Raw genomic sequence first — 227,641 nt, forward strand, 5'->3', positions numbered from 1 at the left:
CACTTCGCAATATTTCGAAACCAAATTTTTTGATCAAGTTAACACTTTTAAGTGTTTTTTGTGGGTCATTTATATATATATGATACCCTTTACCCGTTCTAACGTTGGCTACTTTTTCAATTTCGTCTATATCTACAGAAAACTTCTCGCAAAATAGGTTTACATCATCTATATCAATTACAGCCAGCCAGCTTGGAAGAAGTAATAGAGCACTGTTCTCTATTTTTTTAGCGTTTGCTATCTTTTTGTCGCTTTCAGAATTATATTTGTGAATCGGAATTTTACCATTAGAAGGAATTATTATATAGCCTGATTCTCTTAGTTTCTGGCTTAGGGATGAAAAAACTATATGAATATTTTTCTCTGCTTGAGCTTGCTTTACTTGTCTTAAAAAATCATTCAATTTTTCAACAGAACTTGATATAATTTCAAACTCTATCATTTTACACTCCTTTCTCTTTTTTCCCTTTTTTTAAGCCATTCCTCTACAGCTTCCCGAACTATTTCCGATAGAGTTCTGCCTGATTTCTGAGCTATATCGAATATCTTGTTTCTTACTTCCTCTTTCATCCTAATATTTGTTCCTTTTCTCTTCATTTTTATACCTCCTGTATTTCAATGTTTTACTTTTCTATATATAGGGGTTCAAAATTCTCCTTTATTTTGCAAGGGAAATTTTTTCAAAAAAGCACTCCCTGCCTGCTTTCCCACTTTTCTTTTTCCTCAGATGTCTCTTTTTCCTGCTCTTCCTGCTCTTCGTACAGTCCGAACAGCATTGCTTTTGCGGGTTCGGGTCCTACTGTGCGACAGATATCATGCCACTGCTCGATTTCGGTGTATCTCTGTTCGTTTTCTCCGATGCATTCAAAAATATCCACTTCCTCGCCATCTTCATTGCAAATGCTTGAAATCGTATGATTTTTGAAGCCTATGTCACGAAGTTTTGTCCGAAGTGCCCATTTGACTCCTACATCTTTTTTCTTGCCTGCTTGGGTGGGGATGTTTTTTCCTTGTAGCCAAAATTTTTCGATGAGAAAAAGTTCTATTTCGCTTTTTCTATCCTCGTCGAGACTACATTCGCATCTACAAAGTGCAGCGTTGAGGTATTTCTGTAGCCTCTTGAAGTCTCCTATTTTTATTCCACCTTTCATTTTTACCTCCTCATATTTAATTACCTTTTCAAAAACTTAGTATTTTCAATGTTTTCAGAAATTACTGTTACTTAGTAACTTTAGTTTATTATGTTACTAAGCAACATGTCAAGTGGATTTTATAAAATTTTTAATTTAAAATTTTTATAAAGCTATAAAATTATGTTACGATGTAACAAATATGTTATACTTTTGCATTATATATAGTAGGAGGTGATGAAGATGACAATAGCTGAGAGGTTGAGAGAAATTAGAAATATTCTAAGTTTATCCCAAGAAAAACTGGCTAACTTTCTTAAAGTAAATCGTAGCTTTTTAGCTCAGATAGAAACTGGCATAAGAAAACCCTCTGAGCAGACTCTGTTGGTTTTGGAAAAAGAAACAGGCGTATCCAAAGATTGGCTTGAAACTGGGCGTGGGCTTATTTTTTCTGATTACAGAAAAGGCTTAGCAAAAATTAGAGAAAAAATTAATTTAAATGAAACACTCTCTAAATACGAAATTGAATTTATTTTGAATCTCATTCAATTATCTTGGTCTACTGGCGGCTCTTTGCCTGCAAATCCTATTTTCATCAAGAATTTAATTTCCATATTTGAATATGTGTATAAAAATTGCAAAATAAAAAATATAAACTTTCTTGGTGGTGATAAATATTTTGTTGATTTTATTACTAATCCAAACATACCAAAAACCGTCAAAGATTCTAAAACGTATATAGCAGATAAATTAGTTGTTTTATTTAGAGATGGTGAGTTTGAATTATCTAAAAAGGATTGTGAAACTATCAGCTCTCTTTTACTGCCATGGGGGTATTATGTTGGATTATCTTATGTTGAAGATAAAAAGCAAAGAAAAATTAGTAGTATAGACATGGATATAAATATAGAAGATGTAGAAACAAATATAATTTTAGAAAAAATTGATATTCCAAAACTAAAACAAGAAAAAGAATTTGAAATACAGATATGGGCTACTGCAGAAAATTTAAATTCTAAATATAATTATGGAGCGTATAGTCTAAAACTAAAAGAGAAGCAAATATACATACATATGACAATTTTTGACTTAGTTGAGTTTATTTTATTACTTAAAAAAATTTTTAAAACACAAGAAAAAGAACAGGAGAATAGAGAATACAGAGTAGGTAATTTTGTGATTTCTCGTATCAATGCAGAAGGTTCAATACAATACTTATTCAGAAAAGTTTGTGATGAGGGTTTTATTATTGAATTATATTTTGAAAAAGAGCAGTTTAAAATTTTTAGCCAAACATTAGAGTATTTTGAAAAATACTATAAATTTATCACTTTTGCAAAAAAAACTTATATCGATAGATTTGGCTTTGTCTAAAACTAAAAACTCATGTCAATTTTTGTCAACTTTTGACAAATCTTGTCAAATCTGTCAAATCTGTCAAATCTCTTTTGACAACTTTTGGCAAATGCTGTCAAATCTGTCAACTTTTGGCAAATCCTGACAAATCTTGGCAAATCTGGTTAGACCTTATAGCAAATTGCCATAAGGTCCGGGGCTGGAGGTTGTTGAAATAATTTCAACTATTTATAACAAAATTTTAATTTTGTTATAAATAATAATAATTTTTAGCCTTAAAATAAGCAATTTTATTTCTAAATTCTTGACTATTTATAACATTTCTGTTAACATATTGCAATGCTTGCTATAAAAAATAATTCCTCACTTATACCATCTCCACAGGAAGGAGAGATATACCATCTTACTGAGGATGAACTTAACAGGCTTACCGTAGAATTTCAGAAATGGTTTGAGGAAAAGAGAGGCATCGTAAGGGTAAGATACTGGCTTGTATTTTTATTCCTGAGATACACAGGAGCGAGAATCTCAGAAGTTTTAAATATTGATGAAACTCGTGATATAGATTTCAGAAACTCGACAGTAAGGCTTGTTACACTTAAAAGAACAGGCAAGAAAAAAGGACAGTATAGAATTATCCCTATTCCTGACAGGCTTATCTCTGAATATCTGAGAACTGTGAAAATATATCCCTCTTTAGAAGGTAAGATTTTTAAAATAGAGAGAAATAATTTTTTCACTGTATTTAGAACTCTTTGTCTAAAAGCAGGAATACCTCAGCAGATAGCACATCCACATGTTTTAAGGCATACAAGAGCGATAGAGCTACTAAGAGCAGGTATTCCTGTTACAGCGGTCCAGCAACTTATGGGACATGCAAGTTTAAATACAACTGCAATGTATTTGAGATACAGTAATATTGAGATACAGGGATTGATGAAAAGCAAGGGTTTGATATAATTAATTTTTCTGGAGGAAACATGAGAATTAAATCATTTTTAATTTCTTGTTTATTAATTTTAATATCTCTAACAGGCTGTGCTCCTAAAGGTGGAATCTTTGCTTCAAACATGGATCAGGCTTTACTTCCTGATGGAGAAGTTTTAGAGTCAAGAGAAGCCTATATAAAAGCATTAGGGCTTGATAAAAATCCTGAAAAACCTGATGTAGTTATAAGTATTGAGCCTTACTACTTTGATATTTCTGCTTCTCCCAGTTTTATACAACCGGGGAAAAGAGGTAATTTGGATGTTTGTGTTGCAAAAGCAATGAGAAATGTGATACCAACAGCGGTTATTTTGTTTGATGGATATGACATACAAAATAAATCACATTTGAAGTATAAAGCAGTAAAAATCAAAATTGGAGGAGATGCTTTACTTGTAAAGCGAAGTGAACTTGAAAACAGTCCTTTTTCCAGTTATTTTGTTGAAATACATGGACAAATTAAAACTTTAAATAAAGAAATACCTTTTAAAACAGGTACTTATCAAGCAGGACCATTGCGTGTAGGAAATCCTATAGGTTTATATGATGCTAACTGCTATTTTATAGCTAATAAAATAGCAGATGTATTAATTGAGGAAGGAGTTCTTACAGAAGACAAAATTAAAAGACCTAATCTTTCTAAAGAGTTTGAATATATTTTGCAGACTAAATAACTGTTGAAATTATTTCAACAGCGGCTTTTTAATTTTTTCTTGACATAGTGTCAAAATGTCACTATACTATGAAAAAATATGACATACATTCCAAGAGATTTAGGAAATATTGTTCAAAAGGCTTTAAGAGAGATGCCTGTTGTAGTAATTACGGGCATGAGGCAAACAGGAAAAAGCACCTTTTTACTCAATGAACCTTTTTTGAAAGAGCGTCCTTATTTTAGTTTTGATGAATTTGTTTATCTTGAATCTGCAAAAAGAGAACCTGAGCATTTTCTAACTCAGAGTAAAATTATGACAATAGATGAGGCCCAAAGGTGTCCTGAGATATTCACGGTAATAAAAAAAATTGTGGATAAAGATAGAGTACCCGGAAGATTTTTACTTTCTGGTTCTGCAAATTTTGCTTTACTTAAGAATCTTACCGAAAGTCTTGCAGGAAGAGCAGTTTATTTAAACATGTCTCCCATGTCCCGAAGAGAGATATTTTTTAAAACAAAAGAAGAGCCATTTTTAATGAGGTTTTTTAGAACACAAAAAATCGAAAGCTTCACTGTTACAGAAAAAATAAAGAATGAAGACATAATAAAAGGAGGATTACCACCTGTTGCCCTTGGGCTATCTGAAAGAGTCTTATGGTTTAAGGGTTATGAGCAGACCTATCTTGAAAGAGACATAAGACAGTTTAGTCAAATAGTGAATTTAATTGCATTCAGGCATCTACTGAGCCTTGTTGCTTTAAGAACTGGGAGTATCCTTAGTTTAAGCGAGATTGCAAGAGATGCAAAACTTAATGTCTCAACTACCTCAAGATATCTTTCTTTACTTGAAGCATCATTCATAATAAGAAGAATTCATCCTTATCTAAAAAGTAAAGCCTCAAGACAAATTAAATCGCCAAAGATATACATGAGTGATTCAGGATTAGCCTGTTATCTTGCAAATGTTGATTCTCTTGACAGAGAACCTCTAAAGGGAGCAATTTTTGAAACCTATGTTGCTCAAAACTTGCTGTCAATAATAGAATCGAAATGGCAGGAAGCAAATCTGTATTTTTGGCATATACAGGGAAGATATGAAGTTGACTTTGTAGTTGAAGCTCAAAACAGATGTATAGCTATTGAAGTCAAAGCAGGGGAGAAATGGGAAGACAGAGAACTTGCAGGTCTTAAGGCTTTTGTAAGTAACACAGAAAACTGCATTGCAGGTATAGTCGCTTATAATGGAAACAATATAATAAGGCTTGGTGAAAAACTCTGGGCAATTCCCTTGAGTGTTTTGTTGTCATGAAAGAAATATAATCGCAAATTCTGTTTCTTCTACATTGGTTGAAATAATTTCAACAGCACTCAATAAACCAATCCTGCAAAATAAAGAGGAATTTTATTTCTTACAGGCAAGTCAATTTCATCAGTTAATACTATATCTGAATTTTTAATTTTCTTACTTTTTCCTCCTATTTCAATCTTAATTCCTTTAACTATGTAATCACATTCTCTTTCATCATAGCAGGCAAAAATTTCACCATATCTTTCAGAGAGGTTATAGACAGCAAAGGCTTCTCTCGCAGTTCCTACATCACCATCAAAACAGTAATAATAAGCTGGATCGGTAAGTAGAATTTTTGAACCTCTTTTAAAACCGTTTTCTTTTGTTTTTCTTTTTATAAGTTTTAAAATTTCTGTTTGTTCCATTACTAAAAGCAGTTCGTAAAGTTTTTCCTTACTTATCTGCCAGTCTCTACAAAGGGAAGATATATTAAGAGTTGGCACTGAACTATAAAGAAGATGACCAAGAACAGCTCTCATTAGCTTTAAATGTCTCTCTCCGATAGTTTGCAAAAACAGAGGTATATCGTGAAATAAAGCTTTATCTAAAACTAATTTAAGTCTTTCACAATAATCTCCCTCAAAGAAAAAAGGTCTTGTGCCTGAATTGAGGTATTCCCTAAAAGCTCTAAGGAGTTCCCTTGATTGAACTTTAGAGAAAAAATCAAATTGTTGTTCAAATAAGTCTATAGGTTCAATTGAAATTGAATGTTTTAGACACAAATACTCTCTGAATGAAAGTAAGGGAATTCTCTTAAAAACAAACCTGCGTGAAAAATCAGCTGAACCTGATTTTAGCATAAGACTACTACTTCCACTTGCCCAGATATAAAGGTCAGGAAAAGAATCATAAAGAGCTTTAAGTTGCACTGCCCAATCCTTTGCATATTGAACTTCATCTAAAACTATACCTTGATATCCTGCTTTAAATACTGCTTCAGTAAGTTCATAAATGCTTATATCCGTAACTAACGGATGGTCAACTGATACATACAGAAATGGCTTATTTAAAGTTCTATATAGCAAAAAAGTGGTTTTACCAACTCCTCTCTGTCCATAGATAATTAAGCCTCTTGAATGGTCAATGTCTAAATTTTCATAATAAGGTCTAAGATTTTTAGGAATTGTAAGTTTAAGCCTGTGATGAATTAATTCAAGTTTTTCTATAAGACTTTTTATGTTTTGCATGGTTCTATTATAGAACTAAAAATAAAAAAATTCAATATTTAGTTTTATTTCAATATTATAATTTAGCAATAAATTGTTATAATATTTAAAATTAGTAATCTAATAAAAACAAATTTCGGAGGCGTTCTATGAATAAAACTTCTATTGAGTGGTGTGATTATACATGGAACCCTATAACAGGATGTTTTCATCCCTGTAGGAATACTTACTGCTACAATACAATGAAAGCTACTTCTCCATTGAATAGATTTGGAGCAAAATATAAAACTAAAAATGGTTCTTTAGTCTATGAGAAAGACTGGAAAAGTAGGGAGACAGGACAGTGCCACATAGCAGAGAAGGGAGAAATTTATCCTTACGGATATGACCCCACCTTTTATCCCCACAGGCTTGATGAACCTTTAAAGGTGACATCCTCTCACGGATGAATCCGTGAGCTTCCTGCTTCAACGTGGTAACTTACATGAATATAGGGATTATGTCCTAATATCCGTGCAGAGGTTATCCACTCCACAGGCGTTACTTCCGCCCAGTCCAGGCGTAGAATGTAAAGATAAAATATTTAAGTATTGAACCTCTACTTGGACCTGTTACCTTTGACCTAAAAGGGATAGATTGGATAATAATAGGTGCTCAAACAGGTAAAAATCCTTTTATTCCTAAAACAGAATGGATAAATGAAATTATCAAACAATCAAACAAATACAACATACCTCTATTTTTCAAAGAAAATATCAAACGATATTCAAACTATTTTGTTCAACAATTCCCTTAGTGGAAAATTTTTCCACCAATAAAAAAAGCCCGCTTATGACTCTCTTAAGAGAGACTTCTCTGCGAGCTATGAGAGTAAAAATGTTATTACAAAAATCGATGATGGTATTATAAAAGGCGATACTGGTATGATGAAAGACGACAAAAAGGAATTCCTTTATCTCCTCTTTTGACTATCAAATTTAACTATCCATTTTTGACTATACAAAATTGATAGGCAAAAGGATAAATTTAAGATAATATAAATTATCTTAAGCAATTTAAGATAATTTTTATGGAAAAAGTGGGATTTATACCTTCAAAGCTAAAAAAGAAGCAAAGGGAGGTATGTGAGGTATAGGTTTGATAAAAAAAAGCATCTTTTAATCGATTTTATGAAATCAGATAATTATTAGAAAATTATTGAAAAGCAAATTTTTAGTTTGATATTATATTTCAATTAATTAAAAATTTTTATTGACAATATCTTAAAATTGAGATAAAATTATGAAAAAGAAGGTTAGAATAATATTCCACAAGAAAGTGGAGAGTTTTATCCTAAATTTGCAAGAAAGAGACAGAAATAAAATTTTTCAAGTACTAACTATAGTAGAAGAACGAAATTTAAAAGTTTCTTCAGAATGGTTGAAAAAAGTGACTGAAAACCTATGGGAATTGAGAGTAAAAAATTTTCGTTTTCTTGGTTCAATTGAGGATGATATATTTACAATCTGGAATGGATTCACAAAAAAAAGTATGAGAATTCCAAAAAAAGAAATAGAATTAGCCACAAAAAGAATGAAAGAGGGGATAAGATGAAAAGTCTAAAAGAACTTTTAGACAAACAATTTAAGGATAAGAAATTCAAAGAAGAATTTTACAAAGGGCTTGAAAAAACAAGAATTGCTGCTGAAATTGCTTATTACAGAGAAAAAAGAGGGATTACTCAGGCTCAGTTTGCAAAACTGCTTGGAACTTCTCAATCTACAGTAGCAAGGCTCGAGGATCCTTTTTATGAAAACTATTCTTTAAACACTTTAAGGAAAGTAGCCAAGGTTTTAGATTTAGAGCTTATTGTCTCACTGAGAGAGAAAAAGGAACAAATTCAGGATGAATTTATTCCTAAAAAAGAGGGAGATGTTATTTATATCACATGGATCCCAAAAAATAAATCTGAATTTTCATATAAAGCTGTAAAATTAGGTAATAAAGATATAAACTCCATTATTACAGGAGAAGCTATTGCAGGTTAAATTTAAAATAGAAACGATAAGACAGATTGAGTGTTTTTTCGCTCTTAATCCTGAATTTAAACCTGAAAAGGGCAAAAAGTATGGAATTGCATTAGGATTTGACATTTCTTTCAAAAAACAAAGAAAAAAGATTGCTGTTATTTTTAAATTTTTCTCTGAAGAAAAAAATCAGCCGTTTGTTTTTAGAATAATACAACAGGGAATATTTGATTTTGAAACTGTACCAAAAAGTGAAGAATTAGAAAAAATAGTTCATATAAATTGTGCCTCTATAATGTTTCCCTTTATAAGAGAATCAATAGCAGATTTAACAAGAAAAGCTGGCGTTCCTCCATTAATTCTTGACCCGATTAATTTTGTAGCTATCTATGAGGATATGAAAAAGAAATCAAACAAAAATTGATGAAATTTCGCCATGAAGAATTTTTACAAGGAAATTTTAAGGCAAAAAGCGTCTCTAAAACGATTCTACGCAATTAGATAAACATAGTCTATAAATGGTATAGCAATTTGATTTTTTCTATAATATCTGAAGCTAAAAGTATGGAATAACTGGTAGTCTTTTCTGGATTACTAAAAGTGTCATCGTAATCAGCTTTATTTCTTTGTTGTCTTAATTTTTTAAGAAAATCTCCAATTTCTCTTTTGGTTATGTCATTGCTATTTAAAAAATCTTCTATTACAATTTTATGAATTGATTGATCCTTTGGCAATTTTTTCCCTTCTTTATGTTTTAGATAGTTTCTGCAAATACAGAATGCAGAATAGTATGCTCTACTTATGGAAGAACGTAACCTTGCGTGTTTAATAGTTTGATTAGGATCTTTTGATTGACTTTCAAGTTCTATTGCTAAGCTTAAATACTCTTCCCAGTTAAAATTACTCAAATTCAACATTTATTGATAATCTTTTTAGGATATCAAAGGGGAGATTCAAGAACCATTTTGAATTAAGTTGTTTTATTTTAATATATACTTCATCAGGATATAAATTAGTTTGAATTATGATAAGTATTTTTTTATAGTCGGGTACTTCAGGATCGGTATCGACTTTAAGAAGCAAATTTGTTGAGTCTCCAAATATCTTTTTTATATTTATATTTGCTTGTTCTAAATATTCATAAAGTGATAAGTTTTTATAGAGATATTGATAAACTTCTAATTCATCAGGAATAAAATACATGTTTTTTAAAGATTCTATTTTAATTTTATTTTCAAAATCGCTCTCTGTAAAAGTTTCATTGCTTTTTTCAATTATTTTACTTTGAATTAAGAAGAATTTAAAAACAGATTTTAGGGCATCTACTGTGATTTTATTGAGGGAAGCCTGTGGAAAACATTTATAGTATGAATTTATGTATAAATCCAAAATATCTTTTTTAAAAATAGAAGATTGAGTATTTTTAACTTCTTTATCAAATTGATATATAATCTTTTCTGTTGATGACGAATTTTGGGTTACATACATTGTATTCATTTCTTTTTTTAATTAAAAAATTTTTCTATAATTTCTAAAGATTCTGCTTTTCTGTTTATAAAACTGTTTACGTAATCTAATATTTCTTTAATTGCTTTGTCTTTAATCTCGTGATGGAAGTTAAAATTAAACAATATTATATTATCATGAACTGGTTCGAAAACTATTTTGAGAACGTATGGAAACTTTTTCATATAGATAATTCCGCCACACTTGGTTTCTGTTTTATCAAGCAGAGAATTAATTTTTTTGTCATTTATTACAATGTTAATTTCGGGTAGTTTTTCATCTTCTGTAAATATAGCTTTCCACATAAAATTTAGCCCTAAAGCTACATAAGGTATTTGTGGTAGCAATTCTATATAACCTACTACAAAATTGTTTAACGAGTTAATTATTTCCTCGTTATAATTCTTAGCAGCAATTTGCAATCTCTGATAATCAACTGTAAGAAATAAATTTTCAGATTCAAAAATTGAAAAACCAGGAGTATGAGTAAAATTTTGTGGCTCTTCTTTAATTAATTTATTATTTTGAAGCCACTGATGTGTCACTATACTGGGATTATGAGCATTGGCAATTAATACGATATCTGCTCCTTCTAATTTGATGTCCAATTTTTTACCCTCTGAGTTTTAATTTTTAATATTAACATAAAGGCAAAAGATAAATGAATATAGGTCAAGGCAAAAAATCGTCTCTAAATCGATTATACGCAATGTTGATTTAATTCACTGTTTATATCTTATAAACCTTTTACGATTTTCTGAATCTTTATCTCCCTTATAATAAATTTCTAAAAATTCTATCCTATCTTCTTCTTCAAAATAAGCATAAATAACTCTTATGCCTGATTGAACACCTTTGCCTTTTAAGGCTTTACAGGAAAATTTTTTTGCTTTATAAATTTTTGGTGATATTATGCCTGTATCAGAAATCAAAACAATTCCTTTATTATCAATCTGTTTTTTATGAAAAAGAAATAATTGGGCTTTTATAAATATTTCAAAATCCTCTATGAGAGTTTTATATTTTTTGAGAAGATTTTTAAAATCACTTTCAAATTCAGGAGTGGCATAAATTTCTTTAAATAGTTTAATTTTCTTTAGGATCTCATTTAAGCTATAAATCAATTAAAAGTATCCTCTCCATAATCTCTAACTGAAAATTCAGGGGTTCTATAGAATACTGTTTCATAATCTATTATTTCATTGTCTTTGGTTACTAACCACGGTACGTCTTTATGAGAATACTCACTAATTTGAAAAGCATTTAAGTCAGATAGCCTATCTAAAACACTGTCTATCATTTCAAGTTCATGAGCTTTAAGAACTGATAGATCAGGTTGTCTCAGTGGTAAATATTTGGTTTGAGGATACTGAAAATATTCATGTTCAACTTTCACTATTTCCTTATTTTCAATCATGTTATCAACGATTTTTTTAAATTCAACTGGAGTTGGACCGTAATGATTTTTTATATAAGTAGCACCTATTAACTGCTCTTCGTATTTTTCATAAAAATTGAAGTCAATAAAATACAAGAGTTTATATAAAACAGTCTCTCCAATATTAGGCTTTGAACCAACTTTATTTAAAATGTATAACAAAACTTCTTTAAATTTTTTAAGATTTTTCTGAGGAACGCTTATTCTAATGTCTGATTTAGATGATTTATTATTTTCAGTCTGAGGTAGAATAACTTCAGGCATTTTTGCTTTTCCAGTTAAAGTATTTAAATCAGTATTTAAAATTTTAGATAACTTTAAAACTTCTTCTAAAGTTAAATTTTTCTCTCCATTCTCTATAAGTGATATGGATGATCTTGATATCCCCATCTGCTTTGCTAACTGTTCCTGAGTTAAACCTAATTTTTCTCTTAATTCCTTAATCTTTTTACCTGTTATTTTGTTTATGTTTTTCATTATTATAAGTATAATAAATGTTAAAATTTATGTCAATATTTTGTTAAAAATTTTAACTACAATTGAGAAAATTTTAAATAGTGTTTTCTATTTTGAAAAGATGTCAAAATGTTACTATAAGGTTGTTGAAATAATTTCAACAGGGGGTTTTTTATAAAAAGGTTTAAAGAGGGGGATATAAAATATAGGTGAAGGGCAAAAAGTGTCTCTAAAGCGGTTATATGCAATGGTGTAGCCATTAATTTTTCCTGTATAGTTGGATAAAATATAATCAAAATAAATAAAAGGTAAAAAAAAATGACATTATCGTCATCTATATTAAACAAAAGAGAGTCTTCAGATCCTTTTATAACTCCGATTGTAACTCAGGAAATAGCTGATAGAGTCACAAATGCCACAATAGAGTTTATATCAAAGGTTTCAAAAATTCCTGGTGTAAAAAAGATAGCTTATAAGCCAAAAGGAAATGTAATTACCATCTGGACATTTATTAATAAACCAGATAAATACATACAATTTTCAGTGTATGAAATAGAACAGCAAATAATGGAAAAATACCCAGAGCTTATATTTGATTTTACAATAATTTTTAAGGGCAAAAAATCTCCCACGGGTTTTTATGAACAGGTGATATCCAAATAAATTGGCTACTGAAAAAGAGCATATCAGAAAAGCTACTTATAAGGTTAAAGGTAAAAAGTCTAAAAACTATTTTGGACAAATGTGATAACGAATGAATTTCAATGTGATAAAATATCTATTAAATCTGGAAACAGGTAAATCTTTCCCTTTACTCCCTTAATAGCAAAGGATTTTAAAATTCCCATCCCAACAAACTTAGAGAGTAATCGTCTTGCAGTAGGTTCTTCTATATGCAAATCTTTACTTTTAAAAATAGGCTTTGAAAACATTGTTTCTAAAACTTTATCTGTATAAGGTGATTTCATTTTTTCAGTTTTTTCTTTTATCTGTTCTCTGAGGTAAAGAATTTTATAAATTAATCCTTGAGTCTCTTTGGCTTGATTTTTAAGTGAAATAAAGAAAAATCTCAGCCATTCTTCGTATTTTCCTGTTTTATCAACTTTTTTTAGGTGATTAATATATTCATTCCTGTATTTCTCAAAATAACCGCTTATGTATAAAATTGGTTGAAATAAAATTTTTTTCCAATATAAATACAGGGGAATTAATAATCTTCCTATCCTTCCATTTCCATCATTAAAAGGATGTATTGCTTCAAATTGATAATGAATTATTCCAATTTTTATCAATGGATGTTCCTTATTTTCTAAGAGATATTTTTCAAGGTTTTCCATATATTCCTGCACTAATATTGGTTCAGGAGGGACATAATCTGCCTTATCAATAGGGGCATTTTCTACTCCAACCCAAACAATATTCTCTCTGAATTTACCTCTATATTGTTCTCCTCTTGTCCCTTCGAGTAAAATCTGATGAGTCGCTCTAATAAGATTTAAAGTTATTGGTAGTCCCTTGTCTATTTCATTAGTCGCTAATAACATTGCTTTTTTATAATTTGCTACTTCCTTTGTATCTGCATATTTGGGCAAACCTGTTGCTTCAAACTCAAATACATCTGATACAGTACTTTGTGTCCCTTCAATTTTTGAGCTAACTGTAGCTTCCTTTGTAATTAAAGGAGCAATCAGTATGGTAGGATTTGGAAGATTATTTTGTAATCCATTTAAATTCCCTAATTCTAAAGCAGCTTCCGTAAGCTCTTTATAAAATTCTGTTGGATTTATTCCAACAGGTAACTTGGATGGGTGATGATGCTTTATCATAGTTTAATTATATTACAATCCGCTCAGAAAATCAAAAAAGTGAGCGGAAAATTACTCTTCCGCTCATAAGTGATCGCAAACCACTGGTTGAGATTAACTCAATCTTCCAATTAGCTAATTTATCGGTGAAGTAATGTTTCCTTACGGAAGGGGACTTCCCGGCAGGAAAGTTAAAGATAAAATAGAAGAACCGCTACAGTCTATTAAAATTACACCATCCCTCTTTGCCAAATCTTTGACCCTATCAGTAAATCCATTTTTGCTAAATAAAATGTATTTGTTTTTCTGCCTTTTACCATTTTAGAGTATAATCTATTAAGTGATTCTAATTCATTTTTTCTGTTAACAAATTTTAATTCTCCCATAGTATAATCCTGTTTAGTATAATCATAATTATACTTAAAAGATGTTTAAAATGCAAGAAATTTTAAAATTATTATTTATAAAAGAGAAAAATATAAGTGAGTTTTCTTTATAAAAAATAAACATTGAAATAACCTTAGTGCAAATTGTCATAGGGTAGTTGAAATAATTTCAACCGGGTTTCTTTATAAATAGGGGGCAAAAAAGAAAATAATTAAGATATAGGTCAAAGCAAAAATCGTCTCTAAAACGATTCTACGCAATGGTGGATTGTTTGGTGGAAAATTTTTCCACCATTTTGCCTGAATCATCCTGTATATAGTGTTTTGAGCTCTAAGGATTCTTTAATTTTTTCAAAATCCATATCTTTATGAATAATTGTAGCTTTATTTTCTACGGCAATAGAAGCAATAATACAGTCTATTGTTTTTCTTACAGTATTACCCTGTTTTTTACAACTTCTGAAAATTTCTGATGCTCTAATATAGGTTTCTATTCCTTTTGGTTTCAATACTGGGAAATAAAGAAGATATTCCTTTGTAAGATTGTAAAGTTTATCGTCTTTGATGCCCTGAAGAATTTCAGTCAATATTATTTCTGTTATATAAATTTCCTCTTCAGAATTGATAAGTTCACGCAAAGTTTTACAGGCGTTTGTTTTTTCTCCTCTGAGAAAATCAATCCAGACACTTGTATCAACAACTAACAAAACCTTCCCTCTCTCATTTCCTCAAGATTCCCTTCCCATTGAACTTTACCTTCAAGTTCAAGTATTTTTTTCCTCTTTAGTTTTTTTACAAGTTCACTGATTGCAAAATTAACCACATCTTTTTTAGTTTTCATCTTTGTTAATTCCATTGCTTCTTTTAAAATTTGCTCATCTAATTCAATGTTTGTCCTGTGCATTTAAAGCTCCTTTATATTTTATACACATATTATATCATTTTTTTGTGTATCTCAAAAACTTTCTAAAAAATTCAATAAACATCCTTATTGCAAATTACCATACGGTTGTTGAAATAATTTCAACAAAATTTGATATGATTTTTTGAAATTTGGTATGATTATTTCATACCATTATGGAGGTTTACTATGGCAAGTGTAGTAAAAAAGACAATTTCATTACCTAATGATTTAGCGGAAGATGTTGAGAGAATTGCTAAAGAGGAGAATAAAACAGTTAGTGCAGTAATTCAGGAGGCAATAAGATTAATTAAAAAAGAGAAATTTAAAAAAGAATTTTATGAAATTCAAAATTTCTGGACTGAGAAGGCAAAAGAGCAGGGGATTCTTACCGAAGAAGATTTAGAAAGGTATCTTAGTTGAAAGTAGTTTTTGATACCAATGTTTATATTTCAGCTTTTGTTATAAACGGTAGCTTAGCTGAGAAGGCTATTCTAAAGATATTGAGAGAGAATTATAGTCTATTTATTTCGAAGGAAATAATTGACGAGATTCTTTCAGTGTTTGCAAAAAAATTTAGTTATGATAGAGAGTATTTAAGCAGAACTGCCTTGTTTCTCTCTGAAATAGCAGAAGTTGTTCAGCCAACAGAGAAAATTGATATTCTTAAGGATAAAGGAGACAATAAAATTATTGAATGTGCAGTGGCAGCAAGGGCAGATGTAATTGTATCTGGAGATAAAGAATTGTTATCACTCGGCGAGCATAAAGATATAAAAATAATAACTTTAAGAGAATTCTTACAAATTAATTTTGAATTTATATTAACCTTATAGCAATTTACCATAAGGTTGTTGAAATTATTTCAACGGAGGGTCTTTATAAAAAAGATTAAAAATTTATTAACTTTTCAAAACATGCTCAATTATTTAGGTAAGATAGTGTGATAAAACTGTGATAAACTTATCCAAAAACTGTGATTTTTCACAATCAAAAATCAAGCAAATAAGCCATGTTCTGAGTTTTGTTGTTTTATGGCATTCAAGAGGGCGGGGGTTCGACTCCCCTCAGCTCCATTAATGTTTTTAAGAGTTTTTAATAAAGGACATCTTGCTAAAAACCTACTAATACTGTTTCAGTAGATTTTCATTCTGTTAAAGACTTCGCTTCAAAATAACCTAAAAACTTAATTTCAAGGAAAGATTAAAAACAGGTATCCGAGATTTTAATTTTAAAACATAGAAATATCTTTACGAGCAATTTTTTAATTGTCGAAGTTTATCTTATAAATGTAAAAGAAAGTTTAAGAATCAAGGACTGAAAGATAACCCTCAGATACTCTTATATTGCACCAGCTCACAAGAAAAATGCAGTTCAGGTTATAAGTCAGATAGTGGGCGGAAAATCAACTATACAAAAACTACACATTTTTGGTTCTTAATTAAGATGCCTACCCTGAGCAAACCTTTGATTTTATTATATGGAGCTGATGGGATTTGAACCCACGACCTCCAGAGTGCGATTGAATTCTTAAAAATTGAAAATGGCTTAAATGCAAGGTTTCCTGAGTGTAAGAAAATCCATTTTTGGGACAGTTTATCACAATTTTTATCACAGTGAACATTAGTTCACTTAATAACCAAAAAGGGGGTTTAAAATGGAAACCTTAGCAGTTAAGAACCAAAGTAATGAAGTGGTTTGTTCTTTTACCTTTGATGAGTTTGATAGGCTTAACGAACTTCTTACAGATGTTGAAGCCATACTTGGAATCTTTACAGCACTTAATCCAGATGACCCAGACCCACTTGATAACGGATACATAGTAAGATTATCAATTAAAGGGCTTGATGCTCTGACAGAAGCTTACAACATTCTTAACAAGAAGTAACAAGATAAGCCGATGGGGTTATCCCGAGCCTCATCGGCTTTAAAAAATCCATCCCTGTTTGCTATACTTTTTACATGAAGCTAACCGTAATCATAGAAAAGGATGAACACGGATATTTTGCTTACTGTCCAGAACTCAAAGGATGCCATACTCAGGGAGATACTTTTGATGAAGCTATGGCAAACATAAAAGAAGCAATTGAACTATATCTTGAAACACTTACAGAAGAAGAAAAACAAGAACTCTTAAGAAAAGAAATCCATACCTCTACCGTAGAGGTTTAGGTTGCCAAAGCTTCCACGGTTAACTCCACAGGAAGCCGAATCCCTTTTACTTAAAGCAGGCTTTCAACTTTTAAGAACCAAAGGAAGCCATAGAATCTACATGAAAGAAAAAAGGAGAGTAGTTATCCCATTCCACTCTGGAAAAATCTTACATCCCAAAAATAGTAAAAGAAATATTTGAAGCTTTAGAAGATGAATCCATTATGCCTTAATGTTATTATAGTTTTTGATTGCCAAATTGCCAAAATGCAAAATCACTTTATAAATCAATCGTTTACACTGGCAAAGTGTATTTTGCCAGCTTTTGCCAGATTGCCAGAACTGGCTAAGGCTATTTGTATATAGATTTTCATTTCCGATTTTCTGATTTTTGATTTCATAAGAAAAGTTTTTATTATCTCCGAACTTGCAGAAATAGATGAAAACTTAATCCGTGCTGAACTGCATTACATTGATAGGGCTAACTTACTTAAAAGAAGAAAAGAAATTTACGAAGCATTGCATCCACTATCTAAGCCAGAAGAACAAAGAAAGAAAGGGATTGAAACAGTTCCGTGACGAAACAATTTCGCTACGGGAAGAACAACCTACATTTACAGAAGACACAGCTAAAAAATCCAATCTTACCCAAAGGCAAATACAAAACTACATTCGCATAGCCGAATCACTTCCAGAAGATGTTAAAGAAGTTGTTAAAGAAGTTGATTTGCCGATGAATGAGGCTTTCGTTCACTATAAGCCAAAATAAGCTTACTTTATGCAATGGGATTTTTATATGGGTAAGTGTGAAAAAGTGGCTCTAAATCGATTCTACGAATTTGTAGGTTCTTCCTGCGGGTTTCACTGCGGGCGAGCAAGCCTGCGAGAATTCGTTACTGTCAGAAAAATTTTTTAGTTAACTTTATATAATGCACAATTAATTGAAAATGCATTATATATTTTGGTATAATTTAAACATGAAAAAGCAAAGGAAAATCAGATACTTACAGGTAAGGTTACCAGAGGAAACTCTACTCAAGTTAAAAGAATCTGCTGAAAGAAGAGGTATCTCTGTTAGTGCATTCGTAAGGCTACTCATTATTAACCAGCTTGAAAGAGAAAAGAAGAAAGGAGAGTTTGAACTATGAAAACTCTTTTTATTGAAGGGGATTTAAAAAATGCTTATGCTGAAGTTGTTAAAGCTGTTGATGAAGCCAAAGAAAATCTTATCTCTGCTTGTGGGTTACTCTCTTCTTTATCTCGTTCGATTAGTGGAAAAACTAATAAAGCAATTGAAGACTTTCAAGAAGCAAAAGCGATACTTGAAGAAATGAGAGATTTCACAGATGATGACTACAATAAAGCACTTATTGATGAACTTATTGAGGACTTCAATGTCAAAGCTGTTACTCTTAAGAACTTAAGTATTTACTTTCATAACTCAGTTAAGTTTGTAAGCAGTCAAATTAAGGAGTTAGTAAGTGATTCTTGCTCTGATGTTTGTTAGCTTAGTTGTTGCTTTGGTTATATGCATAAGCGAGATTGCCGATTAAAAAGTGTTTGGGTCCTTTTCAGAGCTTTAGCGTGCGGGCGGGCAAGCCCGCAGCGTTTGTTTACGATTTTGGGGGTTTGAAAATGGGAAACAGAGCAAGTAAAAAGATACTTAAAGCCGAAACAAACAGAGAAGTTGAAGAGAAATCAATCACAGAAGAGGCAGTTGATGAACTAAGAAAGCTTCTCAGAAGTTCTGACCCTAAGCTTAAAATAAGAGCTATAAGCTTGATACTTAGACATACGGAAAAGTTAAAAAGAAAAGCCTCTGATGATATTGATTACATCGGCATTGTAGAGGAGATACTTAAAGAGAATGAGCAAAAAAGTTAAGTATCTTTGAATCTTTTACCTTCTTTAATCAAGCGACTATGTTCGAGTGCGTTTGTGTAAAGCTCAAGATTCTCTTTAAACCACTCCAGAGCAAGCTCTTTCGTAGTAACCCATCTTTTTCCAAGTTTTCTTATCGGCAATCCATTTTTTTTGTGGTATTTGAGTAAAGTTTTCCTGCTTAGCTTGACCATTCTTGATAACTTTTCAATGCCAAATATGACCATAGCTTGATTATAACAGCTTTACTGAAATCGTTTCTCTTAGCATGCTTTACATTTAGCCTCATCAATTTGAACGATTAAAAGCCAAAATAAGCCTCTTTTAAAGGGTGAACCATATTCTCATATGGGTTAGGTTAATTCAGTGCCTCTACGGAGCTTTAAATTTTTAAGTGGGCTTAAAGATGTATGAAAGTTGTGATATTATCTTAGAAATCTAAATTTTGCATATGTAAGACTTGATTAAAAGCTTTTTGCTATAATTTTGTAGTAACCTCTCAGAACAGCTGAGAGGAAGAGGGAAAAGGGAATTGGAGAAGGCTGAGGCAAAGGACATAATCCAATACTGGAAACAGAAAATAAAAGAATATTACAAGCCACTTAATGCTGAAGGAATCGCAACTAAAATAATCTTGACTTACATATCAGAGATTAAGTTAATCACGATGTGGAATATTTTTTGCACTTTAAGATTTATGCTTTCAGAGCTTCCTGTTTATCTATTTCCAGTTAAGGCATTGAATACCTTCCAAAAAGAACTTGACAGAGTTAGATATTTAAGTTTTCAGGATAAAAAAGAGATATTAGAATTTATTGAAATTAAAATAAATAAAGCAATCAATAAGCAAACAGCATTTGCTAAAGAATACAGAAAAGTTAAGAGCCTAAGAAGATATGATTTTTCATACAGATATAATTTCCCTGAAACAATTCTTTCAGAGGCAAAAAACAGGGCTAATTTTGCTTTAGCGTGTTTGTTTTATTTCTTTCATTATGAGCTTCCTGAATTTATAAATTCATCTGAACTTAAGGAGAGAATAAAACAGATAGAGATATCACAAGGCTTTGAGTTTGACCCTTTTGATAAAGTTCCGTATATAGAACTGGATGTAGGAATCTTTCTTGATAAAAATGACCATAAAGATTCAAGAGAAAATAAAAAGTGGATTATTGTCATCGGTTTTATTTACGAACAATTAGGAATTGAGAGAGATAAAGAAGAAATCTTAAAAACACTAAAAAGATATGGGGTTCATATATCAGCTGTTTATTCTTACATTTATGATACATTCCCACATGGGGAATTTCCTTTTGCAAAACTTCCAATGCCAAGTGGTAAGCCTGTTTTTGATGAGAAAGGTAACTACTTAGGAACGAGATTCATATTTTTTGATTAACCTACTCATTATATAGAACTATATAAAACTCAGACAAAAAACATCATTTTTTAAAAGTTTTTTCAATTTTTCGTCCATACTTCCTTAATTTATTTCTTTTTTAAAATCAAAAAAACGGGACAGGAGGAATGGATGAAGCAAAAAACCAACCCAAAAAACTTCAAAATTGCCGACCTTTGGCTTGCCTCAGCTTTAGCTCTCACTTTAAAAGTTGACCCAGAACTTACCACCGATGGCGATAAAGTTGTTTTTAATTTTCCTTTTACGGTGGAAACATTAAAAGCTTTAGATGGATTAAGCACTGGAGAGATAAAGTTTGACTACATCAGCTATTCTGAAAAATTCAGAAATCTTAAACACCAAATGATGAACTTGAAAAAATTAAGGGCAGGCTCAGCACCTGCCTAAGTGAAAGGGGGATAAGTAAGTGGCTACTTACAATTATAACGGAAATAGCATTAAAAATCAAGAACTTTCATTGCATCATCAGCATTTAGAAGATTTAAGAAAGAGCGGTTTATTTGATGAGACCATCCTAAGGGCTGACATCAAGAGCGTTCCACCAGCTGAAATAAAGAAACTACTTGGTTTTGAGCCACAAAAATTAATTTCGGCATACATAATCCCATATCAGAACACTAAAGGTTTTTTCAGGCTTCGTTGCTTCTATGAAGATGGTTACTCAGGGGCTAAATACTTGCAAAAGAAAGAATCTGGAAGCCACATTTACATTCCACCAGATTTAGATGTTTCAGCTTTAAGAAATTCTGAAATTCCATTATACATAACAGAGGGGGAAAAGAAGGCTTTAAAAGCATACCAAGAGGGTTTGCCATGCATTGCAATATCTGGGCTTTGGAACTGGAGCAATGGAAAGGGGGAGCTTATAACTGATTTTGACCAGATTGAGCTTAAAAGTAGAACTATCTTCTTAGTTCCAGATAATGATTTTACGAAGCAAAATAAGCACGGTTACAAGAAAAATCTTGAGCAGGCTTTGCAGAGACTCGCATTAAAACTTATTGAAAGAGGAGCTGAGGTTTATCTGGTGGAGCTTCCACAATCGGATGAAAAGGTGGGACTTGATGATTTCTTATGTAAGTATTCTTTAGAGAAGTTTAAAGAATTACCCATAAAGCAAATTGTTTTAAATGCTGAAAATTACAAGAAAGCTATTCATATACTTAAAAGCGGAGATGTTCTTTCTTTCATTATTTCGGAACTTTCAAAAAATTATGTTTTAAGACAAAAGGAATTAAATTTGTGTTATCTTGCTTGCCTACTTCCAAAGCTTGGTGAAAACTATACCGTTATTGTTACTGGTGAGAGTGCTGTTGGTAAATCATCTTTGGTTTCAACTGTGTTTAAATCTATACCAGAAGCTTTTAAGCTGGTTTTTCATTCAGCATCATCAAAGGCTTTACTATACAGAAATAAGGACTTGTCAAAAACGGTTCTCTGGATAAATGAACTTTCAGGAGCAAGTGAGATTATTGAACTTCTAAAAGGGCTTATGACAGAAAAACAAGCTTCTCACGGAACTGTGAACGACTCAAAAATAGGCAAAAAGTATCAACAGCTTTCAATAAAAGCCGATGGTTTGACTTGTTTTATAACCTCAACACGGGAGACTTTTCCAGAAGAATTAGCAAACAGGGCTTTCATACTGAATCTTAAAGCAAATGCTGAAATCATTGAAGCTATAACAAGGCTTCAAGCCGAAAAAGCTAATGGTAATATAATTGAAAGTTGCGATTATGAACTGTTGAAAGAAATTTACAAAAATGTAAAACCCTATCAAGTGAAGATTCCTTTTGCAAAGGAAATACAGAAACACTTAGATAAAAGCAAAACAAGAATAACAAGAGATTTTCAAAAAATTTTAGCTTTAATCAAAGCTCACGCTTTACTGAATCAACATCAGCGTGAAATAAAACATGGCAAAATAATAGCCAACGAAGAGGATTACAAAGCAATTTACGAAATTTCCGATTTAGTTATTGAATCATTCTCAGAATTAAGAACCCACCATGTGGAATTTCTCAAAGCATGTGAAGATTGGATAACAAGAGCAGATATTGCAAGACTACTTGGAAAGACAGAAAAAACTATTTTGAACTACTGTAAGGAACTTAAAGATTTCATAGAAATTGAAGGCAAGGGAAGTGAACAAAAAATCAAATCAGTTTACATTCCAGAAAACCAAAAACCACTTCCACACCCTAATATTATATTTCCGTTTCCCAATTTCCCAAATTCAAATTCTTTAGAAAATTCAAATACTTATACGGGAAATTGTGAAATTTCCGATAATTTCCGATTTTCTCAAAATCAATCTGAAGACCCCAAAAACGGGAAAACGGGAAATTTTGGGAAAAATGGCAATTTCCCGTCTAATTCATTGAAATATAAAGAAAAAATGCAAATCGGAAAATCGGAAACGGAAAACTATATATATGATGAATTTTGGTTAAGGGCAAACTTTGATGATATAGAAATTTTGGATGAATAGCTATGAAAGCTTTAATTCTAAAAAGCTTCAATCTTTATGGTAGAGAGTTTAAAAAAGATGAGGTAACAGAAATTCCTGTTTCAGCATTTAACAAATTGAGTCTTAAAGGGCTTGTTAAACCCTACTTACCCGATGTTTCAGAAGATGAGTTGCCATTTCTTAAAGCTGAATTTGAAAAAATTTATGCTGAACACATCCAGAGGCTTTCTGAAATGCCACTTACAGCATCAATAATCAAGGAGCTTTATCCAGAACTTTATCAAAAACTAAGAGAGCTTGAAGTAAAGATGGATGAGGCATGGCTTACTTTTGATTATGAGGCATTCACTGAAGCTTTAAGAGATATTGAAGAAATAATGCAAGTTTGCTTTATCCATGATGAGGGATAACAATGTTTTTAAAACGCATCCATTGGATGCTAAATAAAAAAACAAGGGGGTTAACAATGAAAGCAAAAATTGCACTCTCGGAGGAACTTCAAGAGAAAAAGGCTTGGATTGAAAAAACTTTCCCTTTAAGAGATATTGAATCTCTTAGCAAGTTTTTCAATGTATCACCAGTTACAATTCTTGATCTTAAACACAGGTATCCTAAAATGCCATGTGAGCAGACACCAGATGGTTTTTACTGCACTGATGTAATTGAGATGCTCAGATTCTGGGTAGCCTATACAAGAGCTAAAAATGCTCATTCACGGTATCCTACTATCGTATGGTATGAATATCACACTAATTTTGGACCATTTATGAAGGATATTCCCCCAATTGACTCTTACAGATAACATGATATGCAAAGATTATTAACCATAAGGGAAGCTTGCAGTCTTCTTAAGGTCTCCCAAAAAACCCTTTATCGCTACCTTAAGGATGGTAAGCTTCCCTTTGTTAAGCTTTCAAATAGAGCAGTGAGAATTAAAGAAGTGGATATCATGAATCTTATCACAGAAAACACCATCATTTATGAACCAACTGAAAGAACTGAAGAAGTGGCAAAAAAAGTTCTTGAAAAAATTCTAAGCAGGGGTTAAATTATGATTAAACCACTGTTCTTTGAAAAGCTCAGGAAGCCTTGCATTGCCATTGAAAGGGGGTAACCAATGGGTTTATTTAAGCGTGGCAATGTATGGTGGGCTTCTGTTGTTCATGATGGCAAACAGTATCGTTTCAGCTGTAAAACTTCCGATAAATCAGAAGCTCAAGCCGTATATGCTAAAGTGTTATTGGAACTTAAGCAAGGCAATGTAAGGAAAAGGGAAAGTAAACCAGAAAAGCCAAAGCTTACCTATGCCGAATACTATGAAGAACATTATCTTAAATGGTGTAACGGCAGGCAGGCCTTTTATAACAAGATGAAAAAATATGCACTCAACAGAATGCCAGAATGGTTTAAAAAGCTGAAGCTAACCGATATAGGAACTAAGGAAGTGGAACTACTTCAGAACTACTATATGGAGAAAAACCTATCCGTTGCTACCTGTAACAGATACATAAGCATAGTTAAAGCTTCCTTTACCAAAGCTGAGGAGTGGGGATTAATCACTGAACAACAGCTTAAGGCAGTTCGGAAAGTGAAACCACTTAAAGGAGAGGTAAGCAGGCTTAGGTTTCTTTCTGAAGAAGAAATTCAGAATCTTTTATCACACTGTGATAACTACCTCTACCCTATCGTTTTCACTGCACTTAATACAGGCATGAGAAGAGGAGAAATTCTTAATCTAAAGTGGGATAATGTAGATTTCAGAACTGGATTTATCTATCTGGAGAAAACAAAGAACGGATACCGTAGGGAAATACCCATGAATGAAAGCTTAAAAGCACTCATGAGGCAACTTTACACTCAAAGAAGGCTTGATACTGATTACATATTCATTAACCCTAAAACAGGAACAAGGCTAACGGAATTTAAAAGAAGCTTTGCCACTGCACTTAAGAAGGCTAAAATAAGGGATTTCAGATTCCACGATTTAAGACATACATTCGCAAGCCAACTTATCATGAAGGGAGCTGATTTAAAAACGGTGCAGGAGCTTTTAGGGCATAGAACCTTAGCAATGACCCTTAGGTATTCCCATCTTTCACAATCACACAAAAAAGAAGCTGTAAAGTTGCTTGATAAGGCAGTTTATCACAATTTTTATCACAATTTTATCACAGTGGGCTATAAGTGAGATTATCCAACCTTTAAAAACCCTTGAAAATACTAATGGAGCTGATGGGATTTGAACCCACGACCTCCAGAGTGCGATTCTGGCGCTCTCCCAACTGAGCTACAGCCCCGATTTGCCCGATTTGTTTTATAATATCATATTTGAAAAATTTAAAGGGAGGAGCGTTGAATGAACTGGCAGGAAGTAAAAAAAGTTGCTAAGGAAAAACTAAAACCCTACTGCCGTGTCTGTCCCGTCTGCAATGGTGTCGTGTGTGCTGGAGAAGTGCCTGGAATGGGAGGCGTTGGCACTGGTTCTTCTTTTAAGGCTAATATTGAGGCACTAAATCGTTACAAACTTAATCTATCAACAATTCACGAGGTAAGACAGCCTGATACAACCTTTAAACTTTTTAATGAAACTCTTTCTATTCCTGTTATGGCAGCTCCAATTACAGGCTCTACATACAATATGGGTGGTGCAATTACTGAGGAAGTCTACTGCGAAGAGGTAATTTCAGGTTCTCTAATGGCTGGCACTATCGGATGGACAGGCGATGGAGCAGACCCTCTTATGTATGGAAGCGGAATAGAAGCCATAAAGAAAAATAATGGAAAGGGAATTCCAATAATAAAGCCAAGAGCCAAGGATGAGATTATAAGGAGAATAAAGCTTGCCGAAGAGGCAGGTGCTATTGCAGTAGGAGTAGATATTGATGGCGCTGGCTTAATTACAATGGCATTGAAGGGACAACCCGTAAGTCCCAAGTCTCCAAAAGAACTCGAAGAACTTGTAAAGTCAACTAGTCTCCCATTTATTCTTAAAGGCATAATGACTCTTAGGGAAGCTAAGATTGCCTATGAAATTGGTGCAAAAGCGATTGTCGTATCCAATCACGGCGGAAGAATACTTGACCATACACCTGGCGTAGCCGAGGTTTTGCCTGAAATCGCTGACAGCTTAAAAGGTAAACTCACAATTATCGCTGACGGAGGAGTTAGAAGTGGCGTTGATGTGCTCAAAATGTTGGCTCTTGGTGCAGAGGCAGTGTTAATTGGCAGACCCGTTGTGGTTGCTGTATTTGGTAATGGGAGAGAAGGGCTAAAGCTTTATTTTAACAATATTAAAAATGAACTCTCTCAGGCTATGCTTCTTACAGGTGTAAGTTCTGTAACAAATGTTCCGAGGGATATTTTAAGGGTCTGATAAAGCTCTGCTCAGGCATATTGCCTGGGCAGCTATTCCCTCTTGTCTTCCAATAAAGCCCATACCTTCGTTGGTCTTGGCTTTTATATTTACTTTTAACCCGAGTTTTGCAAAAATTTTTTCCATCTTAGGGATATAGCTTGCCATTTTAGGCTTTTCTGCAAATATGGTGCAGTCAATCCATAAGGGCTCAATATTGTTTAATCTCAAGAGGCTTAAGGTTTTTTCAAGTAAAAGAAGGCTTGATATGTCTTTGTAAGAGGGGTCTGTATCGGGGAAATGTCTACCGATGTCTCCAACACCTGCAGAACCTAAGAGAGAATCTATAATTGCATGGATAAGAACATCGGCATCGGAATGTCCTGAAAGTCCCTTTTCATAGGGAATTTCAATTCCGCCAATTATTAGTTTCCTGCCCTTTTCAAATCTATGGCTGTCGTAGCCTATACCTATCCGCAGAGAATCAAAAAGGTCTGTTTTTTTGTTAATTAAGCTTTTCATTCTCTCTACATCTTCCTTTTTTGTTATTTTAAGGTTGTCCAGGTCCCCCTCAGCTAAAGCTACTTTTCCACCGTATCTCTCTATTAAAGAAGCATCATCGGTGCCTAAAAATCCCTCCCTGTAGGCCTGTTCATAGGCCTTAAATAGTTTCTTGTACCAGAATGCCTGAGGTGTCTGCACTGCAATTAAGACTTCTCTGTTCAAAGTTCCGCCAACAATCTTTTTGCTTTTAAGCCATTTTATCGTATCTGTAAGAGAAATGCCCGGTATTACACCATCAACAGAAAGGTCAAGAGTGTTGATTACTCTATCTAAAAGCTCCTTTTTGAGAAGAGGTCTTGCGGCATCATGAATTAGGACAATTTCAGTATCCTCTGGCAATAATTTCAAAGCATTGTAAACAGAATCCTGCCTCTCTTTGCCTCCTTCTATGATTCTCTCAACCTTTGTTATGTTGAATCTCCTTATCTCATTTTTAACTCTGTCGAACATCTCCTTTCTTGTGACTATCCAGATATAGTCAATTTTTTCTGAGCTTTCAAAAGGTTCAATAGCCCAGATAAATAAGGGTTTACCCTGTATTTCGGTGAAAACTTTATCGGAAGAACCAAATCGTTTTCCCTTGCCAGCGGCAACTATTATGGCTCTTACTTTCATTTTAAAAATTTACTCAGTATGCTCTTCCTGATTATCTATTCGGGGTTTACCGAAAATCATCCTTCCCGTGCCTGTCTGTAAAATGCTATGAATTAGCACATCAATGCTCTTACCTATGTATGGTCGTCCTTCCTCAACAACAACCATTGTGCCATCATCTAAATAGGCAACTCCCTGGTCTTGCTCTTTCCCTTCTTTTATAATGAAAAGCCTTAAAACTTCTCCTGGCAACACTGGCGGTCTCATGGCTTGAGCAAGTTCATTTAGGTTTAGCACAGGCACTCCTCTGAGCTGCGCAATTTTTATGAGGTTAAGGTCGTTTGTTATGAGCGTTCCTTTAAGTCCTCTTGTAAGTTCTACAAGTTTTATGTCAACTTCTTTTATTTCTGGAATATCCTTTTCAATTACTTCAAATTTTATCCTCTCTGCTCTCTGAATTCTCTGGAGTATGTCAAGAGCTCTTTTACCTTTTGCCCTCCTTAAAGGGTCTGGGGAGTCGGCAATATACTGAATCTCTCTTAAAATAAATCGAGGTATTAAAATAGTCCCTTTGATAAAACCCAGCTCCACCAAGTCTGCAATTCTACCGTCGATAAGCACATTAGTATCCAAAACTTTAGGCTCATCCCATAGCGATTCTTTTTTTATTACTGTTAAAAGGTCTGTGAGTTTTATTTTTTCAGCTTTTTTATAACCATAGATACCACAACCATAGATAAAACCAGTTGTGATGAAAAATGCTACGGTCTTTAAATTTGTTGAAAAAATAAGAAGAGGTATACTAAGGAGTGTTCCCACAAGAAAGCCCGAAAAAACTCCAACAAACGTAAAAAAAAGCTGTGACGAAGACATCTTTTTAATGCTTTTGAAGATTAGAATTGATAAGATTAAGCTTCCTAAGACAATTAGCATACCATCAAAATTTACTATATCTACTCCTTTAAATATCCAGCTAAAAAAAGTAGCTCCGACTGTTATAAGAAAAAGCAGAATTAGTATGCTCATGACGAAGAGATAATTGTATAAAATTTTTTTCCAGCCCTGTTGATTAGGACTAACACATCGGTTCTTGTGATTTTCTGTATCGCTCTTTGGAAGTCTGAGACAGTTGAAATTCTTTGTCTTTCAATTTCCATAATTAAATCTCCCTTTCTTAAACCAGAATTTTCAGCGGGAGAACCAGAATCAATTCTGTATATTACAACTCCTCGCTCTTCAGGGTCTACACCAATCTGTTTTGCCATAGAAGGGTCAAGGTCAACCACAGACAAACCCTTAAAGGGACTTTCTGAAGTTCCCTGATTTTTCTTCGCAGTTTTTGTCTCATATGATGCATCAAAGGGAAGTTGAGCAATAGAAGCAGTAACAGTGAAAATCTGATTGTCTCGCCATATTTTTATGTTAACTACTGAACCTATTTTACTCTGGGCTACTAAATTCCTTAACAAAGCACTTTCAGAGACTTCCCTTCCATCAAACTCAATTATTATGTCGCCTCTTTTAAGTCCAGCCTTGTAGGCAGGGCTGTTCTTTGTTACGTCAGTTATAATAGCGCCTTTTGGTTCCTTAAGATTAAATCTCTCTGCCAATTCAGCGGTAAGGTCCTGAACCATGATACCAATCCATCCTCTTATTACCCTCCCCTCTTTAATGAGGCTATCTTTAATAACTTTTGCCATGTTACTTGGAACAGCAAATCCTATTCCTTGATATCCACCTGTTCTCGAAAATATAGCTGTATTTATACCAATTATCTCACCTCTTATGTTTACAAGAGGACCACCTGAGTTGCCGGGATTAATGGCAGCATCGGTCTGAATAAAATCCTCATAATCGGCAATTCCCACGTCTGCCCTGCCTGTAGCGCTTATTATTCCCATAGTTACAGTATGAGTCAAGCCGTAAGGATTACCAATAGCTAAAACAAAATCTCCCACCTGAAGCTTGTCTGAGTCTCCCCAGGGAGCAACAGGCAAATCCTTTGCTCCAATTTTGATAACTGCCAGGTCTGTTTTGGGGTCAACGCCTATTACGGTTGCCTTAAAAGTCCTCCTATCATAAAGAGTAACCCTGATATCATCTGCCTGTTCTATGACATGAAAGTTTGTAAGCAGATATCCATCTGATGATACCACTACTCCAGAGCCCATGCTCATCTCCTTAAATTTCTTTCCATGAGAGTTGCCAAAAGGAGCAAGGAATTCAAAAAGTTCATCAAGAGTTGGTGGGTTCTGAACAGTTCTTGTAGTTGAAATATTTACAACCGATGGCGATACAGCTTTAACTATTTCGGAAAAACTTTTTACTGGCTCTACAATGTCTCTGTATATTGGAATGGATTGTTTAGGAGCGTTAAGTGTATAAAAAATCAATACTCCCGCTATAATTCCTGCGGAGAAAATCAAAAGTGCTATTATTTTTCTATTTCTCATCTCATCCTCTTTTGACGAGTTTTCTCACGTCTCCAACCCTAAGTGTAATCTTATTTGAGTCAAGATATTCAAGAAAATCGAGCGAATATTTTCTCGTTGTATTTAGAAGAGTTCTAAACTCTGATACAGTCATTTCCTGTTTTTGCAGGAAGAATTCTTTAAGGAGTTTGAGCATTTCCTCATATTGCTCCCTTGTAATATAGAGAGAATCATTAATTCGAACAATTTTGCCCTGTTTGACCAAAACTTTTAAAATATCCGTGAGTTTTGCTTCTGGAATTCTTAGGATTTTTGCAAGTTCTTCCTTAAAAGGTGGTTGAAATTTTCCTGCTGTGATTTGCCTTATTAAGCTTCTTTCTAATGCCTCATCAATTTCTTCTTTACCAGCAGATTTCAGTCTAACCGTATTTCCATCCAATGATATTTCTTCTATCTTCGATAAGAGCAAAAGTATTTCAGGAAACCTTTCAACCCTTAGTTTTACTCTTAATTCTTCCTTTGGAACTCCCTCTTTAAAGGGATTATCACGATGAAAATCATTTAAAAAACTAATAACCGAAGACTTGAAATCTTTAAAAACGTCTGAATGGAAGAAATGATTATTCACTCTTACAATTTTTCTTCCTCCAAGAAGTTTCTCTAATGAACTTTTTATATCATCAATGTCTGCACTAATCCATCCTTCAAGTTCATTCAGTGCGATACCGTTCATTCCCTTTCTCTTTATTTTTATTTCTATGCAGTCGGCAAGGTCTCCTTTAGATAGAATTTCGAGATGCTCATAGGGGATGTCCTTTTTTCTTCTTGGTGGCTCAGGGTCAAGAACTATTCCGCCTCCAAGTGTTTCAAGTGGAGAAAATCTCCTTATTATAAATCTATCCTTTGCCATAGCAACTACAGGGCTTTCTAATTTCAAATGGGCGAAGGCAGAATCGCCCGGAGCAATTTCTTCTCGTCCTATGAGTTTTACTTTCCCGATAGTCTCGGAAGTTGTAAGATAAAAATGAACAGGAGCATTGTTTTTTAGGGGCTTAGCATCTTTGAGCAGCCTTATTTCTACTTCAATGTAACTGGTTGGCTTAAGCTTGCCCTGAACTGTAACTATATCGCCTCTTTTTAAGTCTTCTTTTGAGATGCCTTGCAGATTAATCCCCACCCTCTGACCTGCACTTACCTCTTTTTGAGGCTGTCCATGACTCTGCAAGCCTCGCACTTTTGATTTAATGCCAGTTGGTAGAATTTCCACATTGGTCTCAACAGCTACTTTTCCGCTGAGAACTGTTCCCGTAACAACTGTTCCGAAACCCTTAAGAGTAAAAACCCTATCTATAGGCATTCTGAATATACCTTTTGTAGATTTTTCGACAACTCTAAGGGCAAGTTCTCTTATTTTTTCTTTTAGTACCTCTATGTTAAAACCTGTCTTTGCAGATACAGGAACAATCTCGGCCTTTTCAAGAAAAGTGTCCTTCACTGTTTCTCTTATATCTTCCTTAGCAAGTTCTAAAGTTTCTTCATCTATTAGGTCTGCTTTATTGAGAACAATTATTCCAGACTTTATTTTAAGAAGGTCACAAATGGCAAGATGTTCCCTTGTCTGTGGCATAACTCCCTCGTCAGCAGCAACAACAAGCATCACTATGTCCATACCGCCTACTCCAGCAAGCATGTTCTTTATCAATCTTTCATGGCCTGGAACGTCAACAATGCCAACTACAACATCGGGATAGGTAATGTTAGCAAAGCCGAGGTCTATAGTAATGCCTCTTTCTTTTTCTTCTTTTAGTCTATCAGGGTCTACCCCTGTGAGAGCTTTTACTACGGAGCTTTTTCCATGGTCAATGTGTCCTGCTGTTCCGAGGATTACTCTTTTCATCTGACAAGTTCAACAAAATTTCTTATAAGCTTTAACCCCATCTTCTGAGATTTTTCAGGATGAAACTGAGTGGCATAAATATTTTCATGTATGAGCATTGAAACAAAGGAAACTCCGTAGTCTGTCTGTCCTGCGACAACTTTGTTGTCATCAGGAACTACATAGTATGAATGGACAAAATAAAAAAATGAAGAATCAGAAATTTCTTTAAGAAAGGGACTTTTTTTGCTTAATCTTACATTATTCCAGCCCATGTGCGGAATTTTGTATTCTCTGGGAAGAGAAAACTTTATCACCCTGCCTTTAATCAAATCAAGCCCTCTACACAGACCAAACTCTTCAGATTCTGTAAATAAAATCTGCATTCCGAGGCAAATTCCCAGATAAGGCTTGCCTTTGTTAATTTCTTCTTTTATAATTTCGATAAGTCCTAACCTTTCAAGATTTGCCATACAGTCCTGAAAAGCACCTACCCCGGGTAATACAATAGCTTTTGATTTTCGTATTTCATCGGCTGACTGGGTAACACTAACTTCTCCACCTACAGCTTCTATTGCCTTTGTGACACTTTTTATATTTCCCATTCCGTAGTCAACTAATGCAATCATGGGTTAATTCTACCATAAAACAAAGAGTTTTTTTAAATTTTCCAGCTCTCTGTATGGTTTAAATTCTGCTTCATCAAAAGTTTTTATCTTAATTTGTCCATTCTTATTTTCTTCTATCTGTATTGCTCCATCAAGGTCTGTTCTATAGATTTTACACTTATTCTTAAGATGTTCCACCACTTTCTCGTGTGGATGTCCGTAAGGATTATTTTTGCCAGCAGAGATTACGCAGATAGTCGGAGATACAGCATTATATAATTCGTCATAAAAAGAGCACTTACTGCCGTGATGTGGTATTTTTACTATGTCTGCCTTAAGATATGAAGCAGGTATACTACTCAATGCTTCTATGCCAGCATCAGAGCCAAAGAGAAAAGTTTTATCATAACATTTTAAACTCAAAACGAGGCTCAATTCATTACTGTCCTTTGAAACAGAAGAAGTATAGAACTCTCTATAAGGATGTAATACTGTAAAAGTGCAGTTGCCAAATTTAATTAAATCCCCTCTTTCGAGATGGCGCATATTAACTGAAAAGGGAATATTATAATTGATATAGCCATTATCCCATATTTCTCTTACGTTAAATTTCTCTAAAATTCTTAAAAAACCTCCTGCATGGTCTTTCTGTTCGTGAGAAATAATTAAAGCTTGCACCTCTCTGTAACCTTTTGCTTTTAGATAAATTTCTACTTCAAAGCCTGTTTTACCTGTATCAATAAGAAAAACTCCTTCAGAGGTCTCTATCACAGTAGAGTCTGCCTGACCTACATCGAGAAAAGTTATTTTTGTGAGTTCTCTCTTGGAACTATTTAAAATAAAACTTAAAAAGGCTGAAGCAAAAATCAATAATAGTGCAAAAACGATTGCCACTTTTCTAAGTGACTCCTTAAAAATGTAATGGCTAAAGGTTAATACAAAAACCGACAAATAAAAAATTACTACTGAACCCAAGGTTATAGGAGGAATTGAAATAGAAGAAAGGCTAAAAGAGGCAAGAAAATGGATTAACTTAAAAGAAAAACCTGCAATTGTATTTACAATTTCTGGAAAAGGATAAATTCCTGTAACAAGATATATGAAAACAAAAATTATATTTAGGGGAAACAGTATCATTCCAATTAGGAGTCCTGCTGTTAAATTGGCAATAGGACTGATAAGAGAAATATAGTGAAATCTGTAAATAACAATGGGTGCAGTAATAAAAGATGCCGATAAACTTATAAGTAAGCTTAAAATAACATAAGATAAAAGCTTGTTTTTAATCGTGCTTCTAATCTCCTTATAAAAGTCTGTTACAAAACCAATGGCCAGAGTGGCGAGAAAACTCAACTGAAATGATATGTCCTTAACTGCCGACGGTTCTATTATTAGAATTAAAAAACAAGCAATGCAGACACTAACTATCCATAAAGACTTCCTTTCAGACAGAACTCCGGTCATAAAAAATAATGCCATTATAAACGCTCGAGTGGAAGGATAACTAGGTTCTACGAGGAGATAATAAAACAAAAGAACGGGAAAACATAGAATAATACTTAACTGATAGGGCTTAATGTAAAGGGTCATACGGACAAGCAATCTGTAAGGCATCAGTCGAATAGCCATCCCGAAAATAATGAAAAATACTGTAAAAAGCAAGCTAAAATGAGCACCAGAGATACTCAAAAGATGAATCAGGCCTGTTTTCTGGAAATCCTCTCTTACTTCGCGTGAAATCTCATGCCTTACTCCTGTGGTCATTGCAACCATCACTGAAGATGTTGGCTCGGCAAGCTTTTTACTTAACTCTTCTTTAATTCTATCTTTAATCCTTTCGAAAAAGCCTGCCCTTCTTTCCCCTTCATCAAATATCCTATTGGCATAACAGAATTTCTCTTTGTTAAAAGAATAAGGATTTTTATTTGTTCTCACGATTTTGCATTCAACTCTATAAAGCCTGCCTTCCTTGAGTTTTTCTGTCGAGTATACTTTAATAGCTTGACTATCAATAGTTTTAAAAAAATAAATATTGTGGTAACTTGAGGCAAAATATCCTGTGAAATTAATATCTCTATCTTCTGATATATTTTCTCCGTTCCCTTTAATACCGTAGAGAAAGCCCAAAAAAGCCAACATCAAACAGACAATTGCTATCTTATACTTTCGATTTAAAAGATTTACAAAAAAAGGTATTAAAGCAATTGAAATAGAAATAACAGGAAAATATATAAAAAATAATCCGCTTAAAATACCAAGAATGAGCGAAAGCAAGAGCTTCATATATTTTCCTTGCAATTTTTCTTCTGAATATAAATCCCTTTTCTGTATAATAAAAAATTATGGAGCATATTATTACAGTCTTTGAAGGCAGGCAAGTTCAGGCTTTCTTTACAAAGAAATTAGAAGATTTTGAAACATTTAAAAAATCTCTTCCCTTCAAAGTTTATCTTCCCATCCAAAAACATACAGATTGGGTGCATGTTTTAGAAGGAAACTTTATCCCTCAAATAGCAGACGCTATCATAACCAATAGAAAATCAGTTTTAATAGGAATAAAAACAGCGGACTGCGTGCCAATCTTAATATATTGTCCTGACCAAAAAGTAATAGGAGCTGTTCATGCAGGCTGGAGAGGAACTGCAAAGGGCATATTAAGAAAGACCATTAAAAAAATGATAGAAATTTACTCCTGTAAAAAGGAAAACTTCTTGATTGCCATAGGACCTCACATCAGAGGATGCTGTTATGAAGTAGGAGAAGAAGTCATTGATGCTATGAAATCGCAGATATCCAATAATGACTATATAATAAGCAAAAATGGTAAATTCCATATCGATTTAGGAATGGCAAATGTTATTCAGGCTATTGAAGAAGGATTAAAAAAAGAGCAGATTTTTACAGTAGATGACTGCACTTATTGTAAAAGCAATGAATACGCCTCTTACAGATTTCACGGAAAAGGTGCAGGCAGACAGTATGGATTTATTGGAATGTTATAATAAACAAAACGGGGTGTAGCGCAGTCTGGTAGCGCGCACGGTTCGGGACCGTGGTGTCGGAGGTTCAAATCCTCTCACCCCGATAAACAAAAAAGGAGAGCCTCAATGTTTAAAAAAGCTTACTATTTCTGGTTTAGCTTTTACTTTAACTAATCTGCCTCTGGCAGTTTAGTCTCGCTAAAATTTTAAAGGCAGACAGGTCAGGGGCAGATAAAGCCCCTCGTCTTGTCTGCCTTTTTTATTTAAAAATCATAAAAAGGAGGTTTAAAGATGGTAATCGTAATGAAACCTGATGCAACGGAAGAACAACTTAAGGAGGTTATATCCAAAATTGAAGAACTTGGATACAAACCTCATGTTATCTACGGCGCAACGAGAAATGTTATTGGAGCAGTAGGCGATGAGCGAGGCAAGTTTATTCTTCAAAGCTTAGAAGTTATGGACGGTGTTGAGGCGGTAATCCCCATATTGAAACCTTACAAGTTAGCTTCAAAAGAGGTAAAAAAAGAGAAAACTTTAATTAGAGTGGGGGATGTTGTGGTTGGAGGCAGTGAAGTTGTAATAATAGCAGGTCCCTGTGCTATTGAAAACGAAGAACAGATTTTGAATACTGCGCTGGCTGTTAAGTCAAGGGGTGCTCATATTTTAAGAGGTGGCGCATACAAACCAAGAACTTCTCCCTATTCATTTCAGGGTCTTGGCGAGGAGGGTCTTAAACTTCTTCAAAAGGCTGGAAAACTTGCAGGTATGCCTGTTGTAACAGAGGTTGTAAATCCAGAACATGTTGACCTTGTCTGCGAATATGTTGATGTTTTGCAGATAGGCACGAGAAACTCTCAGAATTTTGAACTACTAAAAAGGGTGGGTCAATCTCAAAAACCTGTAATTCTAAAAAGAGGAATGGCTATGACCATTAAAGAATGGCTAATGAGCGCAGAGTATATTCTTAGCGAAGGAAACATGAATGTGATTCTTTGTGAAAGGGGGATACGAACCTTTGAAACAGCTACGAGAAACACCCTCGACCTCTCAGCAGTGGCAGTTCTTAAGGAGGAGACCCATCTTCCCGTTATTGTAGACCCATCCCATGCAACAGGATATGCTAAATATGTAGTATCAATGGCATGCGCTGCCGTTGCAGCTGGTGCAGACGGATTAATGATAGAAGTTCATCCTCAGCCAGAAAAAGCTTTCTCTGACGGACCCCAGTCTCTTAATTTCGATGCTTTTTCAAATTTAGTGGAAAGGGTTAAAAAATATGCGGTGCTAAACTGAAAAACTCAGCGGTAACGAATCTTCATTGCTATTATTGCCATAATAAGCAGCAAAGAGAAAAAATTCGCTACAATAACGGGTATTTCTTTTATCAAAATACCATAGATGAGCCATAATGTTACGCCTACTGCAAGAAATATGAACATGGCAAGGGAGATATCTCGCGCTGACTTTGTTCTGTATATCTTTATTGCTTGAGGTAAAAGGGCAGAAGTTGTTATTATTCCTGCTATAATTCCCACAAGATTGCTTATTTTTGTTGCAAGCTCCATAATTTATATTGTATTATTTTAAAATATTTTCACGAGAATAAAATGAGAGAAAACAACCAAATAAGACTTGATGTGCAAAAACTGAAAAAAATTCCTACCCTTTCGCATACTGCTGAGAAAATTCTCAAGATGACTTCAAAGGAGACAACCCACTTAGATGAGCTTGTGAAAATAATTGAAAACGACCCACCTATCATGTCAAAAGTTCTCAGTATTGCAAATATCGTATATCTTGGCAATCTAAAACCTATAACCAATATAAAAGATGCTCTTCTTAAAATAGGCTTTAATACTCTAAAAAATATTGCCTTAAGTATCTCTATATTTAGCCTTTTCAAATATTCAAAGGAAAAGGAAGCAAGCTACAAAAGACTTTTCAGACACTCTATAGCTACAGCCTCGGCCTGCCAGATTATAGCAGAGAAATATTTAAAAGAAATGCCAGAAGATAATTTCACCGCAGGAATGTTACATGACATAGGACTTTTTGCTCTTTATGCTATATTTTACAGGGAATTTTCCGAAATAGAGCAACTATTGACAGAGGGAGTTAGTCTGAAAGAAGCAGAAAAAAAAGTTCTTGGAACAACCCACGGAGAAATAGGCAAATGGCTTTTAACCTTCTGGGAACTACCAGAAATTTTCCATGATGTAGTCCTATACCATGATGACAACCCCGACAAATCTATACTTTATAAAAAAGAGGTTGCTTTAGTTCAAGTTGCAAATTATATAGTCTATGAATTGGAATATACACCCTTTTCTACAAAGACCGAATTCTTTATTAACAAAGAAAAAATAAAGGAGATTCTCGAACTCCCTTCCATAGAAAACTTAATCGATGAGCTAAAAGAACCTCTAAAAGAGGTTGCCTGTTTATGAGAGATTTTTTATTAACCTTAGCAAAAAATTTGAATATTGAACAGGCTGAAGAATTAAGTGATAATAAACTTAAAGAGACAATTCTATCAATAATTGAGAGACACCATCTCATTGAGCAATCTCTCTTTCAACTAAGTGAATCCTTTGCCTGTAATGCCGAACTTTCCTTGAGGATAATTTCAACAATAAGTAGAGTGGTGGAAAGAATATACTCTGAAAGAAATCTATATGATTTTATCACCTACTGCTTCGATGAGTTCATAAAGTTTCTCCCTGCAGAAAACATCTCCTTCATGGAGAAGCATCCTGATTTTGACTGGCTTTTAATAAAATCTGCCTCAGGAAAGCTAAAATTCAGAAAATTTAAGGGAAAAATCTTTAACATAGAGACTACACTTGCTGGAAAAGCCTTTCAGACAGGCGAACCCATATATGTTTCCAATACAGAAAAAGATATGAGATTTGACAAAAAGTTATCCGATTTGCCAATCAGGTCTGTTGTGAGTGTTCCGATAAAAATTAAAAATGAAATAATAGGTGTAATTAACTTCTCCCATCCCCATGCAAATGCCTTTGATGAAGCAGCCATATTCTTTTTTGTTTCAATCGCAAATTTATTTTCAGTAATTCTGACTAATTTCAAACTATACCGGGAGATATTAGGCTTTAATGAAGTTTTAAATAAAGAAGTTGACAGGACAACTGCCGAATTAAAGAAAAAAAACAAAGAACTCTATAAAGCCTCCATCACTGACCCTCTTACAGGACTTAACAACAGACGATTTTTCTTCCAGAGGCTTGATGAAGAATTTTCAAAATTCCTACGATATGGTAATAGTTTCTGTCTAATTCTATTTGACCTTGACAATCTAAAATTCATAAATGACACCTACGGTCACTTTGAGGGAGATAGATTGATAAAAACCTTCTCGAGAGTTCTGAAGAAAAATAAGAGAAAGGAAGACATTGTGAGCCGCATTGGCGGAGACGAATTTGCCTGCATCATTTTTGGTGCTTCTGCGGAAGGTTCAAAAAAATACGCCGAAAGGATAAAGGAGGAATTAAAAAGTTCTTATTTAAAAGCTAATGTGAGCGTTAGCGGAGCTGTGGGATGTATCGGCAAGGGAGTTTCTTTTAAATTTTACAGAGACTACAAAGAATTCTATAAAGATGTAGATAAAACACTACTGAAAGCTAAGAAAATAAAAGATTCCATACTTCTAATTGAAACAAATTAACCAAATATGATAAATTTTAAACTTAATGTGAAGGTCTTTGACCTTATCACCACGCACGCTCCAAAGGCTCTCCGATGGTCCCGAAAGGGTTAAGGAGAAGGAGCGGAGGCAATAACCAAATGAGGAGGTAATGATGGCAGTAGTAAGTATGAAAGAACTTCTTGAAGCAGGAGCACACTTTGGACATCAGGTAAAACGCTGGAATCCCAAGATGAAAAAGTATATCTTCGCAGAACGGAACGGGATTCATATTATTGACCTTCAAAAAACTGTGAAAGGCATTGAAGAAGCCTATGAATTTATCAAAGAGGTAGCTTCTCGAGGAGAAGGAGTATTGTTCGTAGGAACAAAAAAACAGGCTCAAGAGGCTGTTGCAGAGGAGGCAAAAAGAGCTGGAGCATATTACATAAACCATCGATGGCTCGGAGGAATGCTCACCAATTTCTCTACAGTAAGAAAAAGTGTTGAGAAATGGCAGAGAATAGAACAGATGAAAGGAGATGGAAGTTTATATCTGCATACAAAAAAAGAAATAGCAAAATTAGAGAAAGAAAGACAGAGACTCGAAGCCAACTTAATAGGAATTAAGGATATGTTAGAACTTCCAAAGGCTATTTTCATAATTGACATAAAAAAGGAGAAAATAGCTGTAGCCGAGGCAATAAAGCTTAATATTCCCATTGTGGCAATTGTTGATACCAACTGCGACCCTGACGTAGTTGATTACGTAATCCCCGGTAATGATGATGCCATAAGAGCGATAAAGTTAATAACAGCAAAGATGGCAGATGCAATTCTTGAAGGTAAAGAAATTTACATAAAGAAGCTTGAAGAAGAGGCGGAGAAAGCTGCAATAAAAGAGAAAATACTCCAAGAAGAGGAGTATCAGAAATCGATGGATGACTACATAGAACAGTAAAGGAGGTAATAAAATGGCAGTAACTTCACAGATGGTAAAGGAATTAAGAGAAAAAACAGGGGCTGGAATGATGGAATGTAAAAAAGCCCTTGAGCAGGCAAATGGTGATTTTAATAAAGCCATAGAATATCTAAGACAAAAAGGACTTGCAACAGCACAGAAAAAAGCTGGTAGAAGCGCCACAGAAGGAATAATAGCCTCGTATATTCACATGGATAAAATCGGAGTCATGTTAGAGCTTAACTGCGAAACAGACTTTGTTGCAAGAAATGAGGAGTTTAAACAGCTTGCCAAGGATATTGCCATGCACATTGCCGCAGCAAATCCGCAATATGTAAGCAAAGAAGACATCCCGCAAGAGGTCATAGAAAAAGAAAAGGAAATATATAAAGCTCAGATAACAGGGAATAAACCACCACAGGTGGTAGAAAAAATAATTGAAGGAAAACTCGAGAAGTTTTTCGAAGAAATGTGCCTTCTAAATCAGCCTTTCATAAGAGAGCCCGAGAAAAAAATTGGAGACCTCATAACAGAAAAGATTGCTAAATTCGGAGAAAATATAGTTGTAAGAAGATTTGTGCGTTTTCAGGTAGGACAGAGTGAGTAAACCTTTCTACAAAAGAGTGTTGCTAAAATTAAGTGGCGAAGCCCTTATGGGAGAAAAGGGCTATGGCATAGACCCCAACACTCTTAACTATATGGCTCAGGAAGTTAAAAAGGCCTATGAAGCTGATGCACAGATAGCTGTTGTTATCGGTGGCGGAAATATTTTCAGAGGAATAGAAGCGGCAGAGCAAGGCATGGAGAGAGCTACTGCTGACTACATGGGAATGCTTGCAACTGTGATAAACGCTCTTGCCCTTCAGAATGCCCTTGAAAAAATAGGAGTAACTACAAGAGTTCAATCTGCCATTGAGATGCGAGAACTTGCAGAGCCATATATAAGAAGAAAGGCCATAAGACATCTTGAAAAGGGAAGAGTAGTAATTTTTGCAGCTGGCACGGGAAATCCTTATTTTACAACTGATACTGCCGCCGCCCTGAGAGCAATTGAGATAGGTGCAGATATCATCCTCAAAGGAACAAAAGTTGATGGAATTTACTCTTCAGACCCGATGAAAGACCCTAAAGCAAAGAAATTTGAACGTTTAACCTACATGGATGTAATTAGAAACTCATTGAAGGTAATGGATTCAACTGCTATTACACTTTGTATGGATAATAATCTTCCTATTGTTGTTTTTAGCATACGAAAAGAGGATAGTCTTAAAAAAATAATTTTAGGAGAAAAAATAGGAAGCATTGTTTTAAGAGAGGTGAAAGATGATGCAGGAGTTCAAGAAGAAAGCTAATGAAAAAATGACTCATGCAGTAGAGGTTTTTAAAAAAGACCTCTCTACCTTTAGAACAGGCAGAGCGTCTCTTTCGATTCTTGACAATATAAAAGTAGACTACTACGGAAGCATGGTTCCTCTTAATCAGGTGGCCACTCTCGGAATTCCCGAACCCAGAATGATAACAATACAACCGTGGGAACAAAGAATGATTGGAGAGATAGAAAAGGCAATAATGAAATCTGACTTAGGGCTTACTCCAATAAACGATGGAAAAACAATAAAAATCAACATTCCTCCACTTACAGAAGAGAGAAGAAAGCAACTTGTGAAGGTTGTAAAAAAGAGAGCAGAAGAGGCAAGAGTCGCCATAAGAAACATAAGAAGGGATATAATTGAAGAGATAAAAAAAGCGGAAAAAGACAAAAAGCTCAGTGAAGATGAATCCCGTAGAGCGCAAGATGAGATACAAAAAATAACAAATTCTTTCATTGAAAAAATTGACCAACTTCTTGAACAAAAAGAGAAAGAGATAATGGAGGTTTAGACCTAAATGAAAATTGACAGTGAGAGAAAAGATAGACTTAAAAAGATGCTCAACAAGATGAAGGAGCAGATTCTGCAGGAAGCTCGAGAGGAGATGAAAAAATTTCAGACAGGAGAGAAAAGACAGATTGTAGAAGCAGTTATGGATGATGCAGACTTAAGCGCCATAGACCTCTCAGAAGACATAAGTCTAAAGCAATTAAGCACTCACAGAGATATTCTTAAAAAAATTGAAGAAGCCCTTAGAAAAATTGAAGAAGGAACATATGGCATCTGTGAGATGTGTGGAGATGAAATATCAGAGGAAAGACTTAAAGTGCTTCCCTTCGCAATCTATTGCAGAGACTGTCAGGAAAATATAGAGAGAATGGAAAAATTTGAATCGGAAGAAGGTTAATAAAAAACCTTCTCAAGAAATAAACCCTGGGGAGGAGCAGTTCTAAGCGGATTTGGTCTCCTCCCTGTCTTTAAAGCTTCAATTATTGTATTCTCTGATAGAGCTCCTCTTCCTAACTCAACAAGACAACCCACTATATTTCTAACCATGTATTTTAAAAAGCCATCTGCTTCAATACGAAATTTTATAAAGTTTCCGTCAATTTTCATATCTAAAAAACATAGACTATTAAAAAGCTTGACAGTCAGGCTATGGATAGTTCTAATCCTATCTTTAACCTCCGTGCTTCCCGAGAAAGCTGTAAAATCGTGAGTTCCCTTAAAAATCTCTGCTGCCTTCTGTATTAAAGATAAATCAAGGTTACCTCTAAAGTGCCATACAAATCTATGCAAAAATACAGGACAGAATTCATCGTTACAGATATAGTAAACATAAGCCTTCTTCTTCACAGAATACTGGGGATGAAAAGTATTCTCAACCTCTTCAATATCTATTATTCTTATATCAGAAGGCAGAATAGCATTGAGGGCTTTTTTAAGGACATTCGTTGGCAAAAAGTTATTCACTGTAAATGTAGCTATCTGTCCAAGAGCATGCACTCCTGCGTCTGTTCTTCCAGCCCCTCTAATTTTTATCTCCCTTTTAAAAATTTCACTCAATGCCTCTTCTATAATGGACTGAACAGTTTCATGCCTTTTCTGTCTCTGCCAGCCAGAGTAAAGGGTTCCGTCATACTGAATTGTCAATTTTAACTTAGGCATAGTTTAAAATTATAACATCTCTGCTAAAATATTCTATGCACAAGACAGGAGTTGCCAACCTTCCCCTTCACTCTGGAAAAGCACCGCATTGGCTATTCAAAAGAATGAAGTCACTTGCAAAATCATTAATAGAACTTATGGTTTTGGAATTTGGAAAAGTAGAGGTGATAAAAAGACTTTCAGACCCCTTCTGGTTTCAATCTCTTGGATGTCTGTTGGGATTTGACTGGCACAGCAGTGGTGTTACAACTACTGTTACCGGAGCTATTAAAGAAGGAATTAGAGGAATGGAAGGAGAATTCGGTCTCTTTGTGGCAGGTGGTAAGGCAAAGAGAGCCCTTGAGACTCCTCAGGAGATTTTACTCTATTCTGATCAGTTTGGTCTTGATTCAGAAAATTTGCTCAGAGCAAGCAGGCTCTCTGCAAAGGTTGACAGTGCCGCTGTTCAGGACGGATTTAATCTCTATCATCATACGATTTTCTTTACCTCCGAGGGCAAATGGTGCGTAATTCAACAGGGAATGAATGAAACTCTCGGCATGGCACGAAGATATCACTGGTTGAGTCTAACTCTTGAAAACTTTGTAGAAGAACCCCACACCGCCGTATGCTGCGATGTCAGAACAGAAACGCTTAATTTTACAACAAAGGAAGCCTCGCCTCTAAGAAATGCCTCCGTTGAAATATCCAGAGAAACACCTGAAAAAGTGATAAAAGAAATTATAAAAATAAAACAACTCCATATGCCACTTAGACACAATATAAAAATTTCAGACATAAACCCTGAAAAAATTTATAAAGTTCTACTCAAGACCTATGAACAGAGAGTCTCCAACTTTGAATCTCTTCTTTTAGTAAGAGGAGTAGGAGCAAAAACTCTAAGAGCCCTCGCTCTAACAGCAGAGTTAATTTACGGAACTCCATTAAGTTTTAGAGACCCTGCCAGATATAGCTTTGCCCATGGAGGAAAAGATGGAACTCCCTATCCTGTTGACAGAGAAATATATGATAGAACCATTGAGGTAATGAGAAAAGCTATAGAAAAGGCCAAAATTGACAGAGAAGACAAGATTAATACTCAGAGAAGACTATTAAAAATTCTTACTTTAACTTAACCTCCTGAGTTTGTCGAGTCTGTTTAAAAACTTGTAACCTATTAACATTCAATAAATTACAAAACCTAAAATTTTTCCATCACCTCCATCTGTCATTCCGATTGCTTCATTAACATCAACCTATCATTTCCAGAATTTGAAAAACTGATGTGGATTTAGAATTTTATCTAATCGATTGTAATTTGAAACACCCAAATGCTAAAATTCAAACGAAGGTTCTTTAAATGAAATTTAAAAAATTTTTAATTTATTTTACCGTTTTTACTTTTACTTTACTATTTCACTCAATTTATGTCTATGCTCAAGCAAGTATCAAACTATTCTCTCCTCAAGGTTATGTCAAAGGAGTAAAGCAGGTAAAAGTTGTCTTTTCAGAACAGATAGTTACTTTTGGTGACATAAATGCTCCACAGCCCTTTGACATAAATTGTGACCTAAAAGGTAAAGGAACTTGGCTTGATGAAAAAACATGGATTTATGATTTTGATAGAGAATTTTCTGCAGGAGTTAAATGTGAATTTAACTTAAAATCCGATATAAAAACTCTTTCTGGCAAAGAATTAGTAGGACAGAAAAATTTCCAATTCAATACAGGTGGACCATCAATAATTCAATCATTTCCGAGTGAAGTTGAAGGAATTGATGAGAATCAGGCTTTTATTCTCCAACTCGATGGAGAACCAGATGAGAACTCAGTGTTATCAAATGTTTATTGTGCAATTGAAGGAATTAACGAAAGAGTTGGAATAAAAATAATCAAAGGAGAGGAACGAGAGAAGATTTTAAGTGCCTACGGTTCAAAAGAATCGGAACTTAAAGACCAATTTCGAATAGTAGTTCAGTGTAAAAGAACTTTTCCTAATAACGTAAGAGTAAAGCTTATATGGGGAAAAGGAGTGAAGTCCTCATCAGGAATTGAAAATCAAAGGGAACAGGTTCTTAATTTCAAGACAAGAGAAGCCTTCACGATAAATTTAAGATGTCCAAGGGAAAAGCCAGACTCTGGATGTATTCCCTTACTTCCAATTAGAGTTTATTTCTCTTCATTAGTACCTATAGATTACGCTGAAAAGATAGTACTAAAGGGTATAAAGAAAACATACAAACCCTCAAAGTATGAAAGTGATTCCTTTGACGAAGATGACAAAAAACCTGAATTTGTAAGGGAAGTTATCTTCAAAGGTCCCTTTCCTGAGAAAGCAACTTTCACATTGGAAATTCCAAAGGATATTAGAGATGAAGTTGGAAGGATACCAATAAACATAAAAAGTTTTCCCCTTAAAGTGAAAACAGAGGAGTATCCACCTCTGGTAAAATTTTCATCTCGCTTTGGCATAATCGAACTAAAAGACCCTACACTTCCAGTAACCCTTAGAAAAATTGAACCTCAGATTAAAACAAGATTGCTCAACATCGGAGAGGAAGATAAGAAGGAAAAAACTAAAGTAAACGGAAAATTCCATAAAGTAAATTTAGAGAAAGAAACTAAAATAATTGAATGGCTTAAAGTTGTCGAAAATGCAAGCAGAAGAAAGCCTATTTTGAAAAAGGTGTCAGAAACAAAAGAGTTTTCCTTACCAAAACCGCATGCATCAAAGGACTTTGAGGTTGTCGGTATTCCCCTTAAAGAAGCAGGTTTTTATGTTGTAGAGCTTGAAAGTGAGATACTTGGCGCATCCCTTCTTGGAGAGAAAAAGCCTATGTATGTTCAAACAGCTGCATTGGTCACAAATTTATCAGTCCATTTCAAATGGGGGAGAGAAAACTCTCTTGTCTGGGTTACTACCCTTGAAGGAGCAGAACCTGTCAAGGATGCAGAGGTAAAAATTAGAGATTGCTCAGGTAAACTCATATGGACAGGCAAGACCGATTCCAATGGATTGGCTTATGTTAAACAAAACTTACCACAACCTAAATCTTGTAAAGCTCCAGAACCAAATGAAGAAAGTCACTTAGACTCAAAGCAACTCAAGTCTTTGAGAGATATTTATGAGGGATATTTTGTTTTTGCAAGAAAAGACAATGATTTAAGCTTTGTTCACTCAAGTTGGGACGATGGAATAGAACCTTGGAGATTCAAACTTACAGAAGCGTGGGATTATCAAAAGGTAAAGGCACACACTATATTTGACAGAATGCTTCTTAGGGCAGGTGAAACTCTCCATATGAAACACATTATCCGAAAGAGAACTATCTCAGGTTTTGAATACTTAAGTGAAAGGGAATTACCAAATACATTACAGATTCAGCATTTAGGCAGTAACCAGTCCTATGAATTTCCAATTAAATGGGATAAAAATGGTGTTGCCGAATCAGTTTGGCATATACCAAAGGATGCTAAGCTCGGCAGTTATGAAGTAATTTTATATAGGAAAGAACCCAAGAAGAGTAGAGATAATTTTGAAGAAAACACTTTTTCATCAGGGATTTTTAGGATTGAAGAGTTTAGAGTGCCTCTAATGAAAGGAATAATCAAACCTTCTTCAACACCTCTCATAAATCCCTCAAAATTAGATTTAGACATTTTTGTTGGCTATCTCGCTGGAGGAGGATTTAGCAATGGAAATATAAAAATCAGAGCTAAGCCCTATAAAAAGAGACTTTTTTTTGATGATTATGAGGACTTTGTCTTTTCTAATGGAGAATTAAAAGAAGGAATTTTCAAAGATGAATCTTTCACTGACGAAGAATCTCAGATAGAAAGGGCAGAGCAAAAAATTTATTCCAGACATATTGTCTTAGATAATACGGGCAGTTCAAAAGTTACCATTGAGGGACTTGCAAAAATTTTATCTCCCGAGGACATGCACGTAGAGATAGAATTTAGAGACCCTAATGGTGAGATTAATACTGTATCAACAAGAATACCCATTTATTCCTCATCAATTTTACTCGGCATAAGTCCTGAATCCTGGGCAGCTTCAAAAGAAAATTTAAGATTTAAAGTTTTAGCCTTAGACCTTCAAGGAAAACCTTTATCAAATGTTCCTATAAGAGTTAACTTACTTAAGAAAAAATACTACTCCCATAGAAAAAAATTAATCGGTGGATTTTACGCCTATGAGCACATGACTGAGATTAAGTCCTATGGAGAGATATGTAAAGGTATAACAGACCAGTTAGGAATTCTTACCTGTGAGGTAAAATCTCCAGTTGCTGGAAACGTAATACTTCAGGCTTATGCTAACGATGAAAAGGGAAACCCCGCAGTTGTTCACAGAGATTTATGGGTTGTAGATAAAGAAGATGCATGGTTTGATATTAGTGACAGCGATAGAATTGACATACTTCCTGAGAAGAAAAGATACTCTCCCGGAGAAAAGGCAAAGGTACAAGTCCGAATGCCCTTCAGACAGGCAACAGCTCTTATTACTGTTGAGAGAGAAGGAATAATTGATGCATTTGTAAAAAAAATAGGCAGTAAAAATCCTGTAGTTGAGATTCCTATAAAAGATAACTATGCACCTAATGTCTTTATTTCATTATTGTGCTTAAGGGGTAGAGTTTCCGATATAAAACCAACTGCCACTGTAGACCTTGGAAAACCGGCATTCAAACTTGGTTATACAGAGATAAAAGTAGATTGGGACTCCTATGAATTAAAAGTGAATGTTTCAACTGACAAAACCGTATACAAAGTAAGGGAAAAAGCCTATGCGAAAATCAGGGTAACCAAAAAAGATGGAACTCCCTTAGGTGAAAAGGGTGAAGTTACAGTAGCAGCTATTGATGAAGGACTCCTTGAATTGATGCCAAACAAGAGTTGGAGACTCCTTGAATCGATGATGGGGAAAAGGGCAATCGAAGTTAAAACTTCAACTGCCCAGATGCAAGTTGTTGGCAAAAGACATTTTGGACTCAAAGCACTTCCACAGGGAGGTGGAGGAGGAAAACAGGTTACAAGAGAGCTCTTTGATACGCTTCTTCTGTGGAAAGGAAGAGTTCCGTTAGACGATAAAGGCGAAGCAACAGTAGAAATACCTCTCAATGACTCTATCACAAGCTTCAGAATTGTTGCAGTTGCCCATAGTGGAAAGGCAGCCTTTGGAACAGGTGAGGCTTCAATACGAACAACTCAAGATTTAATAATATTTTCAGGACTGCCTCCCTTTGTAAGAGAAGGAGATAAATTCTTCGCAGGCTTTACTTTTAGAAACACATCAGATAAACCTATGGATTTAACGATTTCTGGCTCAATGAATGCTAATCCTCTAAGTGAACAATCAATAAAACTTGAACCTGGAGAGGCAAAGGAAATAGGCTGGAATGTGACAGTTCCAAATTCTATAAATAATCTTCAATGGGAAGTCTCAGCCTTGGACAAAACAGCTAATATATCAGACAGAATAAAGGTAAAACAAACTGTTGGTCAGGCAATTCCTGTAAGAGTTTATCAGGCAACGCTGAGACAAATAGATAAACCACTATCAATTGAAGTTGAAAAACCTGCAGAAGCTCTCCTTAACAGAGGAGGGCTGAGAGTCTCTTTGAGCAGTAGAATATCAGAAGGACTCTATGGTGTAGAGAAATTCATGAGGGATTATTCCTATACCTGTCTCGAACAAAAAATATCTCAAGCAATTGCTCTTCAAGATCAAGCTCTTTGGCAAAAGACAATGGCTGAATTACCTTCTTACTTAGACTCAGAAGGTCTTGTTAAATACTTTCCATCAATGCTTCATGGTAGTGATTATCTTACTGCTTATGTTTTATCTATATCACACGAATCAGGTTTTGAAATTCCTTTGAAACTGAAAGAATCAATGCTTGAAGCGTTGTTAGCCTTTGTTGAGGGAAGAATAAAGAGAGCTTCTCCTATTTCAGCAGTAGACCTAACTATACGTAAACTGACTGCTTTAGAAGCATTATCAAGATTTGGTAAGGTTAAAATTGAACACATGGGCACTCTTAACATGAACCCTAATCTCTTACCTACATCAGCAGTCCTTGACTGGATTAATATTCTAATTAGAATGCCTGCTCTTCAAGACCGTGATAAGAAATTGAATGAGGCTCAAAACATTATTCGTTCAAGGCTTGATTTAAGAGGAACTAAGCTAAGCTTCTCATCAGCTTCAAGGGATAATCTTTGGTGGCTTATGATTTCAGAGGATTTAAATGCTCTAAGAACTATCCTAACCTTTTTAAATTTCAGGGATTGGGAAGAGGACATTCCTAAGATTGTCAATGGTTCAATTGGAATGCTTAAGTCTGGACATTGGAACACAACAACTGCAAATGCCTGGGGAGTTCTTGCAGTAAAGAAGTTTTCAGAAAAGTATGAAAAAACAGCTATAACTGGTGAGACGATTATTTCATTAAACAAAGAACAAAAAAATGTCTCTTGGGATAAAACTCCCAAGGGACAGTCTATCAATTTCCCTTGGCATAAAGAAAAGAGAAATCTCTCAGTTGAACACAAAGGAACTGGAAAACCATGGGTTACAATAAGCAGTCTATCAGCAATACCTTTAAAAGAGCCTCTGTGGAATGGTTTTACTGTCAAGAAGAGAGTAATACTAATTGAAAGGAAATTGAAAGACAGATGGAGCGTTGGCGATACTCTTAAAGTATCCCTTGAGTTTGAAGCCAAGTCAGATATGACTTGGGTAGTTGTAAACGACCCTATACCTGCTGGAGCATCTATTTTAAGGGTTGGACTTGGAAGGGATTCGGGAATACTAACGGACAAAATTAAATCAAGATGGCTATCTCCTGCCTATGAAGAACGTTCCTTTGAGGCTTATCGGGCATACTATGAATATTTACCAAAGGGAAAATGGACTGTCGAATACATAATCAGACTAAATAATGCTGGATTTTTCAATCTGCCTCCTACAAGAATCGAAGCCCTCTACTTTCCTGATATGTTTGGAGAATTACCTAACGGAAGATTTGAGATTGTGAAATAAGTTTAAAAGAACTTCCCAAGAGATTCTTTTAATCCCTCGGGAAGTTTTAATTATTATAATAAACTAAATTTCAAGTGATAATTAGTAACAATCATGATTCCTGTCAACTCTAAAGGATGATATTTTATCATTCCAGTTACTATTTCTTAAGTCTCTGAGACACAATGGAGCTTTACAATTTCCCTTCCAAGTTTGTGATCTTCCTCCATAATTTACATGTTCATAAACTGTAACCATTACCTTTGCTCCTACTTTGATAGAGCTTATTGTATCATTCCAATTAATGGTCTTTTTACATATTGGATTATAAGTATTACCAACTAAACTTGAATAATTGGAACCAATTTTAGCACCCATCCAGCATCCACCATAGTTTATATGTTCAAAAAATATCACCTCATCTTCATTAGGTTCTCTTGTATTAGGATCACAGGACTGTGCAAAGGAAAGTGAGGAAATCATAAAAATTGAGAATAAAATAATAGAAATTTTTATAAATACTTTCATTTTTATCCTCCTTTCTTCTGAATTTTAAAGATAAAAAACTGCTAAAATCTGCAAAAGGTTAATTTTTCATAGAGCCTCCTTATCTTTTATTTAAGACTGTTCTCAGACTTAGCCTCTTGAAATTCAAGGAAGCATAAGCTGTTTACTAAAAAATGACTCGAATTGTCATTTTAATTTAGTAGAAAATCCAAACATCTACATGTCATTAATAACAATTCAAGATATCAATTTTCATAGAACAGCCTTCCATTGTTATTCAGAGTATATATAAAAGTTTTAATAGCGTCAATGTATCTAATAGCATTATTAAAAAATTTTATATCTATTATGAGCTTGCAAAAAAATTTGCTTGATGATAAAATTTTGAAGGAATTTTTATGTTGATATTCCTATTAATTCTTACATTTTTAGCTTTTTCAATTAATGCCTATGCTCTTCCTACTTTTGAAGAAGTAAAAAGCTCCTATAAAAAGTCTGATGTCTATCTACTTGACCGAAACGGAGAGATAATTCATGAACTTAGGATTGACCATAAAATTAGAAGACTTGAATGGGTTGATTTAAAAGATATCTCTCCATCACTAATCAAGGCAGTCATAAAATTGGAGGATAAAAATTTTTATGAACACAGTGGTGTAGACTGGAAAGCATTAGGTAGCGCATTTATTGAAAATATACTGGGCGAAAAAAGCCGTGGAGCAAGCACAATTACTATGCAGCTTGTATCATTATTAGATAAAAATTTAAAACCAAAGGGAAAAAAGCGAACCTTATCTCAAAAAATTGAACAGATAAAAGCTGCCCTTGAATTAGAAAAAAGCTGGACAAAGGAGCATATTCTTGAAGCCTATCTAAATTTAGTCTCCTTTAGAGGAGAGCTTCAGGGAATAGCCTCAGCCTCACAGGGATTATTTGGGAAAGAACCTTCAGGACTGACAGAGATTGAATCCCTCTTACTTGCATCATTAATACCCTCTCCAAATTCATTAATAGAAAAAATTGAGAAAAGGGCATGTTTGCTGTCTGAATCTCTTAAGTGGAACATTAAATGTGATGAAATAAAAGTATTAGCTCAATCTTCTATATACCGTCCCTATCACATAAAACATACTGTCTCACTTGCTCCTCACGTGGCAAGGAGACTTATTAGAGAAAATAAGGATGTTAAATCTACATTAGACAAAAAATTACAAATTTTTGCATTACAAACTCTTAGACACCATCTTAATCAACTTAGAGCTCAAAATGTTAATGATGGTGCAGTCTTAATAGTCGACAATAAAACAGGTGAGATTCTTGCCTACATAGGAAATTCTGGAACAAATCCGAGCACAATACATGTAGACGGAGTTCTGGCAAAAAGGCAGGCAGGTTCAACGCTTAAACCATTTCTCTACGGTCTTGCTATCGAAAAAAGACTTATTACAGCAGCCTCACTGATTGAGGATACCCCTCTTAACGTTACAACAGAAAGGGGCATATATTCTCCAAAGAATTATGACAACGAATACAGAGGATTAGTTACCGTAAGAACAGCCCTTGCCTCATCAATTAATATTCCTGCAGTGAGAGTATTGATGCTTCTGGGAGAGGAAAATTTTGCTTTGAGACTCAGGGAATTGGGTTTTGAAGGAGTAAAGGATGGAGAATATTATGGTCCATCTATGGCTCTTGGAACAGTGGATGTAAGCCTCTATGAACTTGTGAATGCCTATAGAACTCTTGCTAATAGAGGAAAATGGAGCAGTTTAACTCTAACTTTTGATAGGACAGCCTTAAAACAGAGAAAAGTGATGGAGGAAGATACAACATTTATAGTCTCCCATATACTTTCAGACAGAGAGGCAAGGAGTGAGACCTTTGGATTTGAAAATCCCATATCAACAAAGTTCTGGACTGCAGTGAAAACTGGAACGAGTAAAGACATGAGGGATAACTGGTGTATAGGTTTTTCTGAAAAATACACAGTTGGAGTATGGGTTGGCAATTTCATAGGCACACCTATGAAAAATGTATCAGGTGTATCAGGTGCTGCACCTATATGGCTTGAGATTATGAATTATCTTCACAGCAATATCCCATCCCGTCAGGCTAATCCACCCAAAACAGTAGTTAAAAAAAGAGTTCTTTTAAACGATGACTCTAAAGCAGAGAAAGAAGAATATTTTCTTAAGGGTACAGAAATTGAACATGTATTAACACTCAAAGATAGGGGTCAAGATTCACCAAAGATAGTCTATCCTTCATCGGATACAATCATTGCCATTGACCCTGATATTCCAGAAGAAAATCAGTATGTAACACTTAGTTATAAACCACTAACAGAAAAATATGAGTGGTTAATCAATGGAGAAAAAACAGGTATAAAAACCCCTCAATTTTTATGGCAAACAAAACCTGGAAGTTATAGAATAAGCATAGTTGACAGTGAAAATAAACTCATCGACTCAGTAGAATTCATAGTTAAATGATGAAGGAGACTAAAACAGACTTTTATAAAAGAATTACGAGATTATCGCGGTGTATTACCTCATCAGCATATTTATACCCAAGAATTTTCTCAATTTCCGAAGATTTTTTTCCTTTGATAAGCCTTATTTCACAGGAAGAATAATTTACCAATCCCTTAGCTATTTTATCTCCTCTTTCATCAATACAGTAGACTGCATCTCCCACATCAAATTCTCCCTCTACTTTTTTAATACCTGAAGGCAGCAGACTCTTTCCGTTCTTTAAAAGAGCTTTAACCGCTCCGTCGTCAATAATTACATTTCCCTTTGCCCGTGTTGCATAGGCAATCCATCCTTTACGGGAGGTTACCCTCTCCTTTACAGGCTCAAAATATGTGCCTACATCTTTTCCTTCTATAACGGCTTTTATACTTCCGTATTTTCTTCCGCTTACTATATGAACGGGAATACCGAAAGAGGTAGCCTTTTTGGCTGCGATTACCTTTGAATACATCCCTCCTGTTCCGTAACCTGTAGAGGCAGGTTTTGCAATGGTCTCGATTTCCTTTGAAAACTCTCTAACATGCTTTATTATTTTCGCATCAGGATCTTTTTTAGGGTCAGAAGTATAAAGCCCTTGAACATCTGAAAGAATTATTAAATGATTAGCTTCAATCAAACCAGATACCAGAGCAGCAAGCTGGTCATTGTCTCCAAACTTTATTTCGTCTGTAGCCACTGTGTCATTTTCATTGATAATTGGTATAACACCCATCTCAAGAAGAGTCAGAATAGTATTTTTTGCATTTATATATCTTACTCTATCGCTTAAATCATCTCTTGTCAGTAGAATCTGAGCTATATGTTTCCTGTACTTCAGAAAATACTGCTCATACATCCACATTAAAAGAGGCTGGCCTACTGCAGCAGTTGCCTGTTTTTTTCTTATTTCCTTTGGCTTACTTTTCCATCCCAATTTTTTCAATCCCGAGGCTATTGCACCAGAAGAAACCATAACAATTTCAAGGGATTTATTAACAAGCTCAGAGATTTCTCTTGCAAAAGAGTGAATTCTCTTTCTGTTTATTCTACCGGACTTATCTGTCAGAAGATTACTCCCTATTTTTACTACAACCCTCATTTTCTACTCACTTTCTCAACAAGGTAGTCTAAGAGTTTTTCAATACCTTCTTGTTTTACAGCACTTATCGAGAAAAAATCAATATTTTTTTCTTCACAGTAGCTTTTTAATTTCATAAGTCTTTTACCTTCAAAGGCTAAATCGGTTTTCGTTCCTACAACAGCAAAGGGTTTTTTGAGCAGGGCGGGATTATAAAGTCTGAGTTCTGACTGAATTTTTTCAAAATCATCAACAGGATTTGAGTTAACATAATCTGATACATCAACAAGATGAAGCAACATCGAGGTTCTCTCAACATGTCTCAGAAACTGATGCCCTAATCCAGCTCCTCTATGTGCCCCTTCAATCAGCCCAGGTATGTCAGCAACAACAAAGCTTCTGTTGTCTCTATGTTTAACAACTCCTAAAACTGGTGTTAGAGTGGTAAATGGATAGTCGGCAATCTTCGGACGGGCAGAACTTATAACAGAAATTAAAGTAGACTTTCCTGCATTTGGCAAACCTATGAGCCCCACATCGGCAATGAGTTTGAGCTCAAGAATAATCCATCTTTCCTCTCCGGGCTCACCGGGCTGAGCAAATCTTGGTGTTTGTTTGGTAGGTGTAGCAAAATGGGCATTTCCTAATCCCCCTCTTCCACCCTTTGCAACAATAAACTCTTTTCCCTCTTCGTCAAGGTCAGCTAAAAGCTCTTCTGTTTCAGCATCTTTTATTACAGTTCCTACAGGCACTTTAATTATGAGGTCTTCGCCATCTTTGCCCTTCATATTGCTTCCTTTTCCATGCTGCCCCCGCTTCGCTTTGTAAGTTTTCTGATATCTGTGGTCAAGAAGGGTATTCAACTCTGAGGAAGCTCTAAGGATTACATCGCCTCCTTTCCCTCCATCCCCACCATCAGGACCACCACGAGGGACATATTTTTCCCTGCGGAAGCTTATGCAGCCTCTTCCACCATCTCCTGCTTTAACATATATTTTTACAAAGTCGACAAATTGCATATAGGATAAAGCGGGTGGAAAGACCACCCGCTGATTTTACTGGGCGGGTTGAACAACGGGATAGACGCTTACCTTAAGTCTTTGTTTGTCTTTTCTTTCAAATTTAACTACACCGTCAATTAAGGCATAGAGGGTGTAATCAGAGCCAACACCCACATTGGCGCCAGGATGAAACTTCGTTCCCCTTTGCCTTACAAGAATGTTTCCGGCTTTAACGATTTGCCCACCAAATCTTTTTACACCAAGTCTTTTTGCTTTACTGTCTCTTCCATTACGGGAACTTCCAACACCCTTTTTATGTGCCATTTTATCCTCCTACAATCTCTTTTATCCTTATTTTAGTATACCATTGTCTGTGTCCTTTAAGCTTCTTAATGGCCTTCTTTGAAGGTGGTCTGTATACCATAACTTTGTCTGCTTTCTCTTCATCAACGACTTCAGCCTTCACCTTAATACCGTCAAGATAAGGATTTCCCAGTCTTATTCCATTTTCAGATTGCAGAAACAAAACCCTATCAAAAATGACTTCCTGCCCTTTCTCGAGATTGAGTCTGTCTACCTGCAAAAGTTCTCCCTCTTTTACTCTGTACTGCTTGCCTCCTGTTTCTATTATTGCATACATCTGAGTCACCTCCCTCAGGGAATTACTTTATTTAGCGGATATTCTACAAAACCTGATGCTCCTGCATCTTTGAGTTTTGGCAGTATTTCTCTTACCTTCTTCTCATCTATTATAACCTCTAAGGCATACCAATTTTCATCATAAAGCTGCGAGATTGTTGGAGAGTGTAGTGAATTAAGCAGGCTTAAGACCTTTTTTAGAGAATCTTTTGGCACGTTCATCTTAAGTCCAACTTTTTCCTCTGCAAGAAGAGCTCCCTGAAGAAGCATGGCCAAATTTTGCATCTTTTTTTTCTTCCAAGAGTCACGCCACGAGTTTTTATTCGAGATGAAACGTGTTGTCGATTCAAGTATAGTATCAATAACGCGAAGTTTATTGGCCTTCAATGAACTACCCGTTTCAGTAAGGTCTACAATTGCATCGGCAAGATAAGGTGGCTTTACTTCTGTTGCTCCCCATGAAAAATAAACATCCGCTTTAATTCCCTTTGCCTTTAAATATCTCTTTGTAAAACCCATCAGTTCGGTAGCTATTCTCTTGCCCTGTAGGTCATCAACAGTCTTTATTGGTGAGTCTTCTGGCACAGCTATTACCCATCTGACAGGCCTAAAACCCTCTTTTGCATATCTTAACTCTGCGACCTCAACAACATCTACGTTCTGTTCAAGTAGCCAGTCATAGCCAGTAAGTCCACAGTCAAGATATCCCTCTTCAACGTATATGGGAATTTCCTGTGCCCTCAAGAGCATACATGATATTTCATCATCGTCTATAATGGGATAATAAGACCTATGGGAGACATGTATGTTAAATCCCGCCTTCTTAAAAAGCTTTAAAGTCGACTCCTGTAAACTTCCCTTTGGAAGCCCTAATTTTAAATTTTTTTTCTCATCCATATGCTAAAAACCTCCGATTAAATTCAGAAATAATAGTTTAAAACGTTTCAAAAAAATCCGTCAACTCTTTAGAAAAGATGAGGAGAAAGTTTTAATGAAAGCCTTAAAAAAACCTTATTAAACCTTAAACTCCAAGTATTGTCTCTCTTTAAACTCCTCCTTTTTACCGTCGTTCCAGTTCATAACAGGTCTTAAGTAGCCTACGACTCTGGAGTAAATCTCACAGCTTGAACCACATTTGGGACATTGGGAGTGTTCTCCTTCCACATATCCGCACTCTGAGCAGATGCTGAAGGTTGGGGTTATACTAATATATGGGAGTTTATATTGCTTGAAGACTTGTTCTATAAAGGCCTTGAGTTTCTCAGGATTCGGATTTTGTCCCAAAAATAGATGTTGCACCGTTCCGCCTGTATACTTACTCTGTAGCTCGTCTTGATGGTCAAGAATATACTTTATAGACTCTGTAAATCCTACAGGAAGCCATGAGGAGTTTGTATAGTAAGGGTGTTCACTACCCTGTGTTATAATGTCTGGATATTTCTGCTTATCAATCTTCGCAAGTCTGTAACTTGTTCCCTCTGCTGGTGTTGCCTCAAGATTGTATAGATTTCCGGTTTCTTTTTGGAAATCAATAAGCCTCTCCCGCATAAAATCCATGACTTTCAATGCAAAGGCCTTTCCCTCCTCTGTCCAAATTCCCTTAGATTTGAACCACCGGGCATTTGCAATTGCCTCATTCATTCCAATTATGCCTATGGTAGAGAAATGATTCGCCCAATAGGCTCCTGTTTTCTCTTTTACTGAGCTTAGATAATGTCTTGAATAGGGATAAAGCCCTGCTTCTGTAAATCTCTCAAGCACCTTTCGCTTTATTTCAAGAGAGGTTTTTGCTATCTCCATAAGCCATAAAAGCTTATCAAAAAACTCCTCTTCGCTATTACTTAGATAACCAATTCTTGGAAGGCTAATTGTTACAACGCCAATTGAACCGGTTAACGGATTAGAACCAAAAAGTCCTCCGCCTCTGTGTTTTAGCTCTTTAGTTTCAAGCCTTAGCCGACAACACATTGAACGAGCATCCTCAGGACGAAGGTCAGAGTTTATATAGTTTGCAAAATATGGTATTCCATACTTTGCCGTTGCCTGCATTATTAGGTCTACAACTGGGCTATTCCATTCAAAATCTTTTGTTATGTTGATTGTAGGAATTGGGAAGGTAAACACTCTTCCCTTTGCATCGCCCTCGGAAAGCACCTCAAAGAGAGCTTGATTGAACATGTCCATCTCTTTCTGAAAGTCTCCGTATGTGGCATCCTGAGGCTTTCCTCCGATTATCACTGCCTGAGAGGCAAAATGTTCAGGCACTTTAAGGTCAAGAGTGATATTACTGAAAGGGGTCTGAAAACCAACGCGAGTAGGTACATTGAGATTGAAGACCCATTCCTGAAGTGCCTGTTTTACTTGCTTATAATTCAAGCCGTCATAGGCAATAAAGGGTGCAAGAAGAGTGTCAACGTTGCTGAAAGCTTGCGCACCTGCCGTCTCTCCCTGGGTTGTATACAAGAAATTGACAATCTGACCCAGTGCAGGCCTAAGATGCTTAGCAGGCCGAGATTCAACTTTACCGGGAACTCCACCAAAGCCCCGGATAAGCAAGTCCATCAAATCCCATCCAACACAATAGGCAGAAAGGGCATTCAGGTCGTGAATATGCATATCGCCATTTATATGGGCTTCCCTCACCTCTGGAGGATATATTTTGTGTAGCCAGTAGCTTTTGCTTATTTCAGAGGAGATATAATTGTTAAGCCCCTGAAGACTGAAACTCATATTTGAGTTTTCACTAATTCGCCAGTCAACCTTGCTAAGATAGTTGTCTATGAGCTCAAGTCCACCCTGACGGGCAATTTCACGCATTCTCGCATGCTGGTCGCGGTATATTATATATGCCTTAGCTGTTTTCCTGTAGGGACTGCTTAAAAGTATCTCCTCAACTATATCCTGTATTTCCTCTACATGTGGGTCTCGGTCTCTGATTAATTCCTCCGCAAGCAAGAGGACTTTTATCGTAAGCCTTTTTGCCGTATCATAATCAAACTCGCCCGTTGCTTTTCCCGCCTTTGAAATGGCTACAGTAATTTTTTCAGGGTCAAAGGGGACAATGCGGCCGTCGCGCTTTATTATATTTTTAAACATCCTAAACCTCCCTTTTACGCATAGCCTTTGCAGCTAAAACCATATTTTTTAGTGATGCCACCGTCTCCTGCCATCCTCTTGTCTTGAGTCCACAGTCTGGGTTTATCCAAAAAAGTGACTTATCAATCAGACTGACAGAACGCTCAATAATCTCAATCATCTCCTCAACAGAGGGTACTCTTGGAGAGTGAATATCATAAACTCCCAATCCAATGCCATGGTCGTATCTGAAGTTCTCAAAGGCAGATAAAATCTCTCCTTTGCTTCTTGAAGCCTCAATTGATATCACATCAGCATCAAGAGCATAAATCCTGTCAATTATCTCATTAAAGTCTGAATAGCACATGTGAGTATGAATCTGCGTAAAGGGAGATACATCGGCTGTGGTAAGTCTAAAACTATTTATGGCCCAATCAAAATACTCATCCTGCTTGTTTCTCTTAAGAGGCAAACCTTCTCTGAAAGCAGGCTCGTCAATCTGAATAATTTTTATACCCCTCTTCTCAAGTTCCAGCACTTCCTCCTTTAGAGCAAGAGCTATCTGGTAGGCAATCTCGCGCCTTGATATATCCTTTCTTGGATAGGACCACTGAAGAATTGTCACAGCACCCGTCATAATTCCCTTCACTAGTCTTGGGGTGAGAGATTGAGCGTAAAGGGTTTCCTCAACTGTAAGAGCTTTGTCCCTCCATACATCTCCGTAAATTACCGGTGGTCTTACACATCTTGAACCATAAGACTGAACCCAGCCATTTTTAGTTATCGCAAAGCCTTTTAGTTTTTCAGCAAAAAACTCTACCATGTCTGTTCTCTCAAACTCTCCATGAACAAGCACATCTATGTCAAGTTCTTCCTGAATTTTTACAGCCTTTTCAATCTCCTGAAAAATAAACTTTTTGTATTCCTCCTCAGTTATCTTACCATTTTTATAATCTGCCCTGAATTTTCTTACTTCCTTTGTCTGAGGAAAGCTTCCTATGGTAGTTGTAGGGAAAAGAGGCAGCTTGAGAGAATCCATCTGCATTCTGTATCTCTCTTTAAATTCGGGTTTTCTTAAAATAGCTTTTTCATCAATGCTTGAGATTTTGCTCCTTACCTCTGCCTTTGAAAATATCTCATGGACTATACTTTTCCTTGCGGGCAGGGCTGCTCCATCATTAATTGCTCTTTTGAGAATGGTTAACTCTTCAAGTCTCTCATTGGCAAAGCTTAGCATGTTAAGTATATCCTCTTGAATATGTCCTCTCTCTGCCTCAACAGTTATTGGAAGATGAATTAGTGGAGATGAATTGGAAAGCATAATCTTATCGGTAACTCTGAAAAGTCTCTCCAGCATGCTCATAACAACAGTAAAGTCTGTCCTCCAAGGGTCTCTTCCCGATACAACTCCAGCAATGAGAACTTTATCGGATGGAAATCCAAGAGTTAGTATATTTTCAAGATTTTCCTTGCCGTCTACAAGGTCAAATCCAAATCCATGGACAGACAGAGAGAAAACAAGTTTTTCATATGCTGAAACCGCTTCATAATAAGTTTGAATATAAACTTTTAAAGTAAGGCCCTTTGTCAGCTCCCTGTAAAGACCTGTTAAGAGTTCTATCTCTCGCTCTTCCATATCCATTACCATTGCAGGTTCATCAATCTGTATTTCTTCAACTCCTGCTGCATCGAGTTTTATGAGGAGCTTTTTATAGGCAGGCAATATTTTTTCCGATAATCTTTCCACTCTATCCATATTTAACTTCGCAGACTTCAGATAGGTAAAAGGTCCCACTATGACAGGTTTGGTTTTTACGGATAGACTATCTCTTAGCAAAGCAAATTCCCTAAGGGGCTTGTTTTCCATAAGCTCAAACTCTTCATCCTCTATTTCTGGCACAATGTAGTGATAATTCGTATTAAACCACTTGGTCATCTCAAGTGCTGGAAGCTCTTGAGTGCCCCTTGCCATAGCAAAATATCTATCCAAGGGGTCTGAAATTCTGTTAAATCTCTTAGGTACAGCGTTAAACATCACTGAATGGTCAAGAATAAAGTCATAAAGGGAAAATTCATTAGATGGAATGAGGTCAACTCCAGAGGATTGAATGACTTTAGCATTCTGGATTATTAAAGAATTGGCAGTCTCTAAAAGTTCTACTTTTGAAATCTTCCCGTTCCAGTAGTCTTCCAGAGCTTTTTTTAGTTCTCTCTTCGGACCGATACGGGGATAGCCAAAGACAGTGGTTTTAATCTTCATCTGCTCCTCCCACGAGGCATTTCAGAAAGCCAAAGGCTCTCTGACTGGATAGGTCTTCCGACTTTGGGCTCACTTCAACCTACTTGCCCGCCTTCCCAGAGAGTTGCTCTCCAGTGGCATGCGTGGGCTTTCGTTCCCAACACGGCTGCGGGGCAGCGGAGGATTCTCACCTCTCTTCCCTTAAAATCCAGCAATTTTGAGCTTAAGAGAATTGGGTTTGTCTTGTCAAGCTGTGTTAAAATTATCCATGTTTTATAAAATAATAGCCACTGTTTTTTTCATCGGTTATTTCCCCCTCGCACCTGGAACTGTTGCTACCGTCTTTGGCCTGCTATTTCTTTGGCTTCTGAAGCCATCTTACAGCACCCTTCTGGCAATATTTTCACTCTCCCTTATACTTGGAGTTTTTGCTTCTGAGAAAATCGAAAGGAAACAGGGCGAGAAAGACCCGTCCTGTATAGTAATTGATGAGTTTGCAGGATATATGGCTGCAATGCTTTTTATTCCAATAAATCTCAATACCCTACTTTTAGCCTTCATAGTCTTTCGCATTCTTGACATTTTTAAGCCTCCTCCAATAAGACAAATAGAGAGGAAACTACGGGGAGGATTAAGTGTAATGATGGATGATGTAGTGGCAGGACTTATAACAAATCTTTTGATAAGAATACTATTGGGAGTATAATACTTTCATGAGACTTTTTTTGGCCATTGAGATACCCCTTAGCATAAGAGAATTTCTCGCAAGTTTAATTGAGCCTAAACAAACCATTGATGGCATAAACATTGTAAGCAAACAAAACCTTCACATCACTATTAAATTTCTGGGAGAAGTTGAGGAAAAGCTCATTCCTAAGATTAAAGAAATCCTAAATCCTCTATCAAGAGAGTTCTCGCCGTTTAAACTTAAGATAACTCGGCCAGGAGTTTTTCCAGATAAAGACAAACCCCGTGTAATATGGATTGGCACGGAAAATAAAGAAGTTCTGAAAGACCTTGCCAAAAGAATTGATGAAAGCCTTAGTGTTATAGGATTTCAAAAGGAGACAAGAGAATTTAAGGCACACATCACTCTTGCAAGAGTTAAAAATTATAAAAATGGAAGATATGTATTTGAAAAATTAGTTGATAAATACAGACAACTATCCATAGAGGACAGACAATTTGAGTTCTCTGTAGAGGAATTTGTTCTAATGAAAAGCACCCTTACACCCAATGGCTCGATTTATGAGGTTATCGAAAGATTCAATCTTGGAAAATCCTCTTAATATTCTATCTTCTAAGAGTGCTTTTGCATCTGTTATAATATTTTTAGCGCCCATAGCTCAGTAGGATAGAGCGTCGGACTACGAATCCGCAGGTCGGGGGTTCAAATCCTCCTGGGCGCATTTTAAAAAAACAGCGCAGAGAAATCAAGGTGAAGATAGGAATAATCGGCGGAAGCGGTTTAAGTGAATCGGAAGTCCAAAAACAAAAAATCGCAATCAAAACTCCCTACGGCGAGCCTTCCTGCCCATACGAAATAGAGGAAATTAACTCAAAGAGTGTTTTATTTCTCCGGAGACACGGTGAAAAACACAGCATACCTCCGCATAAAGTTAATTACAGAGCCAATATCTACGGTTTCAGAGAACTTGGTGCAGAGAGACTTATAGGTCTTTTCGCCGTAGGAACTATGAACGAAGAAATTCCACCGGGAAGTATCGTCATTCCTGACCAAATAATAGATTTCACTCAGGGAATGAGAAAAAATACTTTTTTTGAGGAAGGAAGAGTAGTTCATATTGACTTCACCGAACCTTTTTGCAAAGAACTCAGAGAATGCATCATTGAAACAGCCCATAGACTTAATTTATCAGTAGTGCCATCAGCAACATATGTGTGTATAAATGGCCCCAGACTTGAAACAGCGGCAGAGATAAAGTTTTACAGAACCACCGGAGCAGATATCATTGGAATGACACTAATGCCAGAGGCTTCTTTAGCAAGAGAAATGGAACTCTGCTATGCAGCAGTGGCTGTAGTTGCCAATTATGCTGCGGGAATATCCAAAAAACCGCTTACAGTAAAAGAGGTTGTTGAGGCAATGCATGAATCTCTGGATACTGTTGGAATTTTAGTCAAAGAGACAATAAAAAGTATTCCCACAAATAGAAACTGTTCTTGTAAAGATGCTCTTAAGAACGCTTCTTTTTAGCATAATTCTTTTTTTCTCCAGTAGTCTTCTTCATGCTAATGAAATAGCTGACCTCATAGTTGTAATAAAGTCAAAGAGAGTGATGTTTCTCATGCGAGAGGGAAAGATACTTAAGACCTATCGCATTTCCCTTGGAAAAACACCTGTTGGCAAGAAAACCTCTCAGGGAGATGGGAAAACACCAGAAGGGAGATACTACATTGAAAGCAGAAATCCGAATAGCAATTTTTACAGAGCTCTAAAAATATCTTATCCAAATGAAACGGACATATTAAATGCAACCAGAGCGGGTATTAATCCCGGAGGCGCAATCATGATACACGGACTTTCAAAAAAAGTTGAGTATCTGGGTAAATATCACATAATTGATGACTGGACAGAGGGCTGTATAGCTGTAACCAATGAAGAGATGGATGAAATCTGGAAAATGGTTCCCGATGGAATTCCCATAGAAATTCTTCCATGAAAGAAGAAAAAATTGAATTAAATGAGGCTTTTCTTAAAGCTTTGGAACTTGCCGAAGGCTCTAATAAAAATATATTCATAACAGGTAGAGCAGGAACAGGTAAATCAACTTTTCTGAGTTATTTCAGAGAGCATACTCGTAAAGAAATCGCTATACTCGCACCAACAGGAGTTGCAGCGGTCAATGTTAAAGGTCAGACAATTCACTCATTTTTCGGCTTCAAACCAGACATAAACATTCATAATGTAAAAACAATAAAACCAAAAAATTCTAAACTCTATAAAAACCTTGACACTATTGTCATAGACGAGATATCAATGGTAAGGGCAGACCTTCTTGACTGTATTGATGTTTTCTTGAGAAAACACGGAAGAAGAAAAAACACTCCCTTCGGCGGTATTCAGATGATTTTCATAGGAGACCTCTATCAACTTCCTCCTGTAGTAAGCTCAAGAGAACAAGTTATTTTCAAAGAACTCTACAGTTCACCATATTTTTTCAGTTCTAATGCATTTAAGGAATGTGAATTCGAGTTTATTGAACTTGAAAAAGTTTACAGACAGTCTGATGTAGTTTTCCTTGACATTCTTAATAGCATAAGAAACAACACTGTTACAGAGGAGCTTATCAAAAAAATAAACACTCGAGTTAAACCTGATTTTGTGCCAGAGGACAACGATTTTTACGTATATCTTACAACAACCAATAAAATGGCAGAGGCAATAAATACAGAAAAACTCTCAAAGATAAAAAATAAAGCCTTCAAGTATTTCGGCATAGTAGAGGGAGAATTTACAGAAAAAGACCTTCCAACTTTAGCAGAGTTAGTTCTAAAAGTTGATGCACAGGTGATGCTTCTTAACAATGACAACAAGGGCAGATGGATTAATGGTGATATAGGGAGAATAATCGGCATAGAACAAAGAAGAGGAGAGCCAGACATAATATTAGTTGAGCTTACCAATGGAGAAGTCATAGAGGTTATGCCTTTCACATGGGAGATGTTTGAATTTTATTACGATAAGGAAAAAAAGAAGATATCTACGGAGGTAACTGGAAAGTTTACCCAATACCCTCTCAAACTTGCCTGGGCAATAACTATCCATAAAAGTCAGGGATTAACCTTTGATAAACTAATTATCGATATAGGCAGAGGAACATTTTCTCATGGTCAACTTTACGTAGCCCTTTCAAGATGTAGAAGCCTCGAAGGTCTTGTTCTTAAAAAACCTCTTTTAAAAAAACACATTCTCCTTGACAGACAAATCGTTCAGTTCCTAACTCAATTTCAGTATAAACATTCAGAAAAGAGGCTTCCTTTGAAAGAAAAGATTGTTCTAATTGAGAAAGCTATTGAGGAAGGAAAACATTTAGAGATAGTGTATCTTAAGTCTTCTGATATAAAGACAAAACGGATAATAAAGCCGATATTTGTCGGCCCAATGGAGTATGGAAACAAAAATTTTTTAGGGCTTAGAGCGTTCTGCTTGATGAGGAACGAAGAGAGAAACTTTAACGTGGAAAAAATTTTAGAATTAAAGCAAACCATTTAACTATCTGAGAAGGTCTCTCAAGTTTTGAGATAGGTTTTTATCAAGAGTCATTAAAGTTGACAACTCCTTGTAGGCTTCATCTCGTCTGTTTAAGAGATAGTATAGAATACCTTTCAGATAGTGCATGTAGCTACTATTAACCGTAGAAGACTTCTCAACAAGCCTCAGAGCACCTTCAAAATTTTTTTCTATGACATATATGCCTGTAAGTTTTATTAGAACCTTCTCATCCATCGGCATTTTTAAAAGATATTGTTTTGCCTTTGCAAAGTTTCCAAGCCTGTAGTTAAGAGTGGCTAATTTATCTAAAAATTCCAACTTTTCAGGATAAAGCTTTGTCAACTCATCATAAAAATACAAAGCCCTCTCAAGCTGACCTGCTCTCTCATAACTCTCTGCAAGACTTAAGAGTTCAATCTGGGGAGTTTTTATTACCTCTACTTCAGGAGAGGGTTTTAGAGGAGAAGGGAGAATTTTGTCTATCTTTGCGAATATATCCTTTTTACTGTCAAGGAGAATCCTGACGTTTAAATCCTTATCTATTCCCTCTAAATGAAAAGGGACATTTTTTCGGTCAGAAAGGTCAACAATCAAAAGAACAATTCCTTTTTTCTTGTCTAAAACTACAGAGTCTTTTACAGGATAGTAGACACCATCCTGCACTACAATCATGGTGGATTTGGGATGGACAATCCACTTTTTCAATGGTTCCGATTTGCTAATGAAAATATTTTCTCTATGAGTTGGAAGAATTTTGTATCCTTCTAACGGTTTTAAGTTTTCATCTACTACAAATACATAATAGGATGAATCTGCAAAGGACAGTGAAAAAAAGTTGAGCAGCAAAAACAAAATTAAAGGGATAATAGACATAACATTATTTTAGCATATATTTTTTAACCTTTGAGGTTGCTTATATTGGTCACATTCAACTTTTAACTGTTCATCTCATAGAACACTGTTCTTTTTCCCAAGGTCTATATCCTCTATTATCATACCATCCAGCATTTTTACAATTCGCTCTGTTTTCTCAGTTAACTCTAATTCATGTGTGACCATTATGACCGTCTTTCCCTCTAAATGTAGGGAGCAAAAAATATCCATTACAACTGCTGTGTTCTTAGAGTCTAAATTTCCCGTTGGTTCATCAGCCACAATGACAATAGGGTCATTGGCAAGAGCCCTTGCAATTGCCACTCTCTGCTGTTCTCCTCCAGATATCTGAAAGGGCTTTCTTTTTTCTTTTCCTTTAAGTCCCAGTTTTTCAAGAAGAATAAAGGCTCTGTCAGTTGCCTCCTGCCTTGTTTTACCAGCCTTTATCATTGGAACCATCACATTTTCAAGAAGACTGAACTCGGCTATGAGATAATGAAACTGGAATATGAAGCCAAATTTTAAGTTCCTCACCTGTGCTATCTTGTGCGAATCCTCGAAATCTACATTTTCTCCTTCTACAATTACTTCTCCGCTTGTTGGCTTGTCTAATAGAGCAACTATATAGAGGAGAGAGCTTTTACCAGAACCAGAAGGACCTATTATGCTTATAAATTCTCCCTTATTTACTGATAGATTAATGTCTTTGAGAATCTCCTCATCCCTTATCCTTTTGGTTATACCTTTAAGCTGAATTATGCTCAAGCACTGCTCCTGAATATGTCTACAGGGTTGAGCTTTGATGCCTTATAGGAAGGATAAAAAGATGCAAGAGTGGCAAAAGAAAAAGCAAAAAGCACTCCATAAAGAAAATAAATGGGGTCTCTGTCAAGGGCAAAACCTTTTGTCCTAACAAGTCCTTCCACTCCAACATTGACAGAGGCAAGAAACTCTTGTAGAAGATATCCTAAGAGACAACCGAGGGTAGCACCGAGAAAGCCTATTGTCACTCCATGAAATACAAATATTTTTATTATATCGGCATTTTCATATCCTAAAGCCTTAAGAATTGCTATATCTCTTTTTTTCTCAAGAACGGTCATCATGATTATATTGAATATACCGAAGGCTGAAACAACAAGAATTGCAAAGACAATCATATAGGTTATGTAGTTTTGAATTTTAAAAAGCTGTAGAAAATTCCTGAAAGCCTTTTGCCAGCTTTCTGTGTAGTATCCTGTATCTCTGTTTATCCTCTCGGCAACTTCATTAGCTCTGTAAACATCCCTTATCTTAAAGATTATCTCATTTACTTCGTTTGTCTTATTTAAAATGGTCTGAAGAGTCTTTATGTTCATGTATATTCTCGTCTGGTCAAGCATTGTTATTCCAGAATCAAAAAAATCAGCTACTTTAAAAAGATGGGTCACGCCATTAGGCGTGGTTATTACGACCTTTTTACCTAACTCGTCAATTCCCAAGTCTCTTGCAAGAAGTCTGCCTATGACTATGCTGTCTCTGTCGGTGATGAGACTATCCAGTCTTTTGTTAACAATAAACTTATCAATCACAGAGGCCTTTCTCTCAAGAATAGGGTCAATTCCTACTAAAGTTGCCGATTTATCGATAGTTCCATATTTCACTATTCCCTGTCCTGTAAGATGAGGAGCAACTCCAATAATTTCCCTGTCTTTGTCATATCTGGCAATTAAAAACTTGTAATCTACAATCTTGTCTTTTAACTCCTTTGGTTTTGCTCCGTATACATGAAACTGCACATCCTCTCCGTATACCTGCCTTATTATTCTTCCCCTGTCAGATTCGTCTTTTACTTTAAGAGTAACGTGTGCATTGAGGTCTAAGGCCTGTTCAATAAAATACTTCTGAAATCCGTTCATTAAAGATGCCATTGCTATGAAGGCTGCAACACCTATGGAAACTCCAACAATTGCTACAATGGTTTGCCTTTTTCGCTCAAAAAGCAACTGCATTGTTACAAAGATAATATGCTTCATTTCAATAAAACTTCCTGCCCTTCCTTTAAGCCGTCTTTTACAAAAAGGTATCCGTTGTATTTTTCCGGTGATACATCAACCTTCACTGTCTTTTTCTTACCCTTTTCTATAATATCTACATATCCTCTTTTGTAAGCTGCATCGGGAATAAAAAGTCCTTCCGCTTCTTTTATAATTATATTCGCTTCTACTGTAAGCCCAAAAAATATTGTTCTTTTGTAATCCACCTCTGCCTTGACCTTTACTGTCCTTGTCGTTCTGTCAGATTTTCTCTCAATTGTCCTTATTTGACCTTCAAAGGTTTCTCCTGGGTAGGAATCAAGAGTGATGTATACCTTCATGCCTTCCTTAACCATAGGAACATACTCCTCATCTACAAGAAGAACAGTCTCAAGATTTTTATCATTTCCAACAGAAAACAAAACAATACTCTGTTGCATGGGATTCACATAATCGCCAGCATTTAAAAATTTCCTCAGAATTGTTCCGTTTATTGGGGATTTGATGTAATATTTATCAAGCTCTGCTCGCAGTGCCTGAGTTTTTGCCCTTAGACTCTCATACTGATAGGTTAAGTTTTTTATTGAATCATTATAGATACTTACCTGTCTTTCATAATCTCGACGTGCAACCTCATACTCTCTCTGTATTTCATCAAATTTTTCTTTCGATATCAACTCCTCTTCATAAAGGGCTTTTCGTCTGTTGAAATTTTTCTCCACATTTTGCAAAACGGCCTTTTTTATCTCAATATTATGAATTAACTCTTTTCTAAAATCAGAATCTGGTTTTAGCCTATCTTTTACAGAGTCAAGTTGAGCCTGAAAATCCTTAAGATTTTCCCTTACCGTGTCATTGCTTATTACAGCAAGAATCTGCCCTTTCTTTACTTCATCTCCCTCTTTAACCATTATTTTCTCAATATATCCTGAAACTTCTGATTTAATCTCCACACTATCTGAGGAATCAATGTAACCAGAGGCATAAACAGACTGAACCATCTTTTTCTTCTCTACTCGGTATTTATTCACTTCCCTCTTAGGCCAAAAAACAAGGGCAAATATGATGGATAAGAAAATAAGAACGATAAGAATAATAATAGTTTTTCTTTTTAGCTGAAATTTCATCTGCTCAATTTTATGGTTTCACCGGCTTTGATTTTTATTAATTTTGCCTTTGTTTTCTGAAGAGAAAGCTCTTTCTCAAAATCTGAAAAAGTGCCTGTAAGAACGGGGAATGTGCCATAGTGCATTGGAATAACTGCCTTGGGCTTTACATATTTCACAGCTCTTGCAGCCCTCTTAGGCCCCATTGTAAACCTGTCTCCAATACAGACCATCATTATGTCTATTCTGTAAAGCTCTCCCAGTAGCTTCATATCCTCAAATAAGTCTGTGTCACCGGTGTGATACACAGTTGGTCCATTTTTTATGGAGATAACAAAGCCGCCGGGATTGCCAGCATATATGAGTGACTTCGGATTGCCTGTTGTCTCAAGGCCTGAACTGTGAATCGCAGGAACAAATAAAACCTTCACTTCACCATCAAGCAGAGTTATCTCTCCGCCGAAGTTTCCCGTTGTCTCATAGCCAAACTGACTTTCCGGAAAACCTCCATGCAAAACCATTGCCTTACCCAAGTCATAGGTAGCAACAAGCTTAGCACCTGTCTTTTTTGCTATCTCAACAGTATTTCCTATATGGTCTCCATGGGCATGGGTGAGTAAAATGAGGTCTACCTTGCTTAACTCTTCAAGCTGCTTCTTTCCCTCTGGATTGACGGGATTTGTAATCCAAGGGTCAATCAGAAGAACCTTGCCAGCAGGTGTTTTAATCTTAAATGCTCCGTGACCATACCATGTTATCTCTGTTGATGCAAAGGCAACAGCAGGAAGGAAAAGAAAAATAAATAGGACAACTAATTTTCTCATAATACACCTCCTAAAATTTGAGACTACTCGAAATCAAATAATCCTAAGTAGTTCTCTTAATTCCTCAAGAGTAACTTCATACTTTTCTTTGCAGAAAAAACACTCTACCTTTACGGTCTCTCCTTCGTCTATCATTTTACTAATCTCTTCTTTTCCGAGAGTAACAATAGCATTTATTACCCTGTCCTTTGTGCAAGGGCAGGAATAGCTTATCTCTGAACGATTTATCACTTCTACAGGCAACCCTACTGCTTCCTCGAGCATGTCAAAAGCATTCATGCCACCCATTATCATTGACGTTACGGGTCTAACATCTATTAACTTCCTCTCAAGAAAATCTATTATTTCTCTTCTTGTATCGGGCATGGTCTGTATCATGAATCCTCCTGCTGCACCAACAGAGTTGTCAGGCGATACAAAAACACCAAGTGATACTGCAGAGGGAATCTGTTCTGAAATATTTAGATAGTATGCAAGGTCTGTGGCTATCTCTCCTGTCTGAAGTTCTACACTGCTTTGATAATACTCTCTAAGCCCCAAATCCCTTATTACATTTAAAAAACCCTTTCCTACTGCTCTTCCTACATCTATTTTTTCTCCTTTAAGGCCCATGTAAATATGAGGTCTCCGAACATATGCCCTTGTTCTGTAGAGCCAATCAGATTCTGCTACAACCTCCTCAAGAGGTCCATCTCCTCTTACTTGAATCATTACCTTTTGCCTGTCTTTCAATGTTGATGCCAGCAAAACAACTCCAGCAATAAGTCTACCCATAGCTGCCGTGGCAGTAGGCCAGGTGTCATGAATTTTCTGGGCATGGCTTACTGTTTCAGTACAGACTGTTGCTGCAACAAGAACATTCTCATCTTTAATTATTCCCTTTACTATCTCATCCATCTATGAAAACCTCCACAGTCTGACCTTTTTGGAGTTCTAAAGTTTTTTCTGCTGAGTCTTTATATGCGAAAATTTCCAGAAAACCATTGCTGTTTACTAAGGCAGCAGGCTTTTCAGGAGATTGAGCGTAAAATTTTACAATAGAAAGCCTGTGCTCACCTATACAAATCTCTCTAATTTTCTCTCCTTCTATCTTTATATTTGTTATGGCATTGCCAAACTTGTCAAAATAAATAATCTTGCCCACTATTCTATTATCTATTCGCAAAGGTTCATCTATATTCAGAATAATAGGTTCTTTAACGGGAGTTCCAAGTTCCCTAAAATCATGCCCCTTTGAAAGCCATGCAGCAGCCGGAGCAAAAAGGTCTCTTCCCTGAAAAGTAGGGCTGTTTTTTTTCAAGACAAATTTTTCGTTTTCAATTGTAACTGCTTCATAATTATTTTTAAACAAATAGCTCAAAACTCCATTGTCGGGAGCAAGAAAATAATGTCCCCCTGAGCTTACTGCTATAGCTTTTCTTTCTGAGCCAACCCCAGGGTCTACGACAACAACATGGATGCTACCTTGAGGAAAATACTTAAAACTTTCATTAATTAAAAAAGCTGCTTCTTCAATATTATGGGAGGAAACATCATGAGTAATATCAACAATTTTTGCATAGCGATTAATTGTCAAAATTACACCCTTCATCTGTCCCACAAAAGGGTCTCTGTAGCCAAAATCAGTTGTAAGAGTTATTATCTTACTGTCTGAATGTTCCAATAAGCTCATTTATGTCTCTTATTTCTTCAGCGACCAAAAATTTCTCAATTCCTTCAATAAGCTCTATGGTAGCGCGGGGATTTATAAAGTTGGCAGTTCCAACAGCCACAAAAGTTGCACCGGCAATAATAAATTGAAGAGCATCTTCGGCAGTCATAATACCGCCCATTCCTACAATTGGAATTTTTACCACTCCTGCCACCTCCCATACTGCTCTTACTGCCACTGGTCTTATGGCAGGACCTGAAAGTCCTCCCGTAGGAGTTCCCAAGAAGCTTCTTCTCGTTTTTATATCAATAACCATAGCTGGTATGGTATTTATCAAAGAAACGGCATCGGCACCCTCTTCTTCGCAAATCTTTGCCATTTCTGCTATATCTGTAACCTGAGGAGAAAGCTTTACTATTAAAGGCTTCCTCACTTGCTTTCTCACCTCTTTCACCGCTTCTCTCAAAAGTTGAGGATTGATACCCATTCTTCTCCATTCGCTCTTTTTATTCGGACAGGATACATTCATCTCTAAAGCATGGACACCATCGGTTTGCTCAAGACGCGTTGCCATTTCCAGATATTCATCAAGATTTTCACCGAAGAAATTTACAATTATATTTGTATTAAAACGTCTTAAAAAGGGGAGCTTTTCTCTCGCAAAAGCCTCATATCCAATGTTCTGCAAGCCTATGGAGTTTATCATTCCACAGGGAGTCTCATAAATCCTCGGAGTTGGATTTCCTTGCTTCGGATTAAGAGAAAGACCTTTAACAACTATGCCACCGAGAAGATTTAGGTCAATAAAAGGGGAATACTCAAGGCCATAGCCAAAAGTGCCTGATGCTGTTAGCACAGGATTTTTGAAGGTCAGATTACCAAGTTTTACCTCAAGCTTTGGCTTCATAGTTTTAACTCTCTAAGTTCGAAAACAGGTCCTTCTGTGCAAACTCTTTGCATTCCATTTTTTGTCTCAATTACACATCCCAGGCAAGCACCTATGCCGCATGCCATTCTTTCCTCTACAGCTACAAAGCATTTGTTTTCTCTTTCTTCTATGATTTTATCCAACTCTTTTATCATTACCATGGGACCACATGCATAAATAGGCAAATTAAGCCTTAAACCTCTCTCTTTAAAAACCTCTGTAACAAGCCCCTGATAACCCACTGAACCACACTCTGTAGCGACACACAACTCCTTTGATAAATCCCTGAGACTTTCATAGAATAAAACTTCCTCCCTGTTTCTCACTCCGTAAAAAAGATAGGCTCTTTGAGGAAATTTCCTGAGGAGATAGTAAACTGATGCAAGGCCAATCCCTCCAGCAATGACAATAAAATCTCCCTCTGGAGAGGGATAGCCCCTACCAAGAGGCCCTGTTATTGAAATTTGTGCATTTTCTTTTAGTTTGCTTATGAGAGAAGTGCCTTTGCCCTTTATCCTGTATAGAAATTTTAGCTTATTTTCCTCTGCATCAAAAATACTGAAAGGTCTTCCCAACAGCGGGTCAAATCTCTCATTTGTTCTAAGTATGTAAAACTGTCCTGGTTTCGGTTGCTGAGCAAAGGCAGTTTCAATGGATATCAAAAAAATATCTTCTTTTAACTTTTCATTTGATATTACCTTTGCTTCAGTAAACTTATTCAAAGCTTATGGAGATTATTTCGTAGTTCAAGATTTTAGCAGGAGCTTTAACTGTTATCTGCTCGCCTACTTCTCTACCTATTAGAGCTTTACCTACAGGAGAGGTTACTGAAATTTTACCATTTTTTGCGTCTGCTTCATCAGGTCCTACAAGATGGAACTCCTTTTCCTCTTCAGTGTCAAGGTCAAGGACTCTTACTTTAGCACCAAAAGCTACTTTTTCTTGATTTATCTTTGAAGGGTCAATAACATATGCTCTCGAAAGCTTTGCCTGAAGTTCCTGAATTCTGCCTTCAATAAAGGACTGTTTTTCCCTTGCCGCATGATACTCTGCGTTCTCAGACAAGTCCCCATGAGCCCTTGCTTCAGCAATGGCTTTTATAATAGCAGGACGCTCGACTTTAATAAGTCTGTCCAGTTCATCCTTGAGTTTCTCATATCCTTCGGGAGTCATTGGAATTCTATCCATTAAAACTTCCTCCTTCAATTAACCATTTGTAGCTGATAACGTTGCCTATAAGTTTTAATTTAGCAGAAAAAAGCGAAAATTGTCACTACAGAGAAATTGAACCAGTGTTCTTATTTTTTAATTCACTGTATTTTCTACGAGATACTTTACTATCTCGTCAGCAAACTTTCCTATTACTTCTTCTGTAGTTCCAGCGAAAACAGTACCTCCCGATGAAAGGGCTTCTACACGGAAACTGCCTAAAACATTGCCCGATGATACTTCAATTAGGGATACTTTGCCAGCTATTTTTGCCCTTCCTGCCATTGCACCAAAAAGAAGCCTTTCAGATTTTGAAACTTTTAATAATTCATCAATTTCGACTTTAATGTTTAAATCAGCGTCGTTAATTTTTTCTGTTATTTGGCTAAAAATATTCGTATTCTGAAGCTTTTCTTTCAGGATTTTTTCTATCTGCTGAATTTCATTTTCACTCTCTTTAATTGATGTCACTACTGTTAGAAAAGCTCTTTTTTGTCCTTTTATCTTAAAATCTGTCTCTGGCTTTATTAAAGTCTGACCAGCACAAGAAGTTAGCACAAAAAGAAACAGAATTAATAGACTATATCTCCTTTTCATGGATGAATCTCCATTTATAAATCTGGTCTTTTATTGTTTGAGCATTCGGCGAGTTAGGAGCAAGCTGTAGATATATCTCCATGTTTTCAATGGCCTTTACATAGTCAGCTATCTTTTCATATACTAAAGCCTTATTAAAGTAGATTTGAGGATTGAAAGGTTGAAGTCTCAACGCTTTGTCAAGTTCAACTATTGCTTCTTCAAATTTGTTGTTTGTAAACAAGACCTCGGCCTGTAAGTAATGTTTTCTTGCCTCATCTCTTAATTCTACGAGAGAAGGATTCTGAGAAATAATCCTTCCAATCCTGTTTCGAATTCTTTGAGCCTTATCATCATCAGAAATATCGATTAATTTTCCATACTCCCTTAAAGCGAGAGCATACTGGCCTGCTCTTTCATATTCGATTACCCTGTTTTCAATTTTCTCCAGATAGGGTTTGACAGTCAGGAAAAATTCTTCTCTTGTTTTTGATGTAATAAGTAACGCATCTTTAGTATTTTTATATAAATCAATCGCTTCTTCAAACCTTCCTTTTTTTGCAAAAGCAATGGCCTGAAGTATTCTGGCATAATGACTATCTTTGAGCTTTTCTGTCTCCTCTATTACTTTTTCATTTTTCCCCTCTTTTAAATCTAAAAGTGCCTTTGCAAGTCTTAAATAACTATTTTCAGGAGATATTTTCTCAGCCTCCTCTATGTGTTTTTTGGCCTTTGAAAAATCGTTCATCTCAAGAAAATAAATGGCAAGAGCACCCTTGTAGGATACTGCAGCAGGTTCTGTGTAAAATTTTACCCGAGTGAGTTTATAGGTCTGCAATTCTTCTGAGTCACTTTTTTTAATTCTAAGAGTTACCTCTGTTCCCTCTTCACCTCTAATTTTTTGAATAATATCATTTATAGGAAGTTCTAAAGTTGATTTTCCATCAATCTCTACTATTTCATAGCCAGGTTTTATACCTGCCTTTTCTGCGGGGCTGTTAGGTTCTACTGAACTTATCTTTGCATATTCCTCTTCCCTTTTAGAAATTTTAAGTCCCACTCCTGAAAAGGTTAACTTCTCTAATGCCTTTTCTGCTATTTTTATTGCTTCCTCTGTTTTGTCTGTCTTAAAATGAAGAACCGATAGTGTCAGAAACGCATAGCAATCGTCTGGTCTTAGTTCAAGGTATTTTTTAATCCATTCAATAGCTTTTTCAAACTTTCCTCTCTCTATATAGAAATTGATAATTTTATCAGCTAAAATAGCACTCTTAGGTGCTAAAGATATAGCATGCTCAAGTTGTTTAAGGGCATCCTTGTATTGCCTCTGTGCTAAATAACATTTATGAAGAAGCAAATAACCTTCTGAATCTTTAGGCTCAAGCTGGACATACATTTGTGCTGCTGCACAAGCCTCGGCAATATCATTTACCTTCAGAGAAAGATTAGCCACCACCTTGTATGGAAAAGACTTGGAAGGGTCTTTATTTATAAGCTGTTTTGCCTCTGAAATCTGTGTTTTTGGGTTCATGACTGCCGCATAAATTCCATCAGTAGCATTTTTTACTGAGTTTAGTAATGCCTGATAGGCAGTATTGCCCAAATCCTTTTCGTCAATATATGAAAAAAGGCCAGACTTTGAGGTTTTACCAGAACCATCGCCATAAACAGGAAGGGCTAAAGCAATTAAGTCACTATCATAGATTACAAACTTAGTCCTTGCGTTTACATCTAACACAACTGGAAGGCAACATTTCTCCTTAAAATTAATATTGTCCACTATTGCATTTATTATTAGTATGTCATTGGAACGAATTAAGGATGACATATCTCTATCATACTTAACCTTCTGAAACATCTGATTAAAGTATATCGGCAGAACCTGTTTCATAATATTTCCTACAGGAAACTCGACAGTATGAATAATGCCAGCATTGTAATTGTAGTCTGTTGCGCTGTAAACCTTCGAATCATCAATAATTACAAATGCTTCATAGGGAAGCTTTTTTACCACAGGAGTCTCTTTAGGCGGTTCAATGTTAAAAGGTTTAAGGGTCGTTGTTTTTCTTATGGGCTCACAGCTTATTAATGTGAATATGAGAATTATAAAGATAACAAACTTAAATAACTTCATGGTCATCTTCCTCCCAGCCATTTATATACTATTTTTTGAGCAGTATTCATCTCATTTTCTGTTTTCTGCCAGAAATCCTCTTTATCACAATTCAATCCAAAGAAGTCACAGGCTTTTTCTGTTTCTGTAAGAAATTTATCTAAAGCTGTAAAAGCAACTTTTGTGTATATTTTTTTACCTATTCCAAATACTTCCTGAGTAACAGTAGGCATTGGAATGAGGGAGATGCCGTAGTCAATGGTCTCAGCCGCTGCTTGAACAGCTCCTTCTGTTTTTGCAGTAACAGCAATTTTTACAATCGGCAGGCCTCTTTCGTAATATTTTGAGCCCCAATTTTTTCCATATTTTTCATCAAGTTTTTCAATAAGTTTCCCACCATAATCATCAATCTTTTCTTCAATTTCCTCTATTGCCTTTTCCTGAATTACATTTCCAAAAATTTTATTCATATCAGAAACATTTAAGACAAAGAGGTCATTACTTGAAGGTTCTTGCTCTGGTTTAGCTGAGGGTGCACTCTGCCACTGAAAAGGTGTAAGCTGACCTCCAAGGGTCTGAAAAGTCAAGGGTGAACTGCTCTGGTTTGATACACTTTGCATTGCTGCTTTTGCCTGCGTAATAAGAGAGTTATATTGGGCAAGAAGCTGCTTTTTCCGCTCCTCCTGCCTTTTCTGTTCTTCAGCAAGTCTTCTTTGCTGTTCCTCGTATTCTCTCTGACTTCTATTATCATAGGCTGATTTATTATCAAAAGCACTACTAAAGAGAGAACTGAAAAAGCCGCTTAGAAATGCTCCCATTAAACCTATTGCCATCTGTTGTGATGTCGTGCCGTAGGAAGGAACATAGGGAATGTATGTTGAAGAGGTGCTACCTGAAGAACCACTGCTTATGGGTGTACAACTACCACAACCTACACATCTATACCTTACACCTCCATAGGTTATCTCTCTTACCTGACCAGCAGGAATAAATGTTCCATCGGGCATCTGACTTCCGTCACATGACATACCAGGCGTAGGAATGCTTCCTGCCAAAAGTAAAGTAGGGTCAGATATCAAGCTTAAGATTATTAAAAAAATTAAAACTCTCTGCCACATGGCAGCCCTCCTTAAAAGGTTTGTTTAATATCAATAACTTTCTCTACGTGAAAGCTGTAATTTTTTAAATCATCAATATTTGCAAGTTCCATAACTGCATTGACAGAGTTGAAAAAAACATAGAGGCTCGTGCCCTTAAGATAAATCTGCGGATTTTCCGTCTGTAAAAATTCTAAAGCAGAGTTGTTTTTTATCAAACCCACGCCGTTTGAAGTTTTATATATTAGCCCAACCTTATCGTTATAGAAAAGCTCCCTTATTTCCTGTCTTGGATGTTCATAGAGATTTTTTAATTTACCCTTCATATACTCCTTTATGCTCTTTCCTGTAGAAAAGAAAAGATATTCACCTTTCCCTGTTAATGCATTGATAGGTTCATTAATAATAGCGATTTTTTTAAAAGACATCTTTGAGTTATCAAAAGTATAAATCTCATATTTTTTTGTCTTAGTGTTAAAGACTACCGAATAAATGCTGTTTTCTCCTTGAAAAAGCTTAGCATTAGCAGAAGGCAGGGATGCAATGGCTTTTATTCTTCCGGTAGGCATATTTTTCATTTCTCTTTCTACTTCGAGATAGCCAATTTTGTTGCCATTCGAAAAAAGCATTACACCATTTTCAAGGCATAATGAGTCCTTTGTAGGCTCTTTCAATTTTATAAAATAGCCCTTAATAGGATTAAAAATAAGAGAGTTTTCGTATATGGCAATAGGTTCATTGTCAAAATTAATGAAAAATCTTATCTTTCCACTTTGCTCCTTCCTTATTTCTTTAGTATCTGGTGGAATTATCCATTTTATCTTGACATTACTGCTTTCAGGCAAAATCAAAAAAGTTTTTGGAAGGAAACTTTTATTTTCAGCTTCTGCTATATTTAAAATAAAAAAAAGGGCAAGGATTAAAATAAATTTTTTCATGATAGAGTGTATAAATTTTGGTGGGAAATCGTCAAGAGAAGCTAAAAACGTAAAAAATCAGAGGGGCATAAAGCCCCTCTTGGCTATTCAATCTGAAGTTTTCTCTCTTTTGTCTTTGCCTCTTCAGTCTTAGGAATTCTTATCTCGAGAACACCGTTTTCAAATTTTGCCTTTGCCTTGTCTGTCTGAACCTCTACAGGCAACCTGAAACTCCTGGAGAAAGAACCATAAGAACGCTCGTATCTGTAATAATTCTTCTCCTCAACTTTCTCCTCTTTTTTCTTTTCGCCGGAGATTGTAATGTAGTCATCTGTTACCTTTACTTCGATGTCCTCCTTATTTAGCCCCGGCAATTCAGCCTTAAGAACTAAATCGTCTCCTTCCTCGTATATATCAACTGCAGGAGCAACAACATCAGCCTCTGCCTTCAGCCTTGGAAATATAGAGCCAAAAGTGGAAAATGGTCTCTTCCAAAACTCCTCGAAAAGTCTTTCAATCTCCTCAAAAGGAGACAAAAGTTTGGGTTCAACCCTGGCTACATCTTTTGTTTCTTTTCTTGTCATGGTCACACCTCCTTTAGTGTGATATTGATACTACATGACTAAATATAACATCTAATTTTTATATTTGTCAAGAGGTTACAAAATAGTTTTTATATGCTTTGTATCAAGAAATAATAACTCTTCCGTCTCCCTCGCTTACCACCCTTCCGATAATCTCAGCAGAACTGACACCCTTATTCTTTAGAGAAATTAAAAGCTTCTCTGCAATATCTGATGGCGCTGAAATGAGAAGCCCTCCCGATGTTTGAGGGTCAGACAGAATATCAAGCATTATAGGGTCTACACTACCTATCTGAAGAGACTTTGAACAGTAGTTTACATTTCTTCTTCCACCGGCAGGAACAATGCCCATTGAGGCAAAGTCCTTTACTTTCGGAAGCATTGGAACTTTATCCTTGAAAATCTCTATCACAACTCCACTTGCCCTTGCCATCTCAAGAGCATGACCAATAAGTCCAAAGCCAGTTATATCGGTGCAAGCATTTACACCAAACTCCATCATTGTCTCAGATGCAATATTATTAAGAGATGCCATTGTTTTTGTGAGAATTTCTGTCGTATCTTCGTCAAGAAGCTTTCCTTTCAAGGCCGTTGAAAGAATTCCCGTGCCGATAGGCTTTGTGAGTATAAGAAAATCGCCTTCCTTTGCACCTCTGTTGGTTATAAACTTTTCTGGGTTGACAATTCCTGTTACTGATACACCATACTTTATTTCAGGGTCTTCAACGCTGTGTCCTCCAACCATTAAAACCCCTGCTTCTTTGAGCTTGTCAGCTCCACCTTTTAGAATTTCTTTTAAAATATTTCTATCTAAATCTTTTATAGGGAAACATACAATATTCAAAGCCAAAATAGGCTTTGCACCTACACAATATATATCACTTAAAGAGTTGGCCACTGCAATCTGTCCGAAATCGTAGGGATTATCCACAATGGGAGTAAAAAAATCAATGCTTTGCACAATTGCTAAGTCTTCTCTTAGGCGATAAATAGCCGCATCAGACCAGTCCTCTGAGCCAATCAGAAGATTAGAATCCGTTGGAAGCTCTAAACTCTTAAGTATTTCCTCAAGGTCCCCAGGACCTATCTTTGCTGCTCAGCCCGCAGCTTTTACTTTTTCTGTAAGCATACATACTCCTTATAGTTTTTATCAATAGAATATATAATTAAATTCTATCATAATTTCATCATTAAGTATTTAGCTTAAAAAATAAAATACCAAGAGGAGGCAAGGTTAAAGATACACTAAACGGCCTATTATGCATTATTATTTGCTCTGAGTAAACGCCGCCCAAGTTTCCCGTGCCAGTTCCTCCATATTCTTTTGCATCACTGTTTAATATTTCTCTCCAGTAACCCTCTGAAGGTACTCCTATTCTGTAGTTATATCTTGGCACAGGAGTAAAATTGCAAACCACTAAAACCATGTCTCTATCTAACTTTCCCCTTCTTATAAAGCTTATGACACTCTGTTCGGCATCGCTGAAGTCAATCCATTCAAAACCAGCAGGTTCAAAATCAAGTTCATAGAGAGCTGATTCGCTTTTGTATAGATTGTTTAAATCTTTTACCCATCTCTTCATCCCCTCATGCATTGGAAACTGAAGAATATGCCAATCAAGACTTTTTTCGTGATACCACTCGTCCCACTGAGCAAACTCTCCTCCCATAAATAAAAGTTTTTTACCAGGATGAGCATACATATAACCAAGTAGAAGTCTGAGATTGGCAAATTTCTGCCAGTAGTCGCCAGGCATTTTGTTAATCAAAGAACCCTTGCCGTATACAACCTCATCATGTGAGAGAGGAAGGATAAAATTTTCAGTAAAGGCATACCAAATGCTAAAAGTAAGCTGACTTTGGTGGTATTTTCTGTAAATGGGGTCTTTTGAAAAATAGGAGAGGGTATCGTGCATCCATCCCATATTCCACTTCATACCAAAACCAAGCCCGCCAAGATAGGCAGGCCTCGAAACTAAAGGCCAGGCCGTAGACTCTTCAGCAATGGTTTGAGTATCTGGAAACTTATCATAAACTGCTGAATTCAGGCTTCTTAAAAACTCTATTGCTTCCAGGTTTTCCTTTCCGCCATATTTGTTAGGAATCCACTCTCCCCGCTGCCTTCCATAATCAAGATACAGCATTGACGCTACAGCATCAACTCTCAGTCCATCTACATGGTATTTATCAAGCCAGAACAGTGCTGAACTAATTAGAAAGTTTCTAACCTCATTTCTGCCGTAATTAAAAATGTAGCTATGCCAATGAGGGTGGTATCCTTTTTTGGGGTCTTGGTGTTCGTATAAGTAAGTGCCGTCAAAAAAACTAAGCCCATGAGCATCATCGGGAAAATGAGAAGGAACCCAATCGAGAATAACGCCTATTCCATTTTGATGAAGAATGTCCACAAGATACATAAAATCCTGCGGAGTTCCGTATCTGCTGGTTGGTGCAAAATATCCTGTTACCTGATATCCCCATGAACCATAAAAAGGATGCTCCATAATAGGCAAAAACTCTACATGAGTAAAGCCCATTTCTTTAACATACTTGGGAAGCCATTCAGCCATCTCTCTGTATGAAAGGGGTCTGTCTCTCTCTTCAGGCACTCTTCTCCATGAACCGAAATGAACCTCATAGATTGAAATAGGTGACTTAAGACTATTAAATTTATATCTCTGTTCCATCCACTCTTTATCATTCCATACATAATCTAAATCCCATACAACCGAAGCGGTCTTTGGAGGAGTTTCCCAGAAAAAAGCATAAGGGTCACCTTTCTCAACACTGTAACCATATTTAGAGATTATGTAATATTTGTATCTTGTCCCTTTATCTATGCCGGGTATAAAGCCTTCCCAGATTCCTGAGCCATCCCATCTTACAGAAAGAGGATGTGACTGCTTATTCCAGCCATTGAAATCACCGAAAACAAATACTTTTTCGGCATTAGGTGCCCACACTGAAAAGTAAACTCCCCTTAAGCCCTTGTATTCTACCAAATGAGAGCCTAACTTTTCATAGGCGGTAAAATGATTGCCTTCCTTGAAAAGATAGATATCAAAATCACTAAAAATCGTAAAATCATACTTAACTATGCTTTCACTCACAGAAATATAATATCACAAAATGGTTATTTGACTAACTTAAATCTTTACTTTTTCCTCTCTGGCAGTTGAATTTCAAGCCATCTGCTCACATTTAAAGTTTCATTGCTCTCTTTAACATTATTTATACTGTCCACCAATGCTCTTACTTTCACTTTCTGACCTGCCATGCTTAAAGGAAAATATATAGGCCATGTAATGTCTGCATAAAATTCACCTACTCCAGAGCGTCTCAAACCATTTGTGAGTAATAAGCTTATTAAATAATTAGTCTTCATTCCCTCCTTTTAATTCCCTAAAAACTTGTTTTCTATTAATATGTTACGAAATCCCTTGTAATTGTATCTCCTGTCCAAGCTTCTGTATCTTCTATTGTAAGGACAACTATTGTGTATGCGTTCTCTGGTAAATCAAATGATTCAGGCAACTCTACTAATATCCCCATTCCTGCTAAAGAAGAGGCTTCTCCACTAACTGGGATACCTGGAATAGGCGTTGGGATTCTATAGTATGCCGCAGAGTTGCTATTGCTATACTGTACCTTTACCAATACATACTGAGCATATTCCGTAGTAAGGTCATAGGGAGAGATATTCTTTATCCTAAAACTTAGACTGCGATGGTTTCGGCTCGGAGTGGTGCGAAGCTCACTTAATTTTAAATTTACTCGTTGCGCTGGAGGTACTGATTGGAAATATACCCAGTCTGAACGCTGGCTCGCAAAAGGAACTGCCCTATTGTAAACATAATAATGACAGAGCCGATAAGTGCCTTTACTGAAACCTCCTAAAGAACTTGCATTAGTTCGAGGAATCAATGAAAAACTACTTTCTCCTTCAGCAATGGTATGCTCAATTTTCTCTACCTCTTGCCATCCGTTGTTGGTAAATTTCTCTATTACAAAGTAAATCAAAGTCTGTGCTGGAATCCCATCTCTCCAGCTTACGCTTAAAGGTTTACCTATTCCAATCCTTGCACCCTGAACCTGAGATATAACTTCTGATACTTGCCCCTGGGTTTGGGTAATATTTATAGTTGATATAGGATGATTTAGTTGCAAAGTCTGTGGTTTAAAACCAGTCAAATCTTGCTCAGCAGGTGTGCGACTAGCAGGTGGTATATCCTCAGGTTTATAAAGGGTGATATACTTGGGTTCAGAATAGACAAAATAATTCTCAGTAACTTTATCTCCTTTATACTGACAGCCAGTCTCTGGGCAAATCAGACATCTCTTGCCTGGCTTTTCAAAATAAACCTTTGCATCGGCATAGGCCCAAATTCTGAATGTCTTACCTTCAGGCTGAGGAAAAATATTTCTGCAAGAACGATTATTTAAGAAATCGTTTAATAAAGAAAAATTGGCTGAGACACCATCCCGCGAGTATCCTATCGAGCCTGTATTGTCTGCAGTGCCTATTATTAAAGACTGTCCTGCCAAAGAAAATGGAGAGAAACGATGATAAAATCCAATGAAACTTACTGAACATTTTGTATCAAAATTATTCGCATCCTCAATTACCAGATAAAAATTGCTAAAGTAAATTCCCAGTGAACAGCTTTCATCCCAATGTTGCCTTTTTTTACCTGCTGCAATTGAGATATGAGAACCAAAAGATTCCATCTTAAATTTTCCTTCGCTATTTGCAGTAGCCTCAGGAGTGATATAAATCCCTGCCTGAAGTTGCTGGTAGCGAGAGGCTGGAGGCTGGACAGTTCTATTCTCCTCTGGTTTTACAAACCAGTAAACATCAAAGCTATTGGTTGGAATAACCCTTCGGGTGGGGCTTCCCCCTTGGGGACCCGTTACCTGCTGGGTTGCTGTCTGGGTTCCTGAGGCAATAGTTGCTCTTGTCCCTGTGCCTCCTTGTGAAGAAGGTTTCTCTATGGTTACCGTACCTGTAACCTTAAACTTATAAGTCTTCCAAGGTTCTACCTTTGTAATTATGCGATTACGCTTTAGATAATCAAAAATCTGTCGGTAACTCACGAAATATATTGGTGGCTGATTCAGCCCTCTGCTGAATTCATCAATACGTCTTTCTCTGCCTGCGTCATCCACATAAACTATCTTTATATTAATCTGCTTGAAATCCTCAATAGCAAATATATTCCACTCAAGACTCAAACCATAGGAGTCTGAATTAATATCATATTCTAAAGACAATTCATTATATACTGGAGAACTCTGAGCTCCTAATCCAGGACACCACAAAATATTTAATACTTCAGGGAGTTGAGTGGAGAGGGGAACCATCTTACCGGATGAGGTTGAAGGAATTCTCTTCTGAGTTTCTTCAATTTTAGTCTCTGATTTTAACTCTGGTCTGGATTCTTGTGGTAGTTTGCTTTCTTTCATAATCATTTGTGAAGAAGAAAACTGCGGCATGAGTTTTTTCTTTAAAAGATTATTCTGAGAATTTTTGTCTGTAATGTTTTTAAGTTCACAGATAACTGTTTCTTCTTTTTTCAAAATCAGATTAGTATTAATTTCCTTTCTTTTCCTTATATTTAACTCTCTTGCAGGGTCAATTCTGTTTAATTCTATTTCAGGACTACTTCCCAAGGAAGGAATATTAAAAGAAACCTTTATTTTTCCATAATCACTCTGAGAAATGCTTCCCTGTAAAAGCCTCAAAACAATCCATATTTTATTATCTTTATCTAAATAAATATCACTTATTTCTAAGTCATAAAACTCTGTTTTTGTTCCCTCTTGCCTCTGAACCTGACTTGAGGATGGTTTTGTAACAGGTTTTTGTTCTTCAGGCTTAGATGATGAGGGATTTTTAATTGTTGATTCTGAAGACTTCTGTAAAGGTTTCTGCTCAGAAAAAGAGTAATGAAAAAATCCTATAATTATTACCAAAATAACTGTTATAAAAGCTTTAAGACTCATTTAAATCTCCTTTAATATTCTATAGGAGGCGTTTAGCCTCCTATAGAAGTAAAAAATTTTAATATATCATTACATCACATTGATGCACTGTCTTAACATTGTTGGAAGGATTAGAGTCAGTAACAGTGCCTATTATATCTGTTCCAGGAAAAGGTCTGATAGGTTTTACTTCTGCTCTTATACCCGTTGACTTTTTTACAAGAACTGGCCTGTCAACCATTGTTACATCAACTACCCATGGATTTGTGGGATAAGGCTTTATACTGGAAATAGTTTTTGTCACTGTTACAGAACGTCCCTGTCCAAGGTCATAATAGGTAATTTTAACCTCAGCGCTGACCTCTACTCCACCACTTCCATTAGAAACAGTAACTATTATTTTGTTCATATAAAAAGCATCTACATCATTTAAATCACAATTAGTCTTACAGTTGGCTGCATAAATATTATCCACGGCAAGATCAGTCTTATAAGATATGGGAGGCTTAAGCCCCGGAGTAACTGGTTTTTGAACCTGTTCTTTCATTTGCATTGGTTGTTCTGCAAAGGATAGAGAAAAAACAAAAACAGCACAGATAAACATTAATGATATGATTGTTACTAATTTTTTCATCTTTCTTGCCTCCTTCTTTTAATTATTAAATTTTTAAAAATCAACTCTTTTCAAATGACAAGTTATTTAAATACTTAAGCTCCTTTCTGACTTTACTTTCTTCTCTCTGGCAGTTGAATCTCAAGCCATTCACTCCAATTTAAAGCTTCATCGCTCTCTTTAACATTATTTAGACTGTCCACCAATGCTCTTACTTTCACTTTCTGACCTGCCATGATTAAAGGAAAATATATAGGCCAATTAATATTGGCATAAAATTCGCCCACTCCAGAGCGTCTCAAACCATTTATAAATGGGTCGTCTGTCATAACTTCCTGTTCTGCTCCCGGAGGTGAAGGAAGTTGTTGCATGATTGAAACCTTGAATCTCTCCCTTGCATCAGCATTACCACGGTTTTCTATGCGAAATTTTATCCTTGCAATGATACATTCACCTCTGCAAGCACTTGCAAAACTTATATAGGGAGTGCCAACAAGTTCAATTCTCCCTCCTACAATTATAAGGTCTGGCATCGGAGGTGGTCCTATCCTCTGCTGTGTCGAGTCTGAAGGTTTTACTGGTGCTGGAGAGACCTCTTTTGCTTTTTCACAAAAAGCATTGGAATATAAAAATATAGTCAATAACAAAAAAATTATTAAATATTTAATCTGCATTCCGCCCCTCTTTCCATTTTTATCTTTGCTTCATAGAAAAAGTGCCACTACAACATTTGCCTGCAGTTGCTGTGTATGTCCCATTTATCACTTCCCACTTCCCTGTAGTGGTCTTACAAATTTTTGCCTTCACTTCATGAACACATTCTGCATCAGGAGTTCCAGGTACTCCCTTTGCTTTTCCTGTGAGCATACAGCAATTACTCCTTGGTATTGGCGTTACTGTACCTTCAAATTTTGTCTTTGGAGCGCCTGTTGCGATATCTAAAACTTCTCCATAGACAGCTGAACCACAATCTGTCTGATGAATTATCATCGTAAATTTCCCAGGCTTAGGACCATAAGGGCAGTTTGGTGAATCTTTTGTTATTCCATCATATGTGCCACCTATACAACATCTAAGTGGCTTTAGTGTCATCTTCTCCTCTGCATAAATAAATCCTGCTAAGCTTAAAACCAATACTACTACTAATAAAATTTTGATACCTGTCTTCATCTTAAACCTCCTTCTTTTTTTACAAATTAGTAATCTTCCAAAGTTAAATTGTTCAAAAATTTTTTCTATCTTTCATAGGCTCCCATATCAAATCCTTTACCCTGTGGTCTTTGTTTGCCATCCAAATCTATTAATGGAGCTTTATCAGATGTGCCTCTATCTATGGCAGGGCTTCCTTCTTTAAGATGATAATCTCCATTTGAACCCCATGCTGGTAATATAAAAAGGGGATTACCATAGATATTTCCCTCACCAAGTTTTCCAATGTTTTTCTGAGTATAATTTCTTCCTCCATGCTCAAGAACAATCTCTGATTTTGGAAGATAAAATAGATTATGGTCTGCTTCAAGTTTTACTGAATTTCCAATATAAATCTGAGAGTTAGGACCACGACCTGAAAATATAGAATTTCTAATAAGAAGTCTCACAGGCACATTTACTCCGTACTGAACATACATGAGATAGTTTCCACCAAGTGTATCATCTACTGTTACATTTATAATTTCAAATGTTGAATTTGGTTTTTCCACCTGGTCAATCACAATGGCTGCCCAGGGTGTTACCTCACTTTTCCCATCACCTCTTCCATAAATAAGGGTATTCTCAATTATGCTTCCTGTGCCCCATAGTTTAACTCCATCGCAGGAATTGTTTGCTACTACACATTTTCTAATAACTGTATTTTCTGCCTTTGAGTCTATGCCATCTCCATAGTTATGCTCTGCAATTGTATTTTCAATAAGCACAGGACCTGCTGAAGGTTCTATGCCAAAGCCATCAGGACGGTCATAGGGACGGTTTGAACCATCTCCTCCTTGATAGTAATGCCCGCTATAAGAGAGTCTACAGCTCTGGATTTTCACATTTTTCCATCCACCATGCATTCCTGCAGGACCTCCCAGTGCTCCAAAACCGCAGTATTCTATTCTGCAATTTATAATCTGAAGGTCATCTACATCTTGAATATTCATACCAAACTCATCAATATGATGAATATATAAATCCTTTAAAACAATATGAGAAGCAGGCTTATTTAATATTTCTATGCCATCTCTGAAGAAAACGGAACCACCCTTTGCAGATGAGTCATGGGTGATTTCAAGATTTTCGATTCTAACATAACTTACACCTGATAGATTAATGGCTGTTAAAAGATTATCTCTTCCTGCAAGAACTGGACGAGCTTTTTCATCTCCTTTTATGACTATCCAGGCATTCTCTCTGCCAGAGGAAGGTTTTATAATGTCATCTTCATATTTTTGAAGAACATACTTGCCCGATTGAATAATCAGTGTATCACCGGGTTTCAGTTTTCTTGAACCATACCCAGGTGTAGCCCATGGCTTTTCCTTTGTTCCTGGGTTGGAATTGCTTCCACTTGGAGAAACATAATAAACATTACCTGCAAAGGATAGAGAAACTAAAACAAACGTAAATAAAAAGTTTACTATCAAAACTTGCCATGTCAATTTTTTTAATATCTTTAACATCTTCCTCTTATCTCTAAAATTCTTTAAATCACTTTAAACTTTCTGACTTTTCATTGTTAGATTCATTTGACTCTTTTATCCAGTTTTGAGAGTCAACTGTAACTGTGTAAGAAACCTTACTCATATTTCTATTTATTACATCTCCCACAGTAAATGAAGCAGTTTCTCCAGCACTAAGTGGTTTACATTTATCTTCATAAATCTGCTTCAAAACTGCTCTATCACCAAAAAAATACGAACCATTTACCTTTACAAGAAAACACCCGACTGGGCATTTGACTTTACCTTCGCTAGTTAATGAATTTTTAGTAGGTATTGAAGAGGTATTTTTGACAGTAACGGCTATTTCCAAAAATATTTCTGTAGGTGTTTGTTTTACTCTTTTAATAACTATCTTTTCAACTATAAGGTCTGCTTTGTCAGAAGTTAAACTCTTTTCCTCTGCTGATAAACTGCCTGTTGAGATAAAAACTGTAAAAATCGTAAGGAAAAAAATTTTTTTAAGCATTTTTATACCCCCTTAAATTTTTAATAACTAACTACTGTTAAAAAACTTAATAAAAATCACCTCCCTTCTTGTTTTATAAATTAGTATGCTTTGTCCCTCAATTTGTTCAAAAAATTTTTAGCCATCTTACTTTTCTCTATTTCCTCTCCCCTTTTACAGCCCGAGCTTTACTATCGTAGCTAACAATCCCTATCTGCTTTCCGTCTTTATTATAAAAAGTGTAATTTATTGATGATAGTTTGCCATCTACATATCTTCTTTCTATCTTCACTATGCTTCCATCGTTATTTCTCATACTTTTTGACCAGATAAGGCTTCTTTCCTGTTGAGTCTGTTCTATTCTGCCTGTCCAGTCACGATTAGCAGGATCAGTAATCTTTGCAGGATTAAATCCCATTGATGCAGCTTGCTCCGGAGTTGGTAGATTTCTTCCGCAGAAATCAATGTTTCTGCCTCCTCTTGAGGATGAAGAATCTGAGGGATTTATAATAGTTCCTCCTTTATCTGTTTTGGAACTTTTCTCCCTCTCATAGCCTGATTTAGTAGATTGAGAAGGATAGGTCTCTGTTGGTTTTGGTCCTTCTGAAGGTACAGAGCTATCTGGTGAGGGATTTATTCTACTCCACTTTAACTTTGTTGCTAATCCCTTTTTCTCTGAATCATCTATAAAACTGAGATACTCAGGCAGGGTTGGTAATACTAAGCCAGAACCTGCATTTATGATGCAACCACCAGCTATTCCTTCAGGGTCACAATTTCCTCTGACTCCTACTCCTGAACCTTTGGGGGATGAAGGACTTGACTTTGTCCAATCAGGAAGTTTATCAAGCAACCATGACCTTGCTTTGCCTAAACCCTCAGTAAGGGGATTATTTTTTTCTTTTTGAGTATTGGTAGTAATCTCAGACTTTGGAGCTAAACTTAATGTATGGTTATCTCCTATTTGAATTATGCAACTTTTATCTGAAGTATTTTTAAAAGTTGTCGTTCCATCAGAATTAGCAATTGCTTCAACACACTTTTTCCCTTCTCTGTCATATCCCTCATAGCAAACATTTTGAGAAGAGTACGATTCTATTACCTGTGAACTTTCTCCTTCCATTATCTGCCCTTGTCTTCCTACAGATGTAGATGGTTTTGTGGGTAAACCTGTAACTTCTGAAGCTCTCTTTGGACTGTATTTTTTCATTCCACCTATGGTTTTTTCCATACCTTGACATGGGTCATTTCCTATTGCAGGCATTGAAAAACCGATGGATAAAATCGCCTTTCCAATTTCCTTTGAAGCTTCCCCTTCGCTAACGTTATCTTTCTTGTAGAATTTTTCTATTGACTCCGTTTGAAGTGTGAATAAAAATACAAAAGTAAAAGAAAAGATTATGAAGGATAGACCTTTTCTAAACATGCTAATCTCCTCCTTTACTCTCCCCCTCAGGAAGTGAAAACCTTCCTGAGGGGGTAAAATCTACTTAAACAGTGCGTTTATATCTGTACCGCTTCTTTCCATTTGATTGTTGTTCAAGTTACAGTCATCCTCATCTCTTTCCTCCTATTGATTTTTTAGCTTTAAATCGTAAGGTGCATTTATTATTTTTATCTTACTTGGGTTTATTGGTGCTTTATCAAATGCTTCTCTGCATTCAGCCTTTTTGGTATCTATATGGAATATTAAATGATATTCTCCTGTGGTTGGATTAATTGTTCCGTAATAATTAGAGTTTTTAAAACATTCTCTTGGCATTACATTCCCTATTACATCACGTGCCTCAGCAAATACCCTTGCATCCGCAGGAAAACGGATAATAGAGCCGTCTGGTGCTGTTATTTTGCCATAAATATCAAAATGCCCGAGATCAGGAAATACTGTTTGTGAAGGTGGATGGGCAAAGGTAGCATTGTTAAAAATTAATAAAACTACAAGGATAAAAAGTGATTTTAAATAAGGGCGAATCTTTTTTTTCATTGTTTTCTCCTTTTAATTTTTTATTTTCTCTCTAAATCAATATGTTTTACTCCTATAAAATCAATGTTTCTAAATTCTCTGCTACGAGCATGGGGAATAGCAAAATAGTCAATGTTTTGGAATTCTCTACTTCGTGCATGTGCTATGGCAAAGTAATCAATGTTCCTAAATTCTCTGCTTCTTGCATGGGGAATAGCAATATAGTCAATATTTGTGAACTCTCTACTACGTGAGTGGGGTATAGCAATAAAGTCAATGTTTCGAAACTCTCTACTTCCTGATGCAGATGATGGCTGTTGGTTTTGGGGAATAGCTATAAAGTCAATGTTTCGAAATTCCCTACTCTTTACAGTAGGTGGTGGTTGTTGTTTGGGGATATTCTCATTAACCTTTGGTGGCTGAGGTGTCCCTTGCTGTTGCGGTTTTGGAATGTTTTCGTTAACTTTTGGCGGCGTCACATTCAACGTTTGCTGTCCGATGCTATCCTGAGCGCTGAGAGTAAAGCAAAAGCAAAAAACGATAATAATAAATAACATTCTGTTCAATCTTCACCTCCTTCTTTTTTTATTTCTTTTTTTTAAAAAGTATACTTTAAATCCCCAATTGTTCAAAAAATTTTTTTAAAAAATTATGGTGCTAATACCTCTACAAATTCTGAAGGCGAACTCTCCAATCCATTATTTAAACAATGGACTACTCTGTATGAAATCCTGCCTTTTGGAGACAGGTTTGTATCAATAACTTCTTTGGAATCTGTCATCGGGCCTGCAAGCACAACCCATGGCAAGTTTTCAGCTCTTTTTACCTGGACAACAATGGCAGACCCTTCTGGTGGCTTATTAAACTTTATCTCTGCATGAAGATAGGGCTCTTTTATAAGTCTTACAGAAGGCTTCTCAGGCTTTGGTATTTCAGGAGCAGCAACACTCACTCTTATAGGACTTGAAAGTTCGCTTCTATTTCCAGCCCTGTCAATTGCCACAAGGCGATACCAGTAGTCATTTCCAGGCTCAACCATTAAATCTTCAAATTTTCGCTTATCTGCTGATAAAGGCTCACTAATTACAATACCTGTCTCTTCTGCTGAGGCACTTCTTAGAACAATGAACTGAAAGGAATCCTCCTCTGGTATTGATGGCTCAAACTCTATAGTCACCCTTCCATTGTCTCCTATGATACTATTAATTATTGGCGAGGGAGGTGGAATTGTATCTCTCAGAGTTACTTCCACAGTTTCACTGGGCTTACTTTCCAGACTATCAAAGGAAACAGCAATCACTCTGTAACTTATCCTTCCAGAATTCTGCTGTCCCAGTTCGTCATCGTAAAGAGTCTCAGGAACAAGTCTACCATTGAGTCTTGACCATTTTTCAGAGCCTGAAGCCCTTCTCTCTATGAAATATCCTGCCACAGGGAATTTTACAGGATTCCATGTAAGCCTTATCCTTGTTCTGCCTACATCTGCCTTTAAGCCTTCTGGTTTAGGTGGGTTATCAGAGCTTGGCTGTGCCATCATTACCCTTGAGGGACTACCTAAATCTCCCCTCTGTCCCACTGAACGAATGCGATAAAAATAGGCAGTGCCTCCAAGAACATTATTATCATCATATTTGTAAGAATCGGCTGAAAGCATTTTGGGTGTAATTACCTCATAGGGACCATCATGAAGATAGGAACGCTCTATTATGTAACCTGCAGTTAAGGAATTCTTCCTTGGCTTCCACTTAAGTTCAACTCTGTTTTTTCCCTCTATTGCTATGAAATCTGTTGGTGGATAAAGAGCTTCTCTGTCTGGCACATAAAGTTTTACTGAAACAGCTTCACTTTTTCGTCCGAATATATCAACGCTGGATACTCTATAGGTTACTTCCATCTCTTTAGAAACATTAACATCTAAAAAGGAGAAACTATCCTCAGCCTTTCCCTTTGCTGCAATCAATGGCTTTGGGGTAAGAATTTCCATGCTTCCATCGCTTCCTTGCCGTTCTATATGGTAGGCAACAATAGGAACTATTTGCTCTTTTAGAGCTCTTTGCCAGAGTAGTCTTACGCCTTCATCTGTTGCCTCAGCCTTACAATTCGAAGGAGATAGTGGCAATGGTGAAGCTTCATTGGGGTCTAATGGCTTTGTCTCAAAGATTTTAAAAACCTTACCGACTTTGTCTAAAGCCAATAATCTGTAATTTCGTTTACCTGGAATGCCATCTTTATCCTTATAACTCATGCCAAGAGCCTCTGCCAAAACTGGATTTTCAGAAGCCTTAATTCCTAAGAAAATCCTTATTCTTATCAAATCCTCTTTATTGATGATTCCCTGTTTTGCCCTTTCTGAAAGGGTTTTTACAATCTGTGCTTCCTTTGGGTCTAATTTATTTAATGCCTCTGTGTTTACGGCAGGTGCTAAGTTTTGTGCTATAACGTTTGATTTACCACTCATTACTCTTTCAAGTCTCCAGCCACCTTCTGGAAATTTATCTTCAGGTAACCAGAAAAGAGAAATTGTTCCTCTGCCGTCTGAGACTGCCCAGAAACTGCTTTTTTCTTTCGTATTTTTCGGAGCTGCCTCTATATTTACAGCAAAGATTAATCCTAAGACAAAAATTACTGTGATTAATATTTTTTTCATATCCCTTCCTCCTATAAGCTGAAGCCTGCACAAACTTCATCTACTTCAAAATCAAAGCATGCCTCTGTATTCATGTATAAAGGCAGAGCTCCCATATTTACATTTACATTCACTGAAGGTCCGATACAGACCTCTCCCACCCAGAAATCAGCACAAACATCTGCAGAGAGAGTTGCTTTTGCAGTTCCTGAAACTTTAAACTCTGGGACTTTAAAATCAAGTCCTGCTTTTAGACTTCCTGTGACCTTTCCGTATACAGGTCCTGGATTTGTTTTTAGGTTAACTGATAAACCGCCACCTATCTTGTATCCATCGCTACCTATGGTGTTGTATCCTTTCGTATCAGATACGAGGATAAAAACATTTATAGGGTCATTCTCTGAGCCTGCATTTATATACCATTTATCCTTGCCAAAATACAGATTAGCTGCATAGTTATCACCCCCATGATGTGGTATATCCACTTTTACCAAGCCTCCCAGTAGGTCCATACCACCGCCAAGCCCTCCTGTAAAAGTTCCTCCTGCATATTTAAAGAATCCTGTGAAATTAGCCAGACTAAAGATAGAGGCTTTATAATCCATTCTTGCTACTTCGCCAAGTTTCACTGTGAATTTTCCATCAAGTGTCCATATAACTCTATTAGGTGAACCTACCATCATACCTGCCATGTATATAGTTTTACCATCCGCCTTCGGAGTGGCTGAATTAAGTGAGGACTGGACTAAGGAGTATTCGTCAAAATTATATCCCAAACCAGCTGAAATTTGATAAAGATATATATAGGGCGGATAAATAGCTACACCTGTTGAGCCAAGGTCATAGGTTAAACGAGTTAACCAATAGTCATCATCACCCATATATCCAAGTCTAAATTCGGCTTTTAGAGCTGGCCCACCAAACATGCCTAGGTCAACACTGCCACTAAATCGGTCGTGAGGGCTCGAGTCTGCTGCCGCAAGTAAAAGAGGTTGCGAATTTAAAGCGTAAAGTTTACCTTCCTCCATTACTTCAGGATTTACATCTGTAACTGAGAGTGTATCTATTGATTGAGCATCTACAAGATAACTTTTAATGCCTTCACCTTCAGCATTTCCTCCCGAAGGACCTGTATAAACAGGATTAATATTTGACTCCACAGTTGGTTGTGCTGGTGGAAAGGCTACTTTTACTGTAAAAGGCTCTACAGAAGGACCGCTTCCTGAATAGTTTGCTCCCTTTATGTTGTAGATGACTTTAATATCAGTTGCTGGCATTGCGGGAGAGTTAGAGAGTCTAATTTTTGTGTCAAAAGCAAGATTAAGCTTTGAATCTCCCCCTGGAGGTGCATTCAAATTAAGAGAGCTTATTTCAAGATTAGTCTTTCCAAGTTTTGCAGGCATGCTTCCTAAAGCAATTTTTTTGTTAGGATTTGCATTTTCATCAAAGTAAGCCCTTCCACTCATACCAAATCTCATTTCAGGCACAGATATGGTCTTTGAATTAAAGGCAACACCCTCTGCCTTGAATGAAAATTTTGTATCAGCAATGACTCGCCATCCTCCTTGGTCTAAACCAAAGCGAAACTTTTCAGCGTAGATGCTTATAGGACCAAAGTTTCTCGTTACAGGAGAAGCCTTAAGCCCTGCAAAATCTATCACTCCTTCCTTTACTGACTGAGATTCTATTGCAGTTGCTTCACCTTTAAGATTTACATTAAGCCAAGGAACATTAATATCCAGATAATACTTTGCATTTACGTACCCGCCTTTTACCTTTGCATCTATCCAGTTAATGCTAACCGTTCCTTCTCCTAACTTTTGTGCCTTTAGAACATTATCCATTTTTATCTGTCCGCAAAGTCCGTCATCCTTTATTACCCAATCATTAACAGGCACTGTTAATGATGCAAGATTCATCACATAGGGCTTTAGTTTTGCATTGCCCAAGTGAATACCAACCCATTCCTTTGCCCCTGAACCGCAAAAGCTACCGGGTCCCTCACCTTCATTTCTACTTAAATCAAAAGCTATATCATTGGAGCTTATTAAAAATCCGCTCCATCCTATGGCACTTTCAGGTAGAGAATCTTTTTTATACCAGTCCCCATTTGCATAAAGCCTTGATTTTAAACCTTTCCACTCATGGACATCCGTAGTTCCCGGCTTGTGTAAGTTTTTGTTGCTAAGGCTTAAATTCAAAGTTGCATCCATCTTCTCCCCTGCAATACCTTCAATCAAAGTGATATTACCAGTTATTCCCTGAGCATTTATGCTATCTGATAGAGGCTTGCCTGTGAGCTTTGTTCCGCTTTTTACATTAACTCCATCAGGCACTGCCCAATTGTTGAAATCAACTGCTACTGCGTATTCACCTGCTGAAGAAGCACTGTTGTTTAGATAAGCTTTGAGTTTTCCAGAACCAGAGTGAACTCCTCCTTGAGATTTCAACTTTGTCTGGTCAAGGTATATTTCATAACTTCCATCTGCTACAGGAAAGACAAATTTGCAGGGCTTAGTTGAATCAGCCTCAACAACTTTATAAAACTCTCCGTCGGAAACATAGAGTGGAGGTTCCTTAGCAATGGTCAAGCTTTGCATCTGAGGCTTTTGTTCTAAATAAACCACCGGTGGAGTATTTGAGCTGGATTCTTTTGAAGGACTTATAAAGCCAACCTTCATTTTATTCAGAGCAACCTGATTCAGAGTCATATTGCCTATGGTGATGTCTTCCTTTTTCATGTTCCCTATAACCTTAGATATCGTTTTTGCAAACTCAGGATTTTTAATATCTGGAATAACCTCTGCCTCCATAAAAAGTCTCTTGACTCCAACAGTGTCTGTATTAAGGAAGGGAGAGTTGAATATTTTAGAATCTACTATTATATTGTCTTCTGTCCATTTGGTTGGATCACCTGTTCTTGGTTTAGAACTGATACTGACAACCTCTTCTCCGATTACTTTTTTAAGAGTTACATCCGTCCACTTTATACGAACCTTCCCAGTACCATAGTATTTAAGCACTGCCTGTGCCTGAAAGGACTTATCACAGGTAGAAGTGGTAGAGGAGTCTTTTTCAGAGTCCGTTCCCGTTGGTTTTGCTTTTAAGTCCTGAACCTTAGTTTTGTCTACTGATACTTTTCCTTTTGTAGTATCCTGTTGTTTTACTATCTTAGTAGCTTGAGATGCTGCCCTATCTTGGATTGTAGATGTTTGTCCCTGTGTGACTGCTCCCTTTTCGGGAAATTTGATTTCTATGGATTTTAAGTTTAGAGGTCCGAAGGCTGCCATGTCTTTGTAAGGGTCAATAACTACCTCATGGCAGTAAAGCATAAAAGCACGTTCAGCAACCTGAGTTAAATCGGATTTACTACTTCTTTTAAATCCTAAGGTCAGATAGTAAGAATTCATACCTCCACCATCAACGCCTGCTGCAAGCTCTGAGGGATTTATATGTTGTAAATCTTCCTTTGCGAGCTGATATATTCTAATTTTGTATACACCCGTATCTGCATATTTATGCTGAACTCTGTTTGCCATATCTGTTGTTGAGGGTAACTTCAGAGTAGACTCACCAAGACTGCTACCACCTCTCTGAAAAAAGCCAAGGGAACACATATTAGGATTTGCCGGTATATTCAAAGTCTCAACTGTTCCATCTCCCCAGTCAACAAAAAGATTCTTAAATTCATACTCTCCAACATTAAGTTGACATCCTCCCTTTTTCTCTCCTGGTATATTATTGACCTGAGCAGAATAGGGCGACTTGGAAAGATTTACTGTTCCAGTGAGAACAAAAATATCTCCTGGATAATTAACCATTTTTACTTGTGTTCCACCTTTGCCTGCACTAACATTGGTGAGAGCAAAGGGAACATTTTTATCTAAAGGACAAGCACCTAAGCCATTGGGAGACATTGGGGTTTTAAGAGGCCATCTTTCGGAAATCTCCACTTCTATCTCTAAGACATCATCCCTTTTACCTTTATTTTCAATTTCCGTAGATGCAGACATTTTACTTTGAGATGATAACCGCTCTAAGTTATTTTTTTCTTCGCCTGTCTTGCTATAAGCTCTGTATCCAGCCACTTCCCATAAAAGGTCTGCCTGTTTAATAAGTTTATCCAGTTCTGATTCCTTTTTTTGTGAAGCACCAGAGGAAGAAGTTTGTCCTGATGGAGGTCCTGATTTTATTAAAGATTGCTGCTGTGCTGCAGGAGATAAGGATTGAGCCTCCACTGCTTTGCCCTTTATTTTCGAGAGCAATTCAGCAAGAAAAGCAGGGTCTGGTCTGTAGAATTTAGAGGGCATTTTAACCTTCATACCATTGTATAGGAACTCAAGAGGATCAATTCGTTTTTTTATAATCACATTACCGCTTTTATCAACTATTCTCAGTTCAAACCACTCTGCAAGCCCTGGATTTTGTTCTCTCCAGGTGAATACTGTAGAGTCATCAAGAAAAGGCATTTGTGGTATTTTTACGTGGTCAGGTCCATCTAAGAAAGGATTTGGTTTTTCAAGAATTATCACACCTTTAGAAAAAACTTTGCCTATTCCATCAAATTTAGGTGTAATTTCGGTCAATATCTTTTTAGGTGGAGAGGCAATTAATAAAGAAGCCTGCGTATCTGTCCATGGTTGACTTGTATTAATGCGGAATTGAATCTGTCTTGAGCCTAATTGGGCTTTTGAAGAAACTTCAACAGTTATCTTGCCTGTAGAAGGATTGACAATATTGAATTTATCCTTTATGCTTATCCCTTCTCCAAAATTTAGCTCCATTGACTCAATGAAATTATTACCTATAACTGTTAGTTGATAGATCCTGCCTTGTTCAAGTTTATTAGGGGAGGCATTAAATATAGAGGGCTGCATAGTAACAGTAGGCGTAACTTTAGGCTGGGGAGCTGTCGGTGGTTGTCCAGAGGGCTGTCTCGATGTGGGAGGAGGAGCAACAACTGTTATAAAAGCTGAGGTTCTGTATACAGAGTTTCCGTAATGGATTGTTAAATTACGTCTTCCTAAGAATGCCCTTGGAGACACGCTAATGTTAACATTAACTGAATTATCTCCAGTAACAGTTTGTCTTGTTATCTCTATACCTTCTCCAAGGGAAACCTGCATGCGAGGGCTAAAATTTCTTGTAGTGAGATTAAGAGTATATGATTGACCTTGAACTAAGGTTGAGGGAGAAACTGAAATTATATCAGGGACAGAAGTTCCTCCCGGAACCATTGTTGCCGGTGATTGAGCAGAGATTTGATTTGATGAAAGGAAGAGAGATAGCAATGTAAAAAGCAAAAAGCATAAAATCGGAAGAGTTAGGCGTTTCATTTTACCTCCAAATTTTGAAGATTTTCTAAGCCTGCCTATCCTTGAAAATCAAGAACTTGCAAACGGGTTTATCTACTATTAATGCCTATGTTAGTGAAAAAATATAATTATCTCTCTTATAGATTATTCGCATCTATTGAGAGAAAAAATTCTTCTTTTCTTTTCCTAATCGCACAGAGGAATTCCAAATAATTCCTCTTCCCATCTGCAAAGATTACCTTTGAAGGTTGGGAGTTTTTTACTGTTTCCTTTTTCACAATACAAAGCTAAAAGTCCACTAACATAGGCTGAAGAAAGAGAGACCCCTGAGATGAAATTGTGTTTATCACTCGGAAATGTGGTAAATATCTTTTCAGCAGGGGCTAAAACTTTTGCTTTTTCTGCTATTTCTCGTGAAGGATAGGGATTTCCCTTTTCGTCAATCCCTCCAACAGAGATTACCTCTGGATGAGAGGCAGGAAAGGTTATTGAGTTACCCATTTTTGAGGCAGGTGCTACTACAAAAATAGCTGCCTTTGCTGCAGAATCAATTAGTTTGCTCAACAGACTGTCATAATTAGAAGAGCCAAAGCTCATATTTATAACTCTTACATTTTTTTTTACAGCTTCATCCATAGCCTGAGCAATACTTAAACTGGTGCATCTACCTTCTGCTTTTTCTCCCAGTTGGCTACAAGCCCTTAAAGCGTATATCTCTGCTTCGGGTGCAACACCACAAATGCCGAAGTTATTAATATTTGCTCCTATTACACCCGCCACAGCTGTTCCGTGAATCTCTCTCTTATAAGAGTCATTTTTTACAAAGTTTTTAGTGAAAACTACTCTGTCCTTTAAATCCTTGTGTTCAAAATCAACACCTGTGTCAATAATTGCCACTTTTATGCCTTTGCCTTTATAAAAATTATGTAGTTTATCAATTTTCATCAGGTCAAAGGCATATTGAAGTTTTCTCATTGGTTCTGAAAAGGTCTGAAATATAAAGTTCGGCTGGGCAATAATTATCTTGCTTTCACCTTTAAGCTGGTCAATTTTCTCAAATATGTTCCTTTCAGTTCTAAGGAGAACAACAAAAGAATCAGCCGATTCTAAAGGAAAAAAATCAAGAACCTCCAAGTCATATTTACGCTTTATTTCTTCAATAAAGCCCTCTGAGAAATCAGATTTTGAAAGAGCAATAATTATCTGCCCAGGAACAAAAGCACTTGCATTAAATGAGAATTCCCAAGCATTACTCTCTCCCACTGTGTTGTTGCTTTCATCAAAGCCTATGACTTTCCAATAATAAGTTTTACCAGGCTGGAATATCTTTTTAAGAATAAACTCTGGCAAATTATAAAATGCTTCCTTTGTATATGCAGAGAATATTGGCTTCGAATCTTTGGTCTCAAAAAACTGTATAAGATAAAGCATTGTCCCATCAAGTTTTTCCCATGTGAATTTCTGAGGGTTAAAGTCAAGCTTTGTGCGGTCTTCGGGATTGAGTAGCTTTATTTTAAATATTTCCTTTACTTCCTGAGTTGTTACAAAATAAAGGGCTGAGGGAATAGGAATGTCAACAGAAGGGTTTGTGATAACAAATCTAACTGTATGAGTACCTGCTTCAAAAGTAGGCAAAGGAGGTATGGTCGGTGTCTGAAGAGTAACTTCTCGTCCGTAAGTTATATGTTGATTTACATAGCTGAGAATTCTTCCATCTACTTCCCAGTAGCCTTTAAGTAGCCCTGAACCTGTAAACTTAATGTCTGCAAAAGCTTTAAGTCCCTTATAGTTTTTTGGTATTGTAATCTCTGCACGACGGTTTTCAAAATAAAGCTCTATTCGCTTGATATCAAAATCAGCTGCTGCATCAGAGGTAATAGTGAAGGAGACAGAAGAAGAAGGATTTGCTGCTCCAAAACAGTTTTGAGGATTAAAAATTCTCTGATAAATTAATTTATTTGAACCCCCTTTGATGGCTCTTTCAATAACAGAGACTGGAATGCTGAGATACTCGGAAGCAGTAATTGAGGAAACTCCACTTGGTATGTTTATAGTTAAACTCTTTGAATTTGTAGCAATTTGAGTACTCCCTGAAAAAAATATTCCGCTGTTAGAAGTTAGATAACATGGAGTATAATTAGGAGCTGTTATATGATAATTCACAGTCACAATACTTGCCTGTCCTCTTGGAATATTGCTTTTGCTTACACTGGCAGTTACACCTGCGAAAGATAGAGAAACAAAAAGAAAAATGATTAAGAGCAATATTACAAAGCTAATTTTTTTCATTCTCTTCCTCCTTAAAATGAAAATGGTATGTTAGTTGTAAATACAAGATAAAGTACAAATTCATCATTATTTGAAGATGGATTTATCTTATCCTTGATTTTTGAATAAGTCGCCTTTAAAGCTAAAACTGGCTTTGCATAATCTTTTATGAATTTAGCAAGGTCATAGGCAATCTGAGCTGTTCCGCTTAAATTTCTGTTATTTGATGAGCCATCATTGGCTTTTGTAATCGTATATGTACCTGCTAAATCAAAAGATGCTCGCTGGTCTAAAAATTTAGTTCTAAAGTCAACATTACTTGTGTATGTGTCTGTTCTCACGCCTGTAAGCTTTACCTTTGATTGATTGAGAGAAAAACTTGTGCTTATGGAGTAATTAACATCTGTATAGACAGGTGTTAGAGTATAGTTTGTTGAAGTACTGTCATTATTTGATGGAGTTTTATCATTCATTGAAGACAGAGAAGTTGTGAGCCCTATATTAAATTTATCTATGCTGTAGTTAATCCTGCCTGCTATGGTGTCTGTCTCAAGATGTATTTTTTTCGTTGCTTCTGGCTCTTTAGTGCTTTTCTGTATGGTTTTCTGATAACTCAATCCCATAGGAAGTTGAGGAATTTTGTTGAAGGCATAATCGGCAGTAAATTGGGTATTGTATATTCTTGGAAATAGTGCATCTTTTCTGACATTGTCATTATATCTTGAGAGGAAAAGATTTAATGAGTGCCAGTCCCAGTTAGCACCACCCCTCAGACTTAATCCCTGTCTGTCTTTCTGTATTGTGTTACCAACTACTTGATAATCTCGTCCAATGTATTCATACATTGCCTCATAGGTGTATCTATCTATATTGCCATAAAACTTTGCTCTGTAGGCTTTATCGCTTTCTTTGCCAAATTCATCGGAGACATCAGGGTCGTATCTTGAAAAATCAAGCTCAAAATCAGTGTTTAGTTTACTTTCAAAAAAATTAGAAGTCATTAAAACACCAAAGACCTCTCCTTTTTTATTTCCTCCAGCTCCTGAAATTCCAAAACCTGTTGATGGTTCACCTCCCGTAATGTAAACGTTTTTAATCTCCATTTTTTTATCGAAAAGCTTTATTCCTGCTGATACACCTTTTATATGGTCTTCCGAGGAAGTTTCAATACCTGTACCGCCTCTTCCACCATAGACAGCCTCACTTTTAACAGTAAAGGCACTCAATTGAAAAATGTCGTATTCAAAACCAAATAAGCCACCTTTTCTTGAAAGTCCTGAAATTGTATAAGGCGTTTCTGTAATCTGAATATCTCCTATATTTGCCTTTGCCTTGAATAAATCTTTGCTATACTGTCCTGTTAATATCCAATTAACTACTTCTAATCCTTTTTTCTGAGGTGCTCCGAGAGGTTTGTTTTGGTCAAGATATCTTAAGTTGGTGTTAAAGTTGAATTCCCATACCTGACTTTTCAATTTTGTTTGAGAACTCAAATTTCCTTCAAGCTTTGATGTAGGCGTATTTGTAAAATCTTCGGGTCTTTTAAGAATACCCTGATATATTATGGTTGCATTGTTATTTGAATAGGCCTCATCAAAAGCCTCAGTGTGTTTGGTTTTAAATGAAATTGTTTTCTCAATTGGATTGCCTTCTCTATCTTTCGCAGTAATGGTTAAAGTATGATTACCTGGTGGTACAATATTAAATGGTTTGAATTCAAAACCCTTTTCAGTGAATTTAATTAATTGAGTAACATCTGTGCCGTCAAAAAGGACAACAATAGATTCGCGCTTTAATGAATCTTCAAGTTCAACTTTAAGCTCTGGTTTTTTTGATATAATTTCTAAACCTTCTTGAGGTGAAATAATCTTAACCTGTCCTCTTGATTCCTCAGACCAGCATAAGGAAAAAAAGACCATTAAAATTCCTACAACTAAAATCGATAAAGCCATCTGCACCACCTCCTAAATTTATCTCAACTTCTCAAAGCTGTCGATGGTTACAAATGGCTTCATATCCCATTCTTACATCTGGCAGCTTTTTTGAGCTAACATATTATACATTAATTTTCAATATATTCAATCACAATGTTTCCACCTTCTCCTATAACATTAACTACTCTGTAAATATTAAAAAAATGATTATGGGTTATTAATTCTTCAATTTTATTCTCGATTATTGTCCTGATTGCTTCTTCCATAAGCTTTGATTTTATTCTTTTTATCAATTCATTTTTAATTTTTTCATCGATATCTCTTTCAAGTTTTTCAGATAGAAGAGTATCCCAAGCACCAACAAAAGTACCTCTTACATCAGGAATAACTTGAACATCTGTATATGTAATTTTCCCGTTCCTTAATCCTGGTAAGAAATATACGGTAATATCAAATTTTGTAAAATTATAATCTGGAGCTGTTGCATCATGCCACACTCCCCAAGTATATTCATAACCCCTAATCTCTGTACCGCTTGTCTCAAAACTTATTCTCAATTTAATCTTTCCATCTTCTACGGAGAATAAATCTCTTCCCGAAAAAGCAGCGTTCACATTGTTTATAAAACCTCTATAATCATATATGTTCTTTGTATAATCAAATCTTGGAATGGAAAAAGTTTCCCTTCTTCCCATTATCTCCACATATGAATCATTTGCTTTATAGGGATTATGGGTCAAAGTTGCACTTGAAGAACCATCAAAATTGTTTAATCTTATAGAACCTGTGAGTAACCCTCCGAAAATTGATATAAGATCATTATTAATAGTTAATCTTTTTCTTTCCCATTGATGTTCATAGGTATCGGAATCTCGCTCAAGAGGCACTCTATATATTGGATTAATACCAACACCTATCAGAAGAGCATCTCCACTTAAAGCTTTCCCTCGGTCTGGTAAGGTTGTCTCACCTAACTGAACCTGTTCACCTGCTCGGATGTTTAAATTAGTGGTTGTAAATTTGCCAGAAGCTAATGAAGGTCCTGATAAGCTATTAATTACATTATATTCAACCTGTATAGGGCTTGAGGTGAAATCTGCATCACCTGTATTTTTCGCAAGGAATTTTATCTTCATTGTTTTCTGATCCACTAAAGGTTTAACATTTTCTATTTTTGGTTTTTTTACACTTATAATTAATGCATTTTTTGCTTCTAAAGTGCGACGATGGAGATTTCCTGCTTGGTCAATATCTAATCTAACAGGATCGATAGCTGAAATCCTCAAAATATATTTTTCTGTTTTGGAAGGTTTTATTGTTTTAGAGCCCTCTATTGTAAAGGATTCATTTCTATAATCTGTTCTGGAAAGAGGAATTTGGCCAATATCTGGGGTTATTTCAAGTTTTAAACCTGAAAGATTGTTTCCACTAATAGTCCATCTAAGAGTCACCTCCTCTCCGTAATTAATAGTAGTTGACGAAGCTGAGAAGTTAATGATATTTAGGCTATATGGACTGCTTATACCTGGCTTAGGTTTTTTCTTTGTTTCCGGTGTAACTTTAGGTGAAATGGGTGTAGTTTGTTGGGGAGTTGAATATTGCTGAGATGGAGGTCTCTGAATTTTATCACTCTGTGCATAAGCTAATATAACTATAGTAAAGAAAAGAAATACTGCTGTTGTTGAAATTCTTAAAAGTTTCATTTTAATTCCTCCTTTTTTCTAAAACATTTCCCTTTACTTTGTAATATGGAAGTTAAATCTGGGACGTTTCTCAGATTGCCCTTCTTCATTAATTAATAGTCTTATCAAAACGTCAAAGCCCTCCTCGGGAATATCTGGAGTGATTGAGAAAACAGCAGGTCCAAAATTACATAATACACCGGTGGGTGAATAAGTAGTATTTGCAGTAATAACTACATTTCTGCAAGAATAAAAACCTGCACCAGATATCTGTGCTACTACAATGCCTTGTCTATTACGAAGCATGATATCATGTCCTTTTACTATACTGCCTAATTCCACTCCAAATTGTATTACATCAACATCAAAAGCAAAATTTCCTTTAAATTCCTTGTTACCTTTATTCTCAAATTCCATACAAAATGATATATTCGGTCCACATCTATAAATACGCTTTACAATTAGTTCAGATTTTACAGGGATAAAGCGAGAAAATAATTTCCTTGATTCGTTATTGTTTTTGTCTTTCTCTTGAATTTGATTGGAAGGGTCAATTCTTACAATAACCTCAGTTTTACGGTCTGCAGGGTCTTGCCATACCTTTTGTCCTGTGTTCCAATTAATTTCTCTGTTTGGATGAGTAAGTGCTCTCTGAGGGTCAACAGTTGCAAGCATGTTTTTTGTGGATTTGCCGTCTATTGTGAGCTCTATAAATGCCTGATTACTACTTCTTTCATACTCTGATGCTTTAATTCCAGATTTCCCAATATTTTTTATTTTTACTATTATGTTTCCGGCGCTATCCTCAGAAATTTCTGATACGATTAAGTCTGGCATTAGGTCTCTCATCTGGTCTACCTTTGTCGGTTGATTATCTCCCTTAGGCTTGTGAGTCATTGGGCCACTTTCTGCAAAGACTGATGAGGCAATAAGCAAGGATAAAAGAACTACAAAAACCTTCGAATAAATAGATACAAGACTTTTTCGCATACCTTTTCCTCCTCATATTTTTTAAATTAAAGTAAATTTTGACAAGAATTTTGTTCAAAATTCTTTAAAAAATTTTTTAAAGGAATTTGAGATTAAAAGAGGGCGATATTATAAAGAGGGTTACTCCAATAATAGAGTAACCCTCTCCTTACGCTATTTTCTTAGATATTTAAAGGAAGGGGCAGGTCTTCCTACAAAACAAGAATTGTTGAAACTATATTTTTTTATAATTGCTAATGCTTGTCTTGCTTCCGACTCTTTATTACCAAAATCAAACAGCAATTGACTGCCAGTAACTATCTTCCAGCTGTTACCTATGTTTTTTAGCTCCAGAGTTTCTAAATTGATAAATACACAGTCATCAGTTTCAAATGGTCCATAACGATATGGTCCGGCAGGAGGAAGTCCTGAAATTAGCAAGTAAGAAAATGAAGGATTTGGTCTTCCCACAAAACAAGATTGGTTCATTTTGTAATGTTTTATTATTCTTAGAGCTTTCTCAGCCTCAGATTTTTTACTGCCAAAGTCAAATAACCATTGACTACCATCAACTATCTTCCAGCTGTTACCTATTTTTTTTACCTCTGCAGTTGTTGGATTAAAAGATACACAGTCTTCTTTAACGGAAGTTTCAGGATGTGGACCAGGCTCAACACATTTAATTTTAAAATGAGCCTTCTTTGATTCTTTATCTTGGGGATAAACAATTTTTATTGCTTCCCATCCCTCATAGTCTGACAATGTTTTTCCACCGAGAGTCCATGTAGTGCTCACATTTTTTGAACCATCCTTTTCAAAAAATATTGTCTCAATCGGTGAATACGCTCCGTCACTCCTTATAAACTTATACTGAACCTTGAGTGGCGGTCTTTTTAAATTTTTGACTGTAATTTGACCTTCAAATTTTATAGCTGCTGGACATTTTCCTTTGTAGGCTTCAGGAATTGCTTTAAGTGAAGCTTCTATCTCTGGTTGTTGAGCACTGCCTATCCCTGCAGATAATATTAAGGCAAATACTAAAATTAAACTTACTAATAATCTTGTTTTCATTTCTCCTCCTTTTCATAATCTTTTACCTTATCAAAAAATCCAGCAATCAAAAATTACATAACCTTCCTCTTTTCATAAACCTCCTTTCTGTTTTTTAATAGACAAATAAATAGAGACGAAGAATCAGTAAGAGTATTTTCAATCGAATTAACTGAATAAGTGTAAAAAATGTAATTTTCATTCTATGAAAAAGTAATATTTCAGATTTAGATTGTTCAAAAAATTTTTTATAAATTAACAGGCAGGCTCGGCAAGAAGAACTATACCACTTTTTCTTAAAATATCTAAAACTCTATCCTTTTTCTCCCTGTCCTTTATTCCAACAACATAAAGACCTGTTTTAGAAGGACCGTCAATTATTCTACCATCTATTTTTTTTAAAAGTTCTCTAATCTCCTTTTCCTTTACATCTTCTTTAAAAACAACATTTATTGCATAGGCTGTTTCAGCCTTAATTTCTGCGGTTGAAAGAGTTTTGTATTCATATTTTAAATTGAGAATGTAAAACAACAAACCAATAATCACTAAAAATTGAAACATTATAAAACCAAAGGAAAATTTTGGATTCAGGCTAAAGATATTCCATATATATTTTCTTCTTCCCCTTATTCGACTGCTTATTTTAGGATAGATATTATTAGAAGGCTCAGGAAAATCATTTTTTATTTTATCATAACCCCTTTTAACACCGTTCCAGAAATTTAATTCTTTTTGAAGTGCCGGTTCATTACTTAGAATATTTTCTATTTCTTCTCTTTTTTCATCTGAAACTAATCTCTTGGAATACAAAGGCAACATTTCTTTGATTTTTTCTAATTTCTTAGAAAAAGGCATCTTTGTTTACCCCCATATTCTCAAGTATTTCTCTTAATTTTTCCTTTGCGTAAAAAATTCTTGTTTTCACTGTATTTAATGGAATATCAAGTATTTTTGCCACTTCTTCATAGGTCAGTTCATGTATAAATATTAAATCAAGAATCTCTCTATGCTTTAAAGAAAGCTTTTTCAAAGCAAGATAAATCAGCTGTTCTGTTTCGTTTTCTGCTGTTAATCTAAACTGTTCAGCCTTTTGATTTTCTGTATCTTTTAATTCCTCATACCTGTAATCTCTCTTCTTTATTTCATTCATCGTTAAATTTCGGGCAATTCCTAAAATCCATGTTAAAATCCGTGAATCTCCTTTAAATCTCTTTGCAGACAACCATACTTGTGTATAAGTTTCTATCATAAGGTCCTCAGCAGTTTCTTTGTTGTTAACAAAGTTAAATATGTATTGATAAACACTTCTTGCCGTAATATCATAAAGTCTCCTCAACGCCTCCTCATCTCCATCTACAATCTGCTTGATTAATTTTTGCTCCTCATTCATTAGTAATACTAACCTCACAAAAAGTTCAAAAACTGGAAATATTTTGAAAAAGGAGGGTTAAAAAAGTCAATAAAGACCTTTATGAATCTTTTAGTAGTATTCTTACAGCTTCTTCTGGTGAATTGACTTGAATTATTCCCCTTATATCCCAGGTTTTAAGTCCAACCACCCTTTTGCCTGTCTTTAATGCAAAGGCTATCTCACTTAAAGTCCCGTACTCTCCACCAATAGCGACTAAAGCATCAGAGGCTCTCACAATAAGAGCGTTTCTCATTTCACCCATGCCTGTAGGAATTGGAATTTTCACATAAGGATTCGCATCTTCTTTGCTTAACGTAGGAAGAATGCCAACGGTAATTCCTCCTTTAAAATACGCACCCCTGCAGGCTGCTTCCATAACTCCTCCTAAACCACCTGTAATTACAGTGATTCCATTTTTTGCCAGAAGCCTGCCTACCTCCTCTGCTAATCTAATTAATTCTTCATCTGCTTTTCCTGCTCCAATAACCCCAACCGTTTTCATCTCATCTCCACTACTGTTACAGCATCTCCGCCTTCATCGGTATCTCCCTTTCTGAAAGCCTTTACTGCCGGGTGGTCTTTGAGGTAATCTCTTATAGTATCTCTCAAAATTCCTTTTCCTATCCCATGCAATATCAATCCAAAAGATGCCTCGTTTAAAGAGAGTTCATTTAAAAATCTCTCCAACATCGAGATTGCCTCATCAACCCTCATGCCTCTGAGGTCAATTTTTCTTGGATAAATTTCTAAATCTGTCTGTTTTCCATTAGATAGAACTGTGTTTTCTTTGTGTGTTTGTTCTTTATCTATCAATATTTTTTCTACTTCATCAATGCTTGCTTCTATCTGTGCCTTCTCTGTTTGAATCTTTACTCTGCCTTCCTCAATACTTAGAACTTTTCCAGAGAGTTTTAGCTTTCTTAACTTTACAACTTCTCCTACTTTTATCTCCTCTTTGTCTTTCAGTGCCTCCCCTTGAAATTCTCTTGAAAGCATTCGTAAACTCTCCGATATCTCTTTAAGTCTTCTCTTATCTGCTCTTTTTGCTTCCTCATAAAGAAAGTTTATTTCCTTTTTAAGTTTCTGAATCATCCCTTCAGCCTCTTCTTTTGCTTCTTGCATTAACTTTCTTTTCTTTTCTTCTATCTTTGCATTTTCAATTTCAAGTCTTTCTTTTTCTGTTGCGAGAGATTTTTCTATCTTTTCAAGCTCGGCAATTTTGATTCTGTATTCTTCCTTAGTTCTCTCAAGTTCTTTCATTAGCTCATATATATTTCTATCCCCTGTTCCCTTTAGTTCATGGGCTCTCTTTATGAGGGTTTCTGGAAAACCATATTTTTGAGCAATTTCAAGAGCATAAGAGGTAGTCAGATTGCCAATGCTTAATCTATAGAGAGGGGTCATAGTATTCTCATCGAACAACATCGCTCCCACTTCCATTCCTTTATCTGTTGCGGCAAAGAGTTTTACCTTGCTTAAATGGGTTGTAACAAAGGTGAGAGACCCCCTGTTTTTCAACTCCTCAATTATTGCACAGGCCAAAGCAGCACCCTCCTCAGGGTCTGTATTGGTGCCTATTTCATCAAGAAGAATGAGACTTTCGCTGTTTGCTTTTTCGATAATTTCTTTAAGCGTTATCAAATGGGAGGCAAAGCTTGAAAGATGCTCTTCAATAGAGCCTTCATGAGATAGATCTACATAGATGGCGTCCACAAAAGGAATAGTTGATGAAGGACTTGCGGGTATTGGAAGTCCTGCATTAGCCATTGCCGTTAAAATTCCTATGGTTTTTAGGGTAACTGTTTTACCTCCAGCATTAGGTCCGCTGATTACAAGAACTTTTTTATCGGAAAGGTTTAAATTAAGGGGCTCTACTTGATTTTTTGAAATCATTAAAAGAGGATGTTTAGCTTCAATCAGGCTTATGAGCCTCTCATTAGTAAGAGAAGGAATGTTAGCGCTAAACCTATTTGAAAAATGATATATGGCGTTCATTTTGTCAAGATATACAAGAAGGGTAAATTCTCTTTCTAAGGTGTTGGCAATTTGATGGATGTAGTCAGATAGTTCTCTCAGAATTCTTATCTCCTCAACCCGTTCTTCAATCTTCAACTCTTCAAGCTTCTTAGAGAGTAAGGATATCTCCTCTGGTTCAACAAAGGCCGTGTCTCCAGAGCGGGAGACGTCGTAAACTTTACCCTTTACCTGTCCTTTAGAGTCCATTCTCACAGGAATAACCCAACGGTCATTTCTTTTGGTTATGAAACTGTCCTGTAGAAAAATGACAATATCTTTTCTATTTACAATTTCTTCCAACTTCTCCTTAATTCGTTCTTCCGTTATTCTTATCTGCTTTCGCAGATATTGAAGCATTGGAGTGGCTGTATCAAGAATATTGCCATCCTCATCTACTGTCCTTTCAAGCCTTTCAAGAAGATAAGGTTGCCCAACAGAGAGGTCATTCCCAAGAATTAAACCTATTTTTTGAGCCAAAGCTGGAAAGTCAATCAGCTGATTTATACAGGAAGAAACTCTATCTAATACTCTTAAAACTCTAAGAAATCCTGTTAACTCCCATGCCTCGAAAAAAGCACCTTCCTTTGAAGCACGGCTTATTAAAGCTCTTATATCTGGAAAGGAGGAGATGGGTAGAGTTCCTCCATTGTCAAAATATTTCTTTATTGATTTAAATTCTTCGAGCCTTTTTTCTGCTTCCGTTATATTATCAGAGGGATGAATATTTTTTATCTCTTTGATTGTTGCTTCTGAGCTTGCAAATTCCTCTATTAATGTCAGTATCTTATAATAATCTAAGGCTTCAAGAACTTCCTTTTTTATCAATCAAATTTCTCCAGAAGTTTCCTCTTTTTTTCATCGATAATCTTAGAGAGTTTTTCAATCTGATTTATGATTTCCTTTTTTGCATCTGCACTGAGTTCTTGTCCCTTTTCCTTAATGTCTCTCATTTTTTCCTTTAATGTTTCCGAGAGCTCTTCAATCTCTTCATATAAATCCTCTGCTGCTCTAACAGTTCTTTTCTTAATCTCCTTTGCTTTCTTTTTTATGTCTCTTCTGGTTTCCTCTCCCGATTTAGGTGCATAAAGCAGTGCAAAAGCTGCTCCTACTAAACCACCAAGTAAAAATGCTGCCAAAACTTTTCCCTCTTCTCTCATTTGAGCCTCCTTTTTGCTTGTTTATTTAATTTTAACACTTTTAGATAGGTCGTTCAATTAACAAGTCATCCAGAGGCTAAGCCGAAAGGGCTAAGCTGCTCGAAAGAAAGAGATTCCTCGTCGCTTACGCTCCTCGGAATGACATATGGATAAAAATCTGAGTAGGTCTTGCAAAATTGGTTATAATATATTTTCAGAAAATAGAAGAAAAATTATAATCATAAGGAGGCTAAAAATGGAGTGTAAAATCGAAAGAAACAAGAAAATATGCACTTGCACATATGAACCATGCGAAAAAAAGGGAATTTGTTGTGATTGCTTACATTATCACAGAAAGAGAGGAGAACTACCTGCCTGTTACTTTACTCCTGAGGTGGAAGCGACTTATGACAGAAGTATAAAAAGATTTATTCAGATGCAGCAAGGCAAGAAGTAATATCTTCAATCAAGATATGGTCAGTATTTTTTACAGGCTGACCTAAATTTGCCTTTGCAATCTTCATGCCGCCACGAAAAACATAGGAACGACTTGTGGAGAGAGTAATGCATCTTTTTGAATAAATACTTTTTCCAGCAAGAAAAGGGTCATGCCCCCTTATAAAACACTTTGCATTCATTTTATTTAAAAATTCAGTCAGCTGCTCCTCACTAAACTTCGGTATATCAAAGCCCCTAAACATAGGAGATATTTGTGCATCTGCCCAAAGAATGTCTACTATCAGGTCTTTTCTTGATTTATCATCAATGGACTGCCCATGCAGTGGAAAACCTGCATGGGCTGCTATTATTCCATTGCATGTTTTAAACATTAATGGCATCTCTTTGAAAAAATCTATAGCTACCGCATGAATCTGCCTTCCATAAGTGCCAAAAATATCAACAAGACTTTTGTCAAATTGATAGGGATAGCAGAAAAAAGCATAATGAGCTTCATGATTCCCTTTTAACAGAAAAACTCTTTTTGGAAATTCAATTTTTAAAAGGCAGAGATAAAGAAGATTAAAAAGAGAGCCCTCGGGTTCTGGTTCTCTGTCAATGTAGTCTCCTAAAAATACGAGATATTTATCCGCTTCCCTCAGAAATCTATTGGTAATATATTTTGTTACAGAGAAATCGCCGTGGGTATCTCCGACAAAAACTACTTCTCCTTCTGTTGCTTCCAATCGGACTAATGGAGGCTCTAAAGCAAGAATTCCAGCTCCTCGTAGGAATTTTTCAATTATCTCATCAGGCTCTAAATCCCTCACAATGTCCTGATTATAGAGAACCTCCGAAAGCATCAACTATCTCCCTATTACTGCCGTCTGTAGCAATGTGTCTTATGAAAGTTTTTGCCTCTGTTGATTCTATAGATTTAAGAGCAGCAACTATAGCAATCCTGACAGCTAAGCTTTTTTCAACATTGAAAGCTTCAATCAGATATTTAACTGATTCAGGCATTCCAAGTCTGCCGAGAGATTTTGCTGTAGCTTCTCTAACCAACACTTCCGGGTCTTGTAGCCCCTCTTTCAAAATCTCCATAAGCCTTTTACTTGGAGAGAAATCTCCAAGCGCCTCGGCCACATAAGACTTCAGAGAAGGACACTCGTGATGGAAGAAATGGTCTTGGAACATCTGTAGAAGCGCTTCCTGAGCCTGGGGTGTTTTTATGTAACCAAGCATTCTTATAGCTCTTATCCTGTATCTCCAATCATATCCTCGTGCATCAGCGAGCTTTACTACCGTTGAGAACTTTTCAGAAGCTTTAAAGTTTTCAAGGAAAAGAGGGTCTGCAATCTTCTCTCGCCAGTTTGGCACATCAAGTTCTTTTAGTAGGTCATCAATGCCATAAGCAAATGAATTGTTTGAGATAAAGGTGATACAAAGTAGAAAAATTAAAACTATCAGTCTCCTCATGAATAACCTCCTATGCTTAAAGTTATGATTTAGGTAAAGGTATTTTTTCCAAACCATTGTTTATAATAAAACTATGCAGTGGAAAAAAGAAAGAAAAGAAGTCATTAGATTTGCCAAAAGAACATACAAAAAACAATTGGTAACAGGCCTAAGTGGAAATCTCAGTCTGAGAGTTAATGAAGACTTCATAATAATAACTCCCCGGGCAAAATGTTATGAGAAATTGAGCTTAGAAGACTTGGTTGTTTTAGATTTGAAGGGCAATATTATTGAAGGGCAAAAAGAACCCTCATCAGAGAAAAACCTTCATCTTGAAATATACAGAGTTAGAGAAGATGTAAGGGCTATCATTCATACACACTCCTCTTATGCCAGTGTTTTTGCAGCTCTTCAGATTCCAATTCCTGTGATTCTTGATGAACAAACTGAAATTCTTGGAGGAACGATTGCAGTAACTAATTATGCTCCCTCTGGCAGCCTTGAGCTTGCAAAGGAAGCAGTAAAAACACTAAATAAAAGCAAAGCAATTCTCCTTGCAAAGCATGGGGCTGTGGCTGTAGGTTCTTCTCTTGTTGAGGCTTTTCATGTATGCGAATTGGTTGAAAAATTAAGTAAAATCTATCTATTTATGAAGCTTGTTCAGGAAAAAATTCCTTTTTCAAGATAATTTATAACATAATCCCTCACTGCCTCTTCTAAAGAAATAGTCTCCGCATTATATCCTGCTGATTTTATTTTTGAAATATCCGCTTTTGTATAATACTGATACTTACCTCTTAGAATTTCTGGCATATCAATATACTCAATGTTTGGCTTCATGCCAAGAGCTGAAAAAACTGCAGTAGCAAGGTCATTCCATGAACGAGGGATGCCTGTTCCTATGTTGAAAATACCGTTTTTATCGGCATGTTCAAGAAAAAAAAGGGTCATCTCAACAGCGTCTTTAACATATATGAAATCTCTAAGCTGTTCTCCATCTCTGTAGTTAGGATTGTATGACTTAAAGAGCCTTATCTTTCCCTCTCTCTTTATCTGTTCATAGGCCTTAAGCACCATGCTCCTCATATCTCCTTTGTGACCTTCCCTCGGACCATAAACATTAAAATATTTAAGACCAACTACTTTATCTAAAAAGCCATTTCTCAATGCCCAACAGTCAAATATCTGTTTCGAGTATCCATAGGCATTAAGAGGTCTTAATGATAAAATTAGAGAATGGTCATCGGAAAATCCTAAAGAGCCGTCTCCATAAGTAGCAGCAGAAGAGGCATAAATGAATCTTGCATTATTCTCAATCGACCAGATAGCAAGGGTTTTGGTGTATTCATAGTTGTTTTCCATTAAAAATTCCACATCCTTTTCAGTTGTGCTACTTCTTGCACCGAGATGAATTATTGCCTTAACAGAGTTTTTAAAAAGCCCTCTTTTTATATCGTCAATAAATTTATTCTTATGAATGTAATCCTCAAAGCGAAGGTCGACAAGATTTTTCCACTTTTCAGAACTGCCGAGATTATCAACTATTATAATTGCCTCTTCACCGAGTTCATTAAGCCTTTTTACTACGTTAGCCCCTATAAATCCTGCTCCACCAGTTACAACAAGGTATTTCAAGGGATTACCTCCTTTCCTTATCTGTAGGCTTTTAATCTTTCTATGGAAGAAATGACAGAGACATCTCCATCTTTATATAACCTTTCATAAATAGCAAGGGCTTCTATGTATTGACCTCTCTTCTCCTTTATTAATGCCATATTATAGAGAGCTTTCTTATTGTTACTGTCAACGGAAAGCAACTTTTTCAAACTCTCTTCAGCCCTGTCAAGCTCTCCCATTTTTGCTTTTATAACAGCGTAATTAAGCATAATATCTCTGTCACTTTTATCTGTTTTTATCGCCATCTCAGCATAGTGATTGGCCTCGTTAATTTTATCTGTCAAAAGATAAAGAACAGCAATTTTATTGAGAATCCATGCTTCTACTCTACCGGAACGATTTACATATTCCTTGTATTCCCGAATGGCCTCATTTAAAAGCCCCTTATGTTCATAATCTTGTGCCCTGTAAAGATAATCTGCGAAAGGAAAGGGCTCTATTTGAGAGAGAGCAACCTCTTCATTTTTACTATTTACCACTACTTTAGATGAAACTTGCATAGCAGAAGTCTCTTTTTTCTCAGTCTCTCTCTCCACTCTTGCTTCTTTCAAAGAAGCAGAGACGGGTTGCTGCTTAATCTTAATCTCCCCATTATTTAAGTGTATAGATTGACTTAGAGGGCTTGATTGAGACTCTATTCTTTTGTAATTTGTATTATAAAAATAAACAATAAGAAAACCGACTAATACCATCACAAATGATATTCCAAGAAGGATGAAAAAATTTTTTGATGGTTTCTTTTTTCCTGCTATTCTTATTAAACCGGGAGGCAGATTTTTTTCTGAACTGTTTAACATTTTTAATAATATACACGATTCAAATGGGCTTTTTAAAGGGGTAGCAAATTTTAGAATAATTTTTGTTATAATTTTTTATTATTGTCGTTTTCTAATTTTCTATCCATAGGTAAATTAAAATAAAGGAGGTGGGATAATTTAGAGCAGGAGGAAGGAAGCCTTAACTGCCAAGATGGGCGCCAGGGTAGTTGAGGCATATGCCGAGTGGCGCAACCGGCCTCCCTAAGAATTTTTCTTGTTCGATTTGTGGTATACTTTTTGCTAAGAAATTAATTAAAAAACCAAAGGAGGTACGGTTTATGAAGCATCTAAGAAGTAACAAAGGTTTCACACTCGTAGAACTCGCCATTGTCCTCGTAATTATCGGAATCATCCTCGGAGCAGTTCTTAAGGGGCAGGAGTTGATTAATAATGCTAAGATGAAAAGAGCTTATAATCAGTACAGAGAAATACTGGCTGCAGTTTATACTTATTATGACAGATATGGATTTTATCCAGGTGATGACCCAAATGCAGCAACAAGATGGGGAATCAGTGCCGCTACAGGAGGCACATTAAGGAATGGTTTAATAGAAACTTATACTCAAGCATGTGCAACAGGTTCAACAGCTGAAAGCTGCAAGGCATGGCAACATCTACGAATATCAAATATAATCACAGGACCAACAGATAATACAAATGGAACTGTAGCACCAGCCAATGCTTATGGAGGTAAAATAGGTATCGGATATGCTACTTTTCAAGGACTTACAACAATGTGGATAGGTTTTGACAATGTTCCAGGAGATGTATGTGCAAGCTTAGACCAGCAGTATGATGACGGAGTTTACAATACTGGAAGCATAAGAGGTAGTGGAAACTATAATACTAATCCAAATACAACATATGACCTCTATTTTAGACTATGATAAAAAGGGGAGACTAAAGCCTCCCCTTTTTTTGCAATGCTTCTTCTTATTGGAGTTATTTTAATCATAGTAGGTTACATAATCCTGTTCTCAGTGCCAGCTGATGGAGCATATGAAAAGCTTATGAATCAAGCAATCTGGGGGATTGGTATAAGTATTGTAGGTGGAGTTTTATTGATGATATACGTTTATAAGCGAAGTAAATAGGTTTAGGAGGCTTTAGAAATATCCTTGCCCATGAATATATAAAGATTTCCGATGAAGAGACATATAGAAACTTTAGAAAGATGCTATAGATTATTGATGAGGTCATAAGAAGCTTTGAGGGAAAGAGCGTTCATAACCACAGAGGATAAGTTAATTAAAGTTTTTATTCCTTCAGAGAGAGACCTTGGGGAAAAAATCCTCACTTTCCTCTCCAATAAAGACTTGATAGAATTTCTCAAAGAAAAAAATATAAGGCATGTCTCGTTGTGTAGCTTTTATCCTGAACTAATCTCACTGAAGATACCTCTTCCTTTTACCGGTAAGAACGTAAGAAATAAAAAGATAATTGAGGGATTTCTTAAAAGCGAACTTAGCAAAAGATACACATCGGATACAAAAATTGCCTATTACTACGAAGTTATAGAAAAAAACGAAAGGGCATGGATAAGGTTATATGTAATTTCAGAAAAAGATTTAGAACTTATAAATGCCTTAATTTTACAAAAAAATGAAATAGAAGGTAATTATCCCCTTTTTATGCTCATTAGGTCTTACCTTGAGGCTATTCAGAAAATTGACAATGCCTGTCAGATTTTCTGCCTATTAGCAGAAAAATTTAGATATCTTTTTATATTTGATGGTTCAGAAATGATTTTTCAGAGAAGTTATGAATCTGGGGAAAAATCAATAAGTGACGAAGATGTAATAAACATAAATATGACCTTAAGTTATGCCATCCAGAATCTCAGAGTTAATCCTGAAAAGATAGTATTTATCGGTGCAAAGGAGAGTGATATTACTGGTATCTCATTATCTGTAGAGTTTCTGCCTTTTGAAATAAAAAGTATCAATGAAGCACTAAAAATTTTTGAAAAAAATTTGAGAGGGAAAGAACTTCTTACAGAAGAATATAAAAGCTTCAAAAAAAGCAAAAAGGCTCTTTCATATGCCTCATTTTTCATTTTACTATTAACCTCTTTATTTGCCCTTAATACAGCCACTGTCATTATTGATATCTCGAAAAAATCACAAGAGATAAACATTCTTAAAGCTCATTCAAGTTATGACAAAGAAAAATTTTTGTTTCTTAAGAAAGACATCGATGAATTTAAAATGAACTCTCTGCCTCTACTTCAGCTATACAATGAAAAAAACTCAACGCCTGAGATTAAGGCAATCATAAATACAGTTGCTGAAACATCGAATATTAACTATTTACAGATAAACTCTATTGAAATTGAAAACGCAAAACCTCAGAAAATTAAGATTTCAGGTAATATTAAAGGGAAAAACTTCTCTGAAAATCAAATGATTTACAACAATTTTATAGAAAGATTAGAGGGAAAAGGCCTTAGAGTATCCCTTTCTAAATGGGAGCTTGCAAAAGGCGAGTATTCTATTGAGGTAATTAATGAAAAATAAGAGGTTTTAATGAAATTTGCACCTAATTACAGGGCTCAACTTTCGAACAGTTTTCTATTATTTGCGTGCTGTGTTTTTTTACTTTCTGTTTTCATCTCCCTTTCGATATATCTCAAAAAAGTCTATTCAGATTTAGACGAGGATATTAGGAAAATTAAAATGGTGAATGCGAAAATTCAAAGCCTTGAGAATTTCAAAAAATCCATGGACAATCAAGCAAACCTTGAATTATGGCGGAAAGAAATCTCATTTCCAAATTTTTTGGACAGACTGAATTCCAAATTTTCTATTCTAAAATTAGAATTTTCAGCTCCAAAAAAGGAAAAAAACGAAATAATCTATGAACTCTCCGTAAAAGGAGAAGGTGAGTTTTCGAAATTTGCTGAGATACTCAACTTCATTGAGAGCTGGCAGTATCCTGTTCCTATAATCAAGTCTGTAACACTTAAAACAAAGGATGGGAAAATAAATTTTGAGATAAAATTAGAAGTAAAAGAGATTGAAAATGCAAACAGGAATAAAGTTTAAAATTTCTCTGATAATATTAATTTTTTCTGTTATTCTTCCATTTGTAGTCTCCAAACTCTCTATCTCTAAATTTTCAAAAGAATCCTACGAGGAGATAATATCTTTTGAACTGCCCCCGAGTTTAAATACTACAGCGAAAAAAGAGAAAGCAGACTTAATCTCAGACCCCTTCAGACTAAAACAAAGGGTAGATACCTTAGAAAAGGACAAAGCCGCTCCCATTCTCACGATGGTTTATAAGGGAAAACAAAGATATGCCCTAATCGGAGAGAATTTTTTAAAAGAAGGAGAAAAATTAGGAGATTATAAAGTTAAAAGAATACTTTTAGACAAAGTTTTATTAGTTGATAAAAAAGGAGAAGAACTATGGTTAAAATTAGAAAATTGATGATTTGCCTCATTCTACTCAGTCTTTTAATCTCCTGCAACAATACTTCCCTAAAGAGCGATATTGAAATTCCAAAAATTCCCCTTCCCGAGAAAAAGCCAGAAACTCCTCCTTCTGTAACTTCAAAACCTGACTTTAGAATCGAAAACCCCCAAATAAATCCCCTAACACTTAAGAGAATATCTATCAATGTAAGAGCCACTCCTTTAAGGGATGTCCTTTTAGTTGTAGCCAGAGATGCTGGATTAAATCTTATTCTTGAGAGAGATGTAGACCCTAACATTCCTATCACAATAGTTCTTAGAAATGTAACCTTGCAGGATGCTCTTGATGCAGTAATAAAGTCAACGGATTATTTTTACAAAATAGATAGAAACGTTCTTACCATATCTGCCACTGATACAAAAATATTTCATCTAAACATTTTCCCAGTGCATCAAACCTATACTACTGAGGTAGGTGGTGATATTCTTGGAGGAGTAACAGGACAGCTTACAAGCTCAGGTGGGTCAACTGGTAGCGGTGGAGGCGGAACTGTTTCAACGGAATTAAAAGGTAATGTCTCAAAAACTGAAAAATCCGATGAATCGGCCTATAAATTCTGGGATGCTATTGAAAAAGCTCTCAATTCAATTCTAACAGGCAAAAGTTCATTTCAGTCAGCTACCACGACGACAACAACAGCTTCTGCTCCAGCAGGTCAAGTAACACCTACAAATATTACTCAGCCCTCTTTTCAATTGCCTCAGGAATATTTTGTGATTAATAGACTTACAGGCACAGTTATGGTTACTGCAACGAAGAGAAATATGCAGAAAATAGAGCAGTATTTAAATACGATTAAGACTGTAATGAGTAGGCAGGTTTTAATTGAGGCTAAAGTAATAGAGGTTTCTCTCTCAGATTCCTTAAAATACGGCATTGACTGGTCATTCTTAAGAGAGTGGTCACACGGAACTCACAACTGGAGTATCGGAGGCAGTTCAACAGACTTTACCTCTGTAATTCCATCTACCTCTCCCTATACTGATTTAAGATTTTCCCTTACCACAACGGCTATCAAAGACTTTTCCGTCATAATAAAGGCCCTGTCTCAATTTGGTGATGCAAGAACTCTGTCAAATCCACGTATAAACATCATGAACGGACAGACTTCTTTGCTTACAGTAGGAAGGAATTTTACTTTCATTTCAAAAGCCGAAAGCAATGTGACAACAGCAGCCGGCGGAACACCTGTAATAACATACACTGTTGAAACAAGCAATCTACTTTCAGGGCTTATAATTGGGATTGTTCCTTACATAGATGACAGAGGAGAGATTTCTCTGACAATTACTCCTGTTATTTCAAATCTGATAAACATAAAAGAACAGACCTTCGGAACTACAGGAGCTCAGACAGTAATTCAGCTTCCCACCGTAGACCTAAGAGAACTGAGTACAACAGTTAAAGTAAAGGATGGAGAAGTTTTAATCATTGGCGGACTTATAAAGAGAGAAGAAAGCCTTACGGAGAATAAAACTCCTATTCTTGGAGACATACCTATAATAGGCACTCTATTTAAGGGGCAGGACAGAACAAAAAGTAACACAGAACTTGTAATACTCATTCAACCGAGGATAATATCTCAATGAGACTTGGAGACCTCTTAATTCAGAGAAATTTAATAACCGAAGAACAGTTAAAGATTGCACTGGCTGTTCAGAGGATTACAGGGCAGGTTTTAGGAAAAACACTCATATCCCTCGGATTTGTAACTCCCTCAGAGTTAGCAGAAAATCTTGCTTTGCAGCAAGGGCTTGAATACTTAAGCATAAAAAACTATCCCATCGAACCACATCTTCTTGACACATTCTCCCGTGATACAGCCCTAACTGCTAAATTTCTTCCTCTTGCCGAAGAAGAAGACTATATAAAAATTGCCCTTACAGACCCGGGAAACATAGTAGCCATTGACCTTGTAAGGTCAACAACAGGCAAAAAAGTCAAGCCATACATCACAGACGAAGAGGGCTTTCTCGATACAATTGAAAAAGCTTACTACTTCATGGAAAATCCTACTGAAAAAATCATCGATGAGGTCACAAGAACAGTCATAAATACCAATGCTGTACCAGCAGACAGACTTCCTCAGCTTGTAGAGGCAATCCTTGCAGAAGCTATAAGAAGAGATGCCACAGATGTTCATATTTCAACAAATGCAGATGTATTAACAGTTTTCTACAGAGTAGATGGTATGCTTCAGTTTGCCTTTGCCCTTCCAAAAATTTTGCATAGCGGCATTATATCACGAATAAAAATTCTTTCGAGGCTTGACATAGCTGAACAAAGGCTTCCTCAAGACGGAGCATTTCTTTTTGATTTTCTTGGGAGAAAATACGACATACGAGTATCTACAATACCTACAATAGATGGTGAGAGCATGGTGCTAAGAATACTTTTCGGCGGCTCCGAGGAAATATATAGTTTAACAAGACTTGGATTTGGTGAAAAACTCATCTTAACCCTACGAAATCTAATAAGGAAACCCTACGGTATCATGTTAGTTGTAGGCCCAACTGGCTCTGGAAAAAGCGCCACTCTTCATGCCTTGCTCAGAGAAGTGGACAGACTTCGTAGAAGTGTTATTACCATTGAAGACCCTGTTGAATACAGAATATCCTTTGCAAAACAAAGTGAGGTTAATGAAAAAATTGGATACGATTTTGCTATTGCCGGACGAAATTTTATGAGACACGACCCCGATATTATCCTTCTCGGAGAGGTTAGAGATGAAGACACTGCCCGAATAGCTATAAGAGCAGCTATAACCGGCCATCTCGTATTAAGCACACTTCACACTAACGATGCCGTTAGTGCCATCCCAAGACTTTTTGACCTTGGAGCAGACAAATTTCTTCTTAGCTCTGCTCTGCTTGCTGTGCTTAGCCAGAGACTTATTAGAAAAATTTGCCCTTTCTGCAAAGAAGAGAGAGTTCCTACTGATAGAGAAATTGAAATTTTAAGCTCCTACGGTCTAAAAACAGACAAAATTTACTATGGAAAAGGATGTAAGGCCTGTCGTAACACGGGCTACCTTGGAAGAACTGCCATCGGTGAGATTATGACGATAAACGATGAGCTAAGAGACATGATTTATACAGGTGCATCCTTTAATTCTCTCATTCAGGCTTCAAAGAAAAACGGAATGATTCCAATGAAAATGGACGGACTGAAAAAAGTAATTGAAGGTGTGACAACTTTAAGAGAAGTTGAGAGAGTTGTAGGATGAATGTTTACATATATAAAGCTTTGAACAGAGAGGGTAAAATTTTAAGGGGTCTCATAAAAGCTGAGAATGAGCAATCAGTCATGCTATCTCTCAATCTTAAAAATCTTTATACTGTATCGGTTTCAAAGGTGCCTCATCTAATACAACCAATACTATTGACTTTATCAAAAAAAGTAAAACTAAGTGACCTCATTGAATTTTCAAAAAATCTCTCCATAATGCTAAAGGCCGGCATACCTCTTACTACAGCACTAACAGACATAGGAGAAAATTTGTCTACCGATAAATTCAGAAGAGTCATCATTGACATCAGAGACATGGTAGAGAAGGGAATATCCTTCAGTGATGCCATAGCTATGTTTCCAGATGTTTTTCCACCTATCTTTCAGCATTTGATAAAAATAGGTGAAGAAACAGGAAAGCTCGATGAAAGTCTTGAAAACCTGGCAGAACACTTTCAGAAAATTGAAGACCTTAAAACTGCAATAAAAAGAGCCCTCATTTATCCAGTATTTGCCACTGTGGCATCTCTCGGAGCAATGGGCTTCTGGATAGTTTATGTCCTTCCAAAGATAGTTATGGCAATGAAGGATATGGGTGTAAAAATACCTTTTATCACAGAGGTTCTATTGCAAGCAGGAATATTATTCCAGAAATTTTTCTATCTTTTTCCAGTTTTCATTTTGATTTTACTGATTTTAATTCAGATATTCAAGAAAAACGAAAGATTTAGATGGATAAGAAGCTATCTTGCTTTTAATGTTCCGATTATTAAGCAAATACTATACACTCGTGCTGTAGCACTCTTCTGCGAGCAGATGAGAATACTTATAGGTGCCGGAGTTCCCATTGACAGAGCTTTTGATATGACAAGAGATATAATAAACAATGAAATAATGAAAAAGGCAATAGAAAATGCTAAAGAAAAGATTATGAGTGGTGAAAGAATCTGGCATTCACTGAAGGAGCAAAAAATTTTCCCCTCTCTGCTCGTAAGACTAATAGATGTTGGCGAATCCTCTGGTAGACTTGAAGAGCAATTAGAATTTCTAAACGAATATTACACGAAAAGTTTACATGAATACTCAGCACGGCTCGGAAAAGTAATAGAACCAGTAATGATTGGTGTCATTGGCCTTTTCTTTGCTATTGTTATCGTAAGCCTTCTTAGTCCTGTTTATGATCTCATATCAAAAATCGGGAAAGTTTGATGGAATATCTTGAATTTTATAAATTAAAAGAAGACCCCTTTGGAATTACACCAGACCCTGATTTTTTCTATCCTTCAAAATGGCATACGGAGGCACTTCAGTCAATGGAATATCTAATAAAAAAGGGCGAAGGCTTTATGCTTCTTACAGGAGACCCCGGCACTGGTAAGACTACATTAATAAGAAGATTTCTAAATAGTCTCGACAGCAAAATCGCACCTGTCGTAATCTATAACTCTACATTGAATCCTTCAGAACTTCTTAAATATATCGTTAAATCAATCACAAAAAGAAGGACACTATCTGAAGCGGAAGATAAAGTCAGATTATCTGATTTGCTTTGCAAAGAACTAATGAGAAGAAAAAAAGAAGGAATTAAAAATCTCGTAATCATTGACGAAGCTCAGGACTTACCTGAGGCGACGCTTACAGAATTAAAACATCTCTCAAACATCGAAACTGACAAGGAAAAGCTTATTCATTTCATTCTTCTTGCTCAACCATACTTTGAAGATAAGCTCTCAAAACCTGAATACTCTCAAATAAATCAGAGAATCTCTCTGAGAGTTCGGCTCTATCACTTTGATAAAGAAGAAGTGGATTCTTATATAAAATTCAGGATTCAACGGGCAGGAGATGTTCCGATTTCCTTTGAAAAGGGTGCTGTAAAGAGAATATACAAGGCTTCAAGAGGTATTCCAAGATTAATAAATCTTATCTGTTCAAGAGCCCTTATGGTTGGATATCTGGAAAGCTCATATTTAATAAAAAAATCCTATGTAAATTCAGCAATTGAGCATTTAAACCTAAAATAAAAAGAAAGGTTAGAACGCATTTAAATGTCGGAAAAAAGCTATTACGAACTAAAAAAACAAAACAGAAGAGTTCATCTTGCCAATGAGAGAACTTTTCTTTCATGGATACGAACAAGCATAGGCATCATGGCCTTTGGATTTGTTGTTGAAAAATTTGGACTTTTCTTGGAACAACTTTACTACCTAACAGGTAAACAAATCAATGTAAATCAGGGTAAACATTCAACAATACTCGGTGTGTTTCTCATATCACTGGGTGCACTCATGGGATTGCTTGCCTTCGTAAGATATAAAAAAGTGGAAAGACAAATTGACACAGATACTTATAAGCCTTCTTTAATACTTGACTTGCTTCTTACTATTACACTTCTTTCGGTAGCTATTTTCCTGATTATTTTTCTAATCCACAGTCTATAAAAGCTCTAAAAAGGGAATATTTTGGGAAGTTTAAGTCCTTTTCCGTGTTTCATTTTTTTTATCAGTTTTTTCATCTCGTTAAACTGTTTTATAAGTCTATTAACTTCAACGACAGAAGTCCCGCTTCCTTTAGCAATTCTTAATCTTCTACTTGTATTTAAAATTTTTGGATTTTTTCTTTCCTCGGGCGTCATTGAATTTATTATGGCCTCTACTTTAACAAACTCTCTTTCATCAATCTTTATGTCCTTCATAAATTTATTTGCTCCCGGAAGCATGGAAAGAATGTTTTCAAGGGGGCCCATCTTACGCATTTTTCTTATCTGCTCTTTGAGGTCATCGAAGGTAAACTCTTCTTTCTCAATTTTTTCCTTCAATTTCTCAGCTTCTTTCTGGTCATAGGCTTTTTGAGCCTGCTCTATCAAAGAGAGGACATCGCCCATTCCTAAAATTCGGTTTGCTATACGGTCTGGATGGAATTCTTCAAGAGCATCTATTTTCTCTCCTACGCCTATAAGTTTGATAGGCTTTCCCGTAACTTCTTTAATAGAGAGGGCAGAACCACCTCTGGCATCTCCGTCCATCTTTGTTAAAATGACACCGTCTATTCCTATCTTTTCATTGAAACTCTTTGCTATGTTTACAGCATCCTGTCCTGTCATGGCATCAGCTACAAAAAGAACTTCATGAGGATTTAAAATTTCTTTGATTTCCTGTAACTCCCTCATTAGTTCTTCATCAACATGCATTCTTCCTGCTGTATCCACAATCATAGGGTCCATTCTGTCAATTAGAGCCTGCCTTAATGCTTCTCTACAAAGCTGCCTCGGGTCTTTTATATCATATGAGTAAAAAACAGGCACATCTATCTGTTTACCAAGAATAACGAGCTGGTCAACTGCAGCGGGTCTTTGAAGGTCTGCTGCAACAAGCATCGGTCTTCGGCCTTGTTTTTTAAAAAGTCTTGCAAGTTTTACAGAGGTTGTAGTCTTACCGCTTCCGTGCAAACCCACCATCATAATGACTGTTGGAGGATTTGCTGCTAACTGAATTTTTGAACTACTACCACCAAGAAGTTCACAAAGTTCATCGTAGACAATCTTTATAACCTGCTGGGCTGGAGAAAGACTTTCGAGAATTTCTCTTCCTACAGCCTTTTGTCTAACCCTCTCTATAAAAGACTTAACAACTCTGAAATTAACATCTGCCTCGAGTAAAGCAAGCCTTATCTCTTTCAAAGCAGCGTCAACATCTTCTTCCTTTAGAATTCCCTTGCCTTTTAATTTTTTAAATACTGCCTCTAATTTGCTGGTAAGCGCATCGAACATTTATCGATTTCCTGTTAAAAGATTTTCAATTTCTCTATTAAGCAGTCCAAAAATATCCTTCGTTATTCCTCTAAACATCTGCACTACTTCCTTTTTCTCATTTAATATCAAAAAGTTAGGAAAACCATATAAACCAAATGTTTTCTTGTATTTAACATCAGTGACATATATAGGATAGGTTATCTGTCTGCTTTGCATAAACTCTTTCAATTTGTTTGTGCTTTCAATTTCATCGCTAAACAATATGCCAATAACTCTCACACTGTCTCTTTTAAACTTCTCGTGAAGTCTGTTTATATCTGGAATTACATAATCACAGGCAAAACATTTCGTAGAGAAAAATTCAATCAAAATAACCTTTTCTTTAAAATTGTAAAGACTAAATGTTCTGTTTTCTATATCAATGAAATTAAAATCAGGCGCAATCGTGCCTTTCTTAATTGAACCTTCTGTCACTAAAGGCAGCAGACAGATAAATAAAAAAATATTAAAAACTAATTTTTTCACAAACTAACTGTTGAGAATAGTATCTATTTTACTCTTTAAAACCGATTTTGGAACGACTCCAACAATCTGGTCAACTCTTTGTCCATCTTTGAAAAACATTATAGTTGGAATACCCATTATACCATAACGGGTTGCAATGTCTGGATTTTCATCGGTGTTAAGCTTACCAACTTTAATTTTACCTTCATATTCCTTGGCAATCTCTTCTATTGTTGGAGCTATTATTCTGCAGGGACCACACCAAGGAGCCCAAAAATCAACAATTAAAACTCCTTTTGAGTTTAATACTTCCTTCTCCCAACCAGAACTGTTAAGTTCTAAAATTCCCTCTGCCATTTTCACCTCCAAATATTTTCGCTTTAGCTTTAAATAAACAACTCTTTTAAAATAAACCTTTCATTTTTATTTTGTCAATTTTTGAGGCTCTTCGGAGGTAGTGTAAAATTTTTTATGTGTAAAATTGACAGAGCAATAAAAGAGGGTGTATCCTCCATTAAATTAACCAAAAATCAAACAAAGAAAGGAGGAATACACCCATGAAAGAAAAACCTTTAACTAATTTAAGATTACCAGATTTATGGAAAGAATTCAACAGTAATTTTAATGAATCTTTCTGGGAAGAATTTGAACAAAAAATGAAGTTAATGAAGAAAAAGTTTATTGAATTAGCATTGCAAGAGGAGATAACAGCACTTACAGGGGCTCAAAAATATGAAAGAACCCCAGAGAGGGTCTACCGTAGGAATGGATACTGGAAGAGATACATAATCCTGAAAGATGGAAAACTTCAGATTAACATGCCCAGACTAAGAGAGAAAGGTTTTCAAAGCAAGATAATTCCCAGATACATAAGAAGGCAAAGCCAGATAGATGAGATACTAAAGCAGATATTTATTTATGGAGCATCAACACGACTTACAGCTAAAGCCTTAAAACCACTTATTGGAGAAGTATCAGCTCAAACAATATCAAACATAGCAAAAAGTCTTGATGAGGATGTAAAGAAATTTCATCGGAGAGAAATTAATGAAAAGTATATGTATCTATTTTTAGATGCCATAGTTCTTAAGATTAAGACAGGTATAGGTTCTAAGAGCAGGGCTGTTTTAGCGGCATATGGAGTAACAGTGCAGGGGATAAGACAGATAATAGACTTCAGGGTAGTAGATACAGAAAGCGAGAACAAGTGGACAGGATTTTTACAGAATCTTCAGACAAGGGGATTAACAGATGATACATTAAGTCTGATAGTAACGGATGGGAGCAAAGCTCTTGAGAATGCAGTAGACAATGTATTTCCTCTTGTATTGAGGCAGAGATGCTGGGCACATAAAATGAGGAATGTAGCGAAATATCTTAGAAAGAAAGATGAAAAGGAATGTCTTTTTGAAGCTAAGAAGATATATAGTGCAGAGAATTTAAAAGAGGCAAAGAGAAATTTTCAGTTATGGGAGAGCAAGTGGGGCAGACTTTATCCTAAAGCAGCAGAGTGTATAAGAAAGAACTGGGAGCAATTGACAGCTTTTTACAAGACACCTAAGGCATTATGGAAGAAGTTAAGGACAACAAACATAATAGAGAGGGCATTTAGGGAAGTAAGGCGAAGAACTAGAACTATGAGTTGTTTTAATAATGTTGAAAGTATTGAAAGAATAGTTTTTGCAGTGATAAGCCATTTAAACGAAAAATGGAGGAATACACCTATTTATGAATTTACACAAAATTATTGACATTACCCTCTTCGGAGGCAGGATATAAAGTCCGAGCAAAAAACAAAAATAGGAAAATTAGGTTATTGAACTAAGATTTTTAATTATTTCAGATATAAGTTAAATCTAACTTAAGAAATGGCTATTCTGAAAACCCTTGAAAATATTTACGGGGTGGACGGGACTTGAACCCGCGGCCTCTTGCGTGACAGTCTAATCTAAAATTAAGAAATGGCTTGTATGCTTGATTTGTCAGAGTGAAAATTTGTCATTTTTACCCCTTTTAGTCACAGTTTAGAGACAGTTTTGTGACTGGTGGCAAATTTTTGCCATAAAATAATCCACCATTGCGTGGAATAGATTTAGAAATGGTTTTTTAGCTTGACCCCATAAATTTTTTTAACTCTTTTTCTGGATCAACGTTCTTTCCTCTTGTTGCCATGCTGCCTCCTTAACTTTTTAAATTTTACCATAATTTTTATACAATTTTCCGGCTAATCCCCGGGAACCCCAACCCCCACCACGATGGAGAGGACTGTAAAGAGTGGGGGCACCAATTATACTTGCAGGATGAACTCCCCCTCTATAAATGAGAGAAAAGTGGCAGACACATCCTTTTGACAAACAGATAACGTATGTAAAACCTAAGTTTTGAAAAAAGGCAAATTTAGTGAAGGCTGAAACTAAGAGAGTAATAAAAATATGCTCTTTTTTCACATCTGCTGTGACCCCTGTAGCCTCTATCTCACGGCTAAGCTCAGACAAATGGGGATATCCTTCAAAGGATTTTTTATAATCCTAACATACACCCCTATCAAGAATTCGGGGCAAGGATGGCTATCCTTTAAAAGATCTCTCGCCTTAAAGGCTTTGAAGTGATCTGGGAAAAGATTTATGGGTTAAGGAATTTTCTTGAGGAAGTTTTCTTTCAATGGGAGAGGCCAAAGAGGTGTGAACGTTGTTATTATCTAAGGCTTGAGAGGACAGTTTACTTAGCCAAAGAAATGAGAGCCGAAGCTTTTTCTACTACCCTTTTACAGCACCCCTTCAAATATCATGAACTCAACAAAGAAATAGGGAAGAATTAAGCTTTTGTTACAAAGTCCCTTTCTTTTATGAAGAATGGAGGTAAGGCTACAGGGAAGGTAGAGAACAAGCTATCTCCCTTGAAATTTACCGTCAAGAATACTGTGGTTGCATCTTCAGTGAGGAAAAGCGCTTTACTAAAAATTTTCAAAGGGAGATTCACAAATCATTTTAGCTAAGCTGACCTTGAAAAATTAAAGAGGAAAGCAGCAAAGACTATCATAAGGAAGATAATTACTAATGAGACCCCGATAAAGGACTTCTCTATGCCAAGGTGTAAACCCACAAACCCAGAGATTAGGGGTCCGGTAGTATGTCCAATGTCCATTACAGACCCTAATATCCCCATAGCTGAACCTCTTGTTTCCCTTTTACTTAAGTCTGCAATGAAGGCAGAGGTGGCTGAAGTGACTATGGATAAACTCAATCCAAAGAGGATACTTAAAAAGAGTATAGAAATAAAGGACTTAAAAAGAGAAAAGCTACCAATACAGATTGCACCAAGGAAGGAGCCTAAAAGGATTTGAGGTACTCTTCCGTATTTGTCTGAAAGCCTTCCCATGATAGGTTTAGTGAGAGCAAGAGTGATTATCTGGGCAGAGATAAAAATTCCAATCTCCTGAACACTAAGTCCTATTTGTAGGGAGTACAGAGGGAGGAAGGTCTCAAAGGTGCCATAGGCAAATAGAATAGAAGCTTCCACTGCAGCAGTAATCATAATGGGTCTATTTGATAAAAGAAGTCTGAAGGAAGCAAAAATCTCTCCCCACCTTTTATCAGGCTGAGGAGAAGCTTTTCCTTCAGAAGGAGTAACAAAGGTTCTAACTTCTGGAATTTTTAGAGCTACTAAAAGGGCAAGGGTACCGGTTACACCACAGAGGAGATAAACTAATTTAAAACCAAGTTCCGGATTATAAGATAAAGTGCCCAGGATAGCACCTCCAGCAGTAGGGGCCAGGAATCGTCCTCCTAAGTTTGCCGTTGAAAACCAACCAATATTTTCTCCCCTTGCCCTCGGAAAGAGATCAGCAATAAGAGCCATAGCTACAGGGACAAATATAGCTGTAGCCAGACCATGATAAAGTCTTATAAGGGCGAGTTGCCATAGCTCAGTGACTAAAAGATACAAAAAGGGAGCTGAAGCAAAGACCAAAAGAGAAAAAAGGAGCATTTTTTCTCGAGCAAACCTGTCTGAAAGGAGACCTGCCGGGATGCTTGCCACTATACCTGTAAAAGCAGAAATAGAGGCAATAAAACCAATGGCAGAGGGATCAGCCCCAAGATAAGCAGTAAAAAGGGGCAAAACTGGACTTTTAGAGATGGTAGAACTAAAGATAGCTAAAAAACCAACTACACATAGAAGTCCAAATATGCTAATGAACATCTTATATTTTCTTTTTCATCAGGGCCTGTATTTCCTGATGATATCGGAGATATCTTTCAAGAGTCCTTTCATTTTTACCGTATTTAGGAATAGTTTTCAGGATCTCCTCAAATCTTTCCTCTGCCTCTTTTTCCTCTTTTATCTCCACTATACCGTCGGTGATGATATCTACGAGCCTATCAGCATAGATGACAATCCTTTCCTCCAGTTTATATAAAGTGTAGTCCTTTACTGGTAAGCCTAACTCTCTTGCTTCCTCTGCAGTGAGCCCTCCTCTTATATGTTTTTCCATGATAGCAAGGATCTCTTCTGGAAGTCCGAGGGTCCTCCCGATTTCTGCACCAATCATTCCGTGTTCAATGGCATGAGTTTTTGCCTTTCCAAGGTCATGAAAAAGCCCTCCCCTACCAATTAACTCCAGGTCAAGGTCTATTTCTGGATGGACCTCTTTAATTCTACTGGCTATCTCTAAAGCCTTCTCTGCCACTTTAATACAATGTTTTATATCTGCCTCACTCACCCCAGCCTCTCTAAGTAGCTTCAGATCCTCTTCCCTAATACTATAGCCCATAGCCACAACCCTCCTCAATTTTATTTAATCCCAAAATAAGAAAGGGCCTCTGCCATAGCCCTTTCAAAATCCATCAATATCTTACCTATCTTCACTTTTACGTCATCATGAAGGTGCTGGATATACTCTTGAAGACCCTCCTTGCCAAATCTCTCTTCAATCATCTCTCCGTATTCATAAATTTTGGTGATATCATGCCTTTCAGCCTTTTTCTCTGGATCGCCATCAAGCCACTCGTGAAGCTCCCGATAATCTTTACCCGTCCTCTCCCTGCTAATCTTTACATGTTCTTCAATTGGGGGCATCATTCTCCTTCTTATGGAATATTTATTTATGTAGTAACATATGTTATAAATTTGTCAAGGGGTATACCACATCGATGAATTTCTTGATAAGCCATGCAGAGGTCATCCTATCTACAAAGGGCATTAAAGAGAACCCTTCTAAAAATAAACCTTATTTCATTGCATATTCAGAGACCCAAAGGTCGTGAAGATTATAGAAGCTTGTAGCGTAGATTTTTCCTTTGTATCTCTGCGGAAGCTTATAGGTTGACTTAGCCTTAAGATCCTTCGGGGTAAAAATTTTGTTGCTAAGAGTATTTCCATTTTCATCCACAAGGGTATGTCTCAAAATAAAATGAGCTACAGTCAATGTGAAAATTTTCATGAAAATTGACCCACTTCTATTTTTATCCTTTTTACTCCTTTCTTTTTCTCAAAAAGTTCCTTCATTCTGTAACTTTTCTCTGCTATAAAAAAGGGATAACAGTGATGCATTAGTCTATCAAGTATTGCTGATGCTATTACTTCATCACCACTCTGTCTCCATTCTTACAAAGGTTTGTTCGTTGCTGTCAGATTTAATCTTGATTATTACAAATTGAAAATAGAATGGGCAAATTACATTAGACAAAGTCCAGAAGGAATTCATAGAAAAGATTCTTCGCTTCGCTCGGTATGACAAATAGGACAGGCTGCTAATAGGTTGATCTTATTCTTCCAGTCCTTTTATCAACTATCAACACATCTATCAAATTATTATTCTTATCTCTAATTTCCGCCTGAAAAAACCATTTACGCTCTTTAATGTTGTCTATAACCATACCTTGATTTTTAAAATATTCATTCAATATCTTTCGTGCATCCTCTGTAGTATTGACAGCCTTTTTCGCGCCATACCACCCCGATCCTTTCCCCGGACAATAAGAACCATACGGAGGCTTCTGATAACAACAGTTTATTGCCTCAATGGGCAATGCCGAAATAAAAAAGTATGTAGTAAAAATTAATAAAGCAAGCTTTTTCATTTTATATCCATTACTCCCTTTTTCATTTTATCAAGGAGGGAAAGGAAGAGAACAGCTCCTTCCCTCCTTAGATTAATTCTCCCTTTTAAATTTTACCAACCGCACATAGGGCAACCGCACATTCCAGGTCCCATCATGCCTCCGCCCATATGACCGCCCATCTGGCTACCTCTGTGACCACCCATAGGACCGCCAATTCCATACTTTTCAGCAACTGCCTGAATCTTTGCCTGAAGGTCTATAATTTCCTTCCTAAGTGTGGTAATGCGATTGATATCAAGGGTTGGCTTGCCATACTCATTCTGAAGTTCCAGTTGTTTTGTGATCAATTCATCCCTTAGGGGAAGTGTCTCTTTCTGGAACTTCTTAATATTTTCGATATTTGTACCTGTACCATGACCCATTCCATGACCCATTCCATGACCCCAACCTGGCCACCATGCGTAAACACCTGCTGCAATAAACAATCCTAATGCTACTAACAAAACTGTTACTACTACACTTCTTCTCATTTCCTTCTTCCTCCTTTCTCTTTGATTTTATAATTTAATCATATAAAAAAGATTTGAATTAACTTCGAAGGAATTATGAAGAATTGTGAATTCACTGGTAGAACATGGATTTCTAAGAGGGTTAAATATTATGAGAAGGAATATAGACCTTAAAAATAGCTCCCTTTCCGTATTCGCTCTTTACCTCTATCCTTCCTTCGTGGGCATCTACAAGCTCTTTAACAATAGCAAGTCCGAGTCCGAGCCCATCTTTAAATGTCCTGTAAAATCTTTCAAATATAAAGGGCATATCTTCCTCTTTTATCCCCTGTCCTGTGTCTCCAACCTCAATAAAGGTCTCCGAACCCTCTTTACCAGCCCTTACCCAAACCTTTCCACCTCTATCTGTTGCTTTTAATGCATTACTTATAAGATTAATTAAAATCTGGCTAAGTCTGTCAGGGTCGGCATATATCATTAATTCATTACCGCACTGAAGTTCGATGAGAATGCCTTTATCAATAGAGAGCTTGCTGAACCTCTCCATAATGTTTCTTAAAAACGACTTAAGCTCTATTGACTGCTTTCTCAGAGAGAGCACACTCGCCTGTGCCTGAGAAAGCTCTTCTATTCCATCAAGGATATTTTTAAGCCTTCCTGTTTCTTCGTATAAAGACTGAAGATGTTCATTATTCACAGGAATTAGACCATCTATCATTCCTTCAAGCTCTCCCCTCATAGCTCCCAGAGGAGTTCTGAGTTCGTGGGCAATATTGGAAATAAGTTTTTTCCTGAGAGACTCCTGTAACTCAAGGTTTTGAGCCATCTTGTTAAATGCCATTGACAACTGTCCTATCTCATCACTGCCTTTGACCTCAACCCTGCTTTTTAAATTTCCTTCGCTGAGTTCTTTAGCAGCAGAGGCAAGTCTTTTAATAGGATTTGTAAGTCTCTTTGAAAAAATTATGCTAAGAATAACAGCAACACCACCCAATCCTAAAAGAGAAATTATAAGAAACCTGTTTGACCTCGCTATGAAAAGGCTCTCTTTCTTTGGTTTCAGGAATTTTACTTCAAGAATGCCGATTTCCTTTCCTTTTAAAAATAAAGGATAGGGGACGAAACTACTACCCTCTTCTGCTTCCCTAAGTTCAGAAATAGAGATAACACGTTTTTTTACAAGAGGAGAAAGGGTACTTAGTGCCTGCTCCGTATCTGTTATAAGTTTGCCGCCGCTATCGTAGATTCTTATCTCAAAACCCAACATTAAAGCCCATATTGCATCTTCATCTATAATCTCCCTGTTCCATCCTGAATATTTCTCATAGGTGCCCTCAAGGTCTGCTATTATCCAATAAACCCTGTCTTCAAGTTCACCTTCCAGATATTCCCTGAAGTCTTTTATCATAAGTTCTCTTAGGAATAGGGCTGCAGAAAGGGCGATTAGAGAAACAGATAGAAGCAATAGGAGAAATTTTATCCTCAAACTCTTAATCATCTTTTAAGCCAAATTGAAGGATTCTTTTACCTAAAGGTATATCAGGTTTGCTTTGAAGTTTCATCTTTTTTACCAATGAATCTATATCCCACGCCATAGATAGTAAGTATGAATTCTGGATTCTTTGAATCATCTTCCAATTTCTGTCTAATGTTTTTAATATGGGCATCAATGGTTCTTTCATAACCTTCAAACTGATAACCAAGTGCCTTTTCAACAAGCTCATCTCTTGTAAAGACCCTGTTGGGATTAGATGCGAGAATATAGAGGATTTTAAATTCAGTTGGAGTGAGATTAACCAATTTTCCTCTTTTTTTAACCTGATAACTCTGTCCATCAATTATTAGAAGACCGTTATTGAAACTTAGGGTTTCTGTATCACCAAAAACTGCCTTCTGTGACCTTTTTAGAACAGCCTTAATCCTGTAAACCAGTTCTCTTGGACTAAAGGGTTTAACAACATAATCATCTGCTCCAAGGGCAAAACCTGCGATCCTTTCTTCTTCTGAGGATTTTGCTGTGAGCATAATTATAGGGAAGTCGCCTATTTCTTTTAGCTCCTGAAAAACCAACTCGCCACTTATGTCAGGCAGCATCAAGTCAAGAATTACGAGCAAAGGTTTTTCTTTTAAAGCTGACCCTATAGCATCTTTGCCTTTTTCAAAATGCATTACTCTGAAGCCAGCACTTTCAAGATATGCCTTGACAACACGAGCCATTTTTTTATCGTCTTCTACTATAAAAATCGGCTGAATCATTTACTTCAACAACCTCGATGAATTCAAAAACACAAGCACATCAGGCATTACATGGGCTACTGCTGCAGCCACCGGAGAGAGGATGCCTACTGAGGCAAGGGAGACGCCCACTAAATTAAAGATTATACCAATTGCAAGGTTTTGCTTTATAACTCTGAAGGTCTTTCTTCCTATCATCACTGCCTCAGGTATCTGTCTCCAATCATCCCTCATTAGTACAACATCCGATGCCTCTATTGCAGCATCAGAGCCACCAGCACCCATTGCTATCCCAACATGGGACTGTGCAAGGGCAGGAGCATCGTTTATCCCGTCTCCGACCATAAGGATTTTTCTGCCCCTTAATTCCAATTCTTTTATGGCATTAAGCTTTTCTTCAGGCAGTAGTTGTGCCCTAACATTTTCAATTCCGAGGGATGTGGCAATTGCCTTTGCTGTTAGTGGATTATCTCCTGTAAGCATAATTATGTCTTTAAAGCCAAGACTTTTTAAAGAGTCTATCGCTTCAACACTTCCCTCCCTGATGATGTCTGCCACACAGATAACACCGCAGACTATATTGTCATGGGATAAAAGAAGGGCTGTTTTTCCCTCTTCTTCTTTCTGATTTATATATCTTTCGATCTCTGCTGGAATAGTTATATCAGAGCTTTTCAACATCTCCCTACTACCAATGAGTATCCTTTTGCCATTCAATATTGCTTCTATACCCATTCCAGGAACAACTCTATAACCCTCTGGTTCTGGAATGGTAACTCCCATTTCCATCGCCTTCTTCATTATAGCCTTTGCAAGGGGATGTTCGGAGTATCGCTCCATTCCAGCAGCACATGAGATTATCTCTTTATCATCATGCTCTGCAAAGCCCTTTATATCAGTTACAACAGGATCTCCTATTGTGACCGTCCCTGTCTTGTCCACAACTAAGGTATCAACTTTAGCAAGTGCCTCGAGATATCGTCCTCCCTTTATGATAATACCCTTCTTTGCAGCCTTTCCCATGCTCGCAATAACTGCAAGGGGAGTTGCTATGGCAACGGTGCATGGACAGGCAACAACAATCACAGCAATGGCATTTGTTATTTTCCATGTTATTAAAAATGTGATGATTGCAATTGCTAAAATTGCAGGAGTAAAGTATGCTGCAAACTTATCGGCAATTCTTTGCACAGGCGCCTTTGATGTTTCAGCCTCTTCAACAAGCTTTATAATCCGAGCATATGTTGTGTCCTGTCCCGTATGGGTAACCTTTATAAATAAAACACCAAGTTGATTAATGGTTGCTGCATAGACTAAATCTCCTTCCTTTTTCTCAACAGGTATCGATTCGCCAGTAATAGGAGACTGATTTATTGAGCCTCTGCCTGAAATAATTATTCCTTCAACAGGAATTTTTTCTCCTGGTTTAACAACGACAATATCCCCTTTCTTTACTTCTTCAATTGGAATTTCTATTTCTTTGTCACCTCTCTTCACCCTTGCTGTTTTGGGCGCCATGTCGATTAGATCCTTTATGGCTTTTCTTGATTTCTCCATAGTAAAGGAATCTATGAATTCTGAAATCAGCATAAAAAAGGCTATTATTGCAGCAGAACGAAATTCTCCTATAGCTGTAGCAGCAACAACACCCAAAGACATGAAGACATTAACAGTAATAGCCTTTTGTCTCAAGTCTATGTATGCATGCTTTATAAGTGGATAACCTCCGACTACACTTGCGATTATTGATAAAATATCGATTGGTAAAAGCCTTTTTGTTATTCCTGTAAGACTTAGCACAATCAGGAGAAATACAAACCCTATTCTTATTAGATCAAATGTCCACTCACCTTTAAAGAATAATCTTTTTGAGGCTTCTTCATTTTTTGATAAAACCTTGTATCCAAGATTATTAATTGCGTCTATAATTGATTGCTCCTTTATTATTGAAGGATCAAACTGAATATCTACCTTTTCCGCTCCGAGATATACCTTGATGCCTTTAATGCCATTATTAAGCATCAATGCCTTTTGTATCTTCTCTGCACAGGTAGCGCAATCAATGCCTTTTACTTTAAGATTAAGTTTCTTTATATTGTCATACTTGGTCATTTTAAAACAGAACCTTCTTCTTCAATATGTCTTAAGCACTAATTGAACAGGTTCTTTATATGTTCATCATCGAGGGAATAAAAGACCATCTTCCCTTCTTTTTTATATTTCACAAGCCTCATATTTCTGAGGATTCTCAACTGATGGGATATTGCAGACTTCGTTGTCCCCAGAAGATTGGCAATATCGCATACACAGAGTTCCTCTTGCGACAATGCAAATATTATCTTTGTTCTTGTAAGGTCTCCGAGAACTTTAAATGTTTCAGCAATTCGCTGTATAGTAGCCTCATCTTTCATCTTTTCTTTGACAGAAAATACTCTCTCTTTGTTAATGTAAGCTATTTCGCAAAGTGCTGTTTACCTTCTTTTCACCTAAAAATCTCTCCTGTTACTACTGCTCTAATAGTCCGATGCTCTAAATACAATAAAGTAAGCATGAAACAATATTTGTATTGTCCCTTCTACTGACTTAACAGCATGGATTTTTCATATCTAATAGTTGACAACCATTCAAATATTATTTAATACTGATAAAGAAAAAATGGATTAGTCAAGAAAAATCTTAGAATTCGTTCATATTCCTGTTTTTTTAAAAATAAAAGTCTCTTTTCGCTATATCCACAACTTCAAAGTTTAACTAGACTATTTTGCAATTTTTGTAATTAAATTACTGAGGCTTTGATTCGGATCCAAAGATAGATTAAAAAAGCAACTTTAGGGTCTCTGTCCAACAACAGAGGAGATTCCGGTATATTCAAAAACGAACCTTTCTGGAGTGTCCGTGTAGTTTCCACCCTGAAATCCTTCCCTTATTGTTACTTTAGTAGACTCTCTCTCTTTTTTGGCTACATCTTCAAGCACAACAATATGCTGATAAAGGGAATCCTTTTAGTAATGAATTTTTTCTATTCCAATTGCATTATTCAAAGGCGATATTAAAAAAGACAAAACTGCAATTATAATTTTCAACATATACCCCTTCCCATCAAGGGATAGAGCAATAAAGTGTTCAAAATTGAAAATTCTGCAGAATTCTATGAACAACATTATTTAAAGTGGTGTAAAGGTAGACAGTCTTATTATGCATCTAAGAAGTACTTTTTGAAAGTCCTGCCAGAATGGTTCAAAATTATACGATTAGATGAGATAAAAACAAAAGAATTAGAACTTGTTCAGAATCACTTTATGGAATTGAACTATTCAGTCGCCACCTGCAACAGATACTTAAGCATCATAAAAGCTTCCTTCACCAAAGCTGAAGAATGGGGGATTGTCAATGAGCAACAGCTTAAAGCTATAAGAAAAGTCAAACCGTTGAAGGGGGAGGTCAGCAGATTAAGATTTCTCACAGAGGAAGAAATTGAAAAACTTTTGTCAAACTGCGACAAAGAACTATATCCAATTGTAGTAACTGCGCTGAATACCAGTATGCGTAAAGGAGAAATTCTAAATCTCAAATGGGATAACATAGATTTCAAAACCGGTTTCATCTATCTTGAGAAAACAAAAAACATTTATCGTAGAAAGATACCGATTAATGAGACTCTAAGTAAAATGCTCAGACAGCTGTATGCTCAGAGAAGGCTTGACAATGACTACGTTTTTGTAAATCCTAAGACAGGAAAAAGAGTGACAGAGTTTAAGCGGAGGTTCATCAAGTCACTAAGAAAAGCTGGGATAAGAGACTTTAGATTTCATGATCTCAGACACAAATTTCGCAAGTCAGCTTATTATGAAAGGAACGGATTTAAAAACATTTCAAGAACTATTGGGACACAGAACTTTGACCATGACTCTTAGGTATTCTCATCTATCGCAGGCACATAAAAAAAGAAGCAGTAAAACTACTTGATAAAAAAGTTTATCACAATTTTTATCACAGTGTTTTATCCCAGTAGATGGAGAGGCTCTGAAAACCCTTGAAAATATTTACGGGGTGGACGGGACTTGAACCCGCGGCCTCTTGCGTGACAGGCAGACATTGAATTAAAAAATGGCTTGCATACTTGATTTGTCAAAGTTAATTTTTTAGATTTTTTTATAAATTACTACAATTTTACTACACTAAATTGTAGTAAAACTAATACAGTCAATACTCCAGGTTAGTTTTTTTATTTCTGGCTTTTATATAAATCATATCAAGTTCATTCAGTTTTGTCTTTGCAGGCTAAATAAGGCTCTTTTTCAGCTCCATCCACATGTTGTAGGCTGAGCAGTTTATTACTATATCTGGCTCTATCTCTTTTATCAGGCTGTAGACTTTGTTAAAACCTGTTATATCAAGGTCTTCCCTGCTAAAGGCATTGATACTTATTCCATTTTTCTCAAAATACTCTATGAATTCAGTTGCAAGCTGCCCTTTTGCACCTGTTATAAGAATTTTCATCGTCCTATCTTTTTAAAAAATTAAGTATTTCCTTTTTGAATAACTCAAAATCTTTGAGATTTTTTCTTAAAATTGTAACAACAATCTCGGGCTCTATATTTTCATAACAGAAATCAACCAACTTTATCCCTCTCTTTAAATATTTGTTTCTCTCTGTATTGAAAATCAAGAAAATTTCTGACCGTAAAGGATTCAAATTTATGCCTCAAAAAGGGATCTCTGTCTATCAGTATTTTTTTTTGATTTTAGTATTCTTCCCGAAATGGCTATTGGAGCAGTATTAAGCACCACAAGGTCTACCTCTTCAGTGCCGAGGAAATCTGTTATCTCTGAATAAAATTCTAAATAGTCAAATTTCTTAGGATTTCTTACATATATGGCTATATCAACATCTGAGAATGGAGAAGGTTTTTCTTTAGTAAGACCGCCAAAAAGATAGGCAAATATTACTTCAGGATATCTTAGGAAAAAATCTTTAAGTCTTTCAATGCGTTCTCTAATATCATCAGGCAGTTTTTTAAATCTAATCATAACTTTATTATATCGATTCCAACTTTATCAGGTATGAGTATTTATCCAAATATCCTTTGGCAATAGATTCAAGAAAGATTTTACATTTTATGCAGCAGTCAATACTCTGTCTTCAAGCCGCTGAACCCTTGTTATTAGATCATCAATTACCTCTTTTTGTGAGAGAGCTTTATTGAGGTCTCCTCTTATGTTAGCTACTTCAATGTATAGATTATCAATGTGCTTGTTCGTTTCATCAATTCGCTGGTTATTTTGCATTATTTCAGTTTTAAGTTCAACCCTGAGCTCATCAATTCGTTTGTTTGTCTCATAAATTGCCCGTCTTATATCTCTGAGTTCAGATTCAATGTTTGACTGTCTTGACTCTATTGATTGTATCCCTGCATTAATTGATTGAATAGCAAGTGCAAATCCTGAAAGTTGTCCAGATACAGTTGCCTTAAAATCTATCAACTCTTCCCTTATATCTCCTAAAATTAAATCTCTTATATTATCAACTACCTTTTCCCATTCCATATACTCCTCATGAAATCTTTTAAAAATTTTAACACAAATCGCTCAACCCTTATAAACTCTTTCCCAGTATACAGGTGTAGTTTTCCCCTCACAAGGAAGTCCTGTTAACCAGACACAAAATCTTTTATTTTTTGAATTCTACATTAATCAATTATGCTCCTTAGTTCCTCTTTCCATTCTTTAATCTCTATATTCAACTCCCTGCTTATACTCTCGTTACTCATAACCGACCACCTCGGTCTCCTTGCAGGGAGGTTAAAGTCTCCTTGGTAAGCTGGATAAATAAGCTTGTTTATGCCCTTTTGCCTCATGTATTCCTTTGCCCACTCGTAGCGCGAAGCATAACCTGAATTGGTAAGATGATAAAGCCCTGTTAAACCTGCATCAATCGCCTTCATTGTTACTTCAACTATGGTTTTCGTTGAAGTTGGAACAGAAAACTCATCAACTGCAATTCTTAATACTTCCTGAGTTTGTGACCACTGCTCAAGTTTGTAGAGAAAGTTTTGTTTCCCCTTCCCGTATACCCAGCTTGTGCGAAAAATTAAATAGTTTTCAAGAGTTTCCTTAATAAAAAGTTCTCCAAAAAGTTTGCTTTTTCCGTATTCGTTTATCGGATTTGGCTTGTCTTCTTCTGTATAAAACCCGAGCTTTTCTCCATCAAATACATAGTCTGTAGAGTAATGGATAAGTTTTGCATTTACTTTGCCTGAGGCTAGGGCAAGATTGTAAACTCCGAAGGCATTAACCTTGTAGGCTAAATAAGGCTCTTTCTCAGCTCCATCCACATTGTTGTAGGCTGAGCAGTTTATTACTATATCCGGCTTTATCTCTTTTATCTGGCTGTAGACTTTGTTAAAATCTCTTATATCAAGGTCTTCCCTGCTGAAGGCATTAAAATTTATTCCCCTTTTCTCAAAATACTCTATGAATTCAGTTGCAAGCTGACCTTTGGCACCTGTTATGAGAATTTTCATTTTTTTCCAACAGAATTCATTAATTTTTCAACAAATAATAAAATCTCATTAATTGAGTTTCTCACTGCTTTTACATTTTCCCAATTTATGTTCATGTATCCATGTATAGTCTCATTTCTGCATCTTGTAAGAGGCGCTATCTTGTATACTATATCACCGGTAAATTCAAAAGTTACAAGAATAATGTCCTTATAAGTTTTCGGAATATTTCTCTTTTTAAACCTCAATATATTCATTGAAAGATCAACTATGGCAAGTATTATATCGTTAAGGCTTTTATCAACAGCTCTTCTTAATATTGGATTACTTATGTAAAGCTCTCTATCCATATCATTTGTAATTGTCTGAAAAAATTCTATTTCATTTTTAATAAATTTTTCTATTTGGACTATCTTATCTAACAAGGTTGACAAGTTTTAGTTCCTCAAAAAGATGTACATATTTTATGCGAGCATCATAGAGAGTTTCTTCATCGTTTATTATGATTGGAATTCCATCTGTTGCTTCAAGAAAAATTTCAGGGTCTATATCATCACTGTCAAGATAACATATATCTACTTTATATGGTTCCAGGGCATCCATGATTTCAAATCTAACAGAATTTTTAACTTCGTCTGATAAATTTTCAGCAAAGTATATTCCAATATCTATATCTGAGTATTCATCCGAATGTCCTCTGGCAACAGAACCAAAAAGATAGGCAAACTTTATTGAATTTCCATATTTTATCAGTATGTCTCTGATTTTTGATAATATTTTCTCTTTTTCAATTAATTCCTTCATTTCAGGTTCTTGTTCATTTTTAATTTTTATAAACCTTTCCCCAGTATTCTCTCAGATAATCAATCTTTCTTTCAACCCAGTCTATGTTTTCAACATACCACTTAACTGTCTTTTTTAGTCCTGTCTCAAAATCTGTCTTTGCCTTCCAACCGAGCTCCCTCTCAATTTTTGTCACATCCATTGAGTATCTATAGTCATGCCCCGGTCTGTCTTTTACAAACTCAATCAATGTATGAGGTTTACCAAGCAAGTCAAGTATGCTCTTTACAACTTCAATGTTTCTCTTTTCAATTCCGCTTGCCACATTGTAAATTTCTCCGTCTCTGCCTTTTTCCACTATCTCTATCACTGCCTCTGCACAGTCTGAAACATAAAGCCACTCCCTGATGTTCAATCCCTGTCCATATACTGGAATTGGCTCATCTTTCAATGCTTTGACAATTACCACAGGAATAAGCTTTTCAGGATACTGCCACTGGCCATAGTTATTGCTCGGTCTTACTGTGATTACCGGTAGTCCATAGGTTCGTGAGTATGCCCTTGCAAGCATGTCCTGTGCTGCTTTGCTTACAGAATATGGTGAGTTCGGACATAGGGGTGAGTCTTCCCTAAATTTCCCTACCTCACCAAGTTCACCATACACTTCATCAGTTGAGATATTGATAAATCTCTGAACTTTATGTTGTTTTGAAAGCTCAAGTAAATTAAGCGTGCCTTCAATATTTGTTTTTATGAATGAATGGGGGTCAAGTATGCTTCTGTCAACATGGCTCTCAGCTGCAAAGTGAACTACTATGGCAGGCTTTTCTCTTTCAAATACCTGTTTCAGTGAATTAGCATCTGTTATGTCAACCTGATAGAAATTTATACTATCCTTTACTTCCTTAAGTCTTTCAATGTCTCCAGCATAGGTGAGGCTATCAACAACAACTGTATTATATCCTTTTGTTACAGCCTGACGAACAAATTCACTTCCTATAAATCCTGCTCCACCTGTGACGAGTATTTTCATGTATTTTCTCCGTATACAAAGTTTATTTCCGCATCTTTCAATAAAGGTGCCTGCTGGTCTTTTGGTGACAGAATTGGCTCACCATCTATAGGCCATTTTATGTTTATCTCAGGGTCATTCCATCTTATAGCTCTGTCATGTTCTGGTGAGTATTCTGATCCTGAGACTTTGTATATTACCTCTGCTTCCTCTGAAAGTGTTAAAAATCCGTGGGCAAATCCTTTTGGTATCCAGAGCATTAAATGGTTTTCTTCAGAAAGCTCTACAGCAATGTATTTACCGAATGTAGGACTTCCTCTTCTTATATCAACAGCTACATCAAATATCTTCCCTCTTATGCATCTTACAAGCTTTCCCTGAGCTCTGGGATTTAGTTGATAATGCAGTCCTCTTAAAATTCCCTTTTTTGATTTGGAGTGATTGTCTTGAACAAAGTCTTCATCTATTCCTACTTTCTCAAAATCTGACTTTTTATAGCTTTCCATAAAAAATCCACGTTCATCGCCAAACACTTTTGGCTTTATTAAAATTACTTCTGATAAGTCTGTTCTTATAAATTCAAAAGGCATGAAATTCAATCTTTTATAATTAGTTCTTCTGGTGTTTTCCTATAAATATCTGTTTTATCAAAATCTTTGTCAAAGCTTACTAGTGTTAAATTATATTTTTTAACAAGGAAATACTGATAGGCATCATCGAAGTCTAAATTATACTGCTTTATAGTGTTAATTAATTCTTTTATATCATTAGGAACAATAGATAAAATCATAACATTGGAATTTATTAAATCTTCCAAAAATAAATTTGCTTCATTAAATTTTTTAAACTTGGTAAGTATTAGTAAAATAGAATGTAAGGAAAAATCTGAAACAGCAATTAAATTTGAATCTACAATTTTTAAAAATTTTGAAGCTTCTTCGCATTTTTCTTGGTCAAGTAAAATTTCTAGCCATATATTAGTGTCAACTAAGTATTTAATCAAAGATATGTTCTCCACTCTAAAGCTTTTTTTTGAAGTTCAATGGAAGTATATTTATCCTTATACTCAGATAATCCACCTTTCCAATTTAAACTTAATTTTCGTTCTTTTTTAGAAGATTTATATAATAAGTACTCTACAAAATCTTTAACCTCTCTTTTCATATTATCTGGTAAGCTCTCTATTAATTTTAATAATTCTTCATCTCGGACAGTTTCCATTATTTGACTCCAATTTTTGGTTTTTAATTAATAATAATATAATTTATTCTACTCTTGTGATTCTACTCTCGTACTATTTCTAACAAGTATTTGCCATACTCTGTCTTTTTGAGTGGTTTAGCAAGTTCTAAAAGTTGCTCTTTTGTTATCCAGCCGTTTCTGTATGCTATCTCTTCTATACAGCCAATCATAAGACCTGTTTTCTTCTCTATGGTTGCTACGAATTCTCCTGCTTCAAGGAAGCTGTCGTGTGTGCCTGCATCAAACCATGCAAAGCCTCTTCCAAGAAGCTTTACTTTTAGTCTTTTTCTCTTTAAGTACTCTTCATTTACAGAGGTTATCTCTAATTCTCCTCTATGAGATGGTTTTACTTTCTTTGCTATGTTTACTGCCTCTTTATCATAAAAGTATATTCCTACAACTGCATAGTTTGATTTTGGGTGTTTTGGTTTTTCTTCCAAAGAGATAACATTTCCATTTTCATCAAACTCTACAACTCCAAATCTTTCTGGGTCCTTTACATAATACCCAAAAACATAAGCTCCGCCTTCTTTTTCTATTTCTTCTTTTGCCTGTTTCATGATTTTAATTATATCATGCCCAAAAAAGATGTTATCACCAAGAACATAGCATACTGAATGGTCTTTTATGTAATCCTCTGCAAGAATCAGTCCTTCTGCTAGTCCATTTGGCTTTTGCTGAACAACATAGTTTATATTCATTCCAAGCTTTGAGCCATCTCCAAAGTGGTTTTTAAAACTCTCCAAATCCTGATGATTGACTACAAATATGACATCTCTGATGCCTAAAAGCATTACTATAGATAAAGGGTAGTAAATCATAGGCTTGTTATAAACAGGTAAAAAGTGTTTATTCACGACTTGCGTAACAGGATAAAGTCTCGTCCCACTACCACCTGCTAAGACTATGGCTTTCATTGTTTGTTTTACCTGAGACATTTTATTACATTCCCAGCAAATGAATAATATATGATATCACAAATTTATGGTATTATAGAAAAATCAGGCGATTTCGGAGGAATTATGCCATATCTTCTTATTGCCTTTATTTCATCATTCCTTTTATGTTTATTTCTCGTAAAACTAAAACACAAAAGCCATCTTGACAGTCTTAGCGGAGTTCAGAAGTTTCATAGCTGGCATGCTCCAAGAACAGGTGGACTTGCAATATTTCTATCTCTTATTTTTGCTGGTATCGCATTTTTTATTGCAGGTAAAGATTTTTCTGATAAATTTATTCTCGTAATTATCTCATGTGTGCCTGTGTTTTCAGGAGGATTTATTGAGGATATAACAAAAAAAGTGAGTTCAAAAATCAGGCTTTTATCTGCATTCTTATCTGGCATTTTAGCATGTTTTCTGCTTGATGCAAATCTATTAAGAGTTGATATCCCTTATTTTGATGATGTCCTCAAGTCGTCTTTCATATTTTCACTGCTTTTTACATCCTTTGCACTGGCAGGAGTTTCAAATGCAATAAACATAATAGACGGATTCAATGGTCTTGCATCAGGCGTAAGCATTATTGTTTTTTTATCATACGCATATGTATCTTTTTTAGTTGGTGATAGTTTCCTTCTCTATCTTAATCTCTGTATTTTTGCCTCTTTGATGGGATTTTTTCTGTGGAACTATCCTTTTGGCAAAATATTTCTGGGTGATGGAGGAGCTTATACACTGGGATTTCTTGCAGGCTTAAATGGCATTTTACTTGTTAAATATCATACACAGGTCTCAGCATGGTTTCCATTTTTATTGCTTATATATCCTATATGGGAAACCGTCTTTTCAATATGGAGAAAAAAATATGCTCGAGGGTTAAGCCCCTTTAAGCCAGATTCTATTCATCTACATATGCTGATATATAAGAGAATTGTAAGACCAAAATTCAGAAAAATAAAAAAAAGGCTCAGGAATTCACTGACCTCGCCTTATTTGTGGATAGTTCAGATATTGTGTACGATTCCTGCAGTTTTGTTCTGGAGAAATACAACAGTTCTTATAGGATTCTGCATTGCCTTTGCATTGTTTTATGTATGGTTGTACTTCAAAATTGTAAAATTTAAAACACCGAAAATTTTAAGGTTTTAATACATCCTGATTTTATCCTGGAAAATGGCAAATTTTTGTACAAATGTTATACTACTTAGAGCTTTTTATTCTTTCAGATTGCAAGAAGATTAAAGCTTTCCCTATAAGCTGGATAGATTAGCTTGTTTATTCCCTTTATCCTTGCCCACGTTTTTCTCCTGTGGTTACTATTTTAAAATGTCACATAGATAAACTAACCTTAAAAGAGGAGAGAAAATCTTTGAGGGTTAGGGTATGAAAAGAAGGTGTATTATTACGGAGGGCACTGAGAAAAGCACCCAGGGTGGCACCATACCTGAAACTTGAAAGAAGTTAATTTTTCAATGTTTTCTCCCAATCCCATGCAGTCTTGATTATAAATTCAAGGTCGTCATATTTGGGCGTCCAGTTTAACTTTGACTTTATCTTGCTACAGTCAGCAACAAGCTCAGGTGGGTCTCCAGGTCTTCTTTCAGTTTCAATAACTTTAAAATCTATACCTGTAACCTTCTTTGCTACTTCTATGACCTCTTTTACTGAGTATCCATGACCGTAACCACAGTTAAAGACTTCACTTTCACCACCCTGAAAAAGCCATTCAAGAGCAACAATGTGAGCATCAACAAGGTCAGTTACATGAATGTAGTCTCTTACACATGTTCCATCACGGGTGGGATAGTCTGTGCCGTAAATCTCAAGATGAGGAAAATCACCTTTTGCACACTTTAGAGCTCTTGTTATAAGATGGGTTGATTCTTTATATGCCTGTCCAATCTTTCCTCCCGGATCTGCACCAGCCACATTAAAGTATCTTAAAGAGATGTATCTTAAACCATATGCTAAGGAAAAATCCTTGAGTATCATCTCTGACATCATCTTTGACCTTCCATATGGATTAATTGGTATAAGCTGAGAATTCTCACTTACAGGCACAATTTCAGGAATACCATATACAGCTGCAGTGGATGAGAAAATGAATTTATCTATATTGTTTTCAACAAGAATTTTTAAAAGATTTAGTGTGTTTTCAGTATTGTTTTTGTAGTACTTAGCAGGATTCTGAACGCTCTCAGGAACAACAATTGATGCGGCAAAATGAATTACTGCATCAGGTCTGAAATCCTTAATAATTTGCTCTATGCGAGAAGTATCAGCAAGGTCAACAACCTCAAGTTTTCCATAAAGCACAGCCCATCTGTTTCCACTTGAGAGATTGTCAATTGTCAGAATTTCGTATCCCAGCTCACCAAGCCTTTTAACACAGTGACTTCCAATATATCCAGCTCCACCAGTGATAATAATTTTTCTTCGCATTCTTAATCAAATACTTTGTCTTCTAACCTGTGGAGTCTTATCATAATATCATCAACTATCTTTTCCCACTACATATAGTCTTTCTAAAGTCTTTAAAAATTTTAACATAAGTCGCTCAACCCTTATAAACCTTTTCCCAATATTCTTTCAGATACTCCATCTCTTTTCAACCCAGTTAATATTTTCAATATACCACTGAACTGTCTTACTTAATCCTTCTTCAAAGCCTGTCTTTGCCTTCCAGCCAAGCTCTCTCTCAATTTTTGTAGTATCCATTGAGTATCTAAAGTCATGCCCTGGTCTAAAACAAGACTTTTTCCATCGTTTTTGCCTCTACAACAGGAATCTTTGTCATGCAGAAACTTCTATTTCCTGAATTCCTATAAATTTAGGTAAATCATTTAATTCCTTATATTCTTCCAAACACAACTCCAATACTTCTTTTAAATTTTCTCGTAACTCATCCAATATATCTGCCTGAGTATGAGCTCCAGGAATTCCTGGAATAATACCAACATATAGTTTTGTTTCAGGATCCCATTCAATATAGGCTATAAATCTTTTTTTATTTTCTAACACTTTATTACCTCATATAAACAAAATTATTCTCTACCTCTTTTAATTCTGGCAATCTTCCTTTTATGCATCTAATAAGCTTTCCCTGAGCTTTTGGCTCAATTTGCCAATTCAAGAAGTTCTTCTCTTGTAATCCAGCCATTTCTGTATGCTATCTCCTCTATGCAACCTATCATAAGCCCTGTTTTCTTCTCAATGGTTGCCACAAACTCTCCAACTTCAAGAAAACTATCATGGGTTCCTGCATCAAACCAGGCGAATCCTCTTCCAAGAAGTTTCACTTTAAGTCTTCCTCTTTTAAGATACTCCTTATTTGCGATTGTTATCTCAAGCTCTCCTCTTAGTGATGGCTTTATGTTCTTTGCTATTTTAACTGCCTCATTATCATAGAAATACATTCCTACCACTGCATAGTTTAATTTTGGTTTCTTTGGCTTTTCCTCAATTGAGATTACTCTGCCATCTTTATCAAACTCAACAACTCCAAATCTTTGAGGGTCTGATACATAGTAGCCAAATATCTATGCTCCGCTGTTTTTTTCTACTTCCCTCTTTGCCTCATTCAGTATCTTTAAAAGATCATAACCAAAATACGCTTGTTTGTTTTTATTTATATTATAACCAATTTTTAAACTTTGAACTTTTAACTTTAAACTTTGAACCTTGAACTTTGAATCACCTGAAGGGTGTTGAATCACCCAAGGACACTGAATCGCCAAAGGCTTATTCTTAAAACGGGTAGCAGCAAGGAGTCTCTCAACCTTTTTTAACCTTGCTCCACCACTCAACTAAAAAGGCAAGAAAAACTCCTGCAAAAAGCGAGCTTATGGCTGATACCGCAATAATCAACTTTCTCTTAGGAACTTCTTTCAGTGTATCCACAACTTCAGTTCCCAATTGAGAACCACAACTATACCCAAATTTGCCGATAGAAGTTTAAAAATTTGGTTCATCTCCCCTTTAGTTGCAAATGATTAAATAAAATAGTGGACATTACGAGTCCTGCTTGGTAGAGTAATTTATCCAAAAAACTCTTTCATAGGAGACTCTGCAATGTCCAATATAAACATTAAAGCATTTTTCAAATTTAGTAAATTAAGGCTTATGGCTTCCATGATGTTGAATATTTCTCTATTAATCATATAATCATAAAAGGTGCTTTCTTTTTGCAACTAAATATGAGATGAACCAATCATTTTAATTAAACTCAAATACCTTTCTATTACTATCTCCTCGCTAAATCTATCCTCAACAAGCCTCCTTCCCTCTTTCCCCATTTTTAATCTCTCCTCTTGAGAAAGCTCAAACATTTCAAGCATAGCTCTATAAAGACTCTCAACATCTTTTGGTTTAACAAGAAAACCATTTATACCATTCAAGCAAGCCTCCCTGCATCCTGGAGCATCGGTTGTAATAATAGGTTTTTCCATAGCCATTGCTTCAAGAAGGCTTCTTGGCAGACCTTCTCTATAAGAAGGCAAGACAACGCAATCACAATTACACAAAAAAGGCCTTATATCCCTGGCAAAAGGTAAAACTTGAATAAAAGGCAGTTTTTTAATTTTCTCAAGCTCTTCTGTTGAAATAGATTTAGGATTTCCCTCATCCAACCCGCCAAGAAGCCAGATTTCAAAATCTTTTCTTTTCTGATAAAGAATCTCTCCTGCTGAAACGATTTCAAGAATCCCCTTATCTTTGAGAAATCTTCCAACAAAAAGAAAGATGAATTTATCTTTTTCTATTTCCTTACACTGAGAAGGTGAAAAATGTTCTGTATTTACTCCTTCTCCAGGAATTTCAACTACCTTTCTTTCTGGCACAACTCCATTTAACTCTTTTCTATCCTCTGGATTTAGAAAAATTACAAATTTACTTCTTCTGAAGGAAAGCCAATATAAAAATTTTACCAGTTGAGCCAACCCCCCTCTCCTCACAAAAACATATCCAAGTCCGGTAACCACATTAATATAGGGGATTCCGAGAACACTTTCTGCAAACCCTCCATAAATATTTGGTTTAATGGTGTAATTTATAACGAGGTCTGGCTTAATTTTTTGAAACAGCCGAAAATATTCCCAAAAAAGCTTTAAGTCTTTAAGAGGGTTTTTGCCCTTTCGGGAAAGATTTTTAACCTCAAAGCATTCAAACCCTTCCTTTAAAAGCTCTTCTGTATACTCATCTCTTGGAGCGACTGCAATTACTTCGTATCCAAGACTTTTAAGTCTTCTCATAAGCCCAAGGCGGAAGTTGTAAAGAGAAAAAGAGGTATTGGACGATAGAACAATCTTAAGCTTTCTCAAGTTTATCTCTCTTTTGACTGAGTAAGTTTGCAAAAGACAATGCTATAAGAGTATGGACGAAAACATACCTTTTTCTGTATATAGAACCCAAATTGGGCTCAGAAATTACATGTAGCCAAACAAAAAGAATGCAGGATAAGATTATGAGGTAAACATCCAATCGTTTGCGAAACTTCCAGAGAAAAAATGGAAAAGTAAAAAAGCCAAACCAGATTATAAGCGTCTCAAAGGGAGTAATATAGCGTGCAAGTGTGCCTCCTGGAGTGCCTCCTTTTGTAAACCAAACATCTGGAAATGGTGAAAAAAAGCCCAAAAGTAAAGCCCTTGGTGTGTATACTATGAAATCGCTTGCCTTCTGAGGCATAAAATCTAAGTCCACAGCACCAGCACTTCCCTTCATGACATGCTCAATGATATAATGCCTCGTACGTGCAAGCTCGTAAAGAAGCCTGTCAAACTTTTCAGGTATCCACCATTCTTTTTTCCAGTTTGTTTGTGTTTGTGTTTGTGGTTGTGGTTGTGGAGCTAAAGCATGCGACAGCAAAGCAAACATTAAAAAGAACATGAAATTTATATGACCAACTTTATGGGGGATTGATTTTGTTTTGAGAATTTTGTAAAGAAATACAATCAATAATAACACAAATAATATAAAATTCAAATACTTCATAGGTATCATCATATGTTCTCTTCCCAAGTAAATTAGTAGTATTCCAAGTGCGCCTATAGGCAAAGACAGCAAGAGTTTTTTTGTGTTATCTCTTAAAGCCAGCACAACAGAGTAGAAAAACAGAAGAAAACCTAAGATATAAAGCCCATCTCTGTGTATTTGTGAAACCCATGTAAGAGAAGACGGAAAAACCGCAAGTGGAATGCTTGCAATCAAGGATTGCTTAAAACCAAAACAAAACTCTTTTAAAATAAGGATTAATACCACTCCTGCACTTGCGTGAAGAAAAGCGTTGTAAGGTAATATTATCCAAGGTTCATGAATACCTGTTATAGCAAAAAATAAAGCGGTTATCCCTGTCATTATTTGACCGTCAACAGAAGGTTTTAGGCTCCATACGAGCCATCCTTTTTCCTCAATGTCTTCCACAACTTTTAGAGCATTTTGATAAAAACCTATCCAATCTCCACCTACCATTAAACCGTGTCCCCAGTGAGCGCTTGGAAAAAGGTAGGGAAGAAAAACCTTTTGCACTAAGATGCCAACAAGCAGGCTATAAAAGAAAAATCCTAACCAGACCAACGCAATTCTTCTCATAGCCATCTCTCTTTCCAAAGCTCAAAAACAAACAAAAGCCAAAGCTTGTTATGATTGATTCCTTTTTCCTCAAAATACCCCTTTAGCAACCGCTCAACCTCTAAGGAATTAAAAATCCCCTCTCTTTTTATCTTTTCGAGATTTAGGTATTCCAAGTAGAGTTTTTTAAGCTCTGTCTTAAACCACTCATAAACGGGAACTCCAAACCCCATCTTTGGTCTTTCAATAAACTCTTTGGGAACATACTTGTAAAGCACTTTCCTCAATAGGTATTTACTCTTGCCATTCCTGTATTTATACTCCACAGGAAGCCTTAAAGTGAATTCAATTATCTTGTGGTCAAGTAATGGCTCTCTTCCTTCAAGGGCAACAGCCATGGTAGCCCTATCAACCTTAACAAGTATATCATCGGGAAGATAGGTCTTAAGGTCGTAATACATCATGTATGTTAAGTCATCAACAGGGACATTATCAAGACGAAAGGTCTGAGTTTCAAGAAAAGAACTAAGACCAAGGTTTAAAAGGCCCTCTTCAAGAAAATATTTATTGGACACATCGTATTGGCTCTTTATATCCCTGTGCTTTAAAACATTCCTAAGTTTTATGTATTTATCCCTGAAGTTAGTCCACTTTGGAAGCATAAAGGAAAACCTTTTATAAACTCTTAAAGCAAGGTCTGGACTGATTAAGTTTAATGCAAAGGCAAAGGCAGAAAGAAAAGGGATTTTATTAAGTTTTTTTATTCTTCCGCCAACTATTCTATACTGGGTATATCCACAAAATTGCTCATCTCCTCCATCTGCAGAGAGAGAAACCTTGACCTGAGATTTGGCAAGCTTTGAGACAAGATAGGTGGGTATGGCAGAAGAATCTCCAAAAGGCTCATCGTAAATTTCAGGAAGGTTTGGAATTATCTCGTAGGCTTCCTTTGGAGTGCAGTATAGCTCTGTGTGGTCTGTGCTAAGATAGTTGGCTATTCTTCTGGCATACTCTGCCTCGTTGTAATCTTTCTCATAAAAGCCTATGGTGAAGGTCTTTAAAGGCTTCGTGCTTTCCTTTTGCAAAAGGGCGCAGACTGTAGAGCTATCTAATCCACCACTAAGGAAAAGACCAACAGGCACATCGGAAACAAGCCTTAGTTTAAAACTTTCCGTGAGAATACTCTCAAGCTCTTTCGCAAGCTCTTCCTCTGTGCCTTTTAGCTTTTCCTCTTTTAAATAATCCTCAACCTTCCAATAGGCAAACTTTAAGAGCTTGCCCTTATCATCAACTATCAGAAAGTGCCCAGGCTCAAGCTTGTAGGTGTCTTCAAATATGCTATATGGGGAAGTAATATAGCCATATTGAAGAAACAAAGAAAGGGCCAAAGGGCTTAACTCTTTTTGAAACTTTGGGTGTTTATGAAAGGCTTTAAGCTCAGAAGCAAACATAAAAAGACCATCTTTATTGTAATAATAAAGAGGCTTTACCCCAATCCTGTCTCTACAAAGTATAAGTTTTTTCTCTTTTTTATCCCAGAGGGCAAAGGCAAACATACCCCTAAAGCGATGCACCGCCTCAAAACCCCATCTATGAAAGGCTTTAAGAATCACTTCAGTGTCTGAGTTGGAGAAAAATTTATAGCCCTCTTTTTCAAGCTCCTGCCTTATTTCTCTAAAGTTATAAACTTCCCCATTGTAAGTAATCACAAAATTTTCAAATTCCATAGGCTGGTGTCCTGCGGGAGAGAGGTCAAGAATGGAGAGCCTTCTGTGGGTAAGGGCAAGCCCATAGGAAGGTTCAAGATATACCCCTGCATCATCGGGACCACCATAGGCAAGAGAGTCCCGCATGCTTATGGCAACTTCTTCTAAAGAGTATTCACCCTTATAATTAAAGTCCCAAAATCCTGCTATTCGGCACATTTTCAAAGCTTCCTAAATATGAATTCGTTACACCCAGTATTTGCTTTCCTTAAACTTCCTAAAAAACCTGCTTTTTTGTCTTTCCCACAGGGCAATCTTGTAGGAGCTTTAATAAGTTCAAAACCTAAATTTTCCACAAAAGCCTTTATTTCATCAAAGCAGGCAAATTCATACGGATAACCTCCAATCCAATCTACAGCATCATAAAAAACATGCATACCCCTTTCCTTTCTTAAATTAAGAGTTTTTCTTCTAAATACATACCCTAAAACGGCATAACTTCCATATATCAACTCAAGTAAAGGCTGTATTAACTTATGTTCATTGTAGAACTTTTTAATTTTAAACCAAGTGGGAGAGCTTGGAGCATGGTTATATATTGCTATAATTAAGTATCCACCTTTTTTAACAAGTTTAGCAGTATTTTCTATGGCTTTATACATATTTCCTGTGTGATGCAACACCCCCCAAGAGTAAACAATATCAAATCCCCTTTTCTCAAGCTCAATAACTAAGTTATCATCCAAAATATTTCCCTGAAACCAGCGCCAACGAGTTAGGTCAATTTTATATTTATCTTTGAATCTATTTACCAAAATTTCCAATGCTTCTAAGCTTTCTCTATCTATATCAAAACTTACTACTTCTTTACATTCAAGAAGATAAGCAGATAAAGAAAATAGTCCTGAACCATATCCTACATCAAGAAAAGTTGAGCCTTTATAATCTTCCTTTGATAAATACTTTAACAAACTATACTTTGCTTCTTCTACCACTTTATCATCTACTATCTTTGAAACATAATTCTTCCAGTTTCTGCCAAAGCGAAACATCTTCATAAAATTTCCCTCCACTCTTCCACGATTTTCTCTATATCCAACTCCTTAGCCCTCTCTACAGCCCTTTGAGCATAACTCCTTCTCAACTCCTCATTTTCCAAAAACCTCCTTACCACCTCAACCCACATAAGCTCCCTCTCTTCAAGAGGCTCGTTTGCTTCTTTATATTTTAGCTCAAAAGTAGGCATAAGCACTCCATAGCTTGCAAACTCAGGCTCTTTGGTCTGCTTTTCAAAGTCTGTCTCTGGTGCAAGAATCTCCCTTGGACCAGACCTGCAATCAGAAGAAATTACAGTCACCCCGCACGCCATAGCCTCAACAAAGGCATTAGGAAAGCCCTCCCAAAGGCTTGGAAAGACAAAAAGCTTAGACCTTGCTATAAACTTGAATGGATTTTTCTGAAAGCCAAGCAAGTAAAGGTCAAAATCATCGGAAAGCCTGCCTTCGTCCCATACAAAGGTTTTTAGCCCAAGGTTTTGAGAGAGTTTGACAAGATAACCTTTTAGCTCTCCTTCTCCAAGTATTACAAGCTTTAAGTTTGGAAAATCTTTCTTCAAAGCCTTAAAGATTCTAATCAAATACCATTGACCTTTCGGCTTGGTCAGCCTTCCCGCGGTTATTAAAACAGGATTATTAAATATCGGCTCATATTCATTTAATAAGGCTTCCTTTTTCTCCTGTATTTCGTTGAAATAGACTGGATTATAGATTACTTTTATTTTCTCCCCTGGCAGTCCATAAAACTTTTCAAGCTCGGCTTTTATAGATTTTGAAACTGTAATAATAAGGTTTGCCTTAGGATAGAGTAGTTTATTAAAAAAATTATAAGGGTGCCAAGAAGGTCTTCCATACCTTTGCGACATACGGATAGAAATTACAGATTTATGCTTTGACAAAAAGGAGGCAACTATATTTACATAATTTGCCCTTTCAAGCATAGAAAGAACAACATCTTGAGCCTTTAACTTTTTTGAAAGTCTTAAAGCATATATAGGTATAGAGAAAGTTTTGTAAATAGAGCTTGTTTTTGTAGTATGATTGGAGAGATATTCAATTTTTTCTTCTGGAATTTTATACTTCACTTCCTTTTCCAGAAGGAAAATTTTTTTGAAGTTTAAGGCTTTAAACAGATTCACTGCAACCCCTTCTGCACCACCACCAGAAAGAGAATTTAGAGGAAAATTAAGCATCATTACCTCCAGATGAAACAAATGGTTCAGTTAATCTTTTATTGTATTCATCCAATCTTTTAACAAATTCTTCTTTTTTAAAGAAGAAAGGTTCGTAGGTTCCTATTACGACATCTAATTTTGTTCTTTTTAATTTATATAAATATTCTAAAATCCATGGCTGTTTTGTAGTAATTATAATCTTATATATGAAAAGTTTGAATTTTGAACTCTTATTAACAGGTAGCTTTCCAGATTTAGCACAAGATAACAGTTCATCTAAAAATACTTTAGCTTTTTCAAAGTCTTTTTTAATAGCAGTTTGAACGATGGCTCCAAAGTATTGCAATTTACCCACACATTCATTATTAAACTGAATACCGTTCTTTGATAAAAAGTTTTTTATTGCAGTTTCATAATTTATAGCTATTTTATCTTGGTTATTCATCGTAATTGAACTACCGTGCCTCCTCCAGAATCCAAGTATATAAGTATCCTTATAAAACCTTCCTACCTTTGAAAGTCTTAGCCATGTAGGGAAATCAACTAATCGTATTTCTTTTGGGTCTTGAATAAATTCGCCTACTTTTTCTAATGCCTCTTTCTTAATCAAAGCAGTTTGCGAATAGATGGGGTTATAACCATAAATAAGGTAATCAAAGGCCTCATAAGGAAGATTAAAAGGTTCAGTTTTAATAAGTGAAACTCTATACCTTTGTAATGTTACCTTTTCTAAATCTTCGTGGATATAACCTACATTACCATGAAGTAAAACCACATCCTTTGGTAAATGTTTGATTATATTTATTTGCCTTTCCAATCTATAATGTGGCCAGACATCGTCCCCTTCTAAAATTGCAATCCATTCTCCTTTAGCAATTGATAGAGCTTCGTTATAAGTTTTGTCCAAAGCCAAAGGTCCATAATTATAATCGTGTCTTATAAGTTTTATTCTTGGAACTTTATCTATATATGATTTTATAATGTCTACGGTATTATCTGTTGAGCAATCATCAACAATTATCATTTCCCAATTAGTATAGGTTTGACACAATACTGACTCTATACATTCAGCTATATATTTTTCGTGATTAAAAGTAGGTGTTATTATAGATATCATAGGATTGCCTTTCATTGCACACTCCTCAACTCTTCTCTCCACTCTCTTACCTCCACACCCAACTCTTTACATATTTTATCATTACTCATAACCGACCAGCGTGGTCTTCTTGCTGGCAAATTAAAGTCAGCCTGATAGGCTGGAAGTATGAGCTTACTTATCCCCTTTATCCTAAAATACTCCTTTGCCCATTCGTAACGAGAAGCATAGCCTGAGTTTACAAGATGATAAAGACCTGTGAGTCCAGCATCAATTGCCTTCATTGTTACTTCAACTATGGTTCTTGTTGAAGTTTGCACTGAAAATTCATCTACTGCGATTTTCAAGACATCCCTTTCTTTTGCCCATTGTTCAAGCTTATAAAGGAAGTTCTGCTTTCCTCTTCCGTAAACCCAGCTTGTTCTGAAGATTAAGTATTTATCAAGTATCTCCTGAATAAAAAGTTCGCCAAAAAGTTTGCTTTTTCCATATTCATTTATTGGATTTAGCTTGTCTTCCTCAGTATACACTCCCTGTTTCGTTCCATCAAATACATAATCAGTGGAGTAGTGAATCAGCCTTATTCCTTTGTCTCTACATGCTACTGAAAGATTATAAGCACCCAGTGCATTTACTTTATAAGCCTGATGAGGCTCTTTTTCTGCTTCATCAACATTATTATAGGCAGCGCAGTTTATGACAATATCTGCATTGGTTTCTTTTATGACTCTGAAACATAAAGCCATTCTCTTATGTTTAAACCCTGCCCGTACACTGGAACAGGCTCATCTTTTAATGCTTTAATGATTGTTACAGGAATAAGCTTTTCAGGATACTGCCATTGCCCATAGTTATTGCTCGGTCTTACTGTAATTACAGGCAATCCATATGTGCGTGAGTATGCCCTTGCAAGCATATCCTGTGATGCTTTGCTTACAGAATAGGGTGAGTTTGGACAAAGGGGTGAGAATTCTGTAAACTTGCCTTCTAATCCAAGCTCTCCATATACTTCATCTGTTGATATGTTTATAAATCTTTGAACTTTATAATGCTTTGATAGTTCAAGTAGATTCAATGTGCCTTCAATATTGGTTTTTATGAATACGCTGGGTTCAAGAATGCTTCTGTCAACATGGCTTTCCGCTGCAAAATGAATCACAATCTGGGGTTTCTGTATTTCAAAAACCTGTTTTAATGGCTCATATTGAGATATATCAGTCTGATAAAACTTTATGTTATCTTTTAGTTCTTTAAGTCTTTCAAGGTCTCCTGCGTAAGTTAATGCATCAACAACAACCACCTCATAACCTCTTTTTACAGCCTGACGCACAAACTCACTTCCTATAAATCCTGCTCCACCAGTAACGAGAAGTCTCATTTATTCTCTCCTGCGCATAAACCGATTAAATTTTGTTTAATATTTCAATAAATTCTTCAACGCTTAACTTTATCTCTCTTTAAAATTTCTCTAAGTAGAGGAATGGCTAAGTCTTTACCTTTATGATGAGGGATCGTGGTTGTCCTTCCATCAAAATGTTTATAAAATGCATGACTACCTCTTTGTCTAATTTTCTGGAAGCCAAGATAAAACAAGACTTTTTCCATCGTTTTTGCATCTACAACAGGAATCTTTGTCATGCAGAAACTTCTATTTCCTGAATTCCTATAAATTTAGGTAAATCATTTAATTCCTTATATTCTTCCAAACACAACTCCAATACTTCTTTTAAATTTTCTCGTAACTCATCCAATGTCTCTGCCTGAGTATGAGCTCCAGGAATTCCTGGAATAATACCAACATATAGTTTTGTTTCAGGATCCCATTCAATATAGGCTATAAATCTTTTTTTATTTTTTTTATTTTCTAACATTTTATTACCTCCCTATACACAAAATTATTCTCTGCCTCTTTTAATTCTGGCAAAATTGCATCTTTTTTTGATAGTACTGGCTGGGACAGTGGCCATTTTATACCTATTTCAGGGTCGTTCCATATTATGCCTCTATCAAGCTCTGGAGCATACTCTTCAGTGCACTTATAAATTATCTCAGAATCCTCTAATGCTACAAATCCATGGGCAAATCCAGGTGGAATCCATAGCATATGTTTATTTTCCTCTGAAAGCTCAATTGCTACCCATTTTGCATAAGTGGGTGAGCCCTTTCTTATATCAACTGCCACATCCCAAATTTTTCCTTTTATGCATCTAATCAGCTTTCCCTGAGCTTTTGGCTCAAGCTGATAATGAAGCCCCCGTAAAACTCTCTTTTTTGATTTTGAGTGATTGTCTTGAACAAAGGGATAATCTATCCCAAATTCTTTGAATGTAGATGTTTTATAAGTTTCCATAAAGAATCCTCTATCATCTTCAAAAACCCTTGGCTTAATCAAGATAACCTCAGGAATTTCAAGCCTTATAAATTCAAAATTCATGAAATCTCCCCTTTAGCAACCTTTTCCAAATACTTTCCATATTCTGTCTTTCTTAACGGCTTTGCCAATTCAAGAAGTTCTTCTTTTGTAATCCAGCCATTTCTATAAGCAATTTCCTCAACACAACCTATCATAAGCCCTGTTTTCTTCTCAATGGTTGCCACAAACTCTCCAGCCTCAAGGAAGCTATCATGAGTGCCCGCATCAAACCAGGCAAAGCCCCTTCCGAGGAGCTTCACTTTAAGGCTACCTTCTTTTAAGTATTCTTCAAGAACTGAAGTTATCTCGTATTCTCCTCTGTGTGATGGATTGACTCTTTTTGCAAGCTCGGTAGCCCTTTGATCAAAAAAGTAAAAACCCATTACCGCAAAGTTAGACTTGGGATTTTTAGGCTTTTCTTCTATTGAAAGCACTCTGCCCTCCTTGTCAAACTCAACTATCCCAAAACGCTGAGGGTCTTGAACTGCATAACCAAAACAAAAAGCTCCCCCTCTTTCTTCTACTTCTTTTTTGGCGCTTTTTATCTCCTCCGCAAGATTGTGACCATAGAGTATGTTGTCCCCAAGAGCATAAAAAACACTATGACCTTTTAGCCACTCCTCCGCAAGCAAAAGCCCTTCCGCAAGACCATTAGGCTTTTTTTGAATTATATAGGTAAGGCTTATTCCAAGGTGGGAGCCGTCACCTAACAGCTTTTTGTAAACCTCTAAGTCTGAAGGGTTCACAACAAGGGCTATTTCTCTTATATGTAGCAACATGGTAATTGACAAGGGATAATAAATCATGGGTTTGTTATATATAGGTAGAAAGTGCTTGTTTATCGCAATGGTTACAGGATATAGCCTTGTCCCTGAACCTCCTGTAAGTATAATAGCTTTCATTTTAGCCTCCGCTGTTAAATTAATATTATACATTAGGAATTATTTATAGAGTTGCTATCTACTACTATTACCTGATAGTTTGGATAATCACTTCAAAGAATTCTTTTCAAACATTCAATCTTATTGGTATAACCGTTGTAGTTGAGAAGAATAACATAAACTTTAGGGCTTATCATCTTTATCTACCTTCACAAAAATTTTCTTTAAATCTTCTAAAAACTTCTGTGGCTCACTTTTTATAACCTGTCTGTAATAATCAAAGTCTTTATATCTGTCTTCAAAATTTTCAAAACAGTCTTTTATCTTTTCTATTATTTTAGGAATGTTTTCTTTTTTGTCATCAAATTTATACTCATCAGGTATGGGAACATCTTCAAAAAAAGCAGCAGAACCCCGCTTTCCTGTAATAACACAACAACCGAGTATTGCTGCTTCTCTTGGAATTCTATCCTTACCTGGATGATTACCAAAATCTATATAAACTTTGGCTCTTTGGAGTGTTTTTATAACTTCCTCTCTACTCATGTTAATTAACGGAACGAATTTTATATCTTTTGCTGAAGAGATTATTTTTTTAGTAAAAGCAAAACCTTTTTTAGGGTTATATGCTACTATGTTTTCTTTTTTAGATAAATCCGTTTGAGTTTTTAAAAATTCAGGATTAAGATACTCCGAAAGGTAATATAATGGCTTTAACTCTTTGAACCAGTCCACACCTCTGTAGGAATTTGTCATATAAAATTCTGATATTTTTAGTAAACTGTCGTATCTATAATCATACTTTTTTGCGAGTTTTTTCAAGTTATCTTCTGTAAATATATCAAATAATGGTGGTTTATTAAGTATTGTCATTACTTTATTTAAAACCCTTTTAAAAAAGAAATCTTTTTTTGTTATTCTGCTAAAGTAGTAGTTATCTACACTTAAAAACCAGACACCTTTTCTAATGTTTTTATATTTGGACAATAACGATAAACCACTCAAAACTTCTGGTACAATTAGAATGTTATCTTCAATATCTTCTTTTTCTGATATTTCTACTACATAAGGAACATTGTAAAATTCATACTCAGGATGCACTGGACTTTTAAATTTTTTAGGATCAAAGTTGTAATAATACATGAAAGCTTTTATATTCAAATCGTTTATAAGATGGTAACATAATTGATGAAGTAATTCTGGCCCACCAGTAGCATTGTTTGCTGGGCATGCAATAAAAAACTTTGTATTTGAGTAAACTTTTATGCTCATATTGATCACCCTAATCACTACAAGATTTAACTTTTGGAGTTTTAATAAAGCTATCTATACAAGCCTTTATATTTAAATACCAAATTTTTAGAGGTAATTTAGTTGTTAACAAAAGTTTTATAAGCAAATAAAAAGGATATTTTTTCTTGTAGTGTAGTTTATAAATCCATAACCAATTTCTAATATTATAATAAAACCTCCAATCATATGTTTCACTTGCGGAATAGTTCGTTTTAGTTTTATGGAAGACTACGCTATCTTTAACATACACCCCCAAATATCCATTTTTTGCTATTCTTAACGTATATTCTACATCATCCGCCCAAATAAAAAACTCTTTTATTGGCAACCCTATTTTTTTTACAACATTTTTGTTGAGTAAAAGTGACACAAAAGATGCAGATTCTACCAATAGAATACCTTTATTTTCATAAAGATTAAAAGGAATACCATTAACTAAAGGCTTTACGGCTGGAATGTTCATAATGTGAGGTGTTTTATCTATCCATAGAACTTTACTACAAACAAAACCAATACTTAAATCATTATTCAAGTTATTAATCCTCTCTATCATATGAATTAATGCTTCATTAGTAGGAATAGTATCATCATCCATCAACCACAGCCAATCATATCCTTTCTCATAAGCTCTTTTGACTCCTTCGTAAAAACCACCTGCTCCGCCTGTATTTTCATGCATTCTCACATAATGCAATTTGATAATTTCTCCATTGGTTAAATTCGTTATATCAAATTCCTTCTCCCATGCTTCTGATAGATTCTCAGGTGGTAGCTCTTTTATATACCTCTTTTCTAAAAGTAATTCTGGAGTCCTATCCGTAGATGCATTGTCTATTAGGTAAATTCCTTGTATGGGCCTTGTTTGTTTTTTTAAAGCTTCCAAACATTCAAGTAACAAATCTTTCCTGTTGTAAGTAACAACTACAGCACAAACACTATCTTTCATCTTACACTCTCTTCAAATACTTCTAAAGATCTTTTTATCACATCATCCATATCATAGTATCTATACTCTGCAAGTCTGCCTACAAGTATAAGATTTTCAAATCTATCTGCTTCTTCCTTATATTTGTTATAAAGCTCTTGGTTTTCTTTTGCAAAAACTGGATAATATGGTATATCTATATTGGCTTTGTAAGCTTTTGGAAACTCTTTTAGTATTGTGGTTTTTTCTGATTTGGTTGGGTGTATATGTTTAAACTCTGTTATTCTTGTAAAATCGTAGTCGTTTGGATAATTTACAACTGCAACTTCTTGATAGTATTCCTGCTCTACAGTCTCAAAACTTAGCTCTAAACTTCTATATGGTAAATATCCATATTTAAAATCAAAAAGTTCATCTATCATCCCTGTAAATATTAGTTTTCCTTTAAACTCTTGTCCCATAAAATAAATTTTTTTGCTTTGAAAATCTACATGTAACACTTCCCCAAAATCTGTGTTAAGCATAATTTTAATATTAGGGTGATTTAACATTCTCTCAAATATCCTGGAGTATCCTTCGTTTGGTATAGCTTGGTATCTATCATTAAAGTATCTATTATCTCTTCCTATGAAGATAGGGACTCTTGCAGTAACTTCAGGATTTATTTCCTCTGGTTTTAGACCCCATTGTTTTGCCGTGTAATTTTTAAACACTTTTTCATACACAAAATCAGCTAAAAACTTCAAATCTTCATCACTTTCTTTTTTAAGTTCAAGGATAGGTATTTTTGCTCCGTAGCTGTATTTCTTTAGCAGTTTTTCAACAATCCTGTTTGAAAGAAAACTCGGAAAAAGCATTTCAATAGAGTTAAAGTTAAAAGGTATAGGCACTTTTTTACCATCTATAAAAGCCAAAACTTTATGATGGTATAATATCCAGTCTGTAAAATTAGACAAGTAATCAAAAACTTCTTTATAGTCTGTATGAAAAATGTGCGGACCGTATTTATGAACGATTATATTATTTTCATCTTTGTAATCATAGCAATTACCACCAATATGATTTCTTTTTTCTATTATCAACACCTTTTGATTTAAAACATTTGCAATCCTTTCCGCTATAACAGAACCTGCAAATCCTGAACCTACAATGATGTAGTTAAACATTCTTGACCTCCAAAATTTTTATTCCAGTATTCTGCAAATATAAAAGCATGGTAATAGTAACAAAATAAGCTAATATAATAAGATGCACAAACACCATCACTTATAGAATTCACCTCGTAGATAAACCAACCATTCTTCAATCCAGCAGAAAGACCTGTTATGCCTGAACCAAGAATTAGAATTTTATTTTTCATTATTCCCACGTTTTTTATAAACTGCAAATAATGTACAGCTTAAATTTGGTCCATTAAAAATATCTGACACACCTAAAACATCAAAAAACTTAAAGAATATAAGTAAGATCAAATGCTTTAAAAATTTAAGATATTTATTTTTCAGATTGGGTTTATTATAGTACAGCCAACAGCCGATATTAGCAGGGAATCCTGTATTATAACCAAAATTTAATCTATCAAAACCGCAACTATTAAATAATTCATCGAGTTCCTCAATAGTATAACCGTCCCTTAAATGTCCAATACTGTAGTGAAATTTTCTACCAAAAAACTTTGGATATAATGGAGTAGGTACAGATACAATAACAATTGCATCATGTTTTAAGTGTGAAATACAATTTGCTAATAGTTCTTCTGGATTTTGAATATGTTCTATCACATCTATTAAAAGAACTATATCAAATTTGAGGTGATTTTTTTTTATTAAGAAATTAATAGCATCGTCCTTGAAAAATAATATTTTGGCATCAGCTTTTAATTTTTTTAGAATTATATTAGCAGTATTTATAGAATCATCAGAAATATCACATCCAATGTAATTTAACTGTATTCCTATAATTTTACACAGCTTATAAAGTTCAAAGGCATTTATGCCTGAACCACAGCCTCAAAAACATTTACATATCCAGTCTCCCTGTACTTATTTAGATGTGTTCTCAAGAAGTAAAATACAGGTTTTAATCTAATATGCGTATGTAAATCTAGTATACCGAAAAATTTTATCAATAATTTAGTAATTGTGTTTTTTGAAATTAAAAAATAATAGCTACCTATTGGCATTTTAACAAACCCTCCTTTCTCTTGAATTTAATATAACTTAGGAATAAAACATTTATTTCCGTCAATAACCAGCTGATACTTACTCCAATATGTTTTAAGTCAAATAAGCCTACAAATATCAATACAAAAATTATATCCAATATGCTACAACTAATTATTAGCCTCGCCCATTCCTTTATAAATCCAAATCCAAGTAAGAATAAAGTTGCATATATAGTGGCTACCCCAATTATAAAAGGCAAAAATGCTAAAATTCTTAAAACAATTACTGATTGCTGATATTGGCTACCTAAAATTATGTTAATAACTGGTTCAGCAAATGCAAAAAGTAAAAAAGAAGCAATAAAAGTTCCAACACCAATAATTTTTACTATCTTGCTAATAAATCTTATTGCTTTATCTTTTGACTCGCTAGCAAGTTTGCTAATATGTGGATACACGGCTTGAGATACAGGTGTTAATATGCCTTGTATTGCTTTCACTATCTTTTCTGCTGCAGAATAGTATCCAACAATCGTGTTGTTTGTAAATAATCCTAAAATAAAAGTATTGCTTGTAGTATACAAATTTATTGCTATCATAGAAATAAAAATATACCATCCTTCTTTCAACTCTCTCAATATATTTTCAAATCCAACAAATTTAAATCTTATATTCCAATCCTGATAAATTATCCATAAACTCAAAACCCCAGCCAATATAAAACCAATAGAACTTAACAAAGGAACCTTCCAATAATCAGACTGCTGATTTACAAAGATAAATATTGCTATCGTAAATAAACTCTTTGCTAAAATATTTAAAAATGTTATATACTTCATCTTCTCCATTCCTTGAAAAAACCAAACCGGAAACAAAACCTGTCCTACCACCATCCCAAAACTCAAAAAATAAACCTTCCAATCTTCTCTAAATTTATCAAAACTGAAAACTAATATAGAGAGTAGTAAAAAACTTAAAATTAACAAACCAAACTTTATAATCATAACTGAACTAAAAATTTCCTGAACTTTCTCTTTATTTTCTCTATTAATAGATATCTCTCTTGTTGCAGACAAATTAAAACCATAATCAGTCAAAATCTGAAAATACATAATGGTAGCCGTTGCAAAAGCAATAAGTCCAAATTTTTCTACCCCCAAAACCCTTACAAGATAAGGAAATGTAATCAAAGGTAACACATAATTTACAAGTTGTAAAGAACTCAAAGATATAAAATTAGAAATTAGCCGCTTTTTATCCTCTGTATTAAAAAGCCTTTCCATAAGGCTAACCGATTTCAAAGGCACTGTCCTCCAAAAAGCCTACCTTGATATTAAGAACAATAACTCCTCTCTCCATTCTCTTATCTTCACGCCCAACTCTTTGCATATTTTACCATTACTCATCACCGACCAGCGCGGTCTTTTTGCTGGCAGGTTAAAGTCCGCCTGATAGGCTGGAAGTATAAGCTTGTTTATGCCCTTTATCCTAAAATACTCCTTTGCCCAATCGTAACGTGAGGCTTAACCCGAGTTTACAAAGTGATATAGCCCGGTAAGACCTGCATCAATTGCCTTTATTGTTACTTCAACTATGGTTCTTGTTGAAGTTGGCACGGAAAACTCATCTACTGCGATTTTCAAGACATCCCTTTCTTTTGCCCACTGCGCAAGCTTGTAAAGGAAGTTCTGCTTTCCTCTTCCATAAACCCAGCTTGTTCTGAAGATTAAGTATTTATCAAGTATCTCATGAATAAAAAGTTCGCCAAAAAGCTTGCTTTTTACATATTCGTTTATTGGATTGGGTTTGTCTTCCTCAGTATACACTCCCTGTTTCGTTCCATCAAAGACATAATCCTTTGAATAATGAATTAAATAAGCTCCTATATCTCTGCGAGCAAAAGCTAAATTAGCAACACCAATTTTATTTTATTTGGTGCAAAAAGAGAAATCGCACAGTTTCTATAAATCATTGACCACTACAAAAGCTTCTTTTCCCATTCATAGGCTGTTTTTATGATGTAGTTAAGGTCATCGTATCTTGGTTGCCATCCAAGTGTGCTTTTCAGTTTTGTGCTTTCTGCTACAAGTTGGGGAGGGTCTCCGTCCCTGCGTACTGTTTCTATTACTTTGAAATCCACGCCTGTTACCTTCTTTGTTGCCTCAACAACTTCTCTTACAGAATATCCATGCCCGTATCCACAATTAAAAATATCGCTTTTACCTCCCTGTAAGAGATATTCAAGTACCAGTATATGAGCATCTGCAAGGTCGTCTACATGTATGTAGTCTCTTATACATGTGCCATCCTTTGTGGGATAGTCTGTTCCGTATATTTCAAGATAAGGTCTTTTGCCAAGTGCTGTTTTTACAGCAACAGTTATAAGATGCGTGGCATCTTTTCTTCTCTGCCCCAGTCTTCCAGAACTATCAGCACCTGCTACATTGAAGTAACGAAGAGATACATATCGGAAGTCATTTACCTGAGCCACTTCGTTTAGCATTCTTTCAACCATTGCTTTAGAATCTCCATAGGGATTTATCGGCTTAAGTGGAGCGTCCTCATTTACAGGGCATTTTTCAGGTATGCCATATACTGCTGCAGAGGAGGAGAATATAAAGTTTTTCACGCCATGTTCAAGGCATGCATTCACAAGGTTAAGGGTATTGCAGAAGTTGTTTTTGTAGTATTTAACAGGATCTTTTACTGATTCAGGCACAACTATATAGGCTGCAAAATGCATTACTGCATCGGGTTTAAATTCTTTGAATGTCTGATTTAAGGTTTGTATGTCTGATAAATCTGCCACCACAAGCTCACCATAAAGCACTGCTTCACGATGTCCATAGGAGAGATTGTCATAGGTAAGAACACTGTATCCCCTTTCACCAAGCATTTTAACTACATGACTTCCAATATAACCAGCTCCGCCTGTAACAAGGACTTTCATGTTGTTCTTCCTCCCTGTTTTTATCACATCATAAATTTTCATATCTTTACCCAATGCTCCGCCTCCTCAGTTACATTAGCACAAAGGCAAATGTAACCGAGCAGGATAAAAATTAAGCCAGTTCTACTTCAGAGGCATCTATTTTAACACTTACGGATCTCTGAAGTATATGTATTGAAAGAATTAAATAATGCTGTTTTTCCTTTTTCTTAAGCACGCCAACAACACCCTGAAGTGCACCATTTTTTATCCGTACCCTCTGTCCTTCTTTGAGGTATGGATATGGATCTATTTGTCTTTTGCTCTCTATTGCTTTTTTAAGAGGCTCAATCTCTTCCTCTGGCACTGTTGCTGGTTCACCTTGCAGGTTTTTAATAAAATTTACCACACCAGGTGTTTTTAAAACCTTAAGCATTAAGTCATAGCTTTTTTCAATGTATACAAAGAGATAACCAGGGAAAAGCGGGAATTTGACAAGCTTTTTCCTGTCTTTCCATCTTCTTAGCCTTTCAACTGCTGGAAGAAATGCCTCTATGCCTAACTTTCTAAGCCTTTCTAAAACCTTAAACTCATGTCTTGATTTCACATAAATCGCATACCACTGAAGCCCTAACTCTGCCATAAATAGTAAACCTTCGTCTTAATATTATTTATTTCTGCGATCTCTTTTTCATCAAAGGTTGCAACAAGCACTGCATCAAAATCTATTTTGTTTATCTCCTCTTTTGTGTAAGCGCGGTAGTTAAAAATTTTTTTCTTGTCTCCATTAAGACTAACTATTCCAGCAATTTTTATTGGTAGCCCTCTTGATGAAATTATGCATAGCTCTGCAAGCTCTCCATTACCCCATAGAACAACTCGTTTTACACCTGATTCAATCATAGCTTTGTATGTCTGGTCTATTTTTTGTTTGATTTCTTTGAAATAATTAAAAGACCTTGCCATGTAATTACAGGTAAGGCGTGCTTTTTCTATAAACCCTTTTGGTGTGAGAATATACTTTATTCTTTTGTTATCAAGATTTTTAATCTTAATGCAGCCTTTCTTGTAAAGTCTTTTTATGTATGAGTTTGTAAGTCCAAGAGCTATGCCAAGCTTTGATGCAAGGTCTCTCTGAGTAATTGTGGGGTTTTCATGAATATGCTCAAGAATACGCATTGATATTTCATCTGATAGATGTGTTTTGTTCATATTTAAAACAATAACATTAAAAATAATTGATTGTCAAGCATTCTTTGATTATGTGGTTAAAATATAAAAATGTTTATACTGAACTCTTTAAATACTGGACACAGGGAATTTGCAAAGGTGTAGAATCTCTTATACTGAACCCTCAAATAGTGGACGCGATCAGTTTGTAAAAGTTAGACTTTTTAGTAGAACCTCTCTAAGGGTAAAGTATCTTTTCATGTTATCTTCCGTAACTATTAGTTTTTCTGGCATGGAAAGTCCCCCTTCGTAAAAAGTTTTTAAGAACACAACGGGGGATTGTAACAGAGATGTGACATTTTAAATTATTAAAAAGATGTGACATTTCAAAATTGAATCCACAATACAGCTACAACCCGTTGATTTTTCTTTACTGATAGAGTAAAATATTTCAAAATATAACTAAAGGTATTAAAAATGTCATTATCAGCACCTATATCAAAAAAAGAAAAGTTAAATCCTCTAATAACACCCATTGTAACTCAGGATATAGCTGACAGGGTTACAAATGCTATCATAGAGTTCATATCAAAGGTAGCTCGATTTCCTGAAGTAATAAAAGTAGCCTACAAACCAAAAGGAAATATAATTACAATATGGACATTTATTAAAAAACCTGAAAAAAATCTGTTATTTTCCATTTACGAAATAGAACACCAGATAATGGAAAAATTTCCTGAACTCATATTTGATTTTACAGTAATCTTTAAAAACAGTGAGTCTCCAACAGGATTTTATGAACAAATAATTTCAGAATAAAGTTGGCTACAGAAAAAGAGCAAAATGATTTTTCCTTACATTGTCAAAAAAAGTATGTAGAGTTACCCCTACAGCCCCGGTTGAATGCTATTCTTTACACATGCGTGTTTAATTACCTGCTTCCAAATCATCTTCTTTCAAGGAATGATAACCATCGCCTTCAATCCCAAGATCGGTATCCGTTACTATTGTCCACAAGAAATTTACAAAAGGAAATAAATATCTCCTTCTTCTTAAGTTCATTCGACACCTGTACTGCACCCCAATTTTGAGAAAAATTCTTACCCCTTTAATTTGTAAAAGTGGGTCAATTTTCAGTGAGAATTTTCACTTTTCTAACTTCTTGAGTTCTTTTATAATAAGTTGCTTTTCCTTTTTCAGCCTTTTTATCTCATTATCATAAAACTTAAGCCTATCCCAATGTTGCATTTCATTCCCTTTTAACATGCTCTTCTTTAATGATGAACCTAAGTATTTGAATATAAACCTTCGGGCAGTAGGATTGAAGGTAGCTCTATACCAATAAGGACCATGAGGACAATAAGGACATTTCTTATTTGCACAATTAGCAAGTTTAAGCACTAACTTGTTATTCTTTAATCCATCACCTCCAAATTCAGCTCTAAACAAGTTACAGAGTTGTTCCATCTGATGCTTAATAGCCTCAAGTTCAGTAGTAAGAATTCTAAAATTTTTCATTTTTTTTCATCCTCCATTTCATTTTATTATCTACTATATGCAAAATGAATATGCTCATTTCGCATATAAAAATATTATACAAACCTCTGAAAATACGAAATGTTGAATTTCATTTTGCAATACTATATGTAAAATGACAAGTTCATTTTGCATACTGCGAATGAAAAAATTTTTTACAAAAAAGTGCCAAAAAATACTTTTCAGAAAAATAATATTTATATTTATCCTTTTGATAAAAAAAAGATAAAAAAATATCCCTTATTCGTTATATCAGGATACAGTTAATCGGAAAAAAAATAAAAGACAATGAGGTTATACTAATTTATAGGAATTTGCCTTGGGCAAATTAATCAACAAAAAAGGAGGAATGGATGAGTAAAAACAACATGGGGAACATTAATGATGAATTAGCCGATTTCCTGTTAGCTTGGGACCCTGATAATCCTGATATAGAGATTGTAGATGAGAATGGAGAATTAATTACAGGAGAAAGAAGAAAAAAGATAATGGAATTCATAAAAGACCAAGTGTTGAATAGCAGATTAAGATATGATGCGTAGAAGATAAAAAAACCTTCTAACAAAGGAAACTCTAAAAAAGAGAATCCTTTGTTAGAAGGTTTACTGGTGTTAAATACTAATTTAATCACTTTTTTAAAGGGTTTTTGAAGTTTCGTAAAAAAGGTTAATCTTAATTGAGAAAAAAATTAAAAACCTATTTTTTATACTAAAACTAATATATTTGATCTTTGACAAGAAGAAAAAAGGCAATAAAATAAACAATACAAAAGAAGGAGGTTGCAATGAGGGCAAAAACTAATAAAAATAATTTACAGGGACATGACCTTGCAGAACTTTTGAATATATGGTCTGATACCGATGAATCTGAGCTATATGCAGGAGATGGCAGAAAAATAGAGGGTGATGAGAAAAAAGAAATAATGAGCATAGTAAGAAAGATGATTTTAACATCTCCAATTAACTATACATGTAGCATAATAGATATAGAAAGATATAGAAAAATAAAGAAAGAGAGGACTTATGAACAATGATAGGAAAAGATAGATTGAAGAAATTATAAAGAAAATAACGGAAATTTTAATCCAGCAGATGAGAGAGACTGGCGAATATTTCATGAAAAAAGCATTAGAGGAAGCTTAAAAAAGGCTAAAGAAACTTTAATAATGATTTAGGATGTTAAGAAAACAATGAAATAATAAATTAAAAAAGAGAAAGGGAGATTTTCTCCCTTTCTCTTTTTAGACATAGTTAAGTTGTTGAGTCAAAAACTAAATCTCTTATTTTTTTTAATCAACTGCCTTTTTGTAAAGTTTACAGAGCCTATAAATGTCTTAAAACCTCATTTAGGGATATGAAAAAACTTTGATTAAGATTTTTCATTTCCTAGCCTACTTTGTAGTAGAAAATTAATTTAAATATTACAAACATTATGAGCGCAAATTTTAGCACTTGACGATAAATTACCAAGGTTTAATTTTAATATTTATTATAAAGACATAAAGGAGGAATTAACATGAGAAAATTATATTTTTTTATTCTGAATTCAGAAATGCACAACGATGTAATTGAAATTTTAGATTTAATTCCCCAAACATTGCGAGGTAAATTTATAGTAGATGTTATAAGAAGTCATTATGCTTATGAAGAAATTATAAGTAAAGATGAAAACTTAAGAAAGACAATAAAAAGTCGAATCTCAACAGAGCTAATAAATAGTCAAAGTTCACCAGAAAAAAATTTAAATCTCAATGATAAAAGGTTTCTTAATACTTCAGAAGCTTTAGAAATCAAAGAAGAAAAACAAGATAATCTTAACGATAAAGAGGGAGAATATGTGGGTATTGACATAGGTTCTCTTTATACCAAAATTTCTCTAAATGATAAGGATTTTTGTTTTAAGACTTTGGTTGAGCCTTATATTCATACTGAAAAAGTCTTTAATGATCGTTTTTCTGTTATTAGTGTTAATGGCAATAATTATTTAGTAGGTCCTGATGCTTCACCGAGAAGAAAATTGACTGAAGATTTTGTAGGGACAGAACCTTACTTCGCAATTATAGGATATTGTATCAATAAGTTAGTCAAACAAGGGATAGCAATAAAAGGAATAGGATTAGGGTTACCACCTTCTGTGTATGATTCTAAAAAAATATCTCTTTTAAAGTATCAGTTGAAGACATTGGAAATAAAAACAAATGGAAATAAAATTGAAATCCCTGAAAAAATTGAATTTTTGCCTCAAGGATTAGGAGCATATATTGATTTTGCATGGAAATACAGTGATATAGCCAGAAAAGATACAATTGTTATTGATATTGGCTACTATACTCTTGATATGGTTTACATTAAAGATGGTGTATATATTTCTAAAATGTCTAGAAGTTATCCAGCAGGAATGGAAATTTTATATAACAAAATAATTGATGAGTTCACAGTTAAATATAGCGATTTTATTAATGATGTTTATGTAGATTTGCTTTTAAAAGATGGTAAATTTACATATTTTGGAAAAGAATATAAGTTTGATGTTCAAGAATATATTAGTAGATTTTATTTACCAGAAATAGAGAGCAGACTTAAAGATTATGTGATAGAACTAAAAAACAATGGATATAAAATTGATCAAGTACTTTTAACTGGTGGTGGTGCAGTTTATTTGAATGATAAAGTTGATGGAGTATATATATCAGATAATCCTCAATTTGCAAATGCAAGAGGATATAAAATATATGTTGAATATGTTGAACGAAAATAAAAAACCAAGGTTAATTATGAACCAAAAAAATGAAAACAAGGTTAATTTAACTTATAAAGATATTCAAACCAAATCAGAAGATGTGTCATTTGCCTTTTTCTTAGTAATTGCTTTGTTTATTACTGGAATAATATATTTTTGGGATTCAGTCAAAAAATTTTTTCCTGAATTAGGGACACATCTTTTAAATCTCGATATTAATACCATTGCTCACATTGTAGGTTTCTGGATAGCGATTAACTTAGGAGTACTGTTTATTTTTGGAGTAATATTTGGTTTTATTCTTGAAAAAGTCTTTTGCAAAATAACTGAAAGCACTTTTTCACCAAAAAGATTTTTATACATTTTCTTAAAAATGCCAGAATGGATAGATAGGACATTTAATGCTTTTTTTGATAATTTTGGATTAACTTACAAAAATTTTTTAGACGATAAAAAAGCTAAATTATTATGGGACATATATACAGATATGAAAACAGGCTACATATCCAACTGGTATTCTCTGCTTTTACATGTTGTAACTTTAGTTAGTTTTATGTTTCCTGTTTTGTATTTTTATGTAAAACCTATCAGAAGAAATATCTCACATAACGCTTTTATGGTTTATTGCTACATGTCAAAAAAGAAAAATTAAAATCCTTTAAAAAATAAATTCTTAATTTACCTGCTTTCACGAACAGGGATGAAACTGGAAAAACAAGGCACAGGTATCTATTCAGTGTTGGCAGGCTTGAAGATTTCCTGAACACAGAGTCATTTAAAAAACTTGCAAAGAGAGCATTGGGGCAGGAAGAACCAAAGCTTGAACTTAGAAACATCTCAGAGGGAAGAATACTCAACTATGGACATTGTCTGATAAAGAAACTCTGGGATAGATTGAGTCTTGATGGATTTTTCAACTCTGTGACAGAAAAGAAAAGGGCTTGAAAATTCTCATGAAATTTGACCCACTTTTCTCATGAAAATTGATCCACCCCTCTATTAAAATAACCCCTAAAACAGAGGAAAAGGAGATGGTGATAAGCATGAAAGATTGGCAGTGTTCAGATAGTGCTTGGATTACTAATAAAGATGGAATGTCCTTCTAAAAATATAATATTTAATATGAAACCAAAAGTTCCTAAAAAACCTGTTTCTACTGTTCATCAACAGCGTCTCCCTTTGTTTTGTAAAAAAACAAAGTTTGAAACTATATTTGGAAATATAGAGCTTTCAAAAGAATTAAGCCAAACGCACAAGGATATTCTTGATGCTATGGCAACCTGTTCTATCAAAAAAGGCAAAACTTTAGAAGGAAGAATGTTCATTGTTTTTGACATTCGGGAAGTTTTAAAATTTCTTGGACACAAAAAAATAACACATCATAAGTGGTTATCTCAAAAACTTGATGACATGATGTCAACAATAATCAAACTTCAATACACTAAAAACGATAGAATCTATAAAATTCACTCTAACATCATCAACAAATTTGGATATTCAGAGAAATTTAAAAAAGAAAATATAAAAGAAGGAACATTTGGAGAAGGTTGTTACTATGTTGTGGTTTTCTCAGAAGAATTCACAAAACTTTACGAACACGATACTGTTATCTATCTCGATAAACAAACTATAAAAGCCATCGTGGATGTTAGTAGCGATTTTGTTAAATCAGTTATAAGGTTCTGCATGAGTCATCAGCAATGCAATATGAAACTTGAAGACATAATGTATTATCTTGGCTACGAAAATATATCAGAACGACATAAGCAAAGATTAAAAGCAGAAATCTTAAAATACAAAAATTATCTTGAAGAAAATTTCAATATCATCGTCAAACAAGAAAAAAATCAAATCACAATTTTCTACAAAAGCAATTTATCAGTTTTTTTGCCTGAATAAATAATCCAATTCAACTAAACTCACTCTATAAAGAACACTAACCATTTATTTTTGCCTTAGCTAATTGCTAAATCATAAACAAATATCCTTATAACGCTCAAATCAAGTAAAATCAAGCATTTCATAAAATGTTGTCTTTGATATGTATTTTTTGCTTATTTTTCAATAACTTAAATGTAAGTAACATAAAGCCTTGAAAAATAAAGAAAACGACATATTATGATACGGAGTATGACATGTTATGATACGGTGGCGACATGTTATGATACGGTGAGCGACATGTTATGATACGGTCGCCAAGATTAGGGTATATATATAACCCTAGTAATATAAGTTATGCAGGGGGGTATCTCAATTTCGCATATATTATATATATAGGGGTTATAATAATAACCTTAGTTATTCTTTAACCTAGGTATAAATTTGTCCTACAAAGAATTAGTAAAAGACTTATTTTTTTGGTTTAGTTCTAATTTCACTAGTGGAACACTCTTTTTTTGACAAAACTATTTTATTGTGATTGGTTCTTAATATTTATTAGAGGCAAAATACTTCTCTTAGCCTTTCCTTGCAACTCCCTGTTTTCCCTCCGACAGGGAGTTGCCCCTCCCCTTAAAAAAAACATAAAAAATGAAAGTTTTTACATAAAAAAACTCAAATAAACCCTTCTTCCCCTTTGTTAAAAACAAAAACCACCCCAAGCAAAAAAAATCTTTGTAAAGCAAATAAAAAAAAGAGGAGGAAATCCCCCTCTTTTTTTACTTTTTACCCTGAGATATGCTTTCCCTTTAAGGGAAAGCAGAAAAATTCAGAACAGGTTAATCCGGAAATTTCTCTATAATTGATTCCTCTACTTTGTTGAGTTTATTAATAATAATATCCTTGATTTTCTGGAAGTGATCATGAATCACAAGCATGTTTTCTTTATCTTTTATTGCAGAAAAACAATTCTCAAACTTTGTTAAAGTCTCTTCTACATCTGTTAAAAGAGATTTAATAATTGTAACAGTGTATTCAAACATCTGATTATTAACCATTTCAATTTTTTCAGAAAGTTCTTCATAAAGTTTCAACTTTTCTCTTTCCTTTTCAGCAATGATAGCATCTTTATCTTTAAGTTTTTTTTCTAAAAGTTCTTTGTTATGAGATAGAATTTTGATTTGGTTTTTAAGTTCTTCTACTTCTTTTTTTAATTCTTCGTCTGGCTTGAAATTTTTAAGCTCTAATTCTTTTTGTTCAATTTTTTCCTTAAGAATTTCAAGTTGTTTTTTTGTTTCATTGAGTTGATTGTTTAAATTTTCTTTTTCTAGTAAAATAGAATTTATTTGATATTCAAGTTCTTTTTTTTCTTGAATTAATTTTTCGTCAACCACTTTTTTTTCTATGATTTCTTTTAAAACTTCAACTTGTACATTTTCTTTTTGCTCTAAAAGTTCTTTTATTTTTTCTATTAACTCAGGAAAATTTTGTAAATATTTTACTGTTTTTTTAGATAGATTTAATTTTTGAGCAATTTCAGAAAGATAAGGAGAAACCATATTTTTTTTAGATAAAATAGTGTTAATTTTGTCTAAAATTACAACTTGTTCAGTATTTGTATAACTATTTAGGGAAAAGTTTTCAGCAATCCATGCTTGGACAATTTCTTCTTCACTTGGAAAATATCTTACAAAACAGGGAACAGAACCTAATCCAAGTCTTGATGCGGCTATAACCCTTCGGTTTCCTGCAATACGATAAATCTTTCCATTTTCCTCTGTAACCAAAATCGGTTGCAAAATATTCATCTCTGCTATTGAAATCATCAACTTTTGTATGTCTTCTTCAGTAACAGCAAAGATTTGATTTTCTTCTAAAATTTTCAACGCAGGATGTGGTTCAAGAGTTTCTGGATTCAAAAAAACTATTTGCCCTTCTTGGTATTTTGTCATTCTTGCCTCCTTTAAAGTTTATTTTTTTTCATTAATTCCTTTCTTGCCTCTTCACATCTATCGTGCAAGGTTAATTTATCCATACGCATAACACTCTCTATTGTGAGGTTTAAAAGAGGTAATAAATCTTTGAAATTGAGAATATAAAACATTTTTGCGGCTTTTTCATCTTCTAAAGTTAAATTAATTAAGAGATTTATTAATTTTAACTTTTTATCTTTGAAAATATTTATGTGTTTGATGTTATATAATTGTGCGATATAATCTAAATAATGTTTTGTTAGTTTTCTTCTTTCGCAATAAGACTGCAAAACACAATCAGGTTTAATGATAATTTTTTGTGATTTCAATTCTTCGCAAAGTCTTTTTACATGTCTATATTTGTATCCTTTAGGATTTTTTACAATGTTTTCTATAACATTAATAAGTGCAGTGATTTTGATGTCATCAGAAGGTAACGAAGCGATAAGAATTAACCATCTTAATTTAATAACTTTTTTTAAAAAATCAGGTTCTCTAAAACGCAAAAGCATTGTTATGCATTCTGGAGGGAGGTTATTAATGAAGCGTTTTGCAAAATTACCATATGCTTCCTTTAAAAATTTTTCTGCTTGTATTTTTTCTATTTGTGTTTCTGTCATCATGTTATAATATAACACCCTCCTTCTAAATATTTTTTTTAATTACAAATTGTTCACTATTCAAAAAGTTGTATCTTTCTCAAAAGATACAAAAAGTTGTATTTTTTCACGAAGAACAACTTTCTGTTCTTCCCTCACGAAGAACAACTTTCTGTTCTTCCCTCACGAAGAACAACTTTCTGTTCTTCCCTCACGAAGAACAACTTTCTGTTCTTCCCTCACGAAGAACAACTTTCTGTATTTTTTTTTACAAAGAACAATAAATTACCCAAACCTTATATCATCTATTGCTTGCAGAATATTTTTTATGTGTTTGATGTCTATCTTTGTTAAGCGGGAAATTTCTTCTATTGATTTGTTTTCCTTGTGAAGCTTTACTATTTCTATTAAAATTTTTGTAGCCTTATTATTTTTGCAGTTTGTTATTTTTGCTACATATTCTATTGTTCTTGACGCAAGAAATTTTATATAGTCAGAGTAAGAATTTGTATAGTGCAGTAAAGCAGTATTTGCCATGGCAGGAATAGTAGAAATATTAACAGTTTCAAGTGAAACAAATTTATTCTCTTTGCCATATTTGGAGAATTCAGTTTTTAAACATTGAGCAAAATGATTTGCAAATGTGTATTTTGTATTTTTATTGCCATTTTTGCTATTTCCATTGGTTGCTCTCTTGGGCTGATATGTTGATTTTGCAGTGTGATAGGCAATAAATGCAATATTAACGATTTCCTCTGCTGTACATTGAATTTTCATCTTGTTTTTAATTGTTATCACAAGTCCCCAATTTTGAACAAGAAAGCTTTTTGCAGGGCAATGTTGCATAGAAACTAAAGATTCAGGTTTGTTAATAGCATTGCTTTTCATTTTTTTTTACATTCCCCCCCCCATTTTTTTATTTGTGTATTTCTGTTAATATAATATTATTTTGTACAATTCAGTTATAATAAAACTTAAACTTTTAACAAAAAATAAAATCAAATTTGATTTTGATATTAGCATATTTGACTTAAAAAGTCAAATTAAAATTTTTTTAAATAGTTATAAAATTATCTTTGCTTATTTTGTGTTTATTTTAAGCAAGCAAAGATAAAAATTATGTGAACCATAAAAGTTCACATAAAAAATATGGAAAAGAGAGGTAAAAAAATGGAAAAGCAAAAAATTATTAATGAAATTGGAAGAAAAATAAGGGAATTAAGAAAAAAACATAATTTGACTGCAATTGAATTATCAAAACTTGTAGGATTAAGTCATGCTACACTTTTAAGAATTGAAACAGGAAAAGTAGAAGCAGGAATAACAGATATATTAAAAATTTGTAAATATTTCAATTTAGATGTTAATTATTTTTTGACAGATACAAAATTATATACAACACAACAAAATCTTGTCTTTGTTCCTTTGGTGGAAGGACAAATTTCAGCAGGAAAGGGATTGATGGCACAGAATCATATTGTAGATTTTATTCCTTTCAGCAAGGAATGGTTACAGAGAAAGGGAGATGTAAGCAAAATGGTGTTGATTCGTGTATCGGGAGATAGCATGTATCCTACTTTGCAAAATAATGATCTAGTATTAATAGATACATCTAAAAGACATATAGACTCACAGGGTGGTATTTATGCGATAGCAATAGAAGATGAAATTCTGATTAAACGAGCATGTTATGTTTTTGAGGAAACCAAACCGGGAATACTTACTAAAAAAGTGAAAATTATTAGTGATAATCCTGTGTATGAACCACTAAAGTTTAATTTGAAGGATGTAGTAGTAAATGGTAAAGCTATATGGTATGGTAGGGAACTATAAATTTCAATTTTTAATTTCAAAATTTTCTTCTTGTTGACTTGTTAAAATAAAATAAAACAATAACAAGGAGGAAAACTATGAAATTTAAGTTTTTTCTTTTGTTCTTGCTTATAGGTTTTCTTTCTGCGTGTGGTCCTATTATGCAGACTGATTTAAACAAAGCATTATTGCCTGAAGATTCAAATCCATGTACTGATAAGGGCAGAGAATGCTATGTTAAAGCATTAGGTTTTGACAAAAATTTTGAAAATTCTATTGTTGCAATTACTGTAAAACCATATTTCAAAGAAGTAAAAATAACTGTTCCTTTTTGGGCTCCAAACAAAAAAGGAGATTTTGATTTATGTGTTGCAAAAGCATTAAAACAGGTAATTCCTAATAGTGCTATTTATTTTGAAAATAAACCTGATGTTTTTATTCGTTATGAAATCAATGATGTCAATATAAATACAGATGGATTATTAATAAAAAGATCAAAATTAATTTCTGGACTTAACTCTTGGTTCACAGAGATTTACGGAAAACTCTATATCAAAGATAAAGAATTTGAATTGAATGGTGCTGGTGCAAAATCAGGAATATTAAAACTAGAAGATTCATATTACACAACTTGGAATGCATGCTTGGATGTGGCAAACAATATTGCAGATGTTTTGGTTAAAGAAAATTTATTAAAAAGTGAAGATGTAAAAAAAGCAGAAGTAGAAAAATAGAGACAGGGACAACCCCCTGTCTCTATTATGTTTTTGATTATTTTGTTGTAAATGGATATTTGTATTTCATCAATTCTTGACTTGCATGGTGGAACATTTCTTTAAATATACTCCAATACCTTGGGTCGTCAGCATGAACCTGCACTACTGCATCACTAACAGATGGATTGCAGGATTGTGTTTGAGATGCACCACCGCAAAGAACTGCTTTTCTCATATCTATTCTTGATACAAATACACTTACACCACCCGGAGTATTTTGTACATCGGGAGTTAACCATTTTGAAAATGTCTCATCAGCAACTCTTTTAGCATCGCCACTCCAAGCAGACGAAGGGTCAAGTTGATATTTTGAATATATAAATGGAGTAAACTGTGCAGTAACACTTGTTGTAGGATTAAATCCACTTGCTACTAATCCACCAATTCCACCTATAGCGGCTCCTGCGGCAATATTTGTTAAAGCACTACCAAATGCAAAACTTCCAATACCACCAAGTAAAGCCCCCAGTACTAATCCCCCAAGAAATACCGCAAGACCTGTCCATCCTGATTTTGTTCGACTCCATTGGTAAATTAAAGTTTCATCCACAGGAAAGGAGTGATTCCCTTTCACTTTTATAAAATCATACCCTGTACTTCTTATTGAGTTACCGGGATTCATAGTAAATTCACCATAGGATTGACTCACCCTCTTTGGAAAAACGACCAGATATTCAGGATATACATAATAACGAACAGTTGTTGTTACTTTTTTTCTGAAAGCAGATTTTGATGTTGAAGTGCTAACTTCTTGTCTTACCTTAGGAAATATTATCACTCCCACACCAGCCTTATGCAATTCCATTGTTAATGCTACAAAATTGTAAAAAGCAGGTTCACTTATATTATTAAACATACCATTATTCTGGTCAAAATCAGATGCAGAAACTTTTTCCCAGCAAGGATCATCGTTTAGTCTCTGAAACCAATACAGGTCCGCACGATTGTAAACTGAAGGGTTGCCTACAAGCATTCTCAAGGATACTAAAGGATTAAATACTGCATTTTGTGCAGAAGTTTTGTCATATCCTGCATCAAGATACTCTTTTACTTTTATGTCATATTCTACAAATTTTCTTTCCACTTCATTAACAACATCTGCACCCGGACTTTGAACAGTACCAAGTGGATATTTACTGCTTTTTTGAGCATTACAGGTAGCATCATTATTCGGATTCCAATTAAGAAACGCAAAATTATAGAGAGATGGTCCCAAAGGATGATAAAAATTGCGTGGAGTGATTCTTAAAATTTCACCTCTTACCCATGCCCCCGCCTGCCAGATACGCATGAGAAAAATATTACCTGTGGCTTTTTCTCTTTCATACTTTGCAAATACAATTGGCGATGGATTTTCACTCAATGGAATAAGAGTAGAAACTTGAGATGCGGGCAACTGAAAATATACTGCTTCTTCTTTGCCCAGCAGTCTTGTATAACTGAACACATCAAGAAAATCAGGTTGAGACATATCTGTAGCACGAGGTACTTGTGAGGCAAAAGCTTTTACATCAAGCACAGGAGAAACAAGAAACATAGAAACAACGATTGGTAATAATATTAATGTAGATAGTTTTAACATAAAAAACCCCCTTTTTGTTTTTTTATAAAATATTATTTCTTTTTTTTACAAACATATCTATAACAAAAGTTCAGTTTTGTTATAGATAGCACCTGTTTTGTATCACTTTACATTTTGATTTTTTATTTTTTGTTGACTTATCTATAACATTTCCTTTAGCATAATGTTATGCTTGTGCAAAAAAATAATTTTAACCCTTTACAAAGTGTTTCTATTCAAGAGGAAATATATCATCTTACAGAAGATGAACTTAACAGGCTCACATTTGAGTTTCAGAAATGGTTTGATGAAAAACGAAGTGTTTTAAGGGGTAGATACTGGCTGGTTTTTCTATTTCTTCGTTATACAGGGGCAAGAATTTCTGAAGTTCTGAATATAGATGAAACAAGAGATATAGATTTCAGAGCATCTACAGTTAGACTCATCACTCTTAAAAGAAGTACCAGAAAAAAGAATCAATACAGAATTGTCCCTGTTCCCGACAGAGTTATTTCTGAGTATCTGAGATTTACAAAGCTTTACCCCACACTGGAAGGTAAGGTTTTTAAAGTCAAAAGAAACAATTTTTTTGTTGTCTTCAGAGAAATTTGTAAAAAAGCTAACATCCCAGAAAATATTTCTCATCCACATGTTTTAAGACACACCCGTGCAATAGAACTTCTCCGTGCAGGAATTCCTGTAACCGCAGTTCAACAACTGCTTGGTCATGCATCACTAAATACTACTGCCATGTATTTGAGATACAGTAATATTGAAATTCAAGAAATATTGAAAACAAAAGGATTAATATAAACAGTGAAAGTGGAGGAGGTTTTTTTATGTTAAAGAAAGAAAGTCAACCAGATGTTGAAACAAATGTTACAGAAAACATAGAAAACAAAAAAGATTTATCAGAAGAACTGAATAATCAAAAAGATAACCCAGAAAGGATTGATGCTAAATCTGATCAATAAAAATTCTTTAAAAAAGAGAAATACATTTTTTTACAGAAGAAAAATTAGAAAAAATCAAAATTTCTTCGTCGCTCACGCTCCTCGCATTGACCTGATTGGATACTTCTTATAGTCACAAAATAAATACTCCCTGCAAGGACCAAATCGGACGCTTATTGTAATGAACAAATTCGTGACTCAACACAATTAACAGATTGTAGTAAATCTGGCAATGATTAGATGGGTAATCTTTGCAATGAAACCATCATCAATTTCACGAAAATATGAGCTTTAGCTATCACAAATACTCGCCGAATTAGATAAGAAATTCGTAAAACAGGGCTTCCTGTGCTCTAAATCGTCTCTCCATATCTATATTTCAGGTCAAAGTAGTAGCTGTAATAAAACTTTATCTCTGGATAAAACTTCTTTAAATACTCCTCCACATCAGGTTGTATTGTGTAACTCACCACAAATCCTTGCACTTCACCTCTTAGATATTGTCTTACCCTTTCAATAATACGACTGAATTTTTCTATATCTCTTTTACCTAAATGAGCCTTGCATTCTCCTATGAGATATACTGTCTTTCCATCTCTCTTACCTTCAACATAGATGTTAAGTTCATCAAATTTTCCATCAGGATATACTATGTTTTTTCTGCCAAAGTTCTTTACCTTTATTCCGTATTCATCCTCCGCAAACTTCTTCATCAGTGGAATTATCTTATCTTCAAGACCATAGCCTACTGTGTCTGCAAGGTTTCCAAGCATTTTCCTTGTTTCTCTATGCTCTGAAGCAAGCTTCCTTATTTCTTCTTCTGTTCGTTTCTGGGCTTCTGCAAGTTCAGCAACAGTCTTTTCAAGTCTTGTGAGTCTCTCTTCAAATTTCTTCTGTGCTTCGGCTAGCTCATTCAATCTCTGTTCAGTCTTCTTCTGTGCCTCAATTAGCTCTGCAACTGTTTGTTCAAGTCTTGTAAGTCTCTCTTCAGATTTATTATGTGCCTCAATTAGCTCTGCAACTGTTTGTTCAAGTCTTGTAAGTCTTTCTTCAGATTTCTTCTGTGCCTCGGCTAGCTCTGCAACTGTCTGTTCAGTCTTTTTCTGTGCCTCGGCTAGCTCTGCAACTGTCTGTTCAGTCTTTTTCTGTGCCTCAGCTAGCTCTTTAACTATTATTGCCAGTTCCCGTATTTCAGCCTTCAGGGCCAAAAAATCCTCTTTTTTTACCATCTCCCCGATCGTCTTATCCAGACTCTTAAGTATCTTAATAAGACTTGACCTAAGGGCAGGTTCAAGTTTCTCTAATTCTTCAATGATTTCTATACTGAAAAGCATATCTTAATATAAACTGTTTTACTAAATATTATCAATAAGTCTTACATTTATCAAAGAGACTTTACTTTTGATTGTTCAGGCAACCTGAACCTCTATGGTTGAAGTAAACACCTTTTTTCTTTTAATTTCTTCAAATTCTTCAGGAGTTAACGTCTCAAGATAAAGTTCCACCGCTTCTTTGATGTTTGCAATTGCTTCTTCGAGAGTATCACCTTGACTTATGCACCCTTCAAGTTCAGGACAGTAAACAAAATATCCTGAAGAGTCTTTCTCTATAACTATGGTAAGTTTCATATATAAAGTTAAAAAAAATAGAATAAAAAAATCAATGTAAATTCCTCTCTTGGATAAATCCTTATGATTGTTGTGACATCCTCTCACGGATAAATCCGTGAGCTTCCTGCTTCCACGAGGTAGCTTACACGGATACAGGGATTTCTCCCTAATATCCGTGCAGAGGCTATCCTCTCCACAGGCGTTACTTCAGCCCAGCCCAGGCTTAGGATGTGGTCAGGGTCCACATCAAACCCTTTCTTTAACATTACAAGCGATGCATTCCAGTCCCTGTCTGCTAAAAAACCACAACCTGAACAACTAAACAGTCTGTCAGACAGAGACATCTGTTCCTGATAACCTAACATGAAACACTCTCTGGTAGTTGGTTCAACCCTGTCAATCAGGATGGTCTCAAGACTGGCACTCAGCCTTGATTTAATTGTTCCCACACCTGATGAGTGAACCTCACTACCAAAGAGTTTGCTCCATGCTTTGACTGGATCGTCCTGATAAACTACTGTTTTATATTTCTTAAGAAACCCTATAACCTTATTCTGACAATCTCTGCGTCTGTTCACTATTTTAAGCATTTCTCTACGCATAAGTTCGTTTATCTTCTGTCTGTTACGAGAACCTTTCTTTGCCCTTGAAAACCTGCGTTGAAGTCTCCTGTATCTATCTGTTTCTTTAAGTTCAAAATCTATGCATATTCCATTGGATAGGTTAAGTTTGTTCGTTATACCAAAGTCTATTGCAATCGGTTTATTGAATTTTTCATTATTAACAAGTTTAATTCTACCTTTTTTGTCATTGATAGCAGTTATTTCTTCATCTCTGTTTATATAGCAGGTTACATGTAAATAAAAGCCATTGGCTTTTCTTATAAGATTGGCATTGGCTATTTCTACACCATCAGGTATCTGATGTAAGCCAAACACTCTGAACGAATCAAGCCTCTGAATGTGCACTCTGTTGCGATTGAAATCCAGTCTATAAGTTATTTCATATTGCTTTAAAGGAACAGAGTTTACAAAGCGTTTTGGTTTAAGAATACCTATCCTGTTACCATTGAGTTTCAGATTTTTAAGACTTTTCATGTTATCTACCAGACGGTCCGCTATTTCCTGTTTTACCTGAGAACCAAGATGGCTTAACATTCTTGTTTCAAATCTATCCTTAACTTTGATTTTAACTTCCGTAAGTTTGTTAGCAGTTTTGATCTGTTCTGGATTGAATAGTAAATAGTTATACAACCACTTGGATTCAAGAAAAACAGAGTTTAACAGAGTTTTCTTTCTGTTGGTTTTTGCCTGTATTTTAAGTTCATAGGTTACAGGTTTTTGAGTTTTTCGTTTCTCCCTGGTTTTTATTAAAGAGTCCTTAATTTTTTCTTTCTTGTCTGTAGTTATCATTTTCCTTTTTGTTCTTCTATGTATAGGAACTATTATTTCACTTGAAACATTACCAGCAGTAGCAAAAAAATAACTTCTCGTCCATAAAGTGGGAAGTTTGGTCACTAAAAAAGAAAACTCTTTCCTTAACTGATTTGATGTCTTGCCTTTTATTGCTTTCACAACCTGATGTGGGGATTCTTTAACATTGAATCGTGAACTACTCCTCCCTTACGGAAGGAGCTTCCTGTTTCAACGACACCGACTTACCTGAGTTACTCAGGCAGAGGTCAGTATCTCCACAGGCGTTAGGTTCGGACTGTTCCAGCCCTACCTTGAGTATGTTCAATGCTGCATTGATGTCTCTGTCAATCTCTAATCCACAATTCGGACAGATGTGTACTCTGTCTGCTAATGTCTTGTCCACATAACTACCACATTTACTGCAGAGTTTACTTGTGCCATTGGGATTTATAAACACCGGCAGTATGCCCCTGAGCATTACACTCTTATAGGTGACATACTGCACAAGTTTGCCCCAACCAGCATCATGTATGGCTTTCGCTAAATTGTGGTTTTTTACCATTCCTTTTATGTTAAGTTTTTCCAGGAATATAAGACTGTAATTCAAGACAAGCCATAATGCTAGTTTATGTAAATTTCCATTGTCAGGTAGTATAGTGGTAGTGTCTTTTTCTACCGTTATGCAAATAAACCATTTGTCTGATCTTTCTCTCTTAAGAGTTACTGTTTTGGCTTTTGTTACATCCAGGGCTCTATGATATCTGATTTTTACTTTACCAAAACCAGGAAGAGTTATACAGGCAAATTTGTGGTTTACAGGGTTAATTTTTACTACCTGAACCTGTTGTTTTTTGCTGTTCATCCAGACCTGTGGAAAGGTAAATGAATTGTATCTGGATAACTTCTTTCTCTTTGGATAACCTACCTTTATCTTTTCGCCGTTTTTCTTTCTTCTAAGGTCATCAAAAAACTTCTGATATGCTTTATCAACTCTTCTTAAACAATCCTGCAACACCTGACTGTGTATCAGCCTTAGTTCAGGATTAGTTTTCTTAAGTAGTGGTAGTTTATTCTGCTGTTCTGTGTAACTTAAAGTTTTTTTATTATCTTTATAATAAATTTTTCTCTCCCCCAGAGCCTGATTGTAAAGGTTACAGAGAATGTACAACCAGTTTTCTGCTCTGTATTGTTGTAAATCAGTTAGATATGCTCTATACCTGTATGTGAGTAGTTTATTCTCTTCCCTGGCTTTCGACATAGTGTTTTATATCCTCCAGAGTTACCTGCCCTGTGGATGCTATAAAATACGAATCTGACCAAAATTTTCCATTCCACAAGTACTGCTTAAGATAATCTCCAAACTCTTTCCTTAACAGTCTTGACGATACGGATTTCAATGAGTTCACAAACCTCGATGGTGCAATTGATGGTCTGGACGAAAACAAAATATGAATATGATCCAGATCTGTTTCCTGCTGGATTACTTCTATCCCAAATGATTTTGCTACTTCCAGAACAATTTCCTTTAGCCGATTGCTTACTTTATCTACTAAAACCTTACGCCTGTATTTAACACACATAACAAGGTGGAACTGAATTGTATATATTGAGTGGCTCCCTTTGTCTAATTTGTATTTCATGGTTTTATTATAACATGCAACTGAATATTTCATCTGCCTTTCATCCCCTTCCTTACGGAAGGGGACTTCCCGGCAGAAAAGTTAAAATCCGTGGCTTTCTTGGTTGAACTTTTGTAAATTTTCATGAAAATTGACCCTGGTTTTATCGCGAAAATTAACTCACCCTATTTCTGTTGTACAAAAAATTTATATTTTCAAAAATAAAATCCAATATTTTCAATGAGTTATAAAATTTAATTGATAAACTCAGGTGATTGGTTATGATCATGAGATACTGGCATAAACAAACGAAAAGTCAGAGTAAATCTTGACTAATAAACTTTAAGTATATGCATGCTCATTTTCAATCAAAGAGCAATTCAAAATCCCTCGGAGATAAAATTCTGATTCTTTTGTATTTTTTAACAGAAAGCAATTCAGTATCACCTGTCACTATATAATCAGCATTGCTTGCCACTGCACAGGCAATTATATTGTCATCATCTTTATCCTTACAGATTCCTGAAATAGTTAGACTGTCTTGAATTACGTCAGTAACTGCTTCATTGATTATATCTGTTGATGAATTTACCTCGCCCTCCTGAGAATCCTTGAACATAGACCTTCTGTAACGAGTGCTGCTATATAAACATTTGTATCAAAAACAACTCTCACGATATTTTCTTAAAGACATCTTCTTCTGTAACAATACCAAGTTTTTTTGCTTTTGAACCCATCCTCTTTTGGAGATCTCTGAGTTTCATTTCCCACAGAAAAAGACTTAAAGATTCTTTAACAATATCACTCTTATTTCTTCCTGTCTTTTTTGCAAATTCATTGAGTTCCTTTAAAATCTCCCTGGATAGACTAACCGAAATCACGGACCTCATGTTTCACCTCCTTTATTACAATACACTACAATATAAGATTATCTCAAGTTTTCCCACTGTTTTAGGGGTTATTTTAATAGAAGGGTGGGTCAATTTTCATGAGAAAAATGGGTCAATTTTCAGTGAGAATTTTCAGTTAGACCAATATTTCACTGGACAGAGAGAAGAATAAGAGGGCACTTTGTGATGTGTTTCATAGCCTTTTTACTTGAGCGAGCCCTTGAGATAGAGATAAAGAGAGCTGGAGAGAGCATCTCTCAAGACAAAATCAGAGAAGCTATAAACAGGATGAACTATGTAGAGATTGAAGTAGATGGTAGAAAAGTGTATATAAAGACCAGACTTTCCCCAGAAGGGAGAAAAATCCTTAAAGCAATAGGCATGAAAGCACCCTCCAACATAGTTTCAGAAGAAGAACAAGCTTAAGCAAACCATTGACAGTCAAAGCTTTAGAGGCAGTTGTAGTGGTAAAAATTTTCTTTAATATTGTAAAAATCTTTTATTTTCAATAATTTTCAAAATTTAACTGACAAAGTCAGGAAAAAATAATTTTATATGGTTACCCTCTGATTTTTTTAGTTTTTTTATTAGAACTTTTCTCTTCTTTGTCCTTCGATGATTCATAAATGGCAACAAAATTTACAGGATCAAGAATTAATGGAGGAAGTCCTGCTTTTCTGGTTAAATCAGCTATGGATTCTCTGATAAATGGAAATATAATTGATGAACAGTTGATATGAACTATCCTTTCAAGTTCTTCTTTCTCTGGTATTTTATCAAAAACAAATATTCCTTCAAAAATTACCCTGAAAACAAAAGGCTGGTTTTCGTTTTCAGATGAAAAATTTAAAGTTACTATTACTTTTTCCCCTTTTTTATTAAATGATATGTTAAAACTTAAACCAATCTTATACTTTTTATTTTTTTCAGGCTTAAAAACTGGATTTAAAGCAAAAAAACATTCTCTCTGTCTGATGGTTTCTATGCTGAATTTTGGGTTAAATTTAGGCTGCATTTTCTTTTTTTATCTGATATTGTCTTGAATTTTTATCTTTATTGATTAACCTGTTTATTCTAAAACTGTAATCATTTTTAATCTGTGGTATCCAGGTAATATAATAAACATTCCCTGTAGACTCATAATTATCCAGTTCAATTTTTTCTTCTTCAATATTTTTTTCTCTTAAAGATACAACAAGCTCAAGATCAAGTATTTTTGCTACTTTTCTCAAAGTGTTGATTGAATAATTTTCATAATTAGGATTTTCCAGTCTTGCAATTGTTGATTGGGAAGTATTAAGTAACCTTGCAAGTTGAGACTGAGTGAGTCCCTTTTTTTCTCTGTAATAGGCTATCTCAGCTGCAAGACGGGTTTTTTCAAGTCCTCTATAAAATTCGGCTTCAAATTCCTTATCCTTGAATTGTTCTTTTAAAAATTCTCTGAAATTTTTCATATTTCATCTCTCCTTTTTCGAGCAATTTCAATTTCTTTTGATGGAATTTTCATTCCTTTTTTAATAAAAATATGCAAAATTATAAAAGTGCTCTTTTTCATAGTAAAAATTAATCTGTATTCTTTTTTTATATGACATACCCTTAATTCCCACAAATCTTTTTCTGCTTTTATTTTTTTACACCAGCCAGATGATAAATTTAGTCCCCTTTCTTCAACAATCTGTATACATTGTAAAATTTTGTTGACCTCCTTCCTATGTTGTTTCTTAAGTTCATTTAAATATTCTTCTACTCTGTTATGAAATACTACATTGTACTTTTTCATAATTTTATCTCAAAAATGAGATTTTGTCAATGCTCTGTCAATAAAATATAAAAAAATTATAACATTAAATTTTTCACAGAATAAAATACTAAAATTGAAAAGGTTGTGTAAAATTTTTTCCTGACTTTGACAGTTAAAAATTTAAAATCCTTTATTTTCAATATGTTAGGGCGAACCTGTTCTGTTTACTCCACTACAATTTCTCTGAGGATTACTGGCGGGATTTTTACTCCTGTGGTTTTAAATATCTGATTAATTTATATATCGCTATCCTTTTTTTGACCAATTCTGCAAATTCAAAAATCTCTGAGATAATGCTGTCTTGGTTAGACTGATATAAAATAAAAAATGCCAAAGAAACCGAATATAGAAAATGAAGCACTAAACAAAAGAAAATAAAAACCTCAGGGTGTTGCTGAAAAGGTACTCAATATCCTCAAAATACTCAATCTCAATGAACAGGACAAGCATCCCACAGTAAAAGAGCTTGCTCAAATCTGTGAAGTAAGTGAGCGTTCCATCTATCGTTATCTATACATCCTCAATCAAGTCGTTCCCATAAAAGAGTAATGTTAACATTGTCAGATAGTCATGGACTTAGCTCTGCCATAAAAGCCCTTTTCCCAAAAAATGACCACCAACTCTGTTTCATTCATATGCAAAAAAAATTAGGAAGAAAACATGTCAAAACAGGACGTTAAGGCTTTTTATGAAGAACTGTCCAGAGGCAGTAAGGAAACAACACATCTAAACAACAAATATAGTGGAAAACATAAACAGCAGATTAGAACTTGTACGAATGAATACAGGAGGGGATTTTCAATCAGTGAGGACAGCTGAAGTTGCGATATATGTTACATTGAGCAGAATAGAACAGACAAAATGGAAAAATCCTATGCCTCTGGTAAAATCCTGCTCTTTATGAGTTAAGACAGATGTTTAATGCTAAATTTTTTGGGGAGACACAATTTTCTTGACAAGTCTCTATATGCAACATCAAAATCACATGATGAAAAAGTCCTTACCCTACCTTTACCCGTCCTGAGATGTCATGTCAGGACAGTTAAAGCACGGTTCAGAAAAATTTAAGGTAAAACCCCTTATGGCAATGTTGCCATAAGGGTTATTGAATTGTTATAGTGATGTGGAATGTAATTTTTTCTATTATCGTTCTAGGCAGTGTAAAATTTTTTATGTGTAAAATTGACAGAGCAATAAATGAGGGTGTAGCCTCCATTAAATTAACCAAAAATCACACAAAGAAAGTTTGATAGGTTTAGGATAGATCATTTTTGCATGTTCCATAAAGTATTCCATAAAAGTTCCATAAACGTTCCATATTTTGCATAACACACAATTTTTTAAAAGTTTATATTTTATGGGACACTTTATGGAACGTTTATGGAATATTTTATGGAACTATTTTTTTAAAAAATTTTATAAAAAACTATAGATAAACATGGTTAAAATAAGGAGAAATCACCTTTACAAAAAAAACCGAAAAAATCTTTTTTCAATCTTCAATCTATAATTTCTTCTCAAAACCACACTCTACCTGTTGCAACTGTTGCAACAGGGTCCTTTCATGCAACTGTTACTTGTTGCAACTTTTACAAATAAAGAAATTTTATGCCTAAAAAATAATATTTATTATGAAGATTTACCGGTTTTGTTTACATAGTACATACAGCGTTGTTGAACACCAATATGAAAAACATGATGGACATGGATATCATAAAGTACTTACCAGAGAAAAATTTTCTATCGCAAATAAAATTTTATCATTGGCAGATATCTATTCAGCATTAATGAGCGATAAGCCTTACAGATCATCTTGCGATAGAGCCCTGATATCAAGCAATATCCAGAACCAAACTCCTCGTTGGCTTGAAGCCGAATTTATAAAAAATTTAATTGAAATCAAAAAATTTGAAAACAGTCAATATGTTATATAAAAGAAGGAGGTAAAATTTATGGAACTTTTAACAACAGATGATGTTGCGAGAATGCTTAAAGTTAATAAAAGAACTATTTATTACTGGGTTGAAAGGAAACAAATTCCACACATAAAAATTAACAATAAACTCATAAGATTTAGACCAGTTGACATTCAGGAATTTATCGAGAAAAATCTCGTTAATTCTGATGGAGTTGATGAAACTGTTGACGAAGTCGTTGATGAAATCCTTTCAAAAATCAATTCGTAAATATTTGACTCTTATGTTTCCTATTTCTTATTCTATTGTATCTCTGTTCTTTGACAAATCAGGTATGCAAGCCTGTATGGAGGTTATATATGGGCTTGTATAAAAGAGGTAAAATCTGGTGGATTGCCATTACAATTGATGGCAAGCAAAAATGCTTTTCTACAAAGACCAGTGATAGAAAAATTGCTGAACAAATTTACGCAAAGGTATTACTTAAACTTGATAATCAGGAATCGAACCTGCGTCAACAGATTGTAAATTATTGATTTCATTGCATTTTATTTTTGTTTCGGATAGAGTTGAAAAATCCTTTCTTGATTCTTTTAATCCTTTTTTATTTGTAAACTTCTCCTCTATAATCAGTTTTGTCAATGAAAATTACTCTGTTTTCTTTGTCAATTGTAAATATTATTCTCAATTTTCCTTTTCTTATTCTGTAATAACCTTTCCATTCTCCTTTTAGTTTTTATATATCAAGTTTTATGTTCTCTCGCTTAACCTTCAAAATCAATTTTTTTATTTCATTTTTAATTTCGTCGGATATTTTTTCTCTCTCAATAAAATCTAAGGCTTCATTGGAATACTGAATTATCCATTTCATATAACAATTGTTTCACTATAAACAGGCTTTTTTTCTCGGGAAGGAGCCCCATATATTTGTATAATATCTCTCATTTCTTCATCAGAAACATCTGGTACATTATTTAAAAATCTTTCTAAAAATTCCTCTTCAAGTGCTTCTCTAACTGCCATTTTAATCATTTTAAAAGGTTCCTCTTTTTCAACAGGTTACATTTAAACCTCTAAATTTTGTTGTATCATAAACCTTTCGACCCTGTCACCAAACACTCTCAGGATTTGTAATTACCACCACTGCCTGAACCAAGATATCCATATTTTTGCTTTTTAACTTCCTATAGTGAATTAATCTTTTCTTCAAATCTCTATTTTTTGTTTTCTTCAATTTTATTGTCTACATTCTTTGCTTTTTCTTTTAACAATTTGTATAAGGCAACAAAATTTACAGGATCAATATTAATGGTGGAAGACCTGCTTTTCTTGTTAAATCTGCTACGGATTCCCTGATAAATGGAAATATAATTGACGAACAGTTGATATGAACAATTCTTTCAAGTTCTTCTTTCTTTGGTATACTATCAAAAATAAATATTCCTTCAAAAACAACCCTGAGAACAAAAAGCTGTTCTTTTTTCAGAGAAAAAATTAGGGTTACCTTTACCCTATTACCTTTTTTGTGAAATGATATATTCAGACTTAAATCAATCTGATACCGCCTGTTTTTTCAGGTTTGGAAACAGGATTCAGAGCAGAGAAACATTCAATCTGTCTGATATTTTCTATTTTAAATTTAGATTGCAATTTCCAGTCCTTCTGTATCATTAATGGTTTTTTATTTTAAGTTTTTGTCAGTCACTACTTTGTAAACTTTTTTGTAATTCTAAATCCTTAATTTTTTGGCTCTGTTTTTCAAACTGCTTAATTTTATCCTTTATCAAAATTTGAATAACAAAAGGATAAGCATCAAGAATCCTTAAAAGATTATCCATGGGTCTGCTCTGACACAATTGCCCTGTTTCGTATCTTGCAAAACTCTTTTTCCCTCCACCAAGAATTTCTCCCATTTTCTCCTGAGAAAGTCCAAATTTTTTCCTGATATTTCTTATTTCTTCAGGTGTAAGTAATCCTTCAACCTGTCTTTTGAATTCTTTTAATTTCTTGCCCGCTGATTTCAAGGTTTTTCTGTCAACAATGGATTCACCACATACATTGCATTCATGAATTACATAATCAGGTATTGTGATTGTTTTACCTTTGTAATTAAAAACTTCTTCTGTAACTTTTTTAACCAACTTACCCTTTCCACAAAAAGGACATTTTTTAAACTCTTGCATTTTATATTTCCTCCTTTTTATATTCTTTAAATTGAACTAAAATTGCTTTATTTTCAAAAATTTGAATTTTTATATAAATTTCAATGTCGTTTTCATCATCTTTAAAAATGTAGACATCCTGCCATAGTTCAGGAAATCTATCTGAAGGCATTGATTTGTAAAAATTTTTGTTTGATAATTTTTCAATAACATCTGTAATTTCATCTTCGTCCATATAACCCAGTTCACCTGCTCCCTTAAATGCAGTATTTGTAATACATCTCTTCCCAGGATTTGAAAATAAATTTTTAAATTTGCAAAGCCTCATAATGAGGCTTTTTCTTGGGTGCAGGTTTTTTCCTCGTTGCCATTTAAATAATGATAACATATCTCAATTCCTCTATTAAAAATAGTATCAATATGATACTATCATGCTACTAAAAGTATATAAAATTGTCAATAGATAATTATTCTGTCTTTGCAAAAAAGCGGGAGTTAGCTCTGTACGGCACTCCAATTTTGAGGACACTTTTTAGCCTTTCAACTTGTAGAGCTTTAAGCAATATTTCACTTATCCTTTACTTTTGCTTCTTCAAAGTTTTCAAAAGAGTAAGCATTTTCCTGAGTTTATAGCCAAATGTATCACCTCATTAAGCCAGATTAATTCCTCCTTAATTGTGCTAATTACTCTTTCAGTGTCGGCATTCCCCTTCGGATTGTCTTAAAATGTAAATATTTGTTCAATCCCAAGCCATACTGTCAAACCATTTTCTTTTTTCATTTATACCCCTCTCTCCTGATTTTTTCTGTTCTGCTGAAAAAGTTTAAACTCTACAAACTGATCATGTCCACACTTTGATAGGTTTAGGATAACCACCTTTACTAAAAAAACCGAAAAAATCTTTTTCAATCTTCAATCTATAATAAGGTAGTGTAAAATTTTTTATGTGTAAAATTGACAGAGCAATAAAAGAGGGTGTATCCTCCATTAAATTAACCAAAAATCAAACAAAGAAAGGAGGAATACACCCATGAAAGAAAAACCTTTAACTAATTTAAGATTACCAGATTTATGGAAAGAATTCAACAGTAATTTTAATGAATCTTTCTGGGAAGAATTTGAACAAAAAATGAAGTTAATGAAGAAAAAGTTTATTGAATTAGCATTGCAAGAGGAGATAACAGCACTTACAGGGGCTCAAAAATATGAAAGAACCCCAGAGAGGGTCTACCGTAGGAATGGATACTGGAAGAGATACATAATCCTGAAAGATGGAAAACTTCAGATTAACATGCCCAGACTAAGAGAGAAAGGTTTTCAAAGCAAGATAATTCCCAGATACATAAGAAGGCAAAGCCAGATAGATGAGATACTAAAGCAGATATTTATTTATGGAGCATCAACACGACTTACAGCTAAAGCCTTAAAACCACTTATTGGAGAAGTATCAGCTCAAACAATATCAAACATAGCAAAAAGTCTTGATGAGGATGTAAAGAAATTTCATCGGAGAGAAATTAATGAAAAGTATATGTATCTATTTTTAGATGCCATAGTTCTTAAGATTAAGACAGGTATAGGTTCTAAGAGCAGGGCTGTTTTAGCGGCATATGGAGTAACAGTGCAGGGGATAAGACAGATAATAGACTTCAGGGTAGTAGATACAGAAAGCGAGAACAAGTGGACAGGATTTTTACAGAATCTTCAGACAAGGGGATTAACAGATGATACATTAAGTCTGATAGTAACGGATGGGAGCAAAGCTCTTGAGAATGCAGTAGACAATGTATTTCCTCTTGTATTGAGGCAGAGATGCTGGGCACATAAAATGAGGAATGTAGCGAAATATCTTAGAAAGAAAGATGAAAAGGAATGTCTTTTTGAAGCTAAGAAGATATATAGTGCAGAGAATTTAAAAGAGGCAAAGAGAAATTTTCAGTTATGGGAGAGCAAGTGGGGCAGACTTTATCCTAAAGCAGCAGAGTGTATAAGAAAGAACTGGGAGCAATTGACAGCTTTTTACAAGACACCTAAGGCATTATGGAAGAAGTTAAGGACAACAAACATAATAGAGAGGGCATTTAGGGAAGTAAGGCGAAGAACTAGAACTATGAGTTGTTTTAATAATGTTGAAAGTATTGAAAGAATAGTTTTTGCAGTGATAAGCCATTTAAACGAAAAATGGAGGAATACACCTATTTATGAATTTACACAAAATTATTGACATTACCTCTATAATTTCTTCTCAAAACCATACTCTACCTGTTGCAACTGTTGCAACAGGGTCCTTTCATGCAACTGTTACTTGTTGCAATTTTTACAAATAAAGAAATTTTATGCCTAAAAAATAATATTTATTATGAAGATTTACAGGGTTTGTTTACATAGTACATATAGCGTTGTTGAACACCAATATGAAAGTCATGATGGACATGGATATCATAAAGTACTTACCAGAGAAAAATTTTCTATCGCAAATAAAATTTTATCATTGGCAGATATCTATTCAGCATTAATGAGCGATAAGCCTTACAGATCATCTTGCGATAGAGCCCTTTTATCAAGCAATATCCAGAACCAAACTCCTCGTTGGCTTGAAGCCGAATTGATAAAAAATTTAATTGAAATCAAAAAATTTGAAAACAGTCAATATGTTATATAAAAGAAGGAGGTAAAATTTATGGAACTTTTAACAACAGATGATGTTGCAAGAATGCTTAAAGTTAATAAAAGAACTATTTATTACTGGGTTGAAAGGAAACAAATTCCACACATAAAAATTAACAATAAACTCATAAGATTTAGACCAGTTGACATTCAGGAATTTATCGAGAAAAATCTTGTTAATCCTGATGGAGTTGATGAAACTGTTGACGAAGTCGTTGATGAAATCCTTTCAAAAATCAATTAGTAAATATTTGACTCTTATGTTTCCTATTTCTTATTCTATTGTATCTCTGTTCTTTGACAAGTCAGGTATGCAAGCCTGTATGGAGGTTATATATGGGCTTGTATAAAAGAGGTAAAATCTGGTGGATTGCCATTACAATTGATGGCAAGCAAAAATGCTTTTCTACAAAGACCAGTGATAGAAAAATTGCTGAACAAATTTACGCAAAGGTATTACTTAAACTTGATAATCAGGAATCGAAAACTGTTACTTGGCAGACAGAGACAAATCAAGAAAGTATGCTTACTTTTGAATCCTTTTACAGAGAACACTATTTGCCATGGTGTTATAAAAGACAAAACTATTATCATACAAAAAAATACTATCTCAAAGTCTTGCCAGAGTGGTTTAAAAAGTTAAGACTGGTTGATATAAATAATAAAGAAGTTGAAATGTTACAGTCTTATTTTATTAAACAACAATACTCAACTGCTACCTGTAACAGATATATTTCAATTTTAAAAGCTAGTATGACAAAGGCGTACGAATGGGAACTGATAAGCGAGAAAAAATTAAAATCAATCAGAAAAGTAAAACCTCTTAAGGGTGAAAATAAGCGACTCAGATATCTTAACTCTGAAGAAATCCAGAGATTACTTGATGCCTGCGATAAGCACTTATACCCGATTGTTTTTATCGCCCTTCATACAGGCATGAGAAAAGGAGAGATCCTCAACCTCAAATGGGACATGATTGATCTTAAAAACGATCTCATATTGCTCGATAAAACAAAAAACTGCGAAAGAAGAGAAATTCCAATTAATAAAGCACTTAAACAGGTTTTACTACAGTTGCACGCTCAAAGAAGACTTGATACTGACTATGTTTTCGTTAACCCTGATACAGGCAAAAATTACACATACATAAAAAGAAGTTTTGCCACTGCTTGCAGGAAAGCAGGTATCAAGGACTTCCACTTCCACGATCTCAGACACACTTATGCGAGCCAGCTTGTAATGAATGGAGTTGATCTTAAAACAGTGCAGGAACTTTTAGGGCACAAAAGTTTAACCATGACACTCAGATACGCTCATCTATCACAGGCTCATAAGAGAGAGGCAGTTAAGGTACTTGAAAAACTACATTACTACAATTTTACTACATTTTACTACAGTGAGGGATAAGCAGTTTTTGAAAACCCTTGATTTTATTGGCGGGGTGGACGGGACTTGAACCCGCGGCCTCTTGCGTGACAGGCAAGCGTTCTAACCGTGCTGAACTACCACCCCATTGGCATGGGCGGAACAGGTATCGAACCTGTGACCTCAGCCTTGTAAGGGCTGCGCTCTCCCATCTGAGCTATCCGCCCGTATTTTTTAGACTAATACAATGATTGCTAAATTGTCAAGAAATTCAACTCTTTCCTGAACACTATTTGCTTATTAGAGGATAAAATTGTATAATTTAAAAGAGCATGAAGCTCTAAAAACCTCATGAAGAGGTTTATATCCCTATGAAAGGGAGGTGTATCATGATTAAGAAAATATCAGGAAAGGCCATGCCCACCTGCAAATGCAAAAGTTCCTGCTAAGTCTCAAAAGGGGGAGAGTCTTCTCTCCCCTTTCCTTCTTTAAGCATACTGTGCAATAATACAATATGCTACAATTTGTAGGAATATTACTTTTCATCTTAATTGTCCCCCTATTAGCCTTAGCAGATGAAAATATCCCATATTTTAATTTTATGGCAGGATACTACTCTGCAATAAATGGTGATACCAGTAGAGCAATTAATTATTATGAGAAGGCGCTAAAGAGTGACCCATCTTCAAAACTCCTCAAGGTACTTCTCGCAGATGTTTATTTAAAATCTGACAACACTGAAAAGGCAAAAGAATATATTGAAGAAGTTTTGAAAGAAGCTCCTGAAAACAGAGAAGCCCTTCAAGTTCTCGCCTTTATCTATGTTAAAGAAAAAAAAGCTGAAGAGGCTATACGCATTTACGAAAGAATCCTCGATAAAATACCTAATAGAATTGAAACCCTAACAAGAATAGGCAATCTCTATTTATCTACAGGAAAACTCGATAAAGCGATTGAAACATTCTTAAAAATTCTCAACGAAGATGAAGACAATATTATGGCTTTACACTTCATAGGAGTTATATACATAGAAAAGAGAGAATTTGAAAAGGCAAAGGAAGCCTTTAAAAAAATTATAGATATAAATCCAGAGTATGAGCCTGCTTACACAAATATTGGAATAGCAGAAGAGCTTTCAGGAAATTTTCAGTCGGCCGAGTCGTATTTCAAAAAGGCACTACAACTAAATCCTTCAAATCTTTTTGCAAGAGAAAGGCTAATTAACTTATATTTTTCACAAAAATCCTACAACCAAGCAATTGAACAATTAGAAACGTTAAAAAAACAAAGAAGCGAATCAGAACAAATCATAGAAAGACTTGCCCTTCTGTATTTACAGACAAAACAGTATGATAAAGCCGTAGAAGAGCTAAGTTATCTTTTGTCAAGGCATCCAAATGATTTAAATTTGATGTATTACTTATCACTCATCTATCTTGAGACTGAAAAATACAGTGAAGCTGAAAATCTTTTGAGGAAAATAATATCTATAAATCCAAGACAGGTAAATGCCTTTTTAAATCTTGCCATCCTCTATGTAAAGCAAAAAAAATTAAACGATGCTTTAAGCATCTATGATGAAATTCTACAATTCTCTGAAGAAGTTCCTGACATTTATGTATATGCTGCCGAGATAGCAATAGATTTGAAAAATTACAATAAGGCAAAGGAATATGTTGAAAGGGGACTTCAAAAATTTCCCGACAACGTTGAAATAAATTTCATAGCTGGCGTTCTCTATGACAAGTTAAATCAGTTTGAAAAAGTGGAAGAGTTGATGAAAAAGGTTATAAAACTTAAACCTGACCATGCAGAAGCTTTAAATTATTTAGGATATAGTTATGCAGACAGAGGAATAAACCTTAAAGAAGCTCTTTCTCTAATTGAAAAAGCCATAAAATTAAAACCTCAGAATGGTTATTACATCGACAGTCTTGGATGGGTTTACTTCAAACTCGGCGATAAAGAAAAGGCTTTAAAATACCTGCTTGAAGCAATAAGTTATGTAAAAGATGACCCTGTTATTCTTGAACACCTTGGAGATATATACAAATCTTTAGGGCAATATGAAAAAGCCATTGAAGCATGGCAGGAATCACTTAAATATCATGAAAAGGAACAAGGACTTAAAGAAAGAGTTGAGTTAAAAATAAAGGAAATAAAGCCTTTGATTAAAAAATAATGTTCATCTTTAAGTCACCCGCTAAAATAAACTGGGCTCTATACGTATTAAAAAAAAGAGTTGACGGATATCATGACATTGTTTCACTTATCAATACTGTAAACCTATACGATACGTTAATATTTGAAAAATCTTCTTCAATAGAGGTTCATTGCAACTATCCAATCAGAACAGAAAATAATCTTGTTTACAAAGCTGCAAAGTTATTACAAGAGTACAAACAAATAAAAGAAGGAGTAAAGATAACCGTCAGAAAAGAAATTCCCATAGGCGCTGGCTTAGGAGGGGGTAGTTCCAATGCCGCAACCACTCTGAAAGCTTTAAATGAATTATGGAAATTGAGTCTAACCTTAGAGGAATTGAACAACTTGGCCATGCAAATAGGTAGCGATGTTCCATTTTTCCTAAATACTCCACTCTGCCTTGTTGAGGGAAAGGGAGATAAAATAACACCACTTAAAATTGAAAAGACTTATCATCTTTTAGTTGTTAAACCTTCCTTCAGCATTTCTACGAGATGGGCATATGAATCATTCGATGCAGAAAGTCAATTGACAGAAAATTATGAAAAGATAAATAATAATATTTGGCTGTTGTATAAACAGCTTTGTGAAGGAGTTATTGATAATAAATGTCTTTGGAATGACCTTGAGCAAGCAGTAGTTAAGAAGTACAGGGAGATAGATTTTTTAAAGAGGAAGCTTCTAAGTTCTGGGGCAGTAGCAAGCCTAATGAGCGGAAGTGGCTCAACTGTATACGGAGTTTTTGAAAGCAAAGAGTCAGCAATAGCTGCCTCGAAAGAATTCATCGGATACTGGACGAGAGTTGTCCAGACTTTAGTTTAGGAATAGAGTTTTAAAATAAGTATAATTGGGGAGTCGCCAAGCGGCAAGGCAGCGGATTTTGGATCCGCCATTCGCAGGTTCGAATCCTGCCTCCCCAGTATAAAAAACCCTCGGGCAGAGGGTAATTTTTATTATGAGGAGAAATATAAATGCCAGATGGAATACGACTGATAACAGGAAATGCGAATCCTGAACTTGCCAAAAAAGTAAGCGACTACTTACAAATTCCAATTACTGAAACTACAGTTAATACCTTTAGCGATGGCGAAATAATGGTGCAGATTAAAGAAAATATAAGAGGCTCTGATACATTTGTTATTCAGCCCACCTGCACACCTGTAAATCAGAATTTAATGGAACTTCTTCTCATAATAGATGCTCTTAAAAGAGCCTCAGCAAGACGAATTACTGCTGTAATTCCATACTATGGGTATGCAAGACAGGACAGAAAAGTTCAACCGAGAGTGCCTATATCTGCCAAACTTGTAGCCAACCTTATTAGCACTGCAGGAGCCAACCGAGTGCTTACAATAGACTTGCATGCAGGACAGATTCAAGGTTTTTTTGATATTCCCGTTGACCATCTCCTTGCAATTCCTGTAATGCTTGATTATCTGAAAAAAAATGACCTTCTTAAAAATATAATTGTCGTATCCCCCGATGCAGGAGGGGCAGAGAGGGCAAGATTTTTTGCCAAAAAAATCAATGCTCCCCTCGCAATAGTAGATAAAAGAAGAGACGCTCCCAATGTTTCAAAAGTCATGCATGTTATTGGTGATGTAAAGGATAAAGACGCACTTCTCATTGACGATATGATTGATACGGCAGGAACAATAACTCAGGCAGCATTAGCTTTAAAAGAAAAAGGCGCAAAAAGGGTCTTTGCCGCAGCAACCCATGGAGTTCTCTCAGGCCCTGCCATTGAAAGGTTAAACAATTCTGTCCTTGAAAAAGTAATAATTACCGATACAATACCCGCTGAAGATAAAAAACAACAGTGCCCTAAAATTGAAATACTGACCGTTGCTCATCTTTTAGGTGAGGCTATAAGAAGAATTAACGAAGAAACTTCAATCAGTTCATTATTTGTTTAAGGAGGACTAAAGCATGGAAAAATTTATTCTTAATGCTCTAAAAAGAGATGGAAAAGGTAAAGGTGCAGCAAGGCAACTAAGAAAAAACGGTTTTATACCATGTATAGTTTATAAAGGTGGAGAATCATTACCCCTTCAGATTCCTACCAAAGAAATGCTGCCCTTCATGAACATCGCAACAAGGGAGAAATTGTTTGTTACCCTAAAATTAGAAGATGCTGAAAAGCAGGCAATACTTCAAGATTATCAAGTTGACCCTTTAACAGGCAAACTATTACATGTAGATTTTCTCGAGGTAAGTGCAACAGAGAAAATCAGAGTTACAATACCCGTTCTTCTTGTAGGAGAACCCATTGGAGTAAAACAAGATAAGGGAATTCTACAGCATGGCATATCAGAAATAGAGATAGAAGCCATACCAGAGAAAATTCCAGGACATATAGAGGTAGATGTATCCCAACTTGGAGTTGGAGATTCTATACATGTGAGAGACATAAAATTTGAAGAGGGAATTAAGATTATATCTGACCCTGACGAGGTCATAGCAACCGTTACTGTTGAAGAAGAGGAAGAAATTGAAACATCAGCCGCTACAGCAGAACCAGTAGAGCCTGAAGTTATAAAGAAAGGAAAGAAAGCTAAAGAAGAAGAACAAGAATAAATAAATTGAATGACTCTTATAATTGGATTAGGAAATCCTGGGCGAAAATACAGCCAGACACGGCACAATGTTGGTTTCATGGTAATTGATAACTTGGCTAAAAGATACGGTGTGAGTTTCGTTGAAAAAAAGGAATATCTAATCGGAATTGGTCATGTTGATAGCAGGAGAATTGCTCTTGTGAAACCTCAAACCTATATGAACTTAAGCGGATTAGCAGTCAAAAAATTAGTTGACAAAACCATACTTGAAAATTTACCACAATCAATCATCGTCATTCATGATGATCTGGATTTACCGGTTGGAAAAATGAAAATAAAAAGAAATGGCTCTTCCGGGGGACACAAAGGCATTCAGTCCATAATAGAAAATCTGGGCACTAAAGACTTCATCAGAGTAAAAATAGGCATTGGAAAAGACCCTGGAATAGATGTTTCAGACTACGTATTAAAACCTTTCTCAAAAGAGCAAAAGCCTTTAGTGAAAGAAAAAATTTTACAAGCAGCCGATTCAGTTGTTACAATTCTTAATGAAGGCGTTGATAAAGCCATGAATATCTACAACCGAGAGGATGCATGATGCTTGCGGCAATAATATTTATTCTAATATTCTTTGCACCCGAACCATCCTATGCGTGGGGGCCTCTCACTCATGCTTATTTATCTCAACAAGTATTTAAAATATCACATTTACTACCGGTCTCGCTGATTCCTATAATAGAAAGCTGTAAAGATTATTTTATTTACGGCAATATAATTCCAGACACAATTTTCGGCAAAAAATATTTACCACAAGAGAAAAATCCTCACACATGGCAAACAGGCTTTAGCTTGCTTAAAGGAGCTAAAAGCAAAGAAGAAAAAGCCTTTGCATACGGTTTTCTTACTCATTTAGCTGCTGATGCTATACTGCACCATGATATAAAAAATTTAAATCCCCTCCAGCATGTAATATTTGAACTCAAAGCCGACCGAATAGTAGACAGATATTACTGGCTACAAATCATGACTATTAACAAAAGAGTGAGGAAAAAAAGTGACCACTTTTTTGAGCAAGCTCTATCAAATCCCAGTATATCAATTAAAACCTCAAAAAAAATATATAAATCTCTTATTTTCCTATCAGCATTCAATGTAGGAGAGCTCAAAAATCCAGAAGCCTTTGATATATTCCATTTAAAATCCATTACTGCCATGCTTGAAGTATTAAACAGCGAAGAAAAAGCCTCTATTACAGAACTATCGCCCCACAATTAATGAGAGCTTGAATCTTTCTAATTCTCTTAACGTCATCAACTCCGTATAGCCCTATCATAATGGTTATAAAAAAATAGGGGGCATTCATAAAAATGCCCCCTCTGTGTAAAGGAATGAAATAAAATTACTTCACAAAAGGATTTGCATAGAAGGTAATAAGAACAAATACGAGAACATAAATGACAAGAGATTCAATTAATGCAAGACCAACGATAAAGAGAGTCATTAATTTACCAGTAACTCCAGGATTTCTTGCAGAACCTTCAAGTATGCCTCTTAGACCCTGTCCCATACCAGCTCCACCACCACCAGCAGCTGCACCAAGTCCAATCAATGCACCAGCTGTTGCATAACCGTAGTAGTTAAGCTTGGCTGGATCTGACTCAGCAGCAAATACTGCTGATGCAGTTAAGACAACAACAAGAGCAGCAAAGAATACTACTAAAAACTTCCTCATTCTACTTCCCTCCTTTCTTTATTGTTATTTTAGTGAGACTCCTCAACAGCACCTGCTATATAAACTGCTGTAAGCAACATGAAGACATATGCTTGAAGCACGCTTACCAGAGTACCCAATGCTAAAAAGGCCACAGGAACTATAAGAGGAGCTAAAATTCCAAGAACCATTAATAGAAGATGTTTACCAAACATATTTCCAAAAAGTCGGACTCCCAGTGTAAGAGGTCTGGCCAAGTGAGTTATCCATTCAACAATAAACATAAACATCATAAATGGAATAGCATAAATGCTTCTGATAGGACCAAGAAAATGCTCAAGATAGCGAATACCGTGAACCTTAAATCCCATAAACTGATAGATAAAGAAAACAGGAATTGCCATGGCAAAGGTCATGTTAACATTGGAGGTTGGTGATTCAAAACCAGGGATAAGTCCAAATAGATTGCATACTAAAATATAAATAAAAAGTGTGCCTAAAAGAGGCAAAAATTTATCCCCCCAATGCTGTCCAATGCTCATCAATGCCTGGCCTCTTAAAAATTCCATGAGTATTTCCATAATGTTCTGAATTCCAGAGGGAACCATTTTGAGATTGCTCTTAACAACGAGCGCAACGACAATAATAATTCCCATAGCTAACCAAGAATAACTCACGAAGGGCGGAATAGAAGGGAATAACATGTGCAAAAAAGTTGGTGCTTCCACGCTAAGCCTCCTTTCTATTGTAGTTTAAGTTATAATACATAAAAAACTGTCAAATGTCAAGAGCTGAAGAATAAATCTTAAGTTGCCAATTGTTTTCTATATCTATTAAATTAAAAATATGAATGAAAAGATTTATACAGAAGAAAAACACGAAACATCGATAAATCTTCCTCATCTTTACAGAGTTTATCTGCTCAATGACGATTACACTACAATGGATTTTGTTGTTCATGTTTTAATGACAATATTTGATAAACCAAAAATAGAGGCTACTGCAATCATGCTCCATGTTCACAGGCACGGCAAGGGTCTTGCTGGAATCTATACAAAGGAAATTGCTGAGACAAAAGTGCATCAGGTAGAGACACTTGCACGAAGTCACGGTTACCCATTAAAATGCATTATAGAAAGAGATGATAGATAAAGATTTACAGATAATAATCACTGCCACTGTAGAAGACGCCATAGAAAGAGGCCATCAATATCTAACGGTAGAGCATCTTACCTATGCTATTTTGCATGACGAATATGGCACAGAGATAATAAGAAACTGCGGTGGAAACCCAGAAAAAATCAAAATAAGCCTTGAAACATTTTTAGACCAGAACATACCGAAAAAAAAGGGAAGAGGTCAAGCCCAGCCTACTGTAGCTTTTCAGAGAGTTATGGAGAGGACATTAAATCATATAAAAGCAGCAGAAAAAAAACAGGCAGATGCAGGCGATTTTCTTGCTGCAATTTTTCTTGAAGAAGAAACCTATGCTGTAAGTCTCCTTAAATCTTATGGCATCACCCGCGTAGATATCTTAAATTACATATCCCACGGTACGCCTAAACAGGAATTTGAAGAAACAGTCACGAAGGAAGATAAAAAAATAGACCCCCTGAAAACTTTTACCGTTGAACTCACCGAAAAGGCAAAAAAGGGAGAGATTGACCCTATAGTGGGAAGAAAAATAGAGCTCGAAAGAGTTGTTCAGATTTTATCAAGGCGTAGAAAAAATAATGTAATCCTTGTAGGTGAGCCAGGAGTAGGCAAAACAGCAATAGTTGAAGGCCTTGCTATTAAAATTGCAAAAGCGGAAGTTCCTTCCCATCTGAAAGATTTTAAAATATACGCACTTGACATGGGTTCGCTTCTTGCCGGGACAAAATACAGAGGAGATTTTGAAGCCCGAATGAAAGGTCTTATTAGCTCTCTTTATAGGGTTAAAAACTGTATTCTCTTCATTGACGAGATACACACCATCGTAGGCGCTGGTTCCGCAAGTGGTAGCACTGTCGATGCATCAAATCTTTTAAAACCCATTCTGATGGAAGGTAAAATAAGATGTATTGGAGCAACAACATACGAAGAATATAGAAATTACTTTGAGAAAGACCGAGCCCTTTCAAGAAGATTTCAAAAAATAGATGTTTTAGAGCCAAGCGAAGAGGAAACTTTTGAGATATTAAAAGGTCTTAAAAACTATTACGAAGAATATCATAGCGTAAGTTACACTGACGAAGCCTTACATTCTGCCGTAACTCTTTCAGCTCGATATATTAATGATAGATTTCTACCAGATAAAGCCATTGATATTATAGATGAAGCAGGAGCAGTTGTAAGACTTTACAACGACGATAAGGTTGTTGACAGTAAAGTCATAGAACAAATCATCTCAAAAATAGCAAGAATTCCCTCTCAGGAAGTAACCTCTAATGATATAGACAGACTTAAAAACCTCGAGACTGAACTCAAGGCTCAAATATACGGACAGGATGAGGCTGTAGAGTCTGTGGTAAGAGTAATAAAAATCTCAAAAGCTGGTTTAAAAGAGATTCAAAAACCTATAGGCTCATTTCTTTTCACAGGTCCTACAGGTGTTGGCAAAACAGAGCTTGCAAAACAGCTTGCAAACAAACTGGGAATTGCTTTTTTGAGATATGACATGAGTGAATACATGGAAAAACACTCTGTAGCAAAGCTCATTGGTGCTCCTCCTGGATATATTGGATTTGAACAAGGTGGGCTTCTTACTGAAGCAATAAGAAAAAATCCCCATTGCGTGCTTCTACTTGATGAGATAGAGAAAGCCCATGAAGACATATTCAATATTCTCCTTCAAATAATGGACTATGGCACATTGACTGACAACACCGGCAGAAAAGCTGATTTCAGAAATGTAATATTAATAATGACCTCTAATCTTGGAGCAAGAGAGCTGGAAAGACCTGTCATAGGATTTGGAGACAGAACCAAAGACCAGTTAAAAAAGAGCAACGAAGCTATAGAGAGACTTTTCAGCCCCGAATTCAGAAATCGTCTTGATGCTGTTATAACCTTTGCGCCACTTCCTGAAAATATTGTTATAAAAATTGTAGAAAAATTTATTAACGAATTGAATGAACAACTTTCAACAAAAAATATCCACGTCAGGCTAACCAAAAAAGCTAAAAAATGGCTTGCCAAAAGAGGGTTTGACACTAAATTCGGTGCAAGACCTCTTCAAAGATTAATCCAAAAAGAGATAAAAACTCCTCTTGTTGAGGAGATTCTTTTCGGTAAACTTACAAATGGTGGAGAAGTGGTCATCAATATCGTTAATGACTCAATAAAATATAAAATAAATGACCGTCTTTCTACTGTCTGATGAATTAAGCTTTCCAAATCCCGAACTATCTGAACCAGATGGTTTACTTGCAATAGGTGGAGATTTATCTCCAGAAAGACTAATTCTTGCATACGAAGTCGGAATTTTTCCATGGTATAATGAGTTGCCCATCATGTGGTGGTCTCCTCCCAAAAGACCCTTAATTTTTCCAAGACTTTTCAACCTGTCAAGAAGTCTGTATCAGATATTAAAAAAAGACATCTTTAAAGTTACTTTTAATAAGGATTTTGAAGCTGTAATAGATTTTTGTGCCCACACAAAAAGAAAAGACTCTTACGGCACCTGGATTACCGCTGAAATGAAAGAAGCCTATATCGTACTACACCATCTCGGATATGCCCAATCTGTTGAAGTATGGAGAGAAAAAGAGCTTGTAGGCGGACTTTACGGTATTAGTATTGGAAAAGCTTTTTTTGGAGAGTCCATGTTTTCACTAATCAGCAATGCATCAAAGATAGCTCTTGCCTGTCTTGTTGAGTTTTTAATAAAAAATGATTTCTATTTTATCGACTGCCAAATAACCAATGAACATCTTCTGAGAATGGGCGCAATAGAAATTCCTCGATGTGTCTTTCTTAAACTTCTGAGCGAGGCCATACAAAAAAATTTTATAATAGAAAAATGGAGTTATGAGAAAATATCCACCAAGCATACAGCCTTGTTTTTAAAAAACAAATTAATCAAAAGGAGTCTTTAATTATGAAGTTGCTACTATTTGATATAGACGGAACACTTATAAGTGCTGGTGGAGCAGGTACGAGGTCTTTGAATAGAGCCTTTGAAAAAGTTCTTGGTATAAGAGAGGCCTTCGTGAACTTTGAGATGGCAGGTAAGACAGATATTCAGATAATAAAAGAAGGGCTAAAACTACACGGAATAATCCCTGAGAAAAATCTTATAGACGATTTAATTGACAGCTATCTTATGTTTCTTCAGGTTGAAATCAATAATAACTCTAAACATATCAAGCCAGGCGTAGTTGATTTTATCAATTTTATGACCGGTAGTTTTTCCTATCCCATGGGATTACTTACAGGAAATCTTGAAAAAGGTGCTCGAATAAAACTCGAACCCTTTGCGCTTAATTCTTATTTTCCTTTTGGAGCTTTTGGTAGTGACCATGAAAACAGAAACAATCTACTGCCCATAGCAGTTGAAAGATATGAAAAATTTTTCAAAAAACCCATTAACTTTAGTGATTGTATCGTTATAGGCGATACTCCAAGAGATGTAGCCTGTGCAAAACCTTACGGTGCGAAGGTAATCGCTGTTGCCACAGGTCCATTTACAAGAGAAGACTTACAAAAAACAGATGCCGATGTGGTAGTTGAAAATCTTTCGGAAATAGATAAAATTCAAAAAATTCTTTTTTAAAATGGGAAAATTTCCTGTAACAGAAAAGAAAGAAAATGAGCTCATTCGTGAAATGGAATTCTTAGGAATTAAAGAGGTCGATATTGAAGAAAGATTTATTAGATGCTCAGGTCACGGAGGACAAAAAGTAAATAAAACATCAACAGGTGTATATCTCAAACATATACCCACCGGCATTGAGATAAAATTTACAAAGGAACGCTCCCAAGGACTTAACAGGTTTTTTGCAAGACGTTTACTTGTAGAGAAAATTAAAGAAATCAAAGGAATAAAAACTAACAAAATAGAGATAATAGAGAAGTTACGAAAAAGAAAACAGAAAAGCAGAAAAAGAAACAGGGAAAGAGAGGGCATTTAGCCCTCTCTTTTATCTCGGTATAAGTTTTGTTGCCAGTTGAATTCTTATAGTAGCTCTCTCTAAAGCAGCCTGAGCTCTTGCATGGTCAATGTCAGCCTCACCAGCCTGTGCCTTCCTGAGTCTTTCCTCTGCTCTCGCTAAGGCAGCCTTGGCCCTCTCTACGTCTATCTCTTCAACCCTTTCAGCACTTCCAACCAATACTAAAACTCTGTCGTTTAGAACCTCACAATAACCCCTATTAATGAACACATAATGAGTCTGCCCATCCTTCTTATAAGAGAGAGAGCCGATTCTTAAGGCAGTCATAAATGCACAGTGTCCAGGGAAAACTCCAAAATCACCCTCTGCACCAGTGGTATATACCTCATCTACTTCTTCATTTATTAACTCTCCGTAGGGTGTTATAACTTCTAATTTGAGCTTATTGTCCATCATACACTCCTTTAATTAGACCTGTCTTGTGTAACCAAGCTTCTTAGCTTTCTCCTCCACCTCTTCTATTGGACCAACCATGTAAAATGCCTGCTCTGGCAGGTCATCATATTTACCATCAAGAATTGCCTTAAAGCCTTTTATTGTTTCATCAAGCTTGACATACCTTCCCGGCGTTCCTGTAAATGTCTCTGCCACATGGAAGGGCTGACTTAAGAACCTCTGAAGTTTTCTTGCTCTTGCAACGGTAAGCTTGTCATCTTCTGAAAGCTCTTCTATACCGAGAATTGCAATAATGTCCTGCAATTCTTTGTATCTCTGCAGCACTGACTGAACACCTCTTGCAACCTGATAGTGCTCATCACCAACTACTCTTGGGTCAAGAATTCGGCTTGTTGAGTCAAGAGGGTCAACGGCAGGATATATTCCAAGCTCGGCAATCTGACGGGAGAGAACGACTGTTCCGTCAAGGTGAGCAAAGACTGCGGCAACTGCTGGGTCTGTCAAGTCGTCTGCAGGAACGTAAATTGCCTGCATGGAGGTAATAGAGCCTTTTGCTGTTGTGGTAATTCTTTCCTGCAAAGCACCCATTTCTGTAGAAAGAGTTGGCTGATAACCAACTGCTGAAGGCATTCTACCGAGAAGTGCCGAAACCTCTGAACCGGCAAGGGTGTATCTAAAGATGTTGTCTATGAAGATAAGAACGTCCTGTCCTTGGTCTCTAAAATACTCAGCAACAGTAAGGGCTGTAAGAGCAATACGGGCTCTCACTCCTGGGGGTTCGTTCATCTGTCCGTAAACAAGGGCAACCTGAGGCAAAACGCCTGAGTGCTTCATTTCAAGGTAAAGGTCGTTTCCTTCACGGGTTCTCTCACCAACACCTGCAAAAACGGAGACACCACCGTGTTTCATAGCAATGTTGTGAATCATCTCCATGATAACGACTGTTTTACCAACGCCTGCACCACCGAACATTCCCATCTTACCGCCTCTTACGAAGGGGACAAGAAGGTCAAAAACTTTAACACCTGTTTCAAACTGCTGGGTGGTTGGAGACTGTTCGGTAAACTCTGGAGCTGTTCTGTGTATAGGATACATGTCTTGGGCTTGAACAGGACCTGCCTCATCGACAGGTTCACCAGTAACATTTATAATTCTTCCTAAAACAGGTTTACCCACAGGCACTTTTATAGGTGCACCTGTATCGACAACTTTCATTCCTCTTACTAAACCATCGGTAGAACCCATTGCTATTGTTCTTACTCTGTTTTCACCGAGATGCATTGCGACTTCAAGGGTGAGATGAATCTCTGGAATGCCTTTTTGAGGGTCTCCAGGTTCATCTATTTTTAATGCATTCAAAACCTCGGGAAGCTGGCCTTCAAATTCGCAGTCTACAACTGTTCCTATAACCTGTACTACTTTACCTACGTTCATAATTTAAAACCTCCTTTATTCTTTTTTAAAATTTTATCCTTCACTCTGCTTTAAAGCTTCAACACCACCTACTATATCCATAAGCTCTTTTGTAATTGATGCCTGTCTTACTTTATTGGCAATTAAGGTGGTCTTTCTAATTAACTCATCGCAGTTCTTTGTTGCATTGTCCATGGCTGTCATTCTTGCTGCCTCTTCTGCAGCCTGAGATTCTAATAGAGCCCTGTATATTTGAATTTCAATGTATATAGGAAGCAGCATGGCAAAAAGCTCCGGTGCTCTTGGCTCGTAAGTGAAAGGTATAAATGTAGGCTGTTCAGCAGGCTCTGAATCTATCCTTCCAATTGGAAGTAATCTGTTTATTACTACCCTCTGGGCAATAACTGATTTAAATTCATTAAATATGACAACAACCTCATCTACTGCTTCGCTTACGTAAGAATTTATCATCTCTTGAGCTATTACCTGAGCATGAGTATATTGAAGTTTGCCCGATATTCCTGTCCAGACATTTTTGAGCTGAAAATCTCTTCTCTTAAAATAGTCTCGAGCCTTTCTTCCAACAACTGATAGAACTATATTAAGTCCCTCACCCTTAAGCCTGTTTATTTCTTTGTGAGCTGCCCTCAGTATGTTTGTATTGAAAGCACCACAAAGTCCCTTATCCGATGTGATTACAAGCACTTCTACAGTTTTAACAGGTCTTCTTAAAAGAATTGGAGGCACATCACCTCTCATCTCTACTGCACCAGCAAGGTCTGCAAGGACTTGCTGCATCTTTGTAGCATATGGCCTATACCTCAGCATGCTATCCTGGACTTTACGGAGCTTTGCAGCCGCCACCATCTTCATGGCAGAGGTTATCTTCTTTGTTCCCTGTATTGCCTTTATTTTCTTTCTTATATCTCTTAATGTTGGCATTTAACAGCTCCTACCTTCAGATTTTATTTATTACGGCTGAAAAGTCTTCTTAAACTCTAAAATGGCATCGGTTATCTTCTGTTTTAAAGAGTCATCGAGCTCTTTTTTCTCTCTGATTTCTTTTCTTAAGTCTTCCTTCTGACTTCTGATAAAGCTTAAAAAGCCCTGCTCAAAAGCCTTAATTGCTGAAACAGGTAGCTCATCAAGGTGTCCCTGTGTTCCCGCAAATATCAACATAATCTGGTCTTCTACTGGCATAGGAACATATTGGTCTTGTTTAAGAAGTTCAACCATTCTCTGTCCTCTTTCAAGAAGCGCTCTTGTTGCTTTGTCAAGGTCTGAAGCAAACTGGGCAAATGCTGCAAGTTCTCTGTACTGGGCAAGGTCAAGTCTGAGCATTCCTGCAACCTGCTTCATTGCTTTAATCTGTGCAGCACCACCAACACGGCTAACAGAGAGACCGACGTTAATAGCTGGACGGACACCTGCATAGAAAAGCTCTGGTTCAAGGTATATCTGACCGTCTGTAATAGAAATAACGTTTGTTGGAATATATCCAGAAACGTCTCCTGCCTGGGTCTCTATTACAGGCAATGCTGTAAGAGAACCTCCTCCTTCAGCATCGGAGAGTTTTGCTGCTCTCTCAAGCAGTCTTGAATGAAGATAGAATACGTCGCCGGGATAAGCTTCTCTTCCTGGTGGTCTTCTAAGAATCAGGGAGACCTGTCTGTATGCATAAGCCTGCTTAGTAAGGTCATCATAGCAAACTAATGCGTGCATTCCTTTGTCTCTGAAATATTCACCCATTGCACATCCCACATATGGAGCAAGATACTGCATTGATGCTGGTTCAGAGGCAGTTGCTGCAACAACTATTGTGTGGTCCATAGCGCCATACTTTTTAAGGGTCTCAACAACCTGAACTACGCTCTGACGACGTTGACCACAAGCAACATATATACAAATGCAGTTCTGCCCTTTCTGATTGATGATTGTATCTAAAAGAATGGCTGTTTTTCCTGTCTGACGGTCACCGATGACAAGCTCTCTCTGGCCTCTTCCTATTGGAATCATGGCATCTATTGCTTTAATACCTGTCTGAAGAGGCTCTTTAACTGGCTGACGCTTAATGATACCCGGAGCAATTACGTCAACCTTTCTAGTGGCCTTTACATTAATCGGACCTTTCCCATCAATTGGAATACCAATTGCATTGACTACTCTTCCGATTAACTCCTCTCCAACAGGAGTCTCCATAACTCTTCCAGTTCTCTTTACAATGTCACCCTCTTTAACAAGTCTGTCATCACCGAACAGGATTGCACCTACGTTATCTTCTTCAAGGTTAAGAGCCATACCGTAAACGCCATTTGGAAGCTCAAGCATTTCAGAGGCCATGCAGTTGTCTAATCCGTAAATTCTTGCAACACCGTCACCAATCGATGTGACTATTCCTACTTCGCTGACATCAGCTTTCTTCTCAAAGTCAGCAATCTGCTTCTTAAGGTACTCACTAATTTCTTCCATCTTAAGTTCCATAGTTTCTCACCCCTTTATAAGCTTATCTCTTAAAAGACCTAACTGGCCTTTTATACTTAAGTCATACATTGTGCTTCCCACTTTAACCCTTACTCCACCAATTAGTGAAGTATCAATTTCGTACTGCAACTCCACCTCTCTGCCCGTGATAGACTTAAGAGATTCAACAATTTTTTGTTTCATCGCCTCCGGAAGTTCAATGGCTGAGGTGACCACACCTTTAACCTTTTTCTTTGCTTCCAAATAGAGAGCATTGATGTATCTGACAATCTCACTAAGTCCTATCAGAACTCCCTCAACGCTCAGAAAGCTGAGGAACTTCTTTGCCTCCTCTGGAAGTGACAGCTTTTCACACAGATAGCTTATAGCTCCCACTCTCTCCTCATCGTTAAAGGATGGCGATGTGAGCATGTTTCTGAACTGTCTTTCTTTCTGCATCAACAAAGCTACAGCCTCAAGCTTCGCAACAATTTCTGGCACCTGGTCTATATTGACCAGACTTAAAAATTGTTTTGCATACTTTTTTGCCTTTGCTCCTCTGACCTTTCTCAATTTTTCCGCCCCTCTATTATTTTTATTGATTCCTGAAGAAGCTTTTCCTGCTCTTCAGGAGTAATTTTTTCCTTCAATTTCTGTTCACTCAACTGAATAGCAAGTTCTGCAGCCTCGAGCCTTAGAGCATCTTTAGCCATTTTCAACTCAAACTCAATATTTGTCTTTGCCTGCTCGATAATTTTCTCTTTCATTTTGTCAGTCTCTTGCATAATCTGTTGTTTTTCCTGTTCACCTATTTTTTTAGCAGACTCTATTATTTCCTGAATTTCTTTATCCTTCAATTTAAGCTTATCCTCAACCTCTTGAAGAGCTTTTTGGGCAAGCTCTTTTGCCTCTTGAGATTCTTTTATGCTTTTTTCAATAAGCTCTTTTCTCTGGGCAAGATAATTTTTGATTGGTTTACCTAAAAATTTGACTATAATGAATACCAGTATAGCAAAGTTAATGGTTTTGAAAGCCCAGTCTTTTAAACTGCCTCCATGCTCTCCTCCCTCTGCTGCATAGGCAGTCACTGCACTTAGAATACAGATTGTTGAGATAAGAAGTATTAGTCTTTTCATATTGCCTCCATTATACCTTTACCAATTTGTTTACAATCTCTTCAGATAGTCTTTCAACTTCTTGCTTAAGCGCTGCCCTCACCTTTTCTGTCTCAGCCTTAATCTCTGACCTTGCCTTTTCAATCATCTGAACTGCCTCTTTTTCAGCAGCCGATAGAACCTCTCTCTGATAGGCCAATGCTTCTTCCCTCAGGGAATTAATAATCTGTTTAGCTTGCGCCTTTGCATTAGCAAGGTCAGCATTCATCTGTGCAATGGCCTGTTCTTTTTTCTCTGTCATTACCTGAGCATCTTCCAGAGCACCTTTAATCATCTGCTCGCGCTGCCTGAAAAGCTCCATCATAGGTTTGAAAAGGATTGCATTGAGGATAAACATTAGGACAAAAAATTGAATCATTAGGACAAAAAACCAGTTGTTAAACTCTAACATACCCCACCTTCTTTCTGTTAGATTTTTTGATGCTTAAATTCAACTGCATGACAAGATACCATATACAGCTTTTTTTGTCAAGAAATCGTTAATTTTAAATTTTTATGGTTTTATTAAAATTTTCTTATAAATCCCTGTGAATCACAATTGGATTGAGCGAAAGGGTTTTTATAAAATCTCCTATCTCCTCGGCAATAACGACAGACCTGTGTTTCCCTCCAGTGCATCCTATACCTATTGTAAGGTAGGCTTTACCTTCTCGTTTATATCCTTCAATAGCAAATTTTAAGAAGTTTTTTAATCGTTTTAAAAACTCCTTTGTTTCTCTCTGTTTGAGAACAAAATCCTTAACCTTCCTGTCCTTTCCTGTAAGCTCCGTTAATTCGGGAATAAAATATGGATTAGGCAAAAACCTTGCATCAAACAAAAGGTCTGCATTTGAAGGGATTCCTCTTTTAAAGCCAAAGGACAAAATTGTAACCGAAAGGGTTCTGAGCTCTCCACCGTAGATTGATGAGATTAAAAACTTTAGTTCGTGGGGGTTGAAGTTCGATGTATCGATTATTCTCGTTGCAATGCTTCTGAGAGGCTGAAGTAAGACTATCTCTTCTTTAATTGCTTTTAGTAGTTCATTATGAAGAGAGAAGAGGGGATGAGGTCTTCTTGTCTCTTTATATCTTCTAAGTATTGTTTCATCGTCAGCTTCAAGAAAAAGAACATCTGTTTTATAACCTTTTTTTGTCCTTTCAATTAGCTCTACTGATTTACCAAGAAATTGATAAAGCCTTATGTCAATTCCAATTGCAATCTTTTTAAAATTTCCGTATTTTTGTAGGATTTTTAAAAAATCTGTTACTGCCGGAGGTGGTAGATTGTCAACGCAGAAAAAGCCTATATCCTCAAGCGTTCTTAAAGTAACAGTCTTCCCTGCTCCTGAAAGTCCTGTTACTATTACTAAAATTGGTTTTTTTCTCAAAAATCAACCTTTCTTATTTGGCAGGCTCAATTAAACCAAAATTCCCGTCCTTCCTCTTGTAAACGACATTTACATCACCGCTAAAGGAATTGACAAATATGAAAAAATCTTTGTCAAGAAGCTCCATCTGGTCAACGGCTTCTTCAGGAGTCATCGGCCTCAGGTCAAACTTTTTGTATTTTACAATTCTTTTGGGTAGTTCTTCTGTCGAAGTTGTCGGAGTGAATTTATTTGATTCTTTTTTGTTTTTATTTTGAACTTTTTCCTTATACTTTAATATTTGCTTTTCAAGCTTTTCTACGACTTGGTCAACGGCTGAGTAGAGGTCTTCCGTTTTTCCTTCTGCTTGAATTAAATGTCCATTTACCTTTACAAGTACGTCTATTTTGTGAGTAAATTTTTCAGTGCTTATTGTTACTGTTGCCTCTGCTAACTCATTTAAAAATTTTTCAAACTTTCCAACTCGCTTTTCAATATACTGTCTCAGTGCCTCTGTTACGTCAATATTTTTCCCCCTGATGTTGATTTTCATAACTGTCCTCCTTAATATTTTTTTAACTTTCTTAAAGGCTTAGGTGGTATTTTTAGCTCTTCTCTATATTTTGCAACAGTTCTTCTCGCAATATCTATACCCTGCCTCTGAAGCATCTCGGATATCTCCTTGTCAGACAAAGGTTTCTCTGGATTTTCATCGTTGATTATTTTTTGTATTAACTCTTTGACATGAGTTGTTGAAACTCCTCCGCTGATAGATGAGAGAGAATTGCTAAAGAAAAACTTATAACTAAAAAGTCCGTGTTCACAGAAAAGATACTTATTAGATGTAACTCGGCTGATTGTGCTCTCATGTAAACCGATGTCGCTGGCAATATCCCTGAGATTTAAGGGTTTAAGAAAACTAACTCCTTTGTCAAAAAATTCCCTCTGAAACTTTATTAGGCTCTCTGTCACGCTGTATATGGTCTTGTTCCTCTGTTCAATGCTTCTTAAAAGCTCTACGGCACTCTTTAGTTTTTCGCGAAGATACTTTTTTTCTTCTCCTTGCAAGTATTTTTCATTAATCAGTTCATTGTATAATTTGCTGAGTCTTAGTTTTGGTATGCCTTCATCATTTAAAATTATCTGATAATCTCCTTCCACCTTTTGCACATAAACATCTGGAACAGGGATACTTATAAGGGTTTTGCTGAAATTCCGACCTGGCCTTGGTTCAAGTTTTTCTATTATCCTGACTGATTCAATTATTTCTTCCACTGGCACGTTGATTTTTTTTGCTATTCGGTCATACTTTTTCTTCTGAATATCTTCAAGATGCTCTTCTATAATTTTTTGAACAACGGTGTTTGCTAAACCAAGATTCTTTAACTGTAAAAGTAAACATTCTTTTATATCTCTCGCACCTACTCCTGGTGGGTCAAATTCCTGCACCAGTTCAATTGCTCTTTTAACTTTCTCCGTATCAACTTCTGCCAGAGATGCTATTTCCTGTTCGGAAGCCTTCAAATATCCGTCTTCATCAATATTTCCTATTACAATCTCTGCAACTGCTCTCAGGTCATCGGGAGCTTTACTCAATCTCAACTGCCACAAGAGATGTTCCGTAAGGTCTGCCTTGGTTGAGTAGAATAGTTCAAAGGAGGGCTTATCTTCAACTCCTGGGTTAAAGTATCCTAAGTCTCTTCCGTCATCGGCTCTCTCTGAAAAATAATCATCAATAATTACCTTGCTAAGCCTATCAATTATTGTCGAATCCTCTGTCTCTTCTATTTCATTAGAAACATCTCTGTCCTGCTCTATCGATATTTCCTCTTCCACTTCTAAAAGAGGATTTTCCATTAATTCGAGCTGAATATACTGACTAAGCTCAAGTTGCGGTAGCTGTAGTAATTTAAGTTGTAGCTGCAATTGAGGAGTTAAGGCAAGTTTTTGGGTAAGTCTCAGGTCTGCTCTTTGTTCAAGTCCCATTTACAGTCTAAACTCCTCTCCTAAATAGGCCTCCCTTACAGAAGGGTTGTCAATTAAAACCTCAGGCGTTCCCTCTGCAAGCAGAGAGCCACTATGAATTATAAAGGCCCTATCGGTAATTGATAGGGTTTCTCTCACATTGTGGTCTGTGATTATAATACCAATGCCCTTTTCCTTAAGCTTTTTTATTGTTCTTTTCAACTCTACTACAGCAAGAGGGTCTATTCCTGCAAAAGGCTCGTCAAAAAGCATGAAAATAGGCTTTAAAGCAATAGCTCTTGCTATCTCAGCCCGTCTTCTCTCTCCTCCCGATAGTTTATATCCTTCTCTGTCAGCAAACTCTTTTAAATTAAATTCATCAAGAAGGGTATTTACCTCTTCGTCGATGTTTAACTTTTTATTTTTATCCTCTCCATACTTAATTTCAAGAACAGCTTTTAGATTTTCACGAACTGTAAGCTTTCTGAAAATGGAAGGTTCTTGAGGAAGATAGCCCATTCCAAGTCTTGCCCTTTCAAAAATTGGAAAAATAGTAATGCTTTTGTCGTCAATGAAAATATTTCCACTGTCTGGCCTCACTATTCCGATAATCATGTAAAAGGTAGTGGTCTTACCAGCCCCATTGGGGCCTAAAAGACCGACAACCTCACCACTGCTAACGCTCAAAGAGACTCCTTTCACAGCTTCTTTCTTGCCAAAGCTTTTTTTTAGATTTTCGACTTTAAGGATATGGTTCATTTTCCTGTTTTTCGCTCTTTAAGATATACTCTACTTTTTTCTACAAGAGAACGGTCATCTTTCATAAAGTAAGTGATTTTCTCTCCCGTAACAAGATTTTTCCCATCCGTTGCTCTTGGTTCACCCGTAAAGACGACTCTCTCTTCAGGCTCGGGATAGTAAGTAGCTTTATGAGATGTAATAGTTCTGTCTCCTCTGATTAGCTTTATGTTCCCAATGGCTTCAATAAGCTTGATATTACCGCCTTTCTGTTCATCTTCATAGTAAACTATCATCTTGTTAGCAAGGAGGGTTGCATCTCCTCTTTTAGCCACCACATTACCCTCAAAAGTTGCTGTTTTAGCTCGGTTATCATTTATGAGGCTCTGAGATGTAATGATAATTGGCTCAGGCGAGTCTTTCTTTTCCTCTGCAAACAGATTACAAGCAAGCAACAAAAACAACATAAAAATTAAGCTATTTTTTAGAGTAAACAATTGCTCTTACCCCCTCTCTTAATTCTATCAAATCAGCTTTTGCAATACCTGCATTTCCCTCAATAATAAATCTATTTCCCTGAATTTTTAGAGGTTTATCTGAAATAAGCATTTTTTCCTTTCCGTTCCACTGAGCTTCACTTCCATAAACTGTAAGGTCTTTCGAATACCCCTCTACTTCCTCTCTAAGTAAGATATCACCAGAATCAGTGCTGTATATTCCCTTTTTTGCCTTAACAGTAAATTCTTTTTCAGGAAAAAACATGGAGAGGCTTTTTAACTCTAAGGTTTTGGCATCCTCATTCATCAAAGCTTCTTTTGCATAAAGTTTCAGCTTAAGGTCACCATCTTTTTTCTGCATAAAATAAACATCCTTAAAAACCGATGCCTCCATTGATAGTTTCACTTTAACAGACTCCTCTTTATCTAATAAGCCAATTATAAAAAATATCCCCACTGAAGATATTAATAACAGCAGAATAAATAGAACCTTTTTCATCTCTGTTTAAATATACCACAAAAAAGTTTGATATTGCGATGAGACAAATTAAAACTCGAGATTATGCATAGAAAGGGATGTGAACATTAATCCTCATAATTTGTCTTTATCTGCCTTATTTTATCAATGTTCTCATTAAAAATATCAATTAATTTTGGGTCAAAGGCCTTTCCGCTCATAAGATTTATATAGTCTACAGCCCTTGTAAAATCCCATGCCCCCTCAAATCGCTTCTCAGAAGTCAATGTATCAAAGTTATCAGCGATGCTTACTATTCTTGCCCATATTGATATCTCTTCCTCCTTCTTGCCCAAGGGATATCCTGTACCATCCCATCTTTCATGATGTTCAAGAGCAATAACTGCCGCCATCTTTAATAGTTCTATATCATCGTCGTATAAGATTTCATAACCAATCAAGGGATGCTTTTTCATGATATCCCACTCATCGGGGTCAAGATTTCCCGCTTTAAAAAGGACACTATCGGGAATTCCTATTTTGCCCATATCGTGCAAAGTAGATGCTAAAAGTAGAGTGTCACATTTCTGTTCCTCTATGCCCAATTTTTTAGCGATAAGAGCCGAAATTAACCCCACCCTCAAGAAGTGGTTAGGTGGCTCAGGGTCTTTATAGACCGATGCTTTAGATAACTTTATAAGTATTTTTTTATAGGCATCTTGAATTTTTTCCTGTAAAATTTTTGCCTCGATAGTAGTTGAAGCAAATTCAGATAAGAGCCTGACTAATTTTAAATCCTCTTCAGTGTAAACACCCTCCTTGTTAATAAACTGATAAACTCCTATAATTTTCTCCTTAGAGTCAAATAAGGGAATCGCAAGAATGTTCTCTGTCCGATATCCAGAAAGCCTGTCTATGTCTGGATTGAAGAACTCTGAACTGTAGGCATCATAGGTTAAGTATAACTCTCCTTTTCGGGCAACATATCCGGCAATTCCTGAATCAATAGGAATTCTGATTTCTCCTATTCCATGGGCAAATATTGAATATAATTCTTTTCTTTCTTCATCAATCAAAAAGAGACTGCATCTGTCTGCCTCTATTAGTTCCTTTGCAAGATTTGACAGAATCTCGATTAAATTGTCTATTCGTTTTTCCTTTGTGATATTACCTGCTGCTTTTAAGAGAACTTCGAGCTTATCCATTAATCCTCCACGGTAATTCTGAATATCTCTTCAATGGAAGTAACACCTTTCATAACTTTACTAAGGCCTGATTGTCTCAAGGTAAGCATACCAAGCTTTACTGCTTCCTTTTTTATTTCATCGGCTGAAGCTCCTGACAGGATTAGCTGCCTTATTTCTTCTTTTATTGGCATTACTTCATATAGGGCAACCCTGCCTCTGTAGCCTGTTCCATTACAGTCAGGACATCCCGAGGGTTCATAAACTTTGAATTCTCCGACCTTGTCCGCCGGAAACCCTATCTTAATTAGAGCATCTTTAGCTATATTCTGTTCTCTCTTACAGGTCTCACAAAGTCTTCTTACAAGCCTCTGAGCTACTATTAGAACAACCGATGAGGCAATTAAGAATGGCTCAATTCCCATGTTTATTAGTCTTGTAATAGTACTTGGTGCATCATTAGTATGAAGAGTGCTTAAAACAAGATGTCCTGTAAGGGCAGCCTTGATTGCTATTTCAGCTGTTTCAAAATCTCTTATCTCTCCAACAAGAATTATGTCAGGGTCTTGTCTTAAAAATGACCTTAATACCTGTGCAAACGTTCTGCCTATCTCCTCATGAACCTGCACCTGAGTAATTCTGGGCAGCGTATACTCAACAGGGTCTTCAACGGTCATTATGTTTACATCTGGTTTTCTCAATGTCATGAGTGCGGAATATAGAGTTGTTGTCTTGCCTGAACCAGTGGGGCCTGTGACGAGAATCATTCCGTAGGGTTTTTTTAGCGCTTCAAGAAAAAATTTTAAAGAGACATCTTCAAAGCCAAGTTTTGTAAGGTCAAGCTGAAGTGAACCCTTCTCAAGTACCCTCATAACAACTTTTTCACCAAAAAGGGAAGGCAATGTGGAAACTCTGAAATCTACTTCTTTCTTTCCTATTCTCATTTTTATTCTTCCATCCTGCGGCAGTCTTCTCTCCGAGATATCTAAATTGGCCATTATCTTTATTCTTGCCACGATGGCATTCTTCAGTTTAACAGGCAAAGTAATTATGTCATGAAGCACCCCATCGATTCTGTATCTTACATAAACATTGTCTTCGAAAGGCTCTATATGTATGTCGCTTGCCCTACGTAATACAGCATTTCCAATTATTTGGTTTATTAGTTTTATAAGAGGTGCATTTATTTCTTCATTTAACTGCTCTTTCTGTTCACTCTGTGAAATTGAAATATCCTCTTTTGTTGCACTCTCAACAAGTTCATGAACTTTCTCATCAGTATAAGTTCTCTCTTCACCAAGGATTTGATTTATAGCTCTTTTTATCTCTGTTTCTTTGCCAATGTAAAGCCTAATTTTGTATCCGCTCAAGAAAAACTTCAAGTTTTCAACAGCCATCTCATCTGAGGGGTCAGAAAGAACTACCGTAACCGAATTACCCTCTTTCTTAACAGGAAGAAGTCTGTGTTTTCTTATTATATCCTCTGGCAAAAGCCTGTATACGGAATAGTCAATCTGGGAGATATTTGACTGAAAAACTGGATATCCGTAAATATCACTCAATGCCTCAATAATCTGTTCCTCTGTGGCATATCCTGATTTTATTAAAGCAGCCTCTAATCTGATACCCTCAATTTTTTGAATCGCCTGAGCATCGAGAAACTGTCTTTGGGATATTATCCCTTTCTTCAATAGGCATTCAGCCACATTGGTTGATTTTGTTGTCTGGCCAGACATTTTAGCTAATATAGCACAGGAGCAAAATTGTGTCAAAGTTTTTAAAAGGATTATACTATTTTATTAATCTCATAAAGGAGGGAAAGTGATAAGGGTTAGATTTGCACCAAGTCCTACAGGACATTTACATATTGGAGGAGCAAGAACAGCGCTTTTTAACTGGCTCTTTGCAAGGCATCATAATGGCAAATTTATTTTGAGAATTGAAGACACTGATAGATCTCGTTCAACGGAGGAATACATTGAATCCATAATTGAGGCAATGAAATGGCTTGGGCTTGACTGGGACGAAGGTCCTTTCAGACAGACAGAGAGAATGGAAGTATACAAAGCCTATGCTCATAAGCTTCTTGAAGAAGGCAAAGCCTATCGTTGCTACTGCACTCCAGAAGAACTGGAAGAAAGAAGGCAACAGGCAATGAAGGAGGGGAAGCCTCCAAGATATGACAGACGCTGCAGGGAGATAAAAGAAACTCTTGAAAAGCCTTTTGCCATAAGATTTAAGATGCCCCTTGAGGGTGAAACGGTTGTTAATGACCTTGTAAAAGGAAATGTCACCTTTAAAAACAGCGAAATTGAGGACCTTGTAATTCTAAGAAGCGATGGCACGCCAACCTATAATTTCTGCGTAGTTGTTGACGATTTTGAGATGAAGATAACACATGTAATAAGAGGTGAAGACCATCTTAACAATACTCCGAAGCAGATACATATTTATCATGCCTTAGGAATGAATCCACCAGAGTTTGCCCATATTCCTATGATACTTGGCACTGACAGAGCCCGCTTAAGCAAGCGTCATGGGGCCACATCTGTTCTTTCTTACAGGGATGAGGGATATCTCTCAGAGGCTTTGGTAAACTTTCTTGCCCGTCTTGGGTGGTCTTACGGAGACAAAGAGATATTTACAAGAGAGGAGTTGATTAAATATTTCAATCTTGAGCAGGTTGGAAAGGCAAATGCCATATTTAATGCTGAAAAGCTTCTTTGGCTTAACAGTGAGTATATAAAATTAACCCCTGAAGAAAAGCTTCTTGAACTTGTTAAACCTTTTTTGATTAAAGAGGGATATTTAAAAGAAGGAGAAACACTGGATAACGACTGGGCATGCAGGGCTATAAAATCTCTTAAGGAGAGATGCAGAACCCTTAAAGAGCTTGCCCATGCCATGAGATATTATATTCTTGATTATGTTGAGATAGAGCCAAAGGCAAGGGATAAGTATATAAACTCTGAAACAATTCCCATTCTTAAAGAAGTAACAGAAAAGCTTGCAGCCCTTGAAGAATTCACGCAAGAAAGAATTGAAAAGATATTTATGGACATGGTAAATGAAAAGGGATTAAAGCTCGGACAGGTTGCTCAGCCTGTAAGAGTTGTTATGACAGGTAGTACTGTGAGCCCTGGAATATATGAGGTTTTGGAGATTGTGGGTAAGGAAAAAACATTAAAGAGATTAAGGAGGGTCATAGATGCCTCTTGATAAAGAGTTGCTTGAAATTATAGTTTGCCCAAAGTGCAAGGGAGATTTGATTTACGAAGAAGAAAAAGAAAGGCTTGTTTGCAAAAACTGCTCTGTTTATTATCCCATAAGAGAGGATATACCCATTCTTCTAATTGAAGAGGCTAAAAAGCTTGAAACTCAGTAATGATAACTCTTCCCATGAATAATTGTCATTGCCCTGTAGAGTTGCTCAAGAAGTAATAGCCTTGAAATTTCATGGGTAAATGTTAGAGAGGAAAGGGAAAGTCTGAAAGAAGCAGCTTTAAAAACTGTTTCATTTACTCCATAGACGCCTCCAATTACGAACTGAGTAAGTGATTTATCTTTTATAAAATCGGCAAATTCGAGAGAGCTAAGGCTTTTACCGTCTCTGTGCAGAAGAATAAAATCACCTTTTAAGGAATTAAGAATCGTTTTTGATTCTTCCTCTATGACTTTCTCCTTATCTCCATGTCCTTCTTTAAGCTCAATCAGCTCAACTTTTGCAAAGGGACTTAGAAGTTTAATGTAATGGTCTACGCCCTCTTTTATGAACTTTGCCTTTGTTTTACCGGGGTAATATATTTTAAATCTATACAAGCTCACTCCAGCATCTTAAGGAATTCCTCATATGAAAGGGTTTTTACTCCCAGAGCCTGAGCCTTTGCAAGCTTGCTTCCCGGCTCTTCACCAACTAAAAGATAGTCAGTGTTTTTTGAGACTGATGAAGAGACCTTGCCACCTGCTTTTTCTATCATTTCCTTGACTTCCTCTCTTGGTTTTGGGAGAGTTCCTGTTATTACAAAAGTTAATCCTTTAAGAGGAGAGGGCTTTTTTTCTTCCTCAAAGTCGGGGTTTTCCACTTTAAGCCCCATCTTTTTTAATTCCTCTATCGCTTTCAAATTCTCTTCGTTATTGAAAAACTGCTCAATTGTTTTCGCAGTTTTTTCTCCAATTTGTGGGATTTGGACTAACTTTTCTGCCTTTATGTAATACAAATCTTCCAGTTTTCTAAAATGTTGCGCCAGAAGCTTTGAGGCATACTCTCCTACCTGACTTATTCCAAGGGCATAAAGAAGTCTTGAAAGTGTAGTTTTTTTGCTTCTCTCTATTGCCTCAATCAACTTTTTTGATGAAAGTTCTGCAAAACCAGGAAGTCCTTTTATGTCTTCCTGCCTTAGTTTGTAAAGGTCTACGAAATGTTTTATGATTCCTTTATTGTGCAAAAGCTCAACTGTCTTGTCTCCAAGTCCTTCAATATTCATAGCTCTACGAGAGATGAAATGTTTTATGCGTTCTTCAACCTGAGCAGGGCAGTTAAAGTTAATGCATTTTACTGCTACCTCTCCAGGCTCTCTTACAGTTTTTGAACCACAAACAGGGCAGTGTTCAGGTATTTTTACCTCTTTCTCTTCTCCTGTTCTTCTGTCTTTAACCACTCCAATTATGTGGGGAATTACCTCACCAGCCCTTTCAACAATTACATAATCACCAACTCTTATATCCTTTCTTTCCACCTCATCCCAGTTATGCAGAGTTGACCTTGACACAGTAACTCCACCAATCTTTACAGGTTCAAGTATGGCAACAGGAGTTATAACTCCTGTTCTTCCAACACTTGCAAGAATGTCTCTGAGCTTTGTAATTCCCTGATGGGCAGGATATTTATAGGCAATTGCCCAGCGAGGTTCTCGGGTTTTTGTGCCAAGCTTACGCTGCAATTCAAAACTGTTTACCTTTACAACAGCACCGTCTGTTTCAAAGGGATAGCCTTGCCTTAGTTTTTCAATCTCTTTAATTGCCTCCATAACCTCCTCAATGCCTTTCGCAAGTTTCACATAGGCAGGCACAGGAAATCTCCCTTTTTTAAGCCACTCAATAAACTCTATCTGACTTTTAAACTCTATACCTTTTACATATCCTATTCCATAGCAAGACATATAAAGCTTCCTACTTGCTGTTATGGATGGGTCAAGCTGTCTTACAGAGCCTGCGGCAGCGTTTCTTGGATTGGCAAAAACAGGCTCGCCCTTTTCAATTCTTTCTTTGTTTATTCTTTCAAATTCATCAATATTTAAGTAAACTTCTCCACGGATATCTATTTCTTCTGGAATTTTCTCAACACCTTCAATTCTCAATGGAATAGCCTTTATTGTCTTTATGTTCTGAGTAATATCTTCACCAACATAGCCATCACCTCTTGTTGATGCTCTGTAAAGAAGTCCATCTTTGTAAGAGAGTTCTACAGCCAAGCCATCATACTTTGGCTCAACAGTGTATTCTATTTCGTCATTAATGCCAAGAAGCCTTTTAACTCTTGCATCAAAATCCCTTAGCTCTTCTATTGAAAAGGCATTATCAAGGGAAAGCATTGGCTCACGGTGCTCAGCCTTTTCAAATTTTTCAGATGGTGCTGCACCTACTCTCTGAGTTGGTGAATCTGGCAGAATATAGCCCCATTTTTCTTC

254 protein-coding genes, 6 tRNA genes, 8 pseudogenes and 1 riboswitch (2 of these 269 only partly in view) are annotated in these 227,641 nt (G+C 35.5%); of the genes and pseudogenes, 101 read left to right on the plus strand and 167 right to left on the minus strand.

The features are described 5' to 3' along the window. The 3 genes from ACZ430_RS04500 to ACZ430_RS04510 form a co-directional block, all read right to left on the minus strand. Positions 1-442, minus strand: partial view of a VapE domain-containing protein gene (locus ACZ430_RS04500; protein ID WP_281321081.1) — the start only. 1,667 nt of this gene lie to the left of the window's left edge; only the first 442 of its 2,109 coding nucleotides appear in the window; its start codon is at positions 440-442; the stop codon falls past the left edge of the window. Beyond that, positions 439-597 carry a ribbon-helix-helix protein, CopG family gene (locus ACZ430_RS04505; protein ID WP_281321080.1) on the minus strand — a complete coding sequence of 53 codons (159 nt, stop codon included), beginning with the start codon at positions 595-597 and terminating at the stop codon, positions 439-441. Before ACZ430_RS04505 ends, ACZ430_RS04500 begins: the two co-directional genes overlap by 4 nt. Before the next feature lie 83 nt (positions 598-680). Beyond that, the gene (locus ACZ430_RS04510; protein WP_297212632.1) at positions 681-1,151 is read right to left on the minus strand and encodes a hypothetical protein; all 471 of its coding nucleotides are present in this window, start codon (positions 1,149-1,151) and stop codon (positions 681-683) included. Positions 1,152-1,373: 222 nt separating this feature from the next. Here ACZ430_RS04510 and ACZ430_RS04515 point away from each other — a divergent pair, with 222 nt between their 5' ends. The 4 genes from ACZ430_RS04515 (at position 1,374) to ACZ430_RS04530 (ending at position 5,437) form a co-directional block, all read left to right on the plus strand. Beyond that, positions 1,374-2,504, plus strand: a complete 1,131-nt coding sequence (locus ACZ430_RS04515) for a helix-turn-helix domain-containing protein (protein WP_297212635.1) — start codon at positions 1,374-1,376, stop codon at positions 2,502-2,504. Positions 2,505-2,825: 321 nt separating this feature from the next. Beyond that, on the plus strand, positions 2,826-3,446 hold the full coding sequence (locus tag ACZ430_RS04520; RefSeq protein WP_297212637.1) for a tyrosine-type recombinase/integrase: 621 nt from the start codon (positions 2,826-2,828) through the stop codon (positions 3,444-3,446). A 20-nt stretch (positions 3,447-3,466) separates the two neighbouring features. Further along, a complete protein-coding gene (locus ACZ430_RS04525) occupies positions 3,467-4,147 on the plus strand; it encodes a hypothetical protein (RefSeq protein WP_297212640.1) in 681 nt (226 codons plus the stop codon). Positions 4,148-4,225: 78 nt separating this feature from the next. After that, a complete protein-coding gene (locus ACZ430_RS04530; protein ID WP_297212643.1) occupies positions 4,226-5,437 on the plus strand; it encodes an ATP-binding protein in 1,212 nt (403 codons plus the stop codon). 59 nt (positions 5,438-5,496) lie between these two features. Here ACZ430_RS04530 and ACZ430_RS04535 read toward each other — a convergent pair whose 3' ends face one another. Beyond that, positions 5,497-6,663, minus strand: a complete 1,167-nt coding sequence (locus ACZ430_RS04535; protein WP_297212646.1) for an ATP-binding protein — start codon at positions 6,661-6,663, stop codon at positions 5,497-5,499. A 128-nt stretch (positions 6,664-6,791) separates the two neighbouring features. Between ACZ430_RS04535 and ACZ430_RS04540 the strand changes: the two genes are divergently transcribed. The 5 genes from ACZ430_RS04540 to ACZ430_RS04560 all read left to right on the plus strand — a co-directional run bounded on the left by ACZ430_RS04540 (position 6,792) and on the right by ACZ430_RS04560 (position 9,072). Next, on the plus strand, positions 6,792-7,091 hold the full coding sequence (locus ACZ430_RS04540; RefSeq protein ID WP_297212648.1) for a hypothetical protein: 300 nt from the start codon (positions 6,792-6,794) through the stop codon (positions 7,089-7,091). Between the two features lie 125 nt (positions 7,092-7,216). After that, a complete protein-coding gene (locus ACZ430_RS04545; RefSeq protein ID WP_366934813.1) occupies positions 7,217-7,438 on the plus strand; it encodes a DUF5131 family protein in 222 nt (73 codons plus the stop codon). 485 nt (positions 7,439-7,923) lie between these two features. Further along, the gene (locus tag ACZ430_RS04550) at positions 7,924-8,235 is read left to right on the plus strand and encodes a type II toxin-antitoxin system RelE/ParE family toxin (protein WP_297212651.1); all 312 of its coding nucleotides are present in this window, start codon (positions 7,924-7,926) and stop codon (positions 8,233-8,235) included. Continuing rightward, the gene (locus ACZ430_RS04555; RefSeq protein WP_297212653.1) at positions 8,232-8,669 is read left to right on the plus strand and encodes a helix-turn-helix domain-containing protein; all 438 of its coding nucleotides are present in this window, start codon (positions 8,232-8,234) and stop codon (positions 8,667-8,669) included. The genes ACZ430_RS04550 and ACZ430_RS04555 overlap by 4 nt, the downstream gene beginning before the upstream one ends. Further along, positions 8,659-9,072 carry a protein-export chaperone SecB gene (locus tag ACZ430_RS04560; RefSeq protein ID WP_297212656.1) on the plus strand — a complete coding sequence of 138 codons (414 nt, stop codon included), beginning with the start codon at positions 8,659-8,661 and terminating at the stop codon, positions 9,070-9,072. Before ACZ430_RS04555 ends, ACZ430_RS04560 begins: the two co-directional genes overlap by 11 nt. A gap of 88 nt (positions 9,073-9,160) precedes the next feature. On the opposite strand, the gene ACZ430_RS04565 is transcribed toward ACZ430_RS04560, so the two are convergent. The 5 genes from ACZ430_RS04565 to ACZ430_RS04585 form a co-directional block, all read right to left on the minus strand. Beyond that, positions 9,161-9,556, minus strand: a complete 396-nt coding sequence (locus ACZ430_RS04565; protein WP_464910728.1) for a HEPN domain-containing protein — start codon at positions 9,554-9,556, stop codon at positions 9,161-9,163. Next, entirely contained in the window at positions 9,549-10,145 is a 597-nt protein-coding gene (locus ACZ430_RS04570) for a hypothetical protein (RefSeq protein ID WP_297212661.1), read from the minus strand. Before ACZ430_RS04570 ends, ACZ430_RS04565 begins: the two co-directional genes overlap by 8 nt. Positions 10,146-10,153: 8 nt before the next feature. Beyond that, positions 10,154-10,762 carry a hypothetical protein gene (locus ACZ430_RS04575; RefSeq protein WP_297212663.1) on the minus strand — a complete coding sequence of 203 codons (609 nt, stop codon included), beginning with the start codon at positions 10,760-10,762 and terminating at the stop codon, positions 10,154-10,156. Between the two features lie 114 nt (positions 10,763-10,876). Then, positions 10,877-11,278, minus strand: a complete 402-nt coding sequence (locus ACZ430_RS04580; RefSeq protein ID WP_297212665.1) for a hypothetical protein — start codon at positions 11,276-11,278, stop codon at positions 10,877-10,879. Then, a complete protein-coding gene (locus ACZ430_RS04585; protein ID WP_297212667.1) occupies positions 11,275-12,069 on the minus strand; it encodes a type II toxin-antitoxin system antitoxin SocA domain-containing protein in 795 nt (264 codons plus the stop codon). Before ACZ430_RS04585 ends, ACZ430_RS04580 begins: the two co-directional genes overlap by 4 nt. 297 nt (positions 12,070-12,366) lie before the next feature. Between ACZ430_RS04585 and ACZ430_RS04590 the strand changes: the two genes are divergently transcribed. Then, the gene (locus ACZ430_RS04590; protein ID WP_297212669.1) at positions 12,367-12,711 is read left to right on the plus strand and encodes a hypothetical protein; all 345 of its coding nucleotides are present in this window, start codon (positions 12,367-12,369) and stop codon (positions 12,709-12,711) included. A gap of 98 nt (positions 12,712-12,809) precedes the next feature. Here ACZ430_RS04590 and ACZ430_RS04595 read toward each other — a convergent pair whose 3' ends face one another. From ACZ430_RS04595 to ACZ430_RS04605, 3 genes are all read right to left on the minus strand, one after another. Further along, positions 12,810-13,874, minus strand: a complete 1,065-nt coding sequence (locus tag ACZ430_RS04595; protein ID WP_297212671.1) for a Fic family protein — start codon at positions 13,872-13,874, stop codon at positions 12,810-12,812. Between the two features lie 670 nt (positions 13,875-14,544). Further along, complete coding sequence (vapC, locus tag ACZ430_RS04600; RefSeq protein WP_464910729.1) at positions 14,545-14,946, minus strand: type II toxin-antitoxin system VapC family toxin; 402 nt, start codon at positions 14,944-14,946, stop codon at positions 14,545-14,547. Continuing rightward, positions 14,940-15,143: a type II toxin-antitoxin system VapB family antitoxin gene (locus tag ACZ430_RS04605; protein WP_297212675.1), complete on the minus strand. Its 204-nt coding sequence runs from the start codon at positions 15,141-15,143 to the stop codon at positions 14,940-14,942. Before ACZ430_RS04605 ends, vapC begins: the two co-directional genes overlap by 7 nt. 186 nt (positions 15,144-15,329) lie before the next feature. On the opposite strand from ACZ430_RS04605, the gene ACZ430_RS04610 reads away from it, so the two are divergent. The 9 genes and pseudogenes from ACZ430_RS04610 to ACZ430_RS04650 all read left to right on the plus strand — a co-directional run bounded on the left by ACZ430_RS04610 (position 15,330) and on the right by ACZ430_RS04650 (position 19,175). After that, complete coding sequence (locus ACZ430_RS04610) at positions 15,330-15,563, plus strand: ribbon-helix-helix protein, CopG family (protein WP_297212676.1); 234 nt, start codon at positions 15,330-15,332, stop codon at positions 15,561-15,563. Then, on the plus strand, positions 15,560-15,976 hold the full coding sequence (locus ACZ430_RS04615) for a putative toxin-antitoxin system toxin component, PIN family (protein WP_297212678.1): 417 nt from the start codon (positions 15,560-15,562) through the stop codon (positions 15,974-15,976). The genes ACZ430_RS04610 and ACZ430_RS04615 overlap by 4 nt, the downstream gene beginning before the upstream one ends. A gap of 821 nt (positions 15,977-16,797) precedes the next feature. Then, positions 16,798-17,028, plus strand: a complete 231-nt coding sequence (locus ACZ430_RS04620) for a hypothetical protein (RefSeq protein ID WP_297212680.1) — start codon at positions 16,798-16,800, stop codon at positions 17,026-17,028. A 74-nt stretch (positions 17,029-17,102) separates the two neighbouring features. Then, on the plus strand, positions 17,103-17,312 hold the full coding sequence (locus ACZ430_RS04625; RefSeq protein WP_297212682.1) for a type II toxin-antitoxin system HicB family antitoxin: 210 nt from the start codon (positions 17,103-17,105) through the stop codon (positions 17,310-17,312). Between the two features lies 1 nt (position 17,313). After that, positions 17,314-17,524 (plus strand): annotated as a pseudogene (locus ACZ430_RS04630) (type II toxin-antitoxin system HicA family toxin). Positions 17,525-17,745: 221 nt separating this feature from the next. After that, positions 17,746-18,060, plus strand: coding sequence for a hypothetical protein (locus ACZ430_RS04635; RefSeq protein WP_440871026.1), 315 nt, complete (start codon positions 17,746-17,748; stop codon positions 18,058-18,060). Positions 18,061-18,268: 208 nt separating this feature from the next. Then, positions 18,269-18,439: a ribbon-helix-helix domain-containing protein gene (locus ACZ430_RS04640; RefSeq protein WP_297212688.1), complete on the plus strand. Its 171-nt coding sequence runs from the start codon at positions 18,269-18,271 to the stop codon at positions 18,437-18,439. Continuing rightward, the gene (locus ACZ430_RS04645) at positions 18,436-18,798 is read left to right on the plus strand and encodes a hypothetical protein (RefSeq protein WP_297212690.1); all 363 of its coding nucleotides are present in this window, start codon (positions 18,436-18,438) and stop codon (positions 18,796-18,798) included. The genes ACZ430_RS04640 and ACZ430_RS04645 overlap by 4 nt, the downstream gene beginning before the upstream one ends. Positions 18,799-18,926: 128 nt before the next feature. After that, on the plus strand, positions 18,927-19,175 hold the full coding sequence (locus ACZ430_RS04650) for a hypothetical protein (protein WP_297212692.1): 249 nt from the start codon (positions 18,927-18,929) through the stop codon (positions 19,173-19,175). Here the strand turns inward: ACZ430_RS04650 and ACZ430_RS04655 are convergent. Continuing rightward, on the minus strand, positions 19,172-19,399 hold the full coding sequence (locus ACZ430_RS04655; RefSeq protein WP_297212694.1) for a hypothetical protein: 228 nt from the start codon (positions 19,397-19,399) through the stop codon (positions 19,172-19,174). The genes ACZ430_RS04650 and ACZ430_RS04655 overlap by 4 nt on opposite strands. A gap of 305 nt (positions 19,400-19,704) precedes the next feature. Here ACZ430_RS04655 and ACZ430_RS04660 point away from each other — a divergent pair, with 305 nt between their 5' ends. The 7 genes from ACZ430_RS04660 to ACZ430_RS04690 all read left to right on the plus strand — a co-directional run bounded on the left by ACZ430_RS04660 (position 19,705) and on the right by ACZ430_RS04690 (position 25,250). Beyond that, positions 19,705-20,571, plus strand: coding sequence for a hypothetical protein (locus tag ACZ430_RS04660; RefSeq protein WP_297212696.1), 867 nt, complete (start codon positions 19,705-19,707; stop codon positions 20,569-20,571). A 132-nt stretch (positions 20,572-20,703) separates the two neighbouring features. Further along, positions 20,704-20,979 carry a hypothetical protein gene (locus tag ACZ430_RS04665; protein ID WP_297212697.1) on the plus strand — a complete coding sequence of 92 codons (276 nt, stop codon included), beginning with the start codon at positions 20,704-20,706 and terminating at the stop codon, positions 20,977-20,979. Between the two features lie 19 nt (positions 20,980-20,998). Continuing rightward, positions 20,999-23,083: a DUF3854 domain-containing protein gene (locus tag ACZ430_RS04670; protein ID WP_297212699.1), complete on the plus strand. Its 2,085-nt coding sequence runs from the start codon at positions 20,999-21,001 to the stop codon at positions 23,081-23,083. Between the two features lie 2 nt (positions 23,084-23,085). Next, positions 23,086-23,472, plus strand: a complete 387-nt coding sequence (locus ACZ430_RS04675; protein WP_297212701.1) for a hypothetical protein — start codon at positions 23,086-23,088, stop codon at positions 23,470-23,472. Positions 23,473-23,528: 56 nt separating this feature from the next. After that, entirely contained in the window at positions 23,529-23,864 is a 336-nt protein-coding gene (locus tag ACZ430_RS04680; protein ID WP_297212703.1) for a hypothetical protein, read from the plus strand. 6 nt (positions 23,865-23,870) lie between these two features. Continuing rightward, on the plus strand, positions 23,871-24,110 hold the full coding sequence (locus ACZ430_RS04685) for a helix-turn-helix transcriptional regulator (RefSeq protein ID WP_297212704.1): 240 nt from the start codon (positions 23,871-23,873) through the stop codon (positions 24,108-24,110). Between the two features lie 69 nt (positions 24,111-24,179). After that, on the plus strand, positions 24,180-25,250 hold the full coding sequence (locus tag ACZ430_RS04690) for a tyrosine-type recombinase/integrase (RefSeq protein WP_297212717.1): 1,071 nt from the start codon (positions 24,180-24,182) through the stop codon (positions 25,248-25,250). Positions 25,251-25,286: 36 nt separating this feature from the next. On the opposite strand, the gene ACZ430_RS04695 is transcribed toward ACZ430_RS04690, so the two are convergent. Continuing rightward, positions 25,287-25,359: transfer RNA gene (locus ACZ430_RS04695), tRNA-Ala, on the minus strand. A gap of 59 nt (positions 25,360-25,418) precedes the next feature. On the opposite strand from ACZ430_RS04695, the gene ACZ430_RS04700 reads away from it, so the two are divergent. Then, positions 25,419-26,435 (plus strand): alpha-hydroxy-acid oxidizing protein, encoded by a 1,017-nt coding sequence (locus tag ACZ430_RS04700; RefSeq protein WP_464910730.1) that lies wholly within the window; start codon positions 25,419-25,421, stop codon positions 26,433-26,435. On the opposite strand, the gene ispD is transcribed toward ACZ430_RS04700, so the two are convergent. From ispD to ACZ430_RS04730, 6 genes are read right to left on the minus strand one after another with little or no spacing between them, the layout of a single operon-like run. Then, entirely contained in the window at positions 26,424-27,593 is a 1,170-nt protein-coding gene (gene ispD / locus ACZ430_RS04705) for a 2-C-methyl-D-erythritol 4-phosphate cytidylyltransferase (protein WP_464910731.1), read from the minus strand. The genes ACZ430_RS04700 and ispD overlap by 12 nt on opposite strands. A 9-nt stretch (positions 27,594-27,602) precedes the next feature. Further along, positions 27,603-28,598: a PIN/TRAM domain-containing protein gene (locus ACZ430_RS04710; protein ID WP_464910732.1), complete on the minus strand. Its 996-nt coding sequence runs from the start codon at positions 28,596-28,598 to the stop codon at positions 27,603-27,605. Then, positions 28,595-30,025, minus strand: a complete 1,431-nt coding sequence (locus tag ACZ430_RS04715) for a DegQ family serine endoprotease (protein ID WP_339945365.1) — start codon at positions 30,023-30,025, stop codon at positions 28,595-28,597. The genes ACZ430_RS04710 and ACZ430_RS04715 overlap by 4 nt, the downstream gene beginning before the upstream one ends. Before the next feature lies 1 nt (position 30,026). After that, on the minus strand, positions 30,027-31,901 hold the full coding sequence (selB, locus tag ACZ430_RS04720) for a selenocysteine-specific translation elongation factor (RefSeq protein WP_464910733.1): 1,875 nt from the start codon (positions 31,899-31,901) through the stop codon (positions 30,027-30,029). Then, positions 31,898-32,509, minus strand: coding sequence for an imidazole glycerol phosphate synthase subunit HisH (gene hisH, locus ACZ430_RS04725; protein WP_464910734.1), 612 nt, complete (start codon positions 32,507-32,509; stop codon positions 31,898-31,900). Before hisH ends, selB begins: the two co-directional genes overlap by 4 nt. 9 nt (positions 32,510-32,518) lie before the next feature. Next, positions 32,519-34,771 (minus strand): DNA internalization-related competence protein ComEC/Rec2, encoded by a 2,253-nt coding sequence (locus ACZ430_RS04730; RefSeq protein WP_464910735.1) that lies wholly within the window; start codon positions 34,769-34,771, stop codon positions 32,519-32,521. Between the two features lie 59 nt (positions 34,772-34,830). On the opposite strand from ACZ430_RS04730, the gene pgeF reads away from it, so the two are divergent. The 3 genes from pgeF (at position 34,831) to aroF (ending at position 36,765) form a co-directional block, all read left to right on the plus strand. Next, positions 34,831-35,490, plus strand: a complete 660-nt coding sequence (pgeF, locus tag ACZ430_RS04735) for a peptidoglycan editing factor PgeF (RefSeq protein ID WP_464910736.1) — start codon at positions 34,831-34,833, stop codon at positions 35,488-35,490. Between the two features lie 9 nt (positions 35,491-35,499). After that, positions 35,500-35,573 (plus strand) — tRNA-Pro (locus tag ACZ430_RS04740). Positions 35,574-35,760: 187 nt separating this feature from the next. Then, on the plus strand, positions 35,761-36,765 hold the full coding sequence (gene aroF / locus ACZ430_RS04745; RefSeq protein ID WP_339945357.1) for a 3-deoxy-7-phosphoheptulonate synthase: 1,005 nt from the start codon (positions 35,761-35,763) through the stop codon (positions 36,763-36,765). 5 nt (positions 36,766-36,770) lie between these two features. On the opposite strand, the gene ACZ430_RS04750 is transcribed toward aroF, so the two are convergent. Continuing rightward, on the minus strand, positions 36,771-37,037 hold the full coding sequence (locus tag ACZ430_RS04750) for a SemiSWEET transporter (protein WP_464910737.1): 267 nt from the start codon (positions 37,035-37,037) through the stop codon (positions 36,771-36,773). A gap of 42 nt (positions 37,038-37,079) precedes the next feature. Between ACZ430_RS04750 and ACZ430_RS04755 the strand changes: the two genes are divergently transcribed. The 7 genes from ACZ430_RS04755 (at position 37,080) to ACZ430_RS04785 (ending at position 42,353) form a co-directional block, all read left to right on the plus strand. Beyond that, entirely contained in the window at positions 37,080-37,919 is an 840-nt protein-coding gene (locus ACZ430_RS04755) for an HDOD domain-containing protein (RefSeq protein WP_464910738.1), read from the plus strand. After that, entirely contained in the window at positions 37,916-39,157 is a 1,242-nt protein-coding gene (locus ACZ430_RS04760; protein ID WP_464910739.1) for a diguanylate cyclase, read from the plus strand. Before ACZ430_RS04755 ends, ACZ430_RS04760 begins: the two co-directional genes overlap by 4 nt. A 133-nt stretch (positions 39,158-39,290) precedes the next feature. Next, positions 39,291-40,076, plus strand: coding sequence for a 30S ribosomal protein S2 (gene rpsB / locus ACZ430_RS04765; RefSeq protein WP_464910740.1), 786 nt, complete (start codon positions 39,291-39,293; stop codon positions 40,074-40,076). 13 nt (positions 40,077-40,089) lie between these two features. Further along, a complete protein-coding gene (gene tsf / locus ACZ430_RS04770; RefSeq protein ID WP_339945348.1) occupies positions 40,090-40,683 on the plus strand; it encodes a translation elongation factor Ts in 594 nt (197 codons plus the stop codon). Further along, on the plus strand, positions 40,676-41,428 hold the full coding sequence (gene pyrH / locus ACZ430_RS04775; protein WP_464910741.1) for a UMP kinase: 753 nt from the start codon (positions 40,676-40,678) through the stop codon (positions 41,426-41,428). Before tsf ends, pyrH begins: the two co-directional genes overlap by 8 nt. Continuing rightward, a complete protein-coding gene (frr, locus tag ACZ430_RS04780; protein WP_339945344.1) occupies positions 41,400-41,957 on the plus strand; it encodes a ribosome recycling factor in 558 nt (185 codons plus the stop codon). The genes pyrH and frr overlap by 29 nt, the downstream gene beginning before the upstream one ends. A gap of 6 nt (positions 41,958-41,963) precedes the next feature. Beyond that, positions 41,964-42,353 (plus strand): TraR/DksA family transcriptional regulator, encoded by a 390-nt coding sequence (locus ACZ430_RS04785; RefSeq protein WP_339945342.1) that lies wholly within the window; start codon positions 41,964-41,966, stop codon positions 42,351-42,353. On the opposite strand, the gene truA is transcribed toward ACZ430_RS04785, so the two are convergent. Next, positions 42,350-43,114, minus strand: coding sequence for a tRNA pseudouridine(38-40) synthase TruA (gene truA, locus ACZ430_RS04790; protein ID WP_464910742.1), 765 nt, complete (start codon positions 43,112-43,114; stop codon positions 42,350-42,352). The genes ACZ430_RS04785 and truA overlap by 4 nt on opposite strands. Before the next feature lie 35 nt (positions 43,115-43,149). On the opposite strand from truA, the gene ACZ430_RS04795 reads away from it, so the two are divergent. Continuing rightward, positions 43,150-44,229, plus strand: coding sequence for a DUF763 domain-containing protein (locus ACZ430_RS04795; RefSeq protein WP_464910743.1), 1,080 nt, complete (start codon positions 43,150-43,152; stop codon positions 44,227-44,229). A gap of 224 nt (positions 44,230-44,453) precedes the next feature. After that, a complete protein-coding gene (locus ACZ430_RS04800) occupies positions 44,454-50,141 on the plus strand; it encodes an alpha-2-macroglobulin family protein (protein WP_464910744.1) in 5,688 nt (1,895 codons plus the stop codon). An 81-nt stretch (positions 50,142-50,222) separates the two neighbouring features. Here the strand turns inward: ACZ430_RS04800 and ACZ430_RS04805 are convergent, their stop codons facing one another. Continuing rightward, a complete protein-coding gene (locus tag ACZ430_RS04805) occupies positions 50,223-50,648 on the minus strand; it encodes a hypothetical protein (RefSeq protein ID WP_297212755.1) in 426 nt (141 codons plus the stop codon). Positions 50,649-51,025: 377 nt separating this feature from the next. Between ACZ430_RS04805 and pbpC the strand changes: the two genes are divergently transcribed. Beyond that, the gene (pbpC, locus tag ACZ430_RS04810) at positions 51,026-53,119 is read left to right on the plus strand and encodes a penicillin-binding protein 1C (protein ID WP_297212757.1); all 2,094 of its coding nucleotides are present in this window, start codon (positions 51,026-51,028) and stop codon (positions 53,117-53,119) included. Positions 53,120-53,141: 22 nt separating this feature from the next. Here the strand turns inward: pbpC and proB are convergent, their stop codons facing one another. The 7 genes from proB to metE form a co-directional block, all read right to left on the minus strand. After that, positions 53,142-54,239 carry a glutamate 5-kinase gene (proB, locus tag ACZ430_RS04815; protein WP_297212759.1) on the minus strand — a complete coding sequence of 366 codons (1,098 nt, stop codon included), beginning with the start codon at positions 54,237-54,239 and terminating at the stop codon, positions 53,142-53,144. Continuing rightward, positions 54,236-55,237, minus strand: a complete 1,002-nt coding sequence (gene obgE, locus ACZ430_RS04820) for a GTPase ObgE (protein WP_366934814.1) — start codon at positions 55,235-55,237, stop codon at positions 54,236-54,238. The genes proB and obgE overlap by 4 nt, the downstream gene beginning before the upstream one ends. A gap of 36 nt (positions 55,238-55,273) precedes the next feature. After that, on the minus strand, positions 55,274-55,543 hold the full coding sequence (gene rpmA, locus ACZ430_RS04825; protein ID WP_297212764.1) for a 50S ribosomal protein L27: 270 nt from the start codon (positions 55,541-55,543) through the stop codon (positions 55,274-55,276). A 1-nt stretch (position 55,544) separates the two neighbouring features. Continuing rightward, positions 55,545-55,859 carry a 50S ribosomal protein L21 gene (gene rplU, locus ACZ430_RS04830; protein ID WP_297212766.1) on the minus strand — a complete coding sequence of 105 codons (315 nt, stop codon included), beginning with the start codon at positions 55,857-55,859 and terminating at the stop codon, positions 55,545-55,547. 14 nt (positions 55,860-55,873) lie between these two features. Beyond that, on the minus strand, positions 55,874-56,755 hold the full coding sequence (hisG, locus tag ACZ430_RS04835) for an ATP phosphoribosyltransferase (RefSeq protein ID WP_297212768.1): 882 nt from the start codon (positions 56,753-56,755) through the stop codon (positions 55,874-55,876). 117 nt (positions 56,756-56,872) lie between these two features. After that, complete coding sequence (locus tag ACZ430_RS04840; protein ID WP_464910745.1) at positions 56,873-58,954, minus strand: ribonucleoside triphosphate reductase; 2,082 nt, start codon at positions 58,952-58,954, stop codon at positions 56,873-56,875. A gap of 1 nt (position 58,955) precedes the next feature. After that, a complete protein-coding gene (metE, locus tag ACZ430_RS04845; protein WP_297212772.1) occupies positions 58,956-61,193 on the minus strand; it encodes a 5-methyltetrahydropteroyltriglutamate--homocysteine S-methyltransferase in 2,238 nt (745 codons plus the stop codon). Between the two features lie 30 nt (positions 61,194-61,223). Then, positions 61,224-61,409: riboswitch (cobalamin riboswitch) on the minus strand. Between the two features lie 31 nt (positions 61,410-61,440). On the opposite strand from metE, the gene ACZ430_RS04850 reads away from it, so the two are divergent. From ACZ430_RS04850 to ACZ430_RS04875, 6 genes are all read left to right on the plus strand, one after another. After that, on the plus strand, positions 61,441-61,878 hold the full coding sequence (locus ACZ430_RS04850; protein ID WP_297212774.1) for a phosphatidylglycerophosphatase A family protein: 438 nt from the start codon (positions 61,441-61,443) through the stop codon (positions 61,876-61,878). 7 nt (positions 61,879-61,885) lie between these two features. Beyond that, complete coding sequence (gene thpR, locus ACZ430_RS04855; RefSeq protein WP_297212776.1) at positions 61,886-62,461, plus strand: RNA 2',3'-cyclic phosphodiesterase; 576 nt, start codon at positions 61,886-61,888, stop codon at positions 62,459-62,461. A 46-nt stretch (positions 62,462-62,507) separates the two neighbouring features. Further along, positions 62,508-62,581, plus strand: a tRNA-Arg gene (locus tag ACZ430_RS04860). 29 nt (positions 62,582-62,610) lie between these two features. Then, positions 62,611-63,390: an S-methyl-5'-thioadenosine phosphorylase gene (gene mtnP / locus ACZ430_RS04865; RefSeq protein WP_297212778.1), complete on the plus strand. Its 780-nt coding sequence runs from the start codon at positions 62,611-62,613 to the stop codon at positions 63,388-63,390. Further along, a complete protein-coding gene (locus ACZ430_RS04870; RefSeq protein WP_297212780.1) occupies positions 63,365-63,856 on the plus strand; it encodes a L,D-transpeptidase family protein in 492 nt (163 codons plus the stop codon). Before mtnP ends, ACZ430_RS04870 begins: the two co-directional genes overlap by 26 nt. Continuing rightward, positions 63,853-65,409 carry an AAA family ATPase gene (locus ACZ430_RS04875; protein WP_297212782.1) on the plus strand — a complete coding sequence of 519 codons (1,557 nt, stop codon included), beginning with the start codon at positions 63,853-63,855 and terminating at the stop codon, positions 65,407-65,409. Before ACZ430_RS04870 ends, ACZ430_RS04875 begins: the two co-directional genes overlap by 4 nt. Here the strand turns inward: ACZ430_RS04875 and ACZ430_RS04880 are convergent, their stop codons facing one another. The 39 genes from ACZ430_RS04880 to ACZ430_RS05070 all read right to left on the minus strand — a co-directional run bounded on the left by ACZ430_RS04880 (position 65,410) and on the right by ACZ430_RS05070 (position 111,435). Beyond that, a complete protein-coding gene (locus ACZ430_RS04880; protein ID WP_297212784.1) occupies positions 65,410-66,282 on the minus strand; it encodes a tetratricopeptide repeat protein in 873 nt (290 codons plus the stop codon). Positions 66,283-66,357: 75 nt separating this feature from the next. Further along, complete coding sequence (locus ACZ430_RS04885; protein ID WP_297212786.1) at positions 66,358-67,047, minus strand: ABC transporter ATP-binding protein; 690 nt, start codon at positions 67,045-67,047, stop codon at positions 66,358-66,360. Continuing rightward, positions 67,044-68,297 carry an ABC transporter permease gene (locus ACZ430_RS04890; RefSeq protein WP_297212788.1) on the minus strand — a complete coding sequence of 418 codons (1,254 nt, stop codon included), beginning with the start codon at positions 68,295-68,297 and terminating at the stop codon, positions 67,044-67,046. Before ACZ430_RS04890 ends, ACZ430_RS04885 begins: the two co-directional genes overlap by 4 nt. Then, complete coding sequence (locus tag ACZ430_RS04895) at positions 68,294-69,328, minus strand: efflux RND transporter periplasmic adaptor subunit (RefSeq protein ID WP_297212790.1); 1,035 nt, start codon at positions 69,326-69,328, stop codon at positions 68,294-68,296. The genes ACZ430_RS04890 and ACZ430_RS04895 overlap by 4 nt, the downstream gene beginning before the upstream one ends. 92 nt (positions 69,329-69,420) lie before the next feature. Further along, positions 69,421-70,227: a metal-dependent hydrolase gene (locus tag ACZ430_RS04900; protein ID WP_297212792.1), complete on the minus strand. Its 807-nt coding sequence runs from the start codon at positions 70,225-70,227 to the stop codon at positions 69,421-69,423. 33 nt (positions 70,228-70,260) lie between these two features. Then, positions 70,261-71,124 (minus strand): Hsp33 family molecular chaperone HslO, encoded by an 864-nt coding sequence (hslO, locus tag ACZ430_RS04905; RefSeq protein ID WP_297212794.1) that lies wholly within the window; start codon positions 71,122-71,124, stop codon positions 70,261-70,263. Then, positions 71,117-71,899 (minus strand): SAM hydrolase/SAM-dependent halogenase family protein, encoded by a 783-nt coding sequence (locus ACZ430_RS04910; RefSeq protein ID WP_297212796.1) that lies wholly within the window; start codon positions 71,897-71,899, stop codon positions 71,117-71,119. Before ACZ430_RS04910 ends, hslO begins: the two co-directional genes overlap by 8 nt. Next, positions 71,871-72,785, minus strand: a complete 915-nt coding sequence (locus tag ACZ430_RS04915; RefSeq protein ID WP_297212797.1) for a dihydroorotate dehydrogenase — start codon at positions 72,783-72,785, stop codon at positions 71,871-71,873. The genes ACZ430_RS04910 and ACZ430_RS04915 overlap by 29 nt, the downstream gene beginning before the upstream one ends. Then, positions 72,782-73,528, minus strand: a complete 747-nt coding sequence (locus ACZ430_RS04920; RefSeq protein WP_297212799.1) for a dihydroorotate dehydrogenase electron transfer subunit — start codon at positions 73,526-73,528, stop codon at positions 72,782-72,784. Before ACZ430_RS04920 ends, ACZ430_RS04915 begins: the two co-directional genes overlap by 4 nt. After that, positions 73,521-73,994 (minus strand): transcription elongation factor GreA, encoded by a 474-nt coding sequence (gene greA / locus ACZ430_RS04925; protein ID WP_297212801.1) that lies wholly within the window; start codon positions 73,992-73,994, stop codon positions 73,521-73,523. Before greA ends, ACZ430_RS04920 begins: the two co-directional genes overlap by 8 nt. 117 nt (positions 73,995-74,111) lie before the next feature. Continuing rightward, positions 74,112-74,612, minus strand: coding sequence for a DUF4410 domain-containing protein (locus tag ACZ430_RS04930; RefSeq protein ID WP_297212803.1), 501 nt, complete (start codon positions 74,610-74,612; stop codon positions 74,112-74,114). Continuing rightward, positions 74,596-76,725 carry a tetratricopeptide repeat protein gene (locus ACZ430_RS04935; protein WP_297212805.1) on the minus strand — a complete coding sequence of 710 codons (2,130 nt, stop codon included), beginning with the start codon at positions 76,723-76,725 and terminating at the stop codon, positions 74,596-74,598. The genes ACZ430_RS04930 and ACZ430_RS04935 overlap by 17 nt, the downstream gene beginning before the upstream one ends. 2 nt (positions 76,726-76,727) lie before the next feature. Then, complete coding sequence (locus ACZ430_RS04940) at positions 76,728-77,822, minus strand: hypothetical protein (RefSeq protein ID WP_297212807.1); 1,095 nt, start codon at positions 77,820-77,822, stop codon at positions 76,728-76,730. Between the two features lie 11 nt (positions 77,823-77,833). Next, positions 77,834-78,739, minus strand: a complete 906-nt coding sequence (locus ACZ430_RS04945) for a hypothetical protein (protein WP_297212809.1) — start codon at positions 78,737-78,739, stop codon at positions 77,834-77,836. Positions 78,740-78,822: 83 nt separating this feature from the next. Beyond that, positions 78,823-79,302: an Hsp20/alpha crystallin family protein gene (locus ACZ430_RS04950; protein ID WP_297212811.1), complete on the minus strand. Its 480-nt coding sequence runs from the start codon at positions 79,300-79,302 to the stop codon at positions 78,823-78,825. 103 nt (positions 79,303-79,405) lie between these two features. Then, positions 79,406-80,431: a selenide, water dikinase SelD gene (selD, locus tag ACZ430_RS04955; RefSeq protein ID WP_297212813.1), complete on the minus strand. Its 1,026-nt coding sequence runs from the start codon at positions 80,429-80,431 to the stop codon at positions 79,406-79,408. Between the two features lie 61 nt (positions 80,432-80,492). Next, complete coding sequence (glgB, locus tag ACZ430_RS04960) at positions 80,493-82,412, minus strand: 1,4-alpha-glucan branching protein GlgB (protein WP_297212814.1); 1,920 nt, start codon at positions 82,410-82,412, stop codon at positions 80,493-80,495. Between the two features lie 44 nt (positions 82,413-82,456). Beyond that, complete coding sequence (locus ACZ430_RS04965) at positions 82,457-82,687, minus strand: hypothetical protein (RefSeq protein WP_297212815.1); 231 nt, start codon at positions 82,685-82,687, stop codon at positions 82,457-82,459. A 35-nt stretch (positions 82,688-82,722) separates the two neighbouring features. Beyond that, positions 82,723-85,305 carry a hypothetical protein gene (locus tag ACZ430_RS04970; protein ID WP_297212817.1) on the minus strand — a complete coding sequence of 861 codons (2,583 nt, stop codon included), beginning with the start codon at positions 85,303-85,305 and terminating at the stop codon, positions 82,723-82,725. A 58-nt stretch (positions 85,306-85,363) separates the two neighbouring features. After that, on the minus strand, positions 85,364-85,918 hold the full coding sequence (locus ACZ430_RS04975) for a hypothetical protein (protein ID WP_297212819.1): 555 nt from the start codon (positions 85,916-85,918) through the stop codon (positions 85,364-85,366). 92 nt (positions 85,919-86,010) lie between these two features. Continuing rightward, on the minus strand, positions 86,011-86,571 hold the full coding sequence (locus ACZ430_RS04980) for a hypothetical protein (RefSeq protein ID WP_297212821.1): 561 nt from the start codon (positions 86,569-86,571) through the stop codon (positions 86,011-86,013). Positions 86,572-86,590: 19 nt separating this feature from the next. Beyond that, positions 86,591-87,067 (minus strand): hypothetical protein, encoded by a 477-nt coding sequence (locus tag ACZ430_RS04985; protein ID WP_297212823.1) that lies wholly within the window; start codon positions 87,065-87,067, stop codon positions 86,591-86,593. A 65-nt stretch (positions 87,068-87,132) separates the two neighbouring features. Continuing rightward, positions 87,133-88,557 (minus strand): right-handed parallel beta-helix repeat-containing protein, encoded by a 1,425-nt coding sequence (locus ACZ430_RS04990; RefSeq protein ID WP_297212825.1) that lies wholly within the window; start codon positions 88,555-88,557, stop codon positions 87,133-87,135. 28 nt (positions 88,558-88,585) lie between these two features. After that, positions 88,586-89,065, minus strand: a complete 480-nt coding sequence (locus ACZ430_RS04995; protein WP_297212827.1) for a CARDB domain-containing protein — start codon at positions 89,063-89,065, stop codon at positions 88,586-88,588. 136 nt (positions 89,066-89,201) lie between these two features. Continuing rightward, positions 89,202-90,470 carry a hypothetical protein gene (locus ACZ430_RS05000; protein ID WP_297212829.1) on the minus strand — a complete coding sequence of 423 codons (1,269 nt, stop codon included), beginning with the start codon at positions 90,468-90,470 and terminating at the stop codon, positions 89,202-89,204. 144 nt (positions 90,471-90,614) lie between these two features. Beyond that, positions 90,615-91,028, minus strand: coding sequence for a hypothetical protein (locus ACZ430_RS05005; RefSeq protein ID WP_297212831.1), 414 nt, complete (start codon positions 91,026-91,028; stop codon positions 90,615-90,617). 20 nt (positions 91,029-91,048) lie between these two features. After that, entirely contained in the window at positions 91,049-91,573 is a 525-nt protein-coding gene (locus tag ACZ430_RS05010; RefSeq protein ID WP_297212833.1) for a hypothetical protein, read from the minus strand. A gap of 83 nt (positions 91,574-91,656) precedes the next feature. Beyond that, entirely contained in the window at positions 91,657-93,654 is a 1,998-nt protein-coding gene (locus tag ACZ430_RS05015) for a fibronectin type III domain-containing protein (protein ID WP_297212835.1), read from the minus strand. 11 nt (positions 93,655-93,665) lie between these two features. Beyond that, positions 93,666-98,969, minus strand: a complete 5,304-nt coding sequence (locus ACZ430_RS05020; RefSeq protein ID WP_297212837.1) for a hypothetical protein — start codon at positions 98,967-98,969, stop codon at positions 93,666-93,668. 165 nt (positions 98,970-99,134) lie between these two features. Then, positions 99,135-101,237, minus strand: coding sequence for a S8 family peptidase (locus tag ACZ430_RS05025; protein ID WP_297212839.1), 2,103 nt, complete (start codon positions 101,235-101,237; stop codon positions 99,135-99,137). Between the two features lie 11 nt (positions 101,238-101,248). Beyond that, positions 101,249-103,168 (minus strand): hypothetical protein, encoded by a 1,920-nt coding sequence (locus ACZ430_RS05030; RefSeq protein WP_297212841.1) that lies wholly within the window; start codon positions 103,166-103,168, stop codon positions 101,249-101,251. Between the two features lie 110 nt (positions 103,169-103,278). Continuing rightward, positions 103,279-104,853 (minus strand): hypothetical protein, encoded by a 1,575-nt coding sequence (locus ACZ430_RS05035; protein WP_297212843.1) that lies wholly within the window; start codon positions 104,851-104,853, stop codon positions 103,279-103,281. 33 nt (positions 104,854-104,886) lie between these two features. Continuing rightward, positions 104,887-105,822, minus strand: coding sequence for a CARDB domain-containing protein (locus ACZ430_RS05040; RefSeq protein WP_297212845.1), 936 nt, complete (start codon positions 105,820-105,822; stop codon positions 104,887-104,889). 153 nt (positions 105,823-105,975) lie between these two features. Further along, positions 105,976-106,872 (minus strand): hypothetical protein, encoded by an 897-nt coding sequence (locus tag ACZ430_RS05045; RefSeq protein ID WP_297212847.1) that lies wholly within the window; start codon positions 106,870-106,872, stop codon positions 105,976-105,978. Between the two features lie 234 nt (positions 106,873-107,106). Further along, positions 107,107-107,706: a hypothetical protein gene (locus ACZ430_RS05050; RefSeq protein ID WP_297212849.1), complete on the minus strand. Its 600-nt coding sequence runs from the start codon at positions 107,704-107,706 to the stop codon at positions 107,107-107,109. Next, entirely contained in the window at positions 107,693-108,241 is a 549-nt protein-coding gene (locus tag ACZ430_RS05055; protein WP_297212851.1) for an RNA polymerase sigma factor, read from the minus strand. Before ACZ430_RS05055 ends, ACZ430_RS05050 begins: the two co-directional genes overlap by 14 nt. 79 nt (positions 108,242-108,320) lie before the next feature. After that, the gene (locus ACZ430_RS05060; RefSeq protein ID WP_297212852.1) at positions 108,321-108,764 is read right to left on the minus strand and encodes a TIGR00725 family protein; all 444 of its coding nucleotides are present in this window, start codon (positions 108,762-108,764) and stop codon (positions 108,321-108,323) included. After that, positions 108,761-111,103 carry an endonuclease MutS2 gene (locus ACZ430_RS05065; protein ID WP_297212854.1) on the minus strand — a complete coding sequence of 781 codons (2,343 nt, stop codon included), beginning with the start codon at positions 111,101-111,103 and terminating at the stop codon, positions 108,761-108,763. Before ACZ430_RS05065 ends, ACZ430_RS05060 begins: the two co-directional genes overlap by 4 nt. Next, entirely contained in the window at positions 111,100-111,435 is a 336-nt protein-coding gene (locus ACZ430_RS05070; protein WP_297212856.1) for a YtxH domain-containing protein, read from the minus strand. Before ACZ430_RS05070 ends, ACZ430_RS05065 begins: the two co-directional genes overlap by 4 nt. Before the next feature lie 235 nt (positions 111,436-111,670). Between ACZ430_RS05070 and ACZ430_RS05075 the strand changes: the two genes are divergently transcribed. Then, entirely contained in the window at positions 111,671-111,871 is a 201-nt protein-coding gene (locus tag ACZ430_RS05075) for a DUF6485 family protein (RefSeq protein ID WP_297212858.1), read from the plus strand. Here the strand turns inward: ACZ430_RS05075 and ACZ430_RS05080 are convergent. Together ACZ430_RS05080 and ACZ430_RS05085 are read right to left on the minus strand one after the other, a co-directional pair. Then, positions 111,843-112,715, minus strand: a complete 873-nt coding sequence (locus ACZ430_RS05080) for a metallophosphoesterase (RefSeq protein WP_297212860.1) — start codon at positions 112,713-112,715, stop codon at positions 111,843-111,845. The two genes, ACZ430_RS05075 and ACZ430_RS05080, sit on opposite strands and share 29 nt — an antisense overlap. Next, a complete protein-coding gene (locus tag ACZ430_RS05085; protein WP_297212862.1) occupies positions 112,693-113,331 on the minus strand; it encodes a HEAT repeat domain-containing protein in 639 nt (212 codons plus the stop codon). The genes ACZ430_RS05080 and ACZ430_RS05085 overlap by 23 nt, the downstream gene beginning before the upstream one ends. Positions 113,332-113,404: 73 nt before the next feature. Between ACZ430_RS05085 and ACZ430_RS05090 the strand changes: the two genes are divergently transcribed. Next, entirely contained in the window at positions 113,405-113,998 is a 594-nt protein-coding gene (locus ACZ430_RS05090; RefSeq protein ID WP_297212864.1) for a class II aldolase/adducin family protein, read from the plus strand. Here ACZ430_RS05090 and rfaD read toward each other — a convergent pair. Beyond that, positions 113,971-114,945 carry an ADP-glyceromanno-heptose 6-epimerase gene (gene rfaD, locus ACZ430_RS05095; protein ID WP_297212866.1) on the minus strand — a complete coding sequence of 325 codons (975 nt, stop codon included), beginning with the start codon at positions 114,943-114,945 and terminating at the stop codon, positions 113,971-113,973. The genes ACZ430_RS05090 and rfaD overlap by 28 nt on opposite strands. Positions 114,946-114,962: 17 nt before the next feature. After that, positions 114,963-115,784 carry a tetratricopeptide repeat protein gene (locus ACZ430_RS05100; RefSeq protein WP_297212868.1) on the minus strand — a complete coding sequence of 274 codons (822 nt, stop codon included), beginning with the start codon at positions 115,782-115,784 and terminating at the stop codon, positions 114,963-114,965. Positions 115,785-116,083: 299 nt separating this feature from the next. Here ACZ430_RS05100 and ACZ430_RS05105 point away from each other — a divergent pair, with 299 nt between their 5' ends. The 11 genes from ACZ430_RS05105 to ACZ430_RS05155 are packed head-to-tail and all read left to right on the plus strand — an operon-like array spanning position 116,084 to position 124,951. Beyond that, positions 116,084-116,692: a type II secretion system protein gene (locus tag ACZ430_RS05105; RefSeq protein WP_464910746.1), complete on the plus strand. Its 609-nt coding sequence runs from the start codon at positions 116,084-116,086 to the stop codon at positions 116,690-116,692. A gap of 36 nt (positions 116,693-116,728) precedes the next feature. Beyond that, positions 116,729-116,899 (plus strand): hypothetical protein, encoded by a 171-nt coding sequence (locus ACZ430_RS05110; protein ID WP_297212872.1) that lies wholly within the window; start codon positions 116,729-116,731, stop codon positions 116,897-116,899. Then, positions 116,896-116,988 (plus strand): HepT-like ribonuclease domain-containing protein, encoded by a 93-nt coding sequence (locus ACZ430_RS05115; RefSeq protein WP_366934815.1) that lies wholly within the window; start codon positions 116,896-116,898, stop codon positions 116,986-116,988. The genes ACZ430_RS05110 and ACZ430_RS05115 overlap by 4 nt, the downstream gene beginning before the upstream one ends. A 25-nt stretch (positions 116,989-117,013) precedes the next feature. Then, positions 117,014-118,321 carry a hypothetical protein gene (locus ACZ430_RS05120; protein ID WP_297212874.1) on the plus strand — a complete coding sequence of 436 codons (1,308 nt, stop codon included), beginning with the start codon at positions 117,014-117,016 and terminating at the stop codon, positions 118,319-118,321. 9 nt (positions 118,322-118,330) lie between these two features. Continuing rightward, positions 118,331-118,849 (plus strand): hypothetical protein, encoded by a 519-nt coding sequence (locus tag ACZ430_RS05125; RefSeq protein WP_297212876.1) that lies wholly within the window; start codon positions 118,331-118,333, stop codon positions 118,847-118,849. Then, positions 118,827-119,237 (plus strand): hypothetical protein, encoded by a 411-nt coding sequence (locus ACZ430_RS05130; protein WP_297212878.1) that lies wholly within the window; start codon positions 118,827-118,829, stop codon positions 119,235-119,237. The genes ACZ430_RS05125 and ACZ430_RS05130 overlap by 23 nt, the downstream gene beginning before the upstream one ends. Next, positions 119,216-120,871 (plus strand): pilus (MSHA type) biogenesis protein MshL, encoded by a 1,656-nt coding sequence (mshL, locus tag ACZ430_RS05135; RefSeq protein ID WP_297212880.1) that lies wholly within the window; start codon positions 119,216-119,218, stop codon positions 120,869-120,871. Before ACZ430_RS05130 ends, mshL begins: the two co-directional genes overlap by 22 nt. After that, on the plus strand, positions 120,868-122,508 hold the full coding sequence (locus tag ACZ430_RS05140; RefSeq protein WP_464910747.1) for a GspE/PulE family protein: 1,641 nt from the start codon (positions 120,868-120,870) through the stop codon (positions 122,506-122,508). The genes mshL and ACZ430_RS05140 overlap by 4 nt, the downstream gene beginning before the upstream one ends. Further along, the gene (locus ACZ430_RS05145; RefSeq protein WP_297212884.1) at positions 122,505-123,719 is read left to right on the plus strand and encodes a type II secretion system F family protein; all 1,215 of its coding nucleotides are present in this window, start codon (positions 122,505-122,507) and stop codon (positions 123,717-123,719) included. Before ACZ430_RS05140 ends, ACZ430_RS05145 begins: the two co-directional genes overlap by 4 nt. After that, positions 123,719-124,534, plus strand: coding sequence for an ExeA family protein (locus ACZ430_RS05150; RefSeq protein ID WP_297212886.1), 816 nt, complete (start codon positions 123,719-123,721; stop codon positions 124,532-124,534). The genes ACZ430_RS05145 and ACZ430_RS05150 overlap by 1 nt, the downstream gene beginning before the upstream one ends. A 24-nt stretch (positions 124,535-124,558) precedes the next feature. Beyond that, a complete protein-coding gene (locus ACZ430_RS05155; protein WP_297212887.1) occupies positions 124,559-124,951 on the plus strand; it encodes a YidH family protein in 393 nt (130 codons plus the stop codon). 5 nt (positions 124,952-124,956) lie between these two features. Here the strand turns inward: ACZ430_RS05155 and ffh are convergent, their stop codons facing one another. Genes ffh through trxA form a run of 3 tightly spaced genes read right to left on the minus strand, consistent with a single transcriptional unit; the run spans position 124,957 to position 127,122 of the window. Continuing rightward, entirely contained in the window at positions 124,957-126,279 is a 1,323-nt protein-coding gene (gene ffh, locus ACZ430_RS05160; RefSeq protein ID WP_297212889.1) for a signal recognition particle protein, read from the minus strand. Continuing rightward, positions 126,280-126,786, minus strand: a complete 507-nt coding sequence (locus ACZ430_RS05165) for a TlpA family protein disulfide reductase (protein WP_297212890.1) — start codon at positions 126,784-126,786, stop codon at positions 126,280-126,282. It abuts the gene before it with no gap. Positions 126,787-126,789: 3 nt separating this feature from the next. Then, complete coding sequence (gene trxA / locus ACZ430_RS05170) at positions 126,790-127,122, minus strand: thioredoxin (protein ID WP_297212892.1); 333 nt, start codon at positions 127,120-127,122, stop codon at positions 126,790-126,792. Positions 127,123-127,322: 200 nt separating this feature from the next. Here trxA and ACZ430_RS05175 point away from each other — a divergent pair, with 200 nt between their 5' ends. From ACZ430_RS05175 to ACZ430_RS05190, 4 genes are all read left to right on the plus strand, one after another. Further along, entirely contained in the window at positions 127,323-128,516 is a 1,194-nt protein-coding gene (locus ACZ430_RS05175) for an IS256 family transposase (RefSeq protein ID WP_464910426.1), read from the plus strand. A gap of 681 nt (positions 128,517-129,197) precedes the next feature. Then, a complete protein-coding gene (locus ACZ430_RS05180) occupies positions 129,198-129,374 on the plus strand; it encodes an epoxyqueuosine reductase QueH (protein WP_366934809.1) in 177 nt (58 codons plus the stop codon). Further along, positions 129,371-129,583 carry an epoxyqueuosine reductase QueH gene (locus tag ACZ430_RS05185; RefSeq protein ID WP_366934810.1) on the plus strand — a complete coding sequence of 71 codons (213 nt, stop codon included), beginning with the start codon at positions 129,371-129,373 and terminating at the stop codon, positions 129,581-129,583. The genes ACZ430_RS05180 and ACZ430_RS05185 overlap by 4 nt, the downstream gene beginning before the upstream one ends. 71 nt (positions 129,584-129,654) lie before the next feature. After that, complete coding sequence (locus tag ACZ430_RS05190) at positions 129,655-129,756, plus strand: epoxyqueuosine reductase QueH (RefSeq protein ID WP_366934816.1); 102 nt, start codon at positions 129,655-129,657, stop codon at positions 129,754-129,756. Here ACZ430_RS05190 and ACZ430_RS05195 read toward each other — a convergent pair whose 3' ends face one another. The 12 genes from ACZ430_RS05195 to ACZ430_RS05250 all read right to left on the minus strand — a co-directional run bounded on the left by ACZ430_RS05195 (position 129,757) and on the right by ACZ430_RS05250 (position 138,546). Beyond that, entirely contained in the window at positions 129,757-130,965 is a 1,209-nt protein-coding gene (locus ACZ430_RS05195; protein WP_464910748.1) for an MFS transporter, read from the minus strand. Position 130,966: 1 nt separating this feature from the next. Continuing rightward, positions 130,967-131,536 (minus strand): HDIG domain-containing metalloprotein, encoded by a 570-nt coding sequence (locus ACZ430_RS05200; protein WP_464910749.1) that lies wholly within the window; start codon positions 131,534-131,536, stop codon positions 130,967-130,969. Between the two features lie 20 nt (positions 131,537-131,556). Continuing rightward, positions 131,557-131,844, minus strand: coding sequence for a hypothetical protein (locus ACZ430_RS05205; RefSeq protein WP_464910750.1), 288 nt, complete (start codon positions 131,842-131,844; stop codon positions 131,557-131,559). Positions 131,845-131,992: 148 nt separating this feature from the next. Further along, positions 131,993-132,205: a hypothetical protein gene (locus tag ACZ430_RS05210; protein WP_297212900.1), complete on the minus strand. Its 213-nt coding sequence runs from the start codon at positions 132,203-132,205 to the stop codon at positions 131,993-131,995. Next, complete coding sequence (locus ACZ430_RS05215) at positions 132,202-132,342, minus strand: hypothetical protein (protein WP_464910767.1); 141 nt, start codon at positions 132,340-132,342, stop codon at positions 132,202-132,204. Before ACZ430_RS05215 ends, ACZ430_RS05210 begins: the two co-directional genes overlap by 4 nt. Positions 132,343-132,515: 173 nt before the next feature. After that, positions 132,516-132,845: a hypothetical protein gene (locus ACZ430_RS05220; protein ID WP_297212902.1), complete on the minus strand. Its 330-nt coding sequence runs from the start codon at positions 132,843-132,845 to the stop codon at positions 132,516-132,518. 92 nt (positions 132,846-132,937) lie between these two features. Further along, positions 132,938-133,357: a hypothetical protein gene (locus tag ACZ430_RS05225; RefSeq protein ID WP_297212904.1), complete on the minus strand. Its 420-nt coding sequence runs from the start codon at positions 133,355-133,357 to the stop codon at positions 132,938-132,940. A 121-nt stretch (positions 133,358-133,478) separates the two neighbouring features. Continuing rightward, on the minus strand, positions 133,479-134,834 hold the full coding sequence (locus tag ACZ430_RS05230; RefSeq protein ID WP_297212906.1) for a sensor histidine kinase: 1,356 nt from the start codon (positions 134,832-134,834) through the stop codon (positions 133,479-133,481). A gap of 41 nt (positions 134,835-134,875) precedes the next feature. Continuing rightward, positions 134,876-135,592 carry a response regulator transcription factor gene (locus ACZ430_RS05235; protein WP_464910751.1) on the minus strand — a complete coding sequence of 239 codons (717 nt, stop codon included), beginning with the start codon at positions 135,590-135,592 and terminating at the stop codon, positions 134,876-134,878. Beyond that, on the minus strand, positions 135,593-137,683 hold the full coding sequence (locus tag ACZ430_RS05240; protein ID WP_297212910.1) for a heavy metal translocating P-type ATPase: 2,091 nt from the start codon (positions 137,681-137,683) through the stop codon (positions 135,593-135,595). A 38-nt stretch (positions 137,684-137,721) separates the two neighbouring features. Beyond that, a complete protein-coding gene (locus ACZ430_RS05245; protein ID WP_440871032.1) occupies positions 137,722-138,018 on the minus strand; it encodes an ArsR/SmtB family transcription factor in 297 nt (98 codons plus the stop codon). Between the two features lie 381 nt (positions 138,019-138,399). Continuing rightward, complete coding sequence (locus ACZ430_RS05250) at positions 138,400-138,546, minus strand: hypothetical protein (RefSeq protein WP_297212914.1); 147 nt, start codon at positions 138,544-138,546, stop codon at positions 138,400-138,402. A gap of 324 nt (positions 138,547-138,870) precedes the next feature. On the opposite strand from ACZ430_RS05250, the pseudogene ACZ430_RS05255 reads away from it, so the two are divergent. Next, positions 138,871-139,383: pseudogene (locus tag ACZ430_RS05255) on the plus strand (site-specific integrase); the annotation flags it as partial. A gap of 34 nt (positions 139,384-139,417) precedes the next feature. Continuing rightward, positions 139,418-139,537: a hypothetical protein gene (locus ACZ430_RS05260; RefSeq protein ID WP_366934811.1), complete on the plus strand. Its 120-nt coding sequence runs from the start codon at positions 139,418-139,420 to the stop codon at positions 139,535-139,537. Positions 139,538-139,852: 315 nt separating this feature from the next. Here the strand turns inward: ACZ430_RS05260 and ACZ430_RS05265 are convergent, their stop codons facing one another. From ACZ430_RS05265 to rfbA (ACZ430_RS05315), 11 genes are all read right to left on the minus strand, one after another. Continuing rightward, positions 139,853-140,071, minus strand: coding sequence for a sugar nucleotide-binding protein (locus tag ACZ430_RS05265; RefSeq protein ID WP_464910752.1), 219 nt, complete (start codon positions 140,069-140,071; stop codon positions 139,853-139,855). 198 nt (positions 140,072-140,269) lie between these two features. Then, complete coding sequence (gene mntA, locus ACZ430_RS05270; RefSeq protein ID WP_464910753.1) at positions 140,270-140,602, minus strand: type VII toxin-antitoxin system MntA family adenylyltransferase antitoxin; 333 nt, start codon at positions 140,600-140,602, stop codon at positions 140,270-140,272. A gap of 87 nt (positions 140,603-140,689) precedes the next feature. After that, positions 140,690-141,118, minus strand: coding sequence for a hypothetical protein (locus ACZ430_RS05275; RefSeq protein ID WP_464910754.1), 429 nt, complete (start codon positions 141,116-141,118; stop codon positions 140,690-140,692). 143 nt (positions 141,119-141,261) lie between these two features. After that, positions 141,262-142,095: a dTDP-4-dehydrorhamnose reductase gene (gene rfbD / locus ACZ430_RS05280; protein WP_464910755.1), complete on the minus strand. Its 834-nt coding sequence runs from the start codon at positions 142,093-142,095 to the stop codon at positions 141,262-141,264. Then, the gene (locus ACZ430_RS05285) at positions 142,092-142,508 is read right to left on the minus strand and encodes a HepT-like ribonuclease domain-containing protein (protein ID WP_464910756.1); all 417 of its coding nucleotides are present in this window, start codon (positions 142,506-142,508) and stop codon (positions 142,092-142,094) included. The genes rfbD (ACZ430_RS05280) and ACZ430_RS05285 overlap by 4 nt, the downstream gene beginning before the upstream one ends. Beyond that, the gene (locus ACZ430_RS05290) at positions 142,489-142,878 is read right to left on the minus strand and encodes a nucleotidyltransferase domain-containing protein (protein ID WP_464910757.1); all 390 of its coding nucleotides are present in this window, start codon (positions 142,876-142,878) and stop codon (positions 142,489-142,491) included. Before ACZ430_RS05290 ends, ACZ430_RS05285 begins: the two co-directional genes overlap by 20 nt. 19 nt (positions 142,879-142,897) lie before the next feature. Beyond that, complete coding sequence (gene rfbB / locus ACZ430_RS05295) at positions 142,898-143,890, minus strand: dTDP-glucose 4,6-dehydratase (RefSeq protein WP_464910758.1); 993 nt, start codon at positions 143,888-143,890, stop codon at positions 142,898-142,900. Further along, complete coding sequence (gene rfbC / locus ACZ430_RS05300) at positions 143,887-144,459, minus strand: dTDP-4-dehydrorhamnose 3,5-epimerase (protein ID WP_464910759.1); 573 nt, start codon at positions 144,457-144,459, stop codon at positions 143,887-143,889. The genes rfbB and rfbC (ACZ430_RS05300) overlap by 4 nt, the downstream gene beginning before the upstream one ends. Positions 144,460-144,464: 5 nt before the next feature. After that, the gene (locus ACZ430_RS05305; RefSeq protein WP_464910760.1) at positions 144,465-144,872 is read right to left on the minus strand and encodes a type II toxin-antitoxin system VapC family toxin; all 408 of its coding nucleotides are present in this window, start codon (positions 144,870-144,872) and stop codon (positions 144,465-144,467) included. Next, entirely contained in the window at positions 144,869-145,090 is a 222-nt protein-coding gene (locus ACZ430_RS05310; RefSeq protein ID WP_059175985.1) for a DUF2281 domain-containing protein, read from the minus strand. Before ACZ430_RS05310 ends, ACZ430_RS05305 begins: the two co-directional genes overlap by 4 nt. Positions 145,091-145,152: 62 nt before the next feature. After that, a complete protein-coding gene (gene rfbA / locus ACZ430_RS05315; protein WP_464910768.1) occupies positions 145,153-146,028 on the minus strand; it encodes a glucose-1-phosphate thymidylyltransferase RfbA in 876 nt (291 codons plus the stop codon). A 105-nt stretch (positions 146,029-146,133) separates the two neighbouring features. Between rfbA (ACZ430_RS05315) and ACZ430_RS05320 the strand changes: the two genes are divergently transcribed. Then, complete coding sequence (locus ACZ430_RS05320) at positions 146,134-147,201, plus strand: MraY family glycosyltransferase (RefSeq protein WP_059175984.1); 1,068 nt, start codon at positions 146,134-146,136, stop codon at positions 147,199-147,201. Between the two features lie 312 nt (positions 147,202-147,513). On the opposite strand, the gene galE (ACZ430_RS05325) is transcribed toward ACZ430_RS05320, so the two are convergent. The 26 genes and pseudogenes from galE (ACZ430_RS05325) to ACZ430_RS05450 all read right to left on the minus strand — a co-directional run bounded on the left by galE (ACZ430_RS05325) (position 147,514) and on the right by ACZ430_RS05450 (position 169,465). Next, positions 147,514-148,494, minus strand: coding sequence for a UDP-glucose 4-epimerase GalE (gene galE / locus ACZ430_RS05325; protein ID WP_464910761.1), 981 nt, complete (start codon positions 148,492-148,494; stop codon positions 147,514-147,516). Positions 148,495-148,641: 147 nt separating this feature from the next. Further along, complete coding sequence (locus ACZ430_RS05330; protein ID WP_464910762.1) at positions 148,642-148,770, minus strand: hypothetical protein; 129 nt, start codon at positions 148,768-148,770, stop codon at positions 148,642-148,644. 75 nt (positions 148,771-148,845) lie between these two features. Next, positions 148,846-149,073, minus strand: coding sequence for a type II toxin-antitoxin system HicB family antitoxin (locus ACZ430_RS05335; RefSeq protein WP_464910383.1), 228 nt, complete (start codon positions 149,071-149,073; stop codon positions 148,846-148,848). 95 nt (positions 149,074-149,168) lie between these two features. Continuing rightward, positions 149,169-149,663, minus strand: a pseudogene (locus ACZ430_RS05340) (sugar nucleotidyltransferase); the annotation flags it as partial. 163 nt (positions 149,664-149,826) lie between these two features. Then, on the minus strand, positions 149,827-149,967 hold the full coding sequence (locus ACZ430_RS05345) for a hypothetical protein (protein ID WP_464910384.1): 141 nt from the start codon (positions 149,965-149,967) through the stop codon (positions 149,827-149,829). Positions 149,968-150,242: 275 nt separating this feature from the next. Then, positions 150,243-151,370, minus strand: a complete 1,128-nt coding sequence (locus ACZ430_RS05350; RefSeq protein WP_464910385.1) for a glycosyltransferase family 4 protein — start codon at positions 151,368-151,370, stop codon at positions 150,243-150,245. Beyond that, positions 151,357-152,637, minus strand: a complete 1,281-nt coding sequence (locus ACZ430_RS05355) for a hypothetical protein (protein ID WP_464910386.1) — start codon at positions 152,635-152,637, stop codon at positions 151,357-151,359. The genes ACZ430_RS05350 and ACZ430_RS05355 overlap by 14 nt, the downstream gene beginning before the upstream one ends. Continuing rightward, positions 152,634-154,541: an asparagine synthase (glutamine-hydrolyzing) gene (asnB, locus tag ACZ430_RS05360; protein WP_464910387.1), complete on the minus strand. Its 1,908-nt coding sequence runs from the start codon at positions 154,539-154,541 to the stop codon at positions 152,634-152,636. Before asnB ends, ACZ430_RS05355 begins: the two co-directional genes overlap by 4 nt. Before the next feature lie 2 nt (positions 154,542-154,543). Beyond that, on the minus strand, positions 154,544-155,380 hold the full coding sequence (locus ACZ430_RS05365) for a class I SAM-dependent methyltransferase (RefSeq protein WP_464910388.1): 837 nt from the start codon (positions 155,378-155,380) through the stop codon (positions 154,544-154,546). Continuing rightward, a complete protein-coding gene (locus ACZ430_RS05370) occupies positions 155,377-156,570 on the minus strand; it encodes a glycosyltransferase (protein WP_464910389.1) in 1,194 nt (397 codons plus the stop codon). The genes ACZ430_RS05365 and ACZ430_RS05370 overlap by 4 nt, the downstream gene beginning before the upstream one ends. Further along, positions 156,563-157,711 carry a glycosyltransferase family 2 protein gene (locus ACZ430_RS05375; protein ID WP_464910390.1) on the minus strand — a complete coding sequence of 383 codons (1,149 nt, stop codon included), beginning with the start codon at positions 157,709-157,711 and terminating at the stop codon, positions 156,563-156,565. Before ACZ430_RS05375 ends, ACZ430_RS05370 begins: the two co-directional genes overlap by 8 nt. Then, positions 157,681-158,394 carry a dTDP-4-dehydrorhamnose reductase gene (gene rfbD, locus ACZ430_RS05380; protein WP_464910391.1) on the minus strand — a complete coding sequence of 238 codons (714 nt, stop codon included), beginning with the start codon at positions 158,392-158,394 and terminating at the stop codon, positions 157,681-157,683. Before rfbD (ACZ430_RS05380) ends, ACZ430_RS05375 begins: the two co-directional genes overlap by 31 nt. Beyond that, a pseudogene (locus ACZ430_RS05385) lies at positions 158,376-159,026 on the minus strand (dTDP-glucose 4,6-dehydratase); the annotation flags it as partial. The gene rfbD (ACZ430_RS05380) and the pseudogene ACZ430_RS05385, both read right to left, overlap by 19 nt. A gap of 56 nt (positions 159,027-159,082) precedes the next feature. Further along, positions 159,083-159,286 carry a type II toxin-antitoxin system HicA family toxin gene (locus tag ACZ430_RS05390; protein WP_464910392.1) on the minus strand — a complete coding sequence of 68 codons (204 nt, stop codon included), beginning with the start codon at positions 159,284-159,286 and terminating at the stop codon, positions 159,083-159,085. Then, entirely contained in the window at positions 159,283-159,519 is a 237-nt protein-coding gene (locus ACZ430_RS05395) for a type II toxin-antitoxin system HicB family antitoxin (protein WP_464910393.1), read from the minus strand. The genes ACZ430_RS05390 and ACZ430_RS05395 overlap by 4 nt, the downstream gene beginning before the upstream one ends. Next, the gene (rfbC, locus tag ACZ430_RS05400; protein ID WP_464910394.1) at positions 159,513-160,082 is read right to left on the minus strand and encodes a dTDP-4-dehydrorhamnose 3,5-epimerase; all 570 of its coding nucleotides are present in this window, start codon (positions 160,080-160,082) and stop codon (positions 159,513-159,515) included. The genes ACZ430_RS05395 and rfbC (ACZ430_RS05400) overlap by 7 nt, the downstream gene beginning before the upstream one ends. After that, positions 160,079-160,963 carry a glucose-1-phosphate thymidylyltransferase RfbA gene (rfbA, locus tag ACZ430_RS05405; protein WP_464910395.1) on the minus strand — a complete coding sequence of 295 codons (885 nt, stop codon included), beginning with the start codon at positions 160,961-160,963 and terminating at the stop codon, positions 160,079-160,081. Before rfbA (ACZ430_RS05405) ends, rfbC (ACZ430_RS05400) begins: the two co-directional genes overlap by 4 nt. Before the next feature lie 162 nt (positions 160,964-161,125). Further along, entirely contained in the window at positions 161,126-162,214 is a 1,089-nt protein-coding gene (locus tag ACZ430_RS05410; RefSeq protein ID WP_464910396.1) for a hypothetical protein, read from the minus strand. 10 nt (positions 162,215-162,224) lie between these two features. After that, the gene (locus ACZ430_RS05415) at positions 162,225-163,181 is read right to left on the minus strand and encodes a glycosyltransferase family 2 protein (protein WP_464910397.1); all 957 of its coding nucleotides are present in this window, start codon (positions 163,179-163,181) and stop codon (positions 162,225-162,227) included. Further along, positions 163,178-164,326, minus strand: coding sequence for a UDP-galactopyranose mutase (gene glf / locus ACZ430_RS05420; protein ID WP_464910398.1), 1,149 nt, complete (start codon positions 164,324-164,326; stop codon positions 163,178-163,180). Before glf ends, ACZ430_RS05415 begins: the two co-directional genes overlap by 4 nt. A gap of 183 nt (positions 164,327-164,509) precedes the next feature. Next, positions 164,510-165,157, minus strand: a pseudogene (locus ACZ430_RS05425) (class I SAM-dependent methyltransferase); the annotation flags it as partial. 175 nt (positions 165,158-165,332) lie between these two features. Beyond that, positions 165,333-166,631 (minus strand): flippase, encoded by a 1,299-nt coding sequence (locus tag ACZ430_RS05430; RefSeq protein WP_464910399.1) that lies wholly within the window; start codon positions 166,629-166,631, stop codon positions 165,333-165,335. Between the two features lie 15 nt (positions 166,632-166,646). Next, a pseudogene (locus ACZ430_RS05435) lies at positions 166,647-167,246 on the minus strand (SDR family oxidoreductase). A 56-nt stretch (positions 167,247-167,302) separates the two neighbouring features. Further along, positions 167,303-168,274 carry a UDP-glucose 4-epimerase GalE gene (gene galE / locus ACZ430_RS05440; protein WP_464910769.1) on the minus strand — a complete coding sequence of 324 codons (972 nt, stop codon included), beginning with the start codon at positions 168,272-168,274 and terminating at the stop codon, positions 167,303-167,305. Between the two features lie 112 nt (positions 168,275-168,386). Then, positions 168,387-168,896: a UpxY family transcription antiterminator gene (locus ACZ430_RS05445; protein WP_464910400.1), complete on the minus strand. Its 510-nt coding sequence runs from the start codon at positions 168,894-168,896 to the stop codon at positions 168,387-168,389. Beyond that, positions 168,884-169,465 (minus strand): winged helix-turn-helix transcriptional regulator, encoded by a 582-nt coding sequence (locus tag ACZ430_RS05450; RefSeq protein ID WP_464910401.1) that lies wholly within the window; start codon positions 169,463-169,465, stop codon positions 168,884-168,886. The genes ACZ430_RS05445 and ACZ430_RS05450 overlap by 13 nt, the downstream gene beginning before the upstream one ends. A gap of 435 nt (positions 169,466-169,900) precedes the next feature. Between ACZ430_RS05450 and ACZ430_RS05455 the strand changes: the two genes are divergently transcribed. After that, the gene (locus ACZ430_RS05455) at positions 169,901-170,242 is read left to right on the plus strand and encodes a hypothetical protein (protein WP_281753282.1); all 342 of its coding nucleotides are present in this window, start codon (positions 169,901-169,903) and stop codon (positions 170,240-170,242) included. Positions 170,243-170,569: 327 nt separating this feature from the next. On the opposite strand, the gene ACZ430_RS05460 is transcribed toward ACZ430_RS05455, so the two are convergent. Continuing rightward, entirely contained in the window at positions 170,570-170,941 is a 372-nt protein-coding gene (locus ACZ430_RS05460; RefSeq protein ID WP_464910402.1) for a hypothetical protein, read from the minus strand. Between the two features lie 386 nt (positions 170,942-171,327). On the opposite strand from ACZ430_RS05460, the gene ACZ430_RS05465 reads away from it, so the two are divergent. The 6 genes from ACZ430_RS05465 (at position 171,328) to ACZ430_RS05490 (ending at position 175,597) form a co-directional block, all read left to right on the plus strand. Further along, positions 171,328-171,501 (plus strand): hypothetical protein, encoded by a 174-nt coding sequence (locus ACZ430_RS05465; protein ID WP_464910403.1) that lies wholly within the window; start codon positions 171,328-171,330, stop codon positions 171,499-171,501. A gap of 242 nt (positions 171,502-171,743) precedes the next feature. Then, the gene (locus tag ACZ430_RS05470) at positions 171,744-171,992 is read left to right on the plus strand and encodes a hypothetical protein (RefSeq protein WP_059175967.1); all 249 of its coding nucleotides are present in this window, start codon (positions 171,744-171,746) and stop codon (positions 171,990-171,992) included. A gap of 482 nt (positions 171,993-172,474) precedes the next feature. Next, positions 172,475-173,716 (plus strand): ParM/StbA family protein, encoded by a 1,242-nt coding sequence (locus tag ACZ430_RS05475; protein WP_059175966.1) that lies wholly within the window; start codon positions 172,475-172,477, stop codon positions 173,714-173,716. A gap of 16 nt (positions 173,717-173,732) precedes the next feature. After that, entirely contained in the window at positions 173,733-174,350 is a 618-nt protein-coding gene (locus tag ACZ430_RS05480; protein WP_059175965.1) for a hypothetical protein, read from the plus strand. 146 nt (positions 174,351-174,496) lie between these two features. Further along, entirely contained in the window at positions 174,497-174,643 is a 147-nt protein-coding gene (locus ACZ430_RS05485) for a hypothetical protein (protein ID WP_464910404.1), read from the plus strand. Positions 174,644-174,820: 177 nt separating this feature from the next. Continuing rightward, positions 174,821-175,597 carry a hypothetical protein gene (locus ACZ430_RS05490; RefSeq protein WP_153000433.1) on the plus strand — a complete coding sequence of 259 codons (777 nt, stop codon included), beginning with the start codon at positions 174,821-174,823 and terminating at the stop codon, positions 175,595-175,597. Positions 175,598-176,415: 818 nt separating this feature from the next. Here ACZ430_RS05490 and ACZ430_RS05495 read toward each other — a convergent pair. The 3 genes from ACZ430_RS05495 to ACZ430_RS05505 all read right to left on the minus strand — a co-directional run bounded on the left by ACZ430_RS05495 (position 176,416) and on the right by ACZ430_RS05505 (position 179,036). Beyond that, complete coding sequence (locus ACZ430_RS05495; RefSeq protein WP_464910405.1) at positions 176,416-177,528, minus strand: ParB/RepB/Spo0J family partition protein; 1,113 nt, start codon at positions 177,526-177,528, stop codon at positions 176,416-176,418. Positions 177,529-177,539: 11 nt separating this feature from the next. After that, the gene (locus ACZ430_RS05500) at positions 177,540-178,172 is read right to left on the minus strand and encodes a hypothetical protein (protein WP_464910406.1); all 633 of its coding nucleotides are present in this window, start codon (positions 178,170-178,172) and stop codon (positions 177,540-177,542) included. 261 nt (positions 178,173-178,433) lie between these two features. Continuing rightward, positions 178,434-179,036 (minus strand): hypothetical protein, encoded by a 603-nt coding sequence (locus ACZ430_RS05505; RefSeq protein ID WP_464910407.1) that lies wholly within the window; start codon positions 179,034-179,036, stop codon positions 178,434-178,436. Positions 179,037-179,318: 282 nt separating this feature from the next. On the opposite strand from ACZ430_RS05505, the gene ACZ430_RS05510 reads away from it, so the two are divergent. Both ACZ430_RS05510 and ACZ430_RS05515 read left to right on the plus strand, forming a co-directional pair. Continuing rightward, complete coding sequence (locus ACZ430_RS05510; protein ID WP_464910408.1) at positions 179,319-179,981, plus strand: XRE family transcriptional regulator; 663 nt, start codon at positions 179,319-179,321, stop codon at positions 179,979-179,981. Positions 179,982-180,121: 140 nt separating this feature from the next. Next, complete coding sequence (locus ACZ430_RS05515; RefSeq protein ID WP_464910409.1) at positions 180,122-180,694, plus strand: hypothetical protein; 573 nt, start codon at positions 180,122-180,124, stop codon at positions 180,692-180,694. A gap of 37 nt (positions 180,695-180,731) precedes the next feature. Here the strand turns inward: ACZ430_RS05515 and ACZ430_RS05520 are convergent, their stop codons facing one another. Continuing rightward, entirely contained in the window at positions 180,732-182,318 is a 1,587-nt protein-coding gene (locus ACZ430_RS05520; RefSeq protein ID WP_464910410.1) for a hypothetical protein, read from the minus strand. A gap of 168 nt (positions 182,319-182,486) precedes the next feature. Between ACZ430_RS05520 and ACZ430_RS05525 the strand changes: the two genes are divergently transcribed. Then, on the plus strand, positions 182,487-183,110 hold the full coding sequence (locus ACZ430_RS05525) for a tyrosine-type recombinase/integrase (protein ID WP_464910411.1): 624 nt from the start codon (positions 182,487-182,489) through the stop codon (positions 183,108-183,110). Positions 183,111-183,136: 26 nt separating this feature from the next. Beyond that, the gene (locus tag ACZ430_RS05530; RefSeq protein ID WP_281753258.1) at positions 183,137-183,271 is read left to right on the plus strand and encodes a hypothetical protein; all 135 of its coding nucleotides are present in this window, start codon (positions 183,137-183,139) and stop codon (positions 183,269-183,271) included. Positions 183,272-183,603: 332 nt separating this feature from the next. Here ACZ430_RS05530 and ACZ430_RS05535 read toward each other — a convergent pair whose 3' ends face one another. From ACZ430_RS05535 to ACZ430_RS05570, 8 genes and pseudogenes are all read right to left on the minus strand, one after another. Next, entirely contained in the window at positions 183,604-184,584 is a 981-nt protein-coding gene (locus tag ACZ430_RS05535; protein ID WP_464910412.1) for a hypothetical protein, read from the minus strand. 75 nt (positions 184,585-184,659) lie between these two features. Next, positions 184,660-184,878 (minus strand): type II toxin-antitoxin system HicB family antitoxin, encoded by a 219-nt coding sequence (locus ACZ430_RS05540; protein WP_464910413.1) that lies wholly within the window; start codon positions 184,876-184,878, stop codon positions 184,660-184,662. A gap of 83 nt (positions 184,879-184,961) precedes the next feature. Then, complete coding sequence (locus tag ACZ430_RS05545; protein WP_464910770.1) at positions 184,962-186,272, minus strand: RNA-guided endonuclease InsQ/TnpB family protein; 1,311 nt, start codon at positions 186,270-186,272, stop codon at positions 184,962-184,964. 30 nt (positions 186,273-186,302) lie between these two features. Further along, positions 186,303-186,452, minus strand: a pseudogene (locus ACZ430_RS05550) (transposase); the annotation flags it as partial. A 19-nt stretch (positions 186,453-186,471) separates the two neighbouring features. Then, positions 186,472-187,533: an RNA-guided endonuclease InsQ/TnpB family protein gene (locus ACZ430_RS05555; RefSeq protein WP_464910414.1), complete on the minus strand. Its 1,062-nt coding sequence runs from the start codon at positions 187,531-187,533 to the stop codon at positions 186,472-186,474. Next, on the minus strand, positions 187,508-187,948 hold the full coding sequence (gene tnpA / locus ACZ430_RS05560) for an IS200/IS605 family transposase (protein ID WP_464910415.1): 441 nt from the start codon (positions 187,946-187,948) through the stop codon (positions 187,508-187,510). Before tnpA ends, ACZ430_RS05555 begins: the two co-directional genes overlap by 26 nt. A gap of 310 nt (positions 187,949-188,258) precedes the next feature. After that, positions 188,259-188,513: a putative toxin-antitoxin system toxin component, PIN family gene (locus ACZ430_RS05565; RefSeq protein ID WP_059175954.1), complete on the minus strand. Its 255-nt coding sequence runs from the start codon at positions 188,511-188,513 to the stop codon at positions 188,259-188,261. A gap of 52 nt (positions 188,514-188,565) precedes the next feature. Then, entirely contained in the window at positions 188,566-188,784 is a 219-nt protein-coding gene (locus ACZ430_RS05570) for a ribbon-helix-helix domain-containing protein (protein ID WP_281753247.1), read from the minus strand. A gap of 135 nt (positions 188,785-188,919) precedes the next feature. Here ACZ430_RS05570 and ACZ430_RS05575 point away from each other — a divergent pair. After that, positions 188,920-189,210 (plus strand): annotated as a pseudogene (locus tag ACZ430_RS05575) (IS1634 family transposase); the annotation flags it as partial. Between the two features lie 133 nt (positions 189,211-189,343). On the opposite strand, the gene ACZ430_RS05580 reads toward ACZ430_RS05575, so the two are convergent. From ACZ430_RS05580 to ACZ430_RS05590, 3 genes are read right to left on the minus strand one after another with little or no spacing between them, the layout of a single operon-like run. Beyond that, entirely contained in the window at positions 189,344-189,799 is a 456-nt protein-coding gene (locus ACZ430_RS05580; RefSeq protein ID WP_464910416.1) for a protein-export chaperone SecB, read from the minus strand. Beyond that, positions 189,789-190,238 carry a helix-turn-helix domain-containing protein gene (locus ACZ430_RS05585; RefSeq protein ID WP_464910417.1) on the minus strand — a complete coding sequence of 150 codons (450 nt, stop codon included), beginning with the start codon at positions 190,236-190,238 and terminating at the stop codon, positions 189,789-189,791. Before ACZ430_RS05585 ends, ACZ430_RS05580 begins: the two co-directional genes overlap by 11 nt. Then, positions 190,235-190,564 carry a type II toxin-antitoxin system RelE/ParE family toxin gene (locus ACZ430_RS05590; protein ID WP_464910418.1) on the minus strand — a complete coding sequence of 110 codons (330 nt, stop codon included), beginning with the start codon at positions 190,562-190,564 and terminating at the stop codon, positions 190,235-190,237. The genes ACZ430_RS05585 and ACZ430_RS05590 overlap by 4 nt, the downstream gene beginning before the upstream one ends. A 441-nt stretch (positions 190,565-191,005) precedes the next feature. On the opposite strand from ACZ430_RS05590, the gene ACZ430_RS05595 reads away from it, so the two are divergent. The 5 genes from ACZ430_RS05595 to ACZ430_RS05615 all read left to right on the plus strand — a co-directional run bounded on the left by ACZ430_RS05595 (position 191,006) and on the right by ACZ430_RS05615 (position 193,037). Beyond that, positions 191,006-191,134 carry an HTH domain-containing protein gene (locus tag ACZ430_RS05595; RefSeq protein ID WP_464910771.1) on the plus strand — a complete coding sequence of 43 codons (129 nt, stop codon included), beginning with the start codon at positions 191,006-191,008 and terminating at the stop codon, positions 191,132-191,134. After that, positions 191,098-191,265 (plus strand): transposase, encoded by a 168-nt coding sequence (locus tag ACZ430_RS05600; RefSeq protein ID WP_464910772.1) that lies wholly within the window; start codon positions 191,098-191,100, stop codon positions 191,263-191,265. The genes ACZ430_RS05595 and ACZ430_RS05600 overlap by 37 nt, the downstream gene beginning before the upstream one ends. Positions 191,266-192,216: 951 nt before the next feature. Beyond that, entirely contained in the window at positions 192,217-192,519 is a 303-nt protein-coding gene (locus ACZ430_RS05605; RefSeq protein ID WP_464910419.1) for an HD domain-containing phosphohydrolase, read from the plus strand. Between the two features lie 18 nt (positions 192,520-192,537). Then, the gene (locus ACZ430_RS05610; RefSeq protein ID WP_464910420.1) at positions 192,538-192,771 is read left to right on the plus strand and encodes a helix-turn-helix domain-containing protein; all 234 of its coding nucleotides are present in this window, start codon (positions 192,538-192,540) and stop codon (positions 192,769-192,771) included. A gap of 89 nt (positions 192,772-192,860) precedes the next feature. After that, the gene (locus ACZ430_RS05615) at positions 192,861-193,037 is read left to right on the plus strand and encodes a hypothetical protein (RefSeq protein WP_464910421.1); all 177 of its coding nucleotides are present in this window, start codon (positions 192,861-192,863) and stop codon (positions 193,035-193,037) included. A gap of 200 nt (positions 193,038-193,237) precedes the next feature. Here the strand turns inward: ACZ430_RS05615 and ACZ430_RS05620 are convergent, their stop codons facing one another. From ACZ430_RS05620 to ACZ430_RS05640, 5 genes are all read right to left on the minus strand, one after another. After that, complete coding sequence (locus ACZ430_RS05620) at positions 193,238-193,372, minus strand: hypothetical protein (RefSeq protein WP_464910422.1); 135 nt, start codon at positions 193,370-193,372, stop codon at positions 193,238-193,240. Continuing rightward, positions 193,369-193,524 (minus strand): hypothetical protein, encoded by a 156-nt coding sequence (locus ACZ430_RS05625; protein WP_464910423.1) that lies wholly within the window; start codon positions 193,522-193,524, stop codon positions 193,369-193,371. Before ACZ430_RS05625 ends, ACZ430_RS05620 begins: the two co-directional genes overlap by 4 nt. Before the next feature lie 268 nt (positions 193,525-193,792). Then, entirely contained in the window at positions 193,793-194,056 is a 264-nt protein-coding gene (locus ACZ430_RS05630) for a protein-export chaperone SecB (protein ID WP_464910773.1), read from the minus strand. Positions 194,057-194,198: 142 nt separating this feature from the next. Beyond that, entirely contained in the window at positions 194,199-194,684 is a 486-nt protein-coding gene (locus ACZ430_RS05635) for a type II toxin-antitoxin system MqsA family antitoxin (RefSeq protein ID WP_464910424.1), read from the minus strand. Position 194,685: 1 nt separating this feature from the next. Next, positions 194,686-195,051, minus strand: a complete 366-nt coding sequence (locus ACZ430_RS05640; protein WP_464910425.1) for a type II toxin-antitoxin system MqsR family toxin — start codon at positions 195,049-195,051, stop codon at positions 194,686-194,688. A gap of 643 nt (positions 195,052-195,694) precedes the next feature. On the opposite strand from ACZ430_RS05640, the gene ACZ430_RS05645 reads away from it, so the two are divergent. The 4 genes from ACZ430_RS05645 to ACZ430_RS05660 all read left to right on the plus strand — a co-directional run bounded on the left by ACZ430_RS05645 (position 195,695) and on the right by ACZ430_RS05660 (position 198,738). Continuing rightward, positions 195,695-196,888: an IS256 family transposase gene (locus tag ACZ430_RS05645; protein ID WP_464910426.1), complete on the plus strand. Its 1,194-nt coding sequence runs from the start codon at positions 195,695-195,697 to the stop codon at positions 196,886-196,888. A 135-nt stretch (positions 196,889-197,023) separates the two neighbouring features. Next, the gene (locus ACZ430_RS05650) at positions 197,024-197,326 is read left to right on the plus strand and encodes an HD domain-containing phosphohydrolase (RefSeq protein ID WP_464910427.1); all 303 of its coding nucleotides are present in this window, start codon (positions 197,024-197,026) and stop codon (positions 197,324-197,326) included. A gap of 18 nt (positions 197,327-197,344) precedes the next feature. Then, complete coding sequence (locus ACZ430_RS05655; protein ID WP_059175946.1) at positions 197,345-197,575, plus strand: helix-turn-helix domain-containing protein; 231 nt, start codon at positions 197,345-197,347, stop codon at positions 197,573-197,575. Between the two features lie 92 nt (positions 197,576-197,667). Next, positions 197,668-198,738 (plus strand): tyrosine-type recombinase/integrase, encoded by a 1,071-nt coding sequence (locus tag ACZ430_RS05660; RefSeq protein ID WP_464910428.1) that lies wholly within the window; start codon positions 197,668-197,670, stop codon positions 198,736-198,738. A 27-nt stretch (positions 198,739-198,765) separates the two neighbouring features. Here the strand turns inward: ACZ430_RS05660 and ACZ430_RS05665 are convergent. Next, positions 198,766-198,843: transfer RNA gene (locus ACZ430_RS05665), tRNA-Asp, on the minus strand. Between the two features lie 7 nt (positions 198,844-198,850). Then, a tRNA-Val gene (locus ACZ430_RS05670) sits at positions 198,851-198,923 on the minus strand. 287 nt (positions 198,924-199,210) lie between these two features. Between ACZ430_RS05670 and ACZ430_RS05675 the strand changes: the two genes are divergently transcribed. From ACZ430_RS05675 to ACZ430_RS05705, 7 genes are all read left to right on the plus strand, one after another. After that, entirely contained in the window at positions 199,211-200,878 is a 1,668-nt protein-coding gene (locus tag ACZ430_RS05675) for a tetratricopeptide repeat protein (RefSeq protein WP_297212918.1), read from the plus strand. Beyond that, complete coding sequence (gene ispE, locus ACZ430_RS05680; protein ID WP_297212920.1) at positions 200,878-201,723, plus strand: 4-(cytidine 5'-diphospho)-2-C-methyl-D-erythritol kinase; 846 nt, start codon at positions 200,878-200,880, stop codon at positions 201,721-201,723. The genes ACZ430_RS05675 and ispE overlap by 1 nt, the downstream gene beginning before the upstream one ends. Before the next feature lie 26 nt (positions 201,724-201,749). Beyond that, positions 201,750-201,821 (plus strand) — tRNA-Gln (locus ACZ430_RS05685). Positions 201,822-201,872: 51 nt separating this feature from the next. Further along, positions 201,873-202,817 (plus strand): ribose-phosphate pyrophosphokinase, encoded by a 945-nt coding sequence (locus ACZ430_RS05690; RefSeq protein ID WP_297212179.1) that lies wholly within the window; start codon positions 201,873-201,875, stop codon positions 202,815-202,817. A 13-nt stretch (positions 202,818-202,830) separates the two neighbouring features. Continuing rightward, positions 202,831-203,478, plus strand: a complete 648-nt coding sequence (locus ACZ430_RS05695) for a 50S ribosomal protein L25 (RefSeq protein WP_297212182.1) — start codon at positions 202,831-202,833, stop codon at positions 203,476-203,478. Between the two features lie 9 nt (positions 203,479-203,487). Next, positions 203,488-204,057: an aminoacyl-tRNA hydrolase gene (pth, locus tag ACZ430_RS05700; protein ID WP_297212185.1), complete on the plus strand. Its 570-nt coding sequence runs from the start codon at positions 203,488-203,490 to the stop codon at positions 204,055-204,057. Then, positions 204,057-204,734 (plus strand): zinc dependent phospholipase C family protein, encoded by a 678-nt coding sequence (locus tag ACZ430_RS05705; RefSeq protein ID WP_297212188.1) that lies wholly within the window; start codon positions 204,057-204,059, stop codon positions 204,732-204,734. The genes pth and ACZ430_RS05705 overlap by 1 nt, the downstream gene beginning before the upstream one ends. A 124-nt stretch (positions 204,735-204,858) precedes the next feature. Here the strand turns inward: ACZ430_RS05705 and ACZ430_RS05710 are convergent, their stop codons facing one another. Together ACZ430_RS05710 and atpB are read right to left on the minus strand one after the other, a co-directional pair. Next, complete coding sequence (locus ACZ430_RS05710; RefSeq protein ID WP_297212191.1) at positions 204,859-205,191, minus strand: ATP synthase subunit c family protein; 333 nt, start codon at positions 205,189-205,191, stop codon at positions 204,859-204,861. Positions 205,192-205,220: 29 nt separating this feature from the next. Continuing rightward, entirely contained in the window at positions 205,221-205,898 is a 678-nt protein-coding gene (gene atpB, locus ACZ430_RS05715) for a F0F1 ATP synthase subunit A (RefSeq protein ID WP_297212195.1), read from the minus strand. 118 nt (positions 205,899-206,016) lie between these two features. On the opposite strand from atpB, the gene clpS reads away from it, so the two are divergent. Genes clpS through ACZ430_RS05740 form a run of 5 tightly spaced genes read left to right on the plus strand, consistent with a single transcriptional unit; the run spans position 206,017 to position 210,284 of the window. Then, positions 206,017-206,322 carry an ATP-dependent Clp protease adapter ClpS gene (gene clpS, locus ACZ430_RS05720; RefSeq protein WP_297212198.1) on the plus strand — a complete coding sequence of 102 codons (306 nt, stop codon included), beginning with the start codon at positions 206,017-206,019 and terminating at the stop codon, positions 206,320-206,322. Then, on the plus strand, positions 206,312-208,531 hold the full coding sequence (gene clpA, locus ACZ430_RS05725; protein ID WP_464910429.1) for an ATP-dependent Clp protease ATP-binding subunit ClpA: 2,220 nt from the start codon (positions 206,312-206,314) through the stop codon (positions 208,529-208,531). Before clpS ends, clpA begins: the two co-directional genes overlap by 11 nt. Further along, entirely contained in the window at positions 208,509-209,249 is a 741-nt protein-coding gene (gene aat, locus ACZ430_RS05730; protein ID WP_297212204.1) for a leucyl/phenylalanyl-tRNA--protein transferase, read from the plus strand. Before clpA ends, aat begins: the two co-directional genes overlap by 23 nt. Before the next feature lie 2 nt (positions 209,250-209,251). Then, a complete protein-coding gene (locus tag ACZ430_RS05735; protein WP_297212207.1) occupies positions 209,252-209,926 on the plus strand; it encodes an HAD family hydrolase in 675 nt (224 codons plus the stop codon). 1 nt (position 209,927) lies between these two features. Further along, a complete protein-coding gene (locus tag ACZ430_RS05740) occupies positions 209,928-210,284 on the plus strand; it encodes a peptide chain release factor family protein (RefSeq protein WP_297212211.1) in 357 nt (118 codons plus the stop codon). Between the two features lie 9 nt (positions 210,285-210,293). Here ACZ430_RS05740 and ACZ430_RS05745 read toward each other — a convergent pair whose 3' ends face one another. The 15 genes from ACZ430_RS05745 to pilB form a co-directional block, all read right to left on the minus strand. Further along, positions 210,294-210,716 carry a F0F1 ATP synthase subunit epsilon gene (locus ACZ430_RS05745; protein WP_297212213.1) on the minus strand — a complete coding sequence of 141 codons (423 nt, stop codon included), beginning with the start codon at positions 210,714-210,716 and terminating at the stop codon, positions 210,294-210,296. A 15-nt stretch (positions 210,717-210,731) separates the two neighbouring features. After that, positions 210,732-212,153 (minus strand): F0F1 ATP synthase subunit beta, encoded by a 1,422-nt coding sequence (gene atpD / locus ACZ430_RS05750; protein ID WP_297212216.1) that lies wholly within the window; start codon positions 212,151-212,153, stop codon positions 210,732-210,734. A gap of 33 nt (positions 212,154-212,186) precedes the next feature. Then, positions 212,187-213,074 (minus strand): ATP synthase F1 subunit gamma, encoded by an 888-nt coding sequence (gene atpG, locus ACZ430_RS05755; protein ID WP_297212218.1) that lies wholly within the window; start codon positions 213,072-213,074, stop codon positions 212,187-212,189. Between the two features lie 30 nt (positions 213,075-213,104). Next, positions 213,105-214,613 (minus strand): F0F1 ATP synthase subunit alpha, encoded by a 1,509-nt coding sequence (atpA, locus tag ACZ430_RS05760; protein ID WP_297212220.1) that lies wholly within the window; start codon positions 214,611-214,613, stop codon positions 213,105-213,107. 6 nt (positions 214,614-214,619) lie between these two features. Next, positions 214,620-215,165, minus strand: coding sequence for an ATP synthase F1 subunit delta (gene atpH / locus ACZ430_RS05765; RefSeq protein ID WP_297212222.1), 546 nt, complete (start codon positions 215,163-215,165; stop codon positions 214,620-214,622). Continuing rightward, the gene (atpF, locus tag ACZ430_RS05770; RefSeq protein WP_297212224.1) at positions 215,162-215,728 is read right to left on the minus strand and encodes a F0F1 ATP synthase subunit B; all 567 of its coding nucleotides are present in this window, start codon (positions 215,726-215,728) and stop codon (positions 215,162-215,164) included. The genes atpH and atpF overlap by 4 nt, the downstream gene beginning before the upstream one ends. Before the next feature lie 10 nt (positions 215,729-215,738). After that, positions 215,739-216,158 carry an ATP synthase F0 subunit B gene (locus ACZ430_RS05775; RefSeq protein ID WP_297212226.1) on the minus strand — a complete coding sequence of 140 codons (420 nt, stop codon included), beginning with the start codon at positions 216,156-216,158 and terminating at the stop codon, positions 215,739-215,741. Positions 216,159-216,282: 124 nt separating this feature from the next. After that, the gene (rapZ, locus tag ACZ430_RS05780) at positions 216,283-217,134 is read right to left on the minus strand and encodes an RNase adapter RapZ (RefSeq protein ID WP_297212228.1); all 852 of its coding nucleotides are present in this window, start codon (positions 217,132-217,134) and stop codon (positions 216,283-216,285) included. 13 nt (positions 217,135-217,147) lie between these two features. After that, positions 217,148-217,666: a ribosome hibernation-promoting factor, HPF/YfiA family gene (gene hpf / locus ACZ430_RS05785; RefSeq protein ID WP_297212230.1), complete on the minus strand. Its 519-nt coding sequence runs from the start codon at positions 217,664-217,666 to the stop codon at positions 217,148-217,150. An 11-nt stretch (positions 217,667-217,677) separates the two neighbouring features. Further along, on the minus strand, positions 217,678-219,099 hold the full coding sequence (gene rpoN / locus ACZ430_RS05790; protein WP_297212232.1) for an RNA polymerase factor sigma-54: 1,422 nt from the start codon (positions 219,097-219,099) through the stop codon (positions 217,678-217,680). Next, positions 219,100-219,837, minus strand: coding sequence for an LPS export ABC transporter ATP-binding protein (gene lptB, locus ACZ430_RS05795; protein WP_464910430.1), 738 nt, complete (start codon positions 219,835-219,837; stop codon positions 219,100-219,102). Further along, positions 219,834-220,313 (minus strand): lipopolysaccharide transport periplasmic protein LptA, encoded by a 480-nt coding sequence (gene lptA / locus ACZ430_RS05800; protein ID WP_297212238.1) that lies wholly within the window; start codon positions 220,311-220,313, stop codon positions 219,834-219,836. Before lptA ends, lptB begins: the two co-directional genes overlap by 4 nt. After that, complete coding sequence (gene lptC, locus ACZ430_RS05805) at positions 220,294-220,812, minus strand: LPS export ABC transporter periplasmic protein LptC (protein WP_464910431.1); 519 nt, start codon at positions 220,810-220,812, stop codon at positions 220,294-220,296. The genes lptA and lptC overlap by 20 nt, the downstream gene beginning before the upstream one ends. Positions 220,813-220,898: 86 nt before the next feature. Continuing rightward, positions 220,899-221,975 (minus strand): HD-GYP domain-containing protein, encoded by a 1,077-nt coding sequence (locus ACZ430_RS05810; RefSeq protein ID WP_339943540.1) that lies wholly within the window; start codon positions 221,973-221,975, stop codon positions 220,899-220,901. Further along, positions 221,975-223,690, minus strand: a complete 1,716-nt coding sequence (pilB, locus tag ACZ430_RS05815; protein WP_297212247.1) for a type IV-A pilus assembly ATPase PilB — start codon at positions 223,688-223,690, stop codon at positions 221,975-221,977. The genes ACZ430_RS05810 and pilB overlap by 1 nt, the downstream gene beginning before the upstream one ends. An 85-nt stretch (positions 223,691-223,775) precedes the next feature. Between pilB and gltX the strand changes: the two genes are divergently transcribed. Both gltX and ACZ430_RS05825 read left to right on the plus strand, forming a co-directional pair. Further along, positions 223,776-225,173, plus strand: coding sequence for a glutamate--tRNA ligase (gene gltX / locus ACZ430_RS05820; protein WP_297212250.1), 1,398 nt, complete (start codon positions 223,776-223,778; stop codon positions 225,171-225,173). After that, on the plus strand, positions 225,163-225,339 hold the full coding sequence (locus tag ACZ430_RS05825) for a Trm112 family protein (protein ID WP_012545155.1): 177 nt from the start codon (positions 225,163-225,165) through the stop codon (positions 225,337-225,339). The genes gltX and ACZ430_RS05825 overlap by 11 nt, the downstream gene beginning before the upstream one ends. On the opposite strand, the gene ACZ430_RS05830 is transcribed toward ACZ430_RS05825, so the two are convergent. Both ACZ430_RS05830 and ligA read right to left on the minus strand, forming a co-directional pair. Then, complete coding sequence (locus ACZ430_RS05830) at positions 225,333-225,779, minus strand: 23S rRNA (pseudouridine(1915)-N(3))-methyltransferase RlmH (protein WP_440871020.1); 447 nt, start codon at positions 225,777-225,779, stop codon at positions 225,333-225,335. The two genes, ACZ430_RS05825 and ACZ430_RS05830, sit on opposite strands and share 7 nt — an antisense overlap. After that, on the minus strand, positions 225,776-227,641 hold the 3' portion of the coding sequence (gene ligA / locus ACZ430_RS05835) for an NAD-dependent DNA ligase LigA (protein ID WP_297212259.1). It continues 147 nt past the right edge of the window; only the last 1,866 of its 2,013 coding nucleotides appear in the window; the start codon falls outside the window, past its right edge — the gene reads right to left on this strand; it ends in the stop codon at positions 225,776-225,778. Before ligA ends, ACZ430_RS05830 begins: the two co-directional genes overlap by 4 nt.

It is taken from the genome of Thermodesulfovibrio sp. TK500a (assembly GCF_055381765.1).

Bases quoted from the DNA above. Each gene is read 5' to 3' on its own strand.
- ACZ430_RS04505 (WP_281321080.1), bottom strand. From the start codon at position 597: ATGAAGAGAAAAGGAACAAATATTAGGATGAAAGAGGAAGTAAGAAAC.
- ACZ430_RS04510 (WP_297212632.1), bottom strand. From the start codon at position 1,151: ATGAAAGGTGGAATAAAAATAGGAGACTTCAAGAGGCTACAGAAATAC.
- ACZ430_RS04515 (WP_297212635.1), top strand. From the start codon at position 1,374: ATGACAATAGCTGAGAGGTTGAGAGAAATTAGAAATATTCTAAGTTTA.
- ACZ430_RS04520 (WP_297212637.1), top strand. From the start codon at position 2,826: ATGCTTGCTATAAAAAATAATTCCTCACTTATACCATCTCCACAGGAA.
- ACZ430_RS04525 (WP_297212640.1), top strand. From the start codon at position 3,467: ATGAGAATTAAATCATTTTTAATTTCTTGTTTATTAATTTTAATATCT.
- ACZ430_RS04530 (WP_297212643.1), top strand. From the start codon at position 4,226: ATGACATACATTCCAAGAGATTTAGGAAATATTGTTCAAAAGGCTTTA.
- ACZ430_RS04535 (WP_297212646.1), bottom strand. From the start codon at position 6,663: ATGCAAAACATAAAAAGTCTTATAGAAAAACTTGAATTAATTCATCAC.
- ACZ430_RS04540 (WP_297212648.1), top strand. From the start codon at position 6,792: ATGAATAAAACTTCTATTGAGTGGTGTGATTATACATGGAACCCTATA.
- ACZ430_RS04550 (WP_297212651.1), top strand. From the start codon at position 7,924: ATGAAAAAGAAGGTTAGAATAATATTCCACAAGAAAGTGGAGAGTTTT.
- ACZ430_RS04555 (WP_297212653.1), top strand. From the start codon at position 8,232: ATGAAAAGTCTAAAAGAACTTTTAGACAAACAATTTAAGGATAAGAAA.
- ACZ430_RS04570 (WP_297212661.1), bottom strand. From the start codon at position 10,145: ATGAATACAATGTATGTAACCCAAAATTCGTCATCAACAGAAAAGATT.
- ACZ430_RS04585 (WP_297212667.1), bottom strand. From the start codon at position 12,069: ATGAAAAACATAAACAAAATAACAGGTAAAAAGATTAAGGAATTAAGA.
- ACZ430_RS04590 (WP_297212669.1), top strand. From the start codon at position 12,367: ATGACATTATCGTCATCTATATTAAACAAAAGAGAGTCTTCAGATCCT.
- ACZ430_RS04595 (WP_297212671.1), bottom strand. From the start codon at position 13,874: ATGATAAAGCATCATCACCCATCCAAGTTACCTGTTGGAATAAATCCA.
- ACZ430_RS04605 (WP_297212675.1), bottom strand. From the start codon at position 15,143: ATGCACAGGACAAACATTGAATTAGATGAGCAAATTTTAAAAGAAGCA.
- ACZ430_RS04610 (WP_297212676.1), top strand. From the start codon at position 15,330: ATGGCAAGTGTAGTAAAAAAGACAATTTCATTACCTAATGATTTAGCG.
- ACZ430_RS04620 (WP_297212680.1), top strand. From the start codon at position 16,798: ATGGAAACCTTAGCAGTTAAGAACCAAAGTAATGAAGTGGTTTGTTCT.
- ACZ430_RS04625 (WP_297212682.1), top strand. From the start codon at position 17,103: ATGAAGCTAACCGTAATCATAGAAAAGGATGAACACGGATATTTTGCT.
- ACZ430_RS04640 (WP_297212688.1), top strand. From the start codon at position 18,269: ATGAAAAAGCAAAGGAAAATCAGATACTTACAGGTAAGGTTACCAGAG.
- ACZ430_RS04645 (WP_297212690.1), top strand. From the start codon at position 18,436: ATGAAAACTCTTTTTATTGAAGGGGATTTAAAAAATGCTTATGCTGAA.
- ACZ430_RS04650 (WP_297212692.1), top strand. From the start codon at position 18,927: ATGGGAAACAGAGCAAGTAAAAAGATACTTAAAGCCGAAACAAACAGA.
- ACZ430_RS04655 (WP_297212694.1), bottom strand. From the start codon at position 19,399: ATGGTCATATTTGGCATTGAAAAGTTATCAAGAATGGTCAAGCTAAGC.
- ACZ430_RS04665 (WP_297212697.1), top strand. From the start codon at position 20,704: ATGAAGCAAAAAACCAACCCAAAAAACTTCAAAATTGCCGACCTTTGG.
- ACZ430_RS04675 (WP_297212701.1), top strand. From the start codon at position 23,086: ATGAAAGCTTTAATTCTAAAAAGCTTCAATCTTTATGGTAGAGAGTTT.
- ACZ430_RS04680 (WP_297212703.1), top strand. From the start codon at position 23,529: ATGAAAGCAAAAATTGCACTCTCGGAGGAACTTCAAGAGAAAAAGGCT.
- ACZ430_RS04685 (WP_297212704.1), top strand. From the start codon at position 23,871: ATGCAAAGATTATTAACCATAAGGGAAGCTTGCAGTCTTCTTAAGGTC.
- ACZ430_RS04690 (WP_297212717.1), top strand. From the start codon at position 24,180: ATGGGTTTATTTAAGCGTGGCAATGTATGGTGGGCTTCTGTTGTTCAT.
- ACZ430_RS04700 (WP_464910730.1), top strand. From the start codon at position 25,419: ATGAACTGGCAGGAAGTAAAAAAAGTTGCTAAGGAAAAACTAAAACCC.
- ispD (WP_464910731.1), bottom strand. From the start codon at position 27,593: ATGAAAGTAAGAGCCATAATAGTTGCCGCTGGCAAGGGAAAACGATTT.
- ACZ430_RS04710 (WP_464910732.1), bottom strand. From the start codon at position 28,598: ATGAGCATACTAATTCTGCTTTTTCTTATAACAGTCGGAGCTACTTTT.
- ACZ430_RS04715 (WP_339945365.1), bottom strand. From the start codon at position 30,025: ATGAGAAATAGAAAAATAATAGCACTTTTGATTTTCTCCGCAGGAATT.
- selB (WP_464910733.1), bottom strand. From the start codon at position 31,901: ATGAAAAGAGTAATCCTCGGAACAGCAGGACACATTGACCATGGAAAA.
- hisH (WP_464910734.1), bottom strand. From the start codon at position 32,509: ATGATTGCATTAGTTGACTACGGAATGGGAAATATAAAAAGTGTCACA.
- ACZ430_RS04730 (WP_464910735.1), bottom strand. From the start codon at position 34,771: ATGAAGCTCTTGCTTTCGCTCATTCTTGGTATTTTAAGCGGATTATTT.
- pgeF (WP_464910736.1), top strand. From the start codon at position 34,831: ATGGAGCATATTATTACAGTCTTTGAAGGCAGGCAAGTTCAGGCTTTC.
- aroF (WP_339945357.1), top strand. From the start codon at position 35,761: ATGGTAATCGTAATGAAACCTGATGCAACGGAAGAACAACTTAAGGAG.
- ACZ430_RS04750 (WP_464910737.1), bottom strand. From the start codon at position 37,037: ATGGAGCTTGCAACAAAAATAAGCAATCTTGTGGGAATTATAGCAGGA.
- ACZ430_RS04755 (WP_464910738.1), top strand. From the start codon at position 37,080: ATGAGAGAAAACAACCAAATAAGACTTGATGTGCAAAAACTGAAAAAA.
- ACZ430_RS04760 (WP_464910739.1), top strand. From the start codon at position 37,916: ATGAGAGATTTTTTATTAACCTTAGCAAAAAATTTGAATATTGAACAG.
- rpsB (WP_464910740.1), top strand. From the start codon at position 39,291: ATGGCAGTAGTAAGTATGAAAGAACTTCTTGAAGCAGGAGCACACTTT.
- tsf (WP_339945348.1), top strand. From the start codon at position 40,090: ATGGCAGTAACTTCACAGATGGTAAAGGAATTAAGAGAAAAAACAGGG.
- frr (WP_339945344.1), top strand. From the start codon at position 41,400: ATGATGCAGGAGTTCAAGAAGAAAGCTAATGAAAAAATGACTCATGCA.
- ACZ430_RS04785 (WP_339945342.1), top strand. From the start codon at position 41,964: ATGAAAATTGACAGTGAGAGAAAAGATAGACTTAAAAAGATGCTCAAC.
- truA (WP_464910742.1), bottom strand. From the start codon at position 43,114: ATGCCTAAGTTAAAATTGACAATTCAGTATGACGGAACCCTTTACTCT.
- ACZ430_RS04795 (WP_464910743.1), top strand. From the start codon at position 43,150: ATGCACAAGACAGGAGTTGCCAACCTTCCCCTTCACTCTGGAAAAGCA.
- ACZ430_RS04800 (WP_464910744.1), top strand. From the start codon at position 44,454: ATGAAATTTAAAAAATTTTTAATTTATTTTACCGTTTTTACTTTTACT.
- ACZ430_RS04805 (WP_297212755.1), bottom strand. From the start codon at position 50,648: ATGAAAGTATTTATAAAAATTTCTATTATTTTATTCTCAATTTTTATG.
- pbpC (WP_297212757.1), top strand. From the start codon at position 51,026: ATGTTGATATTCCTATTAATTCTTACATTTTTAGCTTTTTCAATTAAT.
- proB (WP_297212759.1), bottom strand. From the start codon at position 54,239: ATGAGGGTTGTAGTAAAAATAGGGAGTAATCTTCTGACAGATAAGTCC.
- obgE (WP_366934814.1), bottom strand. From the start codon at position 55,237: ATGCAATTTGTCGACTTTGTAAAAATATATGTTAAAGCAGGAGATGGT.
- rpmA (WP_297212764.1), bottom strand. From the start codon at position 55,543: ATGGCACATAAAAAGGGTGTTGGAAGTTCCCGTAATGGAAGAGACAGT.
- rplU (WP_297212766.1), bottom strand. From the start codon at position 55,859: ATGTATGCAATAATAGAAACAGGAGGCAAGCAGTACAGAGTAAAAGAG.
- hisG (WP_297212768.1), bottom strand. From the start codon at position 56,755: ATGGATGAGAAAAAAAATTTAAAATTAGGGCTTCCAAAGGGAAGTTTA.
- ACZ430_RS04840 (WP_464910745.1), bottom strand. From the start codon at position 58,954: ATGTTTAAAAATATAATAAAGCGCGACGGCCGCATTGTCCCCTTTGAC.
- metE (WP_297212772.1), bottom strand. From the start codon at position 61,193: ATGAAGATTAAAACCACTGTCTTTGGCTATCCCCGTATCGGTCCGAAG.
- ACZ430_RS04850 (WP_297212774.1), top strand. From the start codon at position 61,441: ATGTTTTATAAAATAATAGCCACTGTTTTTTTCATCGGTTATTTCCCC.
- thpR (WP_297212776.1), top strand. From the start codon at position 61,886: ATGAGACTTTTTTTGGCCATTGAGATACCCCTTAGCATAAGAGAATTT.
- ACZ430_RS04870 (WP_297212780.1), top strand. From the start codon at position 63,365: ATGCTCTTAAGAACGCTTCTTTTTAGCATAATTCTTTTTTTCTCCAGT.
- ACZ430_RS04875 (WP_297212782.1), top strand. From the start codon at position 63,853: ATGAAAGAAGAAAAAATTGAATTAAATGAGGCTTTTCTTAAAGCTTTG.
- ACZ430_RS04880 (WP_297212784.1), bottom strand. From the start codon at position 66,282: ATGTCTATTATCCCTTTAATTTTGTTTTTGCTGCTCAACTTTTTTTCA.
- ACZ430_RS04890 (WP_297212788.1), bottom strand. From the start codon at position 68,297: ATGAAGCATATTATCTTTGTAACAATGCAGTTGCTTTTTGAGCGAAAA.
- ACZ430_RS04900 (WP_297212792.1), bottom strand. From the start codon at position 70,227: ATGAGAAAATTAGTTGTCCTATTTATTTTTCTTTTCCTTCCTGCTGTT.
- hslO (WP_297212794.1), bottom strand. From the start codon at position 71,124: ATGGATGAGATAGTAAAGGGAATAATTAAAGATGAGAATGTTCTTGTT.
- ACZ430_RS04910 (WP_297212796.1), bottom strand. From the start codon at position 71,899: ATGAGCTTATTGGAACATTCAGACAGTAAGATAATAACTCTTACAACT.
- ACZ430_RS04915 (WP_297212797.1), bottom strand. From the start codon at position 72,785: ATGAAGCCAAAGCTTGAGGTAAAACTTGGTAATCTGACCTTCAAAAAT.
- greA (WP_297212801.1), bottom strand. From the start codon at position 73,994: ATGGATAGAATTCCAATGACTCCCGAAGGATATGAGAAACTCAAGGAT.
- ACZ430_RS04930 (WP_297212803.1), bottom strand. From the start codon at position 74,612: ATGAAAAGGAGATATAGTCTATTAATTCTGTTTCTTTTTGTGCTAACT.
- ACZ430_RS04935 (WP_297212805.1), bottom strand. From the start codon at position 76,725: ATGAAGTTATTTAAGTTTGTTATCTTTATAATTCTCATATTCACATTA.
- ACZ430_RS04940 (WP_297212807.1), bottom strand. From the start codon at position 77,822: ATGTGGCAGAGAGTTTTAATTTTTTTAATAATCTTAAGCTTGATATCT.
- ACZ430_RS04945 (WP_297212809.1), bottom strand. From the start codon at position 78,739: ATGAAAAAATTTATTTTAATCCTTGCCCTTTTTTTTATTTTAAATATA.
- ACZ430_RS04950 (WP_297212811.1), bottom strand. From the start codon at position 79,302: ATGACAAGAAAAGAAACAAAAGATGTAGCCAGGGTTGAACCCAAACTT.
- ACZ430_RS04965 (WP_297212815.1), bottom strand. From the start codon at position 82,687: ATGAAGACTAATTATTTAATAAGCTTATTACTCACAAATGGTTTGAGA.
- ACZ430_RS04970 (WP_297212817.1), bottom strand. From the start codon at position 85,305: ATGAGTCTTAAAGCTTTTATAACAGTTATTTTGGTAATAATTATAGGA.
- ACZ430_RS04975 (WP_297212819.1), bottom strand. From the start codon at position 85,918: ATGAAAAAATTAGTAACAATCATATCATTAATGTTTATCTGTGCTGTT.
- ACZ430_RS04980 (WP_297212821.1), bottom strand. From the start codon at position 86,571: ATGCAGATTAAATATTTAATAATTTTTTTGTTATTGACTATATTTTTA.
- ACZ430_RS04985 (WP_297212823.1), bottom strand. From the start codon at position 87,067: ATGAAGACAGGTATCAAAATTTTATTAGTAGTAGTATTGGTTTTAAGC.
- ACZ430_RS04990 (WP_297212825.1), bottom strand. From the start codon at position 88,557: ATGTTAAAGATATTAAAAAAATTGACATGGCAAGTTTTGATAGTAAAC.
- ACZ430_RS04995 (WP_297212827.1), bottom strand. From the start codon at position 89,065: ATGCTTAAAAAAATTTTTTTCCTTACGATTTTTACAGTTTTTATCTCA.
- ACZ430_RS05000 (WP_297212829.1), bottom strand. From the start codon at position 90,470: ATGTTTAGAAAAGGTCTATCCTTCATAATCTTTTCTTTTACTTTTGTA.
- ACZ430_RS05005 (WP_297212831.1), bottom strand. From the start codon at position 91,028: ATGAAAAAAAAGATTCGCCCTTATTTAAAATCACTTTTTATCCTTGTA.
- ACZ430_RS05015 (WP_297212835.1), bottom strand. From the start codon at position 93,654: ATGAAAAAAATATTAATCACAGTAATTTTTGTCTTAGGATTAATCTTT.
- ACZ430_RS05020 (WP_297212837.1), bottom strand. From the start codon at position 98,969: ATGAAACGCCTAACTCTTCCGATTTTATGCTTTTTGCTTTTTACATTG.
- ACZ430_RS05025 (WP_297212839.1), bottom strand. From the start codon at position 101,237: ATGAAAAAAATTAGCTTTGTAATATTGCTCTTAATCATTTTTCTTTTT.
- ACZ430_RS05030 (WP_297212841.1), bottom strand. From the start codon at position 103,168: ATGGCTTTATCGATTTTAGTTGTAGGAATTTTAATGGTCTTTTTTTCC.
- ACZ430_RS05035 (WP_297212843.1), bottom strand. From the start codon at position 104,853: ATGAAACTTTTAAGAATTTCAACAACAGCAGTATTTCTTTTCTTTACT.
- ACZ430_RS05040 (WP_297212845.1), bottom strand. From the start codon at position 105,822: ATGCGAAAAAGTCTTGTATCTATTTATTCGAAGGTTTTTGTAGTTCTT.
- ACZ430_RS05045 (WP_297212847.1), bottom strand. From the start codon at position 106,872: ATGAAAACAAGATTATTAGTAAGTTTAATTTTAGTATTTGCCTTAATA.
- ACZ430_RS05050 (WP_297212849.1), bottom strand. From the start codon at position 107,706: ATGCCTTTTTCTAAGAAATTAGAAAAAATCAAAGAAATGTTGCCTTTG.
- ACZ430_RS05055 (WP_297212851.1), bottom strand. From the start codon at position 108,241: ATGAATGAGGAGCAAAAATTAATCAAGCAGATTGTAGATGGAGATGAG.
- ACZ430_RS05060 (WP_297212852.1), bottom strand. From the start codon at position 108,764: ATGAAAACGGTTGGGGTTATTGGAGCAGGAAAAGCAGATGAAGAATTA.
- ACZ430_RS05070 (WP_297212856.1), bottom strand. From the start codon at position 111,435: ATGAGAGAAGAGGGAAAAGTTTTGGCAGCATTTTTACTTGGTGGTTTA.
- ACZ430_RS05075 (WP_297212858.1), top strand. From the start codon at position 111,671: ATGGAGTGTAAAATCGAAAGAAACAAGAAAATATGCACTTGCACATAT.
- ACZ430_RS05080 (WP_297212860.1), bottom strand. From the start codon at position 112,715: ATGCTTTCGGAGGTTCTCTATAATCAGGACATTGTGAGGGATTTAGAG.
- ACZ430_RS05085 (WP_297212862.1), bottom strand. From the start codon at position 113,331: ATGAGGAGACTGATAGTTTTAATTTTTCTACTTTGTATCACCTTTATC.
- ACZ430_RS05090 (WP_297212864.1), top strand. From the start codon at position 113,405: ATGCAGTGGAAAAAAGAAAGAAAAGAAGTCATTAGATTTGCCAAAAGA.
- ACZ430_RS05100 (WP_297212868.1), bottom strand. From the start codon at position 115,784: ATGTTAAACAGTTCAGAAAAAAATCTGCCTCCCGGTTTAATAAGAATA.
- ACZ430_RS05105 (WP_464910746.1), top strand. From the start codon at position 116,084: ATGAAGCATCTAAGAAGTAACAAAGGTTTCACACTCGTAGAACTCGCC.
- ACZ430_RS05110 (WP_297212872.1), top strand. From the start codon at position 116,729: ATGCTTCTTCTTATTGGAGTTATTTTAATCATAGTAGGTTACATAATC.
- ACZ430_RS05125 (WP_297212876.1), top strand. From the start codon at position 118,331: ATGAAATTTGCACCTAATTACAGGGCTCAACTTTCGAACAGTTTTCTA.
- ACZ430_RS05130 (WP_297212878.1), top strand. From the start codon at position 118,827: ATGCAAACAGGAATAAAGTTTAAAATTTCTCTGATAATATTAATTTTT.
- mshL (WP_297212880.1), top strand. From the start codon at position 119,216: ATGGTTAAAATTAGAAAATTGATGATTTGCCTCATTCTACTCAGTCTT.
- ACZ430_RS05140 (WP_464910747.1), top strand. From the start codon at position 120,868: ATGAGACTTGGAGACCTCTTAATTCAGAGAAATTTAATAACCGAAGAA.
- ACZ430_RS05145 (WP_297212884.1), top strand. From the start codon at position 122,505: ATGAATGTTTACATATATAAAGCTTTGAACAGAGAGGGTAAAATTTTA.
- ACZ430_RS05150 (WP_297212886.1), top strand. From the start codon at position 123,719: ATGGAATATCTTGAATTTTATAAATTAAAAGAAGACCCCTTTGGAATT.
- ACZ430_RS05155 (WP_297212887.1), top strand. From the start codon at position 124,559: ATGTCGGAAAAAAGCTATTACGAACTAAAAAAACAAAACAGAAGAGTT.
- ffh (WP_297212889.1), bottom strand. From the start codon at position 126,279: ATGTTCGATGCGCTTACCAGCAAATTAGAGGCAGTATTTAAAAAATTA.
- trxA (WP_297212892.1), bottom strand. From the start codon at position 127,122: ATGGCAGAGGGAATTTTAGAACTTAACAGTTCTGGTTGGGAGAAGGAA.
- ACZ430_RS05175 (WP_464910426.1), top strand. From the start codon at position 127,323: ATGAAAGAAAAACCTTTAACTAATTTAAGATTACCAGATTTATGGAAA.
- ACZ430_RS05180 (WP_366934809.1), top strand. From the start codon at position 129,198: ATGCTCTTTTTTCACATCTGCTGTGACCCCTGTAGCCTCTATCTCACG.
- ACZ430_RS05195 (WP_464910748.1), bottom strand. From the start codon at position 130,965: ATGTTCATTAGCATATTTGGACTTCTATGTGTAGTTGGTTTTTTAGCT.
- ACZ430_RS05200 (WP_464910749.1), bottom strand. From the start codon at position 131,536: ATGGGCTATAGTATTAGGGAAGAGGATCTGAAGCTACTTAGAGAGGCT.
- ACZ430_RS05205 (WP_464910750.1), bottom strand. From the start codon at position 131,844: ATGATGCCCCCAATTGAAGAACATGTAAAGATTAGCAGGGAGAGGACG.
- ACZ430_RS05210 (WP_297212900.1), bottom strand. From the start codon at position 132,205: ATGAAAATTTTCACATTGACTGTAGCTCATTTTATTTTGAGACATACC.
- ACZ430_RS05220 (WP_297212902.1), bottom strand. From the start codon at position 132,845: ATGAAAAAGCTTGCTTTATTAATTTTTACTACATACTTTTTTATTTCG.
- ACZ430_RS05225 (WP_297212904.1), bottom strand. From the start codon at position 133,357: ATGAGAAGAAGTGTAGTAGTAACAGTTTTGTTAGTAGCATTAGGATTG.
- ACZ430_RS05230 (WP_297212906.1), bottom strand. From the start codon at position 134,834: ATGATTAAGAGTTTGAGGATAAAATTTCTCCTATTGCTTCTATCTGTT.
- ACZ430_RS05235 (WP_464910751.1), bottom strand. From the start codon at position 135,592: ATGATTCAGCCGATTTTTATAGTAGAAGACGATAAAAAAATGGCTCGT.
- ACZ430_RS05240 (WP_297212910.1), bottom strand. From the start codon at position 137,683: ATGACCAAGTATGACAATATAAAGAAACTTAATCTTAAAGTAAAAGGC.
- ACZ430_RS05260 (WP_366934811.1), top strand. From the start codon at position 139,418: ATGAAAGGAACGGATTTAAAAACATTTCAAGAACTATTGGGACACAGA.
- ACZ430_RS05265 (WP_464910752.1), bottom strand. From the start codon at position 140,071: ATGAAAATTCTTATAACAGGTGCAAAAGGGCAGCTTGCAACTGAATTC.
- mntA (WP_464910753.1), bottom strand. From the start codon at position 140,602: ATGATTAGATTTAAAAAACTGCCTGATGATATTAGAGAACGCATTGAA.
- ACZ430_RS05275 (WP_464910754.1), bottom strand. From the start codon at position 141,118: ATGGAATGGGAAAAGGTAGTTGATAATATAAGAGATTTAATTTTAGGA.
- rfbD (WP_464910755.1), bottom strand. From the start codon at position 142,095: ATGAAAATTCTCATAACAGGTGCCAAAGGTCAGCTTGCAACTGAATTC.
- ACZ430_RS05290 (WP_464910757.1), bottom strand. From the start codon at position 142,878: ATGAAGGAATTAATTGAAAAAGAGAAAATATTATCAAAAATCAGAGAC.
- rfbB (WP_464910758.1), bottom strand. From the start codon at position 143,890: ATGAAAATACTCGTCACAGGTGGAGCAGGATTTATAGGAAGTGAATTT.
- rfbC (WP_464910759.1), bottom strand. From the start codon at position 144,459: ATGCCTTTTGAATTTATAAGAACAGACTTATCAGAAGTAATTTTAATA.
- ACZ430_RS05310 (WP_059175985.1), bottom strand. From the start codon at position 145,090: ATGGAAACTGTCCGAGATGAAGAATTATTAAAATTAATAGAGAGCTTA.
- rfbA (WP_464910768.1), bottom strand. From the start codon at position 146,028: ATGAAAGCCATAGTCTTAGCAGGTGGTAGTGGGACGAGACTTTATCCT.
- ACZ430_RS05320 (WP_059175984.1), top strand. From the start codon at position 146,134: ATGCCATATCTTCTTATTGCCTTTATTTCATCATTCCTTTTATGTTTA.
- galE (WP_464910761.1), bottom strand. From the start codon at position 148,494: ATGCGAAGAAAAATTATTATCACTGGTGGAGCTGGATATATTGGAAGT.
- ACZ430_RS05330 (WP_464910762.1), bottom strand. From the start codon at position 148,770: ATGGATACTACAAAAATTGAGAGAGAGCTTGGCTGGAAGGCAAAGACA.
- ACZ430_RS05355 (WP_464910386.1), bottom strand. From the start codon at position 152,637: ATGAGAAGAATTGCGTTGGTCTGGTTAGGATTTTTCTTTTATAGCCTG.
- asnB (WP_464910387.1), bottom strand. From the start codon at position 154,541: ATGTGCCGAATAGCAGGATTTTGGGACTTTAATTATAAGGGTGAATAC.
- ACZ430_RS05365 (WP_464910388.1), bottom strand. From the start codon at position 155,380: ATGAAGATGTTTCGCTTTGGCAGAAACTGGAAGAATTATGTTTCAAAG.
- ACZ430_RS05370 (WP_464910389.1), bottom strand. From the start codon at position 156,570: ATGCTTAATTTTCCTCTAAATTCTCTTTCTGGTGGTGGTGCAGAAGGG.
- rfbD (WP_464910391.1), bottom strand. From the start codon at position 158,394: ATGGCTTTATGTTTCAGAGTCATAAAAGAAACCAATGCAGATATTGTC.
- ACZ430_RS05390 (WP_464910392.1), bottom strand. From the start codon at position 159,286: ATGACAAAGATTCCTGTTGTAGATGCAAAAACGATGGAAAAAGTCTTG.
- ACZ430_RS05395 (WP_464910393.1), bottom strand. From the start codon at position 159,519: ATGTTAGAAAATAAAAAAAATAAAAAAAGATTTATAGCCTATATTGAA.
- rfbC (WP_464910394.1), bottom strand. From the start codon at position 160,082: ATGAATTTTGAATTTATAAGGCTTGAAATTCCTGAGGTTATCTTGATT.
- rfbA (WP_464910395.1), bottom strand. From the start codon at position 160,963: ATGAAAGCTATTATACTTACAGGAGGTTCAGGGACAAGGCTATATCCT.
- ACZ430_RS05410 (WP_464910396.1), bottom strand. From the start codon at position 162,214: ATGAGCATAAAAGTTTACTCAAATACAAAGTTTTTTATTGCATGCCCA.
- ACZ430_RS05415 (WP_464910397.1), bottom strand. From the start codon at position 163,181: ATGAAAGATAGTGTTTGTGCTGTAGTTGTTACTTACAACAGGAAAGAT.
- glf (WP_464910398.1), bottom strand. From the start codon at position 164,326: ATGTTTAACTACATCATTGTAGGTTCAGGATTTGCAGGTTCTGTTATA.
- galE (WP_464910769.1), bottom strand. From the start codon at position 168,274: ATGAAAGTCCTTGTTACAGGCGGAGCTGGTTATATTGGAAGTCATGTA.
- ACZ430_RS05445 (WP_464910400.1), bottom strand. From the start codon at position 168,896: ATGGCAGAGTTAGGGCTTCAGTGGTATGCGATTTATGTGAAATCAAGA.
- ACZ430_RS05450 (WP_464910401.1), bottom strand. From the start codon at position 169,465: ATGAACAAAACACATCTATCAGATGAAATATCAATGCGTATTCTTGAG.
- ACZ430_RS05455 (WP_281753282.1), top strand. From the start codon at position 169,901: ATGTCATTATCAGCACCTATATCAAAAAAAGAAAAGTTAAATCCTCTA.
- ACZ430_RS05460 (WP_464910402.1), bottom strand. From the start codon at position 170,941: ATGAAAAATTTTAGAATTCTTACTACTGAACTTGAGGCTATTAAGCAT.
- ACZ430_RS05465 (WP_464910403.1), top strand. From the start codon at position 171,328: ATGGGGAACATTAATGATGAATTAGCCGATTTCCTGTTAGCTTGGGAC.
- ACZ430_RS05470 (WP_059175967.1), top strand. From the start codon at position 171,744: ATGAGGGCAAAAACTAATAAAAATAATTTACAGGGACATGACCTTGCA.
- ACZ430_RS05475 (WP_059175966.1), top strand. From the start codon at position 172,475: ATGAGAAAATTATATTTTTTTATTCTGAATTCAGAAATGCACAACGAT.
- ACZ430_RS05480 (WP_059175965.1), top strand. From the start codon at position 173,733: ATGAACCAAAAAAATGAAAACAAGGTTAATTTAACTTATAAAGATATT.
- ACZ430_RS05490 (WP_153000433.1), top strand. From the start codon at position 174,821: ATGAAACCAAAAGTTCCTAAAAAACCTGTTTCTACTGTTCATCAACAG.
- ACZ430_RS05495 (WP_464910405.1), bottom strand. From the start codon at position 177,528: ATGACAAAATACCAAGAAGGGCAAATAGTTTTTTTGAATCCAGAAACT.
- ACZ430_RS05500 (WP_464910406.1), bottom strand. From the start codon at position 178,172: ATGATGACAGAAACACAAATAGAAAAAATACAAGCAGAAAAATTTTTA.
- ACZ430_RS05505 (WP_464910407.1), bottom strand. From the start codon at position 179,036: ATGAAAAGCAATGCTATTAACAAACCTGAATCTTTAGTTTCTATGCAA.
- ACZ430_RS05510 (WP_464910408.1), top strand. From the start codon at position 179,319: ATGGAAAAGCAAAAAATTATTAATGAAATTGGAAGAAAAATAAGGGAA.
- ACZ430_RS05515 (WP_464910409.1), top strand. From the start codon at position 180,122: ATGCAGACTGATTTAAACAAAGCATTATTGCCTGAAGATTCAAATCCA.
- ACZ430_RS05520 (WP_464910410.1), bottom strand. From the start codon at position 182,318: ATGTTAAAACTATCTACATTAATATTATTACCAATCGTTGTTTCTATG.
- ACZ430_RS05525 (WP_464910411.1), top strand. From the start codon at position 182,487: ATGCTTGTGCAAAAAAATAATTTTAACCCTTTACAAAGTGTTTCTATT.
- ACZ430_RS05530 (WP_281753258.1), top strand. From the start codon at position 183,137: ATGTTAAAGAAAGAAAGTCAACCAGATGTTGAAACAAATGTTACAGAA.
- ACZ430_RS05535 (WP_464910412.1), bottom strand. From the start codon at position 184,584: ATGCTTTTCAGTATAGAAATCATTGAAGAATTAGAGAAACTTGAACCT.
- ACZ430_RS05540 (WP_464910413.1), bottom strand. From the start codon at position 184,878: ATGAAACTTACCATAGTTATAGAGAAAGACTCTTCAGGATATTTTGTT.
- ACZ430_RS05545 (WP_464910770.1), bottom strand. From the start codon at position 186,272: ATGATAACTACAGACAAGAAAGAAAAAATTAAGGACTCTTTAATAAAA.
- ACZ430_RS05555 (WP_464910414.1), bottom strand. From the start codon at position 187,533: ATGTCGAAAGCCAGGGAAGAGAATAAACTACTCACATACAGGTATAGA.
- tnpA (WP_464910415.1), bottom strand. From the start codon at position 187,948: ATGAAATATTCAGTTGCATGTTATAATAAAACCATGAAATACAAATTA.
- ACZ430_RS05565 (WP_059175954.1), bottom strand. From the start codon at position 188,513: ATGTTCAAGGATTCTCAGGAGGGCGAGGTAAATTCATCAACAGATATA.
- ACZ430_RS05570 (WP_281753247.1), bottom strand. From the start codon at position 188,784: ATGAGGTCCGTGATTTCGGTTAGTCTATCCAGGGAGATTTTAAAGGAA.
- ACZ430_RS05580 (WP_464910416.1), bottom strand. From the start codon at position 189,799: ATGCAGCCTAAATTTAACCCAAAATTCAGCATAGAAACCATCAGACAG.
- ACZ430_RS05585 (WP_464910417.1), bottom strand. From the start codon at position 190,238: ATGAAAAATTTCAGAGAATTTTTAAAAGAACAATTCAAGGATAAGGAA.
- ACZ430_RS05590 (WP_464910418.1), bottom strand. From the start codon at position 190,564: ATGAAAAAGTACAATGTAGTATTTCATAACAGAGTAGAAGAATATTTA.
- ACZ430_RS05605 (WP_464910419.1), top strand. From the start codon at position 192,217: ATGAAGATTTACCGGTTTTGTTTACATAGTACATACAGCGTTGTTGAA.
- ACZ430_RS05610 (WP_464910420.1), top strand. From the start codon at position 192,538: ATGGAACTTTTAACAACAGATGATGTTGCGAGAATGCTTAAAGTTAAT.
- ACZ430_RS05615 (WP_464910421.1), top strand. From the start codon at position 192,861: ATGGGCTTGTATAAAAGAGGTAAAATCTGGTGGATTGCCATTACAATT.
- ACZ430_RS05620 (WP_464910422.1), bottom strand. From the start codon at position 193,372: ATGAAATGGATAATTCAGTATTCCAATGAAGCCTTAGATTTTATTGAG.
- ACZ430_RS05625 (WP_464910423.1), bottom strand. From the start codon at position 193,524: ATGGCAGTTAGAGAAGCACTTGAAGAGGAATTTTTAGAAAGATTTTTA.
- ACZ430_RS05635 (WP_464910424.1), bottom strand. From the start codon at position 194,684: ATGCAAGAGTTTAAAAAATGTCCTTTTTGTGGAAAGGGTAAGTTGGTT.
- ACZ430_RS05640 (WP_464910425.1), bottom strand. From the start codon at position 195,051: ATGTTATCATTATTTAAATGGCAACGAGGAAAAAACCTGCACCCAAGA.
- ACZ430_RS05645 (WP_464910426.1), top strand. From the start codon at position 195,695: ATGAAAGAAAAACCTTTAACTAATTTAAGATTACCAGATTTATGGAAA.
- ACZ430_RS05650 (WP_464910427.1), top strand. From the start codon at position 197,024: ATGAAGATTTACAGGGTTTGTTTACATAGTACATATAGCGTTGTTGAA.
- ACZ430_RS05655 (WP_059175946.1), top strand. From the start codon at position 197,345: ATGGAACTTTTAACAACAGATGATGTTGCAAGAATGCTTAAAGTTAAT.
- ACZ430_RS05660 (WP_464910428.1), top strand. From the start codon at position 197,668: ATGGGCTTGTATAAAAGAGGTAAAATCTGGTGGATTGCCATTACAATT.
- ACZ430_RS05675 (WP_297212918.1), top strand. From the start codon at position 199,211: ATGCTACAATTTGTAGGAATATTACTTTTCATCTTAATTGTCCCCCTA.
- ispE (WP_297212920.1), top strand. From the start codon at position 200,878: ATGTTCATCTTTAAGTCACCCGCTAAAATAAACTGGGCTCTATACGTA.
- ACZ430_RS05690 (WP_297212179.1), top strand. From the start codon at position 201,873: ATGCCAGATGGAATACGACTGATAACAGGAAATGCGAATCCTGAACTT.
- ACZ430_RS05695 (WP_297212182.1), top strand. From the start codon at position 202,831: ATGGAAAAATTTATTCTTAATGCTCTAAAAAGAGATGGAAAAGGTAAA.
- pth (WP_297212185.1), top strand. From the start codon at position 203,488: ATGACTCTTATAATTGGATTAGGAAATCCTGGGCGAAAATACAGCCAG.
- ACZ430_RS05705 (WP_297212188.1), top strand. From the start codon at position 204,057: ATGCTTGCGGCAATAATATTTATTCTAATATTCTTTGCACCCGAACCA.
- ACZ430_RS05710 (WP_297212191.1), bottom strand. From the start codon at position 205,191: ATGAGGAAGTTTTTAGTAGTATTCTTTGCTGCTCTTGTTGTTGTCTTA.
- clpS (WP_297212198.1), top strand. From the start codon at position 206,017: ATGAATGAAAAGATTTATACAGAAGAAAAACACGAAACATCGATAAAT.
- clpA (WP_464910429.1), top strand. From the start codon at position 206,312: ATGATAGATAAAGATTTACAGATAATAATCACTGCCACTGTAGAAGAC.
- aat (WP_297212204.1), top strand. From the start codon at position 208,509: ATGACCGTCTTTCTACTGTCTGATGAATTAAGCTTTCCAAATCCCGAA.
- ACZ430_RS05735 (WP_297212207.1), top strand. From the start codon at position 209,252: ATGAAGTTGCTACTATTTGATATAGACGGAACACTTATAAGTGCTGGT.
- ACZ430_RS05740 (WP_297212211.1), top strand. From the start codon at position 209,928: ATGGGAAAATTTCCTGTAACAGAAAAGAAAGAAAATGAGCTCATTCGT.
- ACZ430_RS05745 (WP_297212213.1), bottom strand. From the start codon at position 210,716: ATGGACAATAAGCTCAAATTAGAAGTTATAACACCCTACGGAGAGTTA.
- atpD (WP_297212216.1), bottom strand. From the start codon at position 212,153: ATGAACGTAGGTAAAGTAGTACAGGTTATAGGAACAGTTGTAGACTGC.
- atpG (WP_297212218.1), bottom strand. From the start codon at position 213,074: ATGCCAACATTAAGAGATATAAGAAAGAAAATAAAGGCAATACAGGGA.
- atpA (WP_297212220.1), bottom strand. From the start codon at position 214,613: ATGGAACTTAAGATGGAAGAAATTAGTGAGTACCTTAAGAAGCAGATT.
- atpF (WP_297212224.1), bottom strand. From the start codon at position 215,728: ATGAAAAGACTAATACTTCTTATCTCAACAATCTGTATTCTAAGTGCA.
- ACZ430_RS05775 (WP_297212226.1), bottom strand. From the start codon at position 216,158: ATGTTAGAGTTTAACAACTGGTTTTTTGTCCTAATGATTCAATTTTTT.
- hpf (WP_297212230.1), bottom strand. From the start codon at position 217,666: ATGAAAATCAACATCAGGGGGAAAAATATTGACGTAACAGAGGCACTG.
- rpoN (WP_297212232.1), bottom strand. From the start codon at position 219,099: ATGGGACTTGAACAAAGAGCAGACCTGAGACTTACCCAAAAACTTGCC.
- lptB (WP_464910430.1), bottom strand. From the start codon at position 219,837: ATGAACCATATCCTTAAAGTCGAAAATCTAAAAAAAAGCTTTGGCAAG.
- lptC (WP_464910431.1), bottom strand. From the start codon at position 220,812: ATGAAAAAGGTTCTATTTATTCTGCTGTTATTAATATCTTCAGTGGGG.
- ACZ430_RS05810 (WP_339943540.1), bottom strand. From the start codon at position 221,975: ATGGATAAGCTCGAAGTTCTCTTAAAAGCAGCAGGTAATATCACAAAG.
- pilB (WP_297212247.1), bottom strand. From the start codon at position 223,690: ATGTCTGGCCAGACAACAAAATCAACCAATGTGGCTGAATGCCTATTG.
- ACZ430_RS05825 (WP_012545155.1), top strand. From the start codon at position 225,163: ATGCCTCTTGATAAAGAGTTGCTTGAAATTATAGTTTGCCCAAAGTGC.